This is a genomic window from Providencia lanzhouensis, from assembly GCF_050469745.1.
GTDB lineage: Bacteria > Pseudomonadota > Gammaproteobacteria > Enterobacterales > Enterobacteriaceae > Providencia > Providencia lanzhouensis.
Genome location: NZ_CP174123.1, coordinates 922,747 through 1,153,432 on the forward strand (window position 1 = coordinate 922,747; position 230,686 = coordinate 1,153,432).

A 230,686-nucleotide genomic window follows, 5' to 3' on the forward strand; every position below is an offset into this window, starting at 1 on the left:
GGTATTTTACAGTATTACAAAGCGAAAGAAGGCTACCTGCAATCTCAGTTAGGTAACCCAGAAGGCGATGATAAGCCAAACAAAAAATACTACGATCCACGTGTGTGGTTGCGTAAAGCACAAGACTCAATGGTTGTTCGTTTAGAGCAAGCATTCAAAGAACTGAACTGCGTAGATGTTCTGTAATTTACGAGTTTAACTTGTGAATAAATCATCCCCCAGCAGGGTAACTTGCTGGGGGATTTTTTATGTTTTCACTAAGGAGTCTGTAACTTACCGTATTGATTGCGAGCGCCTTGCATTTCTTGTAATCTTCGCGTGCTTTAAATACTCCGAAATGCCCTATAAGGTAATACAAATGACTGAACATAAATCTAAAGACCCATTACATGGGGTTACACTTGAAATGCAGGTAACAGAATTAGTTAACCATTATGGCTGGGCAAAATTAGGCAACATTATCAAAATCAACTGCTTCAACAAAGATCCCAGTATAAAATCAAGCTTAAAATTCCTACGAAGAACGCCATGGGCGCGGGCTGAAGTTGAAGCGCTCTATCTTGATATGCTAGAAGACGATTCAATGGATAATGCCAACTCATCTTCTGATGATCCGTGGGGAAATCACCGTATTTAATATCTCGATCACAATGCGCCTCTAATTGCGGGATAATATATTAGTATTTATTTTTCTAATTATTGAATTAACAGGTTCTAGCAATGTAGAAATATCCGTCTAGGTTGCTTTTAGGAATGAAAATGCCCCCTAAAAATAGACTTAGAGGGCATGATTATGTCGCGATCAAATAAGGTTTTCGGCGATATAAATACAACAGCATTACAGATTAATCGGTACTGTTACCGAAGAATTTCTACGTTCTAAAAAGTAATTTAAATCACATTGAAGCACATTGGCAAAAATACATAATCGGTGGATTGTAAAATTTTGAGTTCCACGTTCATAGCGAGAGATCTGCTGTTGGCTTAAGCCCGTTTTTTTACCAAGAATACTGGCACTCCAGCCCAATAATAGTCGGCGTTTACGGACTTTTGCACCAATATCTGTATTGGAGATTTGATTGTCATAGAGAGTCATTATGCTGTCCTCGTTTATCTTTTAATTTTCTCATTATGCAAATGAAAAAATATTGGTGTGAAAGAAAGATTGACCATTAAATAAATTTAATCCAATAATAAAAACGATGAGGCCAATAATAAAAGTGCTAAAACTAAACAATAAAGAAAGATGTTTATTAATATAGAAACTGGATTGTTCTCTCAGTGGGAATGAAGCATCTGAAAATGATAAAAACAATATAATCATTCCCCAATGTAATACTGATTGTAAAAATGGGTGTTCTAAATTGCTATTAATAACCACAGGTGTTAATGCTAATACCAAGGATATTGAATAACCGTTCCCGTTTTTTTTATATTTAATAATTGACTGATAAATAACATATATACCCCCCGTTATTATTAATGACATAAAAATAAGGTTGATAAACCCACCAGTCATAATCCAACGCAATATCTCATTATAAATATGAGGGACAATATAATTTTCAGAACTTAAAAATGGGAGCTGATTTTTCTCCATGCTCGCATTAATAATTAAAGGTTGTTCCCAAACTTCAGCTGGTGGGTAGATAAACAGTGAAATGGAAAACCGTAACATCTGCTTAAGGTGAAAGCGGTTGATTATCTCACTGTCGATATACTTTGGGCATAGCTGAATAAGGTAAACTCCAATAAATACAGCGACGGCAATAATGAAATAGCTGACACTGACCCTTACTTTATTCTTTTGATAAAACAAACAGATAAAGATAAATGCGCAAACTGCAAAACTCAATGTTGTGGTGATGGATTGCAGAACAATCAGCGTCACCGTAAACAAGAAAATACAGAAACTTAATAGTGTTATGCGGCATTTTTCTTGGATGAGTGATGCGAGTTTAAATTGCGATAACACAAGGGTCATCAACGAAAACATACAGCTCATCGCCATGTTAACCGATAAAATGGTAATTTGTTGTGTCAAACCATATGACCGCATATCTGTTGCAAAATAAAAAATACTGGTTTCAAAAAAGTACTGATAAATAGTAAATAAACACTGAATAACATTAATAGCGATAAAACAATAAATACAGAAAGATTGAATTAGCCACTTCTCTCGTATTTGCAGTCCAACAATATACAGTATGACTCCTGCGCTAATACCAGACCAATACCAAAATATAACATTATGACTTTCTTTTAGATAAAAAAGATTGATGCTTAATATGGCTAGCGCTAAACAAAAACACATTGCAGGAATCGTAATGAAAATCCGATTTTTTCTATAAAATACGGTAAATGCAATGATGGAAATAATTAATGCAATCGCTAACCAGCTAATAATATTTTGTGGCAGCGATTGCCTTAAGCTACCTAAATTATCAATGTAAATTATGCTGGCGAGATTCCAAATAATAAAAATACTAATAAATACAGCACGAGAAAGCATAATCATAAAATTTATACTGCATGTTAATTATAAATAAGTTGCAATTAACCACGCATTACCAGTGTATTTTCCTGGCTCAGCATCTAATCCATAAAGGTGGCTTTCGATTTCAATATTTTTCACTTTATCAATGGTGGTTTCGATAGTTTTACCGCGTAGGTTATTCTCTGCATCGTACAGTGATAACTCAGAGTAAATCGTGTTATTACCTGATTTCAGCGGCACACGCTTTTGTGGATCGTTATCCATAACGTAATCTAAGGCGAATTTTACTCTAACCCCCTGACTTCTATCACATTGATAGGTTGCAGTACGGGTTTGTTTACTATCAAATTCAATGGCATCCAGTGTATTGTGATTGATATTTAAGTTATCAATATTGGATTTACAGTTTGATGGGTAGTTAATCACCGACTGAGTTAAATCCAGTTTTACACTCGCTTTATCCGCTGGAACAAACACATCAGGTGTACCCGGATATTGGAACATTCGGGTATAGCCCGCAATCATTGCTGGTGGAATAACAACTTTGCCATCAATGGGAATATCTTTCACATAAATACGTACTTCAAATGGGAATTGAACGGTGAAGAATCCTGCGTCTAATGGCCCCATTTCTTCGGAAGAACACCCACGTCCAGAAATGTTTTTCCAACCCTGAGTAATTCCATTGTCTGAATACAGTGTGAAATAAGTATTCGCATTAATTTTATAAGCGGTTAGCCCCTTAATGCTAAAGCCAGCCTCTGGCATATAAGCAAAAACACGATGAAAGGCATAGTTCCATGCCAGTCCGTTTTGGTAGTTACCCGCTAAAAAATTCACAGTGCAATAGACAGTACCGTAGGGCTGTGATGAACTTTCATTAATCACAATACCCTCTTTATTTGGCGGAGCGACGGAGTAGTATTTCTCGCCATTGCTTCCAATTGTCGGAGTGCTCGCGATGACCGAGTTATTGGAGACAAGATTCATTCTATAACCCCCACCACTGGACGAGTAGCGAGTTAACCCATGAGACACTTGGCTATATAGAAACAGTGACATCAGCATGGTCATTAATGAAATTAGCGAAGTTTTAGATGTTTTTTTCATTGTCGTTACCTAACTTTAGAGATAATCAATCATCACTGACAGTGCCGCACTAAACGGGCCGACTTCAAGTGTTTCAGGCACTTGATTCGTAACTAATTGTGACTGTAAGGTCAATGTGGCGGTGTCACCACTCACTGACGGGAAGATGGGCTCCCATTTCAGTAGATTGATAGCGGTATTTCTATTGGCTTGGGAAAAGCGGATCCCTAATCCTTGGATCGTGGTGCTTAATACCGTTTCGTTATTAATCGTGAGGGTCGAACCCTCTTTAGGGGATAAATAAATTCGTAAATTTTTACGCAGATCGCACTGTTTAATTAGGATCCCAAAGTTTTGCTTTTCTTCTGTTATGCGATCTAATGCGACATTTTGAAAATTCACATACAGCTCTTTATCACCATTTTCATTGGTGATCACACAGGATGGACGCACTAATGTGGTTTCCAACGTAATTAAAATATCAGCCAGTGAAAAGCTGCTCATTAGCAGGCAAATCGCCCCTAAAAAACCGGATATTTTCATCTGCATTCTCCTACTGGTAGTCCAGATTGAAAGTGACTAAGGATGAGAAACTCCCTGTTTTGAGCCGTCCGTTAAAGGGCTTTTGTGCATATACCCCAAATTGCAGTGGGTTAATGGAGCCTTTTCCCGATTCCGTGACGGTACTGATATCAATCGGGGTATTAAATTTCAAAGGTTGAGCATTCTTGCCATCAGTTAACGCCAGTAACACATTGGACTCGCCGGTTGTTTTCAAATAGGTGACGCCATTGTGAGTTTCAGTATCTTGAGTATTTAGCGTAATTTTGATGGTCTTATTTAATGCCGCGGTTGAGCAATCGACGATATCCAACTGAAAAGGTTGAACATCAGAACGCCCCAGATTTTCAAGTTCAGAAAAGCGCAGACCTGATAAGTAAATCGTTTTCTTCGTGTCATCGTCGGATAAGCGACAACCGATAGGCACCAGTGTCCCTTCAAAATAGACGGATAGACTATTTGCCAAGCTGCCGTAGCTGGTAAATAACAAGCTACTCATGCCAACCATAAGTGCGAATGTTTTAGTCATAAATCATCTCCAAACGGCGTGCTGAGCTTTCGGCTGGAAGTAAAAAAGTCATACTTTTATTTGTCTGCGGCTTTGAAAAAACATATTGCTGACCCGCAAATTTCAACGTGAATGGTGCCCACGTTTGGTTATAAGTGCGGGTGACACAATGGGCATAACTCACAGTAAATTGATAAACAGGTTCATTGACATGATTGACCGCTCTCGTCATCGTTACATTAGGCTGGCAAGGTGTTATGAGAAAACGCGCATGAACATAAACAGTGCCTGTTGTTTCCAATAATGAGGGTTGCGATGGCGTTTCTGCCAATACAGGCATGGCGAACATGAGCGATAACCCAAAGTGATACAGTTTCATGTTGATATTCCTGTTTATCCGTTACGTCTATGGTGTGACTGTGCACTGCGATGCTTGGCACTTAAACGCCAGTGATGGCTTTCCACCATAATCATTGATATAGGTGAGATATGGCGTCGCAAATTTCGCTGATTTTAGGTTATGGGTTGATTTCGGTGGCACCATAACAGCATCAAAATCACTCTGCTCAGACTGCTTCTGGCTGTTACCAATGCCGATAACGGTCAGATAAAAACTTGTTGGGTTATTTAGCTGATAACCATTGGCTGTTGGGGTTAGTGTTACCTGTTTTGCCCACTCTTTTTTGCTATCCGCCACAATTGCTTCTGGGCGATAAAACAGTTTTACACGGCTTTGTAGGGCGATTTGTAGAACACCTGCTTCCGTTGATTTTGGCGGGATCTCACGCAAGTTATAGTAAAACAGAGACTCTCTATCCTGAGGTAACTTACTGATATCTGGCGCAGTGCTTAAACGAACTAAGCTAGTGGATTTTGGCTCCATACGCTGAATCGGTGGCGTCGCGATAATCGGGCCAGCTTCCAATTTTTTCTCTGACGCATCTTCTAACCATGATTGTGCTAGGTAAGGCAGCTCGGGGTTATCATTGCGAATAGTGATGTTAATAGACTGCTGATCACCATCAAAAATAATACGAGTACGATCCAATGTAACTGCGGCGTAAGTGGCGCCCATTGCACCGATAGAGGTCAATAAGACACTGGTGCGAAGTAAATTAAAAAGATTTGATTTCATTTAAATTGTTTCCTAATGACAAATTAATACAGGGTAGCTTTCTGCACTGTTTTTAAACTCAGTGACTTGCGTGCTGCATTGCAATTTATTTCCCCAGTAAAGGTTAAGCAGGTCATTTGGCATCACGCCGACAATCCATGTGATCCCTTGCTCACCCACAATGCCGAGCTCAATGTTATTTTTATTACGCACACTGGCGCCAAAAGGTGGGTAAGTACCGTCTGCCAGTTTTAAACGGGCAAAGGTTTTTTCCCCTTGAATAACATTAAGGCTGCGATAACCGATGGCTCCACGAGTTAATGTGGCTTCGGTAACACTCTCTAACGCTTCGATATTGTTCGGTAATTTACTGGTATTAATTGATGCTGTTGTTTTGCGATAGCTACTCACGTTAGGGAGCACGGTTAAGCCAAAGCGGTTAGTTTTATAAACACCGCCGTTTAATGGCACGTTGCTCGCTCCCGGTGTTTCAACGACTAAGCGCGTTCCACCATAAGCTGCCTGATGCAGCGCAATTCCCTCTTTGACCAATGTGATCCCTCCGTTAATTGACCCACCAACGGTGTGGTACTCGTTGGGAACATAACTGGCATTGGCCGATAGTGATGCCGTTGGGAAGTTCTGGCTCAAATAACCACTGAAACTGGTTTGTGAGTCTTGATACTGTCCCGTTTGGTAACCTACGTTCAGGTTATAACTACGCTGATCGTTGTAGCCGCTATAGCCCACGTTATGGGTTGAAGAACGGCGCCCATTTTGGTCACGTGTATAACCCTCAGAGAAACTCATGCTGCTGCCCATTGTGAGGGGAACAGTGACATACAACGTAATGGCATCATCCTGATATCCCGCTCTTTTGGAGCGTGTCGCAGAAGCAGTTAAGCTGATATTTTTTAACCCTAAATAGGCAATATTGAAGGCGGTGTTGATATAGGCCCCAAATTGCTCTTCCGTTTGGCTATTCCAATACGTGTTGTATTGGTAGTTTCCACCCAGTGAGAACGCATCAAAATATTTATTAATATTGACCTGATAGCTCTCTTTGTGTGCTTGAGTTTCAATCCCTGTACGGCGTTCGTCCAACGTTTGTTGCAATGAACGATAGGTTTCATCCGAGAATCGATAGCCTGCGAAGGTAATGTCGGTTCTCGCCTCATCAAACGATTTTGAGTAACTTAAACGGTAACTGCGTCCTGTTAAGGTATTGCTGAGTAACTTTGCATGGGACTGCGTTATATCAAATGACAAGCTCCCGAAGGTAAATAAGTCACGCCCAAAACCAGCTGAAAATGCTTGGTAGTTTTTGGATAAAATCGACCCACCATAAATAGACCAAATATTATTAAGTCCATAAGAAAGCTCGCCCGATGCGGTCATATCCCCTTCAAGGTGACGCCCATCGTAACGAGGTTTACCGACGGCAAACTTATAGCGAACTTGTCCAGGACGTGTTAAATAAGGCAGCGCCGCTGTAGTAATGCTGAACTTTTGTTCTTCGCCATTTTCTTCACGCACCGTGACATCTAAGGTTCCACGGATTGAGCTATCCAATGTTTGGATCTGGAATGGACCAGCGGGAACCGTAGTTTCCAAAACAATTCGGTCATGGCTTTTGACGATGACCGTGGCGTTAGTCTGAGCTATCCCGATGATCTCAGGGGCGTATCCCGTTAGTTTCGGTGGCAGCATGTTTTCATCGGTCTCTAGTGATAGACCCGTGAACTGCCAGGAATCAAAAATAGCCGAGTAGAAATAGTTTTCCCCCAACGTTAGAACCGAGGCGATATTCGCTAATGAGCGATAAGCATATAAACGGCTGAATATGGCATCGCTATATTCATTGTTATAGTTACCCGATGATTTACGGTAGTTTGCTTGGTAATCCCCACGTAAACGCCACGCACCGAGATTTAACCCTGTAGTTCCGTTCGCAGATAAATAGGATTCTTTTGTTCCGCTATCTCGGCGGGTAAAGGAGCCCGTCAAGGTGTAGTCGAGTAAAAAGCCGTTAATACCGTCTTCCCAGCGAGAAGGTGGCACCCAGCTAGGGTCGGTATATTCCAAATAACTTTGCGGGATCAAAATCGTCAGTGTTAACGTGGATAAATCCACGCTCATGGTACTGCCTTCAAGCGCAGACAAATCGATACACTGATCGTTATCGCGATATTTAATTAAGCGAATAGCTTCTGGTTTTAAGCCGAGTTGATCCGTAATAGCTGCCGGAACACAAACAACGCTAAATAATGAATCTTCAGCAGACGTTGGCGCACCTACAGTAATATCGCGGGCATTACCCAAACGTTCATTATTGACTTTAATCGTTAGATGATAATTTCCAGGCATAACAAATCCGGCCTGAGAAAACTGGCTAAAGTCAATATTCTGAGTATCTTTGGTATCAAGCATATCTGTATTAAATTCAACAGAAAAGGCAACAGTAGGAATACTAGATAAGCAAGATATAATAATTAACTGGTGAAAAATATTAAATTTAGCCATAGTGTTCTTATCATATAAATTAATTTAAAATATTTATTAGTCGTAACTTACATTGAATTTAATCGTGGCAAAGTAATTTCCGGGTTCAATCTCATTATTAATGGTGTCAATTTCTGTTTCATATTTCAAAAAACTGACTTTTGTTTTTCTATCAAAGTAAATAGCGCTATTTGAAATAGAATACGATTTATTCGGAGTGACTAAATTGTTATTGGTGTCATAAATATAGACAACGACACCATCCGTAGGACCTGACAGTTTGATTGCATTGTTGTAGATGTCACTATTGGCAAAGAATTTAATTTTTATGCCTTTGCTATTATCTTTGTCATATTCACTAATGCAGTTGTTTAATTTAATGTTAAATGTTTTTCTATTATTATTTTTTGCTTCTTCTGTATTGATGTCACTTTTAGAAACAAGGTCATAATTAATATATTGATATTGGCTGTCTGTTTCTATTGAGCAGGGCGCAGCAACAATATATCCGCGCATAACAGTTTCACCACGAATTCCGCCATCAACTGTATATTCTGCATTAGAAATAAAAGGAGCTAATAATAGTGTTGACCATAAGAAAGATAAATTTCGCATAATGAACCTTTTTATTGGGAGGGTTTCCCCTCCCATAAAAATTATTCGTAAGTGATTTTGAAGTCAGCGATAGAGTTGAATTCACCTTCAGTTACTGGAGTAGAAGCATCAACACGTTTTGCTAATGCAGTAAATTCCAGAACGTTTTCACCTTGTCTGTTACGAATTTGGTTCAGTACAGATTTAGCTTCATCAAATTTAAAATCTTTAATTTGAATACCAACGTTATTAGCGGTACCAGTCACGCCTAAGAACTCTTTATTAGTACCAACGTAGTTTTTACCACCGAAAGTGATTTTGATATCTTTAACTGCAACCCATTTACCTTCAGTATCCTTACTGAATTCGTCGAAGTTACATTCTTTTAATTTAATAGAGATATCTTTCTCTGCTGCATTACCTGCTTCTAAAGAAGCACGTGACAGTTGACCAAATGGAACTTCTTGTTTGGTGCTTTCAGATTCGATATTACATGGGGAGTTAACAACTTGACCGCTAAAATGTAATTCACCCGTGTTGCCGCTAGCTAAAACAGATGCAGACAGAGTAGAAGCTGCAAATAAAACAGCAACAGATAATTTATTTAATTTCATGTGATAGATCCTTAAAGATAAGTAATTTTTAGTCCCTAAAGTGAATGCAAATTGCCTAGTGCATCCATGCATTGGCTTTTTGTGTAAGTCATTTCGACGAAAACAAGTTTATCCATTAGGAGAGTTTTTTGAAATAAAGTATTGGTATTTTAATGAAGTAAAATATTTAATTCTGGTATTAATATTTTTAACGTGAGTTTTAATGTTTTTATTTCGCTGTGGTAATGTATGGGATTTTTAATCACTTTTGCTTTAAGGTAAATTAATAAGTAATTTTTAAAAATTAAAAAAATAGAGCATCAAATGTCATAATTCGATGCTCTATATTTGTCATGATGAAATGTTTGCTGATTTAAATTAAATTGTGCAAATAAAAAGAGGGGAGAAGTTCTCTTCAAAAATATAGTTTTTTTCACTCAAACGCTTTATGTTTACAAAATAAATTTGCCCTTCTTGCGGAATACCCCGTATTTTTATTTTATTTTGAGCTTGGTCATTAGGATCAATAACAACTCGTTCGACTTGTGAGAAAAAATGCCCGCCTTGGTAGACATATTTCATATAAAATTTGCGAGCGATAACATAACTTTTACCATCGTTGCTAATGGTTCCATTCATCACAAAGGTATGATGCTCAGGGTCATGCTCATTTGGAATAATACTAAGTAGGTAATAGCCTTTTAAGTCTGAACGGCTATCTGAAATATCAATTTTCAGTGTTGCTCTGCAACTCGGAACAATGGCCGTGTTGTTTTTATAATAAACATAGCTACTAATGAAGACTAAGATGGTTGAAATAATCAGTAGCCAAAAAGCCCTGATAGATTTCTTATTTGACATAAAAATTCTCACAACTCACTGTGGTACTATCTTTGGGGGTGTTAGGACAATAAGATAAAAATAAAAAGTTATCATAGAGGTTTTTATCATTCGTGACGATTCCAACATTGTAATAAAATAATGTAGCCGGTTTTTTGCAATCAATGTTTAACCGTGTTAACTGATTTTGTAAATCAGTAAAACTAATCGTCGTCGTATCGGGTTTATGGTAACTATTAATATAGCGTATGCTGCACTGATCAATGCGACCCACCTCAGGATATTCTGTTCGCGTAGCAAAAAAATAGCTTTTAAAAAGATAAAGTAAGCAAAAAATAATAATCACAACTAAGGCTAGCTCAATAAAACGGTTATTGAGAATGTAACTTTTTTTCTTTACTGTTTGCACTTTTTCTTTTGGTGTTTCTTCTATAACGGCTGCTTTATGTGGTTCATTAAGTAATATTTCTTGAGGTCCTTTTTGCTGGACATCATGATTTAATTCTGATGATAGTAACTGCAATTGCGCATTAAGCTTGATACCCACTTTAGGTATAGTCGTAATTATTTCATCCTCACAAAATGAGGACAAATGACGGCGTAAAACAGAAATGCTACTGTTAAGGTTATTATCGGATGCAACTTGGTTATGTTCATCCCACACTCGGCTTAATAATGTTTCACGATCTAAAATCTCACCATTATTTTGCACTAACACCAATAATAAGCGGTTTAGTGTGGTAGTTAGTTTAATTGCATCGCCGATATTATCGCGATATAACAACCCCTGATGGCTGTCATAAATAATATTATTTATAAGATATTTCATATTTTGTTTTATTTTATTTATTAGGATGTCAAATAAGTATTTTTCCAGTGTATACCTCTAATTTGGTCGGTGTCAATTAGACAGAAATTGCCTGATAATGGATTTGATTTAAGAAAGTTACATTCGATAGATATAATAAAAAAGCCCCTAAATGATGTATTTAGGGGCTTAGAATAGCGTAATAAAATGGAGGTTAAATTAGGCTGTATGCTCTAAGATTTTATGCAAAACGGGATGGAATTTACGTTTAAAATAGACCAAGCCATGTCCATCATCGCTAACAACAATCTTTTTCATCTCAACCATATAGACAGAGTGAGTGCCAATATCTTGTACTTGGGTAATTTCACCTTCAAGATTCGCAAGGGCATTTCTTAACAATGGTTGTTCTAAAATACCTTTATCCCACATATCCCATCCAAAGCGCTCATCCATTGTCGAGCCTTTCATGCCCGCAAAGTGACAAGCTAAATCTTCTTGATCATGGTTGAGAACGTTAACGCATAGGCGGCCATTCTTTTGAAAAACCGCATTCATAGAGCTGTTGCGGTTAACACATACCATCAAAGTCGGTGGCGTATCAGTCACAGAACAAACCGCAGTGGCAGTAATACCGCAACGGCCTTCTGGACCATCCGTGGTGACGATGTTAACAGCGGCACCGAGACTTGCCATCGCATCTCTGAAACGTAAGCGATGTTCATTTTCTAAAGACATTTTGACCTCCTGCTGCCGATTACTTCAGCAGCGAATCTAACAGATTAATATCGTTGTTGTTGTGCAGGTGAGGGCGCTTCCAGCCGTGCTGATCATAGTCAGACAGGCAGCGGTCAACCATGTCAGTCATGGCTTTCATGTTGCCAGAACCGTATGCATGACGCAGACATTGCAGACGAATTTCGTCTTGGCTTCCTGCGTAGTTAATTTCATACAGCTCGTGACGACCACCGAATTCACTGCCGATAGCATCCCACATTAATTTTAAAATTTTAATACGTTCAACGTGATCCATCCCATTTGAACCGCGAACATATTTTGCCAGATATTTGTCAATCTCTGGGTTATTCATATCACGAACGCTTGATGGCAGATAGATCAAACCACTTGTTACGTTACTTTCGATGATATTTTTGATTTTGGTGTAGGCCATTGGTGCCATAACACGATACGTTTGGATGGCTTGAGTATCTGGCAGGAACGCACCGCCTTCCCAAGCTTTTGCTTCTGAACACATAGCATCAGTCAGTGACCAGAACAGGTTACGCCAAGCGACCACTTCACCGAGATCCGCTTGAACACCACGGAAATCAATAACACCCGTGCATTCAAGGCTCTTTTGCAGAAGACCTGTGATGAAGTCCAGTTTGACGGCTAAACGTACACAAGCTTGTAATGGGAACAGGCGAGCAAAGCCACCTTGTACCGCCCAGTTACGAGCACGGTCGAAATCACGATAAATCAGCACGTTTTCCCATGGAATTAACACATGATCCATGACCAGAATGGCATCATTCTCATCAAAACGGCTTGATAACGGATAATCAAACGGAGCTCCTGTTGCACCAGCAACTAACTCGTAAGATGCACGGGAAATTAATTTCACACCGTCCGCATCCATTGGCGCAACAAACATCAGCGCAAAATCAGGGTTATCACCCATGACTTGTGCAGAACCAAAACCGATAAAGTTGTAGTGTGTTAACGCAGAGTTGGTTGCAACAACTTTTGCACCGCTGACGATAATACCTGCATCAGTTTCTTTTTCTAGCTTTATATAAACATCTTTAACTTCATCAGCGGGCTTATGGCGATCAATAGGTGGGTTAACAATTGCATGGTTAAAGTATAAACCGCTCTCTTGAATACGTTTGTACCAGTTGCGTGCGTTATCGGCAAACTGGCCGTAATATTCTGGGTTAGCGCCTAAACAGCTGGCGAATGCCGCCTTATAGTCTGGAGTGCGTCCCATCCATCCGTAGCTTTGGCGTGACCAATCTGCGATGGCGTCGCGTTGTTGGCGTAGGTCATCTGCACTTTTTGCGAAGCGGAAGAATTTGTGTGTATACCCGCCGTTGCCTGTATCTGTGCCCCAGCAAAGCTGGTCATGAGTCGATTTATCATGAAGCGCATCATATAACTGTCCTATAGAAGCTGCTGAGTTACGAAAAGCAGGGTGCGTGGTGACATCTTTAACACGCTCACCATAGATATAAATCTCGCGACCATCTTGTAAACTTTTTAGATATTCTTGGCTATTAAATGGGCGCTTAGCATCGGAACGAAAATCTTCTGGTTTCATGTCTACCTCGTTTTAGAACAAAGAGGGCTTGCGGGTTGTCGGCGTACAAAGGTTGCAAGCTTGAATAATGTTAATTTTATGTTTGTTTTGTGTTTACTAATTGAATCGTTTTCTGTGGGGTTTTAAAAGAGATTTTCCAAAGGAAAGCTGGTACTTTTCGTTGGTGAGATGGTTTTATGAAAGAAATGTGATCTTATCGATATTTTAATATTAATGCTATTTCAATTTTAATATATAAATCTTTATTTATCATTGAATTATGTTTTGTTAAAAACTTAATGAATTTTATTTGATATCATTTTGTTTGATTGTTTTTTGAGCTATGCATTCACTTTTTGTTTGCTTCTAATAGTACCAGTTGTAACTTTAAAAATAAAAATGCAAGACATCAAAAATGTTTGCATTATGTAAAATAATTTAAAGGGGATGCTAAAATTTTGATATCCGCGATCTAGTGGATATTTTGTTCACGCCATTGGCTCGGAGAGGTACCCTCAGAGCGATTAAAAAAGCGGGCAAAATAGGCTGGATCTTTAAATCCAAGTTGATAAGCAATTTCAGAAACGGGGCTATCGCAAAATAGCAGCATGCGTTTGGCTTCCCGCAAAATCCTGTCGAAAATAAGCTTTTTAGGTGGGCGGTTGGCAAATCGCCGGCACATATCTTTTAAGCGAGATTCGGTGACGCCGAGCTTATCCGCATAGTCAGGGACAGAGAGATGCTCACGATAATGCATATCGATAAGCTGGTTAAAACGTTGGAATAATCGATGTTCACCACGAACGCCACTAACATGATGCTCGTCAAGGGGGACAGAGCGCAGTAAAAAGGTAAATAAGGCTTGGGCAAGCGAAGATAACACTTGGTCTCGACCAATATAGTTATTCGCAGATTCCCGCGCCATTAAATCCCAATAGTGATTAAAAGTTTCAATGTCTTGGGGCTTATCCGCGACAGATAAACAAATCGCCGGAATATCGACTCTATCCAGATTGGCAGAATAAAGAGACTCCAACAGTGGAGAAATTAAATCTTGCCGCACGGTTAATACATGCCCGTCAGTGTCTTCTTGAGTAAAAAACGCATGGGCGACAGAAGGGGGCGTCAAAATAAATAGCGGTGCCTGCACAGAATAACGAGACTCATCCAGCTGGAGAGTAATATGCCCAGTGACTAAATAGTGTAATTGGAAATAGCCATCGTGACGATGCGCGGGCATGTCGCGACCGAAGAAGGCGGCGAGTTTGCCGAAGGTTTGGTAGTGGACGTCGTCGTTGCCCAATACGTCATCGTAGTCCTTCCCAATATCTATGTTATTGATCAATTCTTTCCCCTTCATTCTTCAAGCCGCAGCGTTGTTGGCTTCATGAGTCAACCCTAGTCACATACTCAAGTATGCTCCCAGGGATTAACTCATTCGCCGCCTAGCTGCAACTCGAATTATTTTGGGGAATTACTCCCCTTTAACCTACAGATTTGTGAACATTAGGCAGCCACTGAGAATTCTGCCTGTAGCATAGTTAACTGCAACTCGAATTATTTTGAACAATATTTAAGGGGGATTAAATAAATTCAATTTTTCCAATCTGTTGCAGCATTCATTCTTTAATTCTACCGCTTACGGTGTAGCTCTTGGTCTTGAGTTTTTCATTGGGATGGCGATGACCAGAAGGGCGCCGACCACCAGCAAACCGGCAACAAAATAGAGACCAGAATTGAAGCTACCCGTTTGATCTTTTAGCCAACCGATTAATAGTGGGCTGACCGCGGAACCTATATTACCTGTTGCGTTGATTACGGCAATACCGATTGCGCGAGCGCGTAAACTGATCGACTGATCTGGCGTGGTCCAGAAAACGGCCATAGCAGTAAACGAACCGGTGGACGCCATAATGATCCCCAATAATTGGAGTATCGGCTGATGAGTCATCGCTGCGATGATCCAACCTGCCGCCGCAAACAAATACGGTAACGCAGTGTGCATCTTACGCTCTTGCAAGCGATCTGAGCGGCGACTCCAATAAATCATCCCCAAAATCGTACAGAACTGAGGGATCGCAGTTAATAGCCCAATCATGGCATTACTGCTGCCCTGATTAAAACTCTGCATAATTTGTGGCGTCCAAATATTAATGGCGCTCAACGTGTTAGTTAGACAGAAATAAGCCACGGTATACATTAAGATCACCGGGGTGAAAATCTCTTTCCACAGGCTGCTATTTTGCAGCGCAGTCTGGCTTTTTGAGCCGTGTGGCTGCACAAGCTCTAACTGGTCTTTATCCATCATCTCTTGCAGGGTGTCTTTATCTTCCTGAGTTAGCCACTTTGCTTTCTTCGGAGAATCATCCAGATAGAACCACACTAAAATACCCAGCAGAACGGATGGGAAACCTTCCAGTAAGAACAACCATTGCCAGCCTTTCAGATTTAACACACCATCTAGCCCTAAAATATAACCAGAAGCTAGTGAACCAAATGCCATAGTAACTGGCATGGCAATCATAAACAGAGCGTTAGCTCGTGCGCGGAAATAAGCGGGGAACCAGTAAGTTAAGTAAACTAACATACCTGGTAAGAAACCAGCTTCAGCAATACCCACCAGCATGCGTAAAATATATAAGCTGGTTGGCCCAGTCGCGAACATAGTGGCAGTAGAGGCAATACCCCATAGCACCATGATAGTGGCAATCCAGCGACGAGCACCGACAATGCCAAGCATGATGTTACTTGGAATACCAAAAATAATGTAGGTGGCGTAAAACAGCGTCGCTGCCAGACCAAACATGGTGGACGTTAGACCAATGTCTTTCCCCATTGTTAGCCCCGCAAAGCCGATATTAATTCGGTCTAAGAACGAGAAAACAAACAGAACAAACAGAAATACGATCAGTCGTTTAAAAAGCTTATTAATTACCCGCTGTTGCGGTTCGGTAAGGTTCTTATGTTGCTCTGCAGGGTTGGTGCTAGCAACATTCTGTGAATGACTCATTATAATGCCCTCTAATTACAATTTATTATAGGTACAAGGGTCTACTAGGCAGTCATTTGGGCTGCCTTGTTGTGGTTGCGATTTTATTGCTTACTATCTAGGTCGCTCATGAGCGTAGGGTAAAATTGAGCGACCTAGAGGAGTTCAGATTGCTTTAGTACACGCTAGATGCGCTGTTATCCATATCGGAAACCGTTTTACCGAATTTTGCGGCAAGGGCTTCAGCGGTGCGCGCTAGTAATGTGGTATCCACGCCAACGGCAACAAACAAGGCGCCGAGCTTAATATAGTGTTCTGCGATATCCGGTGCCGCCATCAAAATTCCTGGCGCTAAACCTGCCGCACGAATTTGCTTAATGGCATCTTCAATCACCGCTTTCACTTCAGGATGGTTTGGATTGCCAGAAAAGCCCATATCCGCACTCAGATCCGCAGGACCGATAAAGACACCATCAACGCCTTCAACTTTGAGGATCTCAGGCAGATTTTTTATAGCTTCGCGGGTTTCCACTTGGACAATCACGCACATTTCATCGTTGGCGCGTTTTAAATAATCGGGAATACGATTCCAGCGAGAGGCGCGCGCTAAGGCACTGCCCACCCCACGAATTCCCGCGGGTGGATAACGAGTTGAGCGTACCGCTTGCTCTGCTTGTTCTGCATTTTGCACCATCGGCAGTAACAGCGTTTGTGCACCGATATCCAGCAATTGCTTGATAATCACTGGCTCATTCCACGCCGGACGAACTACCGGTTGTGATGGATAAGGGGCGATTGCTTGTAATTGCGCTAAGGTCGTTTGCACATTGTTTGGTGCATGTTCACCATCGATCAACAGCCAATCAAATCCAGCACCAGCAACCAGCTCAGCACTGTATGGGCTGCACAATCCTAGCCATAAACCAATTTGTGGTTTGCCTGTTTTCAGGGCTTTTTTGAATTTATTTTCTAACAGATCCACAGTGAACTCCTTATGCAAAGCGGCAGCTAATTGAGCCCATCACGCCGTAGTCAACGTGGAAAACATCCCCTTTACGAGCAGGAACAGGGCGAGTGAATGAACCGCCAAGGATAATTTGTCCCGGCTGTAACTCCACATTGTGTGGGGCTAATTTATTGGCTAACCATGCCACGCCATTGGCTGGGTGGTTGAGAACCGCCGCTGCAACGCCAGATTCTTCGATCACGCCATTACGATAAAGCAGGGCGCTGATCCAACGCATGTCTAAATCACGAGGTTTAATCGGACGTCCACCTAAGATCACCGCGCCGTTTGCCGCGTTATCTGAAATGGTGTCGAACACTTTACGTGGGCGGTTAGTGTCAGGATCGATATTGTGGCAACGGGCGTCGATCAGCTCTAAAGCGGGGATCACATAGTCCGTGGCGTTATACACATCAAATAAGGTGCAGTTAGGGCCGCGCAGCGGTTTTGCTAAAACGAATGCCAGTTCAACTTCGATACGCGGAACGATAAAGCGATCCGTTGGAATATCACAGCCATCATCAAAGAACATATCATCGAGCAGTGCGCCATAATCAGGCTCATCAATCTGGGAACTGGCTTGCATCGCTTTGGATGTCAGACCGATTTTATGCCCTTTTAATACGCGCCCTTCCGCCAGTTTTAAGCCAACCCACTCTTTTTGAATGGCATAGGCATCTTCAATGGTCATTTCGGGATGATCCAGTGAGATTTGACGGATTTGCTGGCGGCTTTTTTCCGCTTGGTTTAGGCGTTGAGCGATTGTTGAAATGGTATCTTGTTGCAACATCTTATTTTTCCTTTTGCACCTCAGCTCGTCATACTTCGAGCTATAACTACGTTAGCTTCACGATAGGCTTGCGCCTATCCCCTAGTCACACGGTATGCTCCTAGGGGATTAGTCTCATTTACTGTTTTGTTCTAACTTGAATTATTTAGAGCTAAGATTTTAAAAGCGAAGACCGCCAGCTAATGTTTCTTTCTAATTAGAAAGACCACCAAAGCAGAGATATTTCACTTCCAGATAATCTTCGATTCCGTAACGGGAGCCTTCACGACCAAGTCCTGACTGCTTAATACCACCAAACGGAGCCACTTCATTTGAAATAATGCCTTCGTTAATACCCACCATGCCGCTTTCTAATGCTTCAGCCACACGGTAGATACGTCCGATATCACGTGAATAGAAATAGGAAGCCAGACCAAACTCAGTGTCGTTGGCAAGGTCGATAGCTTCTTGTTCATCACGGAATTTAAATAATGGTGCTAATGGACCAAATGTCTCTTCTTTCGCCACTTTCATGGATTCAGTCACATTGACTAATACCGTCGGTTCGAAGAACAGACCACCAAGGCTGGATGATTTACCGCCCGCAGCGATGCTCGCACCTTTAGCAACGGCATCCGCAATGTGCTCAGACACTTTATCCACGGCAGCTTGGTTGATAAGCGGGCCTTGCTCAGAATCAGCTTGGGTTGCTGGACCAATTTTTAATGCGCTCACAGCTTTCGCTAGGCGAGCCGCAAACTCATCGTAAACACCTTCTTGCACTAAAATACGGTTTGCACACACGCAAGTTTGTCCGCTATTACGGAATTTAGCGGCTAAAGCCCCTTGAACCGCAGCGTCTAAATCCGCATCGTCAAATACGATAAATGGTGCGTTACCGCCTAATTCCAGTGACATTTTTTTCACGGTATCTGCGCACTGTTCCATCAGCAATTTACCCACGCGGGTAGAACCGGTGAAGGTCAGCTTGCGAACAATCGGGCTAGATGTCATGACCGCACCAATCGCTTTGGCATCGGTACCTGGAACGATATTGAATACGCCAGCAGGAATACCGGCTTCTTCACCTAATGCTGCTAATGCCAGCGCCGATAATGGGGTTTCAGCCGCAGGTTTTAATACCATGGTGCAACCCGCTGCGAGGGCAGGACCGACTTTGCGGGTGATCATCGCATTCGGGAAGTTCCAAGGGGTGATAGCAGCGACCACACCCACAGGCTGCTTGATGGTCACTAAGCGGCGACCCGGCAGTGGGGATGGGATAGTTTCACCGTAAGTACGTTTACCTTCTTCGGCAAACCACTCAATAAAGCTGGCTCCGTAGGCAATTTCGCCCATGGATTCATTGATGGATTTACCTTGCTCAGTACTCAGGATCTGCGCAAGTTCTTGTTGGTTTTCCATCATTAAACGGAACCATTTGTTCAGAATTTGGCTACGTTCTTTCGCGCTTTTTGCACGCCATGCTGGCAATGCTTTTTCTGCGGCTTCAATGGCTTGTTGAGTTTCAGTTGCACCCACATTACTGACGCGAGCAATCACTTCTCCATTTGCCGGGTTAGTCACATCAAACTGGCTACTGTCTTGGGCATTTACCCATTGACCATTAATGTAAGCCTGCTGGCGGAATAATTTAGAATTGGTGTTTAAGCTCATTTTTCGTTGTTCTCCGAAGACACTGAATGAACGTGCGCGTGGACATTTTTAGCGGACAAGCGTTGGCTTGAAAAACTCAGTCCGGCACAAATCGCCATTACGAGTGCCATAGCAAATGGGGATTCATCTTGTAGTATGGACACTGCAACACTGGCAAGGGCTGCCAAGGCAAACTGAATTGAGATGGCGAGCGCACTGGCGCTGCCTGCGATTTTCCCGCGGTGTTGCAGTAACAGTGACAAACTGTTGGTGCCGATAGCATTAACCATCGATAGGAACAGAACCACTAGGATAACAATAATTGGTAGGCTTTGTTGATAGAAAATTAACAACAGAACACCAAAAATCAATTGGATACCGCTTTGCATGCCCAAAATTCGTGGCAGGCTATACACCTTGAGCAATCGGACATTCAGCAGCAACATGGCAATCATGCCCAAAATATTGCAGCCAAACAGCAGCCCATAATACTGTTCAGAAACACCAAAGTAGTTGATATACACAAACGGTGAACCACTGATAAAGGCGAACATACCGGCAAAAGAGAATGCCATAGTACCAATAATGCTCAGTGCTTCTCGGTCTGTGAGCACCAACCGATAATTATGAAAGGCGACACCGACTAAATTGCGGGATTCACGCTGATGAGGCAAGGTTTCAGGCAGCAGTAAAAAAATAGCTGAAACAGAGCACAGCCCCACGGCCGCGAGAACATAGAAAATCACCTGCCACTCAAAATGAATTAATAAAAAACCGCCCACTAATGGTGCTAATAATGGGGCTATCATGGTGACTAATGTCATCAGTGATAACACTTTAGGCAGCTCGCTAGAAGGATACACATCACGGGCAATGGCGCGCGCCATCACTATCGCTGCACCACTGCCAAATGCTTGCAACGCTCTAAAGGTAATTAAGGCTTCTGAGCTGGTGGCTTGGGCGCATAGCAGGCTGGCGAGGGTAAAAATCGCCAGCCCACTGAGCAACATTTTACGGCGCCCCAGCAGGTCGCTCAGGGGACCATAAAACAGCATGCCGACACAGAAGCCCGCAAAGAATGCCCCGAGGGTGTATTGCATCTGTCCTTGGGTGGCATTCAGCGCTTGCGCCATTTGTGGCAAGGCTGGCAAGTACATATCAATCGATAGGGGACCGAACGCCACCAGTGAACCCAGTAACGGGATCAACCAGCGCGGTATCGGTCTATTGGTAAATGAAATTGGCATATTGCCCCCTATCGATATTCATCAATCACGATTTAAATTTTTATGACTTAAGCTTTTTATGATTTAAACAGTGCATGCACATTGTTCTGCTTATAGTTCAGAACAGGGTCAAGCTCTTCCATAGTGAAAGAGAGTGCCAAGTAACGTTTTGCCATCAGAGAGGCAAAATGGGTTTTGATCAGATCAAACAGCATTTCCCCAGTTTTTTGGCGATCTTCGAGGGAGCGACCCGCACCAATTTTTAAGGTCATATGCACAAACGCGTAATCGTGTTTGCCATCCGCCATTTGCCAAGTATCCAACCAGATTGCACGGCTACGAATGCCCCCTAATGGGAAAATTCCAGTGCCAGCTAGCGCGCTGTTTACTTTAGCGAACAGCTCGGGTAGGGCTGCTTCTTCACGAATGTTGTCGGTGCATTCAGCATAAAAATGAGGCATATCTGCTCCTTATGCGTTGGCTGTTTGTTTGTCAGTGATAAATTTTGGTAGTGGGAAAATCGCGTTGATTTGCCCAGTTCCAGAGCTGGCGAACAGGTCAGTTAACACTTCCACTTTCTCATCATATTTATCCCAGCCCAGCAGACCCAGTAACATCACGGTGTCATGCATGTGACCTTCGCCATAGCAGTAATCCGCGTACTCCGGCAGCATTTTGCAGAACTCAGCAAAGCGACCTTCACGCCACAGTTTGACGACGCGTTTGTCCATTTGCTCATCGAATTCGCGGGTATAGCTGTTCATGCCGTCTTCTGCACGATGGTCATCGATAAAGCGGTGAGACAGTGAGCCGCTCGCGAGTACCGCCACGGTACCGTCATATTTTTCAATCGCAGTCAGTACGGCTTCGCCTAATTTACGGCTAGTTTCAAAGCTGTGTGAGGTACAGAATGCGGAGATAGAGATCACTTTAAAGTGGCGATCGCTGTTCATATAACGCATTGGAACCAGCGTCGCGTACTCTAGAGTTAGGCTTGGAATTTCATGAGCTTGAGCACGAACGCCTAGCTTGCGAGCTTCTTCACCGATCATCTGACCCAATACAGAGTTGCCGTCATACTCATATTCCATATCGCGGATAAAGTGTGGCAATTCATTACTGGTATAGATGCCTTTGAAGTGATCGGCGCAGTTAATGTGATAAGCGCTGTTAACCAGCCAGTGAGTGTCAAAAACGATAATGGTGTCGACGCCGAGTTCACGGCAGCGACGACTGATTTCTTTGTGCCCATCGATGGCGGCTTGGCGACAACCGTGGTTTTTGCCCGGCAGTTCAGATAGGTACATTGATGGGACGTGTGTTATTTTTGCCGTTAGTGCCAACTTACCCATTTCCTTCCCCTTATTCGTCATACTTCACGTTGTAGCGTTGTTGACTTCACTCGCCACCCAAGTCACATACTTATGTATGCTCCTTTTATCCGTTATACTTCGCGCTGTAGCTGTGTTGGCTTCACTCTGTCACTCGGGTCACATACTCATGTATGCTCCCCCGAGATGCCATCGTTTGCTGCCTTGCTACATCACGAATTATTTAGGATAAATAATGGATTGGCTTGGCCTAATTCTGTATGAAGTAGAGTTAATAAAATTCATAAAACGTCTGATGATAAAGCTTACACACCCCAGCGTGGGATGTTGTGGTCGCCGTAGGAGATACAAACGTTCTTCATTTCGGCGAAGACTTCGAAGCTATACTCGCCGCCTTCACGACCCACGCCAGAGGCTTTTACGCCGCCGAATGGTTGACGTAAATCACGGACGTTTTGGGTGTTAACAAACACCATGCCCGCTTCGATATTGCGAGAAAGACGCAGGATCTTGCTGACATCTTGAGTCCAAATATAAGACGCCAGACCATACTCAACATCGTTCGCCATACGCAGACCATCTTCTTCGGTCTTGAATGGAATTAAACAAGCGACGGGTCCGAAGATCTCTTCTTGAGCCACACGCATGCGGTTGTCCACATCCGCCAGAACCGTTGGGCGTAGGAAATGACCATTTTTCAGATGAGCTGGCAGATCCGTTGGTTTGTCTGGACCACCCGCTAACAGAGTTGCACCTTCTTCCATACCAATACGGATATAACCAGATACTTTGTTCCAGTGCTGTTGGCTGATCAGGGCGCCCACTTGGGTTTTTGGATCGGTAGGGTCGCCGACGATCAGGCGATTTGCACGCTCAGCAAAGCGTTTCACAAATTCTGGGTAAATGCTTTCTTGGATGAAAATACGTGAACCCGCGGTACAGCGCTCTCCATTGATAGAGAAAATAGTGAACAGCGCGGCATCCATTGCACGTTCAATGTCGGCATCTTCAAAAATCAGAACCGGAGATTTACCGCCTAATTCCATTGAGTATTTTTTCAGACCCGCGTTTTGCATAATGGCGCGACCAGTTGCGGTGCCTCCTGTGAAGGAGACTGCACGAACGTCATGGTGTTTTACCAGAGCGTCACCCGCAGTAGCACCATAACCTTGCACCACGTTCAGTACGCCCGCAGGGATACCCGCTTCAAGGGCTAATTCACCTAAACGGTTTGCAGATAGCGGAGACAGTTCAGACATTTTCAGAACCGCGGTATTACCCAGCGCTAAACACGGTGCTGTTTTCCATGTCGCGGTCATAAATGGCACGTTCCATGGCGAGATTAACCCGCACACACCCACTGGCTGGATCAGGGTGTAGTTCATCATTTTGTCGTCAACCGGATAGGTGCGACCATTCATTTGCTGGCAAATTTCAGCAAAGAATTCAAAGTTGTGTGACGCGCGAGGGATCAGAACGTTTTTAGTTTGGTGGATAGGTAAACCGGTATCGTTGGTTTCCATCTCAGCAATTTGCGGAACGTTTTCGTCGATCAGCTCACCTAAGCGGCGCATTAAGCGTGCGCGCTCTTTCATTGGCGTGTTTGCCCACTTAGGGAAGGCTTCTTTTGCAGCGGCAACCGCTTGGTTGATTTCGTCTTGACCGCCGGATGCCACTTCCGCTAATACTTCACCCGTTGCTGGGTTAGTGGTTTCGAAATACTCTTTGCTTTCAACATTTTTGCCGTTGATCCAATGGTTAATCTTAGTCATCACACTCGCTCCTCATACTCTTTTTCGCTGATAATGGTATTGATCAGCCTGCCCACACCTTCAACTTCAACGATCACTTCATCACCTGGAACCACATCGGACAGCCCTTTTGGCGTGCCCGTTGCGATCATGTCCCCTGGTTGCAGTGTCATAAAGTCACTCAGGTAGGCAATTAAAAATGGGATATTAAAAATCAGATCCGCGGTGGTGCCTTTTTGACGCAATTCACCATTAACGTAGGTGTACAGTGCGAGGTTGTGTGGATCTTTAATATCTGATTTGTCTACCATCCATGGGCCGATTGGCGTCAATGTATCGCGGCTTTTTACGCGTAGGTTTGGACGGTAGTAGTTCTCTAAATAGTCACGGATAGCGTAGTCATTACACACGGTGTAACCCGCGACGTAATCCATGGCATCTTCTTGGGACACTTTGTGAGCCGCTTTGCCAATAATCACCACCAGCTCAGACTCATAGTGCATATATTCAACATTGTCTGGGCGAACGGATACTTGGCGGTGACCTGTTAAGCTGTTTTCAGCTTTGATAAAAATCAGAGGCTCTTCTGGTGGCTTAAATTCTAATTCAGTGGCGTGGTCGGCATAGTTCAGACCCAACGCGAATAAAGTACCTTGTGCAGGTGGTAGCCATTCAACATCTGCGCTATCGCCAGAGATCACGTTGCCATTTGGCAGTTTGATAGCTTCGTTGTCACCGACAGTGACGGAATACTCAGTGCCTTGATAACGAATTTTTGCGTGTTTCATGATTATTGTCCTCCTGCCGCAACAACGCTGTTCTTGAGGCTTGGGAAGCCAGCTGCTTGGATCTCAACCTGATCACCCGGTTTGATGGTGACGCGCTGATGAGGAGTGCCCAGTAAAATCACGTCCCCTTGTTTTAGGGTTGCGAAGTCGCTCAATGCAGCCACTAATTCGCTTGCGCTACGAACGAGATCCTTGGTTGACCATCTGTCAGCTTCTTTGCCGTTAATCAGTGTCACTATCTCAACAGGTGAAGATAACGACGTTTTCACTAATTCGCCGATTGGGCAGAAAGTATCACGGCATTTTGCTTTAATCGCAGGGCGGTAGAAGGTGTCTTCTGGCAGGCTAACTTCATTCGCCAGTGCAAAGCCAGCAATGAACTCCAACGCATTTTGTGCAGTCACTTTGCGTGCATCTTTACCAATCACCAGCGCCAGCGTTGCACCGCTTTGTACTTCTTCACCAGCAGGATGCAGGATGTTATCCCCGGAATTAATGCGTGTATTACGCGGCTTAATAAACCACACAGGTGTTTTCGGTGGGGTTTTATAAGGGGCTTGCTGGAACGCCTCGAGCCAATGATCAAGTTGGCTTTGATGGTTGAGGGCAACGGCAAAAACAGTGCCTTTCATTGACAACTCCTTATTAAAGAGATCGATTCTGAGTAATTATTAATATATTAATAAAGTATTATTTTGTAATAAGCAATAGCTTTATGGAAATGTTAATTTTAATTGTGATCTTATTAACATAATAAAGGGGTCTTCATGTAACTGACTGTATATAATGAGTTTATTATTTTTTTAACTTTTAAAAATTTACAATATATTAACTTTGATTTTTTGATAAAATTTATTTACTCATTAATATTTTGGTGTTTTTCTTTGTGATTGTTAGTACTGCATGCTACTCTTGCATTTAAGATAATTGAGTGTGTTGCAGTTACCCTATGATTTATTGCTAACCCTAAAGCGACGTTAAAAACCGTCGCGTTAAAAATGGCAGCGTTAAAAATGGTAACCAGCACGGAGGCTGACTAACCCCCGGTCGTGGGTGTTTCATAACTTTAAATAGCGTGGTGAGTTTTAAGCTTATGCATGAATCATTGACAATTGCATTATTACAGGCACGAGAGACCGCAATGGGCTTCTTTCGACCGATATTAAAGTCCTATAATTTGACCGAACAGCAATGGCGTATCATTCGCGTGTTAGCGGATAATCGCTCTATTGATTTTCATGAATTATCAGTGCAAACCTGTATTTTGCGTCCAAGCTTAACGGGGATTTTGACTCGTATGGAACGCGAAGGGCTTATTTTCCGTTTAAAGCCATTGAATGACCAACGTAAACTGTATGTCTCACTGACCCCTACAGGGCAAGAGTTGTATGACAAGGCGCGTCAGGAAGTTGAAGAGGGCTATCAAAAGATTGAGCAGGCTTTCTCTCAAGAGAAAATGCAGCAACTGACGGCTCTGCTGGATGAGTTGATTGCGCTGGAGAGCCCGGATTATAGTAGTATTATGGATAGAAGCAAGACAGCCTAAATACTCGTCATACTTTGAACCGCAGCGTTGTTGGTTGCGCTCAGCTACTCGGGTCACATACTTGTGTATGCTCCCCGAGATAGCATCTCTTACCGCCTAGCCGCAATTCAAATTATTTAGAGTATAACTTTTTTCATACTTTGAACCGCAGCGTTGTTGGTTGCGCTCAGCTACTCGGGCACATACTTGTGTATGCTTCCCGAGATAGCTTCTCTTACCGCCTAGCCGCAATTCAAATTATTTAGAGTATTGTTTTTCTGGCATATTTTAGTGATCACTTGCCGAGCAAGTGCAAGAAGTGAATATGTTTTTCATACTGGTCGAGGATGTCATGAATAATCTGCTCTTTCGCCCAGCCCATCACGTCGTAATCCTGCCCACCTTCTTTTAAGTGAATTTCTGCGCGATAGTATTTTTGCTCTTCACTGCGCTCTTCATCACTGTCTGTTCCCATACCTGCCAGAGCAAAGGCCGGCTGAATATAGTAACGTAGGCGAACTTCGTATAAAAAGTTCATATCTTCGCCTAAATCCACCTCAAATCCGATCCTATCGTCTTTATCGGTATGGATATGGCAAACTGTGCCTTGCTTGGCGAGCTCCTCAGAAACCATCTCCATGGATGGTTTCACGGACTCTTCCATAAAGCGTTTTACATGAGCGCGTTTCGGGAAATAGACAATATTACGTAAGCGGCGCTGCCACGGAATCGGGTTACGGCTTGCGGTTGGGGCGATGGTAGCTAATTGTTGGCTATCACGCTTATAGGCATCCACTCGTAACGCTTTGAATAATCCATAAATGGAGACAAGCAGAACAGCGGCGAATGGTAAGGCACTAGCGATGGTTAAGGTTTGCAGCGCCTGCAATCCTCCCGCCAACAGCATGGTGACTGCCACAACACCCATTAATCCAGCCCAGAAAATACGTTGCCAGACTGGCGTATCGGAATCGCCACCCGAGGCGAGGGTATCGACCACCATGGCACCGGAGTCTGCGGAGGTGACAAAGAATACCACCACCATCAACATGGCGAAGAAAGATAATACTGTTGAGAACGGGAAGTAAGTTAGAAATTCAAATAGGGCGAGTGACACATCCGATTGCACCGTTTCTGCCAGTCGGGTTGCCCCTTGGTTTTTGATTAAATCAATGGCGGTATTACCAAAGAACGTCATCCACATTAGGGTAAAGCCCGCAGGAACAAACAGAACGCCAGTGACAAACTCACGAATGGTACGACCGCGAGAAATTCTTGCGATAAACATCCCAACAAATGGTGACCATGATAACCACCAGCCCCAATACAGCAGCGTCCAACCCCCTAGCCAATCACTGGATTTAGGTTCGTAGGCATACAAGTTAAACGTTTTGCTGACGATCTCTGAGAGATATCCCCCCGTATTTTCCACAAAGGATTTTAGCAATAAGACCGTCGGACCTAAGATCACAATCAACAGTAACAACAGGAAGGCGAGACCGAGGTTCAGCTCAGATAAAATACGGATCCCTTTATCTAATCCAGAGACGACGGATAAGGTCGCGAGAGCGGTGAAGGCGATAATCAAGCCAACTTGCACGGTTTCATTCACCGGTAAACCGAACAGATGGTTCATTCCCGCGTTAACTTGCAGTACCCCAAAGCCAAGAGAGGTCGCGACACCAAATACGGTACCGACTACCGCAAACACATCGACAGCGTGACCTAAAGGACCATAAATTCGGTCACCAATAATCGGATATAGGGCTGAGCGCAGGGTAAGTGGCAATCCGTGGCGATAGCTGAAAAAGGCCAGAATCAAGGCGACAATGGCGTAGATAGCCCAAGCGTGTAATCCCCAATGGAAGAACGTCAGGCGCATGGCTTCTTTGGCGGCTTCTACGGTTTGCGGATCCCCTACTGGTGGATTGAGATAGTGCATGACGGGCTCGGCAACGCCGAAGAACATCAAGCCGATCCCCATTCCAGCGGAGAACAACATGGCAAACCACGAGACATAGCTGAAGTTGGGCTGTGCGTGATCAGGACCTAATTTTATCTGTCCATAACGCGAGAGTCCCAGATAAGTCACACTCAACAAAATGATGGCTACAGCGAGAATGTAGAACCAACTGGCGTTGTTAAATAGGTTCTTTTGAAGATGACTTAGATGAGATTCTGCCATTTCAGGCATTAAGGCGGCAAAACCGACGATAAGCAGAATAATGATAGCCGAACTGTAAAACACAGGGGGGCTGATTTTGGTGCGTACTTTTTTGTTTTCAGTCACGTTTTGACTCATAACGACCTTCTTTGATTTTTATTTTATTTTTTGCATACCAATCTTAAGGGGGCATGCGGCGAGCTGTCCTTCTGAATGAAACAATAGGTTATTGCGAAAGGGTTTCCCTATAGGAAACGAAATAGAAAGAACAATAAAATGGCTAAATTGTGAGCGTTGATAACGATGATTTATGGCTGAATTATCAACAAAAATTGGTAAGTGGTGACCCCCTTTGAACCCTGTGATGAACAAAAAACGAAAGGGTATACTGCCATGGTAGGCATTAATGATCAACCTAAGCGGTAAAATGAAAATAAACATAGGGTGTAAATTTCATGTTATTTATCAATTCATTGTTTATTTATCTTACTGTATTTTGGTGTTATTTATGGAAATGTAGCCAAGTGAGCAAAAGAGATGATTATGTGGCTAAAAATAGCCTTAAAGCGGGCTAAATAGCAAAATGAATTAACGCTTATGCGCATAAAAAAGCAGACAATATCGGTCTGCTTTGGAATGAAAAAAGGGGAAAATGCGATGATTTATTTCTTCGCATCATTCTCTGATTTTAACGCTTCGGTTTTGTCTTTAGCGTCAGTGGCGAGTTCGTCAGCCTTGTTAATGGCATCCGTTTTCATGTCTTGCGCTTTTTCTGAAAACTCACTAGATGCTTTGTCATACTGTTCTTTGAGTTTATCGGCCGAGTCAGATGCGTCTTGTTTCAGCTCATCCGCTTTTTTCTCACCTTGGTCTGCTAACTCTTTGGCTTTGTCTGAGAGTTCAGATGCTTTGTCTGAAGCATCGTTTTTCACATCTTGCGCGGTGGCTTTTGCGCTATCAGATAACTCAGTCGCTTTTTGCTCAGTCGCGTCTTTTAACTGGGTAGCTTTTTCTTCGACTTGTTGAACCGCATCGTCTTTTTTTGATGAGTCATCGCAGCCAGCGACAAGGGTTAAAACGCCAGCAACAACAAGAGAAGAAATGATTTTATGTTTCATTATTAATTCCTTAACAGGTCATGTTAGAAAAATACTAATTAAACGGTAAATTCATTTGGGGCTAAAATACCGACATAAACACATCAAAATGTAGCACACGAAATGGAAAAAGATCCATGTGGCGCCTGTAAAGATGTGTGGAAAGGTACTTGTGTGGGAAGGAGAGAGCGCAAGTGAGTAAACACCCACTTGCGCTGATTGAGGGTTATTTCTTTAAGTCGTCATACAGCATCATGGATGCTTTATTTTCTGGGTCACCAATCCAACGAGGTTGTGGTTGGTACTCATTGTTAATCAGGCTTTTTTGTGGCTCAAATCCGGTGTACTTGAAACCTGCCAAATCAGACCATGTATAGATAAAATCCATATTGCTGTATGGGCGAGCGGTTTTATCTTTCAAGTCAAATTGATGAGTCTGTAACCATTCTGGCGACTGCCATACTAAGAATGGAACGTTGTACATCACTTTGCTTGGCTTGCCTTCACTACGACCTAACATTTCATGTGGCGGCGTGTCGTAAACATCTTCACCATGATCGGAGAAGAAGACTAAGAAACCATTTTCTTTTGAAGAATCGAAATCTTTAATCAGCGTAGAAACCACATAGTCATTGTAATGCTGAGCATTATCATAGGCATTGTAATCTTTGATTTGGTCGCCTTTTAAGTTGGTTGGCACTGGGCTATTGCTATCGGTGAAGATGGCTTTATCTTCAGGATAACGGAACTCATAGCGCATATGGGTACCCAACAGGTGCACCACAATAAATTTCTTCTCAGCAGGATCAGCTAAGGCTTCTTTGAATGGGTCAAGCACCACGTCATCATAAATACGGGAGCTTTGCGCCATATCGTTGTTCAAATAATATTGCTTATCGGTTTGACGAGAGAACGCCGTTAACAGCGTATTTCGCTCGGTCATGGTTTGCTGATTGGTGATCCAGAATGTTTTAAAGCCCGCTTGCTTCATCATATTCATAATCGATGGGCGGGAATTAAACAGATCAGGCTCAGTTTCTGAAGCAAAAGTTAAAATCTGTTGCAACGCTTCGATGGTATAAGGGCGTGGCGTGACCACATCATTAAAGACCGTCAAATTGTTTGGATACTGTTTTTCCAGTTGATCAAGCTCTGGCGTTGTTTGACGAGAATAGCCATACAAGCTCATTCTGTCGCGGCTGGTGGATTCACCAATCACTAACACAAACGTTCTTGGGGTATTGCCATTGGCATCAACAAAGTTTTCTAACGGTGGAATTTTGCTGTTGTCGCGGATTAATTCTTCCATGTTTGCCAGCTGGTTCTTATACAGGAAGTAACCACTTACAAACTGCCATGGTGCGGCATACGCTAATTTACTGTTAACGTAGGAAACGACGTTCTCAAAAGGACGTTGCTGTTTGATGGCTTTGTTGTAGTAAGGCACACCAAATAGCACGATCAGAACGAGCGCGGACACAATCACACGTCCAGGTACTGGCAACGTGACAGGTTTTAAACGTGTCCATAGGAAAATAGCGCCAAGGGTGTAAGCCAAAATCACCGCAATCACTTTAAAGCTCAGATATTGGCGTAAGAATTCACCCGCTTCGTTGGTGTTGGTTTCGAACATCACAAACATCACGCTTTGGGATAATTGATGCCCATACACCACGAAATAAGCAAGAGCGACGACCGAGGATAGCCATAAAACAATCCCGATTAAGCCTGCTACTAGTTTGATTTTTCTAGGGAAAAATAGTGCGGGAACGAGCCAGAGTGAGCTATAGAGTAGAGAATCTCTTAACCCGATGGTATTACTTTGCCCGGTGATAACCACATACAGCTGTAATAAAGATGAAAAATACCAGAAAAATATTAGCAGCCAGAACAAGGACATCCAGCTAAACTTTCCTGCTTTTATCGAATTAACCATAAATTTTTAGCTCTTAATTATTAGTTTCGTTAAGTAACAATCAAAACATAGTCGAAAAATCGTTTTTTAGATAGATAGTTATCGAGTAAGTTCAAATTATATTAAGAATGTGTTTACTGTTTTATTGTTTATTGTAGATGCAGATAAGGACTAATTTATTACATTGTTTATCAATGATTTTTAAATCATTTATAAATTTTTCTTTTTGGCGCTCATTTAATGATTAACCTATTAAGAAATGAGGCTTTCCTTCACATTTTTCATTTATTGCATAAGCAATGGAATTGATATTATTCTTTGTTAATCTATTAGCTAGAAATACTGATGGCATTTAATTGATAGGGGATGCTTAATGCGAGGCATAAACGATGCTAGATAACGCCTTTGTGGCTTTTTTGAAATCCGCTTTAGCCGTGAGAATTCTGCTCTCCATTTTGATTATTGTTGATGGCGGGCTCATCTTAAAGCCCATCTTAAGTGCTTACACGGACTATATCGATTGGCGCCAAAGTGGATTTACCGAGTGGTTAAAATCCTTAGGGTTTATGAAATTGCTGGATATTCCCCGCTTCTTATTGGGTATCTCGCTTATCTTTCTTTCGCTATTTATGATCAATGGCGCGCGCATTGCATGGGTTTTCGCACTCTTATTATTGGCAATCATTGCCTTTGTTGACTTAAAAGTGGCGACGGAACATGTGCGACAAGGTTATTTCTCTTTTGGCTTGTTTGTCGCATTAACACTCTTTTGGAAACTGTACCCTCGACACAGTATCAGTAGCGCGGGGTTTGTGGCGCTCACCTGTATTATTTCATTATTGCTCTATTCCATTTTCGGTACGCTGTATATCGGCGATGAATTCTTACCCGTTGTGAAGGATGGCACCACGGCATTTTATTTTGCGCTGGTGTGTATGACGACCGTAGGGTTTGGCGATATTGTTCCTGTCACCCTGGACGCTAGGGTCTTTACGGTGACTGTAATTATCTTAGGGATCACCATTTTTACTACCTCCGTAGTGTATGTGGTAGGCGTATTAGCCAAAGGTACCAAAGAGATTGTTCGCAAGAGGTTTTCATATATGAAAAATCATTATGTGGTGATTGGTAGTACACCGATGGCGGTTAACGTCTATCAAGCACTGAAAAAACGGGAACTGCCTGTCGCCGTGATTTGCCAAGAAAGTCACCGCAGCCACTATCCCGAAAAAGATAATATCGTGACAGGAGACCCAACGGACTCCGCTTTATTGGCAGAAGCCAATGTGAAACAGGCGAAATGTGTGCTGATCATGACCGATAGTGACTCGTTAAGTACCTTTGCCTTGCTCGGTGTAAAAGCGCAATCGGGTAGTAAAAGCGAAGCAAAAACCGTGGTATTGGTTAACCAAGAATCAAACATGGATAAAATCCGTTTGCTGAACCCGGATATGCTGTTTTCACTCTCGTCCCTTGGCTCGGAAGTTTTGATGCAAGTGCTTTGCGGTGAAACAATTTCTAATGACAGCATTAGTGATATGCTGCTGAACAAAATTACAAAAAGCTAGCGACCTCACGGATGTTAAAAGGAACTCAGCCCCATGTTAAGTGCGGATAAAATTACCTGCCATCGACAAAATAGAACGCTATTTCGGCAGCTGGATTTTTCGGTTATGCCGAACCAAATTTTGCAGGTAGAAGGACCTAACGGGGCAGGTAAAACCACACTGTTACGCATGATGGCTGGGTTATTAAAGCCGGATGAAGGTGAAATTTTATGGCAGCAGCACTCCATTGAAAAACTTAAGGAAGAGTTTACTCGCCACTTGCTGTATCTGGGGCATAAACCGGCTGTAAAATCACTGTTAACCCCCTATGAAAACCTGAAGTTTTATTACCAAATGCACCACCAAGAACCTGAAGGCGACAAAATTTGGTCTGCGCTAGAAGAAGTCTCTTTGATGGGGTATGAGGATATTCCTGTCGGGCAGCTTTCAGCAGGGCAACAGCGCCGAGTCAACCTTGCCCGCTTATGGTTAAGCGATGCGCCACTGTGGATTTTGGATGAGCCATTCACGGCTATTGATGTGGCGGGGGTAAATCGTTTAACTGAGTGTTTTCATCAACATGCAGAGCAAGGTGGCATGATTTTATTTACGTCGCACCAAGCGATGACAGGGCACTTTGGGACATTAAAACTGACAGGTGGGTACGAGTGATGTTTTGGCTATTAATAAAAAGAGAGCTTAAAATTGCCTTTCGTAGCTTCTCCGAATTGGTTAACCCACTGTGGTTTTTCTTAATCGTCATCACGCTTTTTCCATTGAGCATTGGCCCTGAACCGCAATTATTGGCACGGATCTCTGTGGGGATTTTTTGGGTTGCCGCCATTTTATCGTCGTTGCTTTCGTTAGAACGTTTATTTAAAGATGACTATCTGGATGGCTCGTTAGAGCAATTATTACTGGCACCACACCCTCTGTTTATCACGGTTTTAGCCAAAGTGATTTCCCACTGGCTAGTGACGGGACTGCCTCTGGTGCTACTGTCTCCTGTTGCAGCGGTAATGTTATCAATTAATGGCGACACATTATTGGTGCTAGCGGGGACGTTACTGCTAGGAACGCCAGTATTGAGCTTTATTGGTGCGATTGGTGCTGCGCTCACCGTATCATTAAAAAAGGGGGGCGTACTGGTCAGTTTACTGGTGCTACCGCTGTATATTCCGGTGTTAATTTATGCGACGGGCACGATGGAAGCATACAGTTTTAATATGCCTCTTGGCGGATATTTTGCGATCCTCGGCGCACTATTTGCCGCAAGCATCACCTTTTCTCCGTTGGCAATTGCTGCCGCATTGAAGATCAACGTGAGTAACAGCTAGGGGAGATTTTTTCCAATTGAGCTGATACAGTCGGTGATGTGATGCTCAGTGTAAAAGGAAAAAACGTCATGCCCGCTGTTCCCTTCATCAGTAGCGATAATTTTAGCCGGCTGTTATCTGACCCGATGCAGCCGAGCGGGCAATGGGCGTTAATCTATTTTTGTGCATCATGGTGCCAGCCATGTAAGAGCATGCAGCCTATCTATTTACAACTCACGGATTACTTTTCTGATAATGGTACGCACTTTGGCGGTCGTATAAATTTTGGTGGCAGTATACATTTTGGAATAGTAGATATCGCTCAATCTCCGACAATAGCCCCTCAGTATGGAATTAAATCCGTGCCTTCCATTGCGTTTTTCCATGATTCTCGTCTTGTGGATTTAATGGCAGGGGAATATCGACTTTCACAGCTGATTACTCAAATAGAAAATAGGTTGCTATGTTCACATTGATATTAGAAGGTTTGGTGATTGGCTGCCTATTAGGATTAACGGGCGCTGGTGGTGGTATTTTAGCGGTTCCTGCCTTGATGACATCTCAAGGATGGGGCGTTGCACTCGCCGCACCAGTGGGGTTATTGGCCATTACATTGGCGGCATTAGTTGGTGCTATTCAAGGGCTTATTCAGCAGAATATTCGTTATAAAGCGGCTATTTGGATTGCGTTAATTAGCATTCCTACCGCGAAATATGGCGTTTATTTAGCACAAATTGTTTCACCCCAATGGCTGACTTTAGCATTTAGTCTCGTGATGCTGGTGGTTGCATATCGTATTGTTTTTAAGAAAGTAATTAAAGATGATGATGCTCCGTGCAAAATAAACCAGCAAACAGGAAAATTTATTTGGAATATCAAAACGGCATCTATATTAGGGGGAATTGGATTAGTTGCTGGATTACTGACGGGGCTATTAGGTGTAGGCGGCGGGTTTATTATTGTGCCTGCAATGAAAAAGTTCACCAATTTAAACCTTAAAAGCATTATTGTCACCTCGCTGATGGTGATATTCCTCATTGGCAGCATTAGTATTTCAATTAATATATTGAATGGTTTTGAATATCCATTAGAGGTGAGCGCAACTTTTATTTTAGCCTGCGTTTTAGGGCTGGTTGTTGGGCGTTTTTTGATTGGCTATATCCCTGTTAATATTGTTCAAACTATATTTGCATTATTGGTTGTTTTTGTTTCATTTTATTTGTTATATTCAATTTTTATTTTTATAAAAAATAATGGAATCCCCAGTTTTTTAATATAATAACTTCATTTCCACTACTCATTTATTAGTGGTTTTTCAGTTATTTTACTTTTAAAATATTTTTTTATATTTGGCTTGATTCAAATTGAGAATATTAGGCATAAGATGCTATTGGTTTGATGTATAAGAAAGAAAACTGATTTATCTTCAATGATAAACAGGTATAATGGATTAATCGCAATTCTTATTCAGCAGCGACATCAACAGGACACGCTATACCCTACCAAATACAATAATCATTACAGGTTGACTAGCATAAATATGACTAAACAAGATAGTTCAACAACCATCATTGATATCGCCAAACGCGCGAATGTGACCGATATTACGGTATCTCGAGCTTTTAATCACCCAGAATTGGTAAAAAAAGAGACGCGAGAAAAAATACTCGCTATCGCGCAAGAATTAAATTATGTCCCCAATGTATTTGCTCGGAATTTAAAGAATAAAAATAGCCGCATTATTGGGGTTGTTACGGACAGTACCTTTAACCCGTTCTATGTTGTATTAATCCAGACGGTTTCCCGCTTAGCGAAAGAGAAAGGGTATCAGGTGATGATCTTTGATACCGATAGCGATGAAAAAGCCGAGCAAACGGCTATTGAAACCTTAGTCAGCTATAAGGCTAGCGGTATTTTACTTTCGCCTGTGCGTGACGATAAAGCCTATCAACCGAGTTATTTATCACTGATTGATCAGCATAAAGTCCCTCTGGTTTTTGTTGACCGTTCTATTTATGGCAAAGATTACCCTGGGCTATTTTTGAAGAACTTTGAAATCGGGGCATTAACCGGTAAATATCTCAATCAGCAACGCAGCGAAAATACCTTAATTGTCTCAGGGCCTGAGCATTCTGAAATTAGTCTTTCACGCTTAGCGGGTATTTATGATCAATTTACTAACCGTAAAAATATTCATGTCCTGTACAGTAGTTATATTTTTAGTAAGAAAGATGAAGAGTATTTAAGAGAAAAAATAAAAGAACTCTATACACCCAATATGTATATCGTGGGCTTAAACGGAATTATTACCGCGGGGATGTACAAAATTATTTCTGAACTCGGATTATCTTGCCGTTATTTCTCGGTGGACTTACCGCCTTATGCTGATACTTATCATTTATCGATTTCAGGCGTTCACCATGACTCAGTTTATTTAGGTAAACGAACAGCAGAATTACTGTTTGCAGAGATAGAAGGTGGTACCACTAAAGAAACGGGTTCCAAGCAAATTTTCGTCAATGGAAAACTTGTGACTTACGATTAAAAAAATAAGGATTTCATCATGAAATCCTTATTTGTTGTTTTTCGTAACAGCGTGAAAATCAACGCTTCATTGAGCTAATTAAGGTTGCGCCCCAGATAATTAGACCTTTTACAATATATTGAACGTACGGTGAGATACCCAGAAGGTTCAAGCCATTGTTTAGTACACCTAAAATCATTGCGCCGATCAATGTGCCGATGATCATCCCGCGACCGCCTGCGATAGATGCACCACCCAAAACGACTGCTGCAATAGCATCAAGTTCAAAACCGACACCGGCATTAGGCTGACCGCTCATAACGCGAGAGGTAAAAATCAGTCCGGCAAATGCGGCAGTGAAACCACTGATGACGTACACCAACATTTTATAGCGCTCAACGCGGATACCACTTAAACGCGCCGCCTCTTCGTTACCGCCAATGGCATAAATATAGCGGCCGAATGGAATATGATTAAGCACCACATAAAAAATTAGATACAGACCTAGCATTAATAGGATAGGTACCTGAATTCCCATCAACTCTTCACGTCCCCAAAAAGCAAACTCTTGAGGTAAGCCAGAAATAGGGTAGCCACCGGTGTAAATTAGCGCTAAGCCTTTCGCAATAATCATGGCGCCTAAGGTCACGATAATTGGCGGCATTTTACCGTAAGCAGTTAAAATCCCATTAATAAATCCAAACGCGATACCAGATAACAGACCCAGAGCAATGGCAATGGAAGGATCCATACCATAATATTTCATTAATCCAGCCATCAATGTACCGGATAGCGCCATCACCGCCCCAACGGAAAGGTCGATCCCTCCGGTTAAGATGGCAAATGTCATCCCGATAGCAATGATTGCATTAATAGAAACTTGGCGGGCAATAGTAGATAAGTTATTTACCGTTAAAAAATGCTCATTAAAAATGGACATACAAGCAAATAAAATAATTAACCCAACGAGAGGTAAAAATGCCGGTATCTTGGTTAATTTGGCAAAATTAAATTTATTCTTCGCCAGTGGAATTGTACTTTGGTTAGACATAGTCATGATCCTATATAATATTGCCGGCCGCATGTAACATAATCTGGGTTGAGTTAATCTCGTCCCCACTTAATTCAGCAGCAACTTCACCATCTCGAAACACCAAAACTCGATCGCTCACGCCAATAACTTCAGGCAGCTCTGAGGAAATCATAATAATTGAGATCCCTTTTTCGGTAAGTGAACGCATTAATTGATAGATTTCTGATTTTGCTCCGACGTCGATACCCCGTGTAGGCTCATCGAAAATAAGAATTTTGGCTTGTTTATTTAGCCAACGTGCAATCACCACTTTTTGTTGGTTTCCACCGCTAAGCGTTGAAACCGCTGTATCTGCTTCTGGTGTTTTAACTTTGACTTGCGAAATTAAATCAAGAGATAACAAATGTTCTTTTTTATTTTGAATTAAGAACAGTTTTTGAGCGTGGTTATTTAGCCAAATATTTTCTTTAACTGAGAATGGCAAAACCAAACCTTGGGTTTTACGGCTTTCAGGTAAAAGTCCAATGCCTAACTGGAGCGCTTGTGCCGCAGATTTCATTTTGACTTCTTGCCCCTCTAGAACCACTTTTTTCTTGTAGGCTTTATCCGCGCCCATCATGGCGAGAATATTTTCAGTGCGGCCAGAGCCGACTAAGCCTGCAAGACCGAGGATCTCGCCTTTTTTCAATTGAATGCGATTGGTTGGGCTAGAAGCAAACCGTTGAATTTGAGCGTCGAGAATGACCTCTTGTCCATCAAAATGACGTTTTGGCGGGTAGATATTTTCGACTTCACGACCCACCATCATTTCGATGATCACATCAAGGTCGGTATCATCCACCTTACGGGATCCAATATATTGACCATCTCGCAATACGCTAATGGTGTCGCAAATTTCATAAATCTCTTCCAAGTGGTGAGAGATAAAGAACATGCCGACGCCTTTTGCTTTCAGGTCACGCATCACATCAAATAGGTGATTGGCTTCTTTGGGGGTTAATGTTGCCGTTGGCTCATCTAGTACCAATATTTTGGCATCCAGAGAAAGCGCTTTGGCAATTTCCACAAATTGTTGTTCAGCAATACTTAAATGGCTAATGGGTTCATCAATATCAATATTAACGCCCAACTCAGATAGGATTATCTGCGCTTTTTCACGCATCAGCTTTCTATCTAATAAGCCAAATTTATTTTTAATTTCCCGGTTTAAAAAGATATTTTCAAAAGCATTTAAATAAGGGATTAACGAAAACTCTTGGAAAATAATACCGACGCCCGCTTTAATGGCATCACGATAATTATGGAAGGTGTACTCTTCGCCTTCGATAAGTATTTTCCCGCTATCTGGTTTATGAATTCCACACAGCACTTTCATTAGCGTTGATTTACCCGCACCATTTTCACCCAGCAGTGCGTGTACCTCTCCTTTTTCTAAAGAGAGATTAATATTATCTAGCGCCTTAACCCCAGGGAAAGTTTTACTGACATCTTTTAATGCTAACAATTGCATCATGTTGCTTCCCTTATTTTCTTTACCGCTTAAAAATGGGTAACAAAGCGAGTTGGAAAGTGAAATGCTTTCCAATAAACAGAGTGTCATTCATTTTTATTAAGAGTATTGCGCCGGGGAATAATCCGTAGGCGCAATACCGAGTTCGACTTATTTATTTACTTTGTTAATTGCTGATTACCAATGGAAATCTTTAGCATTGGTTTTATCGATTAACTTAACATCCAGAGGAACTTCTTTAGGTACGTTAGCTCCCCAGTGTTTTGCTAAGCCCATGGCTAAACCAATACGTACTTGGTCACGTGGGAATTGTGCGGAAGTAGCGATAAACGGTGAATTACCTTTGGCAATTTCAGCGACGGCTTCAGGAGAACCATCAACACTCACCAGTTTCACATCACGACCTGCAGATTCGATTGCCGCTAATGCGCCTAAAGAACCCACATCGTTCACACTAAAGATACCATTCAAGCCAGGGTTAGCTTGCAGCATGTTTTCAGTGACGTTCATCGCAGTATCACGCTCTTGTTTACCGTTTAATTTGGTCACAATCTTGATGTTTGGATACTCTTTCATGGCGGCTTCAAAACCACGAACACGCTCAAGGATTGGCACGACAGGGATACCATCAAGGATAGCCACTTCGCCTTTACCACCTAATGATTCACCTAAACGTTTACCCGCCATTAGACCTGCTTCGTAGTTTTTAGAACCCACGAATGAGTCGATTGGACCGTTAGCTTGTGCATCGATTGCAATCACCACGACACCCGCTTTTTTCGCAGCTAATACAGCTGTTTCTGCACCCACGCTATCTGCTGGGTTAATCAGCAGAATATCGATTTTTTTCTGAAGCATATCTTCGATATCGCTGGTTTGTTTTGAGACATCGTGTGCCGCATCAGCGATATAAAGTTGAGCGCCCATTTCACCTGTTGCGCTTTCTAAAGCCTCTTTCATGGTCACGAAATATTCGTTATTCAGTTCTTGAAACGACATTCCGACAGAAACAGGTTTTGCTGTCGCGTTAAAAGCCATGCCCAGTGTTAAAACGCTTGCTGCAACAGCTAACTTTTTAAATTTACTCAACATAAGATGTTCTCCTAAAGAGTCTTTAGTGTTATAGGGTACTGCTAATATTTATGATTATTAATGACTTACTTTAATTATGCTGATACTGCATTTCACAATACTGAATTTCACTATATTGCACTACAACAGCATTATGGCTTGATAACGACTTTGATAGAGTCTGCCGATTTCGCCATAACAAATGCCTCTTCCCAATCATCGATTGAGTAGAAGTGGGTAACGATATCGTCAGCACATACTAACCCGCGGCTAAATAGGTCAATGGCGACCTCGTAGCTGTATGGGCCTAAGTGAGCACCTCGGATATCTAACTCTTTACGGTCACCGATAATTGACCAGTCTACGGTGGTTTCTTTACCGAAAACGCTGAACTCGACGAAGCGACCCAGTTTACGGATCATTTCTAACCCTTGAGTCACGCCGATTGGAGCACCAGTCGCTTCGATGTACACATCGCAACCGTAACCTTCGGTCATTTCTTTAACCAGTTTGATGGCATCTTCTTTCAGTGGGTTGATCACCACGTCAGCACCAAATTTCTTAGCTAATTCAAGGCGCTCATCGATAGCATCGATAACGACTAATTTTTTCGGGGTTTTGAGTTTCGCGACTTGGATCATGCACAGACCCAGTGGACCTGCACCTGCGATAACGACAACGTCATTTAAATCGATATCACCACGACGAACGGTATGGATAGCGCAGGCCATTGGCTCGATTAACGCCGCATCTTTTTCTGAAAGCTCATCTGGAATTTTGTGAATAATGGCACGCTCAGAAAAACGCATATATTCCGCCATCCCACCATCGGCAACTTCTTTTTGGAAGCCGTAAATATCATGGGTTTCGCACATCCAATATTTGCCTGACTTACAGAAACGACACTCCCAGCAAGGCACGATTTGTTCCGCTAAAATACGATCGCCTACTTTCAGACCATATTTTTCACCAGAACCTTCGCCCAGCTCAGCGACGCGTCCGTAAAATTCGTGTCCTGGTACGACAGGGGCTTTGATCCATGGGTTTTCACCCCAGAACATTTGAGCGCCATCATTCGCTTTACAGTCACCTGCACAGATACCGCATCCATCTACTTTGATGACCACTTCACGAAACCCTGGTGTTGGTCTTTTAATCGCTTCAAAGCGGTAATCATGGGGGCCATGACATACAACTGCTTTCATTTTTTCAGGTAGGGTACTCATATTCTAATAACCTCATTCTGGATGTTGGCTATAATGTTGACGTCAACATTAAACGTCGTTTTTGTAAGTAAACCGTTCTCTTTGTAACGCTTGACGGCTAAAAATAATAATGGTGTGAGAAAAGTGATGCTCTATTGTTATAAATAAATTGTTTAGTTTTTAATATGACGACGTCGTCATTTTTGAGAGATGCTAAATAAAAAAGTGATAATTGTGATTCAAATCCTATTTTTTATTTAAGAACTCTTTTGTTTATGAGGTTTGTTTGCCAGACAAAATGCAAACTATAGTGGATGCGATGATTTTCGAAAGAGTATAATTAGTTTCGTTATTTTCAGAAGTGAAGAATCTTTGAAAAAACATTTCAGCTAACACTTTAAGGTGAAATTTGAATTAGTTTGCGTCATTAATGTGATCATGATCGATTTGGTATGGTGTGTAAATCACTATTAATCCTTTTCTTTGCTATTTTTCCGATTGAATAAAAAGTGTTATATCGATAACTTAAATTAAATATCTCAGGACTAATGATTTTTTAATTAAAAGGCATAAAAATGGCAACGACAATGATTGTTCTTCTGGTTTTACTGCTTATTTTAGCGGGATGGGGAATTTCTATTTATAACCGCTTAGTGAGTACTCGGAATCAAGTTACCAATCAATTTGCCAATATTGATGTGATTTTAAAACAGCGTGCTGACCAAATTCCCCAGCTAGTCACGATAGTTGAAAAAGCCATGGAGCATGAAAAAGCGCTATTTACTTCATTGAGTGATGCTCGCCAAAATTATTTCAGTGCTAAAAATGTGAATGAAAAAATTGCTGCATCAAATGAAATGGATAAAGCATTAAAAAGCCTCGTCGCGGTTGCTGAAAACTACCCAACGCTAATATCGGGTGAGCAATTTACCCAATTACAAATCGCACTAAGCGAAGTGGAAGATAAAATTGCTCAGCGCCGCGAAGGCTTCAATGATGCAACAACGGAATACAATACGGCGATCCAAATGTTCCCAGACAGTATTTTTGCCAATATTTTTGGTTTTACTGCGTTGCCTTTATTGGAAATCACTGAAGCTGAGAAAAAATATGATGGTATTCAATTCAAATCATAATCACCGTTAAAGGTATCATCTGTGAATATCTACTATTTTTTAGGTGCCGTATTAGGCGGCATTCTTTTTTATTTAGACAGAAAGTATTCAAAAAAGCGTAAATTAAACTGGGGCATTATTCTTTTTACTGCGGTGCTATTTGGGGCATGGGAAACTATCTCGCCGAGACCTGGTGAATATGAACGCTACTTTTTCTATGCTGTGGCAGTAGGGATGGCTTTTGCGGCTAGTCGTATTGTCGTTGGAATAACGGAAAGTGCGTATGATCGCTATCAACGTTTGCAAAAGGAAGGCTCCTCCAAATTTATTGCATTATTAAAAACCCTTGTTGGCACTGCATTGGCTGGGTGTTTAACCATGGGCTTTTTTATCGATATTCGCCTCTTTTTTGTGGCTTTCGTCTTATTGTTTGTTTTCAGTTTTATTCAAAATACCCCCGAAAAACGCTTTCTAAAGTTTCAAAAGAACCTCGCAACTTCAAAAATTCGCTCAATTGCGATGGGGATCGTAGAAGTAGAAGGGAAAATAACCTCAGGAAAGGAAGTCAAAAGTAAGTTAGGTAATCGTAGCTGTTATGGTGCTTTTTATTACGAGTACTCTATCTCTACGGATAAAGAGGGTAAAAAAAGTTATACCCTCAGAGACAGCAGTGTTCAGCTACATAATTTCACCATGACGGATGATACTGGCTCTGTGAATGTGATTTGTGACCCAGATTATTTTGTTCATACCGGATTATCCCCCCATATGGATTATGAGAGTGGCAATCGTCGTTATAAAGAGTATTTACTTGAAAGTGGGAAGAGTTATTTATTGATTGGGTCAGCGGACAGTGAGAATGGCAAAGTGGTGATCACCCGTAAAGCGCCACACATGTTATTAGGTGTTTCGCCATCAGATTATGTGACTCGCTGGAATAAATCCGCGCCAATGCGTCGGAATATTGGGGTGACAGCAATGATTGCAGCTATTCTGATTGCGCTAATATTAATGACGCCAGTGAGTTATCAAGATGGATACTTAACGCTCCATTTTAACCAAATTTCGTTATCTGACAGTGAATGATATGAATCAGATTATCTTTTGGATTTTTGTCGCGGTGATAGGCACCATTTTGGTTCGCTATATTGTGGGGATCTACAACAATATTATTTTCTTGAAAAATAACTGCGAAAAAGCGTTTGCTAATATTGATGTGCTCCTAAAAAAACAGGCAGATTTAATGCCTCAGTTAACAATCGTAGCGGAAGGGGCAATGACCCATGAAAAGCGTTTAATTAGCGAATTACTGCAAAGCCGTCAGCACTATTTATCCACGGAACAACTCGATGTTAAAGTGGATTCCGCAAACCAATTTCGCTCACATTTAAAATCGATTTTTTTACTGGCAGAAAAATACCCCAAGCTGATTAGCCAGCAGGCGTTATTAGCATTACAAACGTCAGCAAAAGGGTTAGAAGACCAAATTGCGGATCGCCGAGAATTTTTTAATCAAACGGTTACGTTATACAACACCAACATTCGTCTTTTCCCGAATCTCATTTTTACACTCTTATTCCGTTTTAAAGATATTCCCTTGCTGTATGTTCAACAGGAGTCTGCATCATGATCACAATTCCTTTTTCATGGTTTGGTTTCACCGATTGGTTGGTGAATAAAGGGGAGCCGGGGTTGATCGTGATGTTTGCTACGTTTGGAATGATCCCTGCCTGTATTGTTTTCACGCTAGTGATGAGAATGATCGGGATGAAGAAATTTATCGCACCCGTAGTATTGGGCATGATTAGCTCAATGTTTATCAGCATGATGGTGCTTATTCCGCTGTTATTAATTTTCCGCTTCGATAATATTCCAAAAGCGATGTTAGTTTGGATGGCGGTTCTAGGAAGCTGTATTGTCTTTTTCCTAATGAACATGGATTACATTGAGATTTGGTCATCAAGCCGAGAAGATAAAAAGAGTGTGACAGCGAGAAAGAAACGGAAAAAATAAAAGGTATTTTTTACTATTGTTTACATTATATATGACTGTTTTATAGCGTAAGTCAAAAAATAAATTATTAAACTGTAAGATAATGACTTCATAATCCACCAAATAAAAATCAGCTACTAGTATAAAACACAAGAAGTAAGTAGAAGTAGTCATATAAAGACTCTCTAAATATGATGATCGGAAGAGGTGGTTAGATAAAAGTACCATTATTACTCTTTATTGTTGTAACAACCTGGCGATGGTTTTGGTATAACTTCACAAGTTTGTATAGTTTCTTTGGTTTACTGTGTATAAGTGTGAATGGTTTATTTGGCTGTCTATCTATATGGCATTGATTTTTAACTAAATAAATTTATCTCTATATTTTTTTGTCAATTATCGACCTTTTGTTTTTACTCTGTATATGTGTTAAATTGTAATTCTTCGCTGTTAGGAACAAATAAAAAGTATATTTGATATAAAAAACTGTATTTGCATTCTTTTTATGATGATTCTAGGTTTAAATATATTCAACAGATAATCTTAAAACGAGTAATTGAGTTTACTTGCTTGTTTTCTATGATGAAACATACTGAAATACTTTGTAATAAGGCAAAATTAAATAACTTGCTTTATTTAGCCTAATTCAAATCTTAAAAATATATGCTTATAATGGCTCCATCGAGTTAATTAGGCTGATGGAGTTTGTTAGCATTAAATCGATATTGAAAATAAATAAAACCAACTAAATATCTAAAACATTCTTGTTTGAATTTTAATTTTAAAATTCCAATAGGAGGGGTTTTATTCGTTTAAATATTATTTTTATTTTATAGGATTTATTTCATGTTTAAGAGAACCATAATTGCATTATCTTTAATTTCTGTTTCAAGCGCGACATTAGCAGCGGCACCCGTGGCTAATTTAAAAGTATCAGGTTCAATTACGCCACCAACTTGTACTATTAAAGGGCAGAATGAAGTTGACTTAGAATATGTATTTGATGTGTCACCTGGAATGTTCCCTGTTTCTGGTAATTTAGGACTTGATGCAAAAACAAATAGCATTGAAGTGATTTGTGATGCAGCAACTTATTTAACTTTCTCCTCTACTGATAACCGTGCGAGTTCTGTATTAACTGCGGGTGTATATAACTTTGGTTTAGGTCTGTTTGATACCGATAAAAAAGTTGGTTTCTATACAATCAATATGAAGAATGCAACAGTTAAAGCGGATTCTTCAAGTGCTGCTCAAACTGTCGGTATTTCGAATGGAGCAACATATGCCACAACAATGTATATTGATAAAACGAAAAAAATGGCGTGGGCAACAGCTGCAAGCACATTAAAAGCAGGGCAAATTTTTGCAGCAGACTTTGATGTAAAACCAACTCTGAGTTCCGAATTGAAAACAAGTTCGGGTGATGCTGAATTAGATGGTCATGCTACATTAGCCTTTGCTTTCTCTCTCTAATTTTTTGATTGAAATGAATAGATATAAATTTATATCTATTCATTATGGAACGGAACTATGATTAAAAAAATAACACCATTAATATTATCGACAGTGTTAATATCTCCAGCTGTATTTGCCAATACAACTGCAAATATAAAAGTATCCGGCAAAGTTGCAATGCCAACCTGTTTAATTAATGGAAATGAACAGTCAGATGTTATTTTTGAATTAGCAAAAACATCGCCAAGATATTTGAGTCAAACATCCTATACGGTATTACAATCACCGGTTAAAAAGAATGTCACTGTGACTTGTGATGCGGAGACATATTTAACCTATCGTGCAACGGATACGTATCAAAGTACGCCATGGCCAACGTCATCTGCGGATAACTATTTTTTCATAGTGCATTCGGATAATGCAGATAAATCAGTCGGTGCAGTGATGTTTGCTGTTTCCAATGTCACCATTGATTCTAAAACTGCTTTTGTTGCAAGTGATGGCGTTACAGCAAATAACACTGTCATGACCAAAAAAATACTTAATGGTTTTGGTACAAAGAGTTCAACAATATTCGCTAATAAATTAACAGCAGGAAAAGTATTTTCTGCAGATTTTGAAACCAGCGGTGTTTATATTAACTCTATTAACCAATTAACAGCAGCGGGTATCGATTTGACGTCTAATGTCGATTATCAAGCAGAGGCTGTGCTGGCTTTTAACTTTGGTATTTAATTAAATTCTAATGAGATGTATTTCTTGGGGAATATATGCGTTTATTTGTCACTCCAGTAACTAAAGCTACATTACTATTTGCATATTGTAGTCTGTTTTTTAGTGAAGCAGTTTATTCGCATACTTTTCAAAATAGAAATATTATTGAACAGGTTGAGTCACCCCCTACGTGTGAAATCGCCATCCCTGATGGCGGGCAATATCAATTTAATCAATTGCATGCTCGCCAGTTTAATGCGATTAACGCAACGGAAATACCCGAGATTACCAAAACATGGCAAGTGTCGTGTAATACACCAACTCAATTGCTTGTTCAGTTCTCGGATAACCGAAGTGATTCATCACAATTGGGAAATGAAGATTACTTTGGGTTAGGGAAGGTGAATAACCAGGGACGATTAGGGAATTACCAGCTGATACTTAACCAACCAAAAGTGGATGGTCAATCGGTTGGAATCGGTGTGGTGGAAGGTGCAGGTCCATTTCAACGCATTCAAGGAGCGGTATTAAAAGGGAAAAAATATGCATGGTTTACAAATGAAAACGTATTATCCAGTGGGAAAAATTTCACCGTTAATATAGCCGTTAAGCCTATATTAAACAGCCTTAAAGAAACCAATGGTCCAATTATTGAGGCTGTGGAATTAGATGGCAGTGCAGATATTATATTTTCATTTGGAATATAGTTTTAATTCTTAGTAGTTTATATTGGAAATAAAAATAATAATGAATAAGAAAAATAAATTTTCTTATTGCCATCTATTTTTAATTTTTGTCGTACTGCATGTAAATAATTCCGATGCATCTGAATCAATAAAGAGTAACACAGGATCGTCAATTAATTTTGATATCGACTCTTTAAAATCACTAGGGTATGGGGCAGAGGTCGCTGAATTCTTTATGAAGGGTAATCAGTTTTTACCCGGAAATCATGATGTCACCATAAAATTAAATGGCAGTAATGAATATACTGCGAATATTGAAATCAATGAAAACGGTGAGCTTTGCCTGACTGACGGGTTAATGAGTAAGTTAAGATTAAAAAAAGTTAACTTAACTGACGGATGTAATACATTCGAACAAATTTATCCTGAGGCAAAAATTGCATTACATCCTAGCTCCTACCAAATTGATATGGTGGTTGCCGAAGAGAATTTAGACCCAAAACTACAAGGCAATGAGTTAACGTACGGTGGTTTTGGTGTTGTCAGTAACTATCAGTTATATGGGATGCATATTAACGGTAATTACAGTCAGCGTTTCTATCAAGGAGAGTTTGAAACGGGTATTAACTGGAATAATTGGGTTTTACGAAATAACAGTAGCCTCTCCGCTGGAGATTCAAAATCACAATATCAATTTAATGAAACTGTACTGTCAAAAAGCATCGAACCCTTGCAGTCTTTATTAGATATTGGGCAGCTTAATACGCAAGGTGCCTTTTTTGGGGGAACACCGCTTGATGGTGTGCAACTTTACTCAGATAGCTCTTTGCAAGGCTCGAATATTTTAGTTGTTCCGGTGACTGGTTTTGCAAGTACACCATCAACGGTTGAAGTTCAGCAAAATGGGCGGCTGCTATATCGAACGATGGTACCAGCAGGACCTTTTGAGTTAAATCGCATTAATAATGTGGTGATTGGTTCGCCTTTGGATGTCACGGTTTTCCAAGATAATGGTGAAAAACAGCAGTTTCAGGTGGTGACGGCCAACCAGCAAACTGCGGTTTCACCCATGAGCTATCAATTTTCAGTGGGGCGTTATCGTAGCCAAAGTGATTTGCAAACGGATAAACCCATTATTGGTAGTGCAGAAATCAGCCAGCAATATGGCATGTCAAATTATGGGGCAGGCGTACTTTATTCAAATCAATTTCAAGCGGTGAGTGGACGACTTAACTCTTATTTTGATTTTTCAACACCGATTTCTACGGGGATTGGCGTTCAAAGTGCGAGAAATAATGAAAAGCGCGGGGAGCAGATCGATTTCAATAGCAATATTGCATTTGAGAAAATGACATTCGGGGCATCTGTTTTATATCGTACGAATAAATTTCCAACCTTGGATAGTTCATTATTAAAAAAGCAACCCGCTCAGGATGAGCAAGAAAATACGAATAGATGGTTTAGTGGAGAATTACAAACTACCTCTTCGTTATTTGCAAGTTGGGGTGATGTTACATGGGGGCGCTTTAGCGCTAACGTAAACCATAATCATTTTTATGGCGATAAATCTGATACCGTTTTTTATTCAGCGGGCTATAGCCGAAAAGTTGCAGATATATCGTTGAATGTGAATTACCAAACGGGTGATGATCGAGATAGCCGAATTTTTATTAATGCATCGATGCCGTTAGGTAAGAAAAAAAGCATGAGTATGCAGAGCCAATATTACCAAGATAAAACCATGGTAATGGCAAATTACAATCAGCAAGTCAGCGATAATTTAAGGTATTCCGTTGGGGCTGGTCGTAATGATGGCACGAGTGTCGTGAATGGCAGTATTAATAATGCCAATGCGTATAGCAATATTTCGCTGAGCGGTTCGATGTCCCAGAATAATACGCACTCAGTCACTGTCTCTGCATCAGGCGGCATGGCGTATTCCGATGGGTTATTTGCAACGTCATCCGTACCTTTAGGAGACACCTTTGGCATCGTGTATGTACCGGATGCGCCAGGGGTTAGAGTCAACACGATGGGCAGTGGCACCACGATAACGAATCATTTTGGAACGGCAGCGATTTCATCGTTACCAAAGAACCAAAAGTCTACCGTGCAGCTAAATACGGAGAAACTGCCTCTGAATGTGCGCTTGGATACAACGTCGTTTGATGTTGCTGCGGCGAGAGGGACTGTCATGACGAAACGCATTCAGGCAACCACAATGCGGCAATTATTGTTGAGCATCAAAATGGCCAATGGCAATGACGTTCCATTTGGTGCCAGTGTGCTCAATAAAAAAGGTGATTATATGGGTGTCATTATGGGGGAAGGTAATTTATTACTTAGTAATGAGCAAATTGGCGATGACATTATTTTGCGCTCACCTAACTCTGATGATTGCATTATTAAATATAACGTACCGGAATTTTTTTCCGCTGAATCACTTTATGAAGAGGCAGATGCTATCTGCCAATAATCTTAATATTATTTGAATACAAGTTTGAGGTTTCAATGAAAAAGTTAATTTATATCGCATTTTTAAGTTTAATAGGCTTAATGAGCGTACCTGCAAAAGCGAGTTTCCAATTAGAAACAATGACTGTTATTTTAGATGCTGGTGAAGAGCGCAAAGTATTTAGTGTAAAAAACACATCGAAAGAGCCTATCTTATTATCAACAAAAGTCTCTGATTTAGAAGGTTCTCAGCCTATGGCTAAAGATATTATGGTATCTCCGCCTATTGTTAGAATTGAACCAAATGAAAGCCAGCAAATAAATTTTGTTTTAAAGAAAGGGTTAGATTTAAAACAAGAACAGATTTTGCGTGTTTCTTTCCAAGGTGTCGGTGCCGTTAAGCAAAACTCTGCAAAAATGCCTATTCGCCAAGATGTGGCCATGCTGATTACGCCAGCTAATGGGGTATTAAGCCAAACACCTTGGAAAAATATCGCTGTTAATCAAAAAAATAATCAACTGACGTTGACGAATACAGGGGATCAAGTTGTTCGTTTATCACCTTCAGTCACGACATTACCGAGCAATGACGCTTATACCATTGATCAATTTTATTTAAGACCGAATGAAAGCAAAACTATTAATGTGAAAAACACAGTACAGGAGTTAGTGATTTCACCGTTAAGCCGTTACGGTTTTAAAACTCAAAATAATGACACTATAAAAGTCACTCATAATGGATAACTTTATCTATCGGTAGGACCGAGAATTAAATTTTTAATTAATCGTTCCAGTACAGGGAGATATATAAAATATGAAGAGCGTAGATGAAGATAGTAAACCCGAAAATCATGTTTACTCCGTAATAATCGGCAAAGAGCTGAAACGAATTCGTAAAAAGAAAGGTTTCTCGGGCTCTAAGGTGGCTAGTCAGTTAGGTATTTCACAGCAGCACTATTCACGATATGAATGTGGGAAATGCCGCATTTCTGTTGATACATTATTAAGTATTCTTTTTATTTTAGATTTTGATTTTGGAGACTTTTTTAGTGAGTTAAGGTTCCTGCTGAATAATGATTATCATGGTGAAATCCCAAATGTGAAGTTAAGTGATACTCACAAGGATATTGAAAGTTATTTTGATAAAACAAGTTAGAATTTAATCTTATTAAGAACTTTTCTTTATTTATTCTTTTCTACATTCATCTTGATTGTAAATCCGCCATTAGGCGGATTTTTTTATATTAAAGAGTGACTAATAAAATGCGAAATCAAGCTTACTGAATAGTTGTAATGTATTCTGCATTCCAAATATATTCTCCTGCTTGATTTGGGCATTTTCCTTTTAAGTGAGTTTCAATCTGTTTCTCTTTTTGCCCTGCTGGCATTTGAATGACTTGGGGCGGTTTATTGAGAATACTTTGGTTATCAAGAACAATATCAAAGTCATCAGGTAAATCATTAGATTTTACGGTTAACTCCATGTTTTTACTTTGCCCCATATATCCCACAAAGCCTACAGTCAATGGAATAACGGCTTCTAGATCATCATTGGGTGAACAGGACTTTAAATCAATGACAGCCGGTGCGCTGATATGAGGATACGCCATACTTGATGCATGTAAATTAACAATCGTATAGGTGAGAGTTGTCGGTCTAAACAGTATCTGTCCTCCGCTATAATCATTTGTCACTATGCTACAGTATAAAACCCAAGTTTCATCATTAAATCCTGACAGGCTCGTGACATATGTAAGTCCATTAATTGAATTATCCCCCCCAAAATAATTGAGTACTGTACCACTCCCATTGAGTCTAATTTTTCCATCATTAAAGGTTTCTGCATAGACCCCTAATCCATGACTATAGAAAACGGTTTTCATTTCCTCTAAGCTTGGCCAGCATGCAGATCGTAATGGACCTGATGTGCCGTCGGGATTACTGTAATCTACCTCAAATCTAAACAATGTACTTCTATTTGCGGACGTAATTTCTTCAATATATACATCTTTAATTTCTTTTAGAATAAATGTTGTTTCCGCATAAACAGACAGCGGAAACAATGAAACAATAAAAATAAATAACTGGCGCAATGTTGTTGACCTTACTGGTTAATTCGCAATTTACATCGGTTCGATAGTGACAGTAATCTGTCCATTAACGTCACCAACCGGGGTACTTGAAGTTGAGGCTACCTGCGGAACGACAGTGATTTCAGTCTTAACCCCATCTTTGGTGCTGTCTCTTTCCAAGGTGGCTGTTGTCGACGATAAATCAAGATAGTTTTCATCGAATTTTAAGCAGTAGCGCATAAAGTCAGCATCCGTTTTAATACAGGAGCCATCTGCTTCATTTGCTTTGAAGGTGTATTTATATTTGTTAGTGCCTGAACATGTGGCGGTCAAAGTAAATATTTTAGAATAAGTATCTAGGTCATCTCCGGTTGTTTTACCATTGAATACAGAACTCGGAATTTTATCTAAAGTAACGGTATCGGGTGCATCAAGTGAGCAGCCTGCCAAAACAGTCGCTTTTATTTTAACTAACGCACTTGCACTTTCCGCGCTGGCTAAGTTGATATTTGCGCCACTAACACAGGTGATGACCAAAATTAATTTCACGAGTTTATTGATAATTAAATTCATATTAAGCCTGTTATTTAAATAAATGATTAAAATAGTTTTGTTATTGACCAATGGTTATTGGCAATTAATATCGAATCGAATTAATGATTGCAGATCTGCATTTTCAGGTAACGAATATATGGCTTGGCACTGATTTTCATCGTCATATCCCCATTTGGCTGTTAATTCGCCAGAGGATTCGAGCCCAGATAAATAAACCTGTCCATCATCATTCACAATTGCCGTTTGGTGCCCAATCGAGACCAAGGTGCCGAAAGGCAAGTTTTTGCCATTTTTTACGATGTGAACCAGTGCGCGAGCACCTTGGCGAGTCACAAAGTTTGCTTTGACAATAGCGCCACGAGTCGGCACCGTCGTAAGAACGCTGTTTTCAATTTCTGTTTGTTCATCTAATTCGCTGCTATCTAGGGCAACACGATTTAAACGATATGGCGTTGCGTAAGGCTTTATGGTGTAACCGAGCCAATCTGTTTTCACACCACTGGTATGTTCGACGGGAATATCGCTCGCTCCCGGTGCCGAAATCAGAATGTTGGTCTCACCAAGGGGTTGACTAAAAATGATGCCGTCAGAGTGCAGGGTCACTGCACCAGAAATACCCGTTGAAACTTTACGGTAATCCTGACCGTAGCTATAACCGGCTTGAGTATTTCCATAGCCGCCTTGGTAGGCTAAGTTGATATTCCCGTCATTTCCATTACTCGATGAATATCCTTGAGCAACGTTCCAATTCAGGTTTTGTTGAGCCAGTAAACTTCCGCTTAAGCTGGTCTGCTGGACTAACTCTCCTTGGTTATCGTGGTTAACACTATAAGAGGCATACATTGACGGCGCTCCTTGAGGTAACCATTTCTGTAACGGGATGGATACCGTTAAGAAAATATTCCTATCCGTTGTTTTTACATCGTATTGATCAACATTTTTATTTAATCCATATGAGAGCGTGTAATTAATATCGCCAATCTGGCTACTCAACCCTGATTGTATGGACACCGAACTGCCATTTCGCTCCCAAAAACTCTGGCGGACACCGGTTAAATAAATAGAACCAACCCCTGTTATCTTTTGTGAGATATTGGTCTGTATTCTTTCACGCTTATTATCGTAAAGATTAAAATAGTCGGTATGGTTGGTTTTCAGTTCCCCATTGGTATCAAGGGTTTCATTTTGTGATAGCCAGCCAGACATCCGGTTTAACGATGTTTCTTGCAGGGTATAGTAGCCTCGGGTTGAGTAGCGATACCCAGTGAGTTGAAGGTTAGTGCCGGTTTCAGGGAAGGCTCGTGCGTATAGAAAACGCAGTGACTGTCCTTGATAGCGACTCCCATCGGTTAATTGGCTATTGGCATGGGTGATATCTGCTGAAAATGCCCCCCATGTCCCTAAGTTAAGGCCGGTACCAACTGCTCCTGCCAGATAGTTTTTAGCATATTGAACGCCGCCATACAGCGTTGTTAATGACGATGCTCCCCAGATAAGCGTCGTTTCTCCAAATTGAGTCGTATCATAATTGCTGTTATCCGAGCGAAGCTCACCGGCGGTCAGGCTATAACTCATTCGACCTTCTCGTAATAACAGCGGAACAGAGGAATAGGGCACGATAAATGATTGAATATCGCCGTTAGCTTCAAGAATACTGACTTGCAAGTCACCACTCGAACTCATGGCGTTTAAGTCGGTAATGGCGAACTCACCAGGCGCGACATTAGCTTGGTAAATTAAATAATCATTTTGGCGAATTTCAATGGTCGCATTACTGTTTGCTACGCCGCGGATAATCGGCGAAAACCCTTGTTGACTAGAAGGGTACATACTTTCGTCCGTTCGCAATTGTGCGCCTCGAAAAGCCAGTGAATCGAAAACGGTATTATTAGTTGAACTGTCGCCTAATACTAAACGGCTTCGCCAAGGGATGATCCCTCGCTCGACATAGCTGTTGAGATGTTGCCAGTTATTTTCTTGATTATGTTTGCTTTTATAGCTGGTCCATGTCCGGTTATCACGGTATCTCCAGCTCCCTAAATTGACGCCATTTCTTAGATTCAAATAGATATTTTTACTGAAATCGTGCTGATATTGGTTATCAGTGACACCTAATGTATAGCTGGTAAATAATGCATTAATTCCTTCATCCCATTGGTTTGTTGGGATTTCATCTTTGGCTAAATTATTTAATGCTATTTGAGGAATACTGATATTCAATTTCATTTTCGGAAAATCAAATTCAGTGCTCGCATTAGGAATTAATTGCGCCAGAGGAATACATTGATGGTTGTCCGATTGCAGCAATGGAAGGCTATCAATATTGACTCCCAGCTCAGCCAGTTCCTGCGGCGTTAACAGTGGGATTAACCCTGTTTGGTCTGCTACGAATTTAGGTAATTGGTCATCTTGCTTTTGGCAATCTTGTGCTTTGACAAAGGTAATATTTCTTCTGTATTTGAGATTGCCATTCAATAAAACATCAACGTCATAGGTTCCTGGTAATTGTGAACCTTGGCTTACGAAAGTACTTAAGTCAGCAATATGCTCTGAATCGATAGAGATCAAAGAAGGTGGAAAATAGTAATTTTCTCCCTCTTGGGCGTTAGTGCTTGGTATTACAAAAAGGCAGATAAATAAGTATGAGGGTCTCAAATGGTTATTGATGATTTTTTTGTATTTTTTTAGTGAAACGAACATAGAAAACCTTATTTCCATTTGAAATAAAATAGATTAATTCTTAATTGAAAATGGCTGGTTTTGGTGAAGTGATCCCACCAAAATCATTGATTGAACTGAACGTCAATTTACTGGTATCAAACCCTGCTGGTGCATTAACCTCAATATGACTAAATGGTGCGATCATCGTTGATGGTAATTCATTATTTCCTGAATGAAGATCCGTTAAGGTCATGTAATACGGTGATGGATTTGATATTTTAATTTTTTGGTTATCAATCTTGCTAAATCGGATAAGGTTTTCTGCTTCCTTTGGTGTGATCTTTAATCCTTTTGGTCGAACGAAAAGTTTAACTCGAGTTACAGCCGCAAGGATTAATGCATTCTTATCAGCTAATTCATTCCGATCAAGGGATGGAATAGCCTTTACATTAAAATAAAATAGAGATTCTTTATCTTTCGCTAATTGTTCACCCACATAAACTAATCGAATAGTATTTTCATTTCTTGGTGCGCTAGTAAATAAAGGGGGAGTGGAAATAAAATCGCTTATTTTATTTCCTTTAGCATCTTCAATCCAAGTTTGAACTAGAAAAGCTGATTTGTCTGAGGTATTTCGAATACCCGTGGTAATTTGCTTACTTTCTTGTGGGTAAATAATTCGGGTGCTATCAAGTGTAATTCCACCAGCTAAACAAAGAGAAGAAAAACCAAAATAGAATAACGAAACCAGCCATTGATAATAATGACTTGCTTTAGGTAGCGAAAACATAAAAACTCCGGATATAAAATAATGCGCACCCGCTATGACACGGGTGCAAAGACAGAAATATTACTGATAAGTAATCGTGAAATTGGCAGATGCGTTAGCAGAACCCGCAGTAACTTCATTTGCTAATGCGATGTACTGTGCTTGGAAGCGTAATGTGCTGTCACCTTCATTCAACTTAATAGCATCCGTTGCCTTTGAGCCATTAACAGTTACTAACTTATTGTTTTGTAAAATTTGGATGCCCACGCCAGTTGCGATTGTTTGCCCACTTTGAGATGCTACTGGAGCAAGGATTTTTTCTTCGTCAAGAATGGTATTACCATCAAAAGTCAGAGAGGCATTTTTAAATGTTTCAGTTGCACATCCGGTTAATTTAATATCAAAGCCAACGGGTGATGATACAGAATCTTTACCATCAAAACCATCTTGGCGGTATTGACCTAAATTAACAGTTTGTGAAGCATCATCATTATCAATAACGCAAGGGGTATTCACAATGGTACCCGCAAAATTAACAACGCCACCACTGACAGTCACAGGAGCTAATTCTTCTGGAGCATTAGGTTCTCCTTCTGCAAATACATTTGCAGATAAAGCTAGAGAAATAGGCAATGCGATAGCGATTAACTTAAATTTCATTATATTACTTTCCATTAGATAAAATTTTAAAAGGGGTTATTTCTTTTTTGGTGCTTGCATTCAAAATAAAGCATGCACTCCGAAAAATACATTTATGTATTTTTGAGATTGCCTACATGAATTACACCGTCAGTTTCTAACTCGTCAATAAGTAAATTGAAAAGTCTATTTTGTTCTGGTTTTATTACCTTATTACTAAATTCATCAAAGGGGATATTTAATACATTTAAAAGTCTTAAAATACTTTCAATGCTTAATGTCGATATCCCTCTTTCATATCTTGATATTTGTTGCTGACTGACTGATATTAAGGATGCTAATTCTTTTTCAGATAATCCTTTGCTTATCCGTGCATTTCTAATAAAACGTCCTATTTTTTCATTTAGTTTCATTATATTGATAATTAGTTAATTACCTAGGTTGGTTAAATATGAGTTGTTTAATTGGATGATTTCAAAACGAGGCGAATTGTAGATAGGTTAAATAATGATGTAAATACTCAAAATATGATGAAATATAATGTTACATTCAAATGAAATAAAAACCCTAGAATATTGGCTATTAAATTACTCTTTTTATGAGTTAAATCTTAAGTGAAATAAAAGATTTTTTGGATAATGACGTAGATCAATAAATAAAATCTATTTACTAATCCCGAAATGAAATAAAATGATACAATATATAATATTTGCTTTCATTTTGCACTTTTGGTTACTCATTATGAGGGTTTTTATGGTGTGCTGTATTGCGGTGAAGTCTGTTTTTATAAAGAAATAAACTATTTAAATATTAATTAATACAGTCCATTAGCTGACAATTAACAATTGTAAGCGAGTATTTATAGTTAATTTAATGAAAACAAAATCCCCACGAATTAAATAATGTAGAGTGGGGATTTATTTTATTATGATACTTAATGATGAATGAGACGCATTAATTGTTGTTGAGCATTGGCGAGTCCAGTCTCATAACCTTCGGGTTTCATATCTAAACCTTCTGCGTAGATAAACTGAACATCATTAATACCCATTAACCCTAATACAGAGTTTAAATAAGGGGTAATTGCATCGGTCTCTTGCCCGTAATGAATACCGCCTCGAGCACTAAATACCAGCGCTTTGACATTTTCCACTAACCCCAGTGGGTAGGTTGCGGTATAGCGAAAAGTTTCTCTAGCACGAACCACTAAATCAAACCAATTTTTCAATTCAGTTGGTACATTGAGATTGTACATTGGCGCACCAAGGAGCAGTAAATCACTCTCTTTAAGCTCAGCAATAAGCTGGTCAGAAAGCTCTGTGGTATTTTTTAAATCAGAATTGCTAATTTCTGCGCCTCTTAATGCTGCGAAACGGGCTTGATTAAGAACGGGTAATGGATTTTCTGCCACATCACGCTCGATAACACAGTCTTGATAGCCTTGGGCTTTACGTTCATCCAGATATTGCTGAATTAAGGTATTGGTTTGCGATTGTGCACCGTTAATACTGGATTTGATAACTAAAATTTTCATGGAATTGTTCCTTATCAATTTAGGATGTAGTCAGTATATCTGGCTTGATAAGTTGACAATGAGTGATATTCTTTCCTTATATTGTTTCCAAATGAGCACCAATATGAACAAGTTAGATTTGAACTGTTTACCTATTTTTATTGCTGTGGTTGAAAGTGGAAATTTTACCGCGGCATCTGAGCGGCTACATGTAACTCGTTCAGCAGTGAGTAAAAGTATTTCACGTTTAGAAAATAGCCTAGGCGTTGCACTGTTTCAGCGAACCACCCGTCAGCAAACATTAACGGATGATGGAATGGTGCTGTATGAATATGCGAGTCATGCGCTGAACTCTCTGCAAGAAGCGTCAAACTTCTTGGAAAGCGGCAAGCGTAATGTCGAAGGGAAGGTCTGCATTACCGCGCCTAGGCTATTGGGAAACTTATATGTTATCCCGCTACTGATTGAATTAATGAACCTTTACCCTAAATTGGAAATTGAAACGTTATTGAATGACCGGAATGTGGATTTACAGCAAGAAGGGGTTCATGTCGCAGTGCGAGTGGGGCAACTTGCTGATTCAAACCAATTGATTGCACATGAAATTGGTCACCATAAAATGATTTTTTGTGCATCACCCGATTATTTAACGGCAAACGGTACGCCGACGGCACTCAGCGAATTAGAAAAGCATCAGCTTATTGCCTACACACAGGGCGGGCACATTTTGCCTTGGCAAGTGTATGATCGAGCTCAGCAAGAGCACCGCTATTTACCCACCAGTAAATTGATTATGGATGATATGCAAACAATTATGTTGGCGACAATAAAAGGGGCGGGAATTGCGTATTTGCCTCAGTGGCTGGCACAAGGAAAAATACATTCGGGACAGCTTGTTGAGATTTTATCTGACTATCAAAGTGCTCGTTACCCAATTTCTGTCGTGTGGGTTGCTACGTCCTTTCTACCGCTAAAAATAAGAGTGGTTATCGATACGATTCGTGAAAAGTTAGCCTTAAGTTTAAGGTCAGAATAACGAAATTATAAACAGTGAGCCTCTTCACAATGTGAGGGTTTTTATTGAACATGCCTTGCTCTTGGTGAAATTTTAATTCTATATTCGTTATATGTTATGAAATTTAATTTCTTAAATAATCATAACGATTCCGTTATAAAAAACACCACGATGTTATTCGCACATTATAAAACCGATAAAGTGAGGCAAGGCATGAAATTAATCACCCTATTTGCAGCAGCAACCTTGTTAGTGACTGCCAGCGTGGCAGCAAAAGAGTACCCCATTCATCATACTGCGCAGATCAATTCCCTTGAAGATGCTCAAAAATCGGCGGTTTGGGATCAAGCTGAAGTGCTCACTGACTTCACGTATCCGTGGGAAAATGAGACGCCACCAAAAACTGATTTCCGTGCATTATGGAGTGATAATGCACTTTATTTTCGCTTTATTGCTGACGATAAAGATATCCAGCTAGGCAAAGATGCTGATAAAGATCAGGCGGTATTGGATTCAGACCGTGTGGAATTATTTTTTGCAACCAGCCCTGAGTTAAAACCGTATTACACGGCTGAAATGGACCCTTCTGGGCGTACATTTGACGCGAAAGCCAATTTTTACCGAGAAGTGGATCCAAGCTGGAATTGGCAAACACTAAAAACGGTGGGACAAATTACCCCTGAAGGCTATGTGTTAACGGGGAAAATCGATCTGGATGAATTCACCAAGCTGAATCTTTGGCAAGATAATGACAAGAAAACCTTGATGTGCGCCATTCTGCGCGGCGAATTTAGTGCCGGTGAGCCTAAGCAAGTGCGTAAGTGGATCAGCTGGATCAAGCCGGATTCAGTGAAGCCAGACTTCCATATCCCTTCCGCTTTCGGAAGCTGTAAGCTCGTCAAATAACCCTCATCCGGTGGCAGCCTTAAACGCTTTATAAAGTTGCCACCGGTTCTTTCACACTTTTTCATGTTGTTGTTGTGAGACCAGTCACGTAAATCATCACAAGTGAATAACTTGTAATGATTAGGATTGAAATTAAAATTCATAAATAGTATTTTTTAATGAAATATAGTTTCAGTTGAGGTGTGCCATGTCAGTAACCGAAAATACGCTTAGTGATTGTTTGAACAATGAACTTAATCAGGACACATTGCAGTTTTCTCGCTTAGATACCTTATCGATGTTAACGGTGATCAATCAGGCTGATAGCACGGTAGCAACGGCATTACAATCGGTATTGCCAGAACTCGCCAATGTGGTGGATGTGATTGCGGATCGTTTAAAACAAGGCGGGCGGATCTTTTATGTGGGCGCTGGCACCAGTGGTCGACTGGCGGTATTAGACAGCGCAGAGTGTCCGCCAACATTTGGTACATCGCCAGAAATGGTGCAATCGATTATTGCGGGCGGTCATTCAGCCATGCTGAAAGCCGTTGAAAATATTGAAGACTCAACGGAAGCATCGGTAGAAGAACTACGGGCACGCGGTGCAACGGAAAAAGATGTGATTATTGGTATTGCGGCAAGTGGACGAACGCCATTTACCTTAGCGGCGATTGAATATGGTAATCAAATCGGGGCATTAACCGTGGGGATAACCACCCGTGGACACGGTTTGCTCAGTGATTTAGCGCAGTATGCCATTGCGCCGGATGTGGGGGCGGAAGTACTTTCTGGCTCTACGCGCATGAAAAGTGGCACTGCACAAAAAATGATTTTAGGCATGCTAAGCACCTGTGTCATGGGACGCTTAGGGCGAATTCATACCAATTTAATGGTCGATGTGATGGCGAGTAATATTAAATTACTGCGTCGTGCTGAACGTATTGTTGGGGAAGTGTGCGGGATTGATGTAGACACTGCGGCAGCATTATTGAAGCAAGTGGATTATCACCCGCGCCGCGCCATTTTGATGCATGAATTGAATATTACTGCACAACAAGCGACAGAGATTGTTCAGTGTAACCCGAACACCAGTTTGGATTCGATGCTAAACAGTCACAGTGAATAGCGTAAAACATAACATAAACAGAGTCATAACTCAGTCGACACCGGGGAAATCCTATGGCTAATAAGATAGAACATCTGGAAGTGCTCGCCAGAGAAATAGAAAAATATGCGGGCGGGTTTGAAAACGTGGGTACCTTAACCCACTGTATGACGCGTATCCGTCTGGTTTTAAAAGATAATAGCAAGTTTGATGCAGATGCGCTTAAGCAAGTGGAGGGCGTGAAGGGTGTTGTCTTTAATGGTGAACAACAACAAGTGATTGTGGGCATGGGGACGGCGGCGAAAGTCTTCTCTGTGATGAATAAAAGAATGCAAAACAGCGGCGTAGCAAGTGATGAAAGTACACCATCAGCGCCAGAGAAAAAATCGTTCTCTATCCGCCGTATGCTGAATACATTAGCCGCAATTTTTGTCCCAACCATTCCTGCGTTAATTGGTTGCGGTCTGATTATGGGGCTGATTAATATTATGCGCTTAGTGGCACCAGGCGTGGTGGATCAGTTCCCTGAGCTGTTTAAATTATTAAAGCTGATCGGTAGCGCAGTATTTACCTATTTATCCATTATGATTGGGGTAAATACCGCGAAAGAATTAGGCGCATCCACGTCGATTGGTGCTGTGATGGCGGGGCTTTTAGCGATGCCGGGCTTAGCTGATATCACCTTATTTGGTGAAAAACTCCAACCGAATAGCGGCGGGATTTTCGCGGTGCTGATGGTGGTGGTGTTCTCCTCTAAGTTTGAAGTGTGGTTTAGGGGCATCATTAAAGAGAGTTTAGATCTGATTGTGACGCCATTTGTGACGATTTTAGTCTCTGCAATGGTGGCGTTAGTCGTCTTCCAACCGGCGGGTCATTATCTGAACCAAGTGCTGGCACAAGGGGTTTCTGTGGCGCTACTGAGTAGTGGTGGCGGGGCCGTAGCAACGGGTGGCATCTTAGGTGGCAGCTTCCTATTCTTATTACTGACTGGTCTGCACCAAGGTTTGATCCCAATTCATGCGGAAATTCTACAAACTTTTGGTTTGAACTATTTATTCCCAATCTTAGCCATGGGCGGAATGGGGCAAGTGGGGTCATGTTTCTGGGTGTTCCTGAAAACCAAAAACCAGCGTTTAAAGAAAACCTTAGTGGGCGCGTTACCCGTCGGTATCTTCGGCGTGGGTGAGCCATTACTGTTCGGTGTTTCCTTACCGCTGGGTAAACCGTTTATTGCTGGCTGTATCGGTGGTGCCGCAGGCGGTGCGCTGATGGCGTTCTTCCATGTGGGGATTATCATTCCATTTGGTACCGCAGGCTTGTCCTTAATTCCGCTGGTGGGTGATGGGCAGATTCTGGATTTTCTGATTGCGGTAGCAGGCGCATGGATTGTCGGTTTCATTGCCAGTATGATAATAGGCTTCAACGATCCAGAAAAATAATAAGAAGGTATAGCCATGTCAGCACTGACAGTAAAATTGGAAAGCTTATTGACGAGAGGCAAAGGCACAGAGCAGCGTATTGCGAAGTTTTTGCTGGAATATCGCGATAGCCTTGTGGCAATGAATGCCGCTGAATTGGCTCGTGAGGCTGGCGTGAGCAGCGCATCCGTCATTCGTTTTGCAAGGCAAATGGGCTATCGTGGCTATCCTGAATTCAAAGTCGATTATTTATCTGATGAGAAGCAACACAAAGCGGAAAGTTTGTATGGCAATCTGAGCCGTAACGATGATACGGCTCAGATTATCGCTAAATCTGGGCAGTTATTTATTAGTGCCATTGAAAAATCCTTAGAACTGCTAGAGCCCGCCGCGGTTGATGCCGTCGCGCAAAAATTGGTTGAAGCGAAGCGCATTGTGCTATTTGGTATTGGCTCATCAGCGATTGTGGCGAATGATATTTTCCATAAACTGATTCGCGTTAATAAATCGGCGTTATTTAGCCCTGACTTGCATGTGCAGCTGAGCTATTCGGCAAATTTAGGTGAAGGGGATCTCGCGATCGCCGTGACAGCAAGGGGAAATACGCCAGAAGTTAACCGAATGCTGAAGTCGGCGCATGAAAATGGCTGCACGACGATTGCTTTAACGCGCTTTGGGCAAGATGACGCGGCGCGTCTCGCGGATTTAACGCTGCCATATTACTATGATGAACAACACTCTCAGCTGGGGGTGATCACACCTCAAGTGTTGCAGATGGTGATATTCGATACGCTATTTTTCAAATATTTAACCCTTGCCAATGAAGATGCAGACATCGCATTGCAAAAAGGTCGACAAGCCGTTACTCAGGCAGGATAAACCACCATGATTGTCACAGAGTTAGCCATCGGCGCACTGATTGGCTTGATTATAAGCACAACCGGTGTGGGCGGTGGTGTGATTGTTTTACCCATACTGACTTATTTTTTTGGGCTTAACGCCTTAGCCGCAGTGGCAACGGCCAACTTTCTCTCTATGTTGATGAAGGTCTCTTCGTCATACATGCATTTTCGGCTAGGCAATATTCCCTTAAAAGGAGCGCTGATTGTCTTGGCGATTATGTTGCCAAGTACGTTTTTATCCAGCTTGTTTGTGACGTGGCTAGGCAGTATCCCTGCTTATGAAAAACAGGTGGAGTGGGGCATTAATCTGTTGGTCTCCGCCGCCATTATTTTTTCATTGTATTTATTTATTCAACGGATGTTTTTTGCTAATCCGCGTAAAAAAGTTGCCGTGAAAGAAAACCAATTGAAAGCGATGGCGATCCCGGCGGTATTGGCGGGAATTGTATTAGGCGCAACTGGGGTTGGCGGCGGAGTGGTCGTTCTACCCATGTTATTGCGTTATATGGATTTAAATATTAAGCAAGCCATTGGCACATCAATTGTGGTGACGACGGTGTTATCAGGCTCTTCGGCGCTGGCTTATGCGCAAGATGGTCACACGGATTTAAAACTGGCATTAATTTTATGTGTAGGGGCACTGTTAGTGATGCCGCTAGCGAAATATTTGCTGGTGAAATTATCTGAGCGAACTTTCCAATATATTACGTTATTGCTGATTTTATGCAGTGCGGTGATGATGACATGGAAAGTGATTATGCCATAAAGGTGAAATGATTTTTTCTTGCTCGTCTACGTTATTTCATTTATCTGAAGTTGATAGTTTAAATATCGTTATATTTAAACTATCAACATTGGTTTCTATTTAATTCCCATCTAAAAAAGAAAATCAATTTTTAATAAATTTATAAATATAATTGATTTCTTGTTCTCTTAATTGAAAAAATATTATCATTAATAAAATATTGGACTATAATAAATTTTTATTAATTGAAAATGAATCTATTTTTGATTTTCATTGTTGAATTTTAAAGTATGGCGCTATCTTTTTTGTATATGTAATAATTGATGTTGTTTTTTTTGCTTTAAACAATTGATATTGAAGTAGATGCTCTTATAAAGATACGGTATGTAATTAATTTTAAATTGCGATTTATATTTTGGAAAACACATTATTTGTTTTTCAAGAGTATTGAAAAGCATCAATCCCAAATGATTATATTATGAAATATCAGTTAACACATATGTGTAGTCAATCAACACAGTTTTATGGTGTTGAAACAAACTTAAACCTAGAGCAATTTCAACAAGCGTGTGCTTATATTCAGTTAATTAGAGATAAGCTACCTAGTTTTTCATCTTCGGATGATTATTTAACTGAGTGTGAAACTCTTTTTCTTCTTCAGATGTTTTATGGCTTTATACCATTATATGAAAATAGTGAAGTGGATGCGATTGTTGATGTTCATCATAACTGGGAATGTTATGTCATTGGTGGGAATTTAGCGTCAATAAACCAATATGCGATATGTAATGCAAGCATTATTATGTTGGAATTTCTTCGCTATAAATTACAGACAAAACTCAATACTTATTCTAATGAGAAAATAAAAGTTGATTTAGCTCGGCTAGATTCCTTATTAAGCGGCCATTTTTTAAAAAAAGAATGGGCGCTGAAAGATATTTATGGATATGACCTTACGGGTATTCAATTTTTAAGAAGTGATAAAGTTGAATTAATCTCTAAAGAGCATGAAATAGAACCAAGGACACGGGGATATTTAATCCCCGAGATTTCGTTGTGATTAGCCGAAAGATTTTTAAAACGGGTATTAGGCTATTTTCTTTTCATTATGCTCATCTTGGAGGTTTGCGCTAAGGTTAATCCTTTAGTTTCTGGCGCAAACAGGATGGAAACCACTAAGCCGACTAACGAAACGCCAGCCCCCATGAGCACCACATGGCTAATGCCATATTCGTGAATAAAGACAGGCAGTGCCCATGTTGAAAAAATGGTTCCGATGCGGCTTATAGACATAATCACGCCAACAGCGGAAGCACGAATATCGGTCGGAAAAAGCTCGTTCGGATACAGCCATTGTAATATCCCTGGACCACCAGAAAAGAAAGCGTAAATACCGAACATAATGATTACCAAGCAGATCCCCAAGTTGGAGAATAAGCCAAGGATTGCCAAAGCGCAGGTCATAATTGCAAAGCTGCCAATTAGTAAAGGTCTTCTGCCCATTTTGTTGAGCCAGTACATTGCAGGTAAGCAGCCGAGCATAAAGAATAGGCTAATGACGACATTGCCGAGCGCGGCATTTTTCCCTTGATCCCAACCAAGTTCCCCGACAATTTGCGGGCCAAATGTGTAAATGGCAAACATGGGGATCACTTGGCAAGTCCAAATCGCTGCGGTGAATAAGACAAAAGAGAAGTGCCGCTTGGTAAAAATATCAATAAAGCGGGTTTTCTTTTGCTCTTCGGCCTCAAATACCACGGGCTGACCGAATAATTTGGTCATCATCTTTTGGCATTCTTGATGCCGACCTTTGCGGATCAGCCAAAGTGGCGACTCAGGTAAATCAAAACGACCAATCAAAATCACGATGCAGGGAATTACGGCACTCCCAAGCATCCAGCGCCAGCCATCTTCAACATCGTATAAAGCATAGCCCACAAGGTTGGCGCAAGTGGCACCGACGTACCACATCGCGGCAATAAACCCGACAGCAAAAGCACGCTGTTTAGTATTGGAAAATTCGGTGATCATCGACGTGGCTATCGGGTAGTCAGCCCCGATGACTATGCCTATTAAAAAGCGCATTAATAGAAGCTGCAAAGGCGTTGAAACAAACATAGTGGCGACGGAGATTGCCCCAATAGCCACAATATCAATCAGGAACATTTTACGGCGACCGACTTGGTCGCAGATATAACCAAATAAAGAGGTACCGATAAACAGCCCCGCTAACGTGGCCGCACCGAGTAAACCAATCCACTCATTACTTAAATTAAGCACTGGAGTGAGTTGCTCTAAGGCAACGCCAATGAGGACTAATACGTAACCGTCAAGAAAAGGCCCACCGCTGCCCCACAACATAATGCGGCGGTGGACTGAGGAAAACTGGATGTCATCAAAGCTTTTAGGTTGCATAGTCGTTACCTGCATTAGCGCAATAAAATAAAAAAAGCTCTCGAAGCAACATAACTTTATGGGATAACTTCGCTTCGAGAGTAAGCGCTAGCTATATCAGCCGTATCGAAACTCAATACCGAAGGTACCGCGTGGATATTCCCATTTTTCCAGTGCGCTACCGAGACCCAGAATGCGGCATGTCCCACATTCAAGACAGCCGGCATAATCAAAACGCACCGAGCCATCATCTTGTTTTTTATACAAACCTGCTGGGCAGGCTTTGGTTAATGTTTCGAGTACCGCCATATCAGGTTGCTCTTTGATAACGATATGGGGGATCTCTTCATCGACATTAAATTTGTTAATACCGAGTTTGACATCAACGTTTACGGGAGCACTCATATCGCTCTCACTCCTTTAATTCCATCTTTAATTAGATTCATAAAGCCGACTTTTTTCGCATGTTGCAGCATGGTTTTGCGCAGAGGCACAGGGGCTTCATCTGAGATGGTGAACAGTTTTTTGGCAATACCAAGTGCCATCTCCGGGTATGCGGTGAACATGCGCGGGTTATCTAAGAATTCAGGCATTCTTTGGTAGGCTTTCATATCGCGCAATGGACCTTGTTCCAGCAAGGTGAGGTATTCGCTTAGGCCTTGCTTGCTAAAGTCCTCTTTTTTCATTGCGCTGAGTACGGCTTGAGCTGCGGCTTCACCTGAAGCGACGGCTAAGTCCATACCGCGGATGGTAAAGCCTAAGTTCATGCACATACCTGCGGCATCGCCAGCAACAAGAACACCATCTCGAACCAGTTCAGATTGCATTTTTAAACCAGCTTCAGGCACCACATGGGCGGCGTATTCAATCATTTTTCCGCCTTCAATTAATGGTGCGACAGCAGGGTGCTGTTTAAAATCTTCGAGCATTTGTGGAACGGATTTTTTGGCGTCTTTGATGTGGTGTAGACCACAGACCAGCCCTAACGAAATCGTATCTTCGTTGGTGTAAAGGAAACCACCGCCCATCAAACCATCGGTTGGCGAGCCTGCAAATAGCCACGCAACACCTTCGTTACCTTGAAGGTTAAAGCGGTTTTGTAAAACGTCTTTTGGTAGCTCAATCAGCTCTTTGACGCCGACAGCGACATGCTCGGCACTGACGCGTTTTGTCATGCCCAATTGTTCTGCTAGAAGGGAATTTACACCGTCAGCGAGGATCACCACTTTGGCTTCGAGTACATCACCGTCAGCTTCGACACCAACGACTTTGCCATCACGTTCAACCAGCTTATCAACGCGGATCCCAGTGATGCATTGTGCACCTGCATTTTCAGCTTGTTCAGCTAACCATGGATCCAGTTTTCCACGCAGGATGGACCATGAGGTTTCTTCGGGTTTTTGTGGGTCACCATTTTGGTAATCCACCGTCATTGCACCGGTTTCGGTCATAAAAGAGAGCTTTTCGTGGGTGATCATGCGCTCAATAGGCGCTTCTTTGGTAAATCCAGGAATGATCCGCTCTAAACTGTGAGCATACATGCGCCCACCTGTTACGTTCTTGCCGCCCGCATAGTTTCCTCTTTCAATTAGGAGAACTTGAGCACCTTCACGGGCAAGTACCAGTGCAGCAACTGAGCCAGCCAGACCAGCTCCTACTATGATTGCATCAAAAATATCATCGGACATAGTGTCTCCAAACTTAATACAGTAGTGAGGGAGTTCCCCCACTACTTAGGATGTTTATTTGGCCAGTTGCTGAGTCAATGCTGGAAGAATTTTAAAGAGATCCCCAACAATTCCGTAGTCTGCAAATTGGAAGATAGGGGCATTTTTGTCTTTGTTGATGGCAACAATTGTTTGAGCGCCATTGGCGCCAACCATGTGTTGTATCTGCCCTGAAATACCGACTGCCAGATACAGTTCAGGTTTGATCATCAGGTTGGAAATACCCACATAGCGTTCATGCTCCATCCATTTTTCGTTTTCAGCCACAGGGCGCGAACACGCAATTTCAGCACCAATGGAATCCGCTAATGCTTTAGCAATGGCAATATTTTCTTGGCTACCGATGCCTCGACCCACACTGACCACAAGGCGCGCTTTGTCTAACTCAACGGAGTTACCTGCTTTTTGCTGAACCGAGGTACGTACAACAGATTGTTTCGGTTTAATCCATTGTGCAACTTGGGCTGTGCCGCTAAGTGATGCATTACTTGATGCGGAATCAAAAGTCCCAGTCGCCACTGTGGCGATGGAAAATGAGCTGCTTAATGTTTCACTGCCGAACGCCAAACCGCCATAGACCATGTGTTTGATAACTGGCTTGTTATCTTCGATGACGACAGTGGTAGCATCATTCGATACAGCGGCTTGCAGTCTTGCGCCTAAACGTGCCGCCAATAGTTTTCCACGGCGTGTATTTGGCAATAACAGCAGTCCGGTATCACCATGTTGCTTGATCACATCGACGACGGTATCTGCATAATCTTCGATAATGCGGTCATCAGGTTTGCCGGATAATTGAATAACTTGGTTCGCACCGAGTTGAAAAGCTTGAGTGGTTTGCGCGTCATCCAATGCGAGAACGTTGACATGTTCACCAAGAGTCTGCGCGCCGCCGATCAGTTCAGGTAAGCGAGAAGTCATGTCACTCAGTACCCAAACGGTTGATAATTTGCTCATAACTCCCCCTATTATTTAATGATTTTTCTTAAATGTTCAGCGAACTGTGCAACTTGATCATCGCCATCGCCTTCAATAATGATGCGCTGACGAACTTTTTGTTTTGGTGCAGCAATCGATTGAGCCGATAACGCCGCCACATGACCAAGACCGATATCAGCAGCCGTCCATGCTTGAACCGGTTTTTTCGCCGCACCTAAAATGGCTTTCATCGATGGAATAACAGGGACGTTAATGTCTGAAGTCACAGCAATAACCGCAGGCAGTGGAATGGATAACGTTTCGATTTCGTCTTCGAGTTCACGTTCAACAACAATGGTATCTGGTGCAATAGAGAGGATTTTTTTGACCCCGTTAATGGCAGGAACTTGCAGCTCCTCTCCCATTAAAATACTGACTTGCTGGGCGTTGAGGTCAGCAGAGCCATCACCGCACAGAATCAAATCAAAGCCCACTTTTTTGGCGGCAGCACTAAGGGCAATCGCGCTTTGATGCGGCAGGGCATATTCGAATTGGTCTTCAACCACCACGACTAATTCATCGGGACCACGGGATAAAACGTCTTTACGACCTTTCATGTTGGTCAGTGCTTTGCCACCAATACTTAACGCAATAACTTTGCTTTCTGGTTGCTGCGCTTTTATTTGATTCGCAGCTTCAATGGCATTTAAATCATATTGACTAATTTTAGTGTCAGCGCGAGAAAAATCTAAAGAGCCATCTGAGCTATTAACAACAATATCTTGTTCATCAGGAACAGATTTGTAGCATGTAATAATATTCATTACATCTCCTAGAATAAAATAAATGGAACAGTTGTGGTTTAATATTTATATGAGTATCACGAACTGGATATTTAAAAATAAAACCTACATCACCAATATTGAATGCCTTAAATTAAAGCGGGTTTAAATATTCATACTGTTACATTACTCACCAATACTGTAAAAATCATCAAGTTAGCAATCTAATGTTCAATATTGCTAGCTTAATCACCAATACTGAATGAGTTTAATAACATTAACCTAACATTATATTTCATCGCTTTGTTTTTATTGGTTTATTTTTCTGTTTTTGACGTAAAAGTTAATAACAAATTTTTATCACGAATAATATTGTGACCTTAATAACAGAATTGTTATTGGTGAGCCGACATGATTCAAATAGTAAATAAATTAATTAATCTTTAATTGGCTATTGATAATAAGTAATTGGGCATATTTAAGAGGCGTTTATTTAGAAGTCATTAAATGAATGTTAAATATTTATTGTTTTAAAACTTATGTATTAAATAATAAATTGGAATAGACCTATGAGCAAAGAAAATAAAAAGGTCGGAATAGAACCGAAAGTTTTTTTCCCACCATTAATTATTGTCGGGTTACTGTGCTGGTTAACAGTACGTGACCTCGATGCATCAAACGAAGTGATTAACCAAGTCTTTAGCTATGTCACCAATGTCTGGGGATGGGCATTTGAATGGTATATGGTCATTATGTTTGGTGGTTGGTTTTGGTTAATTTTCGGACCTTATGCGAAGAAACGTTTAGGGGATGAAAAGCCAGAATTTAGCCGAGCTGGCTGGATTTTTATGATGTTCGCATCTTGTACTTCAGCCGCGGTGCTGTTCTGGGGATCGATTGAAATTTATTACTATATTTCATCGCCGCCGTTTGATTTTGCACCTTATTCTAATGAAGCTAAAAGTATCGGATTAGCTTACAGCTTGTTCCATTGGGGACCGCTGCCGTGGGCAACTTACAGCTTCCTCTCTGTTGCTTTCGCTTACTTTTTCTTTGTTCGTAAAATGGATGTGATCCGCCCAAGTAGTACGCTGGCTCCGCTGGTGGGTGAGAAGCGTGCCAATGGCTGGTTTGGTACCATTATCGACAACTTCTATTTGGTTGCATTGATTTTAGCGATGGGAACCAGCTTGGGTCTGGCAACACCGCTGGTGACTGAATGTATTCAATATCTGTTTGGTATTCCACATACCTTGCAGCTTGATGCGATCATTATCTTCTGCTGGATCATCCTCAATGCGGTGTGTGTAGCATTTGGTCTGCAAAAAGGGGTGAAAGCCGCCAGTGATGTACGCAGCTATTTAAGTTTCTTAATGCTTGGATGGGTGCTTATTGTCAGTGGTGCGAGCTTTATCGCCAACTATTTTACAGACTCTGTCGGCGTATTATTAATGTATATGCCACGCATGCTGTTCTATACCGATGCAGTTGGCAAAGGTGGATTCCCTCAAGGTTGGACCGTGTTTTACTGGGCTTGGTGGGTTATCTACGCGATTCAAATGTGTATTTTCCTCGCACGTATTTCCAAAGGACGTACTGTTCGTGAACTGTGTTTAGGTATGGTTGCGGGCTTAACCGCAGGTACTACCTTAATTTGGACCATTCTCGGCAGTAACACGCTCCAACTGATTGATAAAAATGTCATTAACATTCCTAAGTTGATTGAAGAGTTCGGTGTTGCACGAGCCATCATTGAAACTTGGGCCGCTTTACCTTTGAGCACTGTAACAATTTGGGGCTTCTTCATCCTCTGCTTTATCGCCACTGTCACACTGATTAACGCCTGTTCATACACTCTCGCTATGTCGACTTGTCGCGCAGTGAAAGATGGAGAGGAGCCACCGTTATTAGTGCGTATTGGTTGGTCTGTACTTGTCGGCGTGATTGGCATTGTCTTACTGGCATTAGGCGGATTGAAACCCATTCAAACGGCGATTATTGCCGGAGGATGCCCACTTTTTTTCGTGAACATCATGGTAACGCTCTCCTTTATTAAAGATGCAAGAGTGCATTGGAAAAACGATTAATTTTACTCAGAAATAATATTTCAGAAACAACATTGAAGAGGTTATTGATATGGATTTTAGATTGAATGATGAGCAGGAACTGTTTGTCGCAGGGATCCGTGAACTGATGGCAAGTGAGAACTGGGAAAGCTATTTCGCTGAATGTGACCGTGAAAGCAAATACCCAGAGCGTTTTGTAAAAGCCTTAGCGGATATGGAAATTGATAACCTACTGATCCCTGAAGAGCACGGTGGCTTAAATGCAGGTTTTATTACGGTTGCTGCGGTATGGATGGAATTAGGTCGCTTGGGTGCTCCTACCTATGTTCTGTACCAATTACCGGGTGGTTTTAATACGGTTCTGCGTGAAGGTACTCAAGAGCAAATCGACAAAATCATGGCGTTCCGTGGTACGGGTAAACAGATGTGGAACTCCGCTATTACTGAACCGGGTGCAGGTTCTGACGTTGGTAGTTTACAAACGACATACACTCGCCGTAATGGAAAAGTGTACTTAAACGGTAGCAAATGCTTTATCACCAGTAGTGCGTACACACCATACATCGTGGTGATGAGCCGCGATGCGGATTCACCGGATAAACCTGTTTTCACTGAGTGGTTCTTAGATATGAGCAAGCCGGGTATCAAGGTGAACAAACTTGAAAAACTGGGTCTGCGCATGGATAGCTGCTGCGAAATTACGTTTGACAACGTTGAGCTTGATGAAAAAGACATGTTTGGTCGTGAAGGCAACGGCTTTAACCGTGTGAAAGAAGAGTTTGATCATGAGCGCTTCTTAGTGGCATTGACCAACTACGGTACAGCAATGTGTGCGTTTGAAGATGCGGCGCGCTATGCCAACCAACGTGTTCAATTTGGTGAAGCCATCGGTCGTTATCAATTAATTCAAGAAAAATTTGCACATATGGCGATCAAGCTCAATTCGATGCGCAACATGTTATATGAAACTGCATGGAAGAGTGACAACGGTTTAATCACCTCTGGTGATGCGGCAATGTGTAAATACTTCTGTGCAAACGCAGCATTTGCAGTTGTGGATTCAGCAATGCAAGTCCTCGGTGGTGTGGGTATTGCAGGTGAACACCGTATCGCACGTTTCTGGCGTGACCTGCGCGTGGATCGTGTATCGGGCGGTTCAGATGAAATGCAAATACTGACATTAGGTCGTAGCGTACTGAAACAGTACCGCTAATCGAGGTTTGTCGTTGATTGATCTCCTGAGATTCTCGGGAGATCACTTTAGTTTCACAGGAGATGAGAAAATGGCAGAGCATTTACCAATGCCCGAGTTTGGCCCGCTATCTGGGGTTAGGGTGGTATTTTCAGGGATTGAAATTGCAGGCCCATTTGCCGGACAAATGTTCGCAGAGTGGGGCGCAGAGGTTATTTGGATCGAAAACGTCGCATGGGCTGACACTATTCGCGTTCAACCTAACTACCCGCAACTATCTCGCCGCAATCTACGGGCGCTATCGCTGAACATCTTTAAAGATGAAGGCCGAGAAGCGTTCCTTAAACTGATGGAAACGACGGATATTTTTATCGAAGCCAGTAAAGGTCCAGCCTTTGCGCGCAGAGGGATCACCGATGAATTGTTGTGGGAGCATAACCCGAAATTAGTGATCGCCCACTTATCAGGCTTCGGACAATACGGCGACCCGCAATACACCAACCTTGCGGCGTATAACACCATTGCGCAAGCATTCAGCGGTTATTTAATTCAAAACGGTGATAAAGATCAGCCAATGCCGGCATTCCCGTATACCGCAGACTATTTTTCTGGCATGACCGCCACCACCTCCGCTTTAGCGGCGCTGTATAAAGTTCAAAAAACAGGTAAAGGCGAAAGTATTGATATTGCCATGTACGAAGTGATGCTGCGTATGGGGCAATATTTCATGATGGACTACTTTAACGGCGGCGAAATTTGCCCACGAATGACAAAAGGGAAAGACCCATATTATGCCGGTTGCGGTCTCTATAGCTGTAAAGACGGTTATATCGTAATGGAGATTGTGGGTATTACTCAGATCCAAGAAATCTTCAAAGATATTGGTCTTGCTCACTTATTGGGTACACCGGAAATTCCTGAAGGTACGCAGCTCATTCACCGTGTTGAGTGTCCGTATGGTCCACTTGTTGAAGAAAAATTAGATGAGTGGCTAGGGGCGCGTGACATTGATGTGGTTTTAGCGCGTTTGGCGGAGCTGAATATTGCCAGTGCCAAGGTGCTTACCATTCCAGAATTAGAAACCAATCCACAATATATTGCCCGCGAATCTATCACCAGTTGGCAAACCATGGACGGGCGTACCTGTCGTGGTCCAAATGTGATGCCAAAATTCAAAAACAATCCGGGGCAAATCTGGCGCGGCATGCCATCTCACGGCATGGACACGTCGGATATTCTGCAAAACATTGGTTATAACGAAAATGAGATTAGGGGGCTGGTCGAGAAAGGGCTGGCTAAAATTGTTGAGTAATTCAATGACTATTCAGTTCAATCATTCCTGTTGGGCTGAATAGACATTAGGGAAATGATGGGATAACAATTAATGGATGTAATCGGTAAACAAAATTTGCGTCAAATGTGGGATGATTTTGCGAAAACTCACGTCAATAAAAAGGCGCTTATCTTTGAATCCTGTGATGGCGATGTGCGTGAATTCAGCTATTTAGAAATGAATCAGCAGATTAACCGGACTGCCAACCTCTTTTTAAGCTATGGCATCCAAAAAGGGGATAAAGTTGCGTTACATTTAGATAATTGCCCAGAGTTTTTCTTTTGCTGGTTTGGTCTTGCCAAAATTGGGGCGATCATGGTGCCGGTCAATGCGCGATTTAAGTACGAAGAGAGCGCATGGATCATCCAAAACTGCCAACCTCGGCTGGTTGTCACTCGTCCCCATTTTGCCGATATTTACCAAACTCTTGTTGATGACAAAGCAACAGCGCTCGAACATATCTTCTTAATTTCAGACACCCAATTACCAACGCAGCAAGGTATAACTGACTTTACCGTTGAACTAGCTCAACAATCGATTGTGCTGGCGGAGCAGGTTGAACTCAGTGTGGATGATACTGCCGAAATTCTATTTACCTCAGGGACGACCTCTAAACCAAAAGGGGTCATTATCACCCACTATAATCTGCGCTTTGCTGGTTATTACTCCTCTTGGCAATGTGCATTACGTTCTGATGATGTCTATTTGACGGTGATGCCCGCTTTTCATATCGATTGCCAATGTACGGCAGCTATGGCGGCATTCTCTGCTGGGGCAACCTTTGTTCTCCTTGAGAAATACAGTGCTCGGCGTTTTTGGCAACAGATTGTGAAGCATCGCGCGACAGTAGCGGAGCTGATCCCAATGATGATCCGCACCTTAATGAGTCAACCAGTTGCCGACAATGAGCAAGTGCACTGTTTACGGGAAGTGATGTTCTATCTCAATTTAAGTGATAAAGAAAAACAACAGTTTATGGATCGCTTTGCGGTGACGCGGTTTCTTACATCGTACGGCATGACTGAAACTATTGTTGGGCTGATTGGTGATAGACCTGGGGATGAACGGCGCTGGCCGTCCATTGGACGCCCTGGATTTGGTTATCAAGCTCAAATTCGAGATAAACATAATCAACCGTTAAAACCCGGGGAAATTGGCGAGCTATGTGTAAAAGGCGAGCGGGGTAAAACCTTATTTAAAGCCTATTACAACAATCCAGAAGCCACAGAGAAAACTTTTGATAGTGAAGGGTGGATGCACACAGGCGATTTTGCTTATCAAGATGAAGATGGATTTTTCTACTTTGTTGACCGTAGTAGCAATATGGTCAAACGTGGCGGGGAAAACGTCTCTTGTAGCGAAATTGAGAACATCATTGCGTCCCATCCGGCAGTTGCGGATGTTGCGGTTATCGGTGTGATGGATGCCATTCGTGATGAGGCTATCAAAGCGTTTATCGTGCTGGAAGAGGGGGCTACGCTAACTCAAGAAGAGTTTTTCGCTTTCTGTGAAACGAAAATGGCGAAGTTCAAAGTACCCTCATTGGTGGAAGTCCGTCAAGGTTTACCTCGTAACTGCTCTGGTAAGGTGCTGAAAAAACATCTGAAATAATCGAATAACAACCTAAAGGTTTAAACTATGGGCGAATCATTAAAAGTTACCCGTCATGGTGCCGTGCTAGAAATTGTACTCGATAGACCTAAAGCCAACGCCATTGATGCAAAAACCAGTTTTAAAATGGGAGAAGTTTTCCTTAATTTCCGTGATGACCCAACACTGAGAGTGGCCATTATTACGGGGGCTGGAGAACGTTTTTTCTCTGCGGGATGGGATTTAAAATCAGCGGCGGAAGGGGAAGCCCCTGATGCTGATTTTGGTCCAGGTGGTTTTGCGGGATTAACTGAGATTTTCAACTTAAATAAACCCGTAATCGCGGCAGTAAACGGTTATGCGTTTGGCGGTGGTTTTGAGCTAGCGCTGGCGGCAGATATGATTATCTGCTCTGAAAATGCCAGTTTCGCGCTACCTGAAGCGCAATTAGGTATTGTGCCTGATAGCGGCGGCGTTCTGCGCTTACCAAAAATTCTGCCTGCGCCTATCGTCAATGAGATGGTAATGATAGGGCGCCGAATGGATGCTCAAGAGGCTCTGCGCTGGGGGATTGCGAATGAAGTCGTGCCTATCGAGAATTTAATGGATAAAGCTCGGGAGCTGGCTGAAAAAATCACACAAAGCGCTCCGTTAGCCGTTGCCGCACTGAAAGAAATTTTCCGTGCAACCGGAGAATTAACGGTGGAAGAGGGCTATAAATTGATGCGCAGTGGTGTGTTAGAAAACTACCCTGCCGTATTGCACTCCGAAGATGCTACGGAAGGTCCTTTAGCATTCTCAGAGAAGCGTGAGCCAAACTGGAAAGGACGCTAATCCTACCAGTGATTGGATGACGGTGAGGTGATTATGAGTTTTTATAGCTTTGAAGGGGTGACACCCGTGGTGCATCCAACGGCCTACGTTCATCCTTCCGCCGTGGTGATTGGTGATGTCATTATTGGTGCCGATGTGTTTGTGGGTCCAAATGCCTCATTACGGGGGGATTATGGGCGCCTAACCATCGAAAAAGGGGCGAATATTCAAGACGGTTGCATCATGCATGGTTACAGCGACGTTGAGACTATTGTGCGGGAATCTGGACATATTGGTCATGGCTCAATTTTACATGGTTGTATTATTGGGCGTGATGCACTGGTCGGCATGAATAGCGTAGTGATGGATGGCGCTGTCATCGGTGACGAGAGCATTATTGGTGCGATGAGTTTCGTTAAGGCGGGTTTCCAAGGTGAGCCAAGACAAATGTTGATCGGCGCACCTGCGCGTTTTTTTCGCCATGTGAGCGATGAAGAGCTTCATTGGAAACAGCTAAATACCAAAGAGTATCAAGATTTAGCGGGACGTTATCGTCAAAGTTTAGAAAAAGCCATTCCGTTAACTGAGATAGAGCTGAATCGCCCTCGGTTGCAGGGAACCACGGATGTCAAACCGAAAGGTCAATGATACCAATGTGCAAAAATCGTCAATAATACTTTGTCAGTAACCTCAACGCAGGCTTTAAGCCTGCGTTTTTTCGTTATGGCGTCGATGAAAATAATATTAACGACGCTGGGCTTTAGATAGCATCCACTGCCATTTCTGCTCACGATTAAGTTCTGTTGGTGGGACGAGATTCGTTTTCACTGGTGACTCAATCGTCATTTTCTCGGAAGTGTAATTTTTTAGGCGAGAATAAAGCTGGCTATCAATTTTAGTCACTTTAATCAATCGTTGGCATTGGCAGCCTCGCCCCGATAATTTATTGGGGATCATTTTGACTTCACACTGTATTTCTGCCACATCTGAAAGAATATAAGAGACAATATTCACCGCATTGGTATGCGGAATTTCAAAGTTATTCGAGATTTCTCTGGCGGTGATCCAGCGACCCTGTTTCATTACCCAGTTTGCAATGGATAAATACATCGGGCTTTTCACTGATTCTTTACACATAAGCGCTCCTTCAGCTCATTGCTTAAAAGTGATTAAGGCAATAAGAAACTATACGCCAATCTTGTTGTTATGATGTCTTGTATATTTATTAGACTATAAATAGCCATGATTAATGATTAAAAGTTGGTTAAAAACGTTGAGAGAAGATTAACTCTGGGTTGTTTTTTTGTTGTTTACCAAAGAGTTACAAAACAACTTTTATCATATAGTTATTTATACGCTATAAAATCAACGCAAATGTGGAGCTAAATCAAATAAGATCTGAATTTATGAAATTTAGATTAAGTCAAGGTGGTTGCTGAGTAGATTGGGGTTGAATCAGTTTGGAAAGGCTAAAAAGCAAAAACCCGCCACTAGGGCGGGTTCTTTAAATAGTGGTGCCCGGACTCGGAATCGAACCAAGGACACGGGGATTTTCAATCCCCTGCTCTACCGACTGAGCTATCCGGGCAACGGAGCGTATTAAACCTGATTTAAGAGAGTGAGTCAAGGCGGTTTCTAAAAACTTTTGATTGAATGCGTTTTTTTTCAGCGTTTCAATTAATTTTTAAGCAAATCAATGCAAAAACTCACAAAAGGTGAAAAAAAATGCCAACAACCGTGATGGTTTACTGGCATTTTTATCGCTATTTTAAGGATTTATTAGCGTAGATATTTTTTCTGCGCTTTATTCACTTTAATAAGATAATTACGAGATTCCGCCGCAGGGTGCTTGGTGGAAAGCGTTTCGTAAACTTCCCCCGGCTCGAGATTGTTAATACGCTGAGCCGCTTGTTTCTTATCATTGTGGAATACGCGTAGCACGCTGCCTGCGCCGCCGTTATAAGCCGTAATGACCGCATAGCGACGTGAAGTTGGGTTGCTGATATCGCCTAAATAACTATTTTGTAAGATAGCTAAGTATGCTGTACCCGTATCAATGTTTTGCTCTGGGTCAAACAGATAACTGCGGCTTGGTACCCCAGACTTACCTTGAGAGCGGAACACATCTTTACCGGCCGTGTTTGGCATAATTTGCATCAAGCCTAGCGCATCAGAACGGCTAACCGCGTATGGGTTGAAGCTCGATTCAATTTGCATAATAGCCAGAATTAATGATTCATCCACGCCGTATTTTGCGGAGGATTTCTTAATATAAGGCAGATATTTATGGGCGCGTTTATCTAAGTGGTTTGGTACTAATTGCATGGTCACCGACCAAACAATATTCATACCAGACTGTCTGCGCTGCATTTTATTGCTGATCAGATAATCTGCAAATTTAGTGGCTCGCCACTCCCAGCGGATCGGTTCCCCTGTATTATCCATCACCTGACCAAACAGGAATGGCTCTTTACTGTAGGGAATGTCGTTTATATCAGAATAGAGATCGATGGAATTCGGATCATCGCCCATCAATAAAGTGGTGACAATGGCTTTTTTCAGGTGTTCTGACGGTTCAACGGCGGAGATGGTCTCAACCGTGATAGTCCCTGCATCAAAGTTAATGTGGCTACGAGTACGATACTCATCAGTATATTTCACATAATCTTTTGGTCCTGCAATGAGGACTTCTTTGATCCCCCATATGTTTTCGATGTTATGAGCAAATTGCCCCATCAAAATATCAAAGCCATTAGTATCTTTGACGTAGTCGGGATTAAAGTCGGATTTCTGATTACTGGAGCAAGAGACAATCAGGGGAATCAACAATGTGAGTGCAAATAATTTTTTCATACGATCCACAATATTAATGCAAGCTAGCTACTTATTTGGTCGTTTACTCTAAAACATTCAAGTTGCAGGAGGTTAGTAAACCGAGCCATGCAACTTGAGGTTCGATAGGTATAGACCTAAAAACTATTTTTCCGGGGTATAGCCATCAATTTGAATATCGTGACCTTCAAATAAGAATTTCACCATTTCTTGTTCCAGCATTTTGCGATCGTCTGGGTTCATGGTGTTTAATTTCTTTTCATTGATCAGCATGGTCTGTTTTGTCATCCATTGACTCCATGCTTCTTTCGAAATCTCATTAAAAATACGCTTTCCTAATTCACCTGGGTAAAGCTGGAAATCTTGCCCATCAGCGTCACGTTGTAAGAAAGTGCAAAAAATGGTTCTACTCATTTATTTTTTCCTCGAATATCAGGTAGTAAGGCAAGTTGTTTTAGTAAACTTTCAACCGGAGCTGCAAGCCCAACGGTTGCGCCTAGGTGTAAGTTATACCAGAGTCCGTTGCCTTCATCCATGGCAGAGTTAAATGCCTGAATATTAACTTTTACAGGGATAATATCTAAATGGAAATGGCTAAACGTGTGGCGAAAAGCAATTAATTGTTCTGGCGTGTCATGTTGCAGACCAGAATCAGCCAGCCACTGAGCCAGTTGCTCATGGCTCTCAAACTGTGGGAATGCGAATAAGCCGCCCCAAATACCCGAAGGTGGGCGCTGTTCTAACCAGACATTATCTTGATGTTGAAGGATCAAAAACCATGCACTTTTTTCCGGAATTTTCTGCTTAGGTTTTTTCCCCGGATATTCTTGCCAAGAGTGGTTAGCATAAGCAATACAGCCGGTATTGAGTGGGCATAGCTCACATTTGGGTTTACTACGAGTACACACCATCGCCCCAAGATCCATCATGGCTTGGTTAAAATATTCCACTTCCACTTTGGGGGTGACATTGGTGCTGATTTCCCACAGGCGATTTTCTACTTCTTTTTTACCAGGCCAACCCGCGACAGCATAGCAGCGAGCAAGCACGCGTTTTACGTTACCGTCCAAAATTGGGTAATGCTGTTGTTGAGAAAGGGAGAGAATGGCGCCTGCCGTTGAACGTCCCACCCCGGGAAGCGCATTCACTTCCTCAAATGTGGTAGGAAATTGACCATTATATTGGGTGGCAATCACCTGCGCGGCTTTATGCAGATTACGCGCTCGTGCGTAATAGCCGAGTCCTGTCCATAAATGTAGAACTTCATCAAGGGGCGCATTCGCCAGCGCGGTAATATCCGCAAAGCGTTGGGTGAACTTTTCAAAATAGGGAATGACTGTGCTGACTTGGGTCTGCTGCAACATGACTTCAGAGAGCCAAACATGGTAGGAGGATTTTTCCTGCTGCCATGGCAAGGTTTTACGACCATATTTGTGATACCACTTGAGCACTGCACTTGAGAATTGTTGAGCTTCCATTATTTATAATATTTTTATCGCGATTTCAGTCATGGAGAGGATTGCAACATAGACGGTGATAGCTGTAAACCGCTTCTTGTGTAAAGTTATCCAATTATCAACTGCAAGATCCTTGAAGTTTTGCTAAACTCCCTTTCCCACCATACTTAGATATTAATTAATTAGGTATGTTTGGGTTTTTTTATACTCTTGTTGGCACATTATCTAACTGGACAACGAATTTTTTAGAACTTTATTATGATCAATAACGTTATCTCCCCCGAATATAATGAAGAAGGGCGGGTTATGCGCCGTGTCCGTAGTTTTGTCCGCCGTCAAGGGCGTCTGACAAAACGTCAGGAAGAGGCATTAGAAAGCGAATGGGCAGAAATGGGCATCGATTTTGTTAACGAACCCTTTGATTTCGCAAAACTATTTAATAATTCAAATCCAGTCACTCTGGAAATTGGATTTGGAATGGGCACCTCATTAGTGACGATGGCAGCACAAAACCCAGATCAAAACTTTCTGGGTATTGAAGTGCATGCACCGGGCGTTGGGGCTTGTTTGGCATCAGCAAAAGAAGAGAACATCACCAACCTACGCGTGATGTGCCACGATGCCATTGAAGTTTTAGACTTCATGATCCCGAACGGCAGCTTAGCAATGGTTCAGTTATTCTTCCCTGATCCTTGGCATAAAGCGAAACACAATAAACGTCGTATTGTGCAGGTGCCTTTCGCAGAAAAAATTCGCAGTAAATTAATTGATGGTGGTGTATTCCACATGGCGACAGACTGGCAACCTTATGCAGAACATATGCTTGAGGTAATGACCAGTGTGGCTGGGTATGAAAACGTATCCACGTCAGGGGACTACGTTCCTCGTCCAGAGTCAAGACCAGAAACAAAGTTTGAAAAGCGCGGCCAGCGGTTAGGGCACGGTGTATGGGATTTAATGTTTAAGAGGGTTTAATCATGGCTAAACAACAACGTAGTCGCCGTTTACGTAAAAAAATGCGTTTGGACGAGTTCCAAGAATTAGGTTTCATTGTTAAGTGGAACTTTAAAGAAGGCACACCAATCGAAGAAGTGGACAGCGTCGTTGACCAACTGATTGCTGAAGCTATCGAGCCAAACGGCCTAGCATTTGAAGCTAGCGGCTACATGAACTGGGAAGGGATTGTTTGCCTGCAGAAAATTGGTAAATGCACCGAAGAACACCGTCAAATCGTTGAAAACTGGCTAAAATCAAAAGGGATGAACGACGTTGTTGTTTCTGAACTGTTTGATGTTTGGTGGGAATAATAACTAGTTTGATTATTAATAAAGGCATCCAATTGGATGCCTTTATTTTCTAGAGTAATCCATTCTGGAGCAAAACACTTGAGCACCCAGTTTTCTGACCAATTACTGCATGATATTTTGGAGCAAGTCCGCCCCCTGATAGGTCAAGGGAAGGTGGCTGACTACATACCGGCGCTTGGCGGTATTCCTTCACATCATTTGGGGATTGCGGTTCATACCGCAGAGGGCGATATTTTCACAGCGGGAGATGCGAGAAAACGTTTCTCAGTTCAATCCATTTCTAAGGTTCTGAGTTTAACCTTGGCAATGACGCGCTACGAAGAGCAAGAAATTTGGAGTCGTGTAGGTAAAGAGCCATCAGGGTTGCCGTTCAACTCATTGATTCAGATAGAGATGGAAAAAGGTATTCCTCGTAATCCCTTTATCAATGCTGGCGCGATTGTGATTGCCGACATGCTGCAATCTCGTTTGAGTGCACCAAAACAGCGGATGCTGGAGTTTGTCCGAAAACTTGCTTGCGAACCCGACATTAGCTACGACATCAATGTCGCTCGCTCAGAAATGGAACACGCGAGCCGTAATGCAGCTATCGCGTATTTAATGAAATCTTTTGGCAATTTTGATAATGATGTTTTAACGGTTTTAGAAACTTATTTTCATTATTGTTCTCTAAGTATGAATTGTGTCGAACTGGCTAGGTGTTTTACCTATTTAATGAATCAAGGTGAGTCGCCTTGTTCGATAGACCCAATTATCACGCCGCTACAATCTCGACAAATCAATGCGTTGATGATGACTTGTGGTATGTACGATGGTTCCGGTGAGTTTGCATTTCGTATTGGAATGCCCGGTAAATCAGGCGTCGGTGGCGGTATTGTGTGTGTGGTTCCTAACCAATTTACGGTGGCAGTATGGTCACCGGAATTAGATTCAGCCGGAAACTCTTTGGTGGGTTGTGCTGCCTTAGAGCTTTTATCTAAGCGAATTGGACGTTCTGTTTTCTAATTACCTCTCAATAAATATAGAGGTAATCGACGAGGAGATTTTATGTTACGCCGTACTTTAATTGCGTTTTCATTACTGGCCTGCGCCACTAGCCAAGCGGCGGATTACAACTGCTCGGTAACCCCTAAAGACGATATTTTTATGACGCCTGATAATGTCCAAGTCGTCGGTCGCAGTGGCGATTTAAAAATCACCCCAAATGGTGATGTCACGCTGAATGGCCAAAAAGTTGCACTGACATCTGAGCAACAGCAGCAAGCACTGCGTTATCAATCGGCTATCCGTCAGGATTTACCGTGGATCAAAAAAGAATCTGAAGAGAAATTAGCGGCATCGCGTAAATCTCTCGATAAAGTGGTGGTTAAAGTGATTGGCAGCGATAGTAATATTCGCAACCGCCTGACTAAGCTTGAAAAAGATTTAAACGGTCAAATTAACCAAATCATTGAAACTCGTTCAAACGGCTACGCTTTCCACCATGAAGGCATCAAGAAAGTGGAAACTTCAGGGCGTGAATTAGTCAATGAAAGCTTAGGTGGGATTTTACAAGACAGTATCAATGAAATGGGGCGAAAACAGTTACTTGCTGGTGGTGATACCAACAAAATGCTGCAAGGCATGTTAGGTAGCCTTGGTGGGTTACAACAAGAAATTGATAGTGAATGGAAAAACCAAGAAAATAGCTTTCAGCAGTTTGGTCAGCAAGTCTGTTCTAAAGTCACTTCATTAGAGCAACAACGCATTAGCTTACTGAATTCAATTAACGGTAAATAATTCAGGTAGTTTGGTGAGTTTTCAACGCTATCATTGGTAATGAAAGGCAGTAATAGGGAAACTGATTACTGCCTTTTACATTAAAAGCCTCATCAAACCATACCGCCATAACTACAAACCATGACGGCATTAACATAAACAAAAACAATACTAAGAATCATTATCATTTAATTGACTTATGAGTAACTCTCCTTAGAATGCAGGTTTGGCTTAACGACTAAATGGGTGTTATTCATATGAAAAAGTTTATTCCAGCGGTACTGGTTTCCATCCTGTCATTCTCCGCGCCTTACGCACTGAGTGCTGAATCTGCTGCATTTACGCCAAACGCAATCACTGCACAAGGTGCTGAAAAAGTCACGGTTAAACACCTTTCCGGTGAAACGGAAGTGGTGAAAAAACCACAAAAAGTGGTTCTGTTTGATTTCGGTATTTATGACTCAATGCAAAAACTGGGGTTAGGGGACAAGGTTGTCGCTCTGCCGATGGGTAATGCACCTGCTTATGTAAAAGCGGGCATCCCTGCGACAGTCAAAAATGCAGGTGGCATGAAAGAGCCAAACTTAGCTGAGATCGCTGCATTGAAACCCGATTTAATCGTGATCACGGGTCGCCAAGGTAAATCTTACGATGCATTATCAAAAATTGCCCCGACACTGAATTTAGGCTCTGACAGCAAAAATTATATTGAGTCAGTGAAAGCCAACATTCGTTTAATTGGCGATTTATACGGTGACCAAAAAGCAGTGGACGAGCAACTGGCTCAATTGGATAAAACCATTGCAGAAGCCCAGAAAAAAGCGGCTGCATCCAATAAAAAAGTGCTGGTTTTACTGCACAATGACGGCAAATTAATCCCAAATAACCAAGCGGTTGTTTACGATGTGGTAAAAGCGCAACGTGCTGAATTACCTGTTCAAGCGGATGCTGATAAATCCAAACGCCGTGTGGTAGATACCAAAACTATCGCACAAGCGAACCCTGATGTGATTTTGATTGTGGATCGCAGTGAAGCGATTGGCGCAGGTAAATTGGAAAAAACGGTATTTGAAGACCAAAACATCCAAGAAACCAAAGCATATAAAGATGGCAAAATTACCTATTTGCAATCTGACCTGTGGTATCTCTCCGGTGGCGGTTTAGTCAGCCTCACTGAGCAAATCGATGCAGTTACCAAGGCACTGTAATCGATAGATTATTATTTTCGTTTATTACCTTTAGTAAAAGAAAAAGCCAGCGCAAGCTGGCTTTTTTATGGAGAAATAGAAATTATTCTTCCCCTAAAAACAGCTCTAAAAGGGAGTTTAAGAATAATTTTCCATGTTCGGTAATTTGCCATTCATCAGCGGTTTCTGAGATATAGCCTTTGGTTAAGGCTTCATCGATAGCAGGGCGAACCACAGACTCTGCCAGACCGGTATATTCAGTAAATTCACGGCGAGGCATCGCTTCAAGTAACCGGAAACGGTTCATAAAATACTCGAATGGGCGGTCTTCGTTCTCGACATTATATTGATTATCAAGATAACGACCTTCCATATAACCCCGCGGGTGCTTGGTTTTGACAGTACGTAAAATCTGCCCATCAGTTGAGGTTATTTTGCCATGTGCGCCACAGCCGATACCGAGGTAATCCCCAAACCGCCAATAGTTAAGGTTATGTTCGCACTGATAACCCGCTTTGGCATAGGCGGATGTCTCATATTGCTGATAACCTGCCGCTGTCAGTAATTTATGCCCTTCAGTGTAGATATCCCATAGGGTATCGTCATCGGGCAAACGCGGCGGGCGAGAACCAAACTGTGTGTTCGGCTCAATGGTTAGCTGGTACCAGGAAAGATGTGGTGGAGCGAGTTCGATAGCTTGGCGTAAATCCGATAACCCTTCGTCGCGAGTTTGTGACGGTAAGCCGTGCATTAAATCCAAATTAAAACTGCGTAGATTTAAGTTGGTGGCGAGCTGAGCGGCGCGTTTAGCTTCACTAGGGCCATGAATACGCCCCAACATGATCAGCTTGTCGTCTCCGAAGCTTTGTACTCCGATGGAGATGCGGTTGATCCCCGCGGCTTGGTAGCCTGCAAAGCGGTCAGCTTCCACTGTGCCGGGGTTGGCTTCCATGGTGACTTCCGCATCAGGGTCTAAATTTACTCGCTGACGAACGCCATCCATCAACATCTGCATGGATTCAGCGGTTAATAAGCTCGGTGTACCGCCACCAATAAAGATGGTTTTGACGGGGCGGGCGCCAATCAGCGCCGCATCCTTATCAAGATCGCTAAGCAAATGCTCAACATACTCAGTTTGGGGGATTTCCCCCTTAAGAGTATGCGAGTTGAAATCACAATACGGGCACTTTTGTACACACCAAGGAATGTGGATATACAAGCTTAATGGAGGAAGCTTAAGCATTTTTCAGGGCACCCAACATCATCGCAAGGGCTTTACCACGGTGTGAAACCGCTTGTTTTTCAGCTTTAGTCAGTTCTGCAGACGTGCAACCTAATTCTGGCACGTAGAAAATTGGGTCATAGCCAAAGCCACCTTGTCCTTTTGCTTCACGGGTTAATACTCCGTGCCAGCGACCATGAAACACTAACGGCGTCGGGTCTTCGGCATGACGCAGGTAAACTAGCACGCAGTTAAATTGCGCTTGACGCTGGTCATCCGGCACATCTTTCATGGCATCGAGAAGCTTATCGAGGTTTTGTTGGTCAGTCGCATCTTCCCCCGCATAACGCGCAGAGTAAATCCCCGGCGCGCCGCCTAATGCATCAACAGAAATACCGGAATCATCAGCGATGGCGGGTAAGCCTGTTTGTGCCGCAGCATGGCGAGCTTTTAAAATTGCGTTCTCGATAAAGGTTAATCCGGTTTCTTCCGCGGACTCAACTCCAAGGCTGGTTTGAGCGACGATATCCATGCCAAACTCGCGAAGTAAATCCGCTAATTCATTAACTTTGCCCGGGTTACCAGTGGCTAATACAACTTTTTGCATTGTTTCTCTCTTCCCTTACATAATGCCGACGGAGAACAGCATGGCGGTTAACGCAGGGTCAATCATTAAAGAGATATCAACGCGTAAGTAGTTCAGGGCGATCAAAATAAACATCACAATCATCGCAGAGAAATCTAACCCGCCCATGGCTGGGATAATGCGACGAATCGGTGCCATTAACGGTTCAGTTAATTGGAACAGTAAATAATCGACAGGATTACGACCTTGGCTGACCCAACTTAAAATGGCGCGAATTAAAATCATCCAGAAAATCAATTTACCGATATAAGTCAGTAAGAGAATTAATCCCATTGGCAGTAAGGTTAGACCGATGGCCGGCAGCATATTGGTTGCCCACATGCCAAAGATAATGTCAGCAATTGCTAGTACAAACGCCACCAGCAGGGTTGCAGTATCAATGGAGCCAACAGATGGAATTAGGCGGCGTAAAGGCCCCACGATAGGTTGAGTGGCTTTAACTACAAACTGCGAGAATGGGTTATAGAAATCGGCGCGAACGCACTGCATCCATACTCTGAGCAGAAGCACAAAGATGTACAGTTGAATCAGGGTGGTAACAACAAAAACGATAGTCTGCATGGCTTATCCCAAAAAAATAAATTAAAAAAGTTTTTCCATTTCTTCCGCACGGTCAATCGCGCTTTGCATAGCGTTGGCGACAGTTTGCGGTAGATGACCTTGGTAAAATTGCTCTAAAGCCATTGCGGTGGTACCGCCTTTAGAGGTGACTTGCTCACGCAAGGTTGAAAATGGGGTATCTCCCTGTGATTTCGCTAATGCCACGGAGCCTTCAATGGCATTAAGAACCAGCTCGCGAGCTTGATTTTCATCATAACCAAGCTGCTCGGCTTTTTGCTGCATGGATTCCATAAACAAGAAAAAGTAAGCGGGGGAGCTACCGGTTAACGCAATGATATTGTTGATTTCGCTCTCTTTGGTGCACCAGGTTGTTGAACCGACGCTTTCCATCAATTGCTGAGTAAATTGTTTATCATCTTCAGAAACATTCGATTGAGCAAACAAGCCACTAACGCCTTTACCCACCAGTGACGGGGTATTTGGCATAATACGCACTAAACGCAGCGAATGGGCGAAATAATCATTATAACGAGTCGCAGGAATTCCCGCTGCGATGGTTAAAATCAGCTTGTTTTCTAAGTTTGTGAGTTGTTGAAGTGGCTCACAAACGTCTTTCATCATTTGTGGTTTGACGGCAAGTACAATCACGTCAGCTTGTTGGGCGGCAGTGAAATTATCATTGGTGCTAATGATGCCGTAGTCTTGCGCCATTTTGTCACGACGCACAGGGGTTGGTGAACAGACGGTGATCATCGATGCAGGATAGCCATGAGCCACAAGACCCGCAATAATGGCATTCGCCATATTTCCCGCGCCAATAAAGGCAATTTTGCGATGTTGCATGTTGTTCTCCTAAAGATTAATTATGGTACTGACGGGCGCCAAAAATTGCAGTGCCGATGCGGACAAGGGTTGACCCGCAGTGGATTGCGGCGCGCATATCGTCGGTCATTCCCATGGATAAGGTATCCACAGTCGGATAGTTAGCTTTCAACTGCTCGAATGCCTGTTCCATTTGGCGAAACGCTGCGCATTGGCGCTCATAATCGGTTTCTGGGGCTGGAATGGTCATTAACCCACGTAACACTAAATTGGGTAATTGGGTGACTTGAGCCGCAAGCTCATTTACTTCCTCAAGGGTTATTCCAGACTTGCTGTTTTCATCGCTAATATTAATTTGGATCAGCACATTCAGCGGCGCTTTATCTTGAGGGCGCTGCTCATTTATACGTTGAGCGATTTTGGCGCGATCTAAAGTATGGAACCAATCAAAATGTTCTGCCACTAAGCGACTTTTATTGGACTGTAGTGGGCCAATAAAGTGCCAAACTAAGTCGGTTCTTTCTGCAAAGTGCTGGATTTTCTCCACGCCTTCTTGCACATAGTTTTCACCAAATTGGCGCTGACCCGCCTCAATGGCTTCCAGAATGGCTTCACAAGGTTTGGTTTTACTCACAGCTAACAGGGTAATATCTTGAGGGGAGCGGTGACACTCGGTTGCAGCAAGATGAATACGCTCAGTGACATCAGATAGGTTTTTTTGAATGGTCATGTTATTCAATACCGTTTTTCAGTTGCTTTCGGTGAATAGTGAGAATTAACCCTAGTGTAAAACATATTAAGGGCGAACGGCACCTTTGCAGCAACTGAATGGGGAAAATAAACGTAAAGATGTGCCTTTTAGTAATTTTGTTCAAACCAGCTTTCTAAAATTACCACTGCAGAGGCAGAATCCACTTTGCCTTTACTTAGTGCGCGATAGCCACCTTGCTCAAACAGTCCCGATTTCGCTTCTACGGTAGACAACCTTTCATCATGTAGCTGAACCTGCACACCAAAGCGCCCGTGAATGCGATTGGCAAAATTACGTGCTTGGCTAGTAACGAGCTGCTCAGTGCCATCCATATTTAAAGGAAGACCTACGATCACCAGCTGCGGTTGCCACTCTTTGAGCAATTTTTCAATTTGTGACCAGTCGGGTCTGCCATCGCTGGCTTTTAATGAGGCTAATGCGCGAGCGGTACCGGTGATCTCTTGACCGACAGCGACACCAATACTTTTCGTTCCAAAATCAAACGCTAATAAAGTTCTTGCTGACATTAAGCATGCCCCGCTTGCATGGAGATATTATGAATGTCGATGCCTAAAAGGTTACCTGCGGCTTTCCAACGTTCGTTTAACGGCGTATCAAAAATCAGTTTAGGATCCGCTTTAACAGTCAACCAGCTATTTTCCATGATTTCATTTTCTAACTGCCCAGGTTCCCAACTTGAATAACCGAGCGTCACTAAAGAATTCATGGGATGCTGTTCACTGCCTAATGTTTCTAAAATATCTTTAGAGGTTGTTACCATAACATGGTCATTGAGGCGTAAACTTGCCGCATAGCCTGCAACAGGGGTATGGATAATAAACCCGTGCTCTTCAGAAACAGGTCCGCCCGCAATTACCATTTTTTCAAGGTTTCGCGTGTTGGTGTTGTCAGACACGTCAATTTCCAGCTTTTTCAGCATGGTTGCGACAGAAAAATCTTCAATAGGCTTGTTGATCACGAGGCCCATTGCGCCATTTTCATTATGTTCGCAGATATACACCACGGAATGGTCGAAATAAGGATCCGTCAGTGAAGGCATGGCAATTAAAAAATGATTCTGTAAATTCATAAATGGCAAGCTCAGGGGTTATGTTCCTATTCGTTATGATAAAGATAGCTTGTTACTGTGATGGCAAATAACACCAAAGGCAACCTCGAAAGGCTGCCTTTTAAATAATGTGTTTTTATTTACACACGATCCTTCATAAAAATTATTTTTTCAGGCGGCGCTCAATCGCATCCATCAACATACCGGTGATGGAGATATCAAATGCAGCTTCAATTTCACGGGCGCAGGTTGGGCTCGTGACGTTAATTTCAGTCAAGCGATCACCGATAATATCCAGACCCACGAAAATCAGACCTTTTTCTTTTAAGGTCGGTGCGACAGCGCGAGCAATCGCCCAGTCACTTTCTGTTAATGGACGGGCTTCACCACGGCCACCCGCTGCGAGGTTTCCACGGGTTTCCCCTTGTGCTGGAATACGCGCGAGGCAATATGGCACAGGTTCACCATCAACCACCAGCACACGTTTGTCACCCTCTTTAATGGCAGGTAAGAAGTTTTGCGCCATGCAATAACGGGAATTGTGCTCCGTTAACGTTTCGATGATAACGCCAACGTTCGGGTCTTCTTTCTTCAAACGGAAAATAGACGCGCCGCCCATACCGTCCAGCGGTTTAAAAATCACGTCGCCGTGTTTTTTATGGAATTCACGCAGTTTTTCAGAGCTACGAGTGACTAAGGTATCCGGTGTTAACTCAGGGAACCATGCCGTAAACAGCTTCTCGTTACAGTCACGTAGGCTTTGTGGCTTGTTGACAATCAAGCTGCCCGCTTGCTCTGCGCGCTCAAGAATGTAAGTCGCGTAAATATATTCAGTATCAAATGGCGGATCTTTTCGCATTAAAATGGCATCAAGGTCGCTCAGGGCGATATCTTGTTCTGAATGGAACTCATACCATTTGGTTGGGTTCTCTTCTACCGTCACGATCTTTGTGGTCGCACGGGCTTCACCTTGGTGCAGGTACAGGTCGTTCATCTCCATATAATGGATTTCATAACCGCGGCGTGCAGCTTCCAGCATCATTGCAAAACTGGTGTCTTTCTTGATTTTAATGGATGAAATAGGATCCATTACTATGCCGAGCTTGATCATTTTATCTCCTTAACCCAAGTCACCTAAACGCACTTGTAATGCCGTTATAGCGGTTAGCGCGGTCGTTTCAGTTCGTAATACTCGTGGCCCTAACAGGATATCAGTAAATTTATAATTGGCTGTCATGGCAATTTCGTCAGCAGATAAGCCACCTTCTGGACCTATCAGTAATCTTACGTGCTTTAAATCAGCGGGGAGCGTGTTGATGCTCTCACTTGCCCGAGGGTGTAAATTAATTTTAAACGCGCCGTCATTTTCCGCACACCACGCTTCAAGGGATTGAACGGGGCGAATTTCAGGAATGCGGTTGCGACCACTTTGCTCACAGGCAGCAATGGCAATTTTTTGCCACTGCTGTAATTTTTTCTCTAAACGCTCGCCATCAAGGCGTACGCCACAACGTTCTGAAAGCAGTGGCGTGATTGTGTTAACGCCAAGTTCAACGGATTTTTGAATGGTGAATTCCATTTTTTCACCGCGGGACATCACTTGCCCAAGGTGGATATCTAATGGGGATTCACGGTCATCCAATGTGCTGTCTTGGATAGTGACAAACACATTTTTTTTCGTTGCTTCTGTAATTTCAGCGCGGAATATATGGTTGCTTCCATCAAATAATTCTAGCTGTTGTCCGGCTGTCATGCGAAGAACTCGACCCACATGGTTGGCTGCATCATCACAAAGCGAAATGGTAGTGTTAATTTGGAGTGGCTCTGGGTGATAAATGCGTGGAACGCGCATGATTTTTCCTTAGTCCAATAATTAAGATAACTGATGCAGGATATGGGGGCAGAATCTCGAAAAACAAGAGGACAGACTGAGTTTATAACTAAAAAGAGGGATTTTTTAGCTCGTCTGTGCCTTGCATTTCACACTCTCATATCCACGCTAAATTTGTCGATAAAACCGACCCAAAACCACGAAATTATAGTGTTGGTTTCTGCATTCATCGCCGTATAGTAAGCCCTGTCTTTGTCTAGTAAACCCATCTTTAGTGCTCATGGAAAAGGAGAACACCATGATTGATGCCGCAAATGGATTTTTAATACCTATGTCGTTAGTCACATTATTGTCCCTCTTGTCAGCGTGGCTGACAACTCGGTTACTAAGAGAAATTCCCGCCCGTTATTTTGATTTACCGGGTATTAGCATTTACGTCAATTGGGTATGGATAGGTTATTGGATATTGGGTGCGGGGATTGTGCTCCTTGGTTATCCACCTTCGGCTCTCGCTTTATTATTTCTGTTTTTCAACTTGGTTATTCCACTAGGTTTAATCGACTTAAAAACAGGTTATTTGCCAGATGTCCTCAATTATCCGTTATTGGTTTTTGGTCTGTTGTTTCAATGGGGAATGCCAGCGGGAAATTTGTTATCCGCTATTTATGCGCTGCTCTTCAGTTACATTGGGTTAGTGGCTATCACGACGTTAGTAGAGAAAATTCGTCGGCGTCCGCAAATGGGGAGAGGGGATTTTAAATTAATTGCTGCGTGCGCGACATGGCTCGGTATTTTTTATCTTCCCTATTTTCTGGGGCTTGCGGCGAGCTTAGGTTTACTGCATTTTCTTTGGCGCGCATGGCGAGAAAAAAAGGAACGGCGAGGCAAACAGAAATTCGTGCGGAGCATTCCGTTTGGTCCCGCCATTATTGGTAGTGCCAGTTTTTGGCTGTTGCTTAGCTGGCATCCTAATTAGCAGCTTTCACCAGTGAGTCTAAAAATTGTTGCCATTTTTCTGGCTCGCCAAGGTAGTTTTGCAGCGGCACGCGCAGCCATTTTCCTTGCTGTTCGATCAGTAGCGTTGGGAAGCCAGAAGCGCCAGATTGCCCAAGTAATTGCTTACTTTGTGCAATATGAGCGTCGGTTTCCGTTTGTGCACATTGGGCATAATCTTTTTGGAACTGGTCAATATTTAAACCAATTTCTTGCGCCACTTCGGCTAAGACTTCGGGCTGTTTAATCTGGCGACCTGAAACGTAGTGAGCTTTCTGCAACGCTTTAAGCATTTCAACGCCTTTGCCTTGCTTTGTTGCCGCCAAAATGGCGGTTTGTGGTGGCGCGGAATCCATCACGACGTTTGGCTGATGTAACATGGCGATGTAGTCATCACCAAAAACTTGTCCCGTCATTGCTGCAATGCGTTTATCTGATTGCAAAATATATTGACGGAATTGGTCGTCAAGATGCAGGCGTGCATTGCCCGCTAACATTCCGCCACCATGCAATTCTAAGTGAATATTTGGGTGATTAGCGGCAATGGCGATTAATGGCGCAGCGGCATAACACCAGCCACAATAAGGGTCATAAATATAATGTAGGGTAATTGTGTTCATGGTTTTTATTCTCTCTAATTCTTTGTTTTATGATTCTATTCGAATCGCTGAAAAGCTGGTCGTTAAAAAAACAAGCTAACGGAAAATAGCGGGTTAATCGTCGCTATCTCCGTTATTGACAGTCTTTATTTTCTATTATCAGCGGCTTATTGTGGCCACTGCATTTCGCCTTTTACCACTTTAGCGCCTAATTCTAAGCTGGATTTATCATCCAAGCTTGGGTAGAGAGTTTCCATTTTATTGATAAGTTCTGCGGAATCTTTACTTTGGCTGTTAGCTTTTTCAAAGTCCGTTAAATATTTTTGGGTAAAGGTCACACTCGCCAGATCCATTTTGGATTTACCTGTAAAGTGTCCCGGAACAACCACACTTGGTTTTAGCGCTTTGATACTTTCTAGCGTTTGTTGCCAATCTTGGCGCGATTGCTTGGTTTGAGTGTCGGCAACCCAAACGTGGATATTGTCAGAAACAACGACACCCCCGACAACCGCTTTGAGTGAAGGCACCCAAACGTAGCTTCTGTCTGGTGATGCGCCATCTAACCCTTTAATTTCTAACGTTTCACCATCCACAGTGAAGTGATTGGTTTTGATAACTTCAGGCACCACAACTTTGCTTGGTGCTTCATTTTTTAAGACGCCGCCCCAGTAAGCCAGTTTGCCATCTTTAGTGGCGTTAATCGCATCAACGGTTTGTTGAGTCGCAACCACTTTGGCGTCAGGGAAGGCTTTAGTCAGCGTTTCTAAACCAAAATAGTAGTCTGGGTCAGAGTGGCTGATATAAATGGTAGTCAGCTTTTTATCCAGCTTTTTGATTTTATCGACCAACTGCTGAGCATCATTATTTTGGAATTGTGCATCAATTAAAACCACTTCTTTATCGCCGCTGATAATTTCAGAGGAGACCGGGAACACGCTGTTATTGCCCGGGTTATAAACATCTAAAGTTAAGTTAGCAGCCTGAGCAAAATGCGTGGCAGTAGCAAAGGCGGTTGCAGTTAATACAGTCGATAGTTTCATTTTCTTATCCTAATGTTAAGTCATCTAATGTTAAGTGATGTTGTGTGCCTGATTTGGCTTGGTGTGTATATTAAATTGCAATTAAGATAAGAAAAACGCCATAATCAGGTCATCTTTGTTGCATAAATCGGTCAAATAATATGGATAGACTCAAAGCGGTGCAGGTGTTTATTACTATTGTAGAACAAGGTAGCCTCAGCGGTGCGGCAGATAAATTGGATATGTCCCGTGCAATGGTGACGCGCTATTTGGCTGAAATGGAACAGTGGGCAGGGGTGCGCTTACTTAACCGTACCACGCGGCGCTTAAGTTTAACGTCAGCGGGGGAAGGGGTTTATCAACAATCATTGCAGCTAAATGCTATCTCTTTAAGCGTTCCGGTAGAGCAAAAGCACGATACGAAAGAGTTAGCGGGTTTGGTGCGGATTAGCTGCTCCCAATCCATCGCTCAAAGTGCGTTGTCTCTAGCCATTTCTGAGTTTTTGCAGATGTATCCCAATATGATGATTGATATGCAGATCTCGAATAAATCGGTGAATTTAATCGAGGAGCGTATCGATCTGGCTATCCGTATAACCAATCAGTTAGAACCGAATTTAATTGCCAAGCCGTTATCGACCTGCCATTCCGTAATTTGTGCTTCGCCGAAGTTTCTACAAGGTAAAAATTTACCCACCAAACCCGAAGATTTGGCTCTGATGGAGTGCCTCACTTACAGCTTTTTTGGACGTAGCCTGTGGAGTTTTGAAAAAGTGGGTGAAACCTCGACGGTATTAGTCGATGGACGTTTAAGTGCCAATGAATCCGTATTTTTAATGGAAGCGACATTAAATGGCGCGGGTATAGCGATGCAGCCTTACTATTCAGTGGCGAGCTATTTGCAATCGGGGGCGTTGGTTCAGTTGTTACCGGATTATACACCGATGCCCCTTGGTATTTACGGGGTCTATACCAGTCGGCAGCATATGCCAACGCCATTACGTGCCGTGATCGACTTCCTTGCCAATTGGTTTAAAACCTCACCTCACTGGCTCTCATTGATGTCGCAGCGCTAAGGTGAGGTCATGCTCTATTTGTGTAAAGGTGCGTTGTAAATGCTCAGTGAAAATATGGGTGATTTGTGAAGATGGGCGGTGATTCGGTGTAATTAAGCTGACGGTAAATGGGATTGAAAAACTGAGTGGGCGGATCACCAGTTTACCTGCGGATTGCTGATAAAAATCCAATGCAGTTAGGGGATTGACGATAGAGACTCCAATTCCTTTCAATGTCATGGCGCAAATAGAGGAAGCGGAATGGGTTTCCATCACCATTTTGCGCTCCACTTGATGCTCAGCAAAGATGGTATCAATGATTTGCCGATAGCTATCTGTCAGAGACAGGCTAATAAAACGCTGTTGATGAAAATCTTGTGGGGTGAGGATCTTTTTCTGCTCAAAAGGGTGCCCAACGGGTAGTACACAAACCTCATTTAAGGAACCTAAAGTCAATTGTTCCGTGCCCGGCGGGGTTTGTAAGTGCTCAGTTAGCCCCACATCATAACGTTGGGCGGATAGCCACTCTTCTAATACGGGGGATTCTTGCGGGATCACCGTTAAGTTCACATCAGGGTAATTTTCCATAAAGGCTTGGCAAACTTGCGGTAGTAAAGATTGTGCAAATGCAGGCAAGCAGGCAATGGAAATCTGGGCGTGTTCAAAGCGGCGAATAGTTTCTGCTGAGTTGCGAATACGCTCCAAACCATAATAGGAGTGTTCGACTTCTTCATGAAAGCGCAAGCCTTGCGCCGTAGGGTGTAGGCGACCTTTGACTCTATCGAATAATTTAAACTGTAATAAATGCTCGAGCCGCGCCAGTTCTCGGCTGATGGTTGGCTGAGAGGTATTTAGCAATGCTGCCGCTTCCGTGAGGTTGGGGGTGGTCATTACCGCACGAAAAATTTCAATATGTCGCCAAGAAATTGCCTGCATGATTGCTCCTCTCGTATTTCTATATCAAATATGAATAGACTTTAGCAAAAAGGATATTTTTTTTCCCGTCTTATTCGTCTAATAATCGAACTCACTATAATAAAACTTGCCAACGAGGTTCCGATGACCACATTCGCCAACACCACCAGCCAGTATCTCACTCCTGAACATTTACGTGCACTGCCTGCGCAGTTTGGTACGCCTGTCTGGGTTTATGATAGTGAAGTGATTATTGACCGTATTGAACAATTAAAAGTGTTCGATACCGTTCGTTTTGCTCAAAAAGCGTGTTCAAACATTCATATTCTGCGTCTGATGCGTGAACAGGGCGTGAAAGTGGATTCGGTGTCATTGGGTGAAATTGAGCGTGCGTTAGTGGCGGGTTTTCAGCCGGGTCGTGAAAAGTCGGAAATCGTGTTTACGGCGGATGTGTTAGATCCAGCAACGTTACTGAAAGTGACAGAGTTAGATATTCCTGTGAATGCGGGCTCTATCGATATGCTACAACAGATTGGTGAGTATAAAGCCGGTCACCCAGTTTGGCTGCGTATTAACCCGGGCTTTGGACATGGTCATAGCCAAAAAACCAATACGGGCGGAGAGAACAGCAAGCACGGGATTTGGCACCAAGATTTACCCGAAGCATTAGCGAAAATCCAACAGTACAACCTGAAGTTAGTGGGCATTCACATGCACATTGGCTCCGGTGTTGACTACCAGCATCTTGCTAATGTGTGTGATTCTATGGTGGAGCTAGTGATGTCTGCGGGCGTGGATATTGAGGCTATCTCGGCGGGTGGTGGTCTATCAACGCCTTATCGCGAACAGGATGAAATTATTGATGTTCAGCACTATTACATCCTGTGGGATAACGCCCGCCAGCGCATCGCGCAGCACTTAGGTCACTCTATTGAATTAGAAATTGAGCCGGGGCGCTATTTAGTGGCGGAGTCGGGTGTTTTATTGGCACAAGTGCGTGCGGTTAAGGATATGGGCAGCCGCCATTATGTGCTTGTGGATAGCGGTTTTAACGATTTAATGCGCCCTGCGATGTATGGTAGTTATCACCATATTTCGGTATTGCCAGCAGACGGTGGCAGCGCTGTTTTTTGTTCATTAGGCAATCAGCCATTAAAAGAGACGATCGTGGCGGGTCCATTGTGTGAATCTGGGGATGTGTTTACCCAGCTAGAAGGCGGGATGGTGGAAACGCGTTTACTGCCAGTAGTCAACGTTGGCGATTATTTGGTTTTCCATGACACAGGGGCTTACGGCGCATCAATGTCATCGAACTATAATAGCCGTCCATTATTGCCAGAAGTTATGTTCATTGACGGAAAACCGACGCTGATTCGTCGCCGTCAAACTATTCAAGAATTATTAGCTTTAGAGCTGTAAATTAATTCATATTAATAGATGAATATAAATCAAGGGAGCTATTGGCTCCCTTGTTGTTTTTAGTACGATGACATTTTTTAGCGCGTTAACTTAATTACGCCGCTTTTTTCTTTTTCGACTGAGATTCATCCTCTGACTCAGTGTGTGGCTTTTTTGATGGAACCACACCTAAATCATCGAAATCAAACTCATCGACATTAATAGTACGTAAGCGGCTGGCTTCTGCTTTACGTAAAATATCTGCTTCTTCTTGGGTGATAATGTTTTCTGGCAACATTTGGTCGGCTAACTTATCTAAACGCGTGAAACTGAATTTGCGTTCTTTTAAGCGGCAGATACGTTCAAAGATTGGCTCTGCGGCAATAATGTCATACAGAGCTTGGTTCACTAAGCCGTGCGGGTTGTTCTCTACAGGGGTTAGGAATTGACCACGTCCAATTCTGTCGCGTGTTTCCGATGGCTCCATCATTAGCTGCGCCAGCTTGTGATCCAGTCGGTCAGATGGCATCGACATTGCACGACCTGTCGGGAACAGAACAATACGCAATGCGCCAGCAATAAAGCGATTTGGGAAGTTTTTCAGTAAATCGTCCATCGCTTTTTCTGATTGATACAGACAATCTTCAACGGCCCATTTCACCAGCGGTAAATCCGCTTTTTGGCGACCTTCATCTTCATAACGTTTTAACGTTGCAGAAGCAAGATACAGATGGCTCAGAATATCCCCAAGACGAGCAGAGATACGCTCACGACGTTTTAAGCTACCACCTAGAACGCCCATCGACACATCAGAGAGTAGGGCTAAATTAGCACTTTGGCGGTTAAGCATTTGGTAATAACGGCGAGTTTCATCTTTAGTTGGTGCGCTGCTGCCGCGCCCATTGGTTAAACCTAACCAGAAACTGCGGCACTTATTACTGATCACATGACCAATATGACCGAATACCGCTTTATCAAACTTATTCAGGTTATTGTCTTGAGCTGCCGCCATTTCTTCGAGAACGTAAGGATGGCAGCGAATGGCGCCTTGTCCAAAGATGATCATGCTACGCGTTAAAATGTTGGCGCCTTCAACGGTAATGGCGATAGGTGCGCCTTGGTAGGATCTGGCAACGAAGTTGGAACTTCCTAAACAGATGCCTTTACCTCCCGTGATATCCATCGCATCGATAATTGAACGTTGACCACGGTGAGTACAGTGGTATTTCACAATGGCGGAGAGCACTGCTGGTTTTTCGCCCAGCATAATACCGGAGGTAATTAGAGTTGCTGCGGCATCCATTAAATAGGCATTACCTGCAATACGGGCTAGAGGCTCTTCAATACCTTCCATTTTTCCGATAGGAAGTTTGAACTGACGACGGATATAAGCATAAGCCCCTGTTGCCATTGCGACACTCTTCAAGCTACCTGTTGAGTTGGATGGCAATGTGATCCCACGTCCAACAGACAGACATTCCACCAGCATTCTCCAACCTTGTCCCGCCATTTGCGGACCACCGATAATGTAATCGATAGGTACGAAAATATCTTTCCCGCGAGTTGGACCATTCATAAATGGTATATTTAATGGGAAGTGACGATGACCAATTTCAACACCTGGGGTGTTCGTTGGGATCAGAGCGCAGGTAATACCGAGATTTTTCTCGCCACCCAGTAGCTTATCTGGGTCAGTTAATTTAAAGGCTAAGCCTAATACAGTCGCGATTGGCGCAAGGGTGATATAGCGTTTGTTCCAAGTTAAGCGCATACCTAAAACTTGTTCGCCTTGCCATTCGCCCATACAGACAACACCAGCATCAGGAATGGCACCTGCATCAGAACCCGCCTCAGGGCTAGTTAATGCAAAGCATGGGATCTCTTCACCAGTAGCTAAGCCTGGTAAATAACGATTTTTTTGCTCATCGGTACCGTAATGTTGCAGTAATTCACCCGGACCTAATGAGTTTGGAACACCCACAGTGATAGCAAGGATACCGGAAACACCCGCTAATTTTTGCAGGACTTGAGATTGGGCGTAGGCTGAAAATTCTAATCCACCATACTCTTTTTTGATGATCATGGCGAAGAAACGGTGATCGCGTAGATATTGCCAGACTTCTGGCGGTAAATCTGCGAGTTCATGACTGACTTCAAAGTCATTCACCATGCCACAAACAGTTTCCACTGGACCATCAATAAACGCTTGTTCTTCAGCGGTGAGTTGTGGTTTTGGGTAGTTATGAAGTTTGTTCCAATTTGGTGCCCCACGGAACAGGTCACCTTCCCACCAAGTGGTTCCAGCATCAATCGCTTCTTTTTCTGTGCTAGACATCGGTGGCATCACTTTCTGGAACATTGTCATCGCTTTTGATGAAAACAGTGATTGGCGAATTGGCGTGATGACAAATGGCAGTAAAACCAGAGCGACGGGCAACAGCATCCAGTAGCTCCAGACATTAGCAGCTCCCATGGCTGCGGTATAAGCCAGTAATATAACGGTGCTCAGAATGAGTGAGCTTTTGTGGTAGCTCAGCACGCCGATTAACGCAATAAATAAAACAATACTGAGAAGGATCATAGTTGAAGCTCCTGTCTACTTGTAAGAGGTCTGACCTGTTTGTTTTATTAATCTATATCTGGTAATAAACAATTAGCAAGATATTTACATCTTAATTACAACTTGGCTCACAAAATCATCAGTTGCCTTTGTAAAGGGACAGCGGATGAAAAAATAGCCTTCATTTAGCTAGCCTCAGACCAGAAGCGCACTGCTGGAGATTTCGTCAACCATACCCCATACGGTACAATCAAAAGTAGAAACAAAATGTACCCTGTGCAACAATCGAGAAATCAAAGATAAATTACCTATAAAGACGTAATTATCTCCATCAAGCATTCGTGAAAATTAAGGGGAAACTCATGTACCAAGACTTGATCCGTGGTGAGCTGACTGAAGCGGCAGATACGCTATCAAAATTTTTAAGTGATGATGCAAATCTGCAAGCAATTGAGAAAGCAGCAGTGTTGCTGGCGGACTCTTTTAAAGCGGGTGGTAAAGTTCTCTCTTGCGGTAATGGTGGCTCTCACTGCGATGCAATGCACTTTGCGGAAGAGTTAACTGGACGCTATCGTGAAAACCGTCCTGGCTACCCAGCGATCGCTATCTCCGATGTTAGTCATATTTCTTGCGTGAGTAATGACTTTGGTTATGAATTTGTTTTCTCTCGCTTTGTGGAAGCGGTAGGGCAAAAAGGTGATGTGCTGCTTGGCATTTCTACCTCAGGTAACTCTGGTAATATTATTAAAGCGATTGAAGCGGCACGTGCGAAAGGCATGAAAGTCATCACCCTGACAGGGAAAGATGGCGGAAAAATGGCGGGAAGCGCGGATATTGAAATTCGCGTTCCGCATTTTGGTTACGCAGATCGTATCCAAGAGATCCACATCAAAGTGATCCATATTTTGATCCAATTAATTGAAAAAGAGATGGTTAAGTAACCATTTTTAGTAGCAGGAGACTTTAAATGTGTGAGTTGCTTGGCATGAGTGCCAATGTACCAACCGATATTACGTTTAGCCTAAGTGGACTGATTTCCCGTGGTGGGCAAACTGGCCCACATAAAGATGGATGGGGGATCACGTTTTACGAAGGATTAGGTTGTCGCACATTTAAAGATCCTCAACCAAGTTTTGTCTCCCCTGTGGCGCGTTTTGTGCAGGAATACCCCATCAAATCAGAAAGCATTGTGGCGCACATTCGTCAGGCGAACCGAGGGGATGTTTCACTGGTGAATACCCATCCGTTTACGCGGGAATTATGGGGACGAAACTGGACTTATGCGCATAATGGGCAATTGAAAGGGTTTCGTTCATTAAAGACGGGACACTATCGACCAATTGGTGAAACTGATAGCGAATGGGCATTTTGCTGGATTTTACATCAACTGAATCAAAAATATCCAAGAAAACCAACAAACTGGAAAGCTGTTTTCCGTTTTATTGGCGCTCTTGCGCAGCAACTGCGTGAAAAAGGGGTATTTAATATGTTGTTATCCGATGGGCAATATTTGATGGCGTTTAGCTCAACAAAGCTGCATTGGATCACGCGTAGGGCACCGTTTGGTAAAGCGAAACTGTTGGATCAGGACATCGAGATTGACTTCCAACAGTGCACAACGCCAAGTGATATTGTTTCAGTTATTGCCACGGCTCCCTTAACAGGTAACGAGACGTGGCAAAAAATTGAACCCGGTGAATTTGTGCTATTCGACCGTGGCCAACGCATACTGTGATTTAGATCCCAATAACTTAGTGGGCGTTTCTGGCATGCTGTTAACATGATATTTACCTAATGTTACTGATATTTCAGCAGGTTTGCCGGTTCGCTCAAAATAATCATAAGCAGGTTGAAGCTGTTTCCAGAAAGCATAATGCGTTGAATTGCGATAACGCAGCATATTCATTTTAGTCATGCGAAATGGATAAATGCTCACATCAACGGCAGGTTGACCATTTTGAAGTGCTTGTTCCACGGTTTGATAAATTTCCCCCATGGATTTATCTGTCATTGCATAACATCCGACAGACACACAGCTACCGTGAATCATCAGATAGTTACCAGAATACCCCTGCGTCTTATCGAACTCATTAGGAAATCCAAGATTGATAGATCGGTAATATCGACTATTTGGATTGAGTTGTGAGCGCGTGATCTGATAAAACCCCTCAGGGCTTTTCAAGTCACCTTCTATCTTTTTAGGACCAAGTCCACCAGAAAACTTACAGATAGGGTAGGTTTTGACTAATTTATACTTTCCTACGGCTGTTTTTTGGTAGAGCTCAAGCACACCCTCTTGCTTAAATATTTGAATAAATATCGGTGAATCAGGCTGAGCAGTTGGCTTACTATTAAGGGAGAATAATGTGTTTTCTTCTTGAGCAAATGCAGACGCTGCAAATGTGAAGAGTAAATAAACACCAATGGTTTTACTTATATGCATAATTAAGCCAAATGTTGAAAAATAAGCTGATTAAAAATGGACCAAATTCAGCATATTTTAGACGAATGGAACAAAATTTAATATATCAAGTTAATAATTTTCTAATGAATCATTATTGACTATAAATTAATCGATGCTCGATAAATGTGAGCCAACATGTAGGTATTTACGAATTGTTGCAACAAAATTTTAAATTTTATTGCAATTTGCTTGAACTAGGTCACTTCTATAACCGGACAGAGGTCGAGGGAACTGATAAAATTGACCTCGGCAGAAGAAGAGAAAGTGTAGCAATATTGTTAGATTTACTTACTCGAGTGGCGTAAGCAACTTGAGTTATTTTTATTATTGAGTCGCTATCATTCATTGCTGAATCGTTAGCTTAGGGTTTAACTGATAAACTTGTGCAGATCTTATGATTAAAATTAAAAAAGGCCTTAACCTTCCAATAGCAGGTGAGCCAGCCCAAGTGATAGAAGACGGCCCGAAAATTCAACACGTAGCTGTGCTAGGTGAAGAATATGTCGGAATGCGTCCTTCGATGCTGGTTAAAGAAGGTGAGCGTGTAAAAAAAGGGCAGGTTCTTTTTGAAGATAAAAAGAATCCTGGCGTGGTATTTACGAGCCCAGCCTGCGGTAAAATTATTGCTATTCATCGTGGTGAGCGTCGTGTACTTCAGTCCGTTATTATCGAAATCGATGGTGACGAACAAGAGACTTTCGAGTCTTATTCTACTGACCAACTCCCATCACTGACGAAAGAGCAGGTTGAACAAAATCTTTTAAGATCCGGTTTATGGACTGCTTTAAGAACGCGCCCATTTAGCCGTTCTCCGGAGCCAGGTTCATCCCCCGCAGCGATTTTTGTGACTGCAATTGACACTAATCCTCTTGCTGCTGATCCTTCGATTATTATTGGTGAAAATGCACAAGCCTTTACTGACGGTCTCATCGTTTTGAGCCGACTGACTGAAGGCAAGGTGCATGTTTGTCATGGTGCGGGCGAGCTTCCAAAACAAGCTGCTAATGCACAAATCACATACACACAATTTGCAGGGCCACATCCAGCGGGTTTAGCAGGGACTCATATTCATTTCCTTGAGCCTGTTAGCATTAGCAAAAAAGTGTGGAGCCTCAATTACCAAGATGTGATTGCTATCGGTAAATTATTTACCACTGGTCATCTTTATACTGATCGCGTTGTCTCTGTCGCAGGTCCGCAAGTTGAGAAACCTCGCTTGCTACGCACTCGCCTTGGCGCAGATATCTACGAATTAACCAAAGGTCAGCTCAAAGCAGGTGAGAACCGCATTATTTCTGGTTCTGTGCTGTGGGGCGTGACTTGTGATGATGCTCATCATTATCTTGGTCGTTTCCATAACCAAGTTTCTGTATTAGCGGAAGGTCGTGAAAAAGAGCTGTTTGGATGGATTATGCCAGGAGTGAACAAGTTCACTATCACGCGTACCACCATCGGGCATTTCTTGAAGAATAAACGCTTCAATTTTACCACGACGATGAATGGCGGTGAGCGTTCAATGGTACCAATTGGTAACTATGAGCGTGTAATGCCTCTCGATATTATGATCACCCACTTACTGCGTGATCTGCTTGCAGGGGACACCGATACTTCTCAGGAACTGGGTTGTCTGGAACTCGATGAAGAAGACTTGGGACTGTGCACCTATGTGTGTCCAGCTAAGTATGAATATGGTCCAGTACTACGTGATGTCCTGACCAAGATTGAGCTAGAAGGGTAATTCCATGGGTCTGAAAAATTTATTTGAAAAATATGAGCACCAATTTGAACCCGGTGGAAAATTAGCAAAATTCTATCCATTGTATGAAGCTGTTGCGACAGTTTTCTATACACCGGGCACGGTGACAAAAGGTCGCTCACACGTACGCGATACTATCGATCTCAAGCGCATGATGATTTTAGTCTGGCTTGCTGTTTTCCCAGCGATGTTCTGGGGTATGTATAATGTCGGTAACCAAGCTATTCCCGCGCTGCATCACTTATACAGTGGCGCTGAACTGCAACAAGTTTTAGCGAGTGATTGGCACTATTCTCTAGCGCAATTATTAGGTGCTTCTTTAGCGCCGGATGCCGGCTGGGGCAGCAAAATGCTGCTAGGTGCGATTTACTTCCTGCCAATTTACTTAGTGGTATTCTTGGTCGGTGGTTTCTGGGAAGTGTTGTTTGCCATGATCCGTGGTCATGAAATCAACGAAGGCTTCTTTATCTCCTCTATCTTATTTGCGCTGATTGTTCCGCCTACCATTCCATTATGGCAAGCGGCGCTCGGTATCACCTTTGGTGTGGTTGTTGCAAAAGAGATTTTCGGTGGTACAGGTCGTAACTTCCTTAACCCCGCATTAGCGGGTCGTGCTTTCCTTTTCTTTGCTTACCCTGCACAAATTTCAGGTGACTTAGTTTGGACTGCGGCTGATGGATTCTCGGGTGCAACGCCTCTATCACAATGGGCGACGGGTGGTGTGAGTTCACTGGTAAACACAGTAACTGGCGAGCCAATCACTTGGATGCAAGCTTTCTTAGGTAACATGCCGGGTTCAATTGGTGAAGTTTCTACCCTGATGATCTTCATCGGTGGCGCATTTATCATCTTCTTCCGTATCGCCTCTTGGCGCATCGTGGCGGGTGTGATGCTGGGTATGATTGCCATGTCTTACCTGTTCAACTTTATCGGTTCAGACACCAACCCACTATTTGCTATGCCATGGTGGTGGCACATGGTTTTAGGCGGATTTGCCTTCGGTATGATTTTTATGGCGACAGACCCTGTTTCCGCTTCCTTTACCGATAAAGGTAAATGGGCTTACGGGATTTTGATCGGCGTAATGTGCGTACTTGTTCGGGTTGTGAACCCTGCATACCCTGAAGGGATGATGCTCGCAATCCTGTTCGCCAACCTGTTTGCTCCTCTGTTTGACTATATGGTCGTTCAAGCAAATATTAAACGGAGAAAAGCCCGTGGCTAATGATAAACCAGTAAATAAAGATGGCGTCGGCAGAACGTTTATCGTTGTTTTCATTCTCTGCTTAGTCTGTTCCGTCGTCGTTGCCGGTGCTGCGGTTGGTCTGAAACCTCAGCAACAAGAACAAATGATGTTAGATACTCAGCGTAATATTTTAAGTGTTGCAGGTCTGCTGCAACCTAAAATGAGCGCTGAAGAAATTCAAAAAGTGTATGGCGAGCGTATCGAGCCTAAATTGCTGAATTTCAAAACGAATGAACTATCTAACAGCGTAAGTCGTTTTGACTTAAACAGCGAACTGCGTAGCGAAGAGACCAGCATCGCACTATCCCCAGAAGAAGACATTGCGAAAATTCGCCGTCGTGCCAATAGCGCTGAAATTTATCTGGTTAAAGATGAACAAGGGAAAGTGACCCAAGTGATTCTGCCAGTTTATGGTTCAGGATTATGGTCAGTAATGTATGCCTTTATCGCCGTGGATATCGATGGTGTAACCTCTCGCGGTATTACCTACTATGCGCATGGTGAAACGCCGGGTCTGGGTGGTGAAGTTGACAACCCACAATGGAAAGCGCAGTGGCCGGGTAAAAAACTGTTCAATGAGCAGGGTATCCCTGCAATCAAAATCGTGCGTGGTGGTGCCACCGATAACCCATTTGGTATCGATGGTCTTTCAGGTGCAACGCTGACTTCAAACGGTATTCAACATATGTTTGATTTCTGGCTAGGCGATAACGGTTTTGGTCCGTTCCTGAAAAAAGTTCGTGAAGGAGCGCTGAATAATGGCTGATTCTAAAGAAGTAAAACGCGTCCTACTAGGACCATTGTTAGATAATAACCCAATTGCATTGCAGGTTTTGGGTGTGTGCTCTGCATTAGCGGTGACCACTAAACTTGAAACTGCATTGGTTATGACCATCGCCGTAACGCTAGTTACCGCGTTCTCTAACTTTTTTATCTCATTAATTAGAAATTACATTCCAAGTAGTGTTCGTATTATTGTTCAAATGGCAATTATTGCATCATTGGTAATTGTGGTTGACCAAATCTTACGTGCCTATGCCTATGAAATCTCGAAACAACTTTCCGTATTCGTTGGTTTGATTATCACCAACTGTATCGTGATGGGGCGTGCTGAAGCGTATGCGATGAAAGCACCACCAATCGAAAGTTTTATGGATGGTATCGGTAACGGTCTTGGTTACGGTGTGATTCTGGTACTGGTTGGCTTCCTACGTGAGCTATTTGGTTCCGGTAAACTGTTTGGTATTACGGTATTTGAATCACTGCAAAATGGTGGTTGGTACATGCCAAACGGCTTATTCCTGTTAGCGCCAAGTGCATTCTTTATCATCGGTATGCTGATTTGGGGTCTACGTACTCTGAAACCAGCTCAGGTAGAGAAGGATTAAGAGCATGGAACATTATATTAGCTTGTTTGTAAAAGCCATTTTCATCGAAAACATGGCGTTAGCTTTCTTCTTAGGGATGTGTACATTCCTTGCGGTATCGAAGAACGTAAAAACTGCTTTTGGACTGGGTATTGCGGTAACTGTGGTGCTTGGTATCTCCGTCCCTGCGAACAACTTAGTGTACAACTTAGTGTTACGTGACGGCGCGTTAGTTGAAGGTGTGGATCTCTCATTCCTCAACTTCATTACCTTTATCGGTGTTATCGCGGCACTGGTTCAAATTCTGGAAATGATTTTAGATCGTTACTTCCCATCACTGTACAACGCATTGGGGATCTTCTTACCGTTGATCACCGTAAACTGTGCAATCTTTGGTGGTGTATCTTTCATGGCTCAGCGTGACTACAACTTCACTGAATCCATTGTTTATGGCTTTGGTTCCGGTATTGGTTGGATGTTAGCGATTGTCTTAATGGCCGCGATTCGTGAAAAGATGAAGTATTCAGACATTCCAGCGGGTCTTAAAGGGTTAGGCATCACCTTTGTCACGACCGGTTTGATGGCATTGGGCTTTATGTCCTTCTCCGGTGTGCAGCTATAAAGGCGAGAAGAATTCATGGATATTATTATTCTAGGCGTAGTTATGTTTACCCTGATTGTCTTGGCGCTGACAGGCCTGATCCTGTTTGCAAAGTCCAAGTTGGTCAATACAGGGAACATTAAAGTTGAAGTCAACGGCGATCCTGAGAAGAGCTTTGATGCTCCAGCAGGCGATAAGCTGTTAGGTATGTTAGCAAACCAGGGTATCTTTGTTTCTTCTGCCTGTGGTGGCGGTGGTTCATGTGGTCAGTGCCGTGTGAAAATCAAAGAGGGCGGTGGTGACATCCTGCCAACTGAGCTTTCACACATCAATAAACGTGAAGCGAAAGAAGGTTGCCGTCTGGCATGTCAGGTTAACGTAAAACAAGATTTGAAAATTGAATTACCTGAAGAAATTTTTGGCGTGAAAAAATGGGAATGCGAAGTTATCTCCAATGATAACAAAGCAACGTTCATTAAAGAGCTGAAGTTAAAAATTCCTGAGGGCGAAGTGGTTCCATTCCGTGCGGGTGGTTTTATTCAAATTGAATGCCCGCCTCATGTGGTGAAGTACTCAGACTTTGATGTGCCTGAGGAATACCGTGAAGATTGGGACAAATTCAATCTATTCCGCTATGTTTCTGATGTCAAAGAAGAAACAGTACGTGCTTACTCAATGGCAAACTATCCAGAAGAGCGCGGTATTATTATGCTGAACGTGCGTATTGCAACGCCACCTCCGCGTAATCCCGATGTACCGCCGGGAATTATGTCATCGTATATTTGGTCACTGAAACCGGGAGATAAAGTCACTATCTCTGGTCCGTTTGGTGAGTTCTTCGCAAAAGAAACTGATGCGGAAATGATCTTTATCGGTGGTGGTGCGGGTATGGCGCCGATGCGTTCCCACATTTTCGACCAATTACGTCGTTTAGATTCTAAGCGTAAAATCAGTTTCTGGTATGGTGCGCGTTCTAAACGTGAAATGTTCTATACCGAAGATTTCGACCAATTAGCCGCAGAGCATGACAACTTTACATGGAATGTTGCACTTTCTGACGCTTTGCCAGAAGATAATTGGGACGGTTACACAGGATTTATTCATAATGTCCTGTATGAAAACTACCTCAAAAATCACCCTGCGCCAGAAGATTGTGAGTTCTACATGTGTGGGCCTCCTGTCATGAACGCCGCAGTCATTAAGATGTTAAAAGACCTTGGTGTTGAGGACGAAAACATCTTACTGGATGATTTTGGTGGCTGATTAGTTACTGTGAATTATCTATTAAGCGCTCAGGAAACTGGGCGCTTGTTGATTAAAAAGAGGAAAAAATGGGTTTTTTTCCTCTTTTTGGTTGTAAACTGTGAATCGCCAAATAGGCAATTCAATTTTTAAACGTGAGTATTCTCTAGATTTGTGAATGTTGAGTTTGTTAGACGTCTCAGCACCTACTCTTTCTCTAGTGGGCGCTTACAATTAACGCTGAGAAAATTTATGCTAAACAGAAAAGTATTTGCTCCTGTGCTGCTATTCGCAGCCACTCTTCTTCTTACCGCATGTGGTGGACCTGAACAAAAGAATCTTCAGGGACAAACCATGGGAACCTATTATTCTGTTAAGTTCGTGACAGACTCTTCAGAGCCTTCATCGGAAGCTATCCAAGCCGAAATCGACAAGCGTTTGGAAGAAGTGAACGACCAAATGTCGACTTATCGCCCTGGTTCCGAATTAAGTCGTTTCAATCAATCCAATGAAGTTAATGTACCATTCCCTGTTTCTGCCGCGACGGCAAAAGTGGTCAGTAAAGCCATTGAGATTAATAAATTAACGGATGGCGGTCTGGATGTCACCGTTGGTCCACTGGTTAATTTATGGGGGTTCGGTCCAGAGGGGAGAGTCACAAAAGCACCTACAGATGAGGAGCTTGAAAAACGTCGTGCATGGGTGGGTATCGATAAACTCTCTGTACAAGACAACAACTTAATTAAAACCATTCCTGAGCTGTATGTTGATTTATCTTCCATTGCTAAAGGTTATGGTGTTGATGTGGTGGCGGAATATTTAGAGTCCATCGGTATCAAGGATTATATGGTTGATATTGGTGGCGAAGTCCGTACAAAAGGTAAAAATGGCAAAGATACACCATGGCGTATTGCGATTGAAAAACCTGCAACGGATGGTGTGAGTCAAACGGCACAGGAGATTATCGAGCCGGGAGATTTATCTATCGCCACTTCAGGGGATTATCGTAACTATTTTGAACAAAATGGTGTGCATTTCTCACACACAATTGACCCAAAAACAGGTAAGCCAATTTCCCACAATTTAGTCTCAATTACCGTATTAGCCGACGATTGCATGAGTGCGGATGGATTATCTACAGGTTTTAATGTGATGGGACCAGATGCGGGTCTTGCACTTGCTGAAAAGATGAATATTCCTGTTTTTATGATTGTGAAGACAGATAAAGGCTTCGAAGAGCGTTACACTAAAGCATTCGAGCCATTTTTACAGAAAAAACAGTAAAAGGAGGAAAGCAGAATGTTGAATGTTTTTCTTGCAGCCTTTGCCTTATTTTTGTTGGCGTTTTTAGGTATGTCCCTTGGATATATTATTAAGCGGAAAAGTATCCAAGGCAGTTGCGGCGGTTTAAGTAGCATTGGGGTAGAGAAAGTTTGTGACTGCCCTGAGCCTTGCGATGCGCGTAAAAAGCGTATGGCACGGGAAGAAGCGCGCAAAAAAATGCTAGAGAAAAACCGCATTTTGTAATTTTTACTCTGTTGTGAATATTAACCCTAGTTGCTTTAATGAGCTGCTAGGGTTTTTTATTTTAAGGTTATTTTGATAAAAATAGTGATGTATTTCATTGCAAACTAAATTTTATGTAATGAAGTCGAGCATGATGTGGAAACAGGGTAGTGAACAAACATGTGTCGCGTATTTCCCTTGAAACTGAGAGTGACTTTGCCATTATCTTTCTCATTGAGCTTGCATGCTAAGTCAGCGATGCTACTCCATTTTTCTCCTGATTTTGTTGTGATTACTCCCATCCAATAGCTCTGTTCGGTTGAAGAAAAAGTGAACTCTGTGATATCACTTAATTTTTTTCCATTCATAACATTATAAAAAATAAAAACATTTCCATACTCATTCGCATTGTTTTTGAAAGAAATTTCCACCTTTTTTAAGTCTTCATTCCATAGATTCTCGATAGAAAGCAAGCCTTTTGATATCGCCATGTTAAATTCCTTATGAATAAGAGTTTAAATGTATTTACTTATTTTGGCATCGATACTTTACTAAGTAATTAATATTGAATGTTATTTACTATTAAAAAAGAAGGAAAGATAAGATAGGGAAATGTATGGATGGAAAAGATGAGTAATAAAAATAAGCTACTTAAATCGAATAAATCATTATCAAAATAAAGTAGCTTAATAATTAGTCTTTATTTTTTGAAAGCTTTTGGTGAGTCAACCATAACGGCATCAGCACCAATTTCTTTAGCCAGTTGATAATCACTGTCACTATTTACACCAAATACAATGATGTAAGCGTTGCCATTTTTTCTAAAGCAGTCGATAGCTTCTTTATCCCATGAGAGTGTTGCTGGTGAACGCGCTTCACCAAGGGTATATTTCTCAACGACTTCAACTTTACGATGCAGCTCAAAACCATACCAACGGGTTGCAGATTTATCATTATCAAGCATACATTGATGGCTCATTACGCTGTTTGCCAGCATGGTGCGAGTTTCATCTCGGCTTTCAAATAGTTGCAGTTTAGAGGAAAGTGGCTTAAGCGCTTTTAAAAATGCATCGTTAGTGGAATAAAAACGCACTTGGTTAAACGCGTTGGTTTTATTTAATAATGCCAAAATAGCTTGAGCTTGAGTATTAGGGTCTGCATCAGGAGATTTTAAGTCGATATAAAAAATCGTATCGGGGTATTTTTTTAAAACATCTTCTAGTGTGACGATAGTGGTTTGCGAAGTAGGTAGTTGCTGGTTATTTTTCTGATTAAATTTATACGCCGCATTTATCTGGCTTAATTGTTTGGCGGAATAATCAGAAATAACGCCACTTTTATCCGTTAAAGCATTTAAATCACTCGGACGATAAAGGACTAATTGATTATCTTTACTGAGCTGAACAGTTAACCAAATTGCATCAACTTTATTGCTTTTGGCTTGTTCTATAGCATAAAGGGTATTTTCAGGGGCATCTGCGGTACCTGCGCGGTGCGCCACAATCTGCGGCATTAATGCGAAAGCGGATTGGCTAACCAAAAGTAGTAAGCCTATCGTAGCGGATTTTTTTAACACTGACGTTGATATAATTTGCATTTGCATAATCCATAATAATAGAAAATTCAATGAACTAACATGAGATTGACCGAGTGGTTGTTGTAATATGTTTCATCCGTTTTGTAAGCAATGAGCCTATAAATTAGGAGTAACTTTTTACTTTTTCGGTTATTTACAGTATTTCAGGAATACATTTCAATCAGATGAATAAGGTTGCATAGCTAATAAAACCACTGTATATTTATTCAGTAATTATTGGTTGGGGCGGCTATCATGCGTAAAATTATTCATATTGATATGGATTGCTTTTTTGCAGCGATAGAGATGCGTGATGACCCAAAATTACGCAATATTCCACTGGCTGTCGGGGGAAGTGCAGACCGACGTGGCGTATTGAGCACTGCAAATTATGAAGCGAGACGCTACGGTGTTCACAGTGCAATGTCGACGGCATTGGCGTTGAAATTATGCCCTCACCTGAAAGTCGTACCCGGTCGTATGGCGGTTTATAAAGACGTTTCCCATCATATTCGCCAAATATTTGCCCGCTATACCGATCTGATTGAGCCATTATCTTTAGATGAGGCCTATTTGGATGTGACTGATTGCCAGCAGCTTCACGGCTCTGCCACGCTTATCGCCGAGGCTATCCGCCAGCAAATTTTTGATGAACTTCAACTCACAGCTTCTGCGGGAATTGCTCCGATTAAATTTCTCGCCAAAATTGCCTCTGATATGAATAAACCCAATGGGCAATTTGTGATCACTCCACAGGAATTACCGGCATTTATTGCCACGCTGCCATTAAAAAAGATCCCCGGCGTTGGAAAAGTGACAGCGCAAAAACTTGCGGATATGGGGTTATTGACCTGCGCGGATGTTCAGCGCTATGACATGCTGGCGTTGGTAAAAAGCATGGGTAAATTTGGACAAGCTCTGTGGGAACGCTGTCATGGCATTGATGAACGAGCAGTAAATACCGAACGCTTACGTAAATCCGTTGGGGTAGAACGCACTCTCGCCAAAGATATTCATCAGTGGGAAGAGTGTTTGCCTTTACTCGATACTTTATACGATGAGCTACATTTTCGCTTAGAGAAAGTGAAGCCAGATCTGCGTATTGCTCGCCAAGGAGTGAAATTAAAATTTGAGGATTTTCAGCAAACGACGCAAGAGCATGTTTATCCCATTATAGATAAGCAGGATCTTATTCGGTTGGCACAGCAGGCTTGGGTAAATCGACGAGCAGGGCGGGGGGTTAGGTTAGTTGGTCTGCATGTGACATTGCAGAATCCACAAATTGAAAGGCAGCTTTCATTACTTTTATAGTTTTTATTATGTTTAAAGAATGAGAAAAATAGGGTCATAAACTGTCGCTTATGACCCTGATATTGATAGCTTAAAGCCTACTTAGTTTTTTACTGGGATAGCTTTTAAGATAGCAGTTAACAGTGTCCAGTATTGACCCACGCTCTCAATGTGAACGCGCTCATCTGGTGAGTGTGCTCCACGGATGGTTGGTCCAATGGAGACCATATCCATTAATGGATAAGGCTTTTTAAACAGACCACACTCGAGACCGGCATGGATAACCATGATATTTGGAATTTTACCAAACAGTTTTTGGTAAGTGTCGCTAACAATATGCATAACTGGTGAGTCTGCATCTGGTTGCCAACCTGGGTATCCACCTTCAGCACGGTGTTGAGCTTTCGCCAGTTTTGTCAGTGATGTCAGCATATTAACGACGTAATTTTTACCTGAATCGATCAGTGAACGAATTAAGAAGATCACTTCCGCTTTGTCTTCAGTCATCTTCACAACGCCTTCGTTCAGTGAAGTTTCAACAACTCCTTTTACCACATCACTCATACGGATAACGCCGCTTGGTGCTGAGTTTAGGAAGAAAACTAAACGCTGTTGGCAATCATTAGTCAGTGCTTTTAAGTCACTCGTTGTTTCATCTAACAGTAAAGCTAGGTTAGGTTCTACTGCGGCTAATTCATTTTTCAGAATGCCTTCGTAGCGAGTTCTCAATGCAGTTAATTCAGCCACTTTATCAGCTGGTACCGCGAAAGTTGCATGGCCTTCACGTGGGATCGCATTACGCAGTGTACCGCCAGTGAATTCCAGCAGTTTTAAGCTCAAGTCTTCAGCGTGACCCGCTAAGAAACGCGCTAACAGTTTGTTTGCATTACCTAAACCTAAGTGAATATCGCCACCAGAGTGACCGCCTTTAAGGCCTTTTAAGGTCATGGTGAAGGTTTTATAACCTTGTGGTAATGCTTCACGGGTTAAATCAAATGTGGCAGTGAAATCAACACCACCTGCGCAACCCATGTAAATTTCGCCTTCTTCTTCTGAATCGGTGTTGATCAGAATATCAGCTTGTAACCAGTTTGGTTGTAAACCGAAAGCGCCGTCCATGCCCGTTTCTTCGGTCATAGTCAGTAACACTTCCAGTGGACCGTGTTCAACGCTGTCATCCGCTAATACTGCTAATGCGGATGCCATACCGATGCCGTTATCTGCGCCTAATGTTGTACCTTCAGCAGTGACCCACTCACCATTGATATAAGGGCGGATAGGATCTTTAGTGAAATCGTGCTCTGTGTCGTTATTTTTTTGCGGCACCATGTCTAAGTGAGCTTGCAGTACAACAGGCTTGCGGTTTTCGTAGCCTTTTGTCGCCGGTTTACGGATTAAGATATTACCAACTTGGTCGCGCTCAACGTGAAAACCTTTCCCTTTAGACCACTCCATGATGTGGGCGGCTAAAGCTTCTTCGTGTTTTGATGGGTGAGGAATGGAGCAGATTTTAGCGAAAATATCCCACAGTGGTTGTGGTTTTAGCGTTGATAATTGTGACACGTTCTTCTCCTTGACACTTTGATCGTAATCTTTCCGTCATATTTCAAGCTGGGGATTGGCTTACACCCAAAACAATCGACTGACGGCGTTGGTCGCTTAATTTAAGATTGCACTTAAGTGTAATAACTCAGGTTTTAAGCGGTTTTAAGTATTGATTCAGCATAACACTTTCTATCGAATAATGGAGAGCGTTAATAAGAATAATTCATTTAGTGGGATGGTTTCGCTGGTTTTTCCTGCGTCAAATCACTATAATCTCGCGCAACCTTTTTTCCGCAAGACACATTTCTGTTTTACTCACCTTCGGGACCCGAATTTTATGAGCGAAAAATATGTCGTAACGTGGGATATGTTGCAAATACATGCCCGTAAACTCGCACAACGTTTATTACCAGCAAAACAATGGACTGGTATCATCGCAGTTAGCCGTGGTGGTTTAGTCCCTGGCGCACTGTTAGCGCGTGAGCTGGGTATTCGTCATGTTGACACCGTTTGTATCTCTAGCTATGACCATGATAACCAACGCGAATTGAATGTAATCAAACGCGCTGAAGGCGATGGTGAAGGCTTTATCGTAATTGACGATTTAGTGGATACTGGTGGCACAGCGAAAGCTATCCGCGACATGTATCCAAAAGCACACTTCGTGACTATCTTTGCAAAACCAGCAGGTCGCCCATTAGTGGATGATTATGTGGTTGATATCCCACAAAACACTTGGATTGAACAGCCTTGGGATATGGGCGTTGTGTTTATCGATCCTCTGTGCGAACAAGATAAGTAGTCCGAACGAAATAATTTAAATCTGTTTAGCCGTGATAGGGTTGTTTGATAAAAACAACACATTATTACCTAAGTGATTTGAGCTAAACACGATATGATAGAGGGGAGTGCGAAATGCACTCCCTTTTTGTTTATGTGACAGATTTAATAGGTAAAAGTAGGGAACCCACATGACTCAGCAAAATTTATCCGAAAAACTTTTTAAACCTCGCGTTAGACAAGTTGAAACATCAACGTTGGTTTCTTATTCCTCTCATACTTTGTCCCAATTAGAGAACCACAGTGTATTAAGTGGCTCTTCACATAATCATTGGTATCGTACTCTCAACCGGTTAATGTGGATTTGGCGTGGTATTGATGCGATTGAAATTGAAGAAGTTTTAAGCCGTATTGCCATCTCAGATGCTAAACGCAGCCGTGATGAATGGCTTGATACTGTCATTGGCAATCGCCGTGGTAATTGGTGTTTTGAATGGTCTAATCAAGCCATGCGCTGGCAGCAAAAAGCCTTAGAATTTGAAAAAGGTCAAGAAGCGTGTGATGCGTGGCTGCGTGCCGCTAACTTATACAGCATTGCGGCTTACCCGTTTATTAAAGGGGATGAACTGGCGGATCAAGCGATTGTATTAGCCTGTAAGGCTTATGATAGCGCGGCAAAATTCTCACAGTACCAATTGAAAAAAATCCCATTCAAAGTCGATGGTGGTAAAGAAGTCTGTGGCTTTTTACACATACCATCGAATGTTCAAGGTCCTTACCCAACCGTGATGGTTTGTGGCATGCTTGATAGCCTACAGACAGATTACAGCCGCTACTTTAGAGAGTATTTAGAGCCTCGAGGGATTGCGATGTTAACGCTGGATATGCCATCTATCGGTTATTCCAGTAAATACAGCCTTTCGCAAGAAACCAGCACGTTGCATGAACAGATAGTTCGCCAGCTCGACACCATTCCATGGATTGACCACACACGATTTGCCATCACAGGGATCCGTTTTGGCGCGAATATCGCTGTTCGTTTAGCGTATATGTGCCCAGATAAAATCAAAGCAGTTGCGGTGATTGGTCCTATCGTTCATAGCCTATTGCATGAAGAAAAATACCAAAAAGATATCCCCCGTATGGTGCTGGATGTTTTTGCTAGCCGCTTAGGGGTTTATCAAGTTGATGGTCAATCATTACGGCATGAACTCAGCTGCTATTCACTGCGTAATCAAGGTTTGTTAGGTCGCCGTAACCAAGTCCCGATGATGTCAGTATGTTTTAAAAATGATCCCTACAGTCCGAAAGCTGATTCAGACTTAATCGCTCGTTCGTCTATGGATAGTCATTTGTTGACGTTGTCGAGCAGCCCTATATTAGAGGCTTTCGAGCGATCAATGTCAGATACAACCAAATGGTTAGAAAGTAAAATATTATAATTGTATTGAATAGCTTGCTTATTTTTTAACATTTGCTAAAAAGGGATCTTCCCAAGAAGGAGATCCTTAATATGGCGTTACCGACTGATTACACAAATGGAAAATTTTTAAAGAAATTTGCTGCGATAGGGCCTTATTTACGTGAGCAACAATCTATCAAAAACTGCTACTTTTTTGATAGCTTGGTTGTCTGTGTTAATGCGAATATCGCGCCTGAAAAACGTGAGTTTTGGGGATGGTGGTTAGAACTAGCCCCTATGGATGAAGGCTTCGAATTTGCTTACAAGTTAGGGATCTACAACAATCAGGGAAGTTGGCAAGCAAAAACCTTGAAAGATGCCGCAACGACGGAAGCCGTCGAAAAGAACCTGCATGCCTTCCATCAACGCCTTACCCAGCAATTATCTGCCCTAGAGTTAAGCTTGTTCCCATCCCCCTTAATGACAGAATTAAAGCTGGAATTAAGCGCATAAAATTGTTTTAAACCAACTTTTGTTTAATTTTGCGTTATGCCTGTTGGCATAACGCGCATCTCCTGATAAAACTGATACCCACTTTGTATTTATTAATCCTAATGGCAGAAAAATGATGAAAAATAGCCAAACACTCGTGGTCAAACTTGGCACAAGTGTCTTAACAGGGGGTTCACGTCGTTTAAATCAAGCTCACATTGTTGAGTTGGTTAGACAGTGTGCGCAGCAATATGAAAAAGGTCACCGAATTATTATTGTCACGTCTGGCGCAATTGCCGCAGGGCGTGAACATCTCAATTACCCCGAACTGCCGGCCACCATTGCATCTAAACAGCTGCTGGCGGCGGTCGGTCAAAGTCGTTTAATCCAATTATGGGAAAGGCTTTTTTCCATCTATGGGATCCACATTGGACAAATGCTATTAACGCGTGCAGATCTTGAAGATCGCGAACGTTTTTTAAATGCGCGAGACACACTGCAAGCGCTGTTAGATAACGGCATTATTCCGGTGATTAATGAAAACGATGCAGTGGCGACGGCAGAAATTAAAGTAGGGGATAACGATAACCTATCCGCACTTGCTGCCATTCTTGGTGATGCAGATAAATTACTGTTATTAACCGATATTGAAGGCCTGTATGACGCGGATCCTCGCAGTAATCCGAACGCAAAATTAATCCCTGAAGTTCACGGTATTAATGATGATTTACGCCGTATGGCAGGGGATAGTGTAACGGGCTTAGGCACCGGTGGAATGGCAACAAAATTACAGGCGGCTGATGTTGCAGGCCGTGCTGGGATTGACGTATTCATTGCAGCGGGCAATAAACCAGATGTCATCAATTCAGTGATTGAAAATATCCCTGTAGGAACTCGTTTTTATGGGCAGAAAAATCCAATGGAAAACCGTAAACGCTGGATTTTTGGGGCGCCAGCGGCGGGCGATGTTTACATTGATGACGGCGCACAATTAGCCATCACTGAAAAAGGTAGTTCGTTATTGCCAAAAGGCATTAAGAAAATTGAAGGCGATTTCTCCCGTGGCGCAGTGATCCGTATTCGCAATATGGCAGGTAAAGATTTGGCACATGGCGTAAGCCACTATAATAGTGATGCGCTCAGAATGATTGCCGGTCACCATTCCCAAGATATTGGTAAAATCCTTGGCTATGAACATGGCTCAGTAGCCGTTCATCGCGACGATATGATAGTGAGTTAATTATGTTAGAACAAATGGGTAAAGCGGCGCGCGAAGCGTCATGGCAGTTGGCTCAATTTAATACCAAACAAAAAAATAGTGCGCTTGAGCAAATTGCTGACCTCTTAGAGCAAAAGAGTGCCAGTATTTTAGCGGCTAACCAGCTGGATATGGCTCAAGCTCAACAAAGCGGTATGAGTGAGGCATTACAAGATCGTTTATTGCTGACCCAAGCGCGCTTAAAAAGCATCGCGGATGACGTCAGAAAAGTGTGCCAACTGGCTGATCCGGTAGGGCAAGTCCTTGATGGTAGCGAGTTAGATAGCGGGTTAAATTTACAACGTCGCCGTGTTCCGTTAGGGGTCATTGGAGTTATCTATGAAGCTCGTCCTAATGTCACTGTGGATGTCGCTTCTTTATGTTTAAAAACGGGAAATGCGGTCATTCTGCGTGGTGGAAAAGAGACGCATAATACCAATCTTGCGGTGGTAGAGGTTATTCAGCAAGCGCTGAAAAATAGCGGGCTGCCAGCCAATGCAGTACAGGCAATCAATAATCCGGATCGTGAATTAGTGACCCAATTGTTAAAATTGGATCGCTATGTGGATATGCTGATCCCTCGCGGTGGTGCAGGGTTACATAAACTATGTCGTGAACAATCCACGATCCCGGTGATCACTGGCGGAATTGGTGTTTGCCATACTTTTGTAGATGACTCTGTGGATTTTGATAAGGCACTAAGTGTCATTACTAATGCTAAAGTTCAGCGCCCAAGCGCATGTAATTCATTGGAAACACTGTTGGTTCATGAAAATATTGCAGCGAGTTTCTTACCGCGTTTAAGTGAGAAAATGGCTCAGCAGCAAGTGACATTACATGCCAGCGAAAAAGCAATGGCATTCTTGAAAGATGGTGTGGCTAAAGTGGTGCCTGTTCAAGCGGAAAACTTAGTTGATGAATGGTTATCTTTGGACTTGAACGTTGAAATTGTTTCAGGGATTGATGCCGCTATCGAGCATATTCGCCATTATGGTACCGCGCATTCTGACGCCATCTTAACGGAATCTATTCGCCAAGCGGATTACTTTGTACAGCGTGTGGATTCAGCTGCGGTATACGTGAATGCCAGCACCCGTTTTACCGATGGTGGACAGTTTGGACTCGGTGCGGAAGTGGCTGTGAGTACCCAAAAACTCCATTCCCGTGGACCTATGGGGTTAGATGCTCTGACTACTTATAAATGGATTGGTTACGGTGATTTTTTAAGTCGACCATAATTTAATCATAATAATTTCGAGCCACACTGCGTGTGGCTTTATTTTTTAGGCTATTCGCCATTTAGGCTAACCCGCTAGAAGCATGTGTATGGCAAATTTATCATAGTAATCATGATGATGGGATGAATATAGATGTTCTACATTATTGGGCCTAGAGGCTCAGGAAAAACAACAATTGGTAAGAAACTCGCGGAAAAAACGGGTTACCAGTTTATTGACACTGACAAACTTATTTTTGAACATGCAGGAATGAGCATCGCTGACATTGTCAAGCAACAAGGTTGGAACTATTTTCGTCAGCTTGAAAGCCAAATTCTTGCTTCAATCGAACCACAAAAAGCGATTGTTTCAACAGGGGGCGGGATTATTTTAGCCTCTGAGAATCAGCAGGTTATGCGAGATAATGGAACGGTTATTTATTTACGTTCAACCCCAGAAACTCTCGCACAGCGGCTGGCGGCAGAGCCTCAAGCAGAACAGCGACCGAGCTTAACCGGAAAATCACTGCTTGAAGAAATTGAAGAGGTAATGGAGCAGCGTGATCCTATCTATTTATCGACTGCGCACCACGTTATTGATGCCAATCAATCCATTGATGCTATCATTAACCAGATCGCAAATTTGAGATAAATATTAGGTATACCAGTACCTTTAGGAATAAACCCCTTAATGAGGTGCATGGGTATCGAGATAATTATTGTAGTATCTAATTGTTAATCAATAGATAAAATTATCATCATAAGAAAGGGAATCATTATGTTGGCAAAGATAATAAAAAAAGTACTGAAGTTTTTGTTTCGTGTCGAAGTCATTGGCAACCCAAATGAGTTCAATCAAGACAAATGTATCATTACGCCAAACCATGTCTCTTTTCTTGATGGTGTGTTGATTGCGCTATTCTTACCAGTAAGACCTGTATTTGCTGTGTATAGCACGGTGGCGACGCCTAAGATGATCAAGCGTCTTAAGCCTTATGCCGATGTTGTTGCATTAGATCCAAAAAATCCATTAGGTCTCAGACACCTTGTTCGTGAAGTGGACAAAGGTCGCCCCATCGTTATTTTCCCAGAAGGCCGCATTTCTGTTCATGGCTCTTTAATGAAGATCTATGAAGGCGCTGCTTTCGTCGCTGCTAAATCAGGGGCAAAAATTGTCCCTATTCGTATTGATGGTGCTGAGCGAAGTCATTTTGGGCGCTTAAAAGGGGTTATCCCGTTAAAGTGGTTCCCGAAAATCAAGTTACATATCCTACCTGCTGAAGCCATTCCTATGCCGGATGCACCTCGTGCGGTTGAGCGCCGAGCACTAGCGGGAGAACATCTTTACCAAATCATGAAAGCGGCACGTATGGCAAGCCGCCCGCAAATGACATTAGTCGAAGCCTTTATTGATAGTATTGAGCGTTATGGACGTCGTTCTCGCTGTATTGAAGATATCGCCTTTAAAGAGGATAGCTATCAAGGATTACTAAAAAAATCCCTTGGTGTTGGACGAATTATCGAACGCTATACCCATGAAAATGAGCGTGTAGGGTTATTGCTACCCAATGCGACAGTGACCGCGGCAGCAATTTTCGGTTGTTTAATGCGTGGGCGAGTGCCTGCGATGCTGAACTACACTGCGGGGAGTCATGGGATCAGTAATGCACTGAAAGCATCGACGGCAAAAGTGGTTTTCACCTCAAGACAATTTTTGGAAAAAGGGAAGCTGACCCATATTCCTGAGCAAGTACCTGAAGCCACGTGGATTTACCTCGAAGATTTAAAAGATACTGTCACTTTCCAAGATAAATGGTGGATTGCTAAGCACTTATTTTCACCACGTAATGCGATTATTCCTCGAAATGTGGATGATGAAGCTATTGTATTGTTTACCTCTGGCTCTGAAGGAACGCCAAAAGGCGTAGTACATAGTCATCGAAGCTTAATGGCGAACGTTGAACAGATAAAAACCATTGCCGACTTTACACCGCGTGACCGTTTTATGTCATCGCTTCCGCTATTCCATGCATTTGGATTAACGGTTGGGTTATTTATTCCACTGTTTTCGGGTAGCCGTGTTTTCCTATACCCAAGCCCATTACATTACCGAATTATTCCTGAGTTAGTGTATGACCGAAATTGTACCGTTCTGTTTGGAACCTCAACATTCTTAGGTAATTACGCACGTTTTGCCCATCCGTATGATTTTGCAAGAGTACGCTATGTTGTCGCGGGAGCCGAAAAACTGTCGGATAAAACCAAGAAAATTTGGTACGAAAAATTTGGTATTCGCATTCTTGAAGGCTACGGGGTGACTGAGTGTGCGCCGATTGTCTCTATTAATGTCCCTATGGCGGCGAAAGAAGGCTCTGTAGGACAGATTTTACCCTGTATGGAAGCCCGTATTATCCCATTGCCGGGCATTGAGCACGGCGGAAAACTTCAGCTGAAAGGCCCGAATATTATGAAGGGCTATTTACGAGTTGAAGCGCCGGGTGTGTTAGAAGAGCCAAAAGCCGAGAATGCTCAGGGCGAGATAGAGCCAGGCTGGTATGACACAGGGGATATTGTTGAGTTAGACAATAAAAACTTCTGCACTATTAAAGGACGAGTGAAGCGATTTGCTAAACTCGCTGGCGAAATGGTTTCTCTTGAAAGCATTGAACAAATGGTGGCTGAGATTTCGCCAAGTTGCGACCACGGAGTTGTGACTAAACCCGACAGTAGTAAAGGCGAAGCGTTGGTGCTATTTACCACTGATAAGGATCTTGACCGAGGCGCATTATCTGCTGCAGCGAAAAGTAAGGGTTTAACCGAATTGGCGGTTCCGCGGGATATCCGCTGGGTTAAAGCCTTACCAGTATTAGGCAGTGGAAAAACGGATTTCGTAACATTAAAACAGATGGCGTTAACAGGGGAATAATATGCAGGAGAGCACACCAAACACGCCACTGATGAGCACAGGGATGAAGGCCGTTCTGGCATCTCAGTTTCTTTCTGCGTTTGCAGATAATGCTTTATTATTCGCGATATTAGCGCAGCTAAAAGCGGAATTTTACCCAGAATGGAGCCACCCAATTCTACAAATGGTGTTTGTTTTCACCTATATTGTACTAGCACCATTTGTGGGGCAAATAGCGGATAGATTCTCAAAAGGTCGCGTGATGCTGTTTTCCAACATATTTAAATTTGTTGGAGCATTGGGGATCTGTTTAGGGGTTAATCCATTCCTATGCTATGGGTTAGTCGGTGTCGGTGCTGCGGCATATTCCCCTGCAAAATACGGTATTTTAGGCGAGTTGACTGGCGGCGATAACTTAGTCAAAGCTAACGGTTTAATGGAAGCCTCAACGATCGCCGCGATTTTAGTGGGTTCTGTGGTGGGCGGCATGCTCTCTGACATTAACCTATTATTGGCGTTGGGAACCTGCTCTTTACTGTATGCGCTAGCGGTCATTGTAAACTTTTTTATTCCACATTTAGCGGCTGCAAGACCAGGAACAGGATGGAATTTCAAACTGTTGCTGGTGGATTTTTTCTCCGCCTGTCGTATTTTATGGGCAAACCAAGAAAGCCGATTCTCCCTTGTGGGTACCAGCATGTTTTGGGGCGCAGGGGTGACATTACGTTTCTTGCTGGTGGCATGGGTGCCCGTGGCTCTTGGCTTGCAAGATAATACAACCCCGACCATTTTGAATGCGATGGTTGCAGTTGGTATTGTGGTGGGGGCAGGGTTAGCGGCGAAATTTATTACCTTAAAAACGGTTTACCGCTGTATTCCCGCAGGGATCGTGATTGGGGTTATGGTGGTTTTCTTGTCACTGCAAACCAATATTATTCCTTCATATTTTATATTGATGATATTAGGGATTTTTGGTGGGTTATTTGTAGTTCCACTGAATGCTTTGCTCCAAGAGAAAGGTAAAGAAACAGTCGGGGCAGGTAATGCCATCGCAGTACAAAATCTCGGTGAAAACAGCGCCATGCTATTAATGCTAGGGTTATATTCTCTGGCGATAAAGGTTGGGTTCTCAGTCGTGAGCGTGGGTGTCGGTTTTGGTGTAGTGTTTGCTATCGCGATTGCAGGGCTGTGGATTTGGGATCGCGCTCGTAAAAAAACAGCATAATGGTGAATAGCCAAATGATAGATGAGAAGCAACTCGAAATATTAAGTATTCAGTTAGGACAGCGTTTACTGCAACTTGATAAAACAGTGACGGCGGCAGAATCCTGTACTGGTGGATGGATTGCCAAAGTGTTGACGGATATCGCAGGCAGCTCAGCTTATTTTAACCGTGGGTTTGTAACTTACAGTAATGAAGCCAAGCATCAAATGATTGGGGTAACGAATGACTCATTAACGCGTTTTGGTGCAGTCAGTCAGCAAGTGGTTCAGGAAATGGCACTTGGCGCATTAAATGAAGCTCAAGCAGACTTTGCAATGTCAGTCAGCGGAATTGCTGGACCGGGCGGCGGCAGTGAAGATAAACCTGTCGGGACAGTTTGGTTTGGTTTTGCATTAAAGCAGGCCAATGGTACTGTGGATGTTGTGACTCGTCATCAGATATTCGAAGGTGATAGGTATCAAGTTCGTTTACAATCAACAGGTTATTCGCTGGAAACGCTTTTACAGTTAATATCTGAAAAATTTTCTTGATACTGTATGATTATACAGTATACTTAGTTCCAACAAATCGAATTCAATCGTTTTATTCGCAATGGTTACCACCATTGCCTTAGGGAGTGAACATGGCTATTGATGAAAACAAACAAAAAGCACTTGCTGCGGCATTAGGTCAAATCGAAAAGCAATTCGGTAAAGGCTCCATTATGCGTCTTGGTGAAGATCGCACAATGGATGTTGAAACCATTTCAACAGGCTCTTTATCTCTTGACGTTGCTTTAGGTGCGGGTGGTTTGCCATTAGGGCGTATTGTTGAAATCTACGGTCCTGAATCTTCCGGTAAAACGACATTAACTTTGCAAGTTATTGCCGCAGCACAACGTAGTGGTAAAACGTGTGCATTTATTGATGCTGAGCACGCACTTGACCCTATCTATGCGAAAAAATTAGGCGTTGATATTGATAATCTCCTGTGTTCCCAACCAGATACTGGTGAGCAAGCGTTAGAAATCTGTGATGCATTAACTCGCTCTGGTGCAGTAGACGTGATCATCGTTGACTCCGTTGCAGCATTAACACCAAAAGCTGAAATTGAAGGCGAAATTGGTGATTCTCATATGGGCCTTGCGGCGCGTATGATGAGTCAAGCAATGCGTAAATTAGCGGGTAACCTGAAAAACTCAAATACCTTGCTGATTTTCATCAACCAGATCCGTATGAAGATTGGTGTGATGTTTGGTAACCCAGAAACTACGACTGGTGGTAACGCACTGAAATTCTATGCTTCTGTCCGTTTAGATATCCGCCGTATTGGTGCAGTGAAAAACGGTGAAGAAATTGTTGGTAGCGAAACTCGCGTTAAAGTTGTGAAAAACAAAGTTGCAGCGCCATTTAAACAAGCTGAATTCCAAATCCTTTATGGTGAAGGTATCAATACCTTCGGTGAGCTGATTGACTTAGGTGTTAAACATAAGCTGATTGAAAAAGCGGGTGCTTGGTACAGCTATAACGGCGACAAAATTGGTCAAGGTAAAGCGAACTCGACAACTTACCTGAAAGAACACCCTGAAGTTGCACAAGAAATTGATAAAAAGCTGCGTGATTTATTATTAAACCACACAGGTGAATTTAACAGTGCAGCAACTGATTTCATCAGTGATTCTGATGAAGAAGAAGTTCCAGAAGAATTTTAATTCAACGCTAACTTGTTGAAATAACCTGATATCAAAAGCGCCATTCTTAATTGATTGGCGCTTTTTTGTATCTGCCTATCACAATAATAGTTTATTGAACAGTTTTTCTGTGGAAAAATACCCTAGCCAGAGGTATAAACATACTTTCAGAAAATATTCAGACGCTTTACAATGAAAGCCGCGAATGGATGTATCTATATTTTACTTCTATACAAAGAGACTTTATCTTATCAGTCACTTTTTAATCGGAGAGTTGATTAGAGGTGATGCTACATTCCATCTCAACAATTCGTAATTCTGTTTCCAGCTTGATATCGGGATAAATATGAGTAAAAGCACCGCTGAGATCCGTCAAGCGTTTCTCGACTTTTTCCATACGAAAGGTCATCAGGTGGTAGCCAGCAGTTCGCTAGTGCCAAATAATGACCCAACACTATTGTTCACTAACGCAGGGATGAACCAGTTCAAAGATGTATTTCTTGGTCTGGATAAACGAGCATATTCCCGAGCGACAACCGCACAACGTTGTGTACGTGCAGGTGGTAAACATAACGACTTAGAAAACGTGGGCTATACAGCTCGCCACCACACATTCTTTGAAATGTTAGGTAACTTTAGCTTCGGTGATTACTTTAAGCACGACGCTATTCGCTTTGCATGGGAACTTTTAACCAGCGAACAATGGTTTAACCTGCCAAAAGAAAAACTGTGGGTTACTGTATACGCGACTGACGATGAAGCTTACGATATTTGGAACAAAGAAATTGGTGTTCCTGTTGAACGTATTATTCGTATCGGTGACAACAAAGGTGCTCCTTACGCCTCTGACAACTTCTGGCAGATGGGTGACACTGGGCCTTGCGGACCATGTACCGAAATTTTCTTTGACCATGGCGATCACATCTGGGGTGGCCCTCCAGGAAGTCCAGAAGAAGATGGCGACCGCTATATTGAAATCTGGAACCTCGTCTTTATGCAGTTCAACCGTCAATCTGACGGTACCATGGAACCACTACCAAAACCTTCTGTAGATACAGGTATGGGGCTGGAACGTATTTCTGCGGTTCTGCAACACGTAAATTCGAACTATGAAATCGATATTTTCCGTGAACTGATTGCAGCAGCAGCAGAAGTGACAGGTGCAACTGACTTGTCCAACAAATCTCTGCGCGTTATTGCTGACCATATTCGTTCATGCGCATTCTTAGTGAGTGATGGTGTCATTCCATCAAACGAAGGTCGTGGTTACGTTTTACGTCGTATTATTCGTCGTGCGGTACGTCATGGGTACATGCTGGGCGCGAAAGAAACGTTCTTCTATAAATTAGTTTCTACCCTAATTAAAGTGATGGGACCTGCTGCGGAAGAGCTACAGCGTCAACAAGCTTTAGTTGAGAAAGTATTAAAAACGGAAGAAGAACAGTTTGCGCGTACTTTAGAACGTGGTCTGCAATTATTAGATGATGAGCTGGTAACACTGAAAGGCGATACGCTAGACGGTGAAACGGCATTCCGTCTCTATGATACTTATGGATTCCCGCTAGATTTAACGGCTGATGTTTGTCGCGAGCGCAATCTTAAAGTGGATGAAGAAGGCTTTGAGCGTGCAATGGAAGATCAGCGTCGTCGTGCGAGAGAATCAAGCGGCTTTGGCGCAGACTATAACGCACTGATTAAAGTTGACAAACACAGTGAATTCTCAGGCTATCAGCATGATGAACAGCAAGCGACTATCACTGCATTATATAAAGATGGTCAGCCAGTTGATTCCCTGCAAGCGGGAGATGAAGGTTTAGTCATTTTAGATAAAACCGCATTCTACGCAGAATCAGGCGGTCAAGTTGGTGATACTGGTGTTCTTAAAAATGACAGCGCTAACTTTACGGTTACTGATACTCAAAAATATGGTCAAGCAATTGGTCATGTAGGTAAAGTTGAATCTGGCTCATTAGTTGTTAACCATCGAATTGCGGCTATAGTCAATAGTGAAAGACGTAATGCTATTCGCCTAAACCACTCGGCGACTCACTTATTACATGCCGCATTACGCCAAGTCTTAGGCGAGCACGTTTCTCAAAAAGGCTCGTTGGTGAATGACAAGTATCTCCGTTTTGACTTCTCTCATTTTGAAGCGATGACACAACAGCAACTGCGTCAAGTGGAAGATATTGTGAACGCGCAGATCCGTCAAAACTCAGAAATTGAAACTGAGTTGATGGATTTAGAGGGTGCGAAAGCGAAAGGGGCTATGGCATTATTCGGTGAAAAATATGAAGAGCGAGTACGTGTTCTGAGTATGGGGGATTTCTCCATCGAATTATGTGGTGGTACACATGCTAGCCGCACAGGGGATATTGGTTTATTCAGTATCTTAAGTGAGTCAGGTACCGCTGCTGGGGTTCGTCGTATCGAAGCGACAACTGGCGCAGCTGCAATGGAGCACTTACATGCTCAATCAGAACAACTTTCTGCTATTGCTCATCTATTAAAAGGTGATGCAAATAGCCTAGTTGAGAAAGTTAAAGCTGCATTGGAAAAATCACGAAATCTTGAAAAAGAGATTTTGCAATTAAAAGATCAGCAAGCCTCTCAAGAAAGTGCTTCACTAGGTAGTAAAGCGAAAGATGTTAAAGGTATCAAACTATTAGTTAGTCAATTAAGCGATACTGATCCTAAACTATTGAGAACAATGGTCGATGATCTAAAAAATCAGCTGAAATCGGCGATTATCGTGCTTTCAACCACAAGTGGTGATAAAGTCAGTATAATTGTTGGTGTGACTAATGATTTGACTGCTAAAATTAAAGCAGGTGATTTGGTATCCTATGTTGCTCAGCAAGTAGGCGGTAAAGGTGGCGGTCGACCAGACATGGCGATGGCTGGAGGTACTGACGTAAGCGCATTACCAACAGCGATGGAAAGTGTCGAACAATGGGTTGATTCGAAACTGTAATTGCTGCGAAGTTACCCCATTTTAATGGGGTAACTTTAATCTGTTGCAGCATTGTTAATATGTTGCCGGTAGTGTTATATTTTGCTTGTAAATAATTAGAATTATTGCCTTGATGGCATCAATGCTTTAGGTGAATGTCATTGCTTTACGTTTTCACGGTGTGTGATGGACAATAGCGGGGAATACCTAGAGACCCGACTCTTTTAATATTTCAAGGAGCAAAGAATGCTTATTCTGACTCGTCGAGTTGGTGAAACACTCATGATAGGCGATGAGGTAACAGTGACCGTATTGGGCGTAAAAGGCAACCAAGTACGTATTGGTGTTAATGCCCCAAAAGAAGTTTCTGTTCACCGTGAAGAAATTTATCAACGGATCCAGGCCGAAAAGACTCAACCAGACAATCAATAATAATGAATAAGCGTCCAGTGAGTTATCACACAGCAATCATGGGCGCTTGTCTTTCCCCTTTTTATCTTTAGTAATTCCTTAATCTTTCTATTTTTTAATTGGCTTAACACATTATGTTGGTGTTGAGCGCTATCTCTTTGAATGAATCCACCTTTCTTTCTGTACTATTTTTATGCTACTAAGCTACGTGCTATCAACTTTCTCTATTTTTTTCTGAATTTTTTATAATAAGAGTGAAGATAATAAAGGGGCAAAAAAGCACGGAAATATTGCTTTTTCGGTGTTAAACTAATCATCTTGCTTGTGAAATGTGCAAACGATCATTGGAATGCAAAAAGTTTGGAAAAATTGTTTGACTTCTAAGTCTAGGAAAGTAATATGTGCGCCACACAGAGACGAGATGTTTAAACAAAAACAAATCGTATGTGACTAAAATATGGTGAGGTGGCCGAGAGGCTGAAGGCGCTCCCCTGCTAAGGGAGTATGCGGTCAAAAGCTGCATCGAGGGTTCGAATCCCTCCCTCACCGCCATTTTAGGCTCTGCATCCGTAGCTCAGCTGGATAGAGTACTCGGCTACGAACCGAGCGGTCGGAGGTTCGAATCCTCCCGGATGCACCATTTTCTACCTTATAAGCAAAGCTGATAGGGTGATGTTTTGGTTTATAGCGAACTGAAACGAAAGTAGTTTAGATTTAATATGGTTCTTAAAGCTAATAAGATTTATAACCATAAATATTGAAGTAGATTTTGATTAAGCAGTATTGAGAGAGAAGTACGTATTGCACTAAAATGCATCCGTAGCTCAGCTGGATAGAGTACTCGGCTACGAACCGAGCGGTCGGAGGTTCGAATCCTCCCGGATGCACCATCTCTTAAACATTTCTGTTAGTATCAACAATTCTGTCATCAATTTCATAAATTAAAATTACTGCTGTAGTCATACAGCATCGATTGATAATCGACAAATTTTGCATCCGTAGCTCAGCTGGATAGAGTACTCGGCTACGAACCGAGCGGTCGGAGGTTCGAATCCTCCCGGATGCACCATCATTAAAAACTCCTCAATTTGAGGAGTTTTTTTTTGCCTAAAATCCTAACTTACTATCTTCCTTCCTTTTCTTTCTGTTTTCTCATCGGGTAAACCACACATCTAGACAGCGACAATTTATGTGATTTAAGCTAAAGTAATCACCTTATTAAAATAAAACTAAATCACAGGCGGGAGGTCGATTTGATCCCGGACGTATCAAAAGCGCTCTCATGGTTAGAAGCGCACCCGGAAATTCTCAATGGCATTCAACGTGGTATTGAACGTGAAACACTACGCGTGACACCTCAAGGTGCGTTAGCCGAGACATTGCATCCAGATGAGCTGGGGAAAGCCCTTACCCATAAATGGATCACCACGGATTTTGCGGAATCCTTACTCGAATTTATTACTCCTGTAGATAAAAGCATTAGCCACAACTTGGCTTTTTTGCGAGATCTACATCGCTATACGGCACGTCATTTACAAAATGAAAGAATGTGGCCGTTAAGTATGCCTTGCTTTATTGCAAGTGAAGATAAGATCACGCTGGCGCAATACGGTAGCTCCAATGTGGGGCAGTTTAAAACACTGTATCGTGAAGGGTTAAAAAACCGCTATGGGGCATTAATGCAAACCATCGCGGGGGTTCACTATAACTTCTCATTCCCAATTGAGTTTTGGAAGGCGTGGGCGGGTGTTGAAGACGCAGAAAGCGGAAAGGAAAAAATTTCTGAAGGCTATTTACGCCTAATCAGAAACTACTATCGCTTTGGTTGGGTGATTCCATACTTATTTGGTGCATCTCCCGCTATTTGCGGCTCTTTCTTGAAGAACAGAGAAACCTCACTGAATTTTAATAAAACTGAGTGTGGTACTTATTATCTGCCTTATGCAACCTCATTGAGAATGAGTGATTTAGGTTACACCAATAAATCTCAGAGTGATTTAAATATTACGTTTAACCACCTTGATGAATATGTGGAAAATCTGAAGAAAGCTATTCATAAGCCTTCTACTGAATTTGAGAAGTTGGGCGTGAAAAAAGATGGCAAGTACGTTCAGCTGAACACTAATGTGTTACAAATCGAGAATGAGCTATATGCGCCAATTCGTCCGAAGCGTGTACCACAAGGGAATGAATCGCCTTCTGATGCATTATTACGTGGCGGTATCGAATATATTGAAGTTCGCTCCCTTGATATCAACCCATTTAGTCCGATTGGGGTTAATGAAACCCAAGCTCGCTTTGTGGATTTATTTCTCATCTGGTGCGTGCTTGCAGATGCCCCGGAAATGAATGTTCAAGAGTTGGATTGCTGTCGCAAAAACTGGAACCGCGTGATCCTTGAAGGTCGTAAGCCGGAACAGGTGATAGGCTTTGGTTGTGGTAGCGAGCTTAAGCCATTGGTTGAAGTGGGACAAACGCTGTTTAAAGATCTGATCCGTGTGGCTGAAGTCTTAGATACCTGCTGTGATGCCAAATACAAAGATGTGTGCCATCAGTTTGTCGCCATGTTTGAAGATCCAAACTTGACCTATTCAGCGCTGGTGATGGACGAAATGCTGGAAAAAGGTATTGGTGGTTATGGGTTAGAATTAGCTGAAAAATATTATCAGCAGTTAATTAATGAACCTTATGAAGTGATCACTGAAGAGCAGTTTGAACAGGCGCGTTTGGCTTCAATTGAGAAACAAAAGCGAATGGAGCAGGATCAGAGCGAAAGCTTTGAAGAGTATCTTAAGATCCACGCTGGACGCTAAAAGAAAATGGCCACAACAAGGTGGCCAAACAAAAAATCTTTTAAAGAATTAGGGATGATAACAATTTGCGCGTCTTTCACATATTAAGACTCTGCATTTTTGGATTAGTTTCATTTTTTTTCAAAATTATTTTTTTTTATTTTTATGGAGGTCATGAAATGCCGTTATTAGACAGTTTTACTGTGGATCATACGCGTATGGCTGCTCCTGCTGTTCGTGTAGCGAAAACGATGACAACGCCTCATGGGGACACTATCACTGTATTCGATTTACGCTTTACAGTCCCAAATAAAGAAGCAATGACAGAAAAAGGAACACATACCCTAGAGCACCTTTTTGCTGGCTTCATGCGAGATCACCTTAATGGTAACGGTGTTGAAATCATCGATATTTCGCCAATGGGATGCCGTACAGGCTTCTATATGAGCTTGATTGGTCAACCGGATGAACAGCGTGTTGCTAACGCCTGGAAGGCTGCTATGCAGGATGTGCTGCATGTGCAAGATCAAAATAAGATCCCAGAGCTTAATGTGTACCAATGTGGTACTTACAAGATGCACTCTCTTGAAGAAGCTCAGCAAATTGCTCGCAGTGTGCTTGCGAAGGATATTCTCGTCAATAAAAACGATGAGCTTGCATTGCCAGAAGAAAAGCTTGCCCAGCTTCACGTTTAATTATTGAAAAAGATAGACTAAAAAGCCTTAAAATCACCGATCAATTGGTCAGGTTTTTAAGGCTTTTTCCATTGAAATGAACAATTAAAATTCAGGGGTTTGTGAGTCAAAACCGAGCGGAGTGATTTTTACCTGCTTGATAATATTATCGCTGATCACTAAAACTTCGATAACATAGTGACCAACAACTATTTGTTCTTCAGGCTGTGGAATATCACCTAATACCTCTAAAACCATCCCATTAACGGTTCTAGGACCATCAATAGGAAGGTTCCAATCAAATGCTTTATTCAGGTCACGAATGTTTGCTGTTCCATCCACAAGGACGCTGCCGTCGCTCTGAGGCATGACTTCTTCAGCTAGAGAAGGCGACATTGATGTTGTGAAATCACCGACAATTTCTTCCAAAATATCTTCTACGGTGATCAAACCTTGGATCTCACCATACTCATCAACGATGATGCCAAGCTTCTCTTTTTTATGCTGGAAATTAACCAACTGAACGTTGAGTGGCGTACTATTGGGAATGAAATAGATACTATCGGCGGCTTTGATCAAATTCTGCTTGTTGAACTCACGTTTCTCTACCATCAATCGATAAGCTTCTCGCACACGCAAAATACCAATCAAATCATCAAGAGAATCACGATACAGGACAATACGTCCATGAGGGGAATGAGTGAGCTGCCTAACAATCGACTTCCAATCATCATTAATATCGATCCCCACAATTTCATTACGTGGCAGCATAATATCGCCAACGGTGACTTTGTCTAAATCAAGAATCGAAATCAGCATGTCTTGATTACGGCGGCTGAGTTTGTTTTTGGACTCATGAACAATGGTACGCAACTCTTCTTTATTGACCGCATCATTACGAGTATTTGAGACATTTATCCCACAGCAACGCATAAAAAGGGCAGAAATAGTATTAAACGCCCACACGACAGGTAGCATGATTTTTTGCAGTGGCGTAAGAATAAAGCTACTAGGAAAGGCAATACGTTCTGGATACAGTGCCGCAATGGTTTTTGGCATCACTTCTGCAAATAGCAGAATAACAAATGTGAGCACGCCAGTTGCAATGGCGACACCCATATTGCCATATAAGCGGATCCCGATAATGGTCGCGAGAGCAGAGGCAACAATGTTGATTAGGTTGTTACCAATCAATACTAAGCCCAGTAAGCGGTCGGGATGACGTAGTAGTTTTTCAACACGGATAGCGGAGCGATTACCTTGTTTCGCTAAATGTTTTAACCGATAACGGTTCAACGTCATCATACTGGTTTCTGACGCTGAAAAATAAGCGGATAAAAAAATTAAAACAATCAGTATGATGATTAGAGTACCAGTAGATACTTCATCCAAAACAAGGTTCCTTTTTTATAACAGCCGTTTAAAGCTAAAATGGCTCTACGCCATGGTTAATTGCTGAATCAATCGATTACCAAAAAACGCCAAGGTAAGGATAAGTGAACCGCCCACATGGAAAAAGAGGACGCGTTTGCCTCGCCATCCACCATGAAAATGTCCCCACAGCAAAATAACGTAAACAAACCAAGCAATGACGGAGAGTACGGATTTGTGGATATTCTCTTTATCAAAAATGTTATCCATATAAATAAAGCCCGTGCACAGTGTTAAGGTCAAGAGAATGACTCCCACCTGAGTGACGTGAAACATTTTGCGTTCAATGACCATCATTGGCGGCATATCAGGGCTAAATTTCAGAATTTTGTTTTTAAGTTGGTAGTCAATAATGGCAACTTGAAATGCATATAACGCCGCGATAAGCAACGTAGCATAGCTTAATAATGCTAAGCCAATATGGACAAATAATGGGGTGCTTGCCTCTAAATGAGTAATAAACTCACCCGGCATAATTGTAGATAAAATCAGGTTAATAATCGCGAAACTATACACAATAGGGGTTAAGTACCACGCGCGCCCCAAATAGGAAACCACGGTCATAATCAAACACATTAAGAGGCTGACAGAGGAGCCTAAATTTAAGAGGGTGAGATTTTGCCCGCTGGCTTCACTAAAAATTTGTAATTTCAATGTGATTGCGTGAGTAACCATCGCCACGATAGCTAATAAAATAGCCAATCGACGATAAAGAGCTTGCTTGCGCACTTGTCCGGGAACGATCAGCAGCAGACTGACCATGTATGTACAAACTGCTATGACTGCAAATACGGGCATAGTATAGTGTCGTTATTCATTTTAAGTGGATAGTAATTAACTAGTATAACCCGTGCAAGTGTAGGCTCCAACTATTGGTATGACGTATCGCTGTATATTCTTTACTAATAGCTCATTTAGGCTAACTAAACGAAGCAGCGAAACCCCATCAAGTGTGATACAATCGGCGACCAACACAGCGTTGAATTGTGCCGTGGCTATCTTGAGTTTGCCCTTGAAATACAGCGCGCGAGTAACCAAATAAGGCTACATATAGGCCCATAACAGAATTGAGCTAAGACACATGTTTGATAATTTAACTGACAGACTATCGCGCACTTTGCGCAATATCAGCGGGCGTGGACGTCTGACTGATGACAATATTAAAGATACATTACGCGAAGTTCGCATGGCGTTACTGGAAGCCGACGTTGCTTTGCCAGTCGTCCGTGAATTTATTCAAAAAGTCAAAGAAAGTGCCGTTGGTCAAGACGTTAATAAAAGCCTAACACCGGGTCAAGAGTTCATTAAAATTGTTCAAAATGAACTGACCCGCGCAATGGGTGAAGAGAATCACCAGCTGAATTTATCTGCTCAGCCCCCAGCTGTTGTGTTGATGGCAGGTTTGCAAGGTGCGGGTAAAACAACCAGCGTTGCAAAACTGGGTAAATTATTAAAAGAAAAGCAAAAGAAAAAAGTCTTAGTGGTTTCTGCCGACGTTTATCGCCCTGCGGCGATCAAACAGTTAGAAACTTTAGCACAAGCGGTTGGCGTTGATTTCTTCCCATCTGAAGTCCAAGAAAAGCCAGCGGCAATTGTTCAAAAAGCCTTAAAACACGCACAATTACAATTCTACGATGTATTGTTAGTGGATACCGCTGGTCGTTTACATGTTGATGAAGCGATGATGGAGGAGATCCAAGAAGTCCATCGTATAATCAATCCAGTTGAAACCTTGTTTGTGGTTGATGCCATGACGGGGCAAGATGCGGCAAACACAGCGAAAGCCTTTAACGAAGCATTGCCATTAACAGGGGTTGTTTTAACCAAAGTTGACGGTGATGCGCGTGGTGGTGCTGCATTATCTATCCGCTCCATTACTGGTAAGCCAATCAAATTCTTAGGGGTTGGCGAAAAAACTGACGCCCTTGAGCCATTCCATCCAGAGCGCGTGGCTTCACGTATTTTAGGTATGGGAGATGTGTTATCTCTGATTGAAGAGATTGAACACAAAGTTGACCGTGATGAAGCAGAGAAATTAGCGAAGAAGCTGAAAACAGGGGATACCTTTGATTTCAATGACTTCTTAAATCAGCTAAAACAGATGCGTAATATGGGCGGAATGACCAGCATGTTGAGTAAGATGCCTGGTATGTCCCAGTTACCGGATGCGGTTAAATCCCAAATGGATGACAAAATTACTATCCGTATGGAAGCGATGATCCAATCCATGACGCGTAAAGAACGCGAAAAACCAGAGATTATCAAAGGATCGCGTAAGCGTCGTATTGCTGCGGGTTCTGGAACCACAGTACAAGAGGTTAATAAGCTCTTAAAACAGTTTGATGATATGCAGCGCATGATGAAAAAGATGAAAAAAGGCGGTCTCGCCAAGATGATGCGCGGTATGAAGGGTATGATGCCTCCGGGTTTTCCGGGGCGTTAAGCAATAAAGCCTGAAACAAAAGTGTACTTTTGATTGATTTTTGCGTCAAAGTGAGTAAACTTTTCGGGCTTTTTATATGACAGCCGGACTCTATCCCTCGATGGAGTCTGGTTGTTTTGTTAACTAATGAGGATGTTATGGTAACAATTCGTTTATCTCGTGGCGGCGCTAAAAAACGTCCGTTCTACCAAATCGTTGTAACCGATAGCCGCAATGCGCGTGACGGTCGTTTCATTGAGCGTATCGGTTTCTTCAACCCGATCGCTGCAGGTCAAGCAGAAGAACTGCGTTTAGACCTGGACCGTATTGAGCATTGGGTTGGCTTAGGCGCAACTGTTTCTGACCGTGTTGCACAACTGGTCAAACAAGCTAAAAAAGTAGCTTAATCTGTCACGGTGGTAACAATGAGCAAGCAAACTAAACTACTGCCTCCTGCGAACCCAATTGTATTGGGCAAATTAGGCGCGGCATACGGTATTCGTGGTTGGCTCAAAGTTTTTTCCTCCACCGAACATGCTGAAAGTATTTTTGATTATCAACCTTGGTTTATCCAACGCTCTGGTCAATGGCAACATATTGAAATAGAAGATTGGAAACATCATAACAAAGATATCATCGTCAAGCTCAAAGGGGTCGAAGACCGCGATGCAGCTGCTCTATTGACCAATTTTGAAATTGCGGTTGATTCAACCCAACTTCCTGATTTGGACAACGACGAATACTACTGGAAAGACCTTATGGGCTGCCATGTAGTGACGTCTGAGGGCTACGACCTTGGTACTGTCATTGATATGATGGAAACGGGATCGAATGACGTTCTCGTCATCAAGGCAAATTTAAAAGATGCATTTGGCATCAAGGAGCGGTTGGTTCCGTTTCTTGATGGGCAGGTTATCAAGAAAGTCGATCTCTCCACCAAAACTATTGAAGTGGAGTGGGATCCTGGTTTTTAAATCTCCGGTTTACCGGTTTTTATGAGTGGGATAAATCATGTGGATTGGGGTAATTAGCCTGTTTCCCGAAATGTTCCGCGCAATAACCGAGTACGGGGTAACTGGTCGGGCAGTGAAAAATAGCCTGCTAACGGTTGAGTGTTGGAATCCGCGAGATTTTACTCACGATAGACACAAAACCGTTGATGATCGCCCCTATGGTGGTGGTCCAGGCATGCTGATGATGGTGCAACCGTTAAAAGATGCAATCCACGCAGCAAAAGCTGAGGCCGGTGATGGTGCAAAAGTGATTTACCTTTCACCTCAAGGTCGCAAACTCGGTCAAGACGGAGTTTGTGAACTGGCAACAAATGAGAAAATAATTCTGGTTTGTGGTCGTTATGAAGGTATTGATGAGCGGATCATTCAAACCGAAATTGATGAAGAATGGTCAATCGGTGATTACGTTCTCAGTGGCGGGGAGCTCCCTGCTATGGTGTTGATAGACTCAGTCTCTCGGTTTATTCCTGGAGTATTAGGTCATCAAGCTTCAGCTCAAGAAGATTCTTTTGCTGATGGCTTGTTAGATTGTCCTCACTATACCCGACCAGAGGTGTTAGACGGCATGCAAGTTCCTGACATACTACTTTCAGGAAACCATGCCAAGATCGATAGCTGGCGCATGAAGCAGTCACTCGGTCGTACCTGGCTTAGAAGACCTGAGCTTCTAGAAAGCCTAGCTCTGACTGACGAGCAGAGGATGTTGCTAGCTGAGTTCCAACGGGAATTTCAGGCTGAGCAACCAGTGAATCCAGACAATTAATTGTCTAAACATATCAGTTTACCTAGGGTAAGAGAGTTATTATGAGCAACATTATTAAACAACTTGAACAAGAGCAGATGAAGCAGGACGTACCTTCATTCCGTCCGGGTGACACCGTGGAAGTTAAGGTATGGGTCGTAGAAGGCTCTAAAAAACGTCTGCAGGCATTTGAGGGCGTGGTTATCGCTATCCGTAGCCGCGGTCTGCATTCTGCATTCACTGTTCGTAAAATTTCTAACGGCGAAGGTGTTGAGCGTGTATTCCAAACTCACTCTCCAGTCGTAGATAGCATTGCTGTTAAACGCCGTGGTGCTGTTCGCAGAGCTAAACTGTACTACCTGCGTGAGCGTTCTGGTAAGGCAGCTCGTATCAAAGAGCGTCTGAACGCCAAGTAATACGCTTTCGCTACATCCGAAAGTTAAAAGGCCCGCATCTGCGGGCCTTTTTTATATTCGTCATATTTCGCGTTGTGGCGGTGTTGGCTTCATTCAGCCACGCAGGTCACATACTTATGTATGCTCCCTGCACTGTCTTCATTTTACCGCCTAGCCACAGCTCGAACTATTTAGAATATACCGTTCAATAAATCTCATTTCGTAAATTTATATTTACAATTTTTGTTCGTTTTTTGCTTTTTAATATGAACTCATTCTCTTTGAATTCTATAATATTATTTAAATTCAATCATATAAAACAGTGTAAATTTTTGTATACATGTAATTGAATTATTTTACGGTTTTGGATTGAAATCTTTACGATGCATGATATGTTATCTCTCACGCACCAAACACAAGATCGATAAATAACATCACTAACAAATAATAAGCTAATAAGTAGGTAATCAAATGATCATGCAAAAAGATGTACTCAATAACGTGAATATTCAAGACGAGCAGGTTCTTATCACCCCTGAAAGTCTGAAACAAAAATATCCATTGAGTAACAGCAATCTGCATGCCATTGCGACATCGCGTAAAGTGATTGCTGATATTATTCATCAGCGTGACCCGCGCTTACTCGTGGTATGTGGTCCTTGTTCAATTCATGATGTAGATGCTGCCATCGAATACGGTGAGCGTTTACAGAAGCTTGCTGCTGAGTTAAGTGATAGCTTATATATTGTGATGCGTGTGTACTTTGAAAAACCACGTACAACCGTGGGTTGGAAAGGCTTAATTAGCGATCCATTTATGGATGGCAGCTTTGAAATGGAAAAAGGGCTGCATATTGCCCGCGATTTATTGACCAACTTAGTGAATATGGGATTACCACTGGCGACAGAAGCGTTAGATCCTAATAACCCACAATACTTAGGTGATTTATTCAGTTGGTCAGCAATCGGAGCGAGAACCACGGAATCCCAAACTCACCGTGAAATGGCATCCGGCTTATCAATGCCAGTGGGTTTTAAAAACGGCACAGATGGCAGTTTATCTACCGCCATCAATGCGTTAAAAGCTGCAGCAATGCCGCACCGCTTTATGGGAATCAACCAATCCGGTCAAGTTTGCTTACTGCATACCAGCGGTAATAAAAATGGCCATGTGATCTTACGTGGTGGTAAAACACCAAACTATGATGAGCAAAGCATTGCGGCTTGTGAAGCTGAAATGAAAAAAGCCGGGCTAGAACCATCATTAATGGTGGATTGCAGCCACGGTAACTCAAATAAAGATTTTCGTCGTCAGCCACTGGTGGTTGATTCAATTATCGATCAAATTGTTAATGGTAATGAATCAATTACAGGTATTATGCTTGAAAGCCATATTAATGAAGGCAACCAGTCATCAGAACAGCCACGTGAAAATATGAAATACGGGGTTTCGGTGACAGATGCATGCATTAACTGGGAAGAAACTGAGTCTGTGTTGCGTAAATTACACCAAGCATTATCACCAGTGCTTGAGCAGCGCGGGCAAAAATTAAGCAAAGTGAGCTGAGCAAGGGATTGGTATGTCTGCTGAATTATCCCATTTACGGGAACAGATTGATGAAGTTGATAAGTCATTATTAGATTTGCTCGCCAGACGGCTTCAGTTAGTGGCTGAAGTTGGTGAAGTCAAAAGCCAGCACGGATTACCTATTTATGTGCCTGAGCGTGAATCTAGTATGTTGGCGGCTCGCCGAGCAGAAGCGGAGCGAATGGGGATCCCGCCTGATCTGATTGAAGATATTCTTCGACGGATCATGCGTGAGTCCTATGCGCGCGAAAATGACAAAGGATTTAAAACACTGAACTCTACCGCCGGTCCGATTGTGATCGTCGGTGGGAATGGGAAAATGGGGCGGTTATTTCATCGTCTACTTTCCCTTTCTGGCTATCAGGTTAAATTGCTGGGTGAGCAGGATTGGGATAATGCGGCTTCGATAGTCTCTGGTGCAAGCGTGGTGATGATTAGTGTACCTATCCACCTCACTGTTGATGTCATTAAACGTTTGCCTACTTTAGACCCAGAAACAATTTTAGTAGACATTGCTTCTGTGAAGCAAAAGCCACTCGAGGCTATGCTGTCTGTACATCAAGGCCCAGTATTAGGATTACATCCGATGTTTGGTCCTGATATTGGCAGTGTTGCCAAGCAAGTTTTTGCATTCTGTGATGGGCGAAAGGCGGAGTCTTACCAATGGCTGCTGGAGCAGCTGCAAGTTTGGGGCGCACGTTTGAAAGCGATTAAGCCTGAAGAACACGATCGTAATATGAGTTTTATTCAGGCGTTACGCCACTTTACGACGTTTACTTATGGGCAAAATTTAGCGAAAGAGCAGGTTGATCTACAACAGTTGTTGGATCTCTCTTCCCCAATTTATCGTCTTGAATTGGCAATGGTAGGGCGCTTGTTTGCACAAGATCCACAATTGTATGCAGATATCATCATGTCTTCGGACGAAAATGTTGAATTGATCCGCCGTTATTACCAGCTTTTGGGGAAATCCATTGAAATGCTGGAGCGCAAAGATAAAGCTGAATTTATTCGACAATTTGAGCAAGTCAGCCAGTGGTTTGGTGAAGATGCACATCATTTTATGAAAGAAAGCCAGTCTCTATTACAGCGGGCGAACGATAACCGTAAATAATTTCTTTTAGCCATTACTCTATAAATCGATGAAAAAGGGTAATGGCTATCTTTATGCTAAAAGTGCTAAATGCATTTCCATTATTAATATTTATAATAAATAAGTAATTGTACTTATTTCTGTAGTTTATCCTAAATTTATAATTGAGTTTCTTCCTTAAGTAGGTTTATCCACCAATTAATTAGAAATTAATCAATTTATAATATCGATATTTATAAATTAAACGATTTATCTAATAAAGATCCCTTGCCATTGACCGATAACACTAATCATTAAATGATGATAAGTGTGGTAAACCTATGTCTTTTAAGAACCTCAAAATTAGTTTGAAATTAACTATCGCGTTTGGCGTTTTCATCACGCTAATTGTTTTAAGTTCTCTGTTTTCATTAGTAAATATGAATCGAGCAAATGAAAGCATTCAGAACGTCATTTTTAAAAGTTATCCAATAACCGCTAATGCAAACTCGGTGATGGATAATTTTTATTCTTATATTGGTATCCAAGAATTGATTTTATTGGATGACCGAGGGAGTGAAAAACGCAAGGAAGAGCTAGTTAAAATTAGCCAAAATATTTCTGATCTGTTGGATGAGTTGGATCGAAGTATAACTGATAGCCGTTCTCGTGAAGTGCTTGATAATATCCAAGAGGTGAGAGCTAAATTTATTAGTACTCAGCAACAGATGATGGAGTTTATGAATCAGGGAAATCGTCAAGCTGCGATTGAAATGATGATGACAAAAACATCAGCTATTCAGCGAGAATATCGTGAGCAAGTCCAAAACCTGATAGCCATCCAAAATATGTTGATGCAAGAAACGGGTTATCAGGTGGAAGATGACTATAAAGCAAATCGTGTTTTATTGGCATTTTTATCAATCATTAGCATTGTTGTGGGCTGCGTTATGGGGTGGTACATCACGCGTATTATCACTAAACCTTTAGAGCAAGCGGTTGATTTTGCTAAATCAATTGCCAGTGGTGATTTGACCCAAAATATTCAAGCGCAATCTAAAGATGAAACTGGGATCTTACTTGAATCGCTCAGTGAAATGAAAGGGCACCTACTTGAGATTGTCCAAGAAGTTCAAAATGGATCTGAGAGTATTTCTGCGGCAGCAGGGCAAATTGTTGCGGGTAATCAGAACTTAGCCGCTAGAACGGAAGAGCAAGCGGCTTCTGTTGAGCAAACGGCAAGTTCGATGGAGCAAATTACATCCACGGTACAGAACACCACAGAACATACCCATGAAGCGACAATGTTAGCTGACAATACGGCTGTGACAGTCAAAAACAATGGTCAGATGATGGTTCAGCTAACCGATAAAATGCGCGCAATTAATGGTTCATCTCAAAAAATGACGGATATTATTAACTTAATCGACTCTATTGCCTTCCAAACGAATATCTTAGCCTTGAACGCGTCTGTTGAAGCAGCAAGGGCAGGAGAGCATGGTCGTGGTTTTGCGGTAGTAGCGGGTGAAGTGAGATTATTGGCGCAAAAAAGTGCTGCATCGGCCAGTGATATTCGTTCATTAATCGAAAACTCCTCTTCACAAACCCAAGAAGGTATGGAATTGGTTGAACAAGCTAGCCAGCAGATCCACGGTATGGTCGTCAGTGTTGAAGAGATGAATGCGTTATTGCGTGAAATTGGTCAAGCGAGTAGGGAGCAGAGCGATGGTATTTCACAAATTAACAGCGCCGTGGGGCAATTGGATTTAACAACACAACAAAATGCGGGGCTGGTGGAAGAGTCGGTCGTAGCGGCAGATTCGTTGAATGACCAAGCTTACCACCTTCAAGAGCTGGTTAATTACTTTAAACTCAGCGCGACAATACAAAAATCGTGATTGACAGAAATCGTAATTAATAAAAATAACACAGGCTAATGACCTGTGTTATTTTTTTGAGCCAAAATTAAGGCGTCATTTTTTCTGGCTCTACAGGAACGATATTTTCAGATGGGTAGCAGCCAAGAATTTTAATTGAGCGGGTGATCTCAGCTAATTCTTTCAGTGCTTGTTGCATATTATCTGAACGCAAGTTAGCGTGAACATCTACATAAAACATCTCTTCCCACGGCTTACCATTAATTGGGCGAGATTCTAATTTACTCATCACTATCTTATTATTTTTTAAGATAATTAAAGCATCCACTAATGCACCGGCTTGTTGACCTGTTGTGATCAATAACGTCGTTTTCGCTGGAACTTGTTCAGTTACTTCAATCGATCGTGGAGCCACAACAATAAAGCGAGTCATATTAATTTGCTGATTCGCTAAGTTATGTTCCAAAACCGTTAAGCCATACAATGCTCCGCCAGCCTCACTACCTAATGCAGCAACATTAGGGGAATTATGTTCTGCCACTTTTTGCATTGCTGTAGATGTGCTGTCGCAATATTCAATTTTCCAATGAGGGAACTGAGATAAATATTGGCTACATTGCTGGAAGGGCTGAGGGTGGCTATAAACTGTATCAATCTTGCTTAATTCACTACCTGGCGTGGTCAACAAGCAATGGTTAATTGGCAAACGAATTTCACCGACAATGGACAATGATGTATTTTGCAGTAAATCGTAAACATCATTTATTGCCCCTGAGCTGGTATTTTCGATAGGTAAAATACCGTAATCTGCTTGACCACTTTCAACGAGTGAGAAGATATCTTGAAACTTATGGCAGCTGCATTCAACCAGTTGATCAAAATGACGAGCTGAATATTGACGCGCGGCAACATGGGAATAAGAACCTTTAGGTCCTAAAAATGCAAATCTTGCGGTATCACTTGGTGTCAGATTTAAATGTTTTTGTAAGATAGCTTGTTGAGTAAGGACAGAATCCTCAATGATCATCTGAAACAAGCGTGTAATATAAAAACCATCAAGACCCAGAGGTGTGCCTTTATTAATTAATACATCGAGTAATTGTCGTTCGCGCTCTTTGTCACGGATTGGGCGGTTATCATCGATTTTGGTTTCAGCAACTTCAATTGCATAGCCTCGACGTTTTGCAAGAAGCCCAAGGAGTTCACTGTCTAACTGGCTAATTTTCTCACGGACTTTCAGTAAATTAGTGCTATTTTCCATTCTGCGACCCTATCAAACATCAGTGAATAAAAAAGCCCCCTAGGTAGGGGGCTTTAAAATATTGTCTTCTTTTTTTTCTCGAACGACAAAAGCCCCTTAATGTGAGTGGCTAAAGAAGAAAAAGAAAACAGTATTTAGTTTCATGGGAAATCCTTTCGAGTGAAGTTATTCAAATAGACATGATAGTGAATGAGAAGTCAACAAAAAACAGCGCAGAATGTAAAAACGCGCCCATGATGAGCGCGTTTGGAAGGTTTCAAGATAAGTGGATTGATAATATAAAAATATAACGTAACTACTTAAACGCAACTGATTACAACGTTTCTAGATTCGCTTCTTTTACACTATTAGTTGCCCTTCTTGATTCTCCTTTATGTTGCACTTTGTTTAACTGTCTTTCGAGTTTGTTGATAAGGTCATTTATTGCAACGTACATATCTTCATGCTTAGCACTTGCTACCAACTGTCCGGTAGCGGTTTTTATGTTGGCATCAACCATAAAACCTTGAGGCTCTTTCGATAGCACCACATGGGGGCTAATTAAGGAAACTTGCCATTTATCGAGTTTTGCTAGACGGCTTTCAATGTGTTCACGAATTGCTGGTGTGATGTCCATTTGTTTGCTAGTAATGTTAACTATCATATAGTTACCTCTCATTGTTTCCGTCTTTGATGAATTCAGAATACCGATATCTAGGAATAAAAAATTGATCTAGATCACACTTAAATTATGGGGAAGGGGGTACCCACTTGAAGTGTGATTTTGGCTAAAAAAGGCAGGTAAAAGGATTGCCAAAATAACTATATTGAGGGAGACTGAGAGAGTTGGCTATCAACACGGTAAATAGCCGGTACTTTTTTTGGGTAAAATTTTAGGTTATGAATTTTAAAAGAAAAAGTTCAAAACTATCCCCACACTCTGATTCATCTTCAAACCCACTGCATTTCAAATCACGATTAAAATTATCAAAAAAACAGCAGCCGAAGCTGCCGTTCTTATTTCAATCGATAGCGTTAAAAAGCAATTTATTGGTTTGCTGCAATAATGCTGCCGACTTTGTTTGCTTCTTTGTCTAAGCCCATCTCTTTATACGCAATTTCCATATATCCGAGCGCTTGACGCGTTGCTTCTGTATCTGGATAGTCACGTAACATTTGTTGGACACGATTAACAACCGCGACATAGGCCCCACGTTTGTTGTAATATTCAACGACAGAGAGATCAAATTTTGCCAAACGATCTTTTAAGTAAACTAAACGCTTACTTGCATCGTTGGAATATGGGCTGTTCGGATAGTAACGAACTAATTGGCTCAAGTCTTTGAACGCAACCAATGCGTGTTGTGGGTCTCTGTCAGAGCGATCGATACCAAAGAAACCTTGTAACATGCTGTCATCTAACGCCATTGCCGTTAAGCCACGCATGTAAAGTACGTAGTCAATATTGGGATGAGTTGGGTTTAAACGCATGAAACGGTCAATTGAAGCTATCGCCATTGGTAGCTCTGCTGATTTATAATAGGCGTAAATCAGGTCTAACTGTACTTGCTGAGCATACGGACCAAACGGGTAGCGGTTATCCAACGCTTCAAACTGTTTAATTGCCGCGTTATAGTTACCGTCCTGTAATTTTTGCTGACCTGTACTATAAATCTCAGCTGGGGAACTATCGGGGCTGACTTCGTTATTGCTGGAGCATCCGGCGAGAGCCAGGCTCAACGTGGCAGCTGCCACCAGATATTTCATACGTATCATCACGTGTTGGTTATCCTCTGACTGTATCGAGGGAGTCTATCCGTAAGGCTCCCGGCAAAATTCGAGTTACAATAGCATACATTTTAAATGAAACGGCAGCGCCGTCAAAACACAAACACCAAAAAGTAGATTAATTTATGGCTCAACAAGTACAATTAAGTGCAACTATCGCTGAATCACAGCTTGGTCAACGTTTAGATCAAGCTTTGGCTGAATTGTTCCCTGATTATTCACGTTCTCGAATAAAAGAATGGATCTTAGACGATAGAGTGCAGGTTAACGGCAAAGTTATCAATAAGGCAAAAGAAAAAGTTTTAGGTGGTGAACAAATTTCCATCGATGCCTTGATTGAAGAAGATAGCCGTTGGGAACCTCAAGATATTCCACTTGACGTTGTTTATGAAGATGAAGATATCCTAATTATTAATAAACCGCGTGATTTAGTTGTTCATCCGGGGGCGGGTAATCCAGACGGAACCATTTTAAACGCATTATTATATCGCTATCCTGAAATCGCGGATGTACCAAGAGCGGGCATTGTTCACCGTTTAGACAAAGACACAACTGGGTTGATGGTCGTCGCTAAAACGGTCCCTGCACAAACTCACTTAGTGGAAGCGTTGCAACGCCGTGAAATTACACGTGAATATGAAGCGGTCGCTGTTGGCCGTATGACAGCAGGCGGTATGGTCGAAGAGCCAATTTCTCGCCATCCAACCAAAAGAACGCACATGGCTGTTCATCCAATGGGCAAGCCTGCGGTAACTCACTATCGAGTCATGGAGCATTTTCGCGCTCATACGCGCTTACGTCTACGCTTAGAAACCGGAAGAACGCATCAAATCCGTGTTCATATGGCGCATATCAACCATCCATTAATCGGTGATCCATTATACGGCGGTCGACCACGTCCACTGAAAGGAGCAACAGAAGAGTTCCTCGAAGTGATGCGTAATTTTGATAGACAAGCGCTACACGCAACAATGCTGCGTCTTTATCACCCAATCACAGGAATCCAAATGGAATGGCATGCGCCATTACCTGATGATATGGTGAAATTGATTGAAGCACTGAAAGCTGACACTGAACTTCATAAAGACGATATGGACTGGTAATGAATACGTTGATTTTCCCTGATTGGCCGCAACCTAAAAATATTTCAACATGCAGTACAACTCGTGCAGGTGGAGTGAGCCTTCCGCCTTTTGATAGCCTAAATTTAGGTGACCATGTTGAGGATTTGCCTGAGGCAGTCAGTGAAAATCGCCATCGTCTTGAAAAGCTTGCTCAATTACCACAGCAACCCGTGTGGCTTGAGCAAGTACATGGTACTCATGTTCTGCATTTAATGGGAAGCGAGATTGAAAATCGTCAAGCGGATGCGGTGTATACCAACCAAGTTGGTCAAGTGTGTGCCATCATGACAGCAGATTGCTTGCCAGTATTGTTTTGCAGCCGCGATGGTAAAGAAGTGGCAGCGGCTCATGCCGGATGGCGAGGCCTCTGCAATGGCGTATTGGAAAATACGCTAGCGGCATTTAATGCACAACCGAGCGACATTATGGCGTGGATGGGGCCCGCTATTGGCCCTGAAAAATTTGAAGTTGGCGTAGAAGTTAAACAAGCATTTACTGGTCAATCTGCCGATCTTGCAGATGCGTTTACACCTCACAATGACAAATTTCTGGCAAACATCTATTTACTGGCGCGTAAAAAGCTACAAGCCGCGGGCATTTCAGCCATTTATGGTGGTGAGTTTTGTACGGTCAGTGATGAAAACAGATTTTTTTCCTACCGACGAGAGGGGAGAACGGGGAGAATGGCATCCCTTATATGGATAAATAACTAGTTCATGGAATAATATTCCAAATTAACAAATATTGAAAAAATAATCCCGCCTAAAACTTGAATATTTAAAAACAGACCGCATCTTATCTTCAGTAGCAATTTTAATCATATTCTATTGGAGGTGTTATGCGTCTGGATCGTTTAACTAATAAATTCCAGCAAGCTCTCGCTGACGCCCAGTCATTAGCCCTTGGGCGCGAAAATCAATTTATTGAACCAATTCATTTACTCAGTGCTTTGTTTAATCAAGAAAGTGGTACCGTGCGTCCATTATTGACGACGCTCGGCGTGAACGCAGTTACGTTCGAAAACAAAATTGAAGATGCATTGGCTCGACTCCCTCAAGTGCAAGGTGTTGCTGGGGATGTACAACCATCAAGTGACTTAATGCGTCATTTGAACTTATGTGACCAGCTTGCTCAGAAAAATGGGGATGACTTTATCTCCTCAGAATTATTTCTGCTCGCTGCTTTAGAAGCCAATACAACCCTCGCTGATATGTTGAAAGCGGCGGGTGTTAATAAAGACAATTTGAAAAAGGCAATAGAACAGATGCGTGGTGGCGAAAAAGTGAATGACCAAAGCGCTGAAGACCAGCGCCAAGCTTTGAAAAAATTTACCGTTGATTTAACCGAACGTGCAGAACAAGGGAAATTAGACCCAGTTATTGGCCGTGATGAAGAAATTCGTCGTACCATTCAAGTATTACAACGTCGTACTAAAAATAACCCAGTATTAATTGGTGAACCTGGTGTAGGTAAAACAGCGATTGTTGAAGGACTTGCACAGCGTATTGTTAATGGTGAAGTCCCTGAGGGATTGAAAAACAAACGTGTTTTATCACTGGATATGGGGGCTCTGATTGCAGGGGCGAAATATCGTGGTGAATTTGAAGAACGTTTGAAAGGTGTTCTGAATGACCTTGCTAAACAAGAAGGTAACGTCATTCTGTTTATCGATGAATTACATACTATGGTGGGTGCGGGTAAAGCCGACGGTGCGATGGATGCCGGTAACATGTTAAAACCTGCACTGGCTCGCGGTGAACTGCATTGCGTGGGGGCAACAACCCTTGATGAATATCGTCAATATATAGAGAAAGACCCTGCGTTAGAGCGTCGTTTTCAAAAAGTATATGTTGCAGAACCATCCGTGGAAGACACCATTGCTATCTTGCGTGGTTTGAAAGAACGTTATGAATTGCACCATCATGTGCAAATTACTGACCCAGCTATTGTGGCGGCAGCGACGTTATCGCACCGTTACATTACTGACCGTATGCTGCCAGACAAAGCTATCGACTTAATCGATGAAGCGGGCGCTAGCTTACGTATGCAGATGGATTCAAAACCAGAATCTTTAGATAGATTGGAAAGACGTATTATCCAATTAAAACTGGAACAGCAGGCACTGAAAAAAGAGTCTGATGATGCCAGTAAAAAACGTCTGGAAATGTTAGAAGAAGAGCTGGCGGAAAAAGAGCGTGAATATTCTGCATTAGAAGAAGAGTGGAAAGCAGAGAAAGCATCATTAACTGGCACTCAACATATCAAAGCTGAATTAGAAAATACGCGTATTGAAATGGAAAAAGCGCGTCGTAATGGTGATTTGGCGAAAATGTCTGAGTTACAGTATGGACGTATTCCTGAATTAGAAAAACAGTTAGAAGTGGCGACGAAAGCAGAAGGTAAAAGCATGAAGCTTTTACGTAATAAAGTTACTGACGTCGAAATCGCAGAAATTCTGGCTCGTTGGACAGGTATTCCAGTATCAAGAATGCTTGAAAGCGAAAGAGAAAAACTGTTACGGATGGAGCAACAATTACATCAACGTGTGATTGGGCAAGATGAAGCGGTTGTGGCTGTGTCGAATGCTATCCGTCGTAGTCGTGCAGGTTTATCGGATCCTAACCGCCCAATTGGTTCGTTTATGTTCTTAGGCCCTACAGGGGTAGGTAAAACAGAATTATGTAAGGCACTAGCAAACTTTATGTTTGATAGTGACGACGCCATGGTTCGTATCGATATGTCCGAGTTTATGGAGAAACACTCTGTATCTCGTTTAGTCGGTGCACCTCCAGGATATGTGGGTTATGAAGAAGGTGGTTATTTAACTGAAGCGGTAAGACGCCGCCCATATTCAGTTATTTTGCTGGACGAAGTTGAAAAAGCGCACCCAGATGTATTTAACATCTTGCTGCAAGTATTAGATGACGGTCGTTTAACTGATGGGCAAGGTAGAACGGTAGATTTCCGTAATACCGTAATCATCATGACTTCAAACTTAGGTTCTGATCTTATCCAAGAACGTTTTGGCATGATTGGTTATTCAGAAATGAAAGATATGGTGATGGAAGTTGTCGCTCATAACTTCAGACCTGAATTTATTAACCGTATTGATGAAGTTGTGGTATTCCATCCGTTAGGTAAAGAGCAAATTACGAATATTGCGAATATTCAGTTAGCTCGTTTATATAAACGTTTGGAAGAACATGGTTATGAAGTCACTGCAACAGCGGCTGCATTAGAGAAAATTGGTGAAGCTGGTTTCGATCCAATCTTTGGTGCTCGTCCGTTGAAACGTGCAATTCAGCAAGAGATTGAAAACCCACTGGCACAAGAAATTCTGTCAGGCAGATTAATCCCAGGTAAACCAATTACTCTGGATGTTGAAAACGATGAAATCGTAGCAAAGCAGTAAGTAAGCGCTAGGTTATTATCGAAATGTAAGTTAAAAGGCGACCGTAAGGTCGCCTTTTTCATATAAATATTGCCCCAAATGGCATTTTTTGTTGAAAAAATACACGTGAAGTATAAAGGATAATCAGTTGGAAATTATTTTGCAAAAAACACTTGCCAGATTTTTCTGACTCCCTATAATGCGCATCCACTGACCGGGAACAAGCCAACGCAAAGCGCGATGGACACTGAATCGGCAGCGAGAGAATCTGAAAAGATTAAGTAAAAAAATACTTGACTCTCAATGAGGAAAGCGTAATATACGCCACCTCGCGACAACGACCTAAGTTGATAAAAACTGAGTCGAATTTCTCAAGAAATGTCGCACCGCTCTTTAACAATTTATCAGACAATCTGTGTGGGTACTCACAGGACACTATCAAAAAATATTTGATTTTAAGTCTTGAAGAGTGACTAACACGTTAATTCATATATATGAACTAATAGGTAATTTGGTTTCTTCGGAAATCAAACGACAGTAACATTCTTTGAGCATCAAGCTTTTTAATTGAAGAGTTTGATCATGGCTCAGATTGAACGCTGGCGGCAGGCCTAACACATGCAAGTCGAGCGGTAACAGGGGAAGCTTGCTTCTCGCTGACGAGCGGCGGACGGGTGAGTAATGTATGGGGATCTGCCCGATAGAGGGGGATAACTACTGGAAACGGTAGCTAATACCGCATAATCTCTCAGGAGCAAAGCAGGGGAACTTCGGTCCTTGCGCTATCGGATGAACCCATATGGGATTAGCTAGTTGGTGAGGTAATGGCTCACCAAGGCGACGATCCCTAGCTGGTCTGAGAGGATGATCAGCCACACTGGGACTGAGACACGGCCCAGACTCCTACGGGAGGCAGCAGTGGGGAATATTGCACAATGGGCGCAAGCCTGATGCAGCCATGCCGCGTGTATGAAGAAGGCCTTAGGGTTGTAAAGTACTTTCAGTTGGGAGGAAGGCGTTGATGCTAATATCATCAGCGATTGACGTTACCAACAGAAGAAGCACCGGCTAACTCCGTGCCAGCAGCCGCGGTAATACGGAGGGTGCAAGCGTTAATCGGAATTACTGGGCGTAAAGCGCACGCAGGCGGTTGATTAAGTTAGATGTGAAATCCCCGGGCTTAACCTGGGAATGGCATCTAAGACTGGTCAGCTAGAGTCTTGTAGAGGGGGGTAGAATTCCATGTGTAGCGGTGAAATGCGTAGAGATGTGGAGGAATACCGGTGGCGAAGGCGGCCCCCTGGACAAAGACTGACGCTCAGGTGCGAAAGCGTGGGGAGCAAACAGGATTAGATACCCTGGTAGTCCACGCTGTAAACGATGTCGATTTGGAGGTTGTTCCCTAGAGGAGTGGCTTCCGGAGCTAACGCGTTAAATCGACCGCCTGGGGAGTACGGCCGCAAGGTTAAAACTCAAATGAATTGACGGGGGCCCGCACAAGCGGTGGAGCATGTGGTTTAATTCGATGCAACGCGAAGAACCTTACCTACTCTTGACATCCAGAGAATTTAGCAGAGATGCTTTAGTGCCTTCGGGAACTCTGAGACAGGTGCTGCATGGCTGTCGTCAGCTCGTGTTGTGAAATGTTGGGTTAAGTCCCGCAACGAGCGCAACCCTTATCCTTTGTTGCCAGCGATTCGGTCGGGAACTCAAAGGAGACTGCCGGTGATAAACCGGAGGAAGGTGGGGATGACGTCAAGTCATCATGGCCCTTACGAGTAGGGCTACACACGTGCTACAATGGCGTATACAAAGAGAAGCGACCTCGCGAGAGCAAGCGGAACTCATAAAGTACGTCGTAGTCCGGATTGGAGTCTGCAACTCGACTCCATGAAGTCGGAATCGCTAGTAATCGTAGATCAGAATGCTACGGTGAATACGTTCCCGGGCCTTGTACACACCGCCCGTCACACCATGGGAGTGGGTTGCAAAAGAAGTAGGTAGCTTAACCTTCGGGAGGGCGCTTACCACTTTGTGATTCATGACTGGGGTGAAGTCGTAACAAGGTAACCGTAGGGGAACCTGCGGTTGGATCACCTCCTTACCATTGAAGTGTTTTTGTGAAGTGCTCACACAGATTGTCTGATGAAATAGAGTAACGGTATCGATAGGCTTGTAGCTCAGGTGGTTAGAGCGCACCCCTGATAAGGGTGAGGTCGGTGGTTCAAGTCCACTCAGGCCTACCAAAATCGAATTGATGCTTCGTTATAACTCAGCTCGTTTACCAGACGTAAACGTCGCCAAGTTATGCCTTGCTTAAATTCGATTTAACTCAAAATTCTTTCTTAGTGAGAGAATCGATACTGGAATTACCTTTATGGGGCTATAGCTCAGCTGGGAGAGCGCCTGCCTTGCACGCAGGAGGTCAGCGGTTCGATCCCGCTTAGCTCCACCATAAACTTTCTGATTATTCAGAATAGATTAGAAATAGTCTATTGCGAATAATTATGCTCTTTAACAATCTGGAACAAGCTGAAAATTGAAAACAACGCACATTGTTTATCGCTTAAACAATGTGAGAGTCTCTCAAAAATCTCAACTTGAATGTGTTCAACTGGCCGTCGGGTCAGTTGGTAAAGACACCTTCGGGTTGTGAGGTTAAGCGACTAAGCGTACACGGTGGATGCCTAGGCAATCAGAGGCGATGAAGGACGTGCTAATCTGCGATAAGCGTCGGTAAGGTGATATGAACCGTTATAACCGACGATTTCCGAATGGGGAAACCCAGTGCAATTCGTTGCACTATCGTTTGATGAATACATAGTCAAACGAAGCGAACCGAGGGAACTGAAACATCTCAGTACCTCGAGGAAAAGAAATCAACCGAGATTCCCCTAGTAGCGGCGAGCGAACGGGGAGCAGCCCAGAGTCTTAATCAGCATTAGCATCAGGAGAACGGTCTGGAAAGGCCGGCAGTAAAGGGTGATAGCCCCGTATCCGAAGGTGTTGGTGTTGTGAACTCGACGAGTAGGGCGGGACACGTGTTATCCTGTCTGAATATGGGGGGACCATCCTCCAAGGCTAAATACTCCTGATTGACCGATAGTGAACCAGTACCGTGAGGGAAAGGCGAAAAGAACCCCGGCGAGGGGAGTGAAATAGAACCTGAAACCGTGTACGTACAAGCAGTGGGAGCACCTTTATGGTGTGACTGCGTACCTTTTGTATAATGGGTCAGCGACTTATATTCTGTAGCAAGGTTAACCGTATAGGGGAGCCGTAGGGAAACCGAGTCTTAACTGGGCGAATGAGTTGCAGGGTATAGACCCGAAACCCGGTGATCTAGCCATGGGCAGGTTGAAGGTTGGGTAACACTAACTGGAGGACCGAACCGACTAATGTTGAAAAATTAGCGGATGACTTGTGGCTGGGGGTGAAAGGCCAATCAAACCGGGAGATAGCTGGTTCTCCCCGAAAGCTATTTAGGTAGCGCCTCGTGAACTCATCTTCGGGGGTAGAGCACTGTTTCGACTAGGGGGTCATCCCGACTTACCAACTCGATGCAAACTACGAATACCGAAGAATGTTATCACGGGAGACACACGGCGGGTGCTAACGTTCGTCGTGAAGAGGGAAACAACCCAGACCGCCAGCTAAGGTCCCAAAGTCATAGTTAAGTGGGAAACGAAGTGGGAAGGCTCAGACAGCCAGGATGTTGGCTTAGAAGCAGCCATCATTTAAAGAAAGCGTAATAGCTCACTGGTCGAGTCGGCCTGCGCGGAAGATGTAACGGGGCTAAACTATGCACCGAAGCTGCGGCAGCGATATGTAAATATTGTTGGGTAGGGGAGCGTTCTGTAAGCCTGTGAAGGTGACCTGTGAGGGTTGCTGGAGGTATCAGAAGTGCGAATGCTGACATAAGTAACGATAATGCGGGTGAAAAACCCGCACGCCGGAAGACCAAGGGTTCCTGTCCAACGTTAATCGGGGCAGGGTGAGTCGACCCCTAAGGCGAGGCAGAAATGCGTAGTCGATGGGAAACGGGTTAATATTCCCGTACTGGTGATAATTGCGATGGGGGGACGGAGAAGGTTAGGCTGGCCGGGCGACGGTTGTCCCGGTTTAAGGATGTAGGCAGGTGAATTAGGCAAATCCGGTTCACTATATGCTGAGGTCTGATGACGAGTCACTACGGTGGCGAAGTAGCTCATACCCCGCTTCCAGGAAAAGCCTCTAAGCTCTAGATTATCATTAATCGTACCCCAAACCGACACAGGTGGTCAGGTAGAGAATACTCAGGCGCTTGAGAGAACTCGGGTGAAGGAACTAGGCAAAATGGTGCCGTAACTTCGGGAGAAGGCACGCTGGCATTAGGTGAAGTGATTTACTCATGGAGCTGAAGCCAGTCGCAGATACCAGCTGGCTGCAACTGTTTATTAAAAACACAGCACTGTGCAAACACGAAAGTGGACGTATACGGTGTGACGCCTGCCCGGTGCTGGAAGGTTAATTGATGGGGTTATCCGTAAGGAGAAGCTCTTGATCGAAGCCCCAGTAAACGGCGGCCGTAACTATAACGGTCCTAAGGTAGCGAAATTCCTTGTCGGGTAAGTTCCGACCTGCACGAATGGCGTAATGATGGCCAGGCTGTCTCCACCCGAGACTCAGTGAAATTGAACTCGCTGTGAAGATGCAGTGTACCCGCGGCAAGACGGAAAGACCCCGTGAACCTTTACTATAGCTTGACACTGAACATTGAGCCTTGATGTGTAGGATAGGTGGGAGGCTTTGAAGCGTGGACGCCAGTCTGCGTGGAGCCAACCTTGAAATACCACCCTTTAATGTTTGATGTTCTAACGTAGCCCCGTAATCCGGGGTGCGGACAGTGTCTGGTGGGTAGTTTGACTGGGGCGGTCTCCTCCCAAAGAGTAACGGAGGAGCACGAAGGTTGGCTAAGCATGGTCGGACATCATGCGGTTAGTGCAAAGGCATAAGCCAGCTTGACTGCGAGAGTGACGGCTCGAGCAGGTACGAAAGTAGGTCTTAGTGATCCGGTGGTTCTGTATGGAAGGGCCATCGCTCAACGGATAAAAGGTACTCCGGGGATAACAGGCTGATACCGCCCAAGAGTTCATATCGACGGCGGTGTTTGGCACCTCGATGTCGGCTCATCACATCCTGGGGCTGAAGTAGGTCCCAAGGGTACGGCTGTTCGCCGTTTAAAGTGGTACGCGAGCTGGGTTTAGAACGTCGTGAGACAGTTCGGTCCCTATCTGCCGTGGGCGTTGGAAGATTGAAAGGGGCTGCTCCTAGTACGAGAGGACCGGAGTGGACGCACCACTGGTGTTCGGGTTGTCATGCCAATGGCATTGCCCGGTAGCTAAGTGCGGAAGAGATAACCGCTGAAAGCATCTAAGCGGGAAACTTGCCTTGAGATGAGTCTTCCCTGACCCTTTAAGGGTCCTAAAGGAACGTTTAAGACTAAGACGTTGATAGGTTGGGTGTGTAAGCGTAGCGATACGTTGAGCTAACCAATACTAATGAACCGTGAGGCTTAACCTGACAACACCGAAGGTGTTTTCGGGATGAGAGATTAAGTTGATTTTCAAAGAAAGTGAGAAGCCGGAAGGTAGACACACAGCTTGTTCAGGATTGATATTCTGGTTTAAGAGAAAACTTAGACGGGAATAAACAGAATTTGTCTGGCGGCAATAGCGCGGTGGTCCCACCTGACCCCATGCCGAACTCAGTAGTGAAACGCCGTAGCGCCGATGGTAGTGTGGGGTCTCCCCATGTGAGAGTAGGGAACTGCCAGACATTAAATTAAAGCTTATTGCGAAGCAATAAGTTGCTGAAAGGCAAAAAGAATAAGTGGAGCGGTAGTTCAGTTGGTTAGAATACCTGCCTGTCACGCAGGGGGTCGCGGGTTCGAGTCCCGTCCGTTCCGCCACTTATAGCAAGCCCTGTGATGAAAATCACGGGGTTTTTGTTTTTCTACGATACATGTAATACAGCAATTTCTAACTATATTTTCTCCCTGTCGTCACACAGCTCACTCTGCTATAGTGATCCCTTCTAGATTTTTTTGTTTATTATGAGCGAGCAAATATTACTTAAAGTTTTGATATAGAGTATAACCTGCCACTGAACCCGCTACATCATAAGCAAAATCATGCCAACTCCAGCCAGTACCTGCTGGTCGGCTATCATAAAGTTCTTTCGCTGCACCTAGCGAAATCGAAAATAACATACCGAATTGTGCTGCTTGCCGATGTTGCATGTTCTGCCTATCCGCATACGCATTACCAGCAGCAGCCATTGCAGCAGAAAAGGCAAAGTGCTGCGCCTTATCTTTTCCCTGCCAATTATCATTTGACCAATGGAAGCCTGAACAGCCAGTCATGACTATTAAGGAGCAACTTAAAGCTAATGTTTTATAAGAGAGATTTGGCATATATCTTGGCCCTCTACAGCAACTGATAAGTTAGAGTTCGCTAGATAATAAAAAGCGCCACATGAGCGGCGCTTTAGAGAGTCAATTATTAAAGTATTCGACTAATGAGTCGATCAACTCGGATACGTCGTAATCGACGGATCAGTTTTTTCACTTTAACAGGGTAGGTTTGAATGCTATCCAGCTCGCGATAATGATGAACAACTTTAGTATGGACTCGGATGCAATCAAGCTCGTGTTGGCGTTGTTCTTGGAGCTGTTGTTTTGGATCGTGGATTAATACCGCATTTTCCAAATCTAATCCCCAAGCCCGTGGATTCAGGTTATTACCTGTAATCAGCTGCCACTGATTATCAACCCACATTCCTTTCAGGTGATAGGTGTTGTCACCATCTTTCCATAAACGAACTGTCAGTTGTTCACTATCAATAAAACGTTGCAAACGGCTAACAAACTTACGTAAGTTTATTTCATAGAGATAAGGCAAAGCACCGATGATTTTAAAAGGCTCTTCAGGTGGAATATAGAAGTCGTTAGCGGTTTTATCACCAATAATGATTTCAACTTTCTTTCCATCACGCAGTAACTTACTGATAATTCTAACCAAAACAGCAGGTAAATTAAAATATGGTGTACAGATAGTTAGCTTTTCAGCGGTTGAGCTCATTAAATGGGTGATAGTACGATTTAACTCGTTTTTTTTACCTAGGCCAACAAATGGAGTAACGGCGAGTTCATCATTAGATGCATTACCTGCAAATTGGTAATTAACGCCTCTTAATGACAAACGAAATTGCTTGATTAACCCTTTAAATTCCGCTGTTTTTGGTCTGCTAGGCGTATTGAGTAGATGAATAGCATCCGATGATAAAAGAGAATCATCAATGAATTTTTTCATCGTTGCAGTGAGCTGACTATTTTTGATGAGATGATATCTATCGTAGCGGTATTTTTCATGACGATGCAGGTAGACATCATTGATGCTAGCCCCGCTATATAGAAGCGTATCATCAAATAAGAAACCTTTTAAATGCAGTACTCCTAATGCTTCACGCGTGTTTACGGGGATCCCGAAAACAGGGATCTCAACATCAGGGTATTGCTGAGAAACTTCATAATACCAATCGGCATTAGTCAGATTAGCAGCAGCGCCAATTCGACCGCGCTGAGCTCGGTGCCAATCAACTAGAATTTTAATATCTAGATTAGGATTTGCTTGTTTAGCGGCATACAGAGCATGAAGGATGTCTTTACCCGCATCATCTTTTTCTAAATACAGCGCCGTAATGTAGACTGTATTTTTAGCTTGCGAGATCTGTTCAAGCAGAGCACCACGAAAATCTTCCGTCTTATAGAGCGTTTTAACATCATCAACCGACTGAGACAATTTAGGCATGCTTGCCAAGTGTTGTTGATGTTTTGCTTGTTTTAGTTTTGACAACATCACAGTGTGAATTTTCTCTTGTTAGTCTAATAGCAAATCGCTTTATACAAATATTTAAGCGAATGATCTGTCGATGATATCATATTTACACCATTCATTAGGAATAAATTGACCATTGGTTTACTTACTATACAGATTACGGTTTATTCCTAACGCTAATTATAGATGCAGGGTGAGATTTACGACACCATCCTCAAATTGAACATCAATTTGGAATCCTAATTTTTTTGCTAAGCTGATCATATTACGATTCTCTGGCATGGTGATCGCTGTCAGCTTCTTAATGCCATGTCCGCGGGTGTAGTTAAGCAGTTTTTGCATTAATTGATAACCGAGCGTTTGCCCTTTCATATCTGAACGAACTAAAACGGCAAACTCAGCTTCTTGGTTATCAGGATCTGCCATTGCGCGAGTTACGCCGATAATTTCAGGTTGTGTATCACTATTTTTAACAGCAACAAACGCCATTTCTCGGTCGTAATCGATTTGTGTCATATTCGCGAGATCATCATGAGTGAATTCACTGATTTCACTGAAATAACGGTAATAAAGGTCTTCTTTAGTGACTTGCTCAATAAAGGATTTTAAGAGTGGTTCGTCTTCAGGAAGAATCGGTCTTAGCAAGCAAGTTAGGTCATCTTTTAGGTTAATGGTCTCTTCAAGCTCATTAGGATAAGGACGGATGGCAAGCCGAGTATCTGGAATGTTACTTGCTGAGTTCAATGTCATTGAAACATCAAGTAATGTGAATTCATCACCAGCCGCAAGTAGTGGATGTATATCTAATCGGCTGATGTTAGGGCAATCAATGATTAAGTTAGAGACACGAACTAATAAGCTGGCTAGCCCCGGAATATCTAATGGTTCTAGAGCACTACGGGCTTTAATTTTATGTCCTTTGATTGCATTAATGACCAAGTAACGAGCTAGCGCTAAGTTTAGTGGCGGAAGAGCTACGGCAGCCTGACTCTCTTGTTGCCACTCTATGCCCCCTTCGCCAAGCATGATTAATAAACCAAAAACAGGATCAAGCTCAACAGCGATTCGTAGCTCTTGAGCTCCTGCGCGATTCGCCATGCTTTGTACTAATAAGCCCTCAATTCGAGCTTGTGGGTAGTTGGTCGAGACTCGTTCAATGATGGCATTGGCAGCTTCAGAGACTTCTTTGGCATTCCTTAAATAGAGCATAACGCCCTGAACTTCTGATTTATGCACAATGTCAGGAGAACGTAATTTTAGTGCAACGGGATAGCCAATCTTTTCTGCGATTTCAACGGCCTGTTCGCTGGAATGAGCAATCCATGTCGGTAAGCTGTTTAAGCCATAAGCTTTTAAGATTGGTTGAACTTCATGGGTATCTAAATGCAGCTTGTTATTTTCAATGGCTTGCATGATACAGGTATGTGCTTGCTGAGTATTTGCGGTTATCCCGACAGGCAGCGCAGGGGTTTCTTTTAATTGTTTTTGGTTACGGCGATATTCCACCATATGCATATAGGCGGTGATTGCACCTTCTGGCGTTCGGTAAGTTGGGATCCCAGCTTCGCTGAAGAGCCTTCTTGCCTCTTGAGAAGAATATTCCCCGCACCAGTTTGTGAGGATAGTTAACCATTTACCCCGAGGATGTTGTTTAATGGTTTTGATCACTTTTTCTGCCATAGATTTACTTTGTGTAATGGCACTTGGTGTATGGATCAAAAGCAACGCATCATGATCGTGGCTATCGAGCATTTTGTTTAATACGTTGAGATACCTATCCACAGTGGCATCGTCGCCGAGGTCAATCGGGTTTTGGGTAGATAAATCTAATGGTAATAGAGAACTTAATTCGTTTTCAGTTTCTACACTGAGTTTTGCAAGTTTTCCATTACGTAGAAGTAGTTCATCGAGTGCCATTGCGGCAGGTGCTGAGCCGTTGCTCATAATCGATAAACGTTCTCCTCGTAGCGGAGTCATATAACTTAGTGTTTCTACCGCAGAAAACATTTCGTGGGTATCTTGGACTCGCAGTAAACCAGCCCGTTGAATCGCAGCATCATAAGCGGCATCTAAACTTGGTTTTTCACCGAGAAGCTCTTGCGCTTTGCGTGTTCGCCCGCTTTTGATAACGAGGATCGGTTTGTTACGGGATGCACTACGAGAAGATGATAAAAAGCGTCTAGCATCACTAATGTTTTCTAAATAAAGCAAGATAGCGCTGGTTTTGCTATCTCGAGCAAGATAGTCCAGTAGGTCATCAATATCGATATCAATGCTATCGCCAAGGGCAATAAAATAGGAAAAACCGATATCGCGATGGCGCGCCCAATCTAAGACTGTATTTGAGACTGCGGCAGATTGTGAAATAAATGCTAGTTTACCTTTCAAAATAGGGATTGGGGAAAAGCTGGCATTTAGCCCTTGCCATGGTGCAAAGAAGCCTAAGCTATTCGGACCTAATAAACGAATTTGGTATTGCTGAGCCACCTTTTTCAGTTCATTAAATTGAATAGAAGGGGACGATAAGATAATGACGACATTACAACCTGCCTCACCAAGCTGGCGGAGACATTCAACATTGCGAGAATAGTGAGTGCAGATCACTGCAAGATCAGGCTTGAGTGGGAGTTTATCAATTGAGGGATAAGCAAGGACGCCAAGAATGGAGTTCCTGTTCGGGTTAACGGGCAGAATAGGGCCTTTGAAACCACTGCTGAGTAAGTTTTTCATCATCACAGATCCTGCTCGGCTAGGATCTTCTGAAGCGCCCACGACAACGATAGATTTTGGTCTAAACAATGACTCTAGCTGACTCACTAACCCCATGGCGGTAAACCTTTTTGTGGTGAGCGAAAACCCGCTCAATTGATTTTGAGTTCGTAAGCAACGCTATACGATACGTTGCTGGAATACCATGTCGTATATTGTGCCGTATATTGTGGGAAGCGCCAGTTTATCGAGGGAATTTTATTGAATATTACAAGCACCTTCACGTTTTGCTGTGAAGGTGATTTTCAAAATAGAAATTGCTGGAAAGCGAGGCATATAAATAACGTAAAAAATGCCTATAAGGAGTTATTCTTGGGGCTGAGACAAAAGCATTTGAGCGGTTGGATGATGCGGTTTCCCCTCTAAGTATTTACGGCGAAACAGATTGAAATGCGTGAATAACGCTTGGGATGCATCAATATCGCCAGCTTGTTCTAGCACGGTAGCAGCGACTTCAGCAGTGCAGTGTTGCTCTTCCCGCGATGGTGTACGCAGCAGGTAGTCGGTTCTCGCTTTCGTATTGATAGACAACATTGGAATTTGATCCAAATAAGGGCTTTTGCGGAACATCTTACGCGCTTCTGGCCAAGTACCATCTAACAGAATAAACAATGCAGGTTTGTCAGAAAGTGTCGGTTCATTGACGACAATGCGATCCGTTTGCGCGTAGCTTTCTGGGAAAATCAGATAAGGCTGTCTACTCTTATCTTGCAGAGCGGCTAACAGCTGGTTGTTAGGATCTGTTCTTGACCATTGATATGCCTGAGTATCAGGAAGCACATCGGCAATGAGTTTTCCGGTGTTGCTGGGTTTAAAGACTTCACCATCAAACATAATCAGACAAAATTGGCTTTTTGCTTGTGCAGAAACCGTTTCTTCACAGAGACACTGTGGCACGGGGAGTAAGCAATATTGACACCGTTTCACCCGGCAACCCCTTGCTTTAAAAGGTTTTGTAGAAAGGGCTAAGCGTTGTTGACGCAGGTGATAGACAGCGTTCTGACTCATGGTTGATGGGGCACTTTTCGTTGTGACAAAAATAAGGGGCATATTGTACGCAAAACGATTTGTCTACGATAGAAGTATATTCAATAACTTTTCGGTGAGATAATAGCGCGGATCGGTAGCGTAGCTTTGCAACTTCATGTAATCTTCGCGCCATAGCTTAGTAGGGGATAGCGATGAACGACACGAATGATTTTAGTGGTAAAAACGGCAAAGTAAAAGTGATGTATGTCCGTAGCGAAGAGCAGGACAACAATAAAGGTAATGATAAACGCCGTGGCGGTCGTGATGATAAGCGCGATGATAGACGCGGTGATAAGCGTTCAGGTGGGCGTAACGACCGCAATGATCGCAACGACCGTTCTGGTCGCTCTGGTCGTCCAGAAGGTGGTCGCTCAGAACGCCGTTCTGACAATGACAGACGCTCAAGTAATCGCGATAGCGCACCACGTGGAGAGCAGTCTCCATGGCGTACAGTTTCAAAACCAGGCAGTGATGAATTAGAAAACGACCACGGTGGTATTTCAGGAAAAAGCCAAATTGATCCTGAGCAGTTACGTAAACAGCGCCAAGAAGAGACACGTATTTACGGCGAAAATGCTTGCCAAGCGATGTTTAAAAACCGTCCAGATGGCATTGTCCGTGCGTGGTTCTTGCAGTCAGTCACCCCACGTTTTCGTGATGCATTAAAATGGATGGCAGCAAACCGCAAAGCGTACCATGTTGTTGATGAAGAAGAGTTAACAAAAGCGTCTGGTACTGAGCACCACGGCGGTGTGTGCTTTATCATCAAAAAACGCGGTGGTATGGCAGCAGAAAACTACTTAGAAAATGCGGTCGATACCGATTGTGTTTTAGCGCTGGAAGATGTTGGTAACCCGCATAACCTTGGTGGCATCATGCGTAGCTGCGCTCACTTTGGTGTGAAAGGTGTGATTTTACAAGATGCAGGAATGCTGGAATCAGGTGCGGCAATTCGTACCGCTGAAGGCGGCGCGGAGCATATTAAAGCCATTGATGCGGATGGTTTCACCCCAACACTGAATAAATTCCGTGAAGCGGGCTATACCATCGTCACGACATCAAGCCATAAAGGTAGTCAGGACATTGCTAAGGTTCAATTACCGAAGAAAATGGTGTTGGTGTTAGGTCAAGAGAGTGATGGTTTAAGTGACAGCACATGGGATCAGGGTGATATGAGCCTGTACATTGGCGGAACAGGTAAAGTTGAAAGCCTGAACGTCTCTGTAGCAACAGGGATTATGCTTTCTCAGTGGTGGTCACAAAATAAAGTTAAGTAATGACTTACTGACTTGAGCTATCCTAAAAAAACCATACACAAAAATGTGTATGGTTTTTTTTCATTTGGATTACATACCGGCTAGTGAGCTCCGCCACCATCTTTTGAACCAGCACCGAATGGTGGTTTGGCAAACCATACAATCACCATTAACAGAATAAACACGCCAGCGGACATCCAGAAAATTTCATTAGCAGAAATAATTAGCCCTTGCTCAGTAATTGAACGCGCAATATATGCAGCACTTTGCTGCTCATTCATTCCTATTTGCGCCAACTCACTGTACATATGTTGAGCATTTGGATTATACGGGTTAACAAACTCTGTCAAATTTTCATGGTGCATTGCTTCACGCTGTGTCCACAACGTGGTGGTGATGGAGGTACCAATTGCACCCGCTAAGGTTCGCGTGAAGTTAGATAAGCTGGACGCTGATGCCATTCTTTCTGGTGGTAAACCTGATAATGTAATGGTCGTGAGTGGCATAAAGAAGCAGGCTATCGCTAAACCTTGAACGAACTGAGGCCATGCTGCTGCGGCAAATCCCATACCAGGCTCAAAGGTGTAAGCTCGCCAGTAATAGCAGACGGCATACATAATAAAACTGAATGTCACTAAATAACGCATATCAATACGGTTACCAAAGCGACCAATAATCGGCGTGATCAGCAGCGGCAAGAGACCGACGGGTGCGGAGGCTAACCCCGCCCAAGTTGCGGTATAGCCGTACACTTCTTGCAGCAACTGAGGCAATAGGACAATGGTACCGAAATAGAGCATATACGCCAAACTGAGCGCCAAACAACCGATAGTAAAATTACGCTCTTTAAAGAGGGAAAGGTCGATGACGGGATGCTCATCAGTCAGTTCCCAAACAATTAAGAAGGCTATCGCGACAACGGCGATAACGGTCAGAACGATGATCTCCGTAGAGTTAAACCAATCGAGCTCTTTCCCTTGGTCGAGCATAATCTGCAATGCACCAATCCCGACAACCAGTAAGACAAGCCCGACGGTATCAATTGGCTTGATCGCGATTTGAGTTTCACGTCCTTTAAGCGTTCGCATAATGGCAAAAATAATCGCGATACTAAAAGGAACGTTGATAAAGAAAATCCAGCCCCAGTGGTAGTTGTCACTAATATAGCCACCAAGAATAGGCCCACAAATCGGCGCAACCACAATGGTCATTGACCACAGTGCAAGAGCCATACTACGTTTGGCTGGTGGATAGTTATTGAGTAAGAGACTCTGAGACAAAGGAATGAGTGGACCTGCAACCAAACCTTGTAGGACGCGGAATAAAATCAGCATTTCTAAGCTGTTGGAGATCCCACACAACCATGAGGTAAGGGCGAAAAGCCCGGTAGACCATAAAAAGAGGCGAACTTCACCAATACGACGAGCTAACCAGCCAGTGATCGGAATAGAGATAGCATTCGCTACCCCAAACGATGTGATCACCCATGTGCCTTGTGAGTTAGATGCACCCAAGTTACCCGCAATTGTGGGGATAGCGACGTTAGCAATGGTCGAATCCAAAACTTGCATGAAAGTCGCCAAAGATAACGCAATGGTCATCCAAGCCAGTTTTGAGCCTGTTAACGGTGCATTTGTCACGTTAATGTCTCCGTTTACTTATTTGCCAGAGTTATTTTGAATAATCTCAGCAACAATTTTGTCAGCAGGAGACATATCAACCGCTAAAGCCGTTGTGTGATAAGCGGGCGTATCGCGCAGACCTTTGGATAACACTTTGCCGTCTTTATTGGCAGTATCCACTTCGACTTCGGTTGAGAGCCCAATACGTAGAGGGTATTCATCAAGTTGGGACTCATCGAGGGCGATACGTACTGGAAGGCGTTGAACCACTTTGATCCAGTTGCCGCTCGCGTTTTGAGCGGGTAATAATGAGAAAGCGCTTCCTGTCCCCATATCAAGCCCGACCACGGTGCCGTTGAATACCACATTTTTGCCATAGAAATCGGTAGTTACTTTGGCAGGTTGGCCAATGCGCATACTCGCTAATTGTGTCTCTTTAAAGTTGGCATCAATCCACATTCCGCTAGATGGCACAATTGCCATTAATGGGGTATTTGGCGTGATTTGTGAACCGACTTGCACACTACGGCGGGAAACATAACCGTCCACTGGGCTGACAATTTTGGTGCGTTGCAGGGCAAGCCATGCATTTCGCACTTGCGTTGCAGCTTGTTCAACAAGCGGCTGCTTTTCTAAAGCGGTATTGAGCACGATGGCTTGGTTGGCGTTGTACTGTTCAATCGCCACATCAAGCGCACCTTTCGCACTGATGACAGCTTCTCTCGCATGTTGAAGCTCTTCTTTACCGATTAAATTGCTGCTACCCAAGACTTCGCGGCGTTTTAAATCATTTTGTAAACGGGATAATTCAGAGCGTTTAACATCAATATTTGCTTGAAATTGGCGGCTATTGATAATGTGCTGTTGGGATTGTCGAACGCTGTTAGCAAGTTCAGTTTTGGCTTTTTCAAGAGCGAGTTCGGCATCTCTAGGATCTAACTCCACCAGTACCGTTCCACTTTTCACAAAATCGGTGTTATCGACATTGACTGTCATGACGCTACCGGATATTTGCGCTTGGATTTGAACTTGATTTCCAGCAACGTAAGCGTTGTCTGTTGATTCGTAATGGCGTAAGACGAGATACCAGTATGCAGTCCAACCGATGCCTATCGCGATAAAAATAACGGTTAGGAACATTAGTGCATTTCTGCGCTGTCTTTTTTTGTTTAATGGCGGCGTTTGCGTTTCAGGCAGATCCTCGCGTGCGCTCATACTGGTGGTTCCCCATATTCAATGGATAAAAATAACGACTGTTTCCAGCAGTTAGTGTTAACTACTGGAAACTAAGACGACAAATGATTTCGTTGCTCGATGGGATATCGCAATATATAACTGAAAGGATAATGAAATATATGTGAGTGAAAAGTTTTTTTTTCAGTTTAAGCCACAGAATGCCTCAAAAACATTAACCATGAAATATCTGTGGTCAATATTATCACTCTTTTATGCTATCGAGTTTTGCTAATAATTTGCGCATCAGCTTGTCGAGCAGTTGTTTTTCATCAGTATCCAATGAAGACCAAATATCGATCAATGCCTTATGCTGCGGCGGTAATAATCCACTGAGAAACTCAGAGCCTTTTTCCGTTAAGTGCAAATGCAGGCAGCGACGGTCGTTATGGCTTTCTTTACGCTCAATCCAACCATTTTTTTCTAATTCATCGGCGATACGTGTTGCGTTAGTCCGTGAAGAACCTAATGCTGCACTGAGTTCAGATGGCTGAATGCTATGAGAATCTTTAGTATCAAGGATCATGAGCGCCATAAATAGCGTTTCATTGACACCTTGAGCTCTTAGCATGTTATTACGTGATTCCAACAGTTTTCCATGAACGTGCATGCACAAGCGCGTCAATAAAATTTCTTGGTAAGGGATAGTATTTTCTTGTGAAGTTTGTTGCGCGACGCGAGCGTTAAGTAATTCTTCTGTCGGTGTAAATGAACTTTCCATTATTTTGATACCTTATTAGTTTCAGTTGGTAAGATTTCAACTGTAATCAACCATGTGAATGGTATATTAAAAGATAGAATTAGCAATTATACTTAATTAATTTCATCCATTTTATTTTGACAATGATACATCATTCATAAATTTTATGAATGTGTTTTAACGCATTTAGTATAGTTCAATTAACAATCACTGCTTTCTTACTATCATGTAGGTAAATAGATGAAAATATAATTGCGTTTTATACGACAAATAAAATCATATAAAACAATATATAATCACATCGCATTAACTCAATACCATTTTTTTTATTACTCAATAATTACAAGATAGAAGGATCTTTCTGTTTTTCGAGGTAAATACCCTAAAAAGGCACCTAGGGTATTGAGTAATACCGAATTAATATTTTGTGGGTAAGAAGTATACCATTTGATAAAGATATACTTTTTGCTTAACTGTGTCACTTATTAACTTTTTCTAGGTAAATTATACCTTGAACCAATTATTTATCATTGTTAGCTATTTAACATGATGATTATTATCATAGAGATATAATAATAGGCTAAATAATGGGCATATGAATAATAGATCAGATATTAAATCTATAGCAGCCAAATAAATGACTGCTATAGATATAAATGAATGAAGGGATTACTGTTCAGAGGTAATAATTGGATCGAATCGAGCACCAATTGCCCAAATGATTAAACTGATACCTGTGATAACAACGCCTGAAATTGCTACGCCCATCCAACCTGCATGTTCATAGGCATAACCTGAAAGTAATGAACCTAGTGCTCCGCCAATAAAATAACTGGTCATATAGCCGGCAGTTAAGCGATTTCGTGCTTCAGGCATAATACGATAAAGTGTGCTTTGGTTAGTCACATGAACACCTTGGATGGCAAGATCAAGCACTAAGATGCCAATAATAAAAGCGATTAGTGAATATTTTGCCAGACCAATTGGGATCCATGAGAGCAATAATAGAATTAACCCAAGGGTAGTGACTAATTTGCCTTTACCTTTATCCACTAAGCGCCCTGCTTGGGTTGCCATTAATGCACCTGCTGCACCAACCAAACCAAATAACCCGATAGTACCCTCAGAATAATTAAAAGGCGGGCTGGCTAATAAGAATGCCATCGCAGTCCATAATAGCGCAAAGTTCGCGAAAGTGAGGGCGCCAAGCAGTGCGCGAGTTGCTAAGACTGGCGTAGTAAAAAACAGACGTCCGATAGAGCCAATGAGTTGAAAATAGTTAAGATCCGTTTTTTGGTGATAACGCGGTAATTTAAGCGCCAAAATTAGGATCAGGAACATCATTAATCCAAAGGCAACCCAGTAAATAGCTCGCCAACCGCCTATCATTGCCACGCCACCGGAGATAGTTCGAGCGAGTAAGATCCCAAGAAGTAACCCACTCATAATAGTGCCCACTGCTTTGCCCCGTTGATGAGGCTTTGCAATAGAAGCTGCCATAGGAACAAGAACTTGGGCGACAACGGAGAATAGCCCTGTGAGAGCGGTACCGAGAAGAATTTGCCAAATATTATCAGAAAGCGCGGTGATTAATAAACCACTGGCTGACAATGTGGTCATCACGATGATCAATTTTTTACGTTCAAAAAGATCACCAAGAGGAACAAGGAAGAGTAATCCAACGGCGTAACCTAATTGTGCGGCGGTCACAATAAAGCCCGCCATGTTGGTTGTTAGGTTGAATTGGAGTGCGATAGTGTCTAGCAGGGGCTGTGCGTAATAATTACTGGCAACGACCAGCCCAGTGGCGATGGCCATTAAGAGCGTTAAGCCCGTAGTCAGTTCCGCTTGTGGTGTTTTCATGCTCATTATGCTTCGGATATGAATGTTATTTTATGATCTGTGGGTAGGCATCAAGCCTATCCCACTATGACCGTTTATAGTATTAATGATTTAAGTGATTTTATTATTTTTTTCAAAAGATTGATGCGAGATATTTTTGTTGATGTTATTCAAAAAAGCCAATCATCATCTTCAGTACTGACTGCTTTACCAATCACATAGGATGAACCTGAACCTGAGAAAAAATCATGATTTTCGTTGGCATCAGGCGAGAGCGCCGATAAAATCTCTGGGCTAACTTGGGTTATTGAGTCAGGGAAAAGTGCTTCATAGCCCAAATTCATCAAGGCTTTATTCGCATTATAGTGAAGGAAGCTTTTCACATCTTCACTCCAGCCAACGCTATCATACAGCTCTTGGGTGTACTTGATTTCATTTTCATATAAATCAAACAAGAGCGAAAAAGTGAAATCCTTAATTTTATTGCGTTCTTGTTCAGAATAATGGACAAGGGCTTTTTGAAATTTATAGCCAATATAGTAGCCATGAATCGCTTCATCACGGATGATCAGACGAATTAAATCGGCGGTATTGGTAAGTTTTCCTCGGCTTGACCAATACATTGGTAAGTAAAAACCTGAGTAAAACAAAAATGATTCTAAAAAGACGCTGGCGACTTTTTTCTTCAGTGGATGTTCATCACAGTAGTAAGACAAAATAATTTTGGCTTTATTTTGCAATGCACTGTTTTCTTCACTCCAACGATAGGCTTCATCAACATCGACAGTGGAACACAGTGTTGAAAAAATCGAGCTGTAAGAGCGTGCATGCACCGCTTCCATAAAGCTGATATTGGAGAGAACCGCTTCTTCGTGAGGCGTTTGAGCATCTCCCATCAAACACGGTGCGCCAACGGTATTTTGGATGGTATCTAACAAGGTTAATCCCGTAAAAACGCGGATAGTGAGTTGCTGTTCGGCAGATGTCAGTGTATTCCAAGAAACCGTGTCGTTGGACAGTGGAATTTTTTCAGGAAGCCAAAAATTACTGGTCAATCGGTTCCACACTTCGAGATCTTTATCATCCTGGATGCGGTTCCAGTTTATTGCTTGAACAGGGCGATTGAGCGTGCTGGTGGTCATTATCTTTTTCCTTTTACAGTGAGCAGGAGACGCAGCCTTCGACTTCGGTGCCTTCAAGTGCTGTCTGACGTAATCGAATGTAATACAAGGTTTTGATCCCTTTTCGCCATGCATATATTTGGGCTTTATTGATATCACGGGTGGTGGCATTGCCATCGAAAAATAGGGTTAGTGATAAACCTTGGTCGACGTGTTGGGTGGCTTCGGCATAGGTATCAATAATTTTCTCAGGACCAATCTGATAAGCATCTTGGTAGTATTTGAGATTCTCATTGGTCATAAAAGGGGCTGGGTAGTAAACACGCCCAATCTTACCTTCTTTACGAATTTCGATAGGCGCGACCACGGGATGAATGCTGGAGGTGGCATTATTGATATAAGAGATAGATCCCGTAGGCGGAATAGCTTGCAAGTTTTGATTATAAATTCCATGTGCCATTACGGACTGTTTTAATATCTGCCAGTCCGTTTGTGTTGGTATTTCGATGCCCGAACGTCGGAATAATTCCTGCACGGTTTGGGTCTTTGGTGACCATGTTTTGTTGATATATTTATCAAAATACTCGCCACTGGCGTAGGTGGATATTTCAAAGCCATCAAACGTTTGTTGGCGTTCGATTGCTAATTGGTTCGAAGTTTTTAAGGCATGGTATGCCACGGTGTAAAAGTAGATATTGGTAAAATCTAATCCTTCTTCAGAACCATAATGAATATGCTCACGAGCTAAGAAACCATGCAAATTCATCTGCCCTAAACCAATAGCGTGGGATTGTTGATTGCCTTTAGCAATAGACGGAACGGAGCAAATATTGCTCATATCAGAAACGGCGGTGAGTGCTCGGATAGCAGTATCAATCGAACGTGCAAAATTAGGGGAATCCATGGTTTTGGCGATGTTCATGGAGCCTAAATTACAGCTAATATCTTTACCAATATGTTGGTAGCTTAAATCTTCTTCATAAAGGCTAGGTTGGTTTACCTGTAAAATCTCAGAGCACAAGTTACTCATATTGATTCGACCTGCAATCGGATTGGCGCGGTTAGCCGTATCCTCAAACAAAATGTAGGGATAGCCAGATTCAAATTGAATTTCGGCGATAGTCTGGAAAAACTCTCGCGCATTAATTTTGAATTTCTTGATAGCTTTGTTATTCACCATTTCATAATACTTTTCTGTCACGCTGATTTCAGACATCGGTACCCCATAGACTTTTTGGATGTCATAGGGAGAAAACAGGTACATGTCTTCATTATTTTTAGCGAGTTGGAAGGTGATATCGGGGATCACAACCCCAAGTGAAAGCGTTTTAATCCGAATTTTTTCATCCGCATTTTCTCGTTTGGTATCTAAAAATCGCAGAATGTCAGGGTGATGAGCATGAAGATACACCGCGCCTGCACCTTGCCTTGCTCCTAGCTGATTGGCATAGGAAAAAGCATCCTCCAGCATTTTCATCACAGGAACCACGCCTGACGATTGGTTTTCTATCTGTTTAATCGGTGCGCCTTGTTCGCGCAAATTACTCATCAAGAAAGCGACACCACCTCCGCGTTTGGACAGTTGCAGGGCTGAGTTCACGGAGCGCCCGATGGACTCCATATTGTCTTCTATGCGCAGTAAAAAACAGGAAATAAGCTCGCCTCGTTGTTTTTTACCACCGTTCAGGAATGTGGGAGTGGCAGGTTGAAAACGTCCGCTAATGATTTCGTCCACTAAGAGAGTCGCAAGGGATTTTGAGCCCTGCGCCAAAGCCAGTGCAACCATACAAACCCGGTCTTCATAACGCTCAAGATAGCGCTCACCATCGAAGGTTTTTAGGGTGTAACTGGTGTAATACTTAAAGGCGCCCAAAAAGGTTTGGAAGCGAAATTTGTGGGCGTAGGCTTGTTTAAAAAGCTGTTTAATAAAGGGGAAATCGTATTGAGCGAGCACCTCTTCTTCGTAGTAATTTTCATTAACTAAGAAATCGAGTTTTTCTTTTAAATCGTGAAAAAAGACCGTGTTTTGATTCACATGCTGGCGGAAATAGAGATGAGCAGCTTGTTTGTCTTTATCCAGCTGTAAGCGACCTTCACTATCATAAAGGTTAAGCATCGCATTGAGCGCGTGGTAGTCCGCATTGCGATTGTTATTTAGGTGACTGTGCTGTGGGTTATCCATTGATCTGCTCCTTTGTGTGAGCCCAGAATGTTTTTAATCCTTGTTTTACAGATTGCACATCGCGCTCTGTGCCTAATAATTCAAATCGGTAGAGGAAGGGAATTGCGCATTTTTGAGCGACAATGTTGCCGGCAATGGCATAAGCCTCACCAAAGTTGGTATTACCCGCAGCGATGACACCGCGAATTAACGCACGGTTTGCCTCGATATTGAGAAAGTGCACCACTTCTTTAGGCACAGCGCCATGAGCGGTTCCACCGCCATAGGTCGGCAGCAACAGCACATAGGGTTGTGAGGCGAAAAGTACATTTTCAGGTAGATGGCCAATGGGAATACGAGTGGCTGGCAGCTGTAATTTTTCGACGAATCGATGGCAATTACCTGAGCGACTCGAGAAATAAATTAGCGGTTGAGTGGTCATTTCAACCTCTCTTACTCAATCAGTGCATTGATTTTATCGGGGCGGAAGCCTGACCAATGCTGCTCTCCTACAATGACGACAGGAAGCTGCTGATAGCCTAGTTTTCTTATGAACTCAATGGCTTGGTTATCTTCAGAAAGGTCGATAATGGTGTACGGTAATTGCTTGCGCTCGAACGCTTGGTAGGTTGCATTACACTGGACGCAGTTGGGTTTACTATAAATGGTAATCTCAGTCATTTTTTTCACCTTAACATTTTCAGAACGTGGTAGTTACGTAATGGTGGTGTGTTGAAGATGAGTTGATCCTATATATAGGTGTAAAATATTTCAACCATACAATATATAGTGATTTCTTTATTTGAATGATAATCATTCGAATTATTGTCTATGCTGTTATTAACATTGGAAATAAAAAAATTCAGGGGGAGATGATTCAGTTAGCTACACTGAGAAAAAATATCATTGCAAAGTAGAAATAATTTACCTTATAACTGTATATACAATCAGGTAAATGAATCCTTTTGAGGAGATGTTATGTACCATCAATATTTAGTAGCCCCAGAAAACTTTCCGAAACCGTGGATCCATATTACGGCTGATGATGAAGGTGTGACGAGTATCTATTTTGTTGATGAAAAAACGGAGAAAGAGTCGAAAAACGAATTCTCAAAGCAGTGTGCGAAAGAACTAAAAGAGTATTTTAATCATAAGCGGAAAGTGTTTTCGGTTGCATTGAATCCGCAAGGTACTGAATTTCAGAAAAAAGTCTGGAAGCATTTGTGCGAAATTCCTTATGGTGAGCGCTGGAGTTATAAAGATCTCGCCTTAAAACTGGGCTCGGTTAACTACTGTCGAGCCGTCGGTATGGCCAATTCTCGTAACCCGATATCTTTGATTGTGCCTTGCCATCGTGTCTTAGGGCATGACGGAAAGCTGGTGGGTTATACAGGAGGATTGGATATTAAAGATTGGTTACTTATTCATGAGAAGTAAACGCTAAAAAATTAACCATGAGTAATACTTACCTTTGTATTAATTACTATTATTAAGAATTATCCCCGTATTCTGGACGAAATAGGTGGATAAATAATATTTTTTTATCATTTAAATCAATTTTCGTGATCTAGGTTGTAGACAAGTCAGTTATATATTTGATGTACTGAGCTTGATACAGATGGTGTGTCTATTTTATTTTAAAGGTAATATTTGATGTCTAAAGTTAAAGGTAACGTTAAGTGGTTCAATGAGTCCAAAGGTTTTGGTTTTATCACTCCAGAAGATGGTAGCAAAGATGTTTTTGTTCACTTCTCTGCGATTTCTGGCGACGGTTTCAAAACCTTAGCAGAAGGCCAAAAAGTTGAATTTGAAATCACTGAAGGCGCGAAAGGTCCATCAGCTGCTAACGTTGTCTCTTTGTAATTAAATACTTAGAAACGAACAGCACTGAACTCGCACTAGCTTTGCTAGCGCGAGTTTTTTTATCGCTAAAATTGACCTAATGATCATTCTTATTGGTGATAAATTAAGTCACTAATAAAAAACCCCAATGTGTAGTAATTCACAATTGGGGTTTCTTTTAATTACTATTTAGACGAAAAGATTAATATTATTTAACTTCTTCGCCTTTTGCTTGTAGGTCGGCATGATAGGAAGAGCGCACAAACGGTCCACAGGCTGCGTGAGTGAAGCCCATATCCATCGCTGCCTCTTTCATTTCATCGAACTCAGCAGGGCTCACATAGCGTTTAACGGGTAAGTGGTGGCGGCTTGGCTGCAAGTATTGCCCCAACGTTAACATGGTAACGCCATGACGACGCAGATCACGCATCACTTCAATGATCTCTTCGTTGGTTTCCCCTAAGCCTACCATTAAGCCTGATTTTGTTGGAATTTCAGGGTGAGCTTCTTTGAATTTTTCCAGTAATTTCAGTGACCATTCGTAGTTAGCACCAGGGCGAACTTGGCGGTAAATACGCGGTACGTTTTCAAGGTTGTGGTTAAACACATCCGGTGGCGTAGCGGTGAGAATTTCTAATGCGCGATCCATACGTCCACGGAAGTCAGGCACGAGAGTTTCAATTTTAATGGTCGGGCTTTTTTCACGGATGGCACTGATACAATCAGCAAAGTGCTGGGCACCACCATCACGCAAATCATCACGGTCAACGGAAGTAATAACCACATAACGCAGAGCCATATCTTTGATAGTTTGCGCTAATTTTTCTGGTTCATTCGCATCAGGGGCATTTGGACGACCATGGGCAACATCACAGAATGGACAACGGCGAGTACAGATAGCACCTAAGATCATAAAGGTGGCAGTTCCGTGGTTAAAACATTCAGAGAGGTTAGGGCAGGAAGCTTCTTCGCAGACTGAGTGCAGGCCATTTTTACGCATTGCGGCTTTAATGCCTTGAATTCGCGTAGAATCAGCTGGCAATCTGATTTTCATCCAGTCAGGTTTACGTAGAATTTCTTCACGTTCCGTCACCACGTTTTTAACAGGGATCAGTGCCATTTTATCGGCGTCACGGTATTTAATTCCACGCTCGATCTGAATTGGTTTACTCATAATGTGCCGGTTCCAGTTATCTGTTTGCCATTAAAATTTTTTTGAAAAATGTTAAAAAATTATAGCATTATTATTGAACAATATGAAATCCAAGTGTGTCACAGAACTGACTAATAAGCACTGGCTGAACATCGTTTAATGTAATGTTTGGCGACAGCGCTCTCACTTGTGTCATTTTCAATTCACTATAACCACAAGGGTTAATGCGATTAAAAGGCTCGAGATCCATATCCACATTCAGAGCCAATCCATGGAATGAACAGCCTTTTCGAATACGTAAGCCAAGGGAGCAAATTTTGTCTCCGTTGACATAAACGCCGGGCGCATCAGGGCGCGGATACGCACTGATATTAAAATGGGCGAGGGTATTGACCACGCAAGTTTCTAGGGCGCTAACAAGCTCACGGACACCAATGTGACTGCGTTTTAGATCTATCATCACATACATGACTTGCTGGCCGGGACCATGGTAAGTCACTTGTCCGCCACGATCACTTTGGATCACGGGGATATTTCCCGGCGCGAGAAGGTGTTCGGCTTTGCCAGCTTGCCCTTGGGTAAACACAGAAGGGTGTTGCACCAGCCAAATTTCATCGCAGGTATCAGGAGTACGGGATTCAGTAAATTGGTGCATTGCCTCAGATGTGCTCTCGTAGGGAGCCAGACCTAAGTCGCGGATGATGATGCTATTCTTCGACAAAATTCGGTGTCCACAGGCTGTAAAGATGAATGGCAGTATAACGCTGTGAACGCGTTACCACCAGTTTGTCTTGTTATTAACTTGTTATTTTTCAGCTGATATTGCGGATAATAAAAAAAACGAGCCGGAGGCTCGGCCAGACCATTGACAAAACCATCAGGTTTGGAAATGGCTCTTTTGGGTTGTAAAACGAACAAGGAAAATCAATTTATTGATTTTCGCCTGATAACACAAAGAGGGAAAAACCACGTTTTTATCCCTCTTTGTCATCAACTTACCGAGCCTGAGGCTCGGTTTTCTTGTTGCTAATTACAGCACAACTTTGACTAATTCTAATGCACCTAACTCAGTGTAGAGCGTTTCAACTTGCTCAATGTGAGTGGCGTTAATAGTAATAGATACAGAATGGTAGTTGCCTTTGCTGCTCGGTTTAACATCTGGTGCATAATCACCTGGAGCATGGCGTTGAACCACTTCAATGACTTGGTCAACTAATTCTGGCTGCGCTAGGCCCATCACTTTGTAGGTTAATGGACATGGGAACTCAAGCAGTTCACCTAATTTCGTTTTCATGGGCACTCCTAAAATATTGATTAGCGCCTGCATAAAAATTGGCTGGAAGAAAATAGATTTCGCCAGCCAACTCACTATCCCATCAGGGTTTGTATTTCACTACAGGCTTTCAGATACAAACTATATGGGGCTAACTGATTTCAATTTCAAGTATTAACCAAACCAACGATGGAATAATAATTTGATGTAGTCGATTAAACGGCTGAAGAATCCGCCTTCTTCAACATCTTTTAATACCGCTAAAGGACGCTGTTCGATGGTTTTACCGTCTAATTGGAAGCTAATCGTACCCACTTGTTGGCCTTTTTTCAGCGGCGCTTCGATTTCAGTGGTGGTTAATTCGTAGCTTGCTTTTAAGTCTTTTAAACGACCACGAGGGATTGTGAGGTACAGGTCTTCAACCACGCCTAACTTAATTTCGCTGTCATCGCCAAACCAAACTGGGGCAGTGGCAAACTCAACGCCAGCTTGCAGAGGTTTCACTGTTTCATAGAAACGGAAGCCGTATGTCAGCAATTTTTTGCTTTCTGCATCACGCCCCTTACTGCTTTTTCCACCCATAACGACGGAAATAAGACGCATATCGCCATCTTTTGCGGAGGCAACTAAGTTATAACCTGCTGCATCAGTGTGACCAGTTTTGATCCCATCAACTGCAAGGCTTTTATCCCATAACAGACCATTACGGTTAGTTTGGCGGATATTGTTAAACGTGAATTCTTTTTCTTTATAAATTTCGTATTCTTCCGGTACATCACGGATCAGCGCTTGACCAATCAATGCCATATCACGAGCAGAGCTGTATTGACCCGCAGCATCGAGACCATGTACTGTTTGGAAGTGCGTATTTTGCAGACCCAGTTTATTCACGTAGGTATTCATCAAGTTAACAAAGTTAGCTTGATCACCTGCGACATAGTCTGCCATAGCAACACAGGCATCATTACCTGATTGTAAGTTAATACCACGGGTTAGCTGAGAAACACTCACGCGATCTCCGGGTTTTAAGAACATTAATGAAGAGCCTTTGAAAATTGGGTTACCTGTCGCCCATGCATCTTCACCCACGGTGACCATGTCATTCGCGCCAATTTTGCCTGATTTAATGGCTTGACCGATGACATAGCTCGTCATCATTTTGGTCAAGCTAGCAGGGTCGCGGCGCTGATCTGCATTACTTTCGGCAAGCACTTTACCTGAATTGTAATCAATCAAGATATACGCTTCAGCATCGATAGCTGGAGCAGCAGGAACTGAAGTATTTGGAAAAGCTTCATTCGCATTTGCAAAAGTGACAGTAGAAACGATCAGTGCAGAAGCCAGCGCAGTCTGACGCACGATTTGTGGCAGAAAGACATTGCGTGATGAGGAGACATTTTTCATGGTTGTATCATTACATCCAACATTCGGTTAACACAAGAAAGCGCAGTTTAGCAAAAGTTCGAAGGCAGATAAAAGAAGCTCTTGCGCTGTGCAGGTAAATTTACGTTAGTTTATACCCGTTGTACTTTAAGTTGCAGGGGGAGCTATCAATAATTTCCCCCAGCAACGTAAATTATTCGGTTATTGAGTGATTAAGGGGCAACAACCATGGATTGTTGATTGCGCTCAGACTGTAAACGAGATTGTATCTCTACCGCTTGCTGTCTCGTTGCAAAAGGTCCTAATTGAACACGGTAGATGCCATTGTAAGGCTGTAGGCGACCCGGTACGTTAAACTGACTTTTTAAGTTATCCAACATACTTTGTGCGTTTGCTTTGCTACTGATAGCGCCAGCTTGAACTAAGAAACCACGTTCAGGAACGGATTCTGTTTCAGTGGCTTTCGGTGCAACTTGTGGTTCTGGCTGCTTGATGTTCATATCTGGCATCGTTGGTTGCATAGGTTCCGCAGGCTGTTTTACTGGTAATACGTTGCTTGGCGCTGGGGATTCTTGCATCACCGGTGTACCTAATGGACCTGAACCTAATTGTGGACGATCCGGCAGGGCATAACTTTGTTTAACAAAGTTTGAACCAACAGTTCCTGGCCCTGATAAGCTTCCATCTGGTGCAACTTGGATTGCATCAATTTTAATTTTTGTGGTCGTCATCAGATTTAAGCGATCAGCGACTGCACGGGATACGGCAATACTTTTGCCAGGAGTATAAGGGCCACGGTCATTGATACGAACCACCATCATGCGCCCGTTCATCATGTTGGTAATACGAGCATAACTTGGAATAGGTAATGTAGGGTGAGCTGCAGTTAACTCTACTGGGTTAGCGCGTTCACCAATGGCAGTCAATTGACCGGAAGCTTCTTGACCATAAATTGACGCATAGCCAACTTGGGAGAACTGTGCGGGTTCACGGACAATTTGGTATTGCTTGCCATTACGCTGGTAATCATTATTTGCCGTTGGATGATAAGGCTCATAATGTGGCTCAGCACCCAACACATCTTGGGTAGGGACATTAGTTGGAACTGTTGGCTGCTGCTTAACGTCTTCGTTAATACACCCACTGAGTAATGTGGTTGCCATGGCGAGCATAATCCATTGTAAACGCATACTAAGCCTCATTTTATAAACTCTTAGATAAAAATTTTCTGTGGGTATGGATAGACATGATAATACCGAATCCAGCCATTAAAACAATTAAGGCGGAGCCCCCATAACTCACTAAGGGGAGGGGAACCCCCACAACAGGTAGAATACCACTCACCATACCAATATTAACAAACACATACACAAATAGGATTAGGATTAATCCGCCGACCATCACTCGCCCGAAGGTGTTTTGCGCATTTGCAGCAATGTATAGCCCACGAATAATCAATAGGATATAAAGACCCAATAAGATCAAGACACCAATCAATCCAAGTTCTTCAGCTAATACAGCGAAAATAAAGTCGGTGTGACGTTCAGGTAAGAATTCTAGTTGAGACTGAGTGCCTTCCAACCAGCCTTTACCCATTAAACCGCCAGAACCAATCGCAATTTTAGATTGGATGATGTGATAGCCTTTACCTAGAGGATCACTTTCTGGGTCAAGTAGCATCATGACTCGGGCTCTCTGGTAGTCATGCATTAAGAAGAACCAGAGCATCGGAATAAAGGCGGCAAGCGCGACGGCGGCAACGGCAATTAAACGCCAGCTCATTCCTGCTAAAAATAGGACAAATAGCCCTGATGCGGCGACGAGGATCGAGGTCCCCAAGTCTGGCTGAGCTGCGACCAGCAATGTTGGGACAAAAATAAATACGAGGGCAATACAGGTATTTTTAAATGACGGCGGGCATGAGTCACGGTTCATGAAACGAGCGACCATGAGCGGTACCGCGATTTTCGCAATTTCGGATGGCTGGAACCGTACAAAGCCCAAATCTAGCCAGCGCTGAGCCCCTTTACTGATTTGCCCAAAAACATCAACGAAGACTAAGAGAATAACGCAGAAAATAAACAGGTGTGGCGCGAGGCTTTCATACATGCGAGGTGGAATTTGCGCCATCACGATCATCACGATAAAACCAGAAAAAATTTGTCCTAGTTTTCGTTCCATCATCTCGGGATCTAACCCGCTAGCGCTCCACATAATAAAGGCGCTATAAGCGAGTAAGGCGATGATGATTAATAACATAGGCACATCAATGTGCAGACGTGTTGATAGTGATAATTTTCTCTTATCGTCAGTCATGATTAACGATCTTCCTCTGCACTGGCACCCGTACTTTCGACTTGGGTTTTGTTATCACCTAACAGGACATGGTCAAAGATTTGGCGAACAATATCACCAACTGCAGGGCCTGCTCCCCCGTTTTCTAAAATAATAGCAACGGAAATAGTGGGGTTATCATAAGGTGCATAAGCAATCATTAGTTTATGGTCACGTAAATGCTCGGCTAATTTGCTGGCGTTATAGGTTTCATAACTAAATACCTGCGCCGTTCCTGATTTTGCAGCCACTTTATAAGGTGTTCCTACGAAACTACGCTTACCGGTACCATTTGGCGCATTGGCTACGCCGTACATACCGGTTTTGGCCAGCTCCCAATATCCAGAATGGATATCGCCAATTTGTCGGGTTTCTTTATCTTCATAAGGTACCATGGCATCGCCAAGTTTGGTTCCATACAGTAAATGAGGCGTTTTGACTTTTCCGTCATTAATCAACGTCATCAAAGCCTTAGACATTTGAATTGGCGTTGATGTCCAATAACCTTGACCAATCCCGACAGGGATGGTGTCCCCTTGGTACCAAGGTTTTTTATAGCGTTTTTGTTTCCATTCGCGGGTTGGCATGATCCCTTGGCGCTCTTCGGAAAGGTCAATACCTGTATATTCACCGTAACCAAATCGGGTCATCCATTCGGAAAGACGGTCAATCCCCATGTCATAAGCGACTTGGTAGAAGAAGGTATCCGCAGATTCAATGATAGACTTGACCACATTCAGCTTACCGTGTCCCCAGCGTTTCCAGTCACGATAGCGTTTTTCTGAGCCAGGGAGTTGCCACCAGCCTGGATCGTAGATTGTGGTGTTTGGCGTAATGACTTTTTCGCTTAATGCTGCGACAGAGATAAAAGGTTTCACCGTCGATGCGGGTGGATATAAGCCCTGAGTAGCGCGGTTGATCAACGGCCTGTTAGGGTTATTTAACAGCTCTTGGTAATCTTTGTTGGAAATTCCGTTCACAAACAAGTTTGAATCGTAACTTGGTGTGGAAACCAAGGCGAGGATCTCACCATTACGCGGGTCTGTAACGACGACAGCAGCACGACTTGTCGTGAGGATTTTCTCAATATAAGTTTGTAATTCAAGGTCGATAGTTAAATAGACATCGCGACCTGCTTGCGGTGGCTGCTCGTGTAATTGGCGGATCACTCGACCACGGCTATTCACTTCAACTTCTTCGTAGCCCGTTTTACCATGTAAGACATCTTCATAGTAACGTTCAATACCTAATTTACCGATATCATGGCTGGCGGCGTAGTTAGGTAATAAACCTTCTTTATCAAGGCGTTCGACGTCTTTATCATTAATTTTTGCGACGTAGCCGATGACATGGGTTAATGCGGAGCCATAAGGGTATGAGCGACGCTGATAACTTTTCACTTCTAAGCCAGGAAAGCGATATTGATTAACGGCAAAGCGGGCAACTTGAACTTCATTTAGCTGGGTTTTCAGCGCGATAGACGTAAAGCGGCGAGAGCGTTTACGCTCTTTTTCAAAGTTGGTGATATCTTCGTCAGTAAGGTCAACAACATCCCGTAGCTTATCGAGTGTTTCCTGTAAGTTATCTACTTTTTCAGGAACAATTTCTAGCTGATAAAACGTGCTATTGAGAGCTAACTGGGTGCCTTTTCGGTCATAAATAATGCCGCGGCTAGGCGCAATAGGCACCAATTTAATGCGGTTATCATTTGAGCGTGTTTGGTAATCGTCATGACGAACAACTTGTAGATGATACAAATTGGTCACGAGGATTGAAGTAAGTATGACAATGACGCCGAAAGCAATTAATGCTCGGCGAATAAACAAAACTGATTCTGCGGTATGGTCGCGAAAAGGGGTGCGTTGTTGTTTCATCCCATTGCCATTGTGTACAAATTAATTCCTAACTATTCCCGATGATATGGGTGATTAGTCGTAATACTCCATGCCCGATAAAGACTTTCGGCAACAAGGACTCGAACTAGCGGATGGGGTAGTGTTAGTGGCGATAGAGACCAACTTTGTTCTGCGGCATCTTTACACGCCGGAGCAAGTCCTTCTGGTCCACCAATTAACAGACTGACATTACGACCATCTTGTTTCCACTTGTCTAACTGCACGGCTAATTTGGGTGTATCCCAACGATCTCCTGGAATATCCAGCGTGACGATACGGTTGCCTTTGCCGACAGCGGCAAGCATCAATTCACCTTCTTTTTCGAGAATGCGTTTGATGTCTGCATTTTTTCCACGTTTTCCTGCGGGGATTTCGGTTAATTCGAAAGGCATATCTTTGGGAAAACGGTGAAGGTAATCCATAAAGCCGGTCTGTACCCAGTCCGGCATTTTAGTTCCGACAGCGATGAGTTGTAATTTCAAACTCAGCTCCAGAGCTTTTCTAGTTCGTACATGCGGCGGCTTTCATCTTGCATGATATGGACGATGGCATCACCAAGGTCGACAACAATCCAGTCTGAAATGCCTTGACCTTCAACACCGAGAGGCATTAAACCGTTTTTACGGCACGCATCAATTAAACGATCAGCCACAGACATCAGGTGACGAGTTGACGTCCCTGTGCAGATGATCATTTGGTCAGTAACACTTGATTTCCCATGGACATCGATCGAAATGATATCTTCCGCTTTCGCATCTTCAAGTTGATCGATAATAAATTGTTGGAGTTCAGTTCCTTGCAAAAGGTTCACCTTTCATTCAAATTGAGAGAATCTCTTGTTAAACACTATTCTTGTTAAAGACTATTCATCATTGTGCTTTCTAGGGGGATCCCCCTAGCAAAGTGCCGCCATTTTACCCCAGATTTTCACAAAAATCGGCTAAATTATTTTTTATTGGCGTAAGTGGGCAATTTATAGGGATATCTTATCCATTGGGCAAGATAATTATCGTAACTTTACAAATAAAATATCCCTATCTCTTACGTATCAATATTCTAGAATAAGCGCTGAGTTGTGCAATTAATTAAATCGAAATTAAGTGAATAAAAGAGAATAAATTATTTGCTGACATTCCTATTTGGTTAATAGAAATAAAATTGCTTATTTTTGATACAAATGTTGTTGTTGAATATAGTGATAAACTGCGCGAGGGAGTAAATCTTCACAAGCCTGACCTTCGCTGAGTTGTTCACGTATTTCAGTCGCTGAAATATTAACCAGTGGTGTATTGCCAATAAAAATCGAACCACAGGGCGTTTGGCTCAATACTTGCGGGTCTTGTACTTGATGCTGTTGCAGCCACTGTTGCATATCAGGATCGGTAAAATGTGTGGCGTAACCGGGTCTCGCGCAGACTAGCAGATGGCATTTATCTAATAGCTGAGTCCAGCCATGCCATGTATTAATGGATAACAGGGAATCTTGACCAATAATGAACGCAAGAGGTTGTTCATGACCAAGTTCTTGGCGCAATTCACTGAGCGTTTCAATTGTAAAAGAGGGCGTATTTCGCTGGAGTTCTCGGGTATCAACAGTAAACAGTGGGTTATTTTGAATGGCCAATTTTACCATTTCTAATCGCTGGGTAGGGCTAGCTTCCGGCTGAGGTCGATGAGGTGGAACGTGGTTCGGTAGCAAAATCACTTTTTGCAGCCCCACCTGATTAGCTAATGCTTCAACAGGGCGTAGATGCCCATAATGAATAGGGTCAAAAGTCCCCCCAAATAGCGCTTGTAGACCTTGTGGTTTAGCGTTCATCATTCATTACCATTGATATTAGGTGATTAGCTATCAGTTATTATCGTGGCAGAATAAAATGTTCTGCATCGGTTTTACCACATAACACCATGGAAAGAGACTGCAAATCCGGCCATGAAGAGTGGGAAAAATCCTGCTTAGTGTGAATTTCAGCTTGGGTGAGTAGCATCAACGCCGATTGTAATTGATGTAAGCTCAAACGTTGTAGTGCCTCGCCTAACAATCCTCGACGGTTTTGCCAAACTTTATGTTGGTCAAATAGCGTTTTTAATGAGGTGGTCGCAGATTGACGCTTTAACGTGATCAGCAACATTAATTCTCGTTGGATAGCCCGTAGTAAAATCACAGGTTCAACATCTTCTTGCTTGAGCTGCTCAAGGATATGCCATGAACGGCGAGGCTTACCCGCTAGGATCGCATCAACCCAATGGTAGGGCGTAAAATGGGCTGAATCATTCACCGCACTTTCGACACGAGGGTAAGTGAGCTTTCCATCCGGATAGAGCAAGGAAAGCCTTTCCAGCGCTTGCGCTAATCCCAATAAATTACCTTCATAGCAATAGCAAAGTAATTGGTTTGCTTCAGTTTCTAATGAAAGCCGCATTTGGCTAGCACGCTTAGAGACCCACTGGGGCAAACGTTGATATTCAGGCGTTAGGCAACTGACATAGATACCATCTTGGCTGATGGCTTTGAACCAAGCACTGTTTTCTTGCGCTTTAGTGAGTTTATGCCCGCGTAGAACTAATAGCAGGTCGGGGTGAAGTAAACCGGCGAGCTGTGTGAGCTTGTCTGCCATCGCGGCATTAGGGCCATTTTCAGGCAAAAATAAGGTGAGCATTTGGCGACTGGCAAATAGACTCAGCGCTTGGCAGAGACTAAAAATTTCATCCCAATCCGTATTTTGCTCTAAAGCGAAAGTAAAATGCTCTTCAAAACCTTGCTGACGTGCAACTTGGCGAATAGCATCTTGGCTTTCTTGAATAAGAAGGGGCTCGGAGCCCCAAATGAGATAGCGGCCTCTTAGAGACTCTTGTAACGAAGAGGCCAGCTGTTCAGGATAAATGCGTATCATTATTCGGCAACAGGTTTCTCAGCCGCTTGAGCTTTCGCCTTTTCTAACTCAGCACTGTGAACCAGAAGCAGTTTGCGCACGATGTTACGTGCCGCTTGTTGTTGCATCTCTTGCTTCACAATCTCGTTCTCAGCATCTTTTGCGAGCGCTTCTAACGGGTTATCAAAGAAAGTCCGCACAACTTTTGTTTCCAGCGGATAAATAGCGCCATCCGGCATTAACACTTGCGCCTTCATGACCAGTGTCAGTTGTTTCTCTGCAGCTTTACCATCTTGATAAATCGAAACGGTATCGGTGCTTTCTGTTGAACCTACAATTTTCAAAATAGGCACATCAGCGCGACCAGAATCTAGCAGAGTCACGTTATTGAGTCGCAGCTGTTCCCTGACCGCACGAGTTTGGTAACTGTACGGGTCGCCAGAACTTAACTGTAATGTTTTCAATTCTTCAGGAAGTTGCGTGGTTCCTTGAAGGCGAAAACCGCAACCTGCGGTGACGAGCACCGACAGGCTGAGAAATAGAGTTATCAGATAGCGCACTTGGGCTCCTTATCAGCCAACAACTAAGTTCAGTAATTTACCTGGTACGTAAATGACTTTACGGATGCTAACGCCTTCGAGGTATTTCGCGACGCTGCCTTCTTGTGATGCCATTTCCAGAACGAATTCTTGGTTAGCATCAGCAGGGACCGTAATACGACCGCGGACTTTACCGTTAACTTGAACAACAACCAATTTAGTATCATCGATCATGGCTTGTTCATCAGCCACCGGCCAGCTTGCAAAATCGATATCGTCATTGTGACCTAATGCTTTCCACATTTCGAAACAAGCGTGTGGAATGATTGGTGATAACATCAGCGTGATAGCATCTAAAGATTCTTGAACTAAAGCGCGGTCTTGCTCAGTTTCTTGCGGAGCGCGAACTAACTTGTTCATAAATTCCATGACCGCTGCGATAGCGGTGTTGAATGCGTAACGACGACCCACATCGTCAGTCACTTTCGCGATGGTTTTATGTAAGTCGCGACGTAAATCTTTTTGTTCTGCGGTTAATGCGCTGATATCTAATGGCTGAGTTGCGCCTTTTTGTGCGTGTTCGTGAACTAAACGCCATACACGACGAACGAAACGGTTAGCCCCTTCAACGCTAGACTCTTGCCACTCCAGAGTTAATTCTGGTGGCGCAGCGAACATCATGAACAGACGGACGGTATCAGCACCGTATTTTTCGACCATTAATTGTGGGTCAATACCGTTGTTCTTAGATTTAGACATCTTGCTCATACCAGTATAAACCAGTTCATGACCTTCGCTGTCTACCGCTTTAGTAATACGGTTTTTGTCATCACGTTCAACAATTGCATCCGCAGGAGAAACCCATACACGCTGACCATCGCTACCGGTGTAGTAGAAGGCATCGGCCAGAACCATACCTTGGCACAGTAAACGTTTTGCTGGCTCATCAGAGTTCACCAGACCGGCATCACGCATTAATTTGTGGAAGAAACGGAAATACATTAAATGCATGATGGCGTGCTCAATTCCACCGATGTATTGATCCACAGGCAGCCAGTAGTTTGCGGCTTCAGGGTTCAACATGCCATCGTCGTATTGTGGGCAAGTGTAACGAGCGTAGTACCAAGATGATTCCATAAAGGTATCGAAGGTATCGGTTTCACGCAGCGCTGGTTGACCATTAATGGTGGTTTTTGCCCACTCAGGATCCGCTTTAATTGGGCTTGTGATGCCATTCATGGTGACATCTTCCGGTAAAATAACCGGTAACTGGTCTTCAGGAACAGGAACCACGGTGCCATCTTCTAAGGTTGCCATTGGAATTGGCGCACCCCAGTAACGTTGACGGGAAACACCCCAGTCACGTAAGCGATAATTGACTTTGCGTTGACCCGCACCAAGGGAAACCAGTTTGTCAGCGATAGCGTTGAAGCCAGCCTCGTTGCTTAAACCAGTAAATTCACCTGAGTTGATCAGGGTGTTTTTCTCAGTCATCGCTTCTTGAGATAAGTCAGGCGTGTTGCCTTCAGCATCTGCAATCACCGCTTTGATTGGCAGATTGTATTTATGAGCAAATTCCCAGTCACGTTGGTCGTGAGCTGGAACTGCCATCACTGCACCTGTACCGTATTCCATCAGAACAAAGTTCGCGACCCAAATTGGTAATTTTTCTTGGGTTAATGGATGAACGACATACAGACCTGTTGCCAGACCTTTTTTCTCCATGGTTGCCATATCCGCTTCCGCAGTTTTGGTATTACGGCACTCATCGATAAAGTCGGCTAATTCGCTATTCGCTTTGGCAGCTTCTTGCGCTAATGGGTGACCTGCAGCAACCGCCACATATGTCGCACCCATAAAGGTATCTGGGCGGGTGGTGTAGACAGTTAATTTGTCTGCGCGATCAGCAACATCAAAAGTGATTTCCACACCTTCAGAGCGACCAATCCAGTTGCGCTGCATGGTTTTAACTTGTTCTGGCCAATCTTCCAGTTTGTCCAAGTCATTGAGCAGCTCTTCAGCGTAGTCGGTAATTTTGATAAACCACTGAGGGATCTCTTTACGCTCAACTTGGCTATCGCAGCGCCAGCAGCAGCCGTCGATGACTTGTTCGTTTGCTAGAACGGTTAAGTCGTGTGGACACCAGTTAACGGCGGAGGTTTTTTTGTAGACTAAGCCTTTTTCATACAGTTTAGTGAAGAACCACTGTTCCCAACGGTAATATTCTGGCGTACAGGTGGTCACTTCGCGGTTCCAATCGTAACCGAAGCCCAGCATTTTCAGCTGACCTTTCATGTAATCGATATTGGCGTAAGTCCATGGTGCAGGCGCAGTGTTATTTTTAACCGCGGCACCTTCAGCTGGCAGACCAAACGCATCCCAACCAATTGGTTGCAGAACGTTTTTGCCCAGCATACGCTGGTAGCGGGAGATCACGTCACCAATGGTGTAGTTACGAACGTGGCCCATGTGTAGTCGACCAGAAGGGTAAGGTAGCATGGACAGGCAGTAGTATTTCTCTTTGCTGTTGTCTTCTGTCACTTTGAACGTTTGTTGTTCATCCCAGTGACGCTGTACTTTAGGCTCTATATCTTCTGGACGATATTGTTCTTGCATGGCACCGATAATCCTATGGTGAATAATCGCTACAGTTTAGTCTGTAGCAGGTGAATGTCTTTTCTATAAAATGGATCCGCATAGCATAGCGGATCACACATGAAAACAACAATGCCGAAAGCCATTGTGTCTGTAAAAAACGATGAATCGTCGATTAGATGAATTTACAGGGACTTGGTCTTGCTGTTTCAGCTGTTTGTTATATTTTGTGCTACATAGTGGTTGGCGATACGTTGATATTGCCATACGTTGATGAAACTAAGAACGCGCACAAAATAATAAGCGTATCGCCTATCATAATTCAATTTACTACCTAAAACTTGAACTATTTCAGGGGGAATTTGCTTTGTTCGCAATTTTATTTGAACTTAGAACACGTTAGAGAATTTTTTAAGAGATTTCAAGCGCAGAAAAGTGACAATCAAGAAAACGAGGTGAATTTTGTGCGGGTAAGAAAAGTTGAGGGAAAAGTTGCAAAAAGCCCTGTCGGACTTTCTGCAACCTAAATCGAGATTAATGTAAGATTTTTGCCAGAAAATCTTTCGCGCGGTCTGACTTCGGATTAGCGAAGAAATCCTCTTTTTTACTGTCTTCGATAATTTTACCTTCATCCATGAAAATCACGCGGTTAGCCACTTTTTTCGCAAAGCCCATTTCGTGCGTTACCACCATCATGGTCATGCCTTCATTCGCTAACTCCACCATAACATCCAGCACTTCGTTGATCATTTCTGGGTCTAGGGCGGAAGTTGGCTCATCAAATAACATGGCAATCGGGTCCATACATAGCGCGCGGGCGATGGCGACACGTTGCTGTTGACCACCAGAGAGCTGCGCAGGGAATTTATTAGCATGGCTCGCCAATCCCACACGCTCCAGTAATTTTAAACCTTTAGCTTCAGCGGCTTTCTTGTCACGGTTTAACACTTTAACTTGCGCTAATGTTAGGTTCTCAATAATGGAAAGGTGAGGGAACAGTTCAAAGTGTTGGAACACCATACCGACTTTTGAGCGCAGCTTCGCAAGGTCAGTTTTTTTGCTATTAACTTGGATATCGTTAACGAAAATTTCACCCTGTTGAATTGGCTCCAACCCATTTACTGTTTTTATTAATGTGGATTTACCAGAACCAGATGGCCCGCATACAACCACAACTTCGCCTTTTTTGACTTCAGTTGTGCAATCTGTGAGCACCTGAAATTGGCCATACCATTTCGATACATTTTTCAGGGTAATCATGAAACAGTCCTTTTCTTAAGATAATTCACCAGCATTGAAGCGCCGAAACTGAAAATAAAGTAGATGAGTCCCGCAAAGAGTATCATTTCGACTTGCGTACCGTCACGCTCCCCAATATTGGTAGCGGTTCTGAAGAAGTCGGTTAACCCAAGAACATACACTAATGAAGTATCTTGGAATAATACAATACCTTGGGTCAGCAATAATGGCACCATCGCTCTAAACGCTTGCGGTAATACGACTAAACGCATGGTTTGCATTTGGGTCATACCTAAAGCGAGGGAGGCGCTTGCCTGACCTTTCGAGATACTTTGAATACCTGCACGGATAATTTCAGAGTAGTAAGCCGCTTCAAAAAGACAGAAGGCTACCACTGCGGATATTAAACGAATATCATTTTTTGGTGATAAGCCTAGAACATTTTGTAATATGTTAGGCACAACTAAATAGAACCAAAACAGTACCATAACTAGCGGAACTGAGCGGAAGGTGTTGACGTAAAAGGCCGCCAGCCAGCGTAGTGGCTTAATGCTGGATAAACGCATAACGGCGAGTACGGTTCCCCATAAAATCCCAACCACAATGGCTGCTGCTGTAATTTTGGCGGTGATAATAAAACCATCCACTAAGAATGGGATGCTTGGCTCAATGGAGCTCCAATCAAACTGATAAGCCATCTTAGCGTCCTCCTAGTGTGCCGGGTAAGCGCACTTTGCGCTCAAGCAAGCTCATTAGTAGCATAATAATCAAGTTGATACCGACATATGCCAGAGTGATTGCTGTGAAAGATTCCCAAGCATGGGCGGAGTAATCGAGTAATTTTCCTGCTTGTGCCGCCATATCCACTAACCCGATAGTGGATGCGATAGCGGAGTTTTTCACTAAGTTCAGCATTTCCGAGGTCATTGGCGGTAAAATGACGCGATAAGCATTCGGTAGCAGTACATAGCGATAGGTTTGTGGCAGTGTTAGCCCCATCGCGAGCGCTGCATTACGTTGCCCTCTAGGCAGGGATTGAATAGCAGCACGAACTTGCTCAGTCATTCGCGCAGCAGTGAACAAGCCAAGGCATAACATGGAAGAGAGGAAAAACTGGTAGTTAGGATCTAACTCCATTTTAAACCAGTCGCCGATAGATTGTGGCAGCAGTTCAGGGATCACTAGATACCAAGTGAAGAACTGAACAATCAGCGGAACGTTACGGAATAATTCAACGTAAGCAGTCCCTAAAAAGGCTAAAAAGCGGTTAGGTACTGTGCGTAAAATACCGAAAAATGAGCCAACCAGAAAAGCGATGATCCAAGCGCAGATGGATAGCGTGACAGTGACTTCTAAGCCAGATATTAACCACCCTAAATAGGTGGTATTCCCAAATGGGGCATTCTCAAGGAATATCCCCCAGTTCCAATTAATTGACATAATATGACTTCCTGTGGGCAATTTGATTGTCCCGAATACCGCAATAAGAGAAAGCAAGGCGGGAACGACCGCCTTGCGACTCCTACTTCAGTAACACCCTGTTTGTCTTTTTTATTAGTTTAATGCTTTATCGTTTGGTGATTTGAACAGCGCCTTCATTTCATCAGATAACGTAAACTTCAGATTCAGGTTTTTCGGTGGGATAGGTTGATTAAACCAGCGGTCGAATGATTTTTCCGCTGCGCCAGATTTTTGTGCAGTTGAGATAGTTTCATCGACCAGTGCTTTGAATTGTGGATCATCTTTACGCAGCATACAGCCGTAAGCTTCTTCAGTTTGTGGTTTTGCTACGATTTCCCAGATATCCGGTTGTTTCGCTTTTGCGCGCTCACCAGCTAATAGGGCATCGTCCATCATAAAGGCAACAGCACGACCAGATTCTAAAGTACGGAATGAGTCCCCGTGGTCTTTAGCACTGATAATGCGCATCTTCATGTTTTTCTCATCATTTAACTTATTCAGGATCACTTCTGACGTTGTCCCTGAAGTGACAACCACATTTTTGCCAGCTAAATCAGCAAAGTCTTTGATACCGGCGTCTTTTTTCGCCAGCAGTCGAGTACCAACCACGAAAATGGTATTAGAGAAGGCTGCTTGTTTTTGTCTCTCTAGGTTATTCGTTGTGGAGCCACATTCGAAATCAAATGTGCCGTTTTGCAGTAATGGAATACGGTTTTGCGAGGTGATAGGGATCAATTTCACCTGTAAATCAGGCATATTGAGTTTCTTTTTCACTGCATCAACAATGAGGTTGGAGTAGTCTTGTGAGTAGCCAACAACTTTCTGATTATTATCATAGTAAGAGAATGGCACTGATGATTCGCGGTGACCCACGACTATCACACCATTATCTTTGATTTTTTTCAGAGTACCGTTTAATTCTTCTGCTTGAACTGCGCAGGTTGCACCCAAAAGCATCATTGTTAAAACAAGCTTGCTAATACGCATAATTACAGCTCCTTTAGAACATCGGTGTCAATCCGCCATATTTCGAGGTTTGTGTTTTAACGATACATTACTCGATTTATTTTGGTTTTGTGGTGTTGTGTTTGCAGATGTTTCGTGAGGTTTTCATCATGACACGATCATCGGCTGTATGTTTTATTATTGTTAAAAAGTAATTAAAAAATATGAGTTTTGAAAACGAATTGTTTTAAATTCGGGAGCTGTCTCGCATATTATTTAGGCAGTTGTGAACTGCGACACCAATAAAGAGACAAACTGCCGAAACTCGACTATCGTGCACCGAAATCGTGCAAAATAGTTTCGTTTTGCCATTTATTAAGTAAGTAGCAAGTTCCGTGCCGCTTTTCGGATAAAGTGCAAAAAATAGTTAATTTTATAAATGAGAGTTGTTTGTAAAGTTAGATGATGGTGCTTGTGTTGCTTATTTGCCTGTGTAAGATGTAACCTGTTATTAACTTAATTAGCTAATTATTGTGAATTCAGGAAGATAATCTGAGACAGACATGACGAGGTCGATAAAGCTAGGTAAAGGATTAGTGCTGTTTGCCTGTCTGATGGTGTTGATTTGTATGAATCAAAGAGCCGTCGGGGAGCGCCTATTCGCCTCAATGTTTACATCAGCTTCAATACAGACTTCTGCGGTAGCGAATCAAATCCAGCTTTCTTCAGAGCATTATCTTTCTGATATAAATGAACAAAATAGCAAGCCCGTGAAGCTTTCAACGTGTGAATTAAGTTCCAAATCACTCCTTACTCTTGTTCCTGCTGTGATAGAACCTCTCTTTTTTATATTTCTTTCTTTAGCGGCATTCGCTATCTTTTGCACTAGGCTATTTATATATAGAGCAAACCGTGAAGAGAGCCATTCCCCACCTGGCGTTCGGCGTCATCTACAATTCTGTAATCTTCGGGATTAGAAAGCCGCGGCTTATTGTTCGTCGCTGTTATTTATTCTGGAGGGATCATGCGTTTTTTTATTAATGCGTTAATTGTTTTATTCACTGTATTTTCTAGCAGCTTACAGGCTGCGGATACAGGTTGGTTGCAACCTGCAAACACGGGTTTTATGACCGCAAACACACCGAGCCATGTACAGGTTCGCTTGCTGAGCTCTGCACAAAAAGAGGGCAAGGTCGATATTTTACTGGATGTAAAACTCGATGATGGTTGGAAGACCTATTGGCGCTCACCGGGAGAAGGGGGCGTTGCACCGGAAATAAGCTGGTCTTCACCTGTCAAAACGGTGGAGTGGCTATGGCCAACGCCGGGGCGCTTTGATGTCGCAGGCGTGTCGACACAAGGTTATATGGGAGACGTGGTTTTCCCTATTACAGTCACTAGTAGTGAGCATCTCGATAAATTGTCAGGCACACTGACATTATCAACGTGCAGTAATGTTTGTATTTTAACTGACTACCCTTTTGAATTGGATCTCACTGAACCAGCTCCTGCGGATTTTAGCTGGGCATTTAATCAAGCAAAAGGTAGCGTGCCTGCGGCTAGTGGGCTTGTTGAACAAGCGCAATTTGGCTTTGCTGGCAATAAATTGACGGTAGAGTTACAAAAAGCTGCCGATAATACGTGGATTGACCCACATCTGTTTACTGATGTTGTGGATGGTGCGAGCCTTGGGGTTCCATCCTTAAAATATTCTGGCAATAAGTTAACCGCCACCATTGATGTTAGCGATGACTGGGGCGGCGAAGCGCCTAATCTTGTGGGTAAAACGGTTTCATTTGTCGTGGCGGACGGTGAGTTATCTCAACAAATTCATGGCAATGTCGTGCCTTATACGGGTTCTGCATCTGGGGATGACAGTGGGCATGCGCTGGGTTTATGGCAGATAGTTCTATTTGCGCTACTTGGCGGTCTGATCCTGAACTTAATGCCGTGTGTGTTGCCTGTACTGGCGATGAAACTCGGTTCTGTCTTATTGGTTCCTCAAGGTGAACAAAATACCATTCGTCGGCAATTCTTGCTCTCTTCATCGGGAATCCTAGTCTCATTCTGGTTATTAGCCTTATTGATGACATTCTTGCGATGGGGACAGCAGGTTGTTGGTTGGGGAATTCAGTTCCAAAGCCCATGGTTTATCGGTTTTATGGTGCTAATTACGGCGCTGTTTACCGCGAATTTATTTGGGTTGTTTGAAATTAACCTAGGCAGTAAAGCGAATACGCGCTTAGCCACCGCTGGTGGACAGGGCAATAGCGGGCATTTCTGGCAAGGGGTCTTCGCGACACTTTTAGCGACGCCTTGTTCTGCACCCTTTTTGGGCACGGCGGTCGCCTTCGCATTAGCGGCGCCGATGTCGCAACTGTGGCTGATTTTCACTGCGCTAGGTATCGGGATGAGCCTCCCGTGGTTATTGATTGCGGCATTCCCTGTGATTGCGAAAGCGTTACCAAAGCCAGGAACATGGATGCTGAAATTGCGCGCAGTACTGGGCTTAATGATGTTGGTTTCCTGCTTATGGTTAATCAGCTTATTAATTCCCCATTTTGGTGCAATGACCGCTACCGTTATCGCCGTACTATTTTTATTAATCTTAGTGTTATTTATTCTTAAGAACCGAGGAGTTCGTGCGGCAATTTTCCCATTCCTATTATTCTCGGCACTGGGTGCTGGGTTTGCTTGGATGGCGATAGACCAACAGCAAGGTCACCAAACGCTAGCTGCCGATAAAGTTCAATGGCAAACATTGTCTGAAGACGCGATTACACAAGCGCTGGCGGATAATAAACGTGTGTTTATTGATGTGACCGCAGACTGGTGTGTGACGTGTAAGGCGAATAAATATAACGTCCTACTTAATGACGAAATTCAGCACTTACTGAGTGAACCGGATGTCGTCGCGCTACGGGGTGATTGGACAAAACCTTCACCTGAAATCTCGGCGTTTTTGCAACGTCGAGGGCAAGTGGCTGTGCCGTTTAACCAGATTTATGGCCCTAATCTGACAGAGGGGAAAATACTGTCAACAATACTTGATCGTGAATCTGTATTATCAATTATGACTGAGGCCAAAGGAGCCGAAAAATGAAAAAGACGATATTAGCTGTTTTATTTTCCTCACTAGTATTAGGGGCCACAGCACATGCAGCGCCACTGACTGCCGACCAAGAAGCACAAGTTCGTAAGCTGGTACGCGATACATTAGTTGAGAATCCAGAGATCCTTGAAGAAGCGATTGTGGCTTTACAAGCGAAACAAGGTGAAAAACAACAAGCGCAAATGAAACAGGTATTAAAAGATCAGCATGATGCCCTGTTTAATGACCCGACTAGCCCACGTATTGGCTCGAAAGACGCGAAATTAGTCTTGGTGAACTTTACTGACTTTAACTGCCCATACTGCAAACGCTTTGACCCACTGTTAGAAGATATTGTGAAGAAAAACCCAGATGTTGCAGTTGTTATCAAGTACCTGCCATTTAAAGGGGAAACCTCGCTGGAGTCTTCGCAATTAGCGATGACTTTATGGCAAGAAAATCCAAAAGCGTTCTTAGCTCTGCACCAAAAACTGATGGCGAAACAGGGGATGTTATCTGATTCAAACATCAAAGAAGCGCTGCAAGCAACCGGCAATGATAAGTTAAAAGCGAATGATAAGAGCCGTGCAGCTATTCGTAAAAACCTTGAGTTGGCTAATATGCTGGGCGTGAATGGTACGCCTGCAACGCTAGTGGGTGATGAAATGATCCCAGGCGCTGTTGATGCACAAGAATTTGAACGCATCGTGAAAGAACAGCTCAGCAAAGCGAAATAATGTCGTGATGGGGAGACTGAAAAAGTGGTCAAAAGAGCTTCTCGTATTGGCGATTATTTTGGTGATCGCTTTTACGGTGATGGACTTTTGGCGTAAACCGCAAAGCCTTGCCCCCGTGTTATTAGAGCCACTCACCATTGCAACGGGTGAGGTGGTTTCTATTGCTGAACTCAGCGAAAAACAGCCTGTATTAGTCTATTTCTGGGCAACATGGTGTGGTGTTTGCCGCTTCACATCGCCAACCGTTTCTGATTTAGCAAAATCAGGAGTTCCGGTGGTGACGGTAGCACTGCGTTCGGGGGAATCTTCTCGACTGTTAGCCGGAATGGAAAAAAAGGAATTAGATTTTCCTGTAGTGAATGATATCAACGGTCAACTGGCTGCGCAGGTTGGCGTGACAGCAACACCGACCTTTATGATTATCGATAAAGGCGAAATGGTGAGTTTTACTTCTGGCTGGACGAGTTATCTGGGGCTGAAAAGCCGTTTATGGCTCGCTTCGTTTTAATTAAATGCCCTTGGTATCAGCATCAAGGGCATTTTTCTTATCAAACTCTAATCTCAAACTCTTTCATCAAAATTCGAGATTGCGAATAAACCGATAGTCAGCCGATTGGGACTTTAAGCGATAAAGATTGGCTGGGCGTCCGCGCTCTTGGCGTTTCTCCCCTGTATCAATCAATAAATCAGCTTGGTCTAAACGGCGACGGAAAGATTTATTCTGTATGGATTTTCCGATTAAAACCTCATGAACATGTTGCAGCTCGGCTAAGGTGAATACTTCCGGTAGCGCAAATCCCGGCACAATGGAATAAAGGGATTTCTGGCGTAAACGTTCACGGGCTTGTAAATAAAGCTGATAGTGATCGAAAGCCAGTGCCATGTCTTCAATCTCTTCGATGGAGACCCATTTAACAGAATGTACACTTTCAATGTGCGCTTCGCAGGCTTGGTGAGCAATGAGTGCGGTATAGCAGACTGTCACTGACCAGCCTCGAGGATCTCGCTCTGAATTTCCTACGGTACATAACTGCTCGATATAAGGAGGAACAACCCCCGTTTTCTCTTTTAACTTGCGATATACCGTATCGTCTAACGTGGCATCACAATTTTCATCAACGAACCCACCCGGTAATCCCCATTGCCCTTTCTGAGGGTAATTAGCACGTTCCACGAGCAGCACTTTTAAGGTGTTTTCATGATAAGTGAATAATACGGTATCCACTGTGAGCAAAGGAGTTAAATAATCTCGTCGATCATAATTAGATAAAAACTCTTTTTCTGTCATGTGATTAAGATCCTTTCCCCCATATTTAGTCTTGCGCTAAATCATACGCGAAAATTTATTTAGTGTCATTAAGACATTTAAGTGTTGACTTATTTGTGTCTGTAGGACAATAATTAATTAAGGTCATAAAGACACTAATTGATTTCACAAAGACACTAATTGATTTCACAAAGACACTAAGTGGGGTAGACCATGTTAAATTTTAAATATTTCAAATCAGATTCATCGACATTCATTATTCAATCCATTAATGGTGCAGTACGTAAGCAAGGTAAAGGGTTAAGTTTTTGGTATAACGCGGATAAAACGTCCATTGCGGCATTACCTTTGAACGCCCAAGAAGCGCCATTTATTTTTAATCTACAGACAGCGGATTTCCAAAGCTTGCGTATTCAAGGGCAAATTTCGTTTCAAGTGAAATACCCAGAAAAAACAGCGGATGTCTTGAATTTTAACCTTGCCCAAGATGGTAAATCTTATGCGTCAGAAGACCCGTTAAAGCTGAGTGATAGGGTGGTTCGTAGTGCCCAAACTGTCATCCAAGCAAAAACGCAAAGTACCGATTTGCGAGATGCATTACTCATGGGGCAACCATTGGTGCTGTTGGTTTCTCAGCAACTGTCTGAGCATCCTGCACTTGAATCGTTAGGCATAGAAATTTTGGATGTGGCAATTTCTGCTATTACACCGTCTCCTGAAACGCTCAAAGCGCTGGAAGCTCAAGCACGGGAATCAATTTTGAAAGAGGCTGACGATGCGATTTATGCGAGACGCAAATTCTCCGTTGAGCAGGAAAGAACTATAAAAGAGGCGGAATTAGAAACGGATTTATCAGTACAAGCCAAGCAGCAGCAAATTGAAGAAGCTCGGTTGGATAATGAACGTACATTGCTGCGTGAGCGTGCTGAAATTGAACAAGAAGAGTTAATAGCTCAGGTTAATTTGGAAGCTAAGCGTAATGAGCTGGTGGCGCTAAGTGTTGAAAACCAACGTACTCAATCAGAAGCGGATGCTTATGCCATCGAAGCTAAAATGAAAGCGTATAGCCAATTGCCAGTGGAGAATTTGAAGGCGATGGCATTGGCGAAAATGAACCCAGAGCAATTGATGGCGATGGCATTTGAATCCTTGGCTCAAAACGCAGGCAAAATTGGTGAAATTAATTTCTCACCAGATTTATTTGGTCAGCTAATGAAAAAAAAGGGGCTAAACAATGAGTCAGTATGATGATGTTCGCTTTGTGTTAGTGATGCGTAAAACTCGTATGCAGGAATTAATTGAGCGTTTCAATACCTGGTCGCAAGCAAAATTTTACCTTGAACATAATGATGTTGAAGTGAGTGATTACCTACTTGAACATGATGTGTATCAGCGGCAGTTAATCCAAGCTGAGTCGATTCTCAAAACGATGGGGCGCTTTCAATTATTGGAAAGAAAACTGTTACCTAGCTACCAGTTTTCAGCGCGAGATATCGTGGTGGTCATAGGGCAAGATGGTTTAGTGGCAAATACCCTTAAATACCTTAATGGGCAGCCTGTGATCGCCATAAACCCGGAACCGACACGCTGGGATGGTAAATTACTGCCCTTTGAAATTGGGCAGTTACTCGACGTGGTGACGCGTACATTAACTGGAAAAGTGAACCAAAAATCCGTTACCTTTGCACAAGCAACAACCAACGATGGGCAAACCCTATTAGCTGTTAACGACCTATTTATAGGCCCTAAAAGCCATACATCCGCACGCTATCGGGTGAAATGGCAAGGGCAGCAAGAATTTCAATCGTCATCAGGGATTATTGTCTCGACAGGGCTGGGGTCAACGGGATGGTTCCAATCTATTATTGCAGGGGCTCAGGCGATAGCAGGGACTCACTCTCATCCATTATCACAGGGATTTGGTTGGGATGAAAAACGGTTACAGTTCAGCGTAAGGGAACCTTTTCGCAGCCGAACGACGGGAACGGAATTAGTGTTTGGCACCATTGAGCAAACCACGCCATTACAATTAGAGTCTTTAATGCCTGAAAATGGCGTAATTTTCTCCGATGGTATTGAAGATGATTATTTGAATTTTAATGCAGGCTGTATTGCCTCAATTGGGATAGCAGAAACGCAGGGATTATTAATTGGTTAGGTTAAAAAAATCCCCGAATCATCAATCGAGATGTCGGGGATTTTTAATCGGTTTAAAGCGTCAATTAGTGACGTTTTTGACGGCGGTTAAGGGTAAATCCGACAATGCCGAATATAGCGACCATACCCCACATCGGCCAATTACTCCAACGAGCATAAGGGGTTAATCCCGTTGTTGGTGTGACTTTTTCAGCCAGTACCGCATCTTGGAACTGTGGCAGAATACCTTGAATGGAACCATCCGCACTGATGACAGCCGTTACGCCATTGTTGGTGGCGCGTAATAGCGGGCGACCAAGTTCTAATGAGCGCATTCTTGCCATTTGGAAATGCTGCCAAGGACCAATCGATTCACCAAACCAAGCATCATTTGAAATTGTCAGTAAGTAGTCACTGTCAGGTTTGAAGTTATCTCTAACTTGAGTACCCAGAATAATTTCATAGCAAATGGTTGCTGTTAGATGAATATTACCAATTGCTAATTGAGCCTGTTGATAATCTCCACGGCTAAAGCCCGACATTGGTAAATTAAAGAATGGCGCAATCGGACGCAGTAAATCTTCCAATGGGACGAACTCACCAAATGGGACTAAGTGATGCTTGTTATAACGGTTCTTAGTCGGGTAGAGATAGGGTTTTCTATCACCCAGAACAATAATGGAGTTATAGAATACCGAATCACCATTGACCGGTTTGGCATCAACAGTTCCGGTAATTAACCGCGTTTTGGTTTCATTCAGCAACGTGTCCAGCGCTTTAAGCCACGGCTGATTTTCCAGTTCCACCACAGGAATGGCTGACTCAGGCCAAATAATCATATCGGCTTTGCCAATATAAGGGCTAGAAAGCTTGATATAGCGATCTTTGGTTTGCTGCAAAAAGCCCGCTTCCCATTTCATTGATTGAGGGATATTGCCCTGCACTAATGCCACTTCCATGGTTTTATCATTCAGAGGTGTGAACCACTGGACGTTTTTGGCTAACAGAGGAACCAGCAACAGCGCCGCCGCACATGCCAGAGGGATAAGATTGCGACGAATGACTGTTAGGACGAGCAAGCCGCTGATGCTAAATAGCAGCAGGGTTATCATCTCAACACCAAATATAGGCGCTAATGATTTCATCGGCCCATCAATTTGGGTATAACCAAATTGCAGCCATGGGAATCCTGTCAGAACCCAACCACGCAGAAACTCTGTCACTTGCCATAACGCGGGTGCCATCAACACTAGGCGCCAAACATTGGCATTTGGGGTGAATTTATTGAGTAGCAGACCAAATAGACCGGGATACAGCGACAGATAGGCTGCTAGCAAGATAACGATAAATACGTTAACCGCATCCGGCATTCCACCAAAATCGGCGATACTGACATACACCCAGTTGACGCCGCTGCCAAATAAGCCAAATCCCCATGCGAACGCGATAGCAAAAGCTTGCTTGGCGGTTCTGTGTAGGGTTAATAGCTGGAGAAAGAAAATAGAAAGGAGAGCGGCTGGCCAGAAGTCAAAAGGCGAAAAAGCCAGTGTACCACTGGCTCCGAATAGTAAAGCCAGCAGCAGGCGTAGCCACTGGCTTTGATAAGTAGAGGATAAGTTCATTAACTCTGTTCTTCATCCAAAGTAGGCACTGGGGCATCGTCAGGAATTTTCACTTGAAGCAGTAAAATTCGACGGCTATCCGCCATGGAAACTTTAAACTGGTAGTTATCGATGGTAATGGTTTCACCACGGGATGGTAAGTGACCAAAGGCTTGCATCACTAAGCCCCCAACGGTATCTACCTCATCATCACTAAAATGCGTCCCAAAGGCGTCATTAAAGTCTTCGATTTGAGTCAAGGCGCGAACAGAGTATGAATGGCGGCTCAGCTGGCGGATATCCACATCATCTTGGTCGTCATACTCGTCTTCAATCTCACCGACGATCAGCTCTAAAATATCTTCAATAGTCACTAAACCAGAGACACCGCCGAACTCATCAATAACGATGGCCATGTGGTAACGCTGGGAACGGAATTCTTTGAGTAAGCGGTCTACTCGTTTACTTTCAGGAACAACAACGGCCTGACGTAACACTTTATCAATACTGAATGGCTCTGCGTCGGTACGCATAAATGGCAGTAAATCTTTTGCCATTAATAGCCCTTCAATATGATCTTTATCTTCGCTGATAACAGGGAAGCGAGAGTGGGCAGAATCGATGATGACATCGAGGCACTCATCAAGGCTTTGGTTACGTTTTAAGGTAACAATTTGAGAGCGAGGGATCATGATGTCACGTACCCGCTGATCGGCAATATCCATGACGCCTTCCAGCATTTCACGGGTATCCGGGTCAATTAAATCGTTTTGTTCAGAATCACGAATTAATTCGACCAAATCATCACGGTTTTTAGGTTCACCATGGAAAAGTTGATTTAACAATGCAAAAAAACCTTTCTTAGGCCCAGGGGTGTCACTACTCGAAGAGTTATCGTCGCTCATGGCGTTTAATTTATTATTCCTCAGTTAATTAGAAAAATCGCTAACCCATAGAGTTAGGTATGAATTGTTTAGCTTAAAACATTTTGTTTAGCGAAACAATTTATGGGTTAGCGTCGAAGCATATTCTTTACGTTAACAGACATCGTTTTACGTCTAAAAATGCTTGTTAACGTTAAAAATTATAGTGAGCTCACTCTTTTTCCGCAAGATACGGATCGGCATAACCCATTTCTGCGAGGATCTCGGTTTCTAATCCTTCCATTTCTTCAGCTTCATCATCTTCAATATGATCATAACCGAGTAAATGCAGGCAACCGTGAACTACCATGTGTGCCCAATGCTCTTCTTCACTTTTTTGCTGCTCGACGGCTTCTTGCTCCACCACTTGGCGGCAAATAATTAAATCCCCTAACAGCGGAAGTTCCACTTCTGGTGGCGCTTCGAATGGAAATGACAGCACGTTAGTCGGCTTATCTTTTCCACGATAAGTTAGATTTAATTCATGGCTTTCGGCTTCATCAACAATACGAATAGTGACTTCACTTTCAGCTTGAAACTTGGGTAATACCGCATTGACCCAGCGCTGGAACATCGCTTCAGAGGGTAAACCGTCGGTATTTTCGCTCGCTATTTGTAAATCGAGAATAACATCGCTCATTTAGTGATTTTCCTGCTTTTCAAGCTCACGTTGTTGCTCTTTTTCTTCTTTCAATTGCTGGCGACGTTTGCTGTCTTGCTCTTCCCATGCTTCATAAGCCATGACAACTTTCGCCACGACAGGGTGACGCACCACGTCTTCGCTATGGAAGAAGTTAAAGCTTAAATCATCCACGTTCGACAATACTTCGATGGCGTGTCTTAAACCGGATTTGCTGCCTCTTGGTAAGTCGACCTGAGTGATATCCCCAGTGACAACAGCTTTAGAGTTAAAACCAATACGGGTTAAAAACATTTTCATCTGTTCGATGGTGGTGTTTTGGCTCTCATCTAAAATGATAAACGCATCGTTCAGTGTGCGACCGCGCATGTAAGCCAGCGGAGCCACTTCAATCACATTACGCTCAATCAGTTTTTCAACTTTTTCAAAACCAAGCATTTCAAACAGCGCGTCGTACAGAGGGCGTAAATAAGGATCTACTTTCTGGCTTAAATCACCCGGCAAGAAACCCAGTTTTTCGCCTGCTTCAACCGCAGGGCGGGTGAGCAGAATTCGGCGTACTTCTTGACGTTCTAATGCATCGACGGCTGCTGCAACAGCAAGGTAAGTTTTACCAGTTCCCGCAGGACCAATTCCAAATGTAATATCGTGATCTAAGATATTGGCAATGTATTGCGCCTGATTTGGGGTACGAGGTTTGATCACGCCGCGCTTGGTCTTGATATTCACGGCTTTACCATAGTCAGGCACGCTTTCTGCGGATTGCTCAAGCACTCGGCTATCAACAATCGCAAGGTGAATATTTTCAGGATCAATGTCAGGGATCACACCGCGGATTGGCGCGGTATCAACGTACAACTGGCGTAAAATCTTACTGGCCGCTTGGATATTAAGCGCTTTACCCGAGAGTTTAAAACGATTGTCTCGGCGATTGATTTCAATGCCAAGACGACGCTCTAATTGCTTAATATTGTCGTCAAATGGCCCGCAAAGGCTCATTAAACGCTGATTATCTGCGGGCTCTAAAAAAATCTCTTGTGTTGCGATTTGCAAAGGTTTGTTATCGGTCACTGAGTATCCTATCTTTAGGGTTGGAAGTTACCAACGCCAAGTTCATCTTCTTTACGGGTACGTGCAATCACGGATTCAGGGGATTCATGAACACGCAGATCCATTTGATCTTCGGTACGAATCACTTTACCGCGTAAAGAGTTGGTATAAACATCGACGATTTCGACATCAACAAATTTACCGATCATGTCCGGAGTGCCTTCAAAATTCACTACGCGGTTATTTTCGGTACGACCTGAAAGCTCCATCACATTTTTACGTGAGGTGCCTTCCACTAAAATACGTTGTACTGTTCCTAGCATGGCACGGCTGAAGCTCATTGCTTGCTGATTAATGCGCTGTTGCAGCAGATACAGACGTTGTTTTTTCTCGTCTTCGCTAACATCATCCGGTAAATCAGCGGCTGGCGTACCCGGACGAGCGGAGTAGACGAAGCTGTAGCTCATATCAAAATTCACATCAGCAATCAGCTTCATGGTTTTTTCGAAATCATCGGTGGTTTCCCCTGGGAAGCCAACAATAAAGTCGGAGCTGATCAGAATGCCAGGGCGAGCTTCGCGTAATTTACGAATAATCGCCTTATATTCCAATGCGGTATGCGCACGTTTCATCATGGTGAGTACGCGGTCAGAGCCACTTTGTACTGGTAAGTGTAGGAAACTCACTAGCTCAGGTGTATCGCGATACACTTCGATGATGTCATCGGTAAATTCGATTGGGTGGCTGGTGGTGAAGCGTACGCGGTCAATACCATCGATAGAGGCCACTAAACGTAATAATTCTGCGAATGAACAGATTTCACCGTCGAACGTCTCGCCACGGTAGGCGTTAACGTTTTGACCCAGCAAGTTAACTTCACGCACGCCCTGAGCGGCTAATTGTGCAATTTCAAACAGAATGTCATCACAAGGGCGGCTAACTTCTTCGCCGCGAGTGTACGGCACAACGCAGAACGTACAGTATTTGTTGCAGCCTTCCATGATAGAAACGAACGCGGTTGGGCCTTCAGCACGTGGCTCAGGTAAGCGGTCGAATTTTTCAATTTCAGGGAAGCTGATATCAATAATTGGGCTACGATTACCTTGAATTTGGTTAATCATTTCTGGTAAACGGTGCAGAGTTTGCGGGCCGAAAACGATATCAACGCAAGGTGCGCGCTGGCGAATAAAATCACCTTCTTGTGATGCGACACAGCCACCGACACCAATGATGATGTCAGGATTTTTGTCTTTGAAGAATTTCCAACGACCAAGCTGGTGGAACACCTTTTCTTGGGCTTTTTCGCGGATCGAACAAGTGTTTAATAACAACAGATCTGCTTCTTCAGCAATTTCAGTCAGTTGATAGCCGTGGGTGCTTTCCAGTAAAGAGACCATTTTAGATGAATCGTATTCGTTCATCTGGCAGCCCCAAGTTTTCATATATAACTTTTTATTTGTCGACATGTCGTGTATCCGGTGTTTTCGAGGTCTAAAATAGGGACTTCGAAACGCGTTGTAAATCCAAAGTCCTACCCTATGATGATGGGGAATTCACCGCATTTTGATTAAGAACAGCGTTCTGTATTGGATTAAATGCAAAAATCACCCAGTAATAACATGCTAAAATAATATCATCACCAAATACTTAAGGGCAGGCTATTTGCCTATTGTTTTAAAGATTGACGAGTATTGTATTCATTTGAGGCATCAGTGACCAGAGCCCGAGCGTAGATATTGCCTGCGGGGGTAAGAATTTTTCGGTATACTAAATAAATCAAACAGTTAATAGTAGCTATCATGATGAATAAACTAACTGAATTTTATGATGTTGTTGTGGTTGGTGCGGGAATGACCGGCGCTGCAGCAGCATTAGGCTTCGCCCAAGAAGGGATGAAAGTGGCTTTACTTGAGAAAGCCCAGCCGACCGAGTTTGACGCGAGCAGTACGCCAGATGTGCGTATCTCTGCCATCAGCAGTGCCTCGATTGAATTATTAAAGCAATTAGGGGCATGGAAACATGTAGAAGCGATGCGCAGCGCGCCTTATCGTGAATTAGAAACCTGGGAAGAGCCGGGCAGCAATGTGATTTTTGATGCTAAAAGTTTAGGCTTACCAGAGCTTGGCTTTATGGTGGAAAACCGCGTTTTACAGTTGGCATTGTGGCGAGAGTGCGAACAGTACAGCAACCTAGAGTTAGTTTGCCCAGCCACGTTGGTGAATTTACATCAACCTCATGGGCAAAAACACTGGATGGTTGAGCTGGAAGATGGGCGTATTCTAGAAACTAAACTGGTGGTTGGCGCAGATGGCGCTAATTCTCAAGTGCGTAAAATGGCGGGTATTGGAAGCCGTGGCTGGCAATATCGCCAATCTTGTATGCTGATCACTATCCAAACGGATGCGCCGCAGCAAGACCGTACATGGCAACAGTTTTTCCCATCAGGCCCAAGGGCATTTTTACCGCTGTATGATAACTGGGCGTCCCTCGTGTGGTATGACAGCCCCGCCAAAATTCGCCGTTTGCAAAGCATGTCAATGGAGCAGCTCACAGGTGCTATCTCGGAAGCGTTCCCTGAGCGGCTTGGTGCAGTAAAAGCCATCGCATCGGGCGCCTTTCCTTTAACACGTCACCATGCAAGCCGTTATGTGATGGATGGCTTGGTGCTGATTGGTGATGCGGCGCATACTATCAATCCGTTAGCGGGTCAGGGGGTGAACCTCGGTTATCGCGATGTGGATGTGTTATTGAAGGTCATTTACCAAGCGCGTGAGTGTGTTGAGACATGGGAGTCTTTGGATGTGCTTAAGCGCTATCAGCGCCGCCGTTTACCCGATAATCTTGTGATGCAGGCGGGGATGGATATTTTCTATATGGCCTTTAGCGAAAATTTACCGGGCTTGAAAATGCTAAGAAACTTTGGCTTGATGACCGCGCAACGTGCGGGCGAGGCGAAAAAATTAGCGCTAAAATATGCGCTGGGGCTGTAATCTACTGAACCTATTTATTGTTATTTGTTACCCAGATAAGTTTCTGGGTAACTTCCTCATGATGACTCTTCTGTATTTGCATCTTGCTCTTGCATATTTAATAGCGGGATCCCGTATTTTTCCCCCCACTCTTGCAGAGCATTAATCACTGTACTTAAAGATTCACCCGCGGGGGTCATTGAGTACTCGACTTTAGGCGGTACTTCAGGATAGACATGTCGAGTAATTAGCCCATCGCTTTCGAGTTCTCGTAATTGCTTGGTCAGCATACGCGGCGTAATGAAAACTAGTTTCCTTTTTATTTCATTAAATCGCAGTGTTTTTCCCTGTAAATGATACAGGATCACGCCCTTCCCTTTTCCGCCCATTAGCTCTAATGAGGCTTCAACAGGGCATCCATCGTAGGTGTAGTTTGTATAACGTCTTTTTTTGATAGTATCCATTTGTATAGTATATGCCATTAATGTGCGTACTTGTCTGTTTGTACTTTTAACATTAGGATGTTCAAAACTCAAGACAGTTTATTTAACTTAGAGGATCCAATGAACTTAATTAATGTTTTAAATACCCGTTATGCAACGAAAAGTTTTGACCCAAATAAAACGATTTCTGATGAAACGCTGAGTGAGATAAAAGCGTTACTTCAATTAAGTCCTTCGAGTGTCAATGTGCAACCTTGGCATTTCTTGATGGTAAGTAGCCCTGAAGCAAAACAAAAAATTATCAATGCGACGGCAGGTGGATACTCATTTAATGAGGAAAAAATTCGCAATGCATCCCATGTGGTAGTGATGTGCGCAAAAACAGAGTTGCCTGAGGATTATTTACTGCATCTTTTAGAGCTCGAAGATGAAGAAGGGCGATATCAGAAAAGCGAGTTTAAAGAGCAAAATCATATGGCTCGTTCATTTTTTGTGAATTTACATAAGAATGAATTGAAGGATTTACCGCATTGGATAGAAAAACAAGTTTACTTGAATATGGGGGCATTATTATTGGGCGCAGCGGTGTTAGGGGTTGATGCGTTGCCAATGGAAGGTCTCGATTTTTCAATTCTTAATGACGAATTCGATTTAAATGAGAAAGGGCTAAGTGCGGTGACGGTAGTTGCGCTGGGTTATAAAACTGAAGACGATTTTAATTCTGCCTTACCGAAAGTGCGTCTTCCATTGAATGAAGTCGTGACTGAACTTTAATTTGTTAGATAAAAAATAAGCCGCGATTGCGGCTTATTTTCGTTATGGCAGTAATAAATTATTTATTATTTGCGATATCGACAGAACTCGTTGGTTGTACTACATCTTCTTCGGTGATGATTGAATCTAAAGATTCACCTTTGGATGAGAATGCATGCGCCAGTTTTTCGGTATCTAACTCTTTTTCCCAACGCGCAACCACGATACATGCACAAGCGTTACCGACTAAGTTGGTCAGCGCACGGCACTCAGACATAAAGCGGTCGATACCCAGAATCAATGCCATACCTGCAACTGGAATGCTTGGTACTACCATCAGTGTTGCCGCTAAGGTAATGAAACCTGCACCCGTTACACCCGCCGCACCTTTAGAGCTGATCATCGCAACTAACAGCAGGGAAATTTGCTGCCAGAGCGTCAGTTCAATATTGGTCGCTTGAGCAATAAACAGCGCCGCCATCGTCATGTAGATATTGGTGCCATCGAGGTTAAATGAATAACCGGTAGGGATCACTAAGCCCACGACGGATTTTTCGCAACCAGCGTGCTCCATTTTTCTCATTAAGCTTGGTAATGCCGCTTCAGAGGAAGAGGTACCCAGCACTAACCATAATTCATCTTTGATGTATTTGATAAGCTCAATAATCGAGAAGCCGTTATATTTAGCCACTGCACCCAGTACGACCAGAACAAACAGCAGGGAGGTGATGTAGAACGTCATAATCAGCATCATTAAGTTGCCGATAGACGAAATACCGTATTTACCAATGGTAAATGCCATCGCACCAAATGCGCCGATAGGTGCTAGTTTCATCAACATCGCAACCATCTTGAACACAGGCTCAGAGAAGTTTTGCAGCAGTTTAACGATAGGCTCACCGTGTTTACCGGTTGCTGCCAGTGCTAAACCAAAAATCACCGAAATAAACAGGACTTGCAGAATGTTTCCGTTCACCAATGGGCTAATAACGGTGTCTGGAATAATATTCATGAAGAAGCCAACGATGGTAGATTCGTGTGCTTTTTCAACATAGCCCGCGACTTTGGCATTATCTAAGGTTGCAGGGTCAATATTCAGTCCAGAGCCTGGCTGAATGACGTTAGCGACGATTAAACCAATAATCAGTGCGATAGTTGAGAATGTGATGAAGTACAGCATTGCTTTACCTGCAACGCTACCAACGGCTCTCATGTTGGTCATGCCTGAAATACCGGTCACAACCGTTAAGAAAATGACTGGGGCAATAATCATTTTCACGATTTTAATAAATGCATCACCCAACGGTTTTAATGACTCTCCGATGTCTGGGAAAAAATGCCCAAGGGCAATACCAAGAGTGATTGCGACGATGACCTGCACATATAAAATTTTATATAGTGGTTGTTTTATTATGTTTCGCATAAGTTTTCTCTGTAAAAATATTGTGTTATAGCAATTATAATTATTGGTTTTTTTTACAACTGAGTTGAGATGGATTGGAAAGTTGGACTGATAATTTAAGACGAAAGGGGGCTTACGTATTACTAATCTAATCTAACTACAATTCGCCGCAAGATTACCACTTTATTTGGTTATGTGAAAATGACTGACATCACACTTCCGACACAAAGGTTGCGTAAAGGTAAATGGGATGTGTTAAATGTTTTTTAAAAGGTTAAAAGAAAATTTAAAGGCAGAATGATAGTTTTAAAAAGCATTAAATAAATAACGCATTAAGTTTATTTACTTAAATTTTTAAATTTTTTTGAGAGTATTTTTTGATGATGGATACAAGAGAAGATGGCTGGGGTACCAGGATTCGAACCTGGGGATGCCAGGATCAAAACCTGGTGCCTTACCGCTTGGCGATACCCCAACAAAAAAGAAATGGTAGCTACGACGGGATTCGAACCTGTGACCCCAACATTATGAGTGTTGTGCTCTAACCAACTGAGCTACATAGCCATTGTATTTTCTTTACTGTGTGATTTTACTACTTGGTAGGATAATAGATGGCTGGGGTACCAGGATTCGAACCTGGGGATGCCAGGATCAAAACCTGGTGCCTTACCGCTTGGCGATACCCCATCCGAGAATATCTATTATTTATTTTCACTACGAAAATTAATTGCCTTTAAGATGGCTGGGGTACCAGGATTCGAACCTGGGGATGCCAGGATCAAAACCTGGTGCCTTACCGCTTGGCGATACCCCAACAAAAAAGAAATGGTAGCTACGACGGGATTCGAACCTGTGACCCCAACATTATGAGTGTTGTGCTCTAACCAACTGAGCTACATAGCCATTGTATTTTCTTTACTGTGTGATTTTACTACTTGGTAGGATAATAGATGGCTGGGGTACCAGGATTCGAACCTGGGGATGCCAGGATCAAAACCTGGTGCCTTACCGCTTGGCGATACCCCATCCGAGAATATCTATTATTTATTTTCACTACGAAAATTAATTGCCTTTAAGATGGCTGGGGTACCAGGATTCGAACCTGGGAATGCCAGGATCAAAACCTGGTGCCTTACCGCTTGGCGATACCCCAATCTTAAATTCAATTTGTACCGAGAAGGAAAATGGTGCGGGAGACAAGACTTGAACTTGCACACCTTGCGGCGCCAGAACCTAAATCTGGTGCGTCTACCAATTTCGCCACTCCCGCAAAGAAATGGTGGCTATGACGGGATTCGAACCTGTGACCCCAACATTATGAGTGTTGTGCTCTAACCAGCTGAGCTACATAGCCATCTTTTTTTGCTTAACCTTCATCGGCGTTGCGGGGCGCATTATGCTAATTACAGGCAAGACAGTCAACAGCTTTTTGCACTATTTTTTAGAAAATGCGTCTGTTTGTTTGATGAATAATCATTTTGTCGATAAAGCCAGCAAAAAACAACCCCAAATTTGAAAAAATGTGATTTGTTATTATTAAGATGGTTAAAAATTACACTGGAATTTATTGCGCTATTTTGCTGTTTATCGATAAGAAAGAGCACAAAGCTAACTTTCTAATAATCTTTGGAGCAATTCCCCATTTAACATGGCGCGTTTTGTCAGCGCAAATGCACCAATTGCTGAATTATGAACCAGTTGCGAGGTAACAATGGGTAAGTTTTCACGGAAACCTTTTAAAGCTTGGGTATCAATGCAGCTTTGAATGGCGGGTAATAGAACCTGCTCAGCTTCAGTAATGTCTCCGGCGATCACCACTTTTTCAGGGTTAAACAAGTTAATGGTGATAGCGATAGCTTTACCAATTTGGCGTCCGACGTGTTGAATTACCTCGGTTGCCAGTGGGTCACCTTTATTGGCGGCTTGGCAAATATGGGTAATTGAACTGGTTTCAGGGGTTAATTGGCTCGCATAGCCCTGTTCTAAGCGCTGTTTCACGCGAGCTTCAATGGCTTGGTTGGAGGCGATGGTTTCTAAACATCCAAAATTACCGCAATGGCACAGGTCGCCTAGTGGGTCTACTTGGATGTGCCCAATCTCCCCAAGATTACCTCGATGATTAAGAAGGATCTCTTTATTAACGACTAAACCGGCTCCAGCGCCTCTATGAATGCGTACAAGAAGCGAGTCCTCACAATCTTGGGTAGCACCGAAATAACTCTCAGCGAGAGCTAGGCTGCGAATATCGTGCCCAACATAACAGGTGAGATTGAAATGCTGCTGTAGGTTATCAATCAGCTTCCAGTTATCCACTTTAATGTGTGGCATGTAGTGGACAATACCCGAATGCGGATTGACAAGTCCTGGCAATATCACCGAAATAGCAATCAGCTCACGGATGCGTCGCTGGTGCAGCGAGATAAAATCTTCAAGTGCCGCAATCAGTTTCTCTTCGACGATTTGCTGGGTGGGTTCTGTAATAGGGTAGTGACCGTCTGCCAGCATTTTGCCGCTAAGATCATACAGGGCGATTGTGGCATCGTAACGCCCCAAGCGTACGCCGATGGTGTGGAAATGTTTGTATTCGGAGACGATAGAGATAGCGCGACGGCCTCCGGTGGAGGCCTGCTGGTCTACTTCTTTGATTAAACCACGTTCGAGTAATTGGCGGGTGATCTTAGTGACACTCGCTGGCGCAAGCTGGCTCTGTTCTGCTATCTGAATTCTAGATATCGGTCCTTGTTGATCAATCAGGCTGTAAACGACAGCACTGTTGAGTTGTTTTACGAGATCAATATTACCAATTTGCTTTAGCGAGTGGCTTTGATTCATCAGCTAGTTACTCATTTTTATAGACTTCCTCTCCGTTTACATAAGTTGAAAGGACTTGGAAGTCTTGGTTAAAGGCAGTCAAGTTAGCCGTTTTGCCGGCTTCGATGGAACCTAATGTTGCCTCTACCCCAATGGCTCTTGCTGGGTAAAGGGTGGCCATTCTTAATGTTTCATCAAGAGGAATGCCAACATGTTCAACACTGTTTTTCACCGCATTAATCATGGTCAGGGAAGAGCCGCTCAGTGTGCCATTTTCATCGACACATAATCCATTGCGGTAGTATATGGTTTTACCTGCGAAGATAAAATGATCCATTTCACCTGTTTGGGGATCAATTCCCGCTGGTGCTGTCGCATCGGTGACTAAAACCAGCTTATCCCCTTTGAGTTGTTTACTATTGCGAATATTGGCCCATTGAACATGTAAACCATCCGCGATAATGCCTGCATAGACTTCAGGGGTATCGTAAATTGCGCCAACCAGACCAGGGCCACGACCAGAAATATATGGCATGGCGTTGAATAGGTGGGTTGATGCGCGAATACCTGAGCGGAAGCCTTGACGCGCTTCTTCATAGGTTGCATTGGAGTGACCTGCTGAAACCACAATGCCAGCTTCGGTGAGCTGGTGGATAAAGTGTTGCTCAACGACTTCAGGGGCGAGCGTGATCATACTAATTGCGTCAGCATGTGCTGCTAAGTAATCCATCATTTCAATTGATGGCTTACGGATAAATTCTGGGTTATGAGTCCCTTTTTTAATCAAATTAATGTAAGGGCCTTCAATATGTAAACCAAGTGCTTGGTTCTTATTCTGTTTCAGATATTCAGTCATGACATCAACGCCATGCTTCATCAGTTCATCTGAACAGGTAATGAGAGTTGGCAGAAAGCTAGTACACCCCGTACGCTCATTGGCTTTTTGCATGATTTCGAGGTTTTTCAATGTGACATTTTCTTCGTTGTCATTGAATTGCACGCCGCCACAGCCATTCACTTGGAGATCGATAAAGCCAGCCGATAGAATGGCACCTTTCAAATCTCTACGTTCGATATCGTGAGCGAGTTCGGATTCTGGGCACACCGCTTTGATGATTTCGCCATCAATAATGACTGCGTGGTTATCCAGTCTTTCGTGACCTGTAAAAATAATGCAATTAGTTAATGCGTACATAGCGTAAAACTCCTGACCGCGAGTAAAATGGGTCACCGACCCGCATCAGTATGGCGGGTCGGGTGTTCGATACTCTATCTATTTTAGTTACTTTTAGAGGTTCTAAAATAGAGTTGAGTATAAATTAATCAAATTGCTCGATATTCGAACATTCTAATTGTTTGAAATATTTGAGCGTTTTGACTTTCAATTCTAATGTTGCTGGCTCATCACAGACAATCAATGCTTTAGGATGTAGCTGCACACAGCTGATTGTCCATAAGTGGTTAACAGAACCTTCTACCGCAGCGTGAACGGCATCAGCTTTGTTTGCACCCGTCGCTAATACCATCAGTTCTTTCGCATCTAATAAAGTAGCAACACCCACAGTTAATGCATATTTAGGAACTTGATTGATATCATTATCAAAGAAACGGGAGTTAGCCTGGCGAGTTTCTGGCGTCAGCGTTTTGATACGTGTTCTCGAACTTAAAGAAGAACCTGGCTCATTAAACGCGATATGACCATCATTACCTACACCACCCATAAACAGGTTGATTTGACCGTAGGATTTGATTTTGTCTTCATAGCGTTGACATTCAGCGTCGACATCAGGTGCGTTACCATTGAGTAAATTGATGTTTTCAGCTTGGATATCAATATGATTAAAAAAGTTTTGGTGCATAAACGTGTGGTAACTTTGTGGATGATCTTTTGGAATACCAATGTATTCATCCATATTAAATGTCACGACATGCTTAAAGCTGACTTTACCTGCTTTATATAAGGCAATTAATTCTTTGTAGGTGGCAAGCGGTGTTCCGCCAGTCGGTAAGCCTAGAACGAAAGGGCGTTCAGCTGTCGGATTAAATGCGTTGATTTTATCAGCGATGTACTGTGCGGACCATACGCCAACATCATGAGCATTATTTAATGGGATAAGCCTCATGTACTTTTACCTCTAGTGTTTCTTTAAATTTATACTTGTAGGACCCCAAATCTCAATTGTGTTGAACATTTTCAACATTTTCTTATGACTGAGGTACTTGGAGTATATACAGCAAATCATATAAAAAACTTATTTTTAATCATAAAATAAGTTTTCGAGAATAGCTACTAATTTAGTCAATATTAGGTTTCTTTCGTTGACATTTATCACAGTTTCCAGCTATTTATTTTGTATCGCGAAAAAATTCATCTATTCTATGAATTGCTATAATTAAGCGACTTCGGATATATTTCCGATGCGTGAAAATAAGATCCTGAAATGGGACAAAAATAGAGCGATACAAAGGGGGAGTTTGTGAATATTCTTAGCTACTTACAGCGGATTGGTAGGGCGCTTATGGTGCCTGTCGCCGTATTACCAGCCGCCGCAATCCTTATGGGGATTGGTTATTGGATTGACCCAGATGGTTGGGGCGCCAATAGCGCAATCGCTGCGTTACTGATCAAATCCGGTGCAGCCATCATCGACAACATGTCCGTGTTGTTTGCGATTGGTGTTGCGTACGGAATGTCTAAAGATAAAGATGGTGCAGCTGCATTAACCGGTTTTGTCGGCTTCTTAGTGGTGACAACACTGTGTTCGCCTGCGTCCTACTCAATGATTATGAGTGTGCCAGTGGAATCCGTCCCTGCTGCATTCAATAAAATCAATAACCAGTTCGTGGGTATCCTTGTTGGGGTTCTCTCTGCTGAACTTTACAACCGCTACAGTGGCGTTGAGCTACCAAAAGCGTTGTCATTCTTCAGTGGTCGTCGCCTCGTCCCGATTTTAACCTCATTCCTGATGATCATCCTGGCATTCATTCTGATGTATGTTTGGCCGGTGGTGTATAACGGATTAGTGGCGTTCGGTGAAAGCATCAAAGACTTAGGTTCTGTTGGCGCGGGTATCTACGCTTTCTTTAACCGTCTATTAATTCCTGTTGGCTTACACCACGCACTGAACTCTGTATTCTGGTTCGATGTGGCGGGTATCAACGATATTCCTAACTTCTTAGGTGGCGCGAAGTCTATCGAAGCAGGTCTGGCAACAGTTGGGATTACGGGTCGCTACCAAGCGGGCTTCTTCCCTATCATGATGTTCGGTCTGCCAGGTGCGGCTCTGGCTATCTATCACTGTGCACGTCCAGAAAATAAAGCCAAAGTGGCTGGTATCATGATTGCAGGTGCGTTTGCTGCATTCTTTACTGGTATTACTGAACCGCTTGAATTCTCATTTATGTTCGTTGCGCCAGTACTGTATGTGATCCACGCATTATTGACCGGTATTTCTGTCTATATCGCGGCAACAATGGAATGGATTTCAGGCTTCGGCTTCAGTGCGGGGCTGGTGGATATGTTCTTACAGACACGTAACCCACTCGCAACTCACTGGTATATGCTGATTGTTCAAGGCTTAGTCTTCTTCTGCATCTACTACGTGATTTTCCGATTCATGATCCGCAAATTCAACCTGTTAACGCCAGGTCGTGAAGTCAGCGCGGGTGATGAAACTGTTGATGGCTATGACGAAAACGTCAGCGATGCTCACAGCGATGAAAGCGAAATTCAAAAAGAAGCTCGTCAGTATATTGCAGCAGTAGGTGGTAGCGACAACATCGTTAACATCGACGCGTGTATCACGCGTTTACGTTTAGGCGTAAAAGATTCAGCGGTAGTCAACGACCCACTTGCTAAACGTATTGGTGCATCTGGCGTGATCCGCCTGAACAAGCAAAACGTGCAAGTGATTGTGGGAACTCGTGCTGAATTAATCGCTAAAGCGATGACAGAAGTGATGGCAAAAGGCCCTATTGCGGCATCTGCGCCAGCTGCGGCTCCAGAAAAAAGCCAGCAAACGGCACCAGAAAAAGTAAAAGGTAACGCGGTACTATCGTTAATCGCACCAGTTAGTGGTGAAGTTTACTCACTGGATCAGGTTCCGGATGAAGCGTTCTCTAGCCGCATCGTCGGTGATGGTATTGCTATCAAACCAACCAGCAGTGAAGTGGTGGCGCCAGCCGCAGGGACAATTGTGAAAATTTTCCCAACTAACCATGCGTTCTGCCTCGAAACCGCGAATGGCGTTGAACTGATTGTGCATATGGGGATTGATACCGTTGCATTAAATGGTGAAGGCTGTGAGCGTTTAGTTGAAGAGGGTGCTGAAGTTGAAGCGGGCACACCGATTCTGAAACTCGACCTGCCATTCCTTGAAGCGAATGCAAAATCAATGATTAGCCCTGTTATCATCAGTAATATTGATGACTTCGCTGGCGTTGAAATTTTAGCGAAAGGTCAGGTTATTGCAGGTGAAACCGTTATTTATCACGTATTAAAATAATCTACGTATAGATAGAAAATAGCGAGCAGTACCTAGAAAATGCCAGCTTAATCAGCTGGCATTTTTTATCTAAATTATTCCGTAATTAATATCCAAAGCATTAATTCCTCAAGTATTAACTTTCGATGTATTAATTCCTATATTAATCAATCATGTATTCGGTATAACCGAATTTAATTTTTTGGCACTTATTACTATTTTATTTCTCTTATGGCTTATTTTCTTTGAGGTAAATTTCCCTTGTTGGCGAAGCGAAAAATCATTTAAGGAAATCGGTTGGTTAAAGGAAGCTGTTTTTAAAGGAATAAATAAGATGATGTCAAAAATAACGCTCGTGAGTGAAGCTAGCGAATATGTGTTTCAAAAAATGAACCATTTTTTTCAATGTTCAGGGAATCCGATTCGCATTCGTAGAATGAACAAAGAGAATTTAAAGTATTGCAATATCAGCTCGTTAGCAATGGAAGAGCCTTTAGATTGGCTTGAGTATCAAGAAATTGTTATGACCAAAGAGAGCTTTAGTTTTTGTTTTAAACTTATTAGCCGTAACCGAATTTTAGTCCGAATACCCGATAAAGCAGCGGGAGGTTGTGTCTGTAGCTATGACCCTCATTGCCGTCGAGCGACAATCGAAATACTGCAAAATTTTGAGAAAAACAATAAAGCATTAGATGGAAAAATGATGGTTTACTCATTGCTGAGTATTTTATTTTTTCTCATCAAGGTAGGGGGAGAGGGGGTCTATATTAATAACCCGGCTAACGAAGATCTTCTTGACTATTATATTGATGAATTGGGTTTTCAGGACGTCTTTAAAGATGGCAGCCTACTATATAGCTCCAAGCAGCAACTGTTTAATCTCTTTGATGCGTTAAGGGAGCAGTGGAAACCCAAAGCAGGTCGAAACATAACAGACATACCTAATGAGAGTGAAGAGCGACTTGCGGATGAATTTATGCGTTTGATTATCAGTGTCGCTCAAGCGATTAAGCAGATGCCTAAGGCGCCGAAAGGGGAATCCGTTGGGAAATTTGCCGATGAATTTGATGTATGGCGAAAAAACTAATTAATTGAATTCACAGAGACTTGTAACTCAAAGGTTATATTTGTTAATTAATTTGGCGAAATCTCAAAGCGAGTTGTCAAATCTGCATAAGCACATGACGGTTCTCAAGGATAAGATAAAAACTCAACCATCTTTGAGGATCATCCTGTGGATTTACTACTTTGTTTATTTGGTTTTATTTCGGGGATCACAACAGCGCTATTCGGTTTTGGGGGCGGCTTTATTACGGTACCCCTGTTATATGCCTTAATTACCCTTGTTTGGGGACCCCGCCATGATGCCAGCGAAGTTGCGATGCAAATCGCCGTCGCCACATCTACATTTGTGATGATTTTCTCATCAAGCTTATCGAGCCGAGCACACTACCTGAAAGGGAATTTCAACTGGCAAATTATTAAACCTTTTATGCTGCCTATTTCAATTGGCGGCATTTTAGGTGCGCTCATCGCGCTATCGGTAGACAGTGAATGGATCCGCTGGATATTTATTGGTTATCTCATTATCACTATTCTCGATTGCTTTATTCGCCCCGGATTTATGCAAACCCAATCAGAAGGTAATACGTTAATAAGAGGCAAATGCATTGAGGACACGCTCATCGGTACAGTGATCGGTACCGTCGCGGCATTTTTAGGCGTAGGGGGTAGTGTGATGACGGTACCTTTGATGCGTCGCCGTGGAGCGAGCATGTTGCAAGCGGCGGCATTTGCTAACCCGCTGACGTTACCGATGGCAATCACGGGCTCTTTGATTTACTTCTATTTTGCTATGGAAAAGCACCTTGAATTAGGCTCTGGTTTCTTAGGGATGATTTATATTAAAGGTGCCTTAATTTTGATTGCTACCTCGTGGCTAGGTATTCGTTTTGCTTCGTTTTTGATGCCCTACTTGAGTGATAAACGCCATGCTCAAAGCTATCCCATTTTACTGATGGTAGTTCTTGGGGTCATGCTATTCGTATAAATAGCCTATTTTTTGATAAAAATCCCCCTTTGCCATTGCTTTTGCCGACTAACCTTAATCAAACGGTTGTTTCTGGACGTATTATGGTAGAATATATTCGGTTACTATACGAATTTAGCGCGCTTTTGGCACTGAGGAACGATGACAATGAATGAGGCAGATGCTCGCCCAACTAACTTTATCCGTCAGATCATAGATGAAGATCTGGCGACTGGGAAACACACATCAGTACATACCCGTTTTCCACCTGAACCGAATGGCTACTTACACATTGGCCATGCGAAATCAATTTGCTTGAACTTTGGTATCGCGAAGGATTATCAAGGCCAGTGTAACTTACGCTTTGATGATACTAACCCGGTCAAAGAAGATGTTGAGTATGTGAACTCCATTCAAAATGACGTTCAATGGTTAGGTTTCCAGTGGAGCGGCAACATTCGCTACTCATCTGATTATTTTGATATTTTATATCAATACGCGATTGAGCTTATCAAAAAAGGCCTTGCCTACGTTGATGAATTAAGTGCGGATGAAATTCGTGAATACCGTGGCACATTAAAAGAGCCGGGTAAAAACAGCCCTTATCGTGAGCGCCTGATTGAAGACAACTTAGCGTTATTTGAAAAAATGCGCGAGGGTGGCTTCGAAGAAGGTAAAGCGTGTCTGCGTGCGAAAATCGACATGGCATCGCCATTTATGGTTATGCGTGACCCAGTGTTATACCGCATTAAATTTGCGGAACATCACCAATCCGGTAACAAGTGGTGCATCTATCCGATGTACGACTTCACTCACTGTATTTCTGATGCGCTGGAAGGCATTACACACTCACTGTGTACATTAGAATTCCAAGACAACCGCCGTCTGTATGATTGGGTGCTGGACAATATCACGATTGATTGCCACCCGCGTCAGTACGAGTTTTCTCGTCTGAATCTCGAATACACGGTGATGTCAAAACGTAAATTGAACCAATTAGTGACTGAAAAACACGTTGCTGGTTGGGATGACCCACGCATGCTGACCATCTCTGGTTTACGTCGTCGTGGCTATACTGCGGCATCAATTCGTGAATTCTGCCGTCGTATCGGTGTCACTAAGCAAGATAACAACGTCGAAATGGCGGCATTAGAATCTTGCATCCGTGATGACCTGAATGATTCAGCACCACGCGCAATGGCAGTTATCGACCCAGTTCGCTTAGTGATTGAAAATATGCCAGCAGGTGAAGAAATTCTGAAGGCACCAAATCACCCGAACAACCCAGAAATGGGAACTCGTGAAGTGCCATTTAGCAATGAGCTGTATATTGACCGTGCAGACTTCCGCGAAGAAGCTAACCGCCAATATAAGCGCTTGGTATTAGGTAAAGAAGTGCGTCTGCGTAATGCTTACATCATCAAAGCAGAGCGTGTAGAAAAAGATGCAGAAGGTAACATTACCACCATCTTCTGTACTTACGATGCAGGCACATTAAACAAAGATCCAGCTGACGGTCGTAAAGTCAAAGGTGTTATCCACTGGGTAAGTGCAGCACATGCACTGCCAGCGGAGATTCGTCTGTATGACCGCCTGTTTACTGTACCAAACCCAGCAGCCGAAGATGATTTCTTATCAGTGCTGAACCCAGAATCTCTGGTTATTCGCCAAGGTTTTGTTGAACCAAGCCTGCGCGATGCACCAGCAGAAAAAGCGTACCAGTTTGAGCGTGAAGGTTACTTCTGCGCAGATAACAAACTGAGCAGTGCGGATAAGCTGGTGTTTAACCGTACGGTTGGGTTGCGTGATACGTGGGCTAAGATTGAGTCTAACTAAATCCTCGTCATACTTCGCGCTGTAGCGGCGTTGGCTGCATTCGCTAACCCTAGTCACATAACTTATGTATGTTCCTAGGGATTAGCTGAATCCTCGTCATACTTCGCGCTGTAGCGGCGTTGGCTGCACTCACTAACCCTAGTCACATACTTATGTATGCTCCTAGGGATTAGCTCATTTGCCGCCTTGCTACAACGCGAATTATTTAGAGGATTGCTGAGATAGGTTTAAAAACAGCCTAAAAACAGCCTAAAAAAAGACCTCCAATTACTGGGGTTTTTTTGATGTGACTGATCACCCACAGAAGATTCAACGTTGGTTTGTGAAGTCTTTCAATCCATAGACCAATGCTTCTACCCAAGCTGCATAATCATGACCACTTGACCATGAATGGAAGCTGGTTTTGTAGTGTTTATCTCGCAAAACATATTCAAGCTCTTGGCTATTAAGCCAAATGCCGCCATCAGCACCTTGGTTTTCAAATAACCCTGCTTGTATCCAGAAACTGATCGGATAATGCGGCGATTGCTGATATTGACGAGTTAACCATCCTGGCTTTTCACCTTCAGGCGCCCACCAGTATGAGCCTGATAGGCTCAGCACATGACGAAATTGGTTTGGATATCGCAATGCGACCCAGGATGATGCCAATCCTCCATAACTTGCGCCAGCCACAATCGTCTTTTCATTATTTATTTCAATACCATTTTTGCTCACCCAAGGTAGTAGTTCCAGTGCCATAAAATCAGCAAAAGCTTGATTTGGAGGGAGTTCCTTGGAGCGACGTTTACTATCCAAACTATCTATAAAGACAATATTAATCGGGGGTAATTGATGATTAGCAATCAAACCATCAATTACATTGGCGGTGTGATATTTATCCTGCCAAATTTGACCATCAAACAAAAATAATGTCCAACTAACAGGTGTTGTCGCTTTTGGGCGATAAAGAATGATTTCCCGACTATTTCCAAGGAAATTACTTTTTAATGTATGTCGAGTCAAAGAGCCATGGCGTATAGGCTGTTTCATTGTATCGCGGGTAAAATACCGTGAGGGTTTTAAATCAAGTAAAGATGAAGTGTTCCACTTATCATCATTTTCTATACTCATAGTCGTGGGATTTAAAGGATCGGCTTGTGCAGTGACCAAAATCGCACGGCGTTGTTCACGCGCATTGCCATCTACTTTAGGAACGTCAGGTGCCAATTGATATTGCATACGCGTATCAGCGGGTACCACATAGCTGCGAAACCAAACATCGGAGTCACCCAGTTTAAACATGGGATCATGATCGCCTGCCGGAGACCCTAAAATAAACACATTACCACGTGCTGCACGCCACAAAAAAGTGACTCGTTTATGAGATGTATCTACGGGTTCAATTAAAGGCGTACCGATGAGTTGCTGTTTTTTCCAAAATGCATCTGTCGTTCCTCCTGCTGCCAGCTCCTTTGCGAGTTGCTGTAAAGTAGTACTGACTGGGGCAAGTTTTCGCACGCGATTGAGTGGCTGAGTTTCTGTCATTTGCCAGTTAAACTGCCATTTACTACCGTTACTTCCAGATAATATTAATGATGAAACTTGCCCTGCCGGGGATGAAAAAAGTAGCGATTTTTCTCCATCAGCAGGTCCTGCTTCCAATAACGTGCGTAAATGATGGTTTTGCTGGTCGAGCAATTGTGCTCCTGTTGCCCCCTTTAGCGTGGCAACGACATAGTTTTCATTAAGCGCTGGAAGCACAAAGCAAACCTTACCCTCGGTATCAAATATGCCTTCCTGAACCCCTTGGAGAGGTAGTTCTGTGCAAGGAGCGGCTATTGCGGGTACTGCACTCAAAGCGACCATTACGTAAAGCAAAACAGACTTCATGAGCCCTCACTTTCAAGTTAATCTTTATTATCAATGGGATAACAAAGGCTACATCTCAATTTGATATAGCCTTTATTCTTACTCTTTGTTTTACCAAGCGTAATCAAACGTGACAGTACCAGTACGGCCTATGCCATAAAAGCAGGCATCACTCATACCACAGGATGAAACATAATGTTTATCCATTAAGTTATTCACGTTTAACTGTATCGTTGCGCCTTTCAAAGAGGGCGAAATATTGGAAAGTTCATAGCCAATCATCGCATCGTAAAGCGTTACCCCAGGCACAGAAAAGCTATTATCCGCCCCTGCTTTGCTGGAACCGATATAGCGCACTCCCGCTCCCGCTTTCAGTCCATTCAGCATTCCCGAGTTCTCTTCATATTGCCCCCAGATAGAGGCCATATTTTTAGGAATACGAGGAAATTCTTTTCCTTTTTCCGCACTGTTTGATGTTTCAAGCACTTTGGTTTTGGTATATGAATATGCTGCTGTAACGGCAAATTTATCGGTAAGCTTACTGTTTATCTGGGCTTCCACACCTTTACTTTCCCCCTTGCCGATTAGCGTCATATAACCTAATTCAGAGTCGTATTTAGGAATGTTTTTTTGCTCGATATGATAGAGAGATAAGGTCGCCAGCGTTTTTTGGTCAGGAGTGAGGTACTTGATACCGATTTCTGTTTGTTTTGCTGTTTTAGGATCAAACGGCTTACTTTCTGGCTTTCTGTTGGTTGCAAGATTTGGCTCAAAAGAGGTGCTGTAGCTAATATAAGGGGAAATACCGTTATCAAATGAGTATAACAATCCAACTAAGCCTGTTAATTTGCCATCATTTTGTTGTGACCTGTCACTGATCGTTCTGTCTATCGTTTTGACTTCAATCCAGTCATACCGAGTGCTAGCTAATAAGTTCCAGTTATTCCATTCGATTTGGTCTTGAATATAAATACCGATTTGATCGCTTTTTTGCAGCTGGTCGGTGAATAGTGTCTGCTTGGATTCATCAATTTTCTGGTATTGGGGGTTACGCCAATCAATATCATAATTGCCGTTTCTGTCACGCCAAAACTGTTTGTCCTCTTTAGTCCATTTGTAATCGACGCCGACTAATAGTGTTTGATAAAGCCCCCCATTATCAATGTCGAAATTTAAATGGGTATCAACGCCAAATGTATTGAGTTTCGTTTTTTCGTGCTGAGCCATTCGTTTTAGTACATAAGGATAGTTTTTAGCTTCACTTGCTAAGGTGTTAAATACTAAGTAATTATATTTTTCATCAATTTCTGCGTAGCGTGCTTTTTGTACCAATGAAATTTTATCACTAAAATTGTGTTCAAATTCATACCCGATACTATGTTGTTTTTGTTTGGAAATATTATAGTCAGGATTGCTTATGTTGAAGTCTTGCGGAATTTTTCCTTCCGGGGTTGATTCAATCGTGCCAACTTTAGGAAGAAAATTTCGGTAACCATTTTTCGGTGAGTTTTGTAAGTAAGCCAGAAGAGTGAAAGTAGTGTCTTCATTTAGGAATGATATGGCGGGAGCGATGGCATATTTTTCTTCTTCATAGTCTCGAACCTGAGTGTCTTTCTTTTTTGCTAGGCCATTTAAACGGTAGAGGATATTTCCATCATCCGTTAGCTTGCCACCCAGATCAAAAAATCCTTCCGTTTTATTTCGATTACCGACCCGTAACTGAATTTTATTGATGCTCTGCGCGGTTGGTTTTTTGCTTGTCATGGCAATAACCCCACCAGGGCTTATTTGCCCATACTGCACAGATGCCGGTCCTTTAATCATCTCAATTCTGTCTAGAAACCAAGGCTCGGTTGTGCCCATGGACGAGGACGCATTTCCGCCAAAAGGAATGCCATCTAGAATTTTGTTCGCATAATCAAAACCGCGACTGAATACCTCATCATTACGATTTGAATCACCACGGTATTCGGTAACCACACCTGGTGTATACCTCAGTGCATCCACAACGGTTTCTGCCGCTCTGTTTTCTATTTGGGTTTTGGTCACCACATTCACCGTCTGTGGTATTTTCATTATCTGAGTTTCATTCTTCGTTGCAGAAGAAGTCGTTGTTGCAGTATATGAATCACTTGAGCTTGGTGTAGTCACAACCAGAACATCAGTTGCTGAAGCAGCGAATGGCGAAACTATTAACAGTGATAGCGCTGATAGCTTATTTTTATTTAACATAGCAATACCTGTTCATCCCTATTTTCAACGTAAAATTTAAGACGGTATGGAAACCTAGCAGTGCAAGTTTTCACACGATGGATATTTTTTTGATTTGGTCAGGAGGGGATAAAAGTGAATTTTCCTTTTACCGTTCATACTTACACCGATGTATTCTTCGATATCTCTGGCGTAAATATATCTGAATTAAACCAATGTACTCTCAATGTAAAAATGTAAAATTTTTATATGCAAAACATATAGATAAAAAACCTAATGCATTGGTCCTCTATTGTTTCTCAAACTTAAGCTTTATATTCTATATGATAATAATAATCATTTAAATGATGTATGATAATAATAATCATTAAGAATAACATATGGCAATTAATCAGTTTTTTATGTTTTAGAAAGTCTGCATTTCAATAAAATTGCTTTTTGAACAATGAGGCAACTATCAACTCATTTCATCAGCACATCTAATGCTTTGGTCTACATAGGGTTATAAGATTCGGATTGTGATTCTGATTGGCGGATATATTGGGTCAGGTAAAAACTGACAAATAAAGCGCCCGCTAGCTATTGAGGGCGCTTTATTAATCGGGGGGATAGAGCGGGTTATTTGGCTTGTTTATCGACGTTATTTTTCAGTAAATCATGCAGATACTGATTGGCGCTGGTGACTTTACCTTGGGCATCGGTGACTTGGTACTCTTCTCCGGTGATAGAAGATTTTGATGCCACATTGTCAATAAACTGCTCTGTTGTCTGCAAACGCTTTTCAGTTTTACCCAGCTTTAATCGTAAATGGGATTCAGCTTCTGGTGCAGAATGACCGGAACCATTACGCGTGAAGGTTAAATTCTGCTGCTTACCCAACTCCGTTAACAACGCTTCAGTACGCGTTTTCTCTTCAGGGCTTAGCGCAAGGGCTTTGGTGGTGACGAAAATAGTTAAAAAAATCACTAAGATGGAAGCAAAACGGCGAGAGGCTTGAGTCAGTAACGATTGCACAGGAAACGCTCCGATAAGTTAAGATTGGAGAGATTATAGGCAGCCGTGATGAATAAACTATCAGTAATAGTCTGAGAATCACGCTTTAAGACAAACTTAGGTTTTAAGGTATCAGTTAAGGCATAAAACGGTAGCCAATTCCCGTTTCAGTTAAAAGATGCACGGGGCGTGCAGGGTCATTTTCCAACTTCTGGCGTAAATGCCCCATATAAATGCGTAGATAATGATTATGTTCGACGTAACTCGGTCCCCAGACTTGTAGCAACAAATGGCGCTGAGTGAGCACTTTTCCGCTATTGGCAACGAGTTCACTGAGTAGGCGAAATTCAATCGGGGTGAGGTGCAACTCTTCACTGCCTTTAGTCACGATGCGGTTGATAAAATCCACCGTAACATCGCCAAATTGAAAAGTAGGGCTTTCTTGACCCGCTTTACCAAAACGGCGTAAAGCGACTCGGACACGGGCGAGCAACTCACTAATACCAAAAGGTTTCGTCAAATAATCATCGGCACCCGCATCGAGAGCGGCCACTTTCTGGGACTCTTCTTCACGAGCAGAAAGTACGATCAACGGAATACTACTCCATTGGCGTAAATCACGGATCAAATCCAATCCATCACCATCAGGTAATCCGAGATCTAAAATCACTAAATCAGGCTGACGAGTGCCTGCTTCTATGAGTCCACGCTGGTAATTTTCAGCTTCAAAAATTTTCCAGCCTTCACCCTCCAACGCTAATCGAACAAAGCGGCGGATCTCTTTTTCATCTTCAATGATCAGGATTTGATGGGAACTCACAGTTTGCTAGGTGCTCCTAAATTTCGTTTTCAATTTCAGGTAATGGCTTTAACGGCAAAATAAAATGGAAGCTGGCGCCACCTTTTTCATTATTTTCAGCCCAAATTTCCCCTTCATGGAGATGGATAATAGCACGACAGATAGCTAAACCTAAGCCAACTCCCGGAATTGCCGATTCTTTTTGTGCGCGGGAAAATTTATCGAAAATGGTTTTTTCTTGCCCATCGGGAATGGCATTGCTGGCATCCCACACTTCGATATGAGCTTTTTGTGATTCGATAGACGCTCGAATACCAATCGGAGTATCGCTATCACTGTATTTTATGGCATTTTCGAGCAAGTTAATGATGACGCGCTCAATCAAGTTACCGTCACAATACAAGAGTAAATCGGCTGGAATATCAATATCAAGTGGGTGACTATCTAAAGTGTAGTCCAAGATGCGAACTGCGCTGCTCGTAATTTCTTGCAGAGATTCCCATTCCAAATTGGGGTGGATCCCCCCAGATTGTAAGCGAGCCATATCCAATAAATTATTCACTAATCGCGAAGTGCTTAATACCTGTTGGCGCATCTGGCTGACTTGTGCGGTGAGCGGTGAATTTTCGGCTGATAACTCCAGCATCAAAATTTCGCTTTGACCAAATAAAACAGTCAGTGGCGTTTTGAGGTCATGGGATAGGGCTGCCAGCAGTGAATTTCGTAATTGCTCCCGTTCAACATCCAATTTGGCTCTCTCTGCTTGTTTAGTCAGTTGCAGGCGGGAAAGGCTACTGGCGATTAATCCGGTAAAGGTTTGCAGCATACGTTGCTGCTCGGGGATCAATAATTGGCGAATATTACGCGGCTCAATGGCGAGCACGGCAAGGGTTTCATCCGCCGTTGTGATAGGCTGTAATTGGTACGGCACGCTGGGAAGTGTGTCCGTCCCTGCACCAGCGGGCTGGCGCTTATCAAAGCTCCATTTTGCGATAGCTTTGTCGATTTGCAACTGGCTATAACCTTCGCACTGTAATGGCGTCAGTTGGTTATTTTCATCAGGGAGTAACAAACAGGTTTTTGCCTGAAATGCATTGTTTAAAAAGTGATAGCCTGTTTTGCCGATATCTTCCGTGCTGAGGGCTTGACCTAGCTCTTTGGTCATTTCATATAAATGGCGCGTGCGTTGTTCTCGATAACGCGCAATTCTTGCCTGGTAGCGCATACCCGCGGTGAGATTCCCGACAACCACCCCCACAATCAGCATCACAGTGAACGTAACCAGATACTGCATATCCATAATTGCTAATGAAAAATGGGGCTGAACGAAAAATAAATCGAAACTGATCACGTTGACTAACGCGGCGAAAACAGAAGGGCGACGACCGTAAAATAGCGCGACTAATACCACGCCCAATAAATAGAGAGTGACTAAGTTGGCTTTATCCAGTGCCAATAAGAAGGTTCGAGAGAATAGGGTGATGGCTGCACACATGGCGATCGCCATTAAATAGCCATTGACATCAGAGCGCCATTTTTCGGTAAACGGCTTTCTTTCTGGCTCTTTATCCCAATCGCTTTTTTCTTCAAGGGCGACAATGATCAAATCTAAATCAGGTCCGAGTTTACCGAGTCTATCGGCAAAACCTTGGTGTAAATTGAATTTATACCATTTGCGGTGTTTATCGCGTCGGCCGATCAAAATTTTACCGAGATTATGTTCCCGTGCGTAGCGCAAAATGGCTTTTTCTTCATTAGGATCAGAAAGCGTGGTGGTTTCTGCACCTAAATCTTGAGCTAACCTCAAGGCTTTTAAAATGGCACGGCGCTGATTTTCAGGAAGTTGGTGTAATGTTGGCGTCTCTACATACACCGCATGCCAAACACTGCCGAACTTAGCGGCAAGGCGAGCAGCAGCGCGAACCAGTTTTTCATTGCCCGTATTATGCCCGATACACAGGAGTAACCCATCGCGGGTATGCCAAACGGGGGCTTCACCTTTACCATCGCGAAATTCACGCATTTGATCATCAACGCGATCAGCCGTGCGGCGCAGGGCTAATTCCCGTAAAGCAATTAAGTTACCTTTACGGAAGAAATGCTCGATAGCACGTTCAGCTTGCCCCGGAATATACACTTTGCCTTCTTTTAAACGTTGGCGAAGGTCATCTGGAGGCAAATCCACTAAAACCACTTCATTGGCGGCATCAAAAATATGGTCAGGCACCGTTTCACGCACGCGGATACCGGTGATGCTGCCGACAATGTCATTTAAGCTTTCAATATGTTGAACGTTAACGGTGGTGAGAACGTCAATACCTGCATCCAGTAATTCTTCGACATCTTGCCAGCGTTTAGGGTGGCGGCTGCCATTTGGATTACTGAAGGCAAGTTCATCCATCAAGATAATGGCAGGATGCCTTGCCAATGCAGCATCAATATCGAAGGCGTGCAGACGACGCCCTCGATGGCTGATTTTTAATGGAGGAAGTTGAGGGAGCCCATCCAGCAGCGCGGCGGTTTCTTCTCGTTCATGAGTTTCGACCACGCCAATCAGCACATCTAACCCTTGTGCTCGAAGGCGTTGTGCTTCTTGCAACATGGCGTAAGTTTTCCCGACACCAGCACAAGCACCGAAGAAAATCTTAAGTTTGCCACGTCCACTTTCGTTTGCCTTTACCAACAGGTCATCTGGGTTTGGGCGGATAGGCTCCTGATTATTCATAACTGACCTCAGAGATTTTGGCTGTTAGCTTCCCGTTGATAGGTATCAAGGGCAAGGTTTAACTCTAATACGTTGACGACTGGCTCTCCTAAAAATCGAAACAGAGGAGATTGCGTATTGTCAGATATAAGCGATTTTACCTTGTCTATCGATAACTGTCTGTTTTTAGCAATACGCGGTGCTTGATATAACGCAGCGGCAACCGAAATATGGGGATCTAGCCCGCTGGAAGAGGCGGTCAGTAAATCCACAGGCAGAATATCACCACCATCGGGTTCATGCTGTTTCAATGCGACCGAGCGTTCAGTCAATTCTTTGGTTAACAGTGGATTACTGATAGCAAGGTTACTGCCACCGGAAGCCAGTGCGTTATAGGGCATTTCTGCGGTCACGGACGGGCGACCATAAAAGTAATTGTCATTTTGGTAAGACTGCCCAATCAACGATGAACCGATAATGCGATTATCTTGTAGGATCAGTGAACCCATCGATTGAGTTGGAAAAATGACATTAGCAAGCCCCGTCACGAGTAGCGGATAAGCAATCCCAGTTACCAGCGTTAACAGAACTAAAATCATCAATGAAGAACGAAACATGCTCATAATAGGCTCCTTAAATACCAAACAAGCTGATGAACATATCGATAAGTTTGATCCCCACAAATGGGACAATCAATCCGCCTAACCCATACAGGCTCAAGTTACGCTGTAAAAGTGATTGAGAACTCATTGGGCGATAATTTACCCCTTTTAATGCCAGTGGAATTAAGAACACGATAATCAAGGCATTAAAAATAACCGCCGACAGCAATGCCGATGCAGGTGAGTGCAAATGCATAATATTCAAGGCATTGAGCTGCGGCCATGTGACCGCAAAACAGGCCGGAATAATCGCGAAGTATTTGGCAATATCGTTGGCAATACTGAATGTGGTCAATGAGCCGCGAGTCATCAGCATTTGTTTACCAATATGCACCACTTCAATCAGCTTGGTTGGGTTGGAATCTAAATCCACCATG

208 protein-coding genes, 17 tRNA genes, 3 rRNA genes and 1 other annotated feature (2 of these 229 running past the window's edge) are annotated in these 230,686 nt (G+C 42.9%); of the genes, 101 read left to right on the plus strand and 127 right to left on the minus strand.

Going from position 1 to position 230,686, the window contains the following annotated elements:
• A protein-coding gene (gene fbaA / locus ACIH2S_RS04130; protein WP_006657248.1) for a class II fructose-bisphosphate aldolase crosses the window boundary here: on the plus strand, nt 1-186 show its 3' end. Its footprint begins 891 nt before the window's first position; 186 of the gene's 1,077 nt are visible here — the last part of the coding sequence; its start codon lies off the left edge, out of view; it ends in the stop codon at nt 184-186.
• 172 nt (nt 187-358) lie between these two features.
• Complete coding sequence (locus ACIH2S_RS04135) at nt 359-637, plus strand: VF530 family DNA-binding protein (protein WP_036953971.1); 279 nt, start codon at nt 359-361, stop codon at nt 635-637.
• Between the two features lie 201 nt (nt 638-838).
• On the opposite strand, the gene ACIH2S_RS04140 is transcribed toward ACIH2S_RS04135, so the two are convergent.
• The 25 genes from ACIH2S_RS04140 to ACIH2S_RS04260 form a co-directional block, all read right to left on the minus strand.
• Nucleotides 839-1,096, minus strand: coding sequence for a helix-turn-helix domain-containing protein (locus ACIH2S_RS04140; RefSeq protein ID WP_036953973.1), 258 nt, complete (start codon nt 1,094-1,096; stop codon nt 839-841).
• 33 nt (nt 1,097-1,129) lie between these two features.
• Complete coding sequence (locus tag ACIH2S_RS04145) at nt 1,130-2,518, minus strand: O-antigen polymerase (RefSeq protein ID WP_108479487.1); 1,389 nt, start codon at nt 2,516-2,518, stop codon at nt 1,130-1,132.
• Between the two features lie 21 nt (nt 2,519-2,539).
• Nucleotides 2,540-3,607, minus strand: a complete 1,068-nt coding sequence (locus ACIH2S_RS04150) for a hypothetical protein (RefSeq protein ID WP_036953976.1) — start codon at nt 3,605-3,607, stop codon at nt 2,540-2,542.
• A gap of 15 nt (nt 3,608-3,622) precedes the next feature.
• Nucleotides 3,623-4,129 carry a fimbrial protein gene (locus ACIH2S_RS04155; RefSeq protein ID WP_036953978.1) on the minus strand — a complete coding sequence of 169 codons (507 nt, stop codon included), beginning with the start codon at nt 4,127-4,129 and terminating at the stop codon, nt 3,623-3,625.
• A 10-nt stretch (nt 4,130-4,139) separates the two neighbouring features.
• On the minus strand, nt 4,140-4,676 hold the full coding sequence (locus ACIH2S_RS04160) for a fimbrial protein (protein ID WP_349487991.1): 537 nt from the start codon (nt 4,674-4,676) through the stop codon (nt 4,140-4,142).
• Nucleotides 4,669-5,034: a hypothetical protein gene (locus ACIH2S_RS04165; RefSeq protein ID WP_036953982.1), complete on the minus strand. Its 366-nt coding sequence runs from the start codon at nt 5,032-5,034 to the stop codon at nt 4,669-4,671. The genes ACIH2S_RS04160 and ACIH2S_RS04165 overlap by 8 nt, the downstream gene beginning before the upstream one ends.
• A gap of 27 nt (nt 5,035-5,061) precedes the next feature.
• On the minus strand, nt 5,062-5,790 hold the full coding sequence (locus ACIH2S_RS04170; RefSeq protein WP_036953984.1) for a fimbrial biogenesis chaperone: 729 nt from the start codon (nt 5,788-5,790) through the stop codon (nt 5,062-5,064).
• Nucleotides 5,791-5,802: 12 nt separating this feature from the next.
• A complete protein-coding gene (locus ACIH2S_RS04175; protein WP_036953986.1) occupies nt 5,803-8,292 on the minus strand; it encodes a fimbria/pilus outer membrane usher protein in 2,490 nt (829 codons plus the stop codon).
• Between the two features lie 36 nt (nt 8,293-8,328).
• Nucleotides 8,329-8,886: a fimbrial protein gene (locus tag ACIH2S_RS04180; protein ID WP_036953988.1), complete on the minus strand. Its 558-nt coding sequence runs from the start codon at nt 8,884-8,886 to the stop codon at nt 8,329-8,331.
• A gap of 41 nt (nt 8,887-8,927) precedes the next feature.
• Nucleotides 8,928-9,479, minus strand: a complete 552-nt coding sequence (locus ACIH2S_RS04185) for a fimbrial protein (protein WP_036953990.1) — start codon at nt 9,477-9,479, stop codon at nt 8,928-8,930.
• 357 nt (nt 9,480-9,836) lie between these two features.
• A complete protein-coding gene (locus tag ACIH2S_RS04190; protein WP_036953993.1) occupies nt 9,837-10,319 on the minus strand; it encodes a FidL-like protein in 483 nt (160 codons plus the stop codon).
• Nucleotides 10,309-11,127, minus strand: coding sequence for a winged helix-turn-helix domain-containing protein (locus tag ACIH2S_RS04195; RefSeq protein WP_272534955.1), 819 nt, complete (start codon nt 11,125-11,127; stop codon nt 10,309-10,311). Before ACIH2S_RS04195 ends, ACIH2S_RS04190 begins: the two co-directional genes overlap by 11 nt.
• Nucleotides 11,128-11,325: 198 nt before the next feature.
• Nucleotides 11,326-11,844 carry a 4-hydroxyphenylacetate 3-monooxygenase, reductase component gene (gene hpaC / locus ACIH2S_RS04200; RefSeq protein ID WP_036953999.1) on the minus strand — a complete coding sequence of 173 codons (519 nt, stop codon included), beginning with the start codon at nt 11,842-11,844 and terminating at the stop codon, nt 11,326-11,328.
• A gap of 19 nt (nt 11,845-11,863) precedes the next feature.
• Entirely contained in the window at nt 11,864-13,426 is a 1,563-nt protein-coding gene (hpaB, locus tag ACIH2S_RS04205) for a 4-hydroxyphenylacetate 3-monooxygenase, oxygenase component (RefSeq protein WP_108479482.1), read from the minus strand.
• A 451-nt stretch (nt 13,427-13,877) separates the two neighbouring features.
• Nucleotides 13,878-14,765: a 4-hydroxyphenylacetate catabolism regulatory protein HpaA gene (gene hpaA / locus ACIH2S_RS04210; RefSeq protein WP_154600412.1), complete on the minus strand. Its 888-nt coding sequence runs from the start codon at nt 14,763-14,765 to the stop codon at nt 13,878-13,880.
• Nucleotides 14,766-15,044: 279 nt separating this feature from the next.
• A complete protein-coding gene (gene hpaX / locus ACIH2S_RS04215; RefSeq protein WP_036954007.1) occupies nt 15,045-16,415 on the minus strand; it encodes a 4-hydroxyphenylacetate permease in 1,371 nt (456 codons plus the stop codon).
• Nucleotides 16,416-16,569: 154 nt separating this feature from the next.
• Nucleotides 16,570-17,376 carry a 4-hydroxy-2-oxoheptanedioate aldolase gene (hpaI, locus tag ACIH2S_RS04220; protein WP_036954009.1) on the minus strand — a complete coding sequence of 269 codons (807 nt, stop codon included), beginning with the start codon at nt 17,374-17,376 and terminating at the stop codon, nt 16,570-16,572.
• Nucleotides 17,377-17,386: 10 nt separating this feature from the next.
• On the minus strand, nt 17,387-18,190 hold the full coding sequence (gene hpaH, locus ACIH2S_RS04225) for a 2-oxo-hept-4-ene-1,7-dioate hydratase (RefSeq protein ID WP_036954012.1): 804 nt from the start codon (nt 18,188-18,190) through the stop codon (nt 17,387-17,389).
• A 192-nt stretch (nt 18,191-18,382) separates the two neighbouring features.
• On the minus strand, nt 18,383-19,846 hold the full coding sequence (locus ACIH2S_RS04230) for an NAD-dependent succinate-semialdehyde dehydrogenase (RefSeq protein WP_036954015.1): 1,464 nt from the start codon (nt 19,844-19,846) through the stop codon (nt 18,383-18,385).
• Nucleotides 19,843-21,072, minus strand: a complete 1,230-nt coding sequence (locus ACIH2S_RS04235; protein ID WP_187128789.1) for a Bcr/CflA family multidrug efflux MFS transporter — start codon at nt 21,070-21,072, stop codon at nt 19,843-19,845. Before ACIH2S_RS04235 ends, ACIH2S_RS04230 begins: the two co-directional genes overlap by 4 nt.
• 56 nt (nt 21,073-21,128) lie before the next feature.
• Nucleotides 21,129-21,512, minus strand: a complete 384-nt coding sequence (locus ACIH2S_RS04240; protein ID WP_036954018.1) for a 5-carboxymethyl-2-hydroxymuconate Delta-isomerase — start codon at nt 21,510-21,512, stop codon at nt 21,129-21,131.
• 9 nt (nt 21,513-21,521) lie between these two features.
• Nucleotides 21,522-22,403 (minus strand): 3,4-dihydroxyphenylacetate 2,3-dioxygenase, encoded by an 882-nt coding sequence (gene hpaD, locus ACIH2S_RS04245; RefSeq protein ID WP_036954019.1) that lies wholly within the window; start codon nt 22,401-22,403, stop codon nt 21,522-21,524.
• A gap of 284 nt (nt 22,404-22,687) precedes the next feature.
• The gene (hpaE, locus tag ACIH2S_RS04250; protein WP_006657319.1) at nt 22,688-24,154 is read right to left on the minus strand and encodes a 5-carboxymethyl-2-hydroxymuconate semialdehyde dehydrogenase; all 1,467 of its coding nucleotides are present in this window, start codon (nt 24,152-24,154) and stop codon (nt 22,688-22,690) included.
• The gene (locus ACIH2S_RS04255) at nt 24,154-24,921 is read right to left on the minus strand and encodes a fumarylacetoacetate hydrolase family protein (protein WP_108479481.1); all 768 of its coding nucleotides are present in this window, start codon (nt 24,919-24,921) and stop codon (nt 24,154-24,156) included. Before ACIH2S_RS04255 ends, hpaE begins: the two co-directional genes overlap by 1 nt.
• A 2-nt stretch (nt 24,922-24,923) precedes the next feature.
• Nucleotides 24,924-25,553 carry a fumarylacetoacetate hydrolase family protein gene (locus ACIH2S_RS04260; RefSeq protein WP_036954023.1) on the minus strand — a complete coding sequence of 210 codons (630 nt, stop codon included), beginning with the start codon at nt 25,551-25,553 and terminating at the stop codon, nt 24,924-24,926.
• A gap of 461 nt (nt 25,554-26,014) precedes the next feature.
• Here ACIH2S_RS04260 and hpaR point away from each other — a divergent pair, with 461 nt between their 5' ends.
• Nucleotides 26,015-26,467 (plus strand): homoprotocatechuate degradation operon regulator HpaR, encoded by a 453-nt coding sequence (gene hpaR / locus ACIH2S_RS04265; RefSeq protein WP_036954025.1) that lies wholly within the window; start codon nt 26,015-26,017, stop codon nt 26,465-26,467.
• Between the two features lie 274 nt (nt 26,468-26,741).
• Here hpaR and ACIH2S_RS04270 read toward each other — a convergent pair whose 3' ends face one another.
• The 3 genes from ACIH2S_RS04270 to cptA all read right to left on the minus strand — a co-directional run bounded on the left by ACIH2S_RS04270 (nt 26,742) and on the right by cptA (nt 31,643).
• Nucleotides 26,742-28,748 (minus strand): BCCT family transporter, encoded by a 2,007-nt coding sequence (locus ACIH2S_RS04270; RefSeq protein ID WP_108479478.1) that lies wholly within the window; start codon nt 28,746-28,748, stop codon nt 26,742-26,744.
• Between the two features lie 524 nt (nt 28,749-29,272).
• Nucleotides 29,273-29,728: a hypothetical protein gene (locus tag ACIH2S_RS04275; RefSeq protein WP_036954029.1), complete on the minus strand. Its 456-nt coding sequence runs from the start codon at nt 29,726-29,728 to the stop codon at nt 29,273-29,275.
• Between the two features lie 205 nt (nt 29,729-29,933).
• Nucleotides 29,934-31,643, minus strand: coding sequence for a phosphoethanolamine transferase CptA (cptA, locus tag ACIH2S_RS04280; RefSeq protein WP_036954031.1), 1,710 nt, complete (start codon nt 31,641-31,643; stop codon nt 29,934-29,936).
• 368 nt (nt 31,644-32,011) lie between these two features.
• Between cptA and ACIH2S_RS04285 the strand changes: the two genes are divergently transcribed.
• The 6 genes from ACIH2S_RS04285 (at nt 32,012) to ACIH2S_RS04310 (ending at nt 37,030) form a co-directional block, all read left to right on the plus strand.
• Nucleotides 32,012-33,190: an ion channel gene (locus ACIH2S_RS04285; protein WP_036954033.1), complete on the plus strand. Its 1,179-nt coding sequence runs from the start codon at nt 32,012-32,014 to the stop codon at nt 33,188-33,190.
• A 33-nt stretch (nt 33,191-33,223) separates the two neighbouring features.
• Entirely contained in the window at nt 33,224-33,841 is a 618-nt protein-coding gene (gene ccmA, locus ACIH2S_RS04290; protein WP_036954035.1) for a cytochrome c biogenesis heme-transporting ATPase CcmA, read from the plus strand.
• Complete coding sequence (gene ccmB / locus ACIH2S_RS04295; RefSeq protein ID WP_036954037.1) at nt 33,841-34,506, plus strand: heme exporter protein CcmB; 666 nt, start codon at nt 33,841-33,843, stop codon at nt 34,504-34,506. Before ccmA ends, ccmB begins: the two co-directional genes overlap by 1 nt.
• Before the next feature lie 68 nt (nt 34,507-34,574).
• The gene (locus ACIH2S_RS04300; protein ID WP_108479476.1) at nt 34,575-34,961 is read left to right on the plus strand and encodes a thioredoxin family protein; all 387 of its coding nucleotides are present in this window, start codon (nt 34,575-34,577) and stop codon (nt 34,959-34,961) included.
• Nucleotides 34,949-35,764 (plus strand): sulfite exporter TauE/SafE family protein, encoded by an 816-nt coding sequence (locus ACIH2S_RS04305; protein WP_196712534.1) that lies wholly within the window; start codon nt 34,949-34,951, stop codon nt 35,762-35,764. The genes ACIH2S_RS04300 and ACIH2S_RS04305 overlap by 13 nt, the downstream gene beginning before the upstream one ends.
• Nucleotides 35,765-36,025: 261 nt before the next feature.
• Nucleotides 36,026-37,030: a LacI family DNA-binding transcriptional regulator gene (locus ACIH2S_RS04310; protein WP_036954043.1), complete on the plus strand. Its 1,005-nt coding sequence runs from the start codon at nt 36,026-36,028 to the stop codon at nt 37,028-37,030.
• Between the two features lie 58 nt (nt 37,031-37,088).
• On the opposite strand, the gene ACIH2S_RS04315 is transcribed toward ACIH2S_RS04310, so the two are convergent.
• The 4 genes from ACIH2S_RS04315 to ACIH2S_RS04330 all read right to left on the minus strand — a co-directional run bounded on the left by ACIH2S_RS04315 (nt 37,089) and on the right by ACIH2S_RS04330 (nt 41,849).
• Nucleotides 37,089-38,060 carry an ABC transporter permease gene (locus ACIH2S_RS04315; protein ID WP_036954045.1) on the minus strand — a complete coding sequence of 324 codons (972 nt, stop codon included), beginning with the start codon at nt 38,058-38,060 and terminating at the stop codon, nt 37,089-37,091.
• Nucleotides 38,061-38,070: 10 nt separating this feature from the next.
• Nucleotides 38,071-39,555, minus strand: coding sequence for a sugar ABC transporter ATP-binding protein (locus tag ACIH2S_RS04320; RefSeq protein WP_036954047.1), 1,485 nt, complete (start codon nt 39,553-39,555; stop codon nt 38,071-38,073).
• Between the two features lie 174 nt (nt 39,556-39,729).
• Entirely contained in the window at nt 39,730-40,590 is an 861-nt protein-coding gene (locus tag ACIH2S_RS04325; protein ID WP_414153954.1) for an ABC transporter substrate-binding protein, read from the minus strand.
• A gap of 185 nt (nt 40,591-40,775) precedes the next feature.
• Nucleotides 40,776-41,849 carry a zinc-binding dehydrogenase gene (locus tag ACIH2S_RS04330; protein ID WP_036954051.1) on the minus strand — a complete coding sequence of 358 codons (1,074 nt, stop codon included), beginning with the start codon at nt 41,847-41,849 and terminating at the stop codon, nt 40,776-40,778.
• A 554-nt stretch (nt 41,850-42,403) separates the two neighbouring features.
• Here ACIH2S_RS04330 and ACIH2S_RS04335 point away from each other — a divergent pair.
• From ACIH2S_RS04335 to ACIH2S_RS04380, 10 genes are all read left to right on the plus strand, one after another.
• Nucleotides 42,404-42,964: a LemA family protein gene (locus ACIH2S_RS04335; RefSeq protein ID WP_272534979.1), complete on the plus strand. Its 561-nt coding sequence runs from the start codon at nt 42,404-42,406 to the stop codon at nt 42,962-42,964.
• 21 nt (nt 42,965-42,985) lie between these two features.
• Nucleotides 42,986-44,029, plus strand: a complete 1,044-nt coding sequence (locus ACIH2S_RS04340; protein WP_272534981.1) for a hypothetical protein — start codon at nt 42,986-42,988, stop codon at nt 44,027-44,029.
• A gap of 1 nt (nt 44,030) precedes the next feature.
• Nucleotides 44,031-44,573 carry a LemA family protein gene (locus tag ACIH2S_RS04345; RefSeq protein ID WP_108479471.1) on the plus strand — a complete coding sequence of 181 codons (543 nt, stop codon included), beginning with the start codon at nt 44,031-44,033 and terminating at the stop codon, nt 44,571-44,573.
• The gene (locus tag ACIH2S_RS04350; RefSeq protein ID WP_108479470.1) at nt 44,570-44,956 is read left to right on the plus strand and encodes a hypothetical protein; all 387 of its coding nucleotides are present in this window, start codon (nt 44,570-44,572) and stop codon (nt 44,954-44,956) included. The genes ACIH2S_RS04345 and ACIH2S_RS04350 overlap by 4 nt, the downstream gene beginning before the upstream one ends.
• An 825-nt stretch (nt 44,957-45,781) precedes the next feature.
• Nucleotides 45,782-46,408 (plus strand): fimbrial protein, encoded by a 627-nt coding sequence (locus tag ACIH2S_RS04355; protein ID WP_349487988.1) that lies wholly within the window; start codon nt 45,782-45,784, stop codon nt 46,406-46,408.
• 57 nt (nt 46,409-46,465) lie between these two features.
• Nucleotides 46,466-47,125 carry a fimbrial protein gene (locus ACIH2S_RS04360; protein WP_108479468.1) on the plus strand — a complete coding sequence of 220 codons (660 nt, stop codon included), beginning with the start codon at nt 46,466-46,468 and terminating at the stop codon, nt 47,123-47,125.
• A 35-nt stretch (nt 47,126-47,160) separates the two neighbouring features.
• Complete coding sequence (locus ACIH2S_RS04365; protein WP_108479467.1) at nt 47,161-47,811, plus strand: hypothetical protein; 651 nt, start codon at nt 47,161-47,163, stop codon at nt 47,809-47,811.
• A 214-nt stretch (nt 47,812-48,025) separates the two neighbouring features.
• Nucleotides 48,026-50,266: a fimbria/pilus outer membrane usher protein gene (locus tag ACIH2S_RS04370; RefSeq protein WP_231138149.1), complete on the plus strand. Its 2,241-nt coding sequence runs from the start codon at nt 48,026-48,028 to the stop codon at nt 50,264-50,266.
• A gap of 35 nt (nt 50,267-50,301) precedes the next feature.
• On the plus strand, nt 50,302-50,988 hold the full coding sequence (locus ACIH2S_RS04375) for a fimbria/pilus chaperone family protein (protein WP_108479465.1): 687 nt from the start codon (nt 50,302-50,304) through the stop codon (nt 50,986-50,988).
• Between the two features lie 70 nt (nt 50,989-51,058).
• Complete coding sequence (locus ACIH2S_RS04380) at nt 51,059-51,400, plus strand: helix-turn-helix domain-containing protein (protein WP_108479464.1); 342 nt, start codon at nt 51,059-51,061, stop codon at nt 51,398-51,400.
• 121 nt (nt 51,401-51,521) lie between these two features.
• On the opposite strand, the gene ACIH2S_RS04385 is transcribed toward ACIH2S_RS04380, so the two are convergent.
• The 7 genes from ACIH2S_RS04385 to ACIH2S_RS04415 form a co-directional block, all read right to left on the minus strand.
• The gene (locus tag ACIH2S_RS04385) at nt 51,522-52,337 is read right to left on the minus strand and encodes a hypothetical protein (RefSeq protein WP_349487987.1); all 816 of its coding nucleotides are present in this window, start codon (nt 52,335-52,337) and stop codon (nt 51,522-51,524) included.
• A 30-nt stretch (nt 52,338-52,367) separates the two neighbouring features.
• The gene (locus tag ACIH2S_RS04390; RefSeq protein WP_108479462.1) at nt 52,368-52,889 is read right to left on the minus strand and encodes a hypothetical protein; all 522 of its coding nucleotides are present in this window, start codon (nt 52,887-52,889) and stop codon (nt 52,368-52,370) included.
• A gap of 54 nt (nt 52,890-52,943) precedes the next feature.
• The gene (locus tag ACIH2S_RS04395; protein WP_321146754.1) at nt 52,944-55,571 is read right to left on the minus strand and encodes a fimbria/pilus outer membrane usher protein; all 2,628 of its coding nucleotides are present in this window, start codon (nt 55,569-55,571) and stop codon (nt 52,944-52,946) included.
• A gap of 40 nt (nt 55,572-55,611) precedes the next feature.
• Nucleotides 55,612-56,322 carry a fimbria/pilus periplasmic chaperone gene (locus ACIH2S_RS04400; protein ID WP_036954075.1) on the minus strand — a complete coding sequence of 237 codons (711 nt, stop codon included), beginning with the start codon at nt 56,320-56,322 and terminating at the stop codon, nt 55,612-55,614.
• A gap of 60 nt (nt 56,323-56,382) precedes the next feature.
• Nucleotides 56,383-56,961, minus strand: coding sequence for a fimbrial protein (locus tag ACIH2S_RS04405; protein WP_154600404.1), 579 nt, complete (start codon nt 56,959-56,961; stop codon nt 56,383-56,385).
• Nucleotides 56,962-57,053: 92 nt separating this feature from the next.
• The gene (locus ACIH2S_RS04410) at nt 57,054-57,353 is read right to left on the minus strand and encodes a helix-turn-helix domain-containing protein (protein ID WP_036954081.1); all 300 of its coding nucleotides are present in this window, start codon (nt 57,351-57,353) and stop codon (nt 57,054-57,056) included.
• A 521-nt stretch (nt 57,354-57,874) separates the two neighbouring features.
• Nucleotides 57,875-58,474, minus strand: a complete 600-nt coding sequence (locus tag ACIH2S_RS04415) for an FMN-dependent NADH-azoreductase (RefSeq protein ID WP_036954084.1) — start codon at nt 58,472-58,474, stop codon at nt 57,875-57,877.
• Between the two features lie 103 nt (nt 58,475-58,577).
• On the opposite strand from ACIH2S_RS04415, the gene ACIH2S_RS04420 reads away from it, so the two are divergent.
• The 7 genes from ACIH2S_RS04420 (at nt 58,578) to ACIH2S_RS04450 (ending at nt 65,586) form a co-directional block, all read left to right on the plus strand.
• On the plus strand, nt 58,578-59,489 hold the full coding sequence (locus ACIH2S_RS04420) for a LysR family transcriptional regulator (protein WP_430248171.1): 912 nt from the start codon (nt 58,578-58,580) through the stop codon (nt 59,487-59,489).
• 192 nt (nt 59,490-59,681) lie between these two features.
• Entirely contained in the window at nt 59,682-60,374 is a 693-nt protein-coding gene (locus ACIH2S_RS04425) for a carbohydrate-binding family 9-like protein (protein ID WP_272534998.1), read from the plus strand.
• 187 nt (nt 60,375-60,561) lie between these two features.
• On the plus strand, nt 60,562-61,482 hold the full coding sequence (gene murQ, locus ACIH2S_RS04430; protein WP_036954092.1) for an N-acetylmuramic acid 6-phosphate etherase: 921 nt from the start codon (nt 60,562-60,564) through the stop codon (nt 61,480-61,482).
• A 53-nt stretch (nt 61,483-61,535) separates the two neighbouring features.
• The gene (locus ACIH2S_RS04435; protein WP_272535000.1) at nt 61,536-62,900 is read left to right on the plus strand and encodes a PTS transporter subunit EIIC; all 1,365 of its coding nucleotides are present in this window, start codon (nt 61,536-61,538) and stop codon (nt 62,898-62,900) included.
• 15 nt (nt 62,901-62,915) lie between these two features.
• On the plus strand, nt 62,916-63,758 hold the full coding sequence (locus ACIH2S_RS04440) for a MurR/RpiR family transcriptional regulator (protein WP_036954098.1): 843 nt from the start codon (nt 62,916-62,918) through the stop codon (nt 63,756-63,758).
• A gap of 6 nt (nt 63,759-63,764) precedes the next feature.
• The gene (locus tag ACIH2S_RS04445; protein ID WP_036954101.1) at nt 63,765-64,547 is read left to right on the plus strand and encodes a sulfite exporter TauE/SafE family protein; all 783 of its coding nucleotides are present in this window, start codon (nt 63,765-63,767) and stop codon (nt 64,545-64,547) included.
• Between the two features lie 457 nt (nt 64,548-65,004).
• Nucleotides 65,005-65,586 (plus strand): hypothetical protein, encoded by a 582-nt coding sequence (locus ACIH2S_RS04450; RefSeq protein ID WP_051422722.1) that lies wholly within the window; start codon nt 65,005-65,007, stop codon nt 65,584-65,586.
• A 32-nt stretch (nt 65,587-65,618) separates the two neighbouring features.
• Here the strand turns inward: ACIH2S_RS04450 and ACIH2S_RS04455 are convergent, their stop codons facing one another.
• From ACIH2S_RS04455 to fixA, 5 genes are all read right to left on the minus strand, one after another.
• On the minus strand, nt 65,619-66,941 hold the full coding sequence (locus tag ACIH2S_RS04455) for an MFS transporter (protein ID WP_108479456.1): 1,323 nt from the start codon (nt 66,939-66,941) through the stop codon (nt 65,619-65,621).
• A gap of 96 nt (nt 66,942-67,037) precedes the next feature.
• Entirely contained in the window at nt 67,038-67,325 is a 288-nt protein-coding gene (gene fixX / locus ACIH2S_RS04460; protein ID WP_036954107.1) for a ferredoxin-like protein FixX, read from the minus strand.
• On the minus strand, nt 67,322-68,608 hold the full coding sequence (fixC, locus tag ACIH2S_RS04465; protein ID WP_036954109.1) for an FAD-dependent oxidoreductase FixC: 1,287 nt from the start codon (nt 68,606-68,608) through the stop codon (nt 67,322-67,324). Before fixC ends, fixX begins: the two co-directional genes overlap by 4 nt.
• A 54-nt stretch (nt 68,609-68,662) precedes the next feature.
• Nucleotides 68,663-69,604 (minus strand): FAD-binding protein, encoded by a 942-nt coding sequence (locus ACIH2S_RS04470; protein WP_108479455.1) that lies wholly within the window; start codon nt 69,602-69,604, stop codon nt 68,663-68,665.
• An 11-nt stretch (nt 69,605-69,615) separates the two neighbouring features.
• The gene (fixA, locus tag ACIH2S_RS04475) at nt 69,616-70,389 is read right to left on the minus strand and encodes a putative electron transfer flavoprotein FixA (RefSeq protein ID WP_108479454.1); all 774 of its coding nucleotides are present in this window, start codon (nt 70,387-70,389) and stop codon (nt 69,616-69,618) included.
• A 527-nt stretch (nt 70,390-70,916) separates the two neighbouring features.
• Between fixA and caiT the strand changes: the two genes are divergently transcribed.
• From caiT to caiE, 6 genes are all read left to right on the plus strand, one after another.
• Entirely contained in the window at nt 70,917-72,434 is a 1,518-nt protein-coding gene (caiT, locus tag ACIH2S_RS04480) for an L-carnitine/gamma-butyrobetaine antiporter (RefSeq protein ID WP_036954118.1), read from the plus strand.
• A gap of 49 nt (nt 72,435-72,483) precedes the next feature.
• A complete protein-coding gene (gene caiA, locus ACIH2S_RS04485; protein ID WP_036954121.1) occupies nt 72,484-73,626 on the plus strand; it encodes a crotonobetainyl-CoA dehydrogenase in 1,143 nt (380 codons plus the stop codon).
• A gap of 70 nt (nt 73,627-73,696) precedes the next feature.
• Nucleotides 73,697-74,917, plus strand: coding sequence for an L-carnitine CoA-transferase (gene caiB, locus ACIH2S_RS04490; protein ID WP_108479453.1), 1,221 nt, complete (start codon nt 73,697-73,699; stop codon nt 74,915-74,917).
• A gap of 72 nt (nt 74,918-74,989) precedes the next feature.
• Nucleotides 74,990-76,549, plus strand: a complete 1,560-nt coding sequence (gene caiC / locus ACIH2S_RS04495) for a crotonobetaine/carnitine-CoA ligase (protein WP_108479452.1) — start codon at nt 74,990-74,992, stop codon at nt 76,547-76,549.
• Nucleotides 76,550-76,576: 27 nt separating this feature from the next.
• Nucleotides 76,577-77,362 (plus strand): crotonobetainyl-CoA hydratase, encoded by a 786-nt coding sequence (caiD, locus tag ACIH2S_RS04500; RefSeq protein ID WP_430248177.1) that lies wholly within the window; start codon nt 76,577-76,579, stop codon nt 77,360-77,362.
• Between the two features lie 33 nt (nt 77,363-77,395).
• The gene (gene caiE, locus ACIH2S_RS04505) at nt 77,396-77,989 is read left to right on the plus strand and encodes a carnitine operon protein CaiE (RefSeq protein WP_321146255.1); all 594 of its coding nucleotides are present in this window, start codon (nt 77,396-77,398) and stop codon (nt 77,987-77,989) included.
• Nucleotides 77,990-78,085: 96 nt separating this feature from the next.
• Here the strand turns inward: caiE and caiF are convergent, their stop codons facing one another.
• The 5 genes from caiF to mutY all read right to left on the minus strand — a co-directional run bounded on the left by caiF (nt 78,086) and on the right by mutY (nt 81,651).
• Nucleotides 78,086-78,478 carry a carnitine metabolism transcriptional regulator CaiF gene (caiF, locus tag ACIH2S_RS04510; RefSeq protein ID WP_036954132.1) on the minus strand — a complete coding sequence of 131 codons (393 nt, stop codon included), beginning with the start codon at nt 78,476-78,478 and terminating at the stop codon, nt 78,086-78,088.
• 375 nt (nt 78,479-78,853) lie between these two features.
• A tRNA-Phe gene (locus tag ACIH2S_RS04515) sits at nt 78,854-78,929 on the minus strand.
• A gap of 191 nt (nt 78,930-79,120) precedes the next feature.
• Nucleotides 79,121-80,194 (minus strand): membrane-bound lytic murein transglycosylase MltC, encoded by a 1,074-nt coding sequence (mltC, locus tag ACIH2S_RS04520; protein WP_036954136.1) that lies wholly within the window; start codon nt 80,192-80,194, stop codon nt 79,121-79,123.
• A gap of 123 nt (nt 80,195-80,317) precedes the next feature.
• Nucleotides 80,318-80,587: an oxidative damage protection protein gene (locus tag ACIH2S_RS04525; protein WP_006657365.1), complete on the minus strand. Its 270-nt coding sequence runs from the start codon at nt 80,585-80,587 to the stop codon at nt 80,318-80,320.
• Nucleotides 80,584-81,651, minus strand: a complete 1,068-nt coding sequence (mutY, locus tag ACIH2S_RS04530) for an A/G-specific adenine glycosylase (RefSeq protein ID WP_036954138.1) — start codon at nt 81,649-81,651, stop codon at nt 80,584-80,586. The genes ACIH2S_RS04525 and mutY overlap by 4 nt, the downstream gene beginning before the upstream one ends.
• A 237-nt stretch (nt 81,652-81,888) precedes the next feature.
• Here mutY and trmB point away from each other — a divergent pair, with 237 nt between their 5' ends.
• From trmB to ACIH2S_RS04555, 5 genes are all read left to right on the plus strand, one after another.
• Nucleotides 81,889-82,605, plus strand: a complete 717-nt coding sequence (gene trmB / locus ACIH2S_RS04535; RefSeq protein ID WP_108479449.1) for a tRNA (guanosine(46)-N7)-methyltransferase TrmB — start codon at nt 81,889-81,891, stop codon at nt 82,603-82,605.
• 2 nt (nt 82,606-82,607) lie between these two features.
• Nucleotides 82,608-82,937: a YggL family protein gene (locus tag ACIH2S_RS04540; RefSeq protein WP_036954142.1), complete on the plus strand. Its 330-nt coding sequence runs from the start codon at nt 82,608-82,610 to the stop codon at nt 82,935-82,937.
• Nucleotides 82,938-82,973: 36 nt separating this feature from the next.
• On the plus strand, nt 82,974-83,942 hold the full coding sequence (glsB, locus tag ACIH2S_RS04545) for a glutaminase B (protein WP_410431244.1): 969 nt from the start codon (nt 82,974-82,976) through the stop codon (nt 83,940-83,942).
• A gap of 42 nt (nt 83,943-83,984) precedes the next feature.
• The gene (locus ACIH2S_RS04550) at nt 83,985-84,716 is read left to right on the plus strand and encodes a DUF2884 domain-containing protein (RefSeq protein WP_108479448.1); all 732 of its coding nucleotides are present in this window, start codon (nt 83,985-83,987) and stop codon (nt 84,714-84,716) included.
• Between the two features lie 236 nt (nt 84,717-84,952).
• Entirely contained in the window at nt 84,953-85,903 is a 951-nt protein-coding gene (locus tag ACIH2S_RS04555) for a siderophore ABC transporter substrate-binding protein (RefSeq protein WP_036954223.1), read from the plus strand.
• An 82-nt stretch (nt 85,904-85,985) separates the two neighbouring features.
• Here the strand turns inward: ACIH2S_RS04555 and hemW are convergent, their stop codons facing one another.
• From hemW to rsmE, 9 genes are all read right to left on the minus strand, one after another.
• On the minus strand, nt 85,986-87,125 hold the full coding sequence (gene hemW / locus ACIH2S_RS04560) for a radical SAM family heme chaperone HemW (protein WP_430248182.1): 1,140 nt from the start codon (nt 87,123-87,125) through the stop codon (nt 85,986-85,988).
• Nucleotides 87,118-87,711, minus strand: a complete 594-nt coding sequence (gene rdgB / locus ACIH2S_RS04565) for an RdgB/HAM1 family non-canonical purine NTP pyrophosphatase (RefSeq protein WP_430248184.1) — start codon at nt 87,709-87,711, stop codon at nt 87,118-87,120. The genes hemW and rdgB overlap by 8 nt, the downstream gene beginning before the upstream one ends.
• A 15-nt stretch (nt 87,712-87,726) precedes the next feature.
• Entirely contained in the window at nt 87,727-88,311 is a 585-nt protein-coding gene (locus ACIH2S_RS04570) for a YggT family protein (protein ID WP_036954157.1), read from the minus strand.
• Between the two features lie 21 nt (nt 88,312-88,332).
• Complete coding sequence (gene proC / locus ACIH2S_RS04575; protein WP_108479446.1) at nt 88,333-89,154, minus strand: pyrroline-5-carboxylate reductase; 822 nt, start codon at nt 89,152-89,154, stop codon at nt 88,333-88,335.
• Nucleotides 89,155-89,170: 16 nt separating this feature from the next.
• Nucleotides 89,171-89,863, minus strand: a complete 693-nt coding sequence (locus ACIH2S_RS04580) for a YggS family pyridoxal phosphate-dependent enzyme (RefSeq protein ID WP_272535019.1) — start codon at nt 89,861-89,863, stop codon at nt 89,171-89,173.
• Between the two features lie 128 nt (nt 89,864-89,991).
• Complete coding sequence (ruvX, locus tag ACIH2S_RS04585; protein WP_036954161.1) at nt 89,992-90,411, minus strand: Holliday junction resolvase RuvX; 420 nt, start codon at nt 90,409-90,411, stop codon at nt 89,992-89,994.
• Nucleotides 90,411-90,974: a YqgE/AlgH family protein gene (locus ACIH2S_RS04590; protein ID WP_108479443.1), complete on the minus strand. Its 564-nt coding sequence runs from the start codon at nt 90,972-90,974 to the stop codon at nt 90,411-90,413. Before ACIH2S_RS04590 ends, ruvX begins: the two co-directional genes overlap by 1 nt.
• Nucleotides 90,975-91,116: 142 nt before the next feature.
• The gene (gene gshB / locus ACIH2S_RS04595; RefSeq protein ID WP_036954166.1) at nt 91,117-92,064 is read right to left on the minus strand and encodes a glutathione synthase; all 948 of its coding nucleotides are present in this window, start codon (nt 92,062-92,064) and stop codon (nt 91,117-91,119) included.
• A gap of 9 nt (nt 92,065-92,073) precedes the next feature.
• Nucleotides 92,074-92,805 carry a 16S rRNA (uracil(1498)-N(3))-methyltransferase gene (gene rsmE / locus ACIH2S_RS04600; RefSeq protein ID WP_430248189.1) on the minus strand — a complete coding sequence of 244 codons (732 nt, stop codon included), beginning with the start codon at nt 92,803-92,805 and terminating at the stop codon, nt 92,074-92,076.
• Nucleotides 92,806-93,082: 277 nt separating this feature from the next.
• Between rsmE and ACIH2S_RS04605 the strand changes: the two genes are divergently transcribed.
• Complete coding sequence (locus ACIH2S_RS04605; RefSeq protein ID WP_321146252.1) at nt 93,083-93,760, plus strand: A24 family peptidase; 678 nt, start codon at nt 93,083-93,085, stop codon at nt 93,758-93,760.
• On the opposite strand, the gene ACIH2S_RS04610 is transcribed toward ACIH2S_RS04605, so the two are convergent.
• Together ACIH2S_RS04610 and ACIH2S_RS04615 are read right to left on the minus strand one after the other, a co-directional pair.
• Complete coding sequence (locus ACIH2S_RS04610; RefSeq protein WP_108479441.1) at nt 93,753-94,397, minus strand: DsbA family protein; 645 nt, start codon at nt 94,395-94,397, stop codon at nt 93,753-93,755. The two genes, ACIH2S_RS04605 and ACIH2S_RS04610, sit on opposite strands and share 8 nt — an antisense overlap.
• Nucleotides 94,398-94,543: 146 nt before the next feature.
• A complete protein-coding gene (locus ACIH2S_RS04615) occupies nt 94,544-95,416 on the minus strand; it encodes an MBL fold metallo-hydrolase (protein ID WP_108479440.1) in 873 nt (290 codons plus the stop codon).
• Between the two features lie 140 nt (nt 95,417-95,556).
• Here ACIH2S_RS04615 and ACIH2S_RS04620 point away from each other — a divergent pair, with 140 nt between their 5' ends.
• Complete coding sequence (locus ACIH2S_RS04620) at nt 95,557-96,471, plus strand: LysR family transcriptional regulator (protein WP_272535026.1); 915 nt, start codon at nt 95,557-95,559, stop codon at nt 96,469-96,471.
• Here ACIH2S_RS04620 and ACIH2S_RS04625 read toward each other — a convergent pair.
• Nucleotides 96,451-97,386 (minus strand): LysR family transcriptional regulator, encoded by a 936-nt coding sequence (locus tag ACIH2S_RS04625; protein ID WP_108479438.1) that lies wholly within the window; start codon nt 97,384-97,386, stop codon nt 96,451-96,453. The genes ACIH2S_RS04620 and ACIH2S_RS04625 overlap by 21 nt on opposite strands.
• A 123-nt stretch (nt 97,387-97,509) precedes the next feature.
• On the opposite strand from ACIH2S_RS04625, the gene lysA reads away from it, so the two are divergent.
• Nucleotides 97,510-98,784 (plus strand): diaminopimelate decarboxylase, encoded by a 1,275-nt coding sequence (gene lysA / locus ACIH2S_RS04630; RefSeq protein ID WP_108479437.1) that lies wholly within the window; start codon nt 97,510-97,512, stop codon nt 98,782-98,784.
• A 94-nt stretch (nt 98,785-98,878) separates the two neighbouring features.
• On the opposite strand, the gene fadE is transcribed toward lysA, so the two are convergent.
• On the minus strand, nt 98,879-101,344 hold the full coding sequence (gene fadE, locus ACIH2S_RS04635; RefSeq protein WP_036954180.1) for an acyl-CoA dehydrogenase FadE: 2,466 nt from the start codon (nt 101,342-101,344) through the stop codon (nt 98,879-98,881).
• A 341-nt stretch (nt 101,345-101,685) separates the two neighbouring features.
• On the opposite strand from fadE, the gene lpcA reads away from it, so the two are divergent.
• The gene (lpcA, locus tag ACIH2S_RS04640; RefSeq protein WP_036954182.1) at nt 101,686-102,264 is read left to right on the plus strand and encodes a D-sedoheptulose 7-phosphate isomerase; all 579 of its coding nucleotides are present in this window, start codon (nt 101,686-101,688) and stop codon (nt 102,262-102,264) included.
• A gap of 26 nt (nt 102,265-102,290) precedes the next feature.
• Nucleotides 102,291-103,058 (plus strand): class II glutamine amidotransferase, encoded by a 768-nt coding sequence (locus tag ACIH2S_RS04645; protein ID WP_108479434.1) that lies wholly within the window; start codon nt 102,291-102,293, stop codon nt 103,056-103,058.
• Here ACIH2S_RS04645 and ACIH2S_RS04650 read toward each other — a convergent pair.
• Complete coding sequence (locus ACIH2S_RS04650; protein WP_036954185.1) at nt 103,029-103,766, minus strand: L,D-transpeptidase family protein; 738 nt, start codon at nt 103,764-103,766, stop codon at nt 103,029-103,031. The two genes, ACIH2S_RS04645 and ACIH2S_RS04650, sit on opposite strands and share 30 nt — an antisense overlap.
• Nucleotides 103,767-104,181: 415 nt before the next feature.
• Here ACIH2S_RS04650 and ACIH2S_RS04655 point away from each other — a divergent pair, with 415 nt between their 5' ends.
• The 8 genes from ACIH2S_RS04655 to nqrM all read left to right on the plus strand — a co-directional run bounded on the left by ACIH2S_RS04655 (nt 104,182) and on the right by nqrM (nt 111,526).
• Nucleotides 104,182-105,525 (plus strand): Na(+)-translocating NADH-quinone reductase subunit A, encoded by a 1,344-nt coding sequence (locus ACIH2S_RS04655; protein WP_036954187.1) that lies wholly within the window; start codon nt 104,182-104,184, stop codon nt 105,523-105,525.
• A gap of 4 nt (nt 105,526-105,529) precedes the next feature.
• Nucleotides 105,530-106,768, plus strand: a complete 1,239-nt coding sequence (locus ACIH2S_RS04660) for an NADH:ubiquinone reductase (Na(+)-transporting) subunit B (RefSeq protein WP_036954189.1) — start codon at nt 105,530-105,532, stop codon at nt 106,766-106,768.
• Nucleotides 106,761-107,555 carry a Na(+)-translocating NADH-quinone reductase subunit C gene (locus ACIH2S_RS04665; RefSeq protein ID WP_036954191.1) on the plus strand — a complete coding sequence of 265 codons (795 nt, stop codon included), beginning with the start codon at nt 106,761-106,763 and terminating at the stop codon, nt 107,553-107,555. The genes ACIH2S_RS04660 and ACIH2S_RS04665 overlap by 8 nt, the downstream gene beginning before the upstream one ends.
• A complete protein-coding gene (locus ACIH2S_RS04670; protein ID WP_036954193.1) occupies nt 107,548-108,177 on the plus strand; it encodes an NADH:ubiquinone reductase (Na(+)-transporting) subunit D in 630 nt (209 codons plus the stop codon). The genes ACIH2S_RS04665 and ACIH2S_RS04670 overlap by 8 nt, the downstream gene beginning before the upstream one ends.
• 4 nt (nt 108,178-108,181) lie before the next feature.
• Nucleotides 108,182-108,778, plus strand: coding sequence for an NADH:ubiquinone reductase (Na(+)-transporting) subunit E (gene nqrE / locus ACIH2S_RS04675; protein ID WP_006657396.1), 597 nt, complete (start codon nt 108,182-108,184; stop codon nt 108,776-108,778).
• Nucleotides 108,779-108,793: 15 nt separating this feature from the next.
• Nucleotides 108,794-110,020 carry an NADH:ubiquinone reductase (Na(+)-transporting) subunit F gene (gene nqrF, locus ACIH2S_RS04680; protein WP_036954195.1) on the plus strand — a complete coding sequence of 409 codons (1,227 nt, stop codon included), beginning with the start codon at nt 108,794-108,796 and terminating at the stop codon, nt 110,018-110,020.
• Nucleotides 110,021-110,251: 231 nt separating this feature from the next.
• Complete coding sequence (locus tag ACIH2S_RS04685) at nt 110,252-111,283, plus strand: FAD:protein FMN transferase (RefSeq protein ID WP_108479433.1); 1,032 nt, start codon at nt 110,252-110,254, stop codon at nt 111,281-111,283.
• A gap of 15 nt (nt 111,284-111,298) precedes the next feature.
• Nucleotides 111,299-111,526, plus strand: a complete 228-nt coding sequence (nqrM, locus tag ACIH2S_RS04690) for a (Na+)-NQR maturation NqrM (protein WP_006657399.1) — start codon at nt 111,299-111,301, stop codon at nt 111,524-111,526.
• A 104-nt stretch (nt 111,527-111,630) separates the two neighbouring features.
• Here the strand turns inward: nqrM and ACIH2S_RS04695 are convergent, their stop codons facing one another.
• Together ACIH2S_RS04695 and ACIH2S_RS04700 are read right to left on the minus strand one after the other, a co-directional pair.
• Nucleotides 111,631-111,996 carry a hypothetical protein gene (locus ACIH2S_RS04695; RefSeq protein WP_036954200.1) on the minus strand — a complete coding sequence of 122 codons (366 nt, stop codon included), beginning with the start codon at nt 111,994-111,996 and terminating at the stop codon, nt 111,631-111,633.
• A gap of 209 nt (nt 111,997-112,205) precedes the next feature.
• Nucleotides 112,206-113,102: a glycerophosphodiester phosphodiesterase family protein gene (locus tag ACIH2S_RS04700; RefSeq protein ID WP_430248192.1), complete on the minus strand. Its 897-nt coding sequence runs from the start codon at nt 113,100-113,102 to the stop codon at nt 112,206-112,208.
• A gap of 234 nt (nt 113,103-113,336) precedes the next feature.
• On the opposite strand from ACIH2S_RS04700, the gene dinB reads away from it, so the two are divergent.
• The gene (gene dinB / locus ACIH2S_RS04705; RefSeq protein WP_108479431.1) at nt 113,337-114,392 is read left to right on the plus strand and encodes a DNA polymerase IV; all 1,056 of its coding nucleotides are present in this window, start codon (nt 113,337-113,339) and stop codon (nt 114,390-114,392) included.
• 81 nt (nt 114,393-114,473) lie between these two features.
• Here the strand turns inward: dinB and pepD are convergent, their stop codons facing one another.
• Nucleotides 114,474-115,934, minus strand: coding sequence for a beta-Ala-His dipeptidase (gene pepD, locus ACIH2S_RS04710; RefSeq protein WP_036954204.1), 1,461 nt, complete (start codon nt 115,932-115,934; stop codon nt 114,474-114,476).
• Nucleotides 115,935-116,253: 319 nt separating this feature from the next.
• Here pepD and gpt point away from each other — a divergent pair, with 319 nt between their 5' ends.
• The 18 genes from gpt to luxS all read left to right on the plus strand — a co-directional run bounded on the left by gpt (nt 116,254) and on the right by luxS (nt 133,714).
• Nucleotides 116,254-116,718: a xanthine phosphoribosyltransferase gene (gene gpt / locus ACIH2S_RS04715; protein ID WP_108479429.1), complete on the plus strand. Its 465-nt coding sequence runs from the start codon at nt 116,254-116,256 to the stop codon at nt 116,716-116,718.
• Between the two features lie 169 nt (nt 116,719-116,887).
• Nucleotides 116,888-118,138, plus strand: a complete 1,251-nt coding sequence (gene frsA, locus ACIH2S_RS04720; protein ID WP_108479428.1) for an esterase FrsA — start codon at nt 116,888-116,890, stop codon at nt 118,136-118,138.
• A gap of 71 nt (nt 118,139-118,209) precedes the next feature.
• Nucleotides 118,210-118,611: a sigma factor-binding protein Crl gene (crl, locus tag ACIH2S_RS04725; RefSeq protein WP_036954207.1), complete on the plus strand. Its 402-nt coding sequence runs from the start codon at nt 118,210-118,212 to the stop codon at nt 118,609-118,611.
• Nucleotides 118,612-118,726: 115 nt separating this feature from the next.
• Nucleotides 118,727-119,830, plus strand: coding sequence for a glutamate 5-kinase (gene proB / locus ACIH2S_RS04730; protein ID WP_036954225.1), 1,104 nt, complete (start codon nt 118,727-118,729; stop codon nt 119,828-119,830).
• A 2-nt stretch (nt 119,831-119,832) separates the two neighbouring features.
• Nucleotides 119,833-121,086: a glutamate-5-semialdehyde dehydrogenase gene (proA, locus tag ACIH2S_RS04735; protein WP_108479427.1), complete on the plus strand. Its 1,254-nt coding sequence runs from the start codon at nt 119,833-119,835 to the stop codon at nt 121,084-121,086.
• Between the two features lie 132 nt (nt 121,087-121,218).
• Entirely contained in the window at nt 121,219-121,716 is a 498-nt protein-coding gene (gene aroL, locus ACIH2S_RS04740) for a shikimate kinase AroL (RefSeq protein WP_108479426.1), read from the plus strand.
• Between the two features lie 126 nt (nt 121,717-121,842).
• Nucleotides 121,843-123,990 carry a bifunctional acyl-ACP--phospholipid O-acyltransferase/long-chain-fatty-acid--ACP ligase gene (gene aas / locus ACIH2S_RS04745; protein WP_108479425.1) on the plus strand — a complete coding sequence of 716 codons (2,148 nt, stop codon included), beginning with the start codon at nt 121,843-121,845 and terminating at the stop codon, nt 123,988-123,990.
• 1 nt (nt 123,991) lies between these two features.
• Complete coding sequence (lplT, locus tag ACIH2S_RS04750; protein ID WP_036954211.1) at nt 123,992-125,194, plus strand: lysophospholipid transporter LplT; 1,203 nt, start codon at nt 123,992-123,994, stop codon at nt 125,192-125,194.
• Between the two features lie 14 nt (nt 125,195-125,208).
• Nucleotides 125,209-125,724, plus strand: a complete 516-nt coding sequence (pncC, locus tag ACIH2S_RS04755; RefSeq protein ID WP_036954226.1) for a nicotinamide-nucleotide amidase — start codon at nt 125,209-125,211, stop codon at nt 125,722-125,724.
• A gap of 92 nt (nt 125,725-125,816) precedes the next feature.
• A complete protein-coding gene (recA, locus tag ACIH2S_RS04760) occupies nt 125,817-126,884 on the plus strand; it encodes a recombinase RecA (protein WP_036954212.1) in 1,068 nt (355 codons plus the stop codon).
• A gap of 325 nt (nt 126,885-127,209) precedes the next feature.
• The gene (gene alaS / locus ACIH2S_RS04765) at nt 127,210-129,837 is read left to right on the plus strand and encodes an alanine--tRNA ligase (RefSeq protein WP_108479423.1); all 2,628 of its coding nucleotides are present in this window, start codon (nt 127,210-127,212) and stop codon (nt 129,835-129,837) included.
• A 225-nt stretch (nt 129,838-130,062) separates the two neighbouring features.
• Nucleotides 130,063-130,248: a carbon storage regulator CsrA gene (gene csrA / locus ACIH2S_RS04770; protein WP_004264815.1), complete on the plus strand. Its 186-nt coding sequence runs from the start codon at nt 130,063-130,065 to the stop codon at nt 130,246-130,248.
• A gap of 438 nt (nt 130,249-130,686) precedes the next feature.
• Nucleotides 130,687-130,779, plus strand: a tRNA-Ser gene (locus tag ACIH2S_RS04775).
• Between the two features lie 11 nt (nt 130,780-130,790).
• A tRNA-Arg gene (locus ACIH2S_RS04780) sits at nt 130,791-130,867 on the plus strand.
• A gap of 173 nt (nt 130,868-131,040) precedes the next feature.
• Nucleotides 131,041-131,117: transfer RNA gene (locus ACIH2S_RS04785), tRNA-Arg, on the plus strand.
• A gap of 102 nt (nt 131,118-131,219) precedes the next feature.
• Nucleotides 131,220-131,296: transfer RNA gene (locus ACIH2S_RS04790), tRNA-Arg, on the plus strand.
• A gap of 184 nt (nt 131,297-131,480) precedes the next feature.
• The gene (gene gshA / locus ACIH2S_RS04795; RefSeq protein WP_108479422.1) at nt 131,481-133,040 is read left to right on the plus strand and encodes a glutamate--cysteine ligase; all 1,560 of its coding nucleotides are present in this window, start codon (nt 131,481-131,483) and stop codon (nt 133,038-133,040) included.
• Nucleotides 133,041-133,198: 158 nt separating this feature from the next.
• Nucleotides 133,199-133,714 carry an S-ribosylhomocysteine lyase gene (gene luxS, locus ACIH2S_RS04800; protein WP_036949818.1) on the plus strand — a complete coding sequence of 172 codons (516 nt, stop codon included), beginning with the start codon at nt 133,199-133,201 and terminating at the stop codon, nt 133,712-133,714.
• An 84-nt stretch (nt 133,715-133,798) separates the two neighbouring features.
• Here luxS and ACIH2S_RS04805 read toward each other — a convergent pair whose 3' ends face one another.
• Both ACIH2S_RS04805 and ACIH2S_RS04810 read right to left on the minus strand, forming a co-directional pair.
• Entirely contained in the window at nt 133,799-135,085 is a 1,287-nt protein-coding gene (locus ACIH2S_RS04805) for a CNNM domain-containing protein (protein WP_108479421.1), read from the minus strand.
• A gap of 45 nt (nt 135,086-135,130) precedes the next feature.
• On the minus strand, nt 135,131-135,922 hold the full coding sequence (locus ACIH2S_RS04810) for a cytochrome C assembly family protein (RefSeq protein ID WP_108479420.1): 792 nt from the start codon (nt 135,920-135,922) through the stop codon (nt 135,131-135,133).
• Between the two features lie 283 nt (nt 135,923-136,205).
• On the opposite strand from ACIH2S_RS04810, the gene ffh reads away from it, so the two are divergent.
• The 8 genes from ffh to ACIH2S_RS04850 all read left to right on the plus strand — a co-directional run bounded on the left by ffh (nt 136,206) and on the right by ACIH2S_RS04850 (nt 144,253).
• On the plus strand, nt 136,206-137,567 hold the full coding sequence (ffh, locus tag ACIH2S_RS04815) for a signal recognition particle protein (protein WP_036949826.1): 1,362 nt from the start codon (nt 136,206-136,208) through the stop codon (nt 137,565-137,567).
• Between the two features lie 137 nt (nt 137,568-137,704).
• Nucleotides 137,705-137,953, plus strand: a complete 249-nt coding sequence (gene rpsP / locus ACIH2S_RS04820; RefSeq protein ID WP_036949828.1) for a 30S ribosomal protein S16 — start codon at nt 137,705-137,707, stop codon at nt 137,951-137,953.
• 18 nt (nt 137,954-137,971) lie between these two features.
• Nucleotides 137,972-138,520, plus strand: a complete 549-nt coding sequence (rimM, locus tag ACIH2S_RS04825) for a ribosome maturation factor RimM (RefSeq protein WP_036949830.1) — start codon at nt 137,972-137,974, stop codon at nt 138,518-138,520.
• A gap of 37 nt (nt 138,521-138,557) precedes the next feature.
• Nucleotides 138,558-139,322: a tRNA (guanosine(37)-N1)-methyltransferase TrmD gene (gene trmD, locus ACIH2S_RS04830; RefSeq protein WP_036949832.1), complete on the plus strand. Its 765-nt coding sequence runs from the start codon at nt 138,558-138,560 to the stop codon at nt 139,320-139,322.
• Between the two features lie 41 nt (nt 139,323-139,363).
• A complete protein-coding gene (gene rplS, locus ACIH2S_RS04835; RefSeq protein ID WP_036949834.1) occupies nt 139,364-139,717 on the plus strand; it encodes a 50S ribosomal protein L19 in 354 nt (117 codons plus the stop codon).
• Nucleotides 139,718-140,167: 450 nt separating this feature from the next.
• A complete protein-coding gene (locus tag ACIH2S_RS04840) occupies nt 140,168-141,262 on the plus strand; it encodes a 3-deoxy-7-phosphoheptulonate synthase (protein WP_036949837.1) in 1,095 nt (364 codons plus the stop codon).
• Nucleotides 141,263-141,275: 13 nt separating this feature from the next.
• The gene (tyrA, locus tag ACIH2S_RS04845) at nt 141,276-142,397 is read left to right on the plus strand and encodes a bifunctional chorismate mutase/prephenate dehydrogenase (protein ID WP_430248196.1); all 1,122 of its coding nucleotides are present in this window, start codon (nt 141,276-141,278) and stop codon (nt 142,395-142,397) included.
• 299 nt (nt 142,398-142,696) lie between these two features.
• The gene (locus ACIH2S_RS04850) at nt 142,697-144,253 is read left to right on the plus strand and encodes a methyl-accepting chemotaxis protein (protein ID WP_154637345.1); all 1,557 of its coding nucleotides are present in this window, start codon (nt 142,697-142,699) and stop codon (nt 144,251-144,253) included.
• A 67-nt stretch (nt 144,254-144,320) separates the two neighbouring features.
• Here ACIH2S_RS04850 and pheA read toward each other — a convergent pair whose 3' ends face one another.
• From pheA to bamD, 3 genes are all read right to left on the minus strand, one after another.
• Nucleotides 144,321-145,493, minus strand: coding sequence for a bifunctional chorismate mutase/prephenate dehydratase (pheA, locus tag ACIH2S_RS04855; protein ID WP_108479418.1), 1,173 nt, complete (start codon nt 145,491-145,493; stop codon nt 144,321-144,323).
• Nucleotides 145,494-145,518: 25 nt separating this feature from the next.
• Nucleotides 145,519-145,638, minus strand: a sequence feature (Phe leader region).
• Nucleotides 145,639-145,806: 168 nt separating this feature from the next.
• Nucleotides 145,807-146,136, minus strand: a complete 330-nt coding sequence (raiA, locus tag ACIH2S_RS04860) for a ribosome-associated translation inhibitor RaiA (protein ID WP_036949847.1) — start codon at nt 146,134-146,136, stop codon at nt 145,807-145,809.
• A 383-nt stretch (nt 146,137-146,519) separates the two neighbouring features.
• Nucleotides 146,520-147,248, minus strand: coding sequence for an outer membrane protein assembly factor BamD (bamD, locus tag ACIH2S_RS04865; protein ID WP_036949850.1), 729 nt, complete (start codon nt 147,246-147,248; stop codon nt 146,520-146,522).
• Nucleotides 147,249-147,385: 137 nt separating this feature from the next.
• On the opposite strand from bamD, the gene rluD reads away from it, so the two are divergent.
• From rluD to ACIH2S_RS04910, 9 genes are all read left to right on the plus strand, one after another.
• Entirely contained in the window at nt 147,386-148,363 is a 978-nt protein-coding gene (rluD, locus tag ACIH2S_RS04870) for a 23S rRNA pseudouridine(1911/1915/1917) synthase RluD (RefSeq protein WP_036949853.1), read from the plus strand.
• On the plus strand, nt 148,363-149,097 hold the full coding sequence (gene yfiH, locus ACIH2S_RS04875; RefSeq protein WP_036949856.1) for a purine nucleoside phosphorylase YfiH: 735 nt from the start codon (nt 148,363-148,365) through the stop codon (nt 149,095-149,097). The genes rluD and yfiH overlap by 1 nt, the downstream gene beginning before the upstream one ends.
• Before the next feature lie 125 nt (nt 149,098-149,222).
• Entirely contained in the window at nt 149,223-151,796 is a 2,574-nt protein-coding gene (gene clpB / locus ACIH2S_RS04880) for an ATP-dependent chaperone ClpB (protein ID WP_036949859.1), read from the plus strand.
• Nucleotides 151,797-152,339: 543 nt separating this feature from the next.
• Nucleotides 152,340-153,879: ribosomal RNA gene (locus ACIH2S_RS04885) — 16S ribosomal RNA — on the plus strand.
• 65 nt (nt 153,880-153,944) lie between these two features.
• Nucleotides 153,945-154,021 (plus strand) — tRNA-Ile (locus ACIH2S_RS04890).
• A gap of 133 nt (nt 154,022-154,154) precedes the next feature.
• Nucleotides 154,155-154,230, plus strand: a tRNA-Ala gene (locus tag ACIH2S_RS04895).
• A 201-nt stretch (nt 154,231-154,431) separates the two neighbouring features.
• Nucleotides 154,432-157,337 (plus strand): 23S ribosomal RNA (locus tag ACIH2S_RS04900).
• A gap of 139 nt (nt 157,338-157,476) precedes the next feature.
• Nucleotides 157,477-157,592: ribosomal RNA gene (gene rrf / locus ACIH2S_RS04905) — 5S ribosomal RNA — on the plus strand.
• The 16S, 23S and 5S rRNA genes sit together here with 3 tRNA genes alongside, the layout of an rRNA operon.
• A 56-nt stretch (nt 157,593-157,648) precedes the next feature.
• Nucleotides 157,649-157,725, plus strand: a tRNA-Asp gene (locus ACIH2S_RS04910).
• 159 nt (nt 157,726-157,884) lie between these two features.
• Here the strand turns inward: ACIH2S_RS04910 and ACIH2S_RS04915 are convergent.
• The 4 genes from ACIH2S_RS04915 to ACIH2S_RS04930 all read right to left on the minus strand — a co-directional run bounded on the left by ACIH2S_RS04915 (nt 157,885) and on the right by ACIH2S_RS04930 (nt 163,429).
• The gene (locus tag ACIH2S_RS04915) at nt 157,885-158,229 is read right to left on the minus strand and encodes a YfiM family lipoprotein (protein ID WP_036947732.1); all 345 of its coding nucleotides are present in this window, start codon (nt 158,227-158,229) and stop codon (nt 157,885-157,887) included.
• Nucleotides 158,230-158,317: 88 nt separating this feature from the next.
• Nucleotides 158,318-159,673, minus strand: coding sequence for a CDP-diacylglycerol--serine O-phosphatidyltransferase (gene pssA / locus ACIH2S_RS04920; protein ID WP_108479356.1), 1,356 nt, complete (start codon nt 159,671-159,673; stop codon nt 158,318-158,320).
• A 159-nt stretch (nt 159,674-159,832) separates the two neighbouring features.
• Nucleotides 159,833-162,478, minus strand: coding sequence for a bifunctional acetate--CoA ligase family protein/GNAT family N-acetyltransferase (locus tag ACIH2S_RS04925; RefSeq protein ID WP_036947727.1), 2,646 nt, complete (start codon nt 162,476-162,478; stop codon nt 159,833-159,835).
• 249 nt (nt 162,479-162,727) lie between these two features.
• On the minus strand, nt 162,728-163,429 hold the full coding sequence (locus tag ACIH2S_RS04930) for a tRNA-uridine aminocarboxypropyltransferase (protein ID WP_036947745.1): 702 nt from the start codon (nt 163,427-163,429) through the stop codon (nt 162,728-162,730).
• Nucleotides 163,430-163,602: 173 nt separating this feature from the next.
• Between ACIH2S_RS04930 and ACIH2S_RS04935 the strand changes: the two genes are divergently transcribed.
• Nucleotides 163,603-164,727 carry a tRNA/rRNA methyltransferase gene (locus ACIH2S_RS04935; RefSeq protein WP_430248200.1) on the plus strand — a complete coding sequence of 375 codons (1,125 nt, stop codon included), beginning with the start codon at nt 163,603-163,605 and terminating at the stop codon, nt 164,725-164,727.
• Nucleotides 164,728-164,807: 80 nt separating this feature from the next.
• On the opposite strand, the gene emrB is transcribed toward ACIH2S_RS04935, so the two are convergent.
• The 8 genes from emrB to nrdH form a co-directional block, all read right to left on the minus strand.
• Nucleotides 164,808-166,307, minus strand: a complete 1,500-nt coding sequence (gene emrB, locus ACIH2S_RS04940) for a multidrug efflux MFS transporter permease subunit EmrB (RefSeq protein ID WP_051422531.1) — start codon at nt 166,305-166,307, stop codon at nt 164,808-164,810.
• Nucleotides 166,308-166,364: 57 nt separating this feature from the next.
• Nucleotides 166,365-167,543, minus strand: coding sequence for a multidrug efflux MFS transporter periplasmic adaptor subunit EmrA (gene emrA / locus ACIH2S_RS04945; protein ID WP_036947721.1), 1,179 nt, complete (start codon nt 167,541-167,543; stop codon nt 166,365-166,367).
• Nucleotides 167,544-167,766: 223 nt separating this feature from the next.
• Nucleotides 167,767-168,282 carry a transcriptional repressor MprA gene (mprA, locus tag ACIH2S_RS04950; protein ID WP_036947719.1) on the minus strand — a complete coding sequence of 172 codons (516 nt, stop codon included), beginning with the start codon at nt 168,280-168,282 and terminating at the stop codon, nt 167,767-167,769.
• A gap of 648 nt (nt 168,283-168,930) precedes the next feature.
• Complete coding sequence (locus ACIH2S_RS04955) at nt 168,931-170,130, minus strand: MFS transporter (protein WP_036947717.1); 1,200 nt, start codon at nt 170,128-170,130, stop codon at nt 168,931-168,933.
• A 143-nt stretch (nt 170,131-170,273) separates the two neighbouring features.
• A complete protein-coding gene (nrdF, locus tag ACIH2S_RS04960) occupies nt 170,274-171,245 on the minus strand; it encodes a class 1b ribonucleoside-diphosphate reductase subunit beta (RefSeq protein ID WP_108479358.1) in 972 nt (323 codons plus the stop codon).
• Nucleotides 171,246-171,258: 13 nt separating this feature from the next.
• Nucleotides 171,259-173,406: a class 1b ribonucleoside-diphosphate reductase subunit alpha gene (nrdE, locus tag ACIH2S_RS04965; RefSeq protein ID WP_108479359.1), complete on the minus strand. Its 2,148-nt coding sequence runs from the start codon at nt 173,404-173,406 to the stop codon at nt 171,259-171,261.
• Nucleotides 173,399-173,827, minus strand: a complete 429-nt coding sequence (gene nrdI / locus ACIH2S_RS04970) for a class Ib ribonucleoside-diphosphate reductase assembly flavoprotein NrdI (protein ID WP_108479360.1) — start codon at nt 173,825-173,827, stop codon at nt 173,399-173,401. The genes nrdE and nrdI overlap by 8 nt, the downstream gene beginning before the upstream one ends.
• A gap of 11 nt (nt 173,828-173,838) precedes the next feature.
• Nucleotides 173,839-174,066 (minus strand): glutaredoxin-like protein NrdH, encoded by a 228-nt coding sequence (gene nrdH / locus ACIH2S_RS04975; protein ID WP_036947709.1) that lies wholly within the window; start codon nt 174,064-174,066, stop codon nt 173,839-173,841.
• A 297-nt stretch (nt 174,067-174,363) separates the two neighbouring features.
• On the opposite strand from nrdH, the gene ACIH2S_RS04980 reads away from it, so the two are divergent.
• Together ACIH2S_RS04980 and cspE are read left to right on the plus strand one after the other, a co-directional pair.
• The gene (locus ACIH2S_RS04980; RefSeq protein ID WP_006660933.1) at nt 174,364-174,822 is read left to right on the plus strand and encodes a methylated-DNA--[protein]-cysteine S-methyltransferase; all 459 of its coding nucleotides are present in this window, start codon (nt 174,364-174,366) and stop codon (nt 174,820-174,822) included.
• A gap of 216 nt (nt 174,823-175,038) precedes the next feature.
• On the plus strand, nt 175,039-175,248 hold the full coding sequence (gene cspE, locus ACIH2S_RS04985; RefSeq protein WP_006662336.1) for a transcription antiterminator/RNA stability regulator CspE: 210 nt from the start codon (nt 175,039-175,041) through the stop codon (nt 175,246-175,248).
• Nucleotides 175,249-175,435: 187 nt separating this feature from the next.
• On the opposite strand, the gene lipA is transcribed toward cspE, so the two are convergent.
• The 17 genes from lipA to ACIH2S_RS05070 all read right to left on the minus strand — a co-directional run bounded on the left by lipA (nt 175,436) and on the right by ACIH2S_RS05070 (nt 192,959).
• Nucleotides 175,436-176,401, minus strand: coding sequence for a lipoyl synthase (gene lipA / locus ACIH2S_RS04990; protein ID WP_036947707.1), 966 nt, complete (start codon nt 176,399-176,401; stop codon nt 175,436-175,438).
• Between the two features lie 70 nt (nt 176,402-176,471).
• Nucleotides 176,472-177,035, minus strand: coding sequence for a lipoyl(octanoyl) transferase LipB (gene lipB / locus ACIH2S_RS04995; protein ID WP_230082517.1), 564 nt, complete (start codon nt 177,033-177,035; stop codon nt 176,472-176,474).
• Nucleotides 177,036-177,410: 375 nt separating this feature from the next.
• Nucleotides 177,411-177,674 carry a DUF493 family protein YbeD gene (ybeD, locus tag ACIH2S_RS05000; protein WP_006662335.1) on the minus strand — a complete coding sequence of 88 codons (264 nt, stop codon included), beginning with the start codon at nt 177,672-177,674 and terminating at the stop codon, nt 177,411-177,413.
• A gap of 153 nt (nt 177,675-177,827) precedes the next feature.
• Nucleotides 177,828-179,057 (minus strand): D-alanyl-D-alanine carboxypeptidase DacA, encoded by a 1,230-nt coding sequence (dacA, locus tag ACIH2S_RS05005; RefSeq protein WP_036947697.1) that lies wholly within the window; start codon nt 179,055-179,057, stop codon nt 177,828-177,830.
• Nucleotides 179,058-179,248: 191 nt separating this feature from the next.
• Nucleotides 179,249-180,226: an endolytic peptidoglycan transglycosylase RlpA gene (gene rlpA / locus ACIH2S_RS05010; protein ID WP_036947694.1), complete on the minus strand. Its 978-nt coding sequence runs from the start codon at nt 180,224-180,226 to the stop codon at nt 179,249-179,251.
• 13 nt (nt 180,227-180,239) lie between these two features.
• Nucleotides 180,240-181,352: a peptidoglycan glycosyltransferase MrdB gene (mrdB, locus tag ACIH2S_RS05015; protein WP_036947691.1), complete on the minus strand. Its 1,113-nt coding sequence runs from the start codon at nt 181,350-181,352 to the stop codon at nt 180,240-180,242.
• Nucleotides 181,353-181,354: 2 nt separating this feature from the next.
• Nucleotides 181,355-183,244 carry a peptidoglycan DD-transpeptidase MrdA gene (gene mrdA / locus ACIH2S_RS05020; RefSeq protein ID WP_036947689.1) on the minus strand — a complete coding sequence of 630 codons (1,890 nt, stop codon included), beginning with the start codon at nt 183,242-183,244 and terminating at the stop codon, nt 181,355-181,357.
• A 32-nt stretch (nt 183,245-183,276) separates the two neighbouring features.
• Nucleotides 183,277-183,747 carry a 23S rRNA (pseudouridine(1915)-N(3))-methyltransferase RlmH gene (rlmH, locus tag ACIH2S_RS05025; protein WP_006660942.1) on the minus strand — a complete coding sequence of 157 codons (471 nt, stop codon included), beginning with the start codon at nt 183,745-183,747 and terminating at the stop codon, nt 183,277-183,279.
• A 2-nt stretch (nt 183,748-183,749) separates the two neighbouring features.
• A complete protein-coding gene (gene rsfS / locus ACIH2S_RS05030) occupies nt 183,750-184,076 on the minus strand; it encodes a ribosome silencing factor (RefSeq protein WP_080675589.1) in 327 nt (108 codons plus the stop codon).
• A gap of 351 nt (nt 184,077-184,427) precedes the next feature.
• Nucleotides 184,428-185,084: a nicotinate-nucleotide adenylyltransferase gene (nadD, locus tag ACIH2S_RS05035; RefSeq protein WP_036947683.1), complete on the minus strand. Its 657-nt coding sequence runs from the start codon at nt 185,082-185,084 to the stop codon at nt 184,428-184,430.
• Between the two features lie 40 nt (nt 185,085-185,124).
• A complete protein-coding gene (holA, locus tag ACIH2S_RS05040) occupies nt 185,125-186,159 on the minus strand; it encodes a DNA polymerase III subunit delta (protein ID WP_036947680.1) in 1,035 nt (344 codons plus the stop codon).
• Entirely contained in the window at nt 186,159-186,698 is a 540-nt protein-coding gene (gene lptE / locus ACIH2S_RS05045; protein ID WP_036947677.1) for an LPS assembly lipoprotein LptE, read from the minus strand. The genes holA and lptE overlap by 1 nt, the downstream gene beginning before the upstream one ends.
• Nucleotides 186,699-186,710: 12 nt before the next feature.
• Nucleotides 186,711-189,293, minus strand: a complete 2,583-nt coding sequence (gene leuS, locus ACIH2S_RS05050) for a leucine--tRNA ligase (protein ID WP_036947673.1) — start codon at nt 189,291-189,293, stop codon at nt 186,711-186,713.
• Nucleotides 189,294-189,806: 513 nt separating this feature from the next.
• Nucleotides 189,807-190,532: an amino acid ABC transporter ATP-binding protein gene (locus ACIH2S_RS05055; RefSeq protein WP_036947670.1), complete on the minus strand. Its 726-nt coding sequence runs from the start codon at nt 190,530-190,532 to the stop codon at nt 189,807-189,809.
• A complete protein-coding gene (gene gltK, locus ACIH2S_RS05060) occupies nt 190,529-191,209 on the minus strand; it encodes a glutamate/aspartate ABC transporter permease GltK (RefSeq protein WP_006660949.1) in 681 nt (226 codons plus the stop codon). The genes ACIH2S_RS05055 and gltK overlap by 4 nt, the downstream gene beginning before the upstream one ends.
• 1 nt (nt 191,210) lies before the next feature.
• Nucleotides 191,211-191,951, minus strand: coding sequence for an amino acid ABC transporter permease (locus tag ACIH2S_RS05065; RefSeq protein ID WP_006662330.1), 741 nt, complete (start codon nt 191,949-191,951; stop codon nt 191,211-191,213).
• Between the two features lie 114 nt (nt 191,952-192,065).
• The gene (locus tag ACIH2S_RS05070; protein WP_036947666.1) at nt 192,066-192,959 is read right to left on the minus strand and encodes an amino acid ABC transporter substrate-binding protein; all 894 of its coding nucleotides are present in this window, start codon (nt 192,957-192,959) and stop codon (nt 192,066-192,068) included.
• Between the two features lie 521 nt (nt 192,960-193,480).
• Here ACIH2S_RS05070 and ACIH2S_RS05075 point away from each other — a divergent pair.
• From ACIH2S_RS05075 to ACIH2S_RS05090, 4 genes are read left to right on the plus strand one after another with little or no spacing between them, the layout of a single operon-like run.
• Entirely contained in the window at nt 193,481-193,894 is a 414-nt protein-coding gene (locus ACIH2S_RS05075) for a hypothetical protein (RefSeq protein ID WP_036947662.1), read from the plus strand.
• Nucleotides 193,895-193,941: 47 nt separating this feature from the next.
• On the plus strand, nt 193,942-196,020 hold the full coding sequence (locus ACIH2S_RS05080) for a protein-disulfide reductase DsbD family protein (RefSeq protein ID WP_321146778.1): 2,079 nt from the start codon (nt 193,942-193,944) through the stop codon (nt 196,018-196,020).
• The gene (locus tag ACIH2S_RS05085; RefSeq protein WP_036947659.1) at nt 196,017-196,745 is read left to right on the plus strand and encodes a DsbA family protein; all 729 of its coding nucleotides are present in this window, start codon (nt 196,017-196,019) and stop codon (nt 196,743-196,745) included. The genes ACIH2S_RS05080 and ACIH2S_RS05085 overlap by 4 nt, the downstream gene beginning before the upstream one ends.
• Before the next feature lie 7 nt (nt 196,746-196,752).
• Complete coding sequence (locus ACIH2S_RS05090) at nt 196,753-197,253, plus strand: protein disulfide oxidoreductase (protein WP_036947657.1); 501 nt, start codon at nt 196,753-196,755, stop codon at nt 197,251-197,253.
• A gap of 66 nt (nt 197,254-197,319) precedes the next feature.
• Here ACIH2S_RS05090 and ACIH2S_RS05095 read toward each other — a convergent pair whose 3' ends face one another.
• A complete protein-coding gene (locus ACIH2S_RS05095; protein ID WP_036947654.1) occupies nt 197,320-198,033 on the minus strand; it encodes an NUDIX hydrolase in 714 nt (237 codons plus the stop codon).
• A 192-nt stretch (nt 198,034-198,225) separates the two neighbouring features.
• Here ACIH2S_RS05095 and ACIH2S_RS05100 point away from each other — a divergent pair, with 192 nt between their 5' ends.
• Together ACIH2S_RS05100 and ACIH2S_RS05105 are read left to right on the plus strand one after the other, a co-directional pair.
• On the plus strand, nt 198,226-199,260 hold the full coding sequence (locus ACIH2S_RS05100) for an SPFH domain-containing protein (protein ID WP_430248205.1): 1,035 nt from the start codon (nt 198,226-198,228) through the stop codon (nt 199,258-199,260).
• Nucleotides 199,247-200,170: a sugar kinase gene (locus tag ACIH2S_RS05105; protein ID WP_108479364.1), complete on the plus strand. Its 924-nt coding sequence runs from the start codon at nt 199,247-199,249 to the stop codon at nt 200,168-200,170. The genes ACIH2S_RS05100 and ACIH2S_RS05105 overlap by 14 nt, the downstream gene beginning before the upstream one ends.
• 64 nt (nt 200,171-200,234) lie before the next feature.
• Here the strand turns inward: ACIH2S_RS05105 and lnt are convergent, their stop codons facing one another.
• The 5 genes from lnt to miaB form a co-directional block, all read right to left on the minus strand.
• On the minus strand, nt 200,235-201,770 hold the full coding sequence (lnt, locus tag ACIH2S_RS05110; RefSeq protein WP_321146667.1) for an apolipoprotein N-acyltransferase: 1,536 nt from the start codon (nt 201,768-201,770) through the stop codon (nt 200,235-200,237).
• Nucleotides 201,770-202,654 carry a CNNM family magnesium/cobalt transport protein CorC gene (corC, locus tag ACIH2S_RS05115; RefSeq protein ID WP_036947644.1) on the minus strand — a complete coding sequence of 295 codons (885 nt, stop codon included), beginning with the start codon at nt 202,652-202,654 and terminating at the stop codon, nt 201,770-201,772. The genes lnt and corC overlap by 1 nt, the downstream gene beginning before the upstream one ends.
• Before the next feature lie 190 nt (nt 202,655-202,844).
• A complete protein-coding gene (gene ybeY / locus ACIH2S_RS05120; protein WP_036947642.1) occupies nt 202,845-203,312 on the minus strand; it encodes an rRNA maturation RNase YbeY in 468 nt (155 codons plus the stop codon).
• Nucleotides 203,313-204,311: a PhoH family protein gene (locus tag ACIH2S_RS05125; protein ID WP_225577265.1), complete on the minus strand. Its 999-nt coding sequence runs from the start codon at nt 204,309-204,311 to the stop codon at nt 203,313-203,315.
• A gap of 86 nt (nt 204,312-204,397) precedes the next feature.
• Complete coding sequence (gene miaB / locus ACIH2S_RS05130; RefSeq protein ID WP_036947639.1) at nt 204,398-205,828, minus strand: tRNA (N6-isopentenyl adenosine(37)-C2)-methylthiotransferase MiaB; 1,431 nt, start codon at nt 205,826-205,828, stop codon at nt 204,398-204,400.
• Nucleotides 205,829-206,164: 336 nt separating this feature from the next.
• Between miaB and ubiF the strand changes: the two genes are divergently transcribed.
• A complete protein-coding gene (ubiF, locus tag ACIH2S_RS05135) occupies nt 206,165-207,352 on the plus strand; it encodes a 3-demethoxyubiquinol 3-hydroxylase (RefSeq protein WP_108479416.1) in 1,188 nt (395 codons plus the stop codon).
• Between the two features lie 56 nt (nt 207,353-207,408).
• On the opposite strand, the gene ACIH2S_RS05140 is transcribed toward ubiF, so the two are convergent.
• Nucleotides 207,409-207,795 (minus strand): winged helix-turn-helix transcriptional regulator, encoded by a 387-nt coding sequence (locus tag ACIH2S_RS05140; protein WP_195848399.1) that lies wholly within the window; start codon nt 207,793-207,795, stop codon nt 207,409-207,411.
• Between the two features lie 99 nt (nt 207,796-207,894).
• Between ACIH2S_RS05140 and nfsB the strand changes: the two genes are divergently transcribed.
• Nucleotides 207,895-208,548, plus strand: coding sequence for an oxygen-insensitive NAD(P)H nitroreductase (gene nfsB / locus ACIH2S_RS05145; protein ID WP_036947735.1), 654 nt, complete (start codon nt 207,895-207,897; stop codon nt 208,546-208,548).
• Nucleotides 208,549-208,606: 58 nt separating this feature from the next.
• Here nfsB and ACIH2S_RS05150 read toward each other — a convergent pair whose 3' ends face one another.
• From ACIH2S_RS05150 to nagB, 13 genes are all read right to left on the minus strand, one after another.
• Entirely contained in the window at nt 208,607-209,950 is a 1,344-nt protein-coding gene (locus ACIH2S_RS05150; protein ID WP_108479367.1) for a dicarboxylate/amino acid:cation symporter, read from the minus strand.
• 379 nt (nt 209,951-210,329) lie between these two features.
• A tRNA-Gln gene (locus ACIH2S_RS05155) sits at nt 210,330-210,404 on the minus strand.
• A gap of 12 nt (nt 210,405-210,416) precedes the next feature.
• Nucleotides 210,417-210,493 (minus strand) — tRNA-Met (locus tag ACIH2S_RS05160).
• A gap of 48 nt (nt 210,494-210,541) precedes the next feature.
• Nucleotides 210,542-210,616 (minus strand) — tRNA-Gln (locus tag ACIH2S_RS05165).
• 52 nt (nt 210,617-210,668) lie between these two features.
• Nucleotides 210,669-210,743 (minus strand) — tRNA-Gln (locus ACIH2S_RS05170).
• A gap of 12 nt (nt 210,744-210,755) precedes the next feature.
• Nucleotides 210,756-210,832 (minus strand) — tRNA-Met (locus tag ACIH2S_RS05175).
• Between the two features lie 48 nt (nt 210,833-210,880).
• Nucleotides 210,881-210,955 (minus strand) — tRNA-Gln (locus ACIH2S_RS05180).
• 52 nt (nt 210,956-211,007) lie between these two features.
• Nucleotides 211,008-211,082 (minus strand) — tRNA-Gln (locus tag ACIH2S_RS05185).
• 32 nt (nt 211,083-211,114) lie between these two features.
• Nucleotides 211,115-211,199 (minus strand) — tRNA-Leu (locus tag ACIH2S_RS05190).
• A gap of 7 nt (nt 211,200-211,206) precedes the next feature.
• Nucleotides 211,207-211,283 (minus strand) — tRNA-Met (locus tag ACIH2S_RS05195).
• Nucleotides 211,284-211,537: 254 nt separating this feature from the next.
• Nucleotides 211,538-212,761: a DNA-binding transcriptional regulator NagC gene (nagC, locus tag ACIH2S_RS05200; RefSeq protein WP_036947633.1), complete on the minus strand. Its 1,224-nt coding sequence runs from the start codon at nt 212,759-212,761 to the stop codon at nt 211,538-211,540.
• A 7-nt stretch (nt 212,762-212,768) separates the two neighbouring features.
• Complete coding sequence (gene nagA, locus ACIH2S_RS05205) at nt 212,769-213,935, minus strand: N-acetylglucosamine-6-phosphate deacetylase (protein WP_430248209.1); 1,167 nt, start codon at nt 213,933-213,935, stop codon at nt 212,769-212,771.
• 124 nt (nt 213,936-214,059) lie between these two features.
• Nucleotides 214,060-214,863, minus strand: coding sequence for a glucosamine-6-phosphate deaminase (nagB, locus tag ACIH2S_RS05210; protein ID WP_108479370.1), 804 nt, complete (start codon nt 214,861-214,863; stop codon nt 214,060-214,062).
• Nucleotides 214,864-215,217: 354 nt separating this feature from the next.
• Between nagB and nagE the strand changes: the two genes are divergently transcribed.
• The 4 genes from nagE (at nt 215,218) to glnS (ending at nt 221,089) form a co-directional block, all read left to right on the plus strand.
• Nucleotides 215,218-217,245 carry an N-acetylglucosamine-specific PTS transporter subunit IIBC gene (gene nagE, locus ACIH2S_RS05215; RefSeq protein WP_108479371.1) on the plus strand — a complete coding sequence of 676 codons (2,028 nt, stop codon included), beginning with the start codon at nt 215,218-215,220 and terminating at the stop codon, nt 217,243-217,245.
• A 181-nt stretch (nt 217,246-217,426) separates the two neighbouring features.
• Nucleotides 217,427-218,311 (plus strand): hypothetical protein, encoded by an 885-nt coding sequence (locus tag ACIH2S_RS05220; protein ID WP_154610045.1) that lies wholly within the window; start codon nt 217,427-217,429, stop codon nt 218,309-218,311.
• A gap of 147 nt (nt 218,312-218,458) precedes the next feature.
• On the plus strand, nt 218,459-219,274 hold the full coding sequence (locus ACIH2S_RS05225) for a sulfite exporter TauE/SafE family protein (protein WP_108479373.1): 816 nt from the start codon (nt 218,459-218,461) through the stop codon (nt 219,272-219,274).
• A gap of 147 nt (nt 219,275-219,421) precedes the next feature.
• Complete coding sequence (glnS, locus tag ACIH2S_RS05230; RefSeq protein ID WP_108479374.1) at nt 219,422-221,089, plus strand: glutamine--tRNA ligase; 1,668 nt, start codon at nt 219,422-219,424, stop codon at nt 221,087-221,089.
• A 309-nt stretch (nt 221,090-221,398) separates the two neighbouring features.
• On the opposite strand, the gene ACIH2S_RS05235 is transcribed toward glnS, so the two are convergent.
• The 7 genes from ACIH2S_RS05235 to kdpB all read right to left on the minus strand — a co-directional run.
• Nucleotides 221,399-222,961: an esterase family protein gene (locus ACIH2S_RS05235; RefSeq protein ID WP_430248211.1), complete on the minus strand. Its 1,563-nt coding sequence runs from the start codon at nt 222,959-222,961 to the stop codon at nt 221,399-221,401.
• A 90-nt stretch (nt 222,962-223,051) separates the two neighbouring features.
• Nucleotides 223,052-225,172 carry a TonB-dependent siderophore receptor gene (locus ACIH2S_RS05240; RefSeq protein ID WP_272534740.1) on the minus strand — a complete coding sequence of 707 codons (2,121 nt, stop codon included), beginning with the start codon at nt 225,170-225,172 and terminating at the stop codon, nt 223,052-223,054.
• 597 nt (nt 225,173-225,769) lie between these two features.
• Nucleotides 225,770-226,165, minus strand: a complete 396-nt coding sequence (locus tag ACIH2S_RS05245; protein WP_430248213.1) for a DUF5329 family protein — start codon at nt 226,163-226,165, stop codon at nt 225,770-225,772.
• A 115-nt stretch (nt 226,166-226,280) separates the two neighbouring features.
• Nucleotides 226,281-226,964: a two-component system response regulator KdpE gene (gene kdpE, locus ACIH2S_RS05250; protein WP_036947840.1), complete on the minus strand. Its 684-nt coding sequence runs from the start codon at nt 226,962-226,964 to the stop codon at nt 226,281-226,283.
• A 16-nt stretch (nt 226,965-226,980) separates the two neighbouring features.
• Nucleotides 226,981-229,668: a two-component system sensor histidine kinase KdpD gene (kdpD, locus tag ACIH2S_RS05255; RefSeq protein WP_036947837.1), complete on the minus strand. Its 2,688-nt coding sequence runs from the start codon at nt 229,666-229,668 to the stop codon at nt 226,981-226,983.
• 8 nt (nt 229,669-229,676) lie between these two features.
• Nucleotides 229,677-230,270, minus strand: a complete 594-nt coding sequence (gene kdpC, locus ACIH2S_RS05260; protein WP_036947836.1) for a potassium-transporting ATPase subunit KdpC — start codon at nt 230,268-230,270, stop codon at nt 229,677-229,679.
• A 10-nt stretch (nt 230,271-230,280) separates the two neighbouring features.
• A protein-coding gene (kdpB, locus tag ACIH2S_RS05265; protein ID WP_036947835.1) for a potassium-transporting ATPase subunit KdpB crosses the window boundary here: on the minus strand, nt 230,281-230,686 show its 3' end. 1,658 nt of this gene lie beyond the right edge of the window; the window shows 406 of its 2,064 coding nt (coding positions 1,659-2,064); its start codon lies beyond the right edge, outside the window; its stop codon occupies nt 230,281-230,283.

Excerpts from the sequence above, each read along its gene's own strand:
- ACIH2S_RS04135 (WP_036953971.1), top strand. The coding sequence starts at position 359 with ATGACTGAACATAAATCTAAAGACCCATTACATGGGGTTACACTTGAA.
- ACIH2S_RS04140 (WP_036953973.1), bottom strand. The coding sequence starts at position 1,096 with ATGACTCTCTATGACAATCAAATCTCCAATACAGATATTGGTGCAAAA.
- ACIH2S_RS04145 (WP_108479487.1), bottom strand. The coding sequence starts at position 2,518 with ATGATTATGCTTTCTCGTGCTGTATTTATTAGTATTTTTATTATTTGG.
- ACIH2S_RS04150 (WP_036953976.1), bottom strand. The coding sequence starts at position 3,607 with ATGAAAAAAACATCTAAAACTTCGCTAATTTCATTAATGACCATGCTG.
- ACIH2S_RS04155 (WP_036953978.1), bottom strand. The coding sequence starts at position 4,129 with ATGAAAATATCCGGTTTTTTAGGGGCGATTTGCCTGCTAATGAGCAGC.
- ACIH2S_RS04160 (WP_349487991.1), bottom strand. The coding sequence starts at position 4,676 with ATGACTAAAACATTCGCACTTATGGTTGGCATGAGTAGCTTGTTATTT.
- ACIH2S_RS04165 (WP_036953982.1), bottom strand. The coding sequence starts at position 5,034 with ATGAAACTGTATCACTTTGGGTTATCGCTCATGTTCGCCATGCCTGTA.
- ACIH2S_RS04170 (WP_036953984.1), bottom strand. The coding sequence starts at position 5,790 with ATGAAATCAAATCTTTTTAATTTACTTCGCACCAGTGTCTTATTGACC.
- ACIH2S_RS04175 (WP_036953986.1), bottom strand. The coding sequence starts at position 8,292 with ATGGCTAAATTTAATATTTTTCACCAGTTAATTATTATATCTTGCTTA.
- ACIH2S_RS04180 (WP_036953988.1), bottom strand. The coding sequence starts at position 8,886 with ATGCGAAATTTATCTTTCTTATGGTCAACACTATTATTAGCTCCTTTT.
- ACIH2S_RS04185 (WP_036953990.1), bottom strand. The coding sequence starts at position 9,479 with ATGAAATTAAATAAATTATCTGTTGCTGTTTTATTTGCAGCTTCTACT.
- ACIH2S_RS04190 (WP_036953993.1), bottom strand. The coding sequence starts at position 10,319 with ATGTCAAATAAGAAATCTATCAGGGCTTTTTGGCTACTGATTATTTCA.
- ACIH2S_RS04195 (WP_272534955.1), bottom strand. The coding sequence starts at position 11,127 with ATGAAATATCTTATAAATAATATTATTTATGACAGCCATCAGGGGTTG.
- hpaC (WP_036953999.1), bottom strand. The coding sequence starts at position 11,844 with ATGTCTTTAGAAAATGAACATCGCTTACGTTTCAGAGATGCGATGGCA.
- hpaB (WP_108479482.1), bottom strand. The coding sequence starts at position 13,426 with ATGAAACCAGAAGATTTTCGTTCCGATGCTAAGCGCCCATTTAATAGC.
- hpaA (WP_154600412.1), bottom strand. The coding sequence starts at position 14,765 with ATGAAGGGGAAAGAATTGATCAATAACATAGATATTGGGAAGGACTAC.
- hpaX (WP_036954007.1), bottom strand. The coding sequence starts at position 16,415 with ATGAGTCATTCACAGAATGTTGCTAGCACCAACCCTGCAGAGCAACAT.
- hpaH (WP_036954012.1), bottom strand. The coding sequence starts at position 18,190 with ATGTTGCAACAAGATACCATTTCAACAATCGCTCAACGCCTAAACCAA.
- ACIH2S_RS04230 (WP_036954015.1), bottom strand. The coding sequence starts at position 19,846 with ATGAGCTTAAACACCAATTCTAAATTATTCCGCCAGCAGGCTTACATT.
- ACIH2S_RS04235 (WP_187128789.1), bottom strand. The coding sequence starts at position 21,072 with ATGCCAATTTCATTTACCAATAGACCGATACCGCGCTGGTTGATCCCG.
- ACIH2S_RS04240 (WP_036954018.1), bottom strand. The coding sequence starts at position 21,512 with ATGCCTCATTTTTATGCTGAATGCACCGACAACATTCGTGAAGAAGCA.
- hpaD (WP_036954019.1), bottom strand. The coding sequence starts at position 22,403 with ATGGGTAAGTTGGCACTAACGGCAAAAATAACACACGTCCCATCAATG.
- hpaE (WP_006657319.1), bottom strand. The coding sequence starts at position 24,154 with ATGACTAAGATTAACCATTGGATCAACGGCAAAAATGTTGAAAGCAAA.
- ACIH2S_RS04255 (WP_108479481.1), bottom strand. The coding sequence starts at position 24,921 with ATGAAACACGCAAAAATTCGTTATCAAGGCACTGAGTATTCCGTCACT.
- ACIH2S_RS04260 (WP_036954023.1), bottom strand. The coding sequence starts at position 25,553 with ATGAAAGGCACTGTTTTTGCCGTTGCCCTCAACCATCAAAGCCAACTT.
- hpaR (WP_036954025.1), top strand. The coding sequence starts at position 26,015 with ATGCATGAATCATTGACAATTGCATTATTACAGGCACGAGAGACCGCA.
- ACIH2S_RS04270 (WP_108479478.1), bottom strand. The coding sequence starts at position 28,748 with ATGAGTCAAAACGTGACTGAAAACAAAAAAGTACGCACCAAAATCAGC.
- ACIH2S_RS04275 (WP_036954029.1), bottom strand. The coding sequence starts at position 29,728 with ATGAAACATAAAATCATTTCTTCTCTTGTTGTTGCTGGCGTTTTAACC.
- cptA (WP_036954031.1), bottom strand. The coding sequence starts at position 31,643 with ATGGTTAATTCGATAAAAGCAGGAAAGTTTAGCTGGATGTCCTTGTTC.
- ACIH2S_RS04285 (WP_036954033.1), top strand. The coding sequence starts at position 32,012 with ATGCTAGATAACGCCTTTGTGGCTTTTTTGAAATCCGCTTTAGCCGTG.
- ccmA (WP_036954035.1), top strand. The coding sequence starts at position 33,224 with ATGTTAAGTGCGGATAAAATTACCTGCCATCGACAAAATAGAACGCTA.
- ccmB (WP_036954037.1), top strand. The coding sequence starts at position 33,841 with ATGTTTTGGCTATTAATAAAAAGAGAGCTTAAAATTGCCTTTCGTAGC.
- ACIH2S_RS04300 (WP_108479476.1), top strand. The coding sequence starts at position 34,575 with ATGCCCGCTGTTCCCTTCATCAGTAGCGATAATTTTAGCCGGCTGTTA.
- ACIH2S_RS04305 (WP_196712534.1), top strand. The coding sequence starts at position 34,949 with ATGTTCACATTGATATTAGAAGGTTTGGTGATTGGCTGCCTATTAGGA.
- ACIH2S_RS04310 (WP_036954043.1), top strand. The coding sequence starts at position 36,026 with ATGACTAAACAAGATAGTTCAACAACCATCATTGATATCGCCAAACGC.
- ACIH2S_RS04315 (WP_036954045.1), bottom strand. The coding sequence starts at position 38,060 with ATGTCTAACCAAAGTACAATTCCACTGGCGAAGAATAAATTTAATTTT.
- ACIH2S_RS04320 (WP_036954047.1), bottom strand. The coding sequence starts at position 39,555 with ATGATGCAATTGTTAGCATTAAAAGATGTCAGTAAAACTTTCCCTGGG.
- ACIH2S_RS04325 (WP_414153954.1), bottom strand. The coding sequence starts at position 40,590 with ATGGCTTTTAACGCGACAGCAAAACCTGTTTCTGTCGGAATGTCGTTT.
- ACIH2S_RS04330 (WP_036954051.1), bottom strand. The coding sequence starts at position 41,849 with ATGAGTACCCTACCTGAAAAAATGAAAGCAGTTGTATGTCATGGCCCC.
- ACIH2S_RS04335 (WP_272534979.1), top strand. The coding sequence starts at position 42,404 with ATGGCAACGACAATGATTGTTCTTCTGGTTTTACTGCTTATTTTAGCG.
- ACIH2S_RS04345 (WP_108479471.1), top strand. The coding sequence starts at position 44,031 with ATGAATCAGATTATCTTTTGGATTTTTGTCGCGGTGATAGGCACCATT.
- ACIH2S_RS04350 (WP_108479470.1), top strand. The coding sequence starts at position 44,570 with ATGATCACAATTCCTTTTTCATGGTTTGGTTTCACCGATTGGTTGGTG.
- ACIH2S_RS04355 (WP_349487988.1), top strand. The coding sequence starts at position 45,782 with ATGTTTAAGAGAACCATAATTGCATTATCTTTAATTTCTGTTTCAAGC.
- ACIH2S_RS04360 (WP_108479468.1), top strand. The coding sequence starts at position 46,466 with ATGATTAAAAAAATAACACCATTAATATTATCGACAGTGTTAATATCT.
- ACIH2S_RS04365 (WP_108479467.1), top strand. The coding sequence starts at position 47,161 with ATGCGTTTATTTGTCACTCCAGTAACTAAAGCTACATTACTATTTGCA.
- ACIH2S_RS04370 (WP_231138149.1), top strand. The coding sequence starts at position 48,026 with ATGAAGGGTAATCAGTTTTTACCCGGAAATCATGATGTCACCATAAAA.
- ACIH2S_RS04375 (WP_108479465.1), top strand. The coding sequence starts at position 50,302 with ATGAAAAAGTTAATTTATATCGCATTTTTAAGTTTAATAGGCTTAATG.
- ACIH2S_RS04380 (WP_108479464.1), top strand. The coding sequence starts at position 51,059 with ATGAAGAGCGTAGATGAAGATAGTAAACCCGAAAATCATGTTTACTCC.
- ACIH2S_RS04390 (WP_108479462.1), bottom strand. The coding sequence starts at position 52,889 with ATGAATTTAATTATCAATAAACTCGTGAAATTAATTTTGGTCATCACC.
- ACIH2S_RS04395 (WP_321146754.1), bottom strand. The coding sequence starts at position 55,571 with ATGTTCGTTTCACTAAAAAAATACAAAAAAATCATCAATAACCATTTG.
- ACIH2S_RS04400 (WP_036954075.1), bottom strand. The coding sequence starts at position 56,322 with ATGTTTTCGCTACCTAAAGCAAGTCATTATTATCAATGGCTGGTTTCG.
- ACIH2S_RS04405 (WP_154600404.1), bottom strand. The coding sequence starts at position 56,961 with ATGAAATTTAAGTTAATCGCTATCGCATTGCCTATTTCTCTAGCTTTA.
- ACIH2S_RS04410 (WP_036954081.1), bottom strand. The coding sequence starts at position 57,353 with ATGAAACTAAATGAAAAAATAGGACGTTTTATTAGAAATGCACGGATA.
- ACIH2S_RS04415 (WP_036954084.1), bottom strand. The coding sequence starts at position 58,474 with ATGAAAATTTTAGTTATCAAATCCAGTATTAACGGTGCACAATCGCAA.
- ACIH2S_RS04420 (WP_430248171.1), top strand. The coding sequence starts at position 58,578 with ATGAACAAGTTAGATTTGAACTGTTTACCTATTTTTATTGCTGTGGTT.
- ACIH2S_RS04425 (WP_272534998.1), top strand. The coding sequence starts at position 59,682 with ATGAAATTAATCACCCTATTTGCAGCAGCAACCTTGTTAGTGACTGCC.
- murQ (WP_036954092.1), top strand. The coding sequence starts at position 60,562 with ATGTCAGTAACCGAAAATACGCTTAGTGATTGTTTGAACAATGAACTT.
- ACIH2S_RS04435 (WP_272535000.1), top strand. The coding sequence starts at position 61,536 with ATGGCTAATAAGATAGAACATCTGGAAGTGCTCGCCAGAGAAATAGAA.
- ACIH2S_RS04440 (WP_036954098.1), top strand. The coding sequence starts at position 62,916 with ATGTCAGCACTGACAGTAAAATTGGAAAGCTTATTGACGAGAGGCAAA.
- ACIH2S_RS04445 (WP_036954101.1), top strand. The coding sequence starts at position 63,765 with ATGATTGTCACAGAGTTAGCCATCGGCGCACTGATTGGCTTGATTATA.
- ACIH2S_RS04450 (WP_051422722.1), top strand. The coding sequence starts at position 65,005 with ATGAAATATCAGTTAACACATATGTGTAGTCAATCAACACAGTTTTAT.
- ACIH2S_RS04455 (WP_108479456.1), bottom strand. The coding sequence starts at position 66,941 with ATGCAACCTAAAAGCTTTGATGACATCCAGTTTTCCTCAGTCCACCGC.
- fixX (WP_036954107.1), bottom strand. The coding sequence starts at position 67,325 with ATGAGTGCTCCCGTAAACGTTGATGTCAAACTCGGTATTAACAAATTT.
- fixC (WP_036954109.1), bottom strand. The coding sequence starts at position 68,608 with ATGTCCGATGATATTTTTGATGCAATCATAGTAGGAGCTGGTCTGGCT.
- ACIH2S_RS04470 (WP_108479455.1), bottom strand. The coding sequence starts at position 69,604 with ATGAGCAAATTATCAACCGTTTGGGTACTGAGTGACATGACTTCTCGC.
- fixA (WP_108479454.1), bottom strand. The coding sequence starts at position 70,389 with ATGAATATTATTACATGCTACAAATCTGTTCCTGATGAACAAGATATT.
- caiT (WP_036954118.1), top strand. The coding sequence starts at position 70,917 with ATGAGCAAAGAAAATAAAAAGGTCGGAATAGAACCGAAAGTTTTTTTC.
- caiA (WP_036954121.1), top strand. The coding sequence starts at position 72,484 with ATGGATTTTAGATTGAATGATGAGCAGGAACTGTTTGTCGCAGGGATC.
- caiB (WP_108479453.1), top strand. The coding sequence starts at position 73,697 with ATGGCAGAGCATTTACCAATGCCCGAGTTTGGCCCGCTATCTGGGGTT.
- caiC (WP_108479452.1), top strand. The coding sequence starts at position 74,990 with ATGGATGTAATCGGTAAACAAAATTTGCGTCAAATGTGGGATGATTTT.
- caiD (WP_430248177.1), top strand. The coding sequence starts at position 76,577 with ATGGGCGAATCATTAAAAGTTACCCGTCATGGTGCCGTGCTAGAAATT.
- caiE (WP_321146255.1), top strand. The coding sequence starts at position 77,396 with ATGAGTTTTTATAGCTTTGAAGGGGTGACACCCGTGGTGCATCCAACG.
- caiF (WP_036954132.1), bottom strand. The coding sequence starts at position 78,478 with ATGTGTAAAGAATCAGTGAAAAGCCCGATGTATTTATCCATTGCAAAC.
- mltC (WP_036954136.1), bottom strand. The coding sequence starts at position 80,194 with ATGAAAAAATTATTTGCACTCACATTGTTGATTCCCCTGATTGTCTCT.
- ACIH2S_RS04525 (WP_006657365.1), bottom strand. The coding sequence starts at position 80,587 with ATGAGTAGAACCATTTTTTGCACTTTCTTACAACGTGACGCTGATGGG.
- mutY (WP_036954138.1), bottom strand. The coding sequence starts at position 81,651 with ATGGAAGCTCAACAATTCTCAAGTGCAGTGCTCAAGTGGTATCACAAA.
- trmB (WP_108479449.1), top strand. The coding sequence starts at position 81,889 with ATGATCAATAACGTTATCTCCCCCGAATATAATGAAGAAGGGCGGGTT.
- ACIH2S_RS04540 (WP_036954142.1), top strand. The coding sequence starts at position 82,608 with ATGGCTAAACAACAACGTAGTCGCCGTTTACGTAAAAAAATGCGTTTG.
- glsB (WP_410431244.1), top strand. The coding sequence starts at position 82,974 with ATGCCTTTATTTTCTAGAGTAATCCATTCTGGAGCAAAACACTTGAGC.
- ACIH2S_RS04550 (WP_108479448.1), top strand. The coding sequence starts at position 83,985 with ATGTTACGCCGTACTTTAATTGCGTTTTCATTACTGGCCTGCGCCACT.
- ACIH2S_RS04555 (WP_036954223.1), top strand. The coding sequence starts at position 84,953 with ATGAAAAAGTTTATTCCAGCGGTACTGGTTTCCATCCTGTCATTCTCC.
- hemW (WP_430248182.1), bottom strand. The coding sequence starts at position 87,125 with ATGCTTAAGCTTCCTCCATTAAGCTTGTATATCCACATTCCTTGGTGT.
- rdgB (WP_430248184.1), bottom strand. The coding sequence starts at position 87,711 with ATGCAAAAAGTTGTATTAGCCACTGGTAACCCGGGCAAAGTTAATGAA.
- ACIH2S_RS04570 (WP_036954157.1), bottom strand. The coding sequence starts at position 88,311 with ATGCAGACTATCGTTTTTGTTGTTACCACCCTGATTCAACTGTACATC.
- proC (WP_108479446.1), bottom strand. The coding sequence starts at position 89,154 with ATGCAACATCGCAAAATTGCCTTTATTGGCGCGGGAAATATGGCGAAT.
- ACIH2S_RS04580 (WP_272535019.1), bottom strand. The coding sequence starts at position 89,863 with ATGACCATTCAAAAAAACCTATCTGATGTCACTGAGCGTATTCATCTT.
- ruvX (WP_036954161.1), bottom strand. The coding sequence starts at position 90,411 with ATGTCAGCAAGAACTTTATTAGCGTTTGATTTTGGAACGAAAAGTATT.
- ACIH2S_RS04590 (WP_108479443.1), bottom strand. The coding sequence starts at position 90,974 with ATGAATTTACAGAATCATTTTTTAATTGCCATGCCTTCACTGACGGAT.
- gshB (WP_036954166.1), bottom strand. The coding sequence starts at position 92,064 with ATGATCAAGCTCGGCATAGTAATGGATCCTATTTCATCCATTAAAATC.
- rsmE (WP_430248189.1), bottom strand. The coding sequence starts at position 92,805 with ATGCGCGTTCCACGCATTTATCACCCAGAGCCACTCCAAATTAACACT.
- ACIH2S_RS04605 (WP_321146252.1), top strand. The coding sequence starts at position 93,083 with ATGATTGATGCCGCAAATGGATTTTTAATACCTATGTCGTTAGTCACA.
- ACIH2S_RS04610 (WP_108479441.1), bottom strand. The coding sequence starts at position 94,397 with ATGAACACAATTACCCTACATTATATTTATGACCCTTATTGTGGCTGG.
- ACIH2S_RS04615 (WP_108479440.1), bottom strand. The coding sequence starts at position 95,416 with ATGAAACTATCGACTGTATTAACTGCAACCGCCTTTGCTACTGCCACG.
- ACIH2S_RS04620 (WP_272535026.1), top strand. The coding sequence starts at position 95,557 with ATGGATAGACTCAAAGCGGTGCAGGTGTTTATTACTATTGTAGAACAA.
- ACIH2S_RS04625 (WP_108479438.1), bottom strand. The coding sequence starts at position 97,386 with ATGCAGGCAATTTCTTGGCGACATATTGAAATTTTTCGTGCGGTAATG.
- lysA (WP_108479437.1), top strand. The coding sequence starts at position 97,510 with ATGACCACATTCGCCAACACCACCAGCCAGTATCTCACTCCTGAACAT.
- fadE (WP_036954180.1), bottom strand. The coding sequence starts at position 101,344 with ATGATCCTTCTCAGTATTGTTTTATTTATTGCGTTAATCGGCGTGCTG.
- lpcA (WP_036954182.1), top strand. The coding sequence starts at position 101,686 with ATGTACCAAGACTTGATCCGTGGTGAGCTGACTGAAGCGGCAGATACG.
- ACIH2S_RS04645 (WP_108479434.1), top strand. The coding sequence starts at position 102,291 with ATGTGTGAGTTGCTTGGCATGAGTGCCAATGTACCAACCGATATTACG.
- ACIH2S_RS04650 (WP_036954185.1), bottom strand. The coding sequence starts at position 103,766 with ATGCATATAAGTAAAACCATTGGTGTTTATTTACTCTTCACATTTGCA.
- ACIH2S_RS04655 (WP_036954187.1), top strand. The coding sequence starts at position 104,182 with ATGATTAAAATTAAAAAAGGCCTTAACCTTCCAATAGCAGGTGAGCCA.
- ACIH2S_RS04660 (WP_036954189.1), top strand. The coding sequence starts at position 105,530 with ATGGGTCTGAAAAATTTATTTGAAAAATATGAGCACCAATTTGAACCC.
- ACIH2S_RS04670 (WP_036954193.1), top strand. The coding sequence starts at position 107,548 with ATGGCTGATTCTAAAGAAGTAAAACGCGTCCTACTAGGACCATTGTTA.
- nqrE (WP_006657396.1), top strand. The coding sequence starts at position 108,182 with ATGGAACATTATATTAGCTTGTTTGTAAAAGCCATTTTCATCGAAAAC.
- nqrF (WP_036954195.1), top strand. The coding sequence starts at position 108,794 with ATGGATATTATTATTCTAGGCGTAGTTATGTTTACCCTGATTGTCTTG.
- ACIH2S_RS04685 (WP_108479433.1), top strand. The coding sequence starts at position 110,252 with ATGCTAAACAGAAAAGTATTTGCTCCTGTGCTGCTATTCGCAGCCACT.
- nqrM (WP_006657399.1), top strand. The coding sequence starts at position 111,299 with ATGTTGAATGTTTTTCTTGCAGCCTTTGCCTTATTTTTGTTGGCGTTT.
- ACIH2S_RS04695 (WP_036954200.1), bottom strand. The coding sequence starts at position 111,996 with ATGGCGATATCAAAAGGCTTGCTTTCTATCGAGAATCTATGGAATGAA.
- ACIH2S_RS04700 (WP_430248192.1), bottom strand. The coding sequence starts at position 113,102 with ATGCAAATTATATCAACGTCAGTGTTAAAAAAATCCGCTACGATAGGC.
- dinB (WP_108479431.1), top strand. The coding sequence starts at position 113,337 with ATGCGTAAAATTATTCATATTGATATGGATTGCTTTTTTGCAGCGATA.
- gpt (WP_108479429.1), top strand. The coding sequence starts at position 116,254 with ATGAGCGAAAAATATGTCGTAACGTGGGATATGTTGCAAATACATGCC.
- frsA (WP_108479428.1), top strand. The coding sequence starts at position 116,888 with ATGACTCAGCAAAATTTATCCGAAAAACTTTTTAAACCTCGCGTTAGA.
- crl (WP_036954207.1), top strand. The coding sequence starts at position 118,210 with ATGGCGTTACCGACTGATTACACAAATGGAAAATTTTTAAAGAAATTT.
- proB (WP_036954225.1), top strand. The coding sequence starts at position 118,727 with ATGAAAAATAGCCAAACACTCGTGGTCAAACTTGGCACAAGTGTCTTA.
- proA (WP_108479427.1), top strand. The coding sequence starts at position 119,833 with ATGTTAGAACAAATGGGTAAAGCGGCGCGCGAAGCGTCATGGCAGTTG.
- aroL (WP_108479426.1), top strand. The coding sequence starts at position 121,219 with ATGTTCTACATTATTGGGCCTAGAGGCTCAGGAAAAACAACAATTGGT.
- aas (WP_108479425.1), top strand. The coding sequence starts at position 121,843 with ATGTTGGCAAAGATAATAAAAAAAGTACTGAAGTTTTTGTTTCGTGTC.
- lplT (WP_036954211.1), top strand. The coding sequence starts at position 123,992 with ATGCAGGAGAGCACACCAAACACGCCACTGATGAGCACAGGGATGAAG.
- pncC (WP_036954226.1), top strand. The coding sequence starts at position 125,209 with ATGATAGATGAGAAGCAACTCGAAATATTAAGTATTCAGTTAGGACAG.
- recA (WP_036954212.1), top strand. The coding sequence starts at position 125,817 with ATGGCTATTGATGAAAACAAACAAAAAGCACTTGCTGCGGCATTAGGT.
- alaS (WP_108479423.1), top strand. The coding sequence starts at position 127,210 with ATGAGTAAAAGCACCGCTGAGATCCGTCAAGCGTTTCTCGACTTTTTC.
- csrA (WP_004264815.1), top strand. The coding sequence starts at position 130,063 with ATGCTTATTCTGACTCGTCGAGTTGGTGAAACACTCATGATAGGCGAT.
- luxS (WP_036949818.1), top strand. The coding sequence starts at position 133,199 with ATGCCGTTATTAGACAGTTTTACTGTGGATCATACGCGTATGGCTGCT.
- ACIH2S_RS04810 (WP_108479420.1), bottom strand. The coding sequence starts at position 135,922 with ATGCCCGTATTTGCAGTCATAGCAGTTTGTACATACATGGTCAGTCTG.
- ffh (WP_036949826.1), top strand. The coding sequence starts at position 136,206 with ATGTTTGATAATTTAACTGACAGACTATCGCGCACTTTGCGCAATATC.
- rpsP (WP_036949828.1), top strand. The coding sequence starts at position 137,705 with ATGGTAACAATTCGTTTATCTCGTGGCGGCGCTAAAAAACGTCCGTTC.
- rimM (WP_036949830.1), top strand. The coding sequence starts at position 137,972 with ATGAGCAAGCAAACTAAACTACTGCCTCCTGCGAACCCAATTGTATTG.
- trmD (WP_036949832.1), top strand. The coding sequence starts at position 138,558 with ATGTGGATTGGGGTAATTAGCCTGTTTCCCGAAATGTTCCGCGCAATA.
- rplS (WP_036949834.1), top strand. The coding sequence starts at position 139,364 with ATGAGCAACATTATTAAACAACTTGAACAAGAGCAGATGAAGCAGGAC.
- ACIH2S_RS04840 (WP_036949837.1), top strand. The coding sequence starts at position 140,168 with ATGATCATGCAAAAAGATGTACTCAATAACGTGAATATTCAAGACGAG.
- tyrA (WP_430248196.1), top strand. The coding sequence starts at position 141,276 with ATGTCTGCTGAATTATCCCATTTACGGGAACAGATTGATGAAGTTGAT.
- ACIH2S_RS04850 (WP_154637345.1), top strand. The coding sequence starts at position 142,697 with ATGTCTTTTAAGAACCTCAAAATTAGTTTGAAATTAACTATCGCGTTT.
- pheA (WP_108479418.1), bottom strand. The coding sequence starts at position 145,493 with ATGGAAAATAGCACTAATTTACTGAAAGTCCGTGAGAAAATTAGCCAG.
- raiA (WP_036949847.1), bottom strand. The coding sequence starts at position 146,136 with ATGATAGTTAACATTACTAGCAAACAAATGGACATCACACCAGCAATT.
- bamD (WP_036949850.1), bottom strand. The coding sequence starts at position 147,248 with ATGATACGTATGAAATATCTGGTGGCAGCTGCCACGTTGAGCCTGGCT.
- rluD (WP_036949853.1), top strand. The coding sequence starts at position 147,386 with ATGGCTCAACAAGTACAATTAAGTGCAACTATCGCTGAATCACAGCTT.
- yfiH (WP_036949856.1), top strand. The coding sequence starts at position 148,363 with ATGAATACGTTGATTTTCCCTGATTGGCCGCAACCTAAAAATATTTCA.
- clpB (WP_036949859.1), top strand. The coding sequence starts at position 149,223 with ATGCGTCTGGATCGTTTAACTAATAAATTCCAGCAAGCTCTCGCTGAC.
- ACIH2S_RS04915 (WP_036947732.1), bottom strand. The coding sequence starts at position 158,229 with ATGCCAAATCTCTCTTATAAAACATTAGCTTTAAGTTGCTCCTTAATA.
- pssA (WP_108479356.1), bottom strand. The coding sequence starts at position 159,673 with ATGTTGTCAAAACTAAAACAAGCAAAACATCAACAACACTTGGCAAGC.
- ACIH2S_RS04925 (WP_036947727.1), bottom strand. The coding sequence starts at position 162,478 with ATGGGGTTAGTGAGTCAGCTAGAGTCATTGTTTAGACCAAAATCTATC.
- ACIH2S_RS04930 (WP_036947745.1), bottom strand. The coding sequence starts at position 163,429 with ATGAGTCAGAACGCTGTCTATCACCTGCGTCAACAACGCTTAGCCCTT.
- ACIH2S_RS04935 (WP_430248200.1), top strand. The coding sequence starts at position 163,603 with ATGAACGACACGAATGATTTTAGTGGTAAAAACGGCAAAGTAAAAGTG.
- emrB (WP_051422531.1), bottom strand. The coding sequence starts at position 166,307 with ATGACCATTGCGTTATCTTTGGCGACTTTCATGCAAGTTTTGGATTCG.
- emrA (WP_036947721.1), bottom strand. The coding sequence starts at position 167,543 with ATGAGCGCACGCGAGGATCTGCCTGAAACGCAAACGCCGCCATTAAAC.
- mprA (WP_036947719.1), bottom strand. The coding sequence starts at position 168,282 with ATGGAAAGTTCATTTACACCGACAGAAGAATTACTTAACGCTCGCGTC.
- ACIH2S_RS04955 (WP_036947717.1), bottom strand. The coding sequence starts at position 170,130 with ATGAGCATGAAAACACCACAAGCGGAACTGACTACGGGCTTAACGCTC.
- nrdF (WP_108479358.1), bottom strand. The coding sequence starts at position 171,245 with ATGACCACCAGCACGCTCAATCGCCCTGTTCAAGCAATAAACTGGAAC.
- nrdE (WP_108479359.1), bottom strand. The coding sequence starts at position 173,406 with ATGGATAACCCACAGCACAGTCACCTAAATAACAATCGCAATGCGGAC.
- nrdI (WP_108479360.1), bottom strand. The coding sequence starts at position 173,827 with ATGACCACTCAACCGCTAATTTATTTCTCGAGTCGCTCAGGTAATTGC.
- nrdH (WP_036947709.1), bottom strand. The coding sequence starts at position 174,066 with ATGACTGAGATTACCATTTATAGTAAACCCAACTGCGTCCAGTGTAAT.
- ACIH2S_RS04980 (WP_006660933.1), top strand. The coding sequence starts at position 174,364 with ATGTACCATCAATATTTAGTAGCCCCAGAAAACTTTCCGAAACCGTGG.
- cspE (WP_006662336.1), top strand. The coding sequence starts at position 175,039 with ATGTCTAAAGTTAAAGGTAACGTTAAGTGGTTCAATGAGTCCAAAGGT.
- lipA (WP_036947707.1), bottom strand. The coding sequence starts at position 176,401 with ATGAGTAAACCAATTCAGATCGAGCGTGGAATTAAATACCGTGACGCC.
- lipB (WP_230082517.1), bottom strand. The coding sequence starts at position 177,035 with ATGCACCAATTTACTGAATCCCGTACTCCTGATACCTGCGATGAAATT.
- ybeD (WP_006662335.1), bottom strand. The coding sequence starts at position 177,674 with ATGAAAACGAAATTAGGTGAACTGCTTGAGTTCCCATGTCCATTAACC.
- dacA (WP_036947697.1), bottom strand. The coding sequence starts at position 179,057 with ATGAAAAATGTCTCCTCATCACGCAATGTCTTTCTGCCACAAATCGTG.
- rlpA (WP_036947694.1), bottom strand. The coding sequence starts at position 180,226 with ATGCGTTTACAATGGATTATGCTCGCCATGGCAACCACATTACTCAGT.
- mrdB (WP_036947691.1), bottom strand. The coding sequence starts at position 181,352 with ATGACTGACGATAAGAGAAAATTATCACTATCAACACGTCTGCACATT.
- mrdA (WP_036947689.1), bottom strand. The coding sequence starts at position 183,244 with ATGAAACAACAACGCACCCCTTTTCGCGACCATACCGCAGAATCAGTT.
- nadD (WP_036947683.1), bottom strand. The coding sequence starts at position 185,084 with ATGAACGCTAAACCACAAGGTCTACAAGCGCTATTTGGGGGGACTTTT.
- holA (WP_036947680.1), bottom strand. The coding sequence starts at position 186,159 with ATGATACGCATTTATCCTGAACAGCTGGCCTCTTCGTTACAAGAGTCT.
- leuS (WP_036947673.1), bottom strand. The coding sequence starts at position 189,293 with ATGCAAGAACAATATCGTCCAGAAGATATAGAGCCTAAAGTACAGCGT.
- ACIH2S_RS05055 (WP_036947670.1), bottom strand. The coding sequence starts at position 190,532 with ATGATTACCCTGAAAAATGTATCGAAATGGTATGGCCAATTTCAGGTG.
- gltK (WP_006660949.1), bottom strand. The coding sequence starts at position 191,209 with ATGGCTTATCAGTTTGATTGGAGCTCCATTGAGCCAAGCATCCCATTC.
- ACIH2S_RS05065 (WP_006662330.1), bottom strand. The coding sequence starts at position 191,951 with ATGTCAATTAATTGGAACTGGGGGATATTCCTTGAGAATGCCCCATTT.
- ACIH2S_RS05070 (WP_036947666.1), bottom strand. The coding sequence starts at position 192,959 with ATGCGTATTAGCAAGCTTGTTTTAACAATGATGCTTTTGGGTGCAACC.
- ACIH2S_RS05075 (WP_036947662.1), top strand. The coding sequence starts at position 193,481 with ATGACGAGGTCGATAAAGCTAGGTAAAGGATTAGTGCTGTTTGCCTGT.
- ACIH2S_RS05080 (WP_321146778.1), top strand. The coding sequence starts at position 193,942 with ATGCGTTTTTTTATTAATGCGTTAATTGTTTTATTCACTGTATTTTCT.
- ACIH2S_RS05085 (WP_036947659.1), top strand. The coding sequence starts at position 196,017 with ATGAAAAAGACGATATTAGCTGTTTTATTTTCCTCACTAGTATTAGGG.
- ACIH2S_RS05090 (WP_036947657.1), top strand. The coding sequence starts at position 196,753 with ATGGGGAGACTGAAAAAGTGGTCAAAAGAGCTTCTCGTATTGGCGATT.
- ACIH2S_RS05095 (WP_036947654.1), bottom strand. The coding sequence starts at position 198,033 with ATGACAGAAAAAGAGTTTTTATCTAATTATGATCGACGAGATTATTTA.
- ACIH2S_RS05100 (WP_430248205.1), top strand. The coding sequence starts at position 198,226 with ATGTTAAATTTTAAATATTTCAAATCAGATTCATCGACATTCATTATT.
- ACIH2S_RS05105 (WP_108479364.1), top strand. The coding sequence starts at position 199,247 with ATGAGTCAGTATGATGATGTTCGCTTTGTGTTAGTGATGCGTAAAACT.
- lnt (WP_321146667.1), bottom strand. The coding sequence starts at position 201,770 with ATGAACTTATCCTCTACTTATCAAAGCCAGTGGCTACGCCTGCTGCTG.
- corC (WP_036947644.1), bottom strand. The coding sequence starts at position 202,654 with ATGAGCGACGATAACTCTTCGAGTAGTGACACCCCTGGGCCTAAGAAA.
- ybeY (WP_036947642.1), bottom strand. The coding sequence starts at position 203,312 with ATGAGCGATGTTATTCTCGATTTACAAATAGCGAGCGAAAATACCGAC.
- ACIH2S_RS05125 (WP_225577265.1), bottom strand. The coding sequence starts at position 204,311 with ATGAGCCTTTGCGGGCCATTTGACGACAATATTAAGCAATTAGAGCGT.
- miaB (WP_036947639.1), bottom strand. The coding sequence starts at position 205,828 with ATGTCGACAAATAAAAAGTTATATATGAAAACTTGGGGCTGCCAGATG.
- ubiF (WP_108479416.1), top strand. The coding sequence starts at position 206,165 with ATGAATAAACTAACTGAATTTTATGATGTTGTTGTGGTTGGTGCGGGA.
- ACIH2S_RS05140 (WP_195848399.1), bottom strand. The coding sequence starts at position 207,795 with ATGGATACTATCAAAAAAAGACGTTATACAAACTACACCTACGATGGA.
- nfsB (WP_036947735.1), top strand. The coding sequence starts at position 207,895 with ATGAACTTAATTAATGTTTTAAATACCCGTTATGCAACGAAAAGTTTT.
- ACIH2S_RS05150 (WP_108479367.1), bottom strand. The coding sequence starts at position 209,950 with ATGCGAAACATAATAAAACAACCACTATATAAAATTTTATATGTGCAG.
- nagC (WP_036947633.1), bottom strand. The coding sequence starts at position 212,761 with ATGAATCAAAGCCACTCGCTAAAGCAAATTGGTAATATTGATCTCGTA.
- nagA (WP_430248209.1), bottom strand. The coding sequence starts at position 213,935 with ATGTACGCATTAACTAATTGCATTATTTTTACAGGTCACGAAAGACTG.
- nagB (WP_108479370.1), bottom strand. The coding sequence starts at position 214,863 with ATGAGGCTTATCCCATTAAATAATGCTCATGATGTTGGCGTATGGTCC.
- glnS (WP_108479374.1), top strand. The coding sequence starts at position 219,422 with ATGAATGAGGCAGATGCTCGCCCAACTAACTTTATCCGTCAGATCATA.
- ACIH2S_RS05235 (WP_430248211.1), bottom strand. The coding sequence starts at position 222,961 with ATGAAGTCTGTTTTGCTTTACGTAATGGTCGCTTTGAGTGCAGTACCC.
- ACIH2S_RS05240 (WP_272534740.1), bottom strand. The coding sequence starts at position 225,172 with ATGTTAAATAAAAATAAGCTATCAGCGCTATCACTGTTAATAGTTTCG.
- kdpD (WP_036947837.1), bottom strand. The coding sequence starts at position 229,668 with ATGAATAATCAGGAGCCTATCCGCCCAAACCCAGATGACCTGTTGGTA.
- kdpC (WP_036947836.1), bottom strand. The coding sequence starts at position 230,270 with ATGAGCATGTTTCGTTCTTCATTGATGATTTTAGTTCTGTTAACGCTG.